This is a genomic window from Sphingobacteriaceae bacterium GW460-11-11-14-LB5, assembly GCA_002151545.1.
Lineage (GTDB): Bacteria > Bacteroidota > Bacteroidia > Sphingobacteriales > Sphingobacteriaceae > Pedobacter.
On record CP021237.1, the window covers coordinates 1,441,786 to 1,672,471 of the forward strand.

Here is a 230,686-nt window from a genome sequence, read left to right on the forward strand (position 1 = left end):
TTAGTGTGAAAACAGCAAAGAAAAAATAAATGAACAATAATACCTTGTTGAATTTGCTGGTGTACCATTTAGAAGGGAGCAGCCATAGGTAAATTACAAGCGGAATTACCGCAAAAGATGCTGCCGCAAGATCGTAAAACAGACCAATAACCAGGATTTTAAGGAGGTTTATTATTGACCAATCAACATTAGCTGCACTATAAATTAATAAAGAGAGCCTAGTAATTAGAGATATGGCAGATAATAGTATTGTAACTAAAAAAACTGGTCCGAATCTATGCTCGAGTAATTTATTTGTTTTTTCTTTAATGCTCATGGTTAATGGTGAATCCAATGCTTGAAATTTTCTTGCCACACTTTGTGTAATAATGGACGAAGGTAGTTTTCAATTCTGAAGGAATCCTGAAGGTTTGGTTAGGCCTTAAAGGTATTATTAAAGTATGGTACTTAACCATTAATTAATATCAGGTTAATCAGTTTTTAAAATTTATAACTGTAACCTAACCTAAAAACCTGTGTTTCATAATAATCAGTACTATTAAGCCTGAAACCGTTTCCATTTATTTCTTTTTTGATTTTTAATGTATTCAAAATATCAGTTCCATTTAAGAAAATCTCACCCTTTCCTTTCTGGATCTGTTTTTTGATACCCAGATCGGTAGAAAACCGGGCATCAATTTTCCCTTGTGGAATAATATCAGGAGCCAGGTAAACCATGGCCAGTTGAATGTCTGTTTTTCCAGGTAATTTGAACTGTCCGTTAAATTTGGCATTGCCTGATACAATAGACTGCTCTGGCATGCTGTATACTGTTGGAACGGGGTATTGATTGGTTACGGTAAAAGCATCGATTTTGTTTTGATATATCGTAGCACTTAGGTTAAACGAAATCCATGATGCAAGTTTTTGTTGTAACAGTAGTTCGACTCCACTACTAAAACTTTTACCGGCATTTTGAAAAATATTATATATGATGCTGTTACCAGGAACAATGGTAGCTATGCGTGTTATAGTGCCATTAACTATTTTATGAAAAGCTGCTGCATAGAAATAACCTTCATTCCAATTGTTTTTATAACCTAATTCTATGGCATGGGTAAATTGGGGGCGAAGAGTAGGATTGCCTACTTTTAATAGTTCAGGCTCATCATATTTAGGAAATATCCGAATGTCTACCTCATTTGGCCGATCTACCCTTTGGTTATAAAAAGCACTTATTTTGTTCTTTTCGTCTATTTTATAAGCAAACCGAAGGTTAGGGAAAGGCCTGAAATATTCATAACCATTGCTCTTATAGGTATTATGGGTTGGGTTTACCTGGTAATCCACCTTTACATATTCCATTCTCAAACCAGCCTCCAGTTCGATTTTATTATTCTCATAAACATAGTTGCCATATACTGCGGGAATATTTTCGCGGTAATCAGCCCAGCCACCTGCATTTACATCGATAGGAGAGTTTAAACCCGGATAAAACTGCATATCCGTCGGAATAAGCCGATAGCGATATTTTAAACCACCCTCTATTCTTCCGTTTTTTAGCGGACGTACATAATCCAGGTTGAAATCTGAAACATGTTCATCAGATAAGAGTTTAAAGGCGTCCATTCCTGTAAAAGCAGGCATAATATTAGTAAAGAAATATTTTTCATCTTCTCTATGCCAGGTGTAATTAAAGCCGGCACTTAGGGTATGACCAGGCTGTGCAAATTTATGCTGATATAACGCCGAGCCTGTAGCAGTATATTTTACCTCGTCTTCTACAAACTGCCACAAACGGTTTCTAACTGTAAAATCATTATTGAAATAAGGGATATCGCCAAGATCGCCTATTTTTTCACGATTAAAAAAGCCTGATAAAGTAAAGCTGTCATGCGCATTAGGATTGTAATCGACACCACTTTTCACTGTAGAAAAGGTCGTTGTCCGGTTGCGTTTAACCTGTTGATTAAGAACGATACCATTATCATATATTCTTTGTGAAAATTCGTTTTTATTTAAGGTTTGCGTATACAGATAATCGGCCTGTAAAAAGGTGTTTAATTTGTTTTTTCGGTAATTTAGAGATAAGGAGGGATTGAGTTTTGGTGTAAACTGATATTGGGCGCTTATCGTAGGAAGGTTTTTTTTACGTAGCCAGAGCGCACCGAAACCAGTACTCATACCTAATTTGCCATTAAATCCTTCCTGGCTGGTTTTCTTGTAAATAATATTGATGATACCTGCATTGCCATTGGCATCGTATTTTGATGAAGGATTATTGATGATCTCTATGCGCTCAATGGCCGATGCCGGAATATTATCCAACCCGGTTTGACTGCCGAAACCTGTAATGGCATTTTGCTTTCCATCAATCAGTACTGCAATTTTATCATTCCCCCGTAATTGTACTTTCCCGTCCTGTATGGTTATGCCAGGAAGGTTTTGCATGGCCTGCAGTACCGATCCTCCCAGCTGACTGGTATTTTTGGCAAGATCGTAAGTTTTTTTATCTAGTTTATTACCCAGACCTTCGTTTGGCGAGCCTTGAATGTTAATGGTTTGAAGTGTTTGTGCATCTTCTGTCAGTTCAAAAATCCCGAGATCGAGAAACGGACTAAGTGTGCCAATGCTGATCTCTTTTTTTAAGGTTTGATAACCCATCATGCTGATTTGCAGGGCATAGTTGCCTGATGGAATATCTTTAATTGAAAACCGGCCCTCATCATCGCCAATGGTACCTAAAATAAATTTTTCATCATTGGGCTTTTTAAAAACGATATTGGCATATGGAAGTGTGTTTTTGTTTTTCGCTTCTTTAATTTGTCCTGAAACCGTTATGCGAATTTGCTGCGCGTTAACACTGATATGGCACACGCAGCTAAAAATGAAAAAAAGTAGTGGTAAATATTTGTAGTTTCTCATGACTAATTTATGCTTAATGCGGCCAAAGTAGCCGGCAATTCTGAAGAGAATCTGAATCAGTATGGTTACGTGTTTAGATCTATTGAAGAATATCTGCTAACTTCAGTCTTCCTTCAGAATTATATTTTACTATTGTAATCGCTATTTTAGCTAGGTAATTTCAATGATTGATTTAGTAGAAATATCAATCCCCTTTTTTAAATTAACCATAAGCGATACAAATTACTACACGGATGAAAATTTTGATCATTGAAGATGAACAGGCATTATTGGAGAGTATACTAACTTATTTTACCGGCGAGGGGAATATTTGCGAGTATGCTTCAGATTTTGCTTCAGCCAATGAAAAAATATCGCTTTATAGTTACGATTGTATTCTTTTAGATTTAGGACTGCCTGGCGGCGAAGGACTGGAATTATTAACCAAACTTAAACAACTAAAAAAAAGAGACGGTATACTGATTATTTCGGCCCGCCATTCTTTAGATGATAAACTGATGGGGCTCGATCTTGGAGCCGATGATTATTTGGTTAAACCTTTTCATTTGTCAGAACTTAAAGCTCGTGTAAGTGCAATTATCCGTAGAAAGAATTTTGATGGCGATAATATTATTCTTTTTAATGAAATAACAGTAGATGTTTCGGCAATAAAAATTACCGTTAATGGCCATCGGGTAACACTCACCAAAAAAGAGTTCGATCTTCTAGTGTATTTTCTTTCTAACCGCAATAAAGTAGTCACTAAAAATGCCATGGCCGAGCACCTTTGGGGTGATGAAATGGATTTATCAGATGATTTCGACTTTATTTATACCCATGTAAAAAACTTACGTAAAAAACTGGTAGAGGCGGGGGCGGCAGATTATCTTCGCTCGGTTTATGGAATAGGCTATAAATTTGGCGATATATGAAACTTTCTAACCGCTACAATAGGGCCAATATTTTAACATCTATTGTGATGCTAATCATCACCGGGATTATTTATTATGTGGTTATTCATTTTATTCTGATTAATAAACTGGATAAAGATTTAGCTGTAGAGGAGAACGAGATCAGGCAGTATGTAGGCACCTTTCATAAACTTCCGTTGCCAACAAGTTATTTAGATCAGCAGGTTTCTTATCAACACCTAAAAAAACATATTCCAGAAAGGGAATTTCTGTACACATCTTATTACAATCCGAAAGATAGAGAAATTGAACCCGGAAGAAGTTTGATTACTGTAGTATATTTAAACGGAAATGCGGTACAGGTAACCATTACCAAATCGAGGTTGGAATCAGAAGATCTGCTCAGGATAATCCTGTTCATTACTTTGGGTATTACGATAGTTTTACTGTTATCATTATTGCTGATCAACAGATTTGTTTTGAGTCAGCTTTGGAAGCCTTTTTACAATATTTTGAACAGGATGAAATCTTTTGAAGTGGCACGGATGGAACAATTTGAACCGGAGGTTACCAAAATTGATGAATTTAATGAGCTGGATAAATCGGCACATGCAATGGCCGAGCGGGTGCGGAAAGATTATAAAGAGCTTAAAAGCTTTACGGATAACGCTTCTCATGAAATGATGACACCACTGGCGGTCATCAATTCTAAACTGGATTCTTTACTGCAAACAGAATCATTTACCGCACAGCAAGGAGTGTTGTTAGAAGATATTTATCATGCTACAGGTAAATTGTCCAGGTTGCACCATTCTTTATTGTTACTTGCCAAAATTGAAAACAACCTGATATCGGATCTTCAGACCATCGAGCTGAAAGAAATGATAGAGGCGAAGGAACGCCAGTTTCAGGAACTGCTGGAAAAAGACAGCCTGATATTTACAGCAGATCTTACTCCGGTTGAGGTTAAAATGAGCCGGTACCTTGCAGATATTTTGCTGAACAATCTTTTTAGCAATGCAGTGCGGCATAATGTAAGTGGTGGGCACATGCATATTAAACTGAATCAGCACTGCTTAATCATGTCCAATTCAGGACAACCAGGTCATCTGCAAAACAAAATCTTCGATCGCTTTTCAAAATCAGTAGAATCAGAGGGGATGGGCTTAGGCTTGGCCATTACCAAACAGATTTGCAACCTTTACGGCTTTCGCATCGATTATAATGAAAAAAGTGGTGAACATATTTTTACTGTTTATTTTGGTGATTAATAACACGTCATTGCGAACTGATGGCCGGGGGGGGAAGCAAAGGTTAAAGCAATATTTTCTGCGTAAATCAGCGATATCTGCGGGGACCTTAGGGTAAGGCATTATTTTTATTGTCAGCAGATTGAAGAAGATGCTCGCAGATTTTTTTAAGAGCGAGGACTATTGGCACCTGTCGCAAACGATTACTGCTTCGCAAACACCCAATTTGAATACTAACTGATCACTACAGAATTTCTCCATAATTCGATGATAGTTTTGGTTAAAATTTAAACGATGAAAAGGTTTTTAGGAGTGCTGCTGATTGTGCTAAGTTATAAAAGTCAAACCTATGCTAGGGCTGTTGTTCAAGATGCCCAAGGTATAGATTCGGTAAAAAATATCACTACAGATTCTCTGGGGCGATGGTACACTGGCCAGCCGATGCCCAAAAGAAAGTTTAAGGCCACCGCATTTATTGTACCGGTACTGCTTACTGGTTATGGCTTTGCCGCTGTTTATAACCATGGTTCAGTAAAACAACTCGACGTGAGTACCAAAGCAGAATTACAGGAAGACCATCCTTTATTTGCGGCCCATGTTGATGATTATATCCAATTTGCACCGGCAGCTGCGGTATATGCATTGAATTTATCGGGCATAAAAGGCAAACATAACCTGTTCGATGCTTCGATGTTATATGTAACCTCGGCAGCCATTATGGGCATTTCCACCCATTTTGTAAAACAGGGCGTTGGCAGAGAGCGGCCTAATGGGAATGGCGAAAATTCTTTTCCTTCAGGACACACCGCATCTGCATTTATGGCAGCAGAATTTCTGCACCAGGAGTATAAAGATGTGAACCCCTGGATTGGTTATGCGGGTTATTTTGTCGCCACAGCTACCGGAACATTGCGCATGTATAATAATAAACACTGGTTTAGTGATGTGGTAGCTGGAGCTGGATTCGGGATTGCTTCAACCAAAATATCTTATCTGGTGTATCCATATATCAAAAGCCTTTTCACCACGAAGAAAAATGGGAGTTTTACATTGATGCCCTTCCACCAGCAAGGTAGTACGGGTTTAATGCTTTCGGGCAGATTTTAGGTGATGCCGCTATATTAAACGCATAATATTTTATCTATTCGAATTAAATCGGAACGAAAAATATGGTCATTCTAAGCCAGCTGAAATGAAGGATCGATGTTTTCACGATATCTTTTTTAAGGTAAGAACAAATCGTCCATGGTAACCTGGTGCTGTACCAAACCGATAGCATGAACATTATTTTTAATGCCATAAGTTGTTACCATAGCTAGAAACAATGTTTTTTTCGTCTTACCCTCTCGTCGGAATACATCAAGTTTGTTCTGTAATTCGGCAGCGTAAGTCTTGTCTATAACGAATTCAGTATTGGAGAATTTCATTTCACATATACTGATAACATTATCCTGCCTGTCAAGTAACAGGTCTACCTGCGCACCCATTCCGCTTTTTGGCGCATGTCGCCAGGCAGAAGTTTCGGTAAACACGCCAGAAATGCCCAGGGCCTGCTTAATATGGTTTGTATGTTTTAGGCAAATTCCTTCAAAAGCATAGCCGCTCCAGCTTTTCCATGATGATGTTGACGATTTTTTTATCCATGTGCCTGCACCAGTGGCCCGGGAATTCTCGATAAATTTAAGGTAGAAAAGACTGTATTCGTCACTGAGTTTATAAATGCTCTGATTGGCATTCTTTTGGAAAGGCAGGTGAGGGGTAATGAAGCCAGACTCCACAAGCTCCTCAAGTAAGAGACTGGTAGTCCCCCCACTTTGTAGATTACATGCAGCCATGATTTCGTTTCTTGTCAGTCCCGATGGTTTGTCCGAGAGTGCTTTAACTACTGAAATATGCCTGTCTGCGTTTTCGAACAGAGACCGGTAAAGGTTTGCATACTCTGTTGAAAGGAGGCCGTCTTTAGTGAAACAAAGTCTGTCAATAGCTTGAGTAGCGCTTTCTCCTTTTTTAAGTTCTTTTAGGTAGTGTGGCACACCGCCCATTGCCATAAAAATAGTCAATACCTGGTAACGGTCAATATAGATGTTATTGCTTTTTAAGTATTGTTCGGTTTCGTGCAAGGTAAACGGTAAAAGACGTATTTTTCGGGTTATCCGATTGTGTAAGCCTCCTTTATTGTTGACAACCTTTTTTATCATCCAGGTGGCTGCAGATCCACAGATAGCCACAATCAGATTTGGCTGTTGTGAGGCCCATTGGTTCCAAAAATATTCAAAGGCAGAAAGAAAGCCTGATTTATGCGAGCTTAACCAAGGGAATTCGTCAAAGAAAATTACAGCCCTTCTTTTTTTAAGTATAGGGCTTACAAATTCTTTAAGTTGCCAGAAGGCTTCCGTCCAGTTTTTAGGAGCTGCAGGAGCAAACGGGAAACCTAATGCCTCTGCCATTGCCTTGCTGAAATTAAGCAACTGCTCGGCAGTATTAGCATTGTGTACACCGGATAGTTCAAAGATAAGTTGTTTACGAAAAACAGAGCGGATCAAAAAAGTTTTTCCAACCCTGCGCCTGCCATAAACAGCTAATAGTTCCGATGAAGTTGAGGTAAGCGCCTCTGATAGTATGCTTTTCTCCGCTATTCTTCCAATGAGTAATTCCATGTTTTCTATTTATCTGCAGCCAAAATATAGTTTAAATATACAATTTTGGCTGTGGATATAAAATTATCTGCAGCCAAAATATGCATTAGGTATATTGTTTTGGCTGCAGATATTCTCGTTATCATTTACCTATTCAGGGTCGGCACCGATAGGTGGTGCTTCTTCCTGTAGTTTGGAAATAATATCCTTCATTTTAGGTAAACCAAAATAATGGTGCGCTTCTATTATTTTAATCACCTCGGGATGCGAAACCGAAATATTATATAAGTGAGAACCAGGAATGTTCCATACATCTGATGATTCAGGAGATTTATATTTCTCTCTCGCAGGGTTTTCAATATTAGCAATGTTGGCCACTATTTCTGCTTTTTCTAAGGGGGTGAATTTTTTGGAAGGATCTTCATCGAAAATATGTAGTTCATCCGTGGAATATAAAGCATCCATAAAACTACCTAGTGCATAAATAAATCTATTGTCTGTTGCACTGGTATTTTCTTCTACAAATTTTAATAATCCCTCTCTAATCTGTAATTTATTGTGACTGTCTTTTGCAAAAAACAATTGGCCAATAAATTCTGGGTATCTAGGATTTTGTTTGTAAACAGAATCTAATACCATTTTATTTATTTTCGGCTCTTTATCATAACCATAATCTGTAAGTAAAGTAGTTAAAAAAAAAGACTCGTTATTTAAAAGCCATGCTAAACTAGCTTTGTCGTTATTGAAGATATATTTATTTCTGTGAACTTGAGAAGGTAGAATTGTGATTTTATAAGTATCGTCTTCGTTTATTTTAATCAAGTCTTTTAGTGTTTGAAATTCGGTAATTAAATGCTCCTTTCTCATTAAATAATAATTTTCATTATAGGCGAAAACATCCATTTCACCATTTAATAGTTCCTTATAATCTTTATATTGTTGACCAAAGAGAGTAATGTAGTTGTCTGTTATATTTATTTTGTTAGGACTTTTTAAGTTCTTTATGCCAAATATTTCATTAATCTTTTGATAAAATATTTCATCGTTAACTACTTTATAGCCATTATTTTTTAATCCTAGAAGTAATACTTTTGATGCTAATTCTAAATCTTTAGGCGTTAATTCATATGGATCTTCTGGATCTAGTTCATCACTTACTATCCGTTTTTGATATTCAAGATGTTGTTTAATTTCGTTGATCTGATTTTTTGTTAAATTCATTTGTTTTTCTTTAACTATTTGATTGTTTTTAGTGGGCTTATTTCTACAGGCAATTAATAATAAAATAATCGTGAAGTAGGTTAATGTTCTTTTTATGTACATATGATTGCTTTTAATTAGTTTTTCCATCCTGTTCGTTTTTAATGCCTATTTTTCTATTTAGTGCTTGTATATCACTATAAATATCATTGCTATTTAATTTATCTATGTTTTTAATAGTATAATCCACAGGTATATAAAAACCATATAATTTTTTCTGCTTACTTTTACTTGTATATTCACCATATTCACTAAATCGGATTGAATCATTTTGATTACCACCGAGAAGTATATATTTTCCATTAGTGTTTTTTCCAAATAGTAATCCTGTATGTCCGTGTTTACCGTCAGTGTGTTTGTATACGACAAAACAACCGTATATAGGCTCGGGTATTTTCTTGTATTTAAAATTACTAATAGGAGCTAAGGATGAGGCTGAATTTAAATGACTATATGGAAGTTTAGTTTTTGCATTTTTAGTTTTGCTAATACACCAATTCATGAAAGCTGCACACCACGCACCTTGTTCACCATTTGTTGGTTCAGCAGTGTTTTTGCAATAAGATAAATATTCCTTTGCTTTTGTATACATCGGATTTTCTGACTCCAAACAACCTTTCATCGCTTTAGCTTCATTTAAGGCAATTTCCATCCATGGAGCTCTACTGCCAGTTGCTTTTATCTCAAGTTCTGTCCAATCACAATTGTTAACTTTAAATGTCTTTGAGGTATAGTCATCAAAAGCTTTTTGTTTTTGACTGTAACTATTACCTACTTCGTTACCTACACCATGAGAAACTGGTTTGCTTTCTGAAAATCCATTACTCTTCGCTATCAGCCCATTCCATTTGTAAAATGCCATTGAAGTTAATACCGCAATTTTAATGTCCTTTGCTACAATATCAGAGTTTTTAAGGATGTCTACTTTCTCAAATCTTAAAGTATAGACATTGGCTCTGCTATAATTTTCCCTTCCGGTAAGCTGTATCAAGCCTTTGCCTCTAAAGTTCCAGCCATCTCCTTCTTGTGTGTTGCCAATTCTATTTCCAACACTTCGATTTTTGTCGGCATAAGCCAAGTTGGCAATCATCTGCTCGTTTGCGGCATGGTCTTTTGTCCGCCCATATTTATAGGCATCACTATGATTCTTGGTAAAATAGGAGAAAGGCGGTGAATCCCTTTTGCCAGTTTTTTTATTCAAGTTACCATTGATCAGTGTGTCTGCACTGTAATTCATGCTTTCTCCACTTTTTACATGCAGTTTGGTTCCGGATTCTACCCGGATCTGGCCGAAAAAATGTGCTTTAACCCAGCAGGTATTCATGCCGAGATCTGCCATGTATTTATTATAAGCATTCGCAACTGTTACAAGCGTGGTATTATCCGCATCTTTAAATATTTGTTTTAGTTCTGCCGTAGTAATGTCTTTATCACATCTCGGGCAATCGCTATGACTAACACCTTCCTGTTTCCCTACACCCACCAGCACCTTTCCTCCATTTGCTGGCACATCATTTTTAAATGCTACTAGAGTATTGCTTGTTCCTAAAAACTCCATTTCTTCTATCACGGCATAAAAACGATGCAGTTTTTCACTATAACTTTTCTCCCAGCTTTTAGCTAAAGTAAAATCGAATTCAACCACACCGCTGGAAGTCAAAGGGTGTTCTTCATGATATACAAGTGAATCTTTCCTTAAATTATCGAGTCCCAGGCGGCTTTCCTTGCGATAAATTTTAACGTATACTTTTTTTGCACTGAGGTTACGTGTGCGAATCCGGCATTTCATCTTACTGCCATATAGTGCCTGGATGACTGGTTTGTTTTCGGTTAAAAATTCGATACTTACAATTTCTTCTTTGGTAACCAGCTTTAGTTTTTGCAGCGGTTGTGGAATATTCCCATTTAAGATTTCATATTTTATATTAGTCGAGTATACTTTGAAGTAAAATTCCGTCCCTTCTTTTAGCAGTTTTCTATACTTATCTGCATTGGGGACGAAATGGTATTTATCCAGATCCAATATTTGGTTTTGAGGGATTCTGAAACCAGTAATTACGTGAATGGCTTTCGCTTTACCAGTGTGATCTAAATAACCATATTCTAAATTGATCATTATACCTTCTGCTGCTTTAAATTTGATGTAGGCATAATTTGATTCACCCCAGCCTGTTTTTGTTTTTTTACCACCTTCCGGATATTCCCATTGGGCCAATATAATTTCAGGTTGGGCAACCATTATTTTAGCTGCTACTTTTGCATTTGGCTGTACCATATATGCCTGTACGGTATACTCGCCAGGTTCGTCAAATTGATGGGTTATGGTTTCACCAATTTTCGATTTAAAAGCCTCAATTGGTTTGCCATCTACATTTTTACAGATCCATTTTACAGCTGCAATTTCCTGCGGTAATGCAGGCAATATTTTGAATTGGTCTTTTACACTAAAAGTTATCTCTTCTTTTATTCTCGTACTTTGTGTCGAAGTGATGATTGAAGTAATTCCGTTTTTTAAAGCTTGAATCTGTTTTGACTGTTTTGGAATACCATTAAAATAGGCTGAAACTATATAGGTACATTCCTGATCGCAGATTACCTTCGTCATGTTTCCTGTCGGGATTAACAGTATAGGCACACCAGTGCCACTTGTTTTGGTTACCTGCCAGTTAATAGTATTGGTGTCGCCCGGTATAGCGACTGATGGAAAAAGGCTTTTAAGCCTAAATTCTATAGGTGTCTGTATCCTTACTTTGGTTTTTCCATCGATCGTTGTTACAGTTTCAATCTCATTTTCTTTAATAGTATATGGCCTGGTTACTTTTTTGTCGCCATTGGTTTTACCATAAGCTTCAATCAGGTATGTACCTGCTTTTTTAAAAGTAACGGTAAGGGTTTCTCCTGCATCATTGCGCAATTGCATGGGTGTGCCGTTTACATCGTAAATGATCCAGTTTACGCATTGTTTATCTGCATCGATTGGTTCACCATCAAAATTGGCTTTAAAAGTAATCGGGCTATTAAGAGGTTGTTGCGCTCCGTATGTTAAAGTAGTTATAGATTTTACTGTTGCACCATCTTCATCTTCATTTTTGCTGCCTGTTCGGTATGTATCATCTCTTCGGTAAGCAGTGGACCATTAGCTGCCCAGCTACCTGCATTTGCATTTTCTAGCTCTTGCGCGGTAATGTTGGCTTGTTGTCCATGCTGTACAATTTTGATATTTCCATTCTTTGCTGTACATATTGCAGCGCTTTTATCATTTAACACATAAGCTCCATTTGGTAGTTCTACCTTTTCATAATAATCTTTCCATTGTAATTTGGCGGTACAGGGGGCTGGTTTACTTGGATCTGGCACTTTGCATTGGCCGAAGTTGATATTAAGTAATTTATTGTCTAAAGTGGTCGCAATAAGTTTTGTTTCGCCATCATCATTAATGATGTAATTATTATGGCTGAGTACTTTAAGTTGTTTTGGAGCAGGATCGACAGCTTTATCACAGATGCATTTAGCACCGTGGCACACCAGTAGTTCGGTGATTTTTCCATTTTGTACAGGATCATCTATTCCTTGCCTGCCTGAAGCTTTGGATACAGTTAGGTCATCCCTAACCTCATCATTGCTTAGGTTCTCTTCGCTATTTGGTGGTTCAGTTTCAATATTCCAATCCATTTGGCGGTATCTAATTGGTTGTTAAAGTAATTTTTAATGTTTTTTTATAGCTGTCACTCGCTACTAATAAATAAGTACTTTCCAGGGCGTTGCACCAACCAGTGATTGGATCTATCCGATAAAACCCTTCAACACTAATTTCTGTGAGTTCACTGTCTGTCTTCGTTTTTAACCAATTATTAAATCCTGGTTGATCAACATTCCCGGTCCAGTTACCAGAAAATTTAATTAGTTTTTGATTCGCTGATATTTGAAGTGTCCACTTTTCATTAAATTGAATAGGAAAGGGGCAGAGGCCGTACACCTCTCTTTTTCGGTTAAATTGGTTTTCTACAAAAGTTGCATCATAAACTCCCCTGAAATATTCGTTAAGAAATAAGTCTTGCTTGATCTGTTGGGTTAATACTTCACCAGGCAGCATTTTTTGGTCAACCGCTGTTAAGGTCGAATCAATCCAGTCTCCAGTGTAACTACTGGCTACATTTTCTCTAATGGCTAACCATTTTTGCCATAGTTCATTTTGTTTTTCAACTCTTAGGGGCATTCCGTTAAATCCTATTTTTAAGGTTAGCTGGTGTAGTGCTGCAGAAATCTGCTGCACGAATAAATCAACATCATTATCGGGTAGTGCGTCTATCAAACTTTGTTTGCGTATAATTTCGATATGCTGATGGCCAGACCAAAAAGAGGCCTTAGCTGGTAAAATATCTATATTAAAAAGCTTAAAGATGGATTCATCTTTAAATGTTGTTTTTTCAGCGATTTCTATTTTGAAAAGTATATTTATAGGTTTTTCTAAAGGTTTGTAATCGATTTTATTCATTTTTATACATTTGATTTTGCTAATGCCGCAAGACCGGTTTACCCTTTTTATCTTGAAGGTTCATATCGATCATACTTTATCTTATATTTACTTTTAAGAATTACTTCTTTTGCCGCATTGAAATTTATATCTCCTTGAGTAGAAAACCATTTAGCACTGCCAGTATTTTCAGTGATGGTTTTGCTGATGTATTTAATCGTTCCCATGTTAAAACAATTTGACCTTGTTACCGCTTTTATTCACGATCTCTTTGGCACTATGAAATTCAATATTCTCCCGGGTACTGTTTAGACTGATGTGTTCTGCGGTTTTTTCGATGTGGGTAGCCGTTTTATTAATGTTATTATTAGCTACCATGGTAATATTTTCGGCCATTATTGAATGGTTTTCGCCGGCATTGTTGCTTATATTTCCTGCTGCATTACTGTAGATATGTTCTCCAGCAGCTATAGATATATTTTGCTCGGCATTGATATCTATGTTTTTAGCCCGGATACTGATATTTTCTGGAGCAGAAATCTCAATACTCGATGCATTAGTATCAAAGCGTATAATATTTCGGTTTTTATCTGTAATGGTAATGGTTTCAGTGCCGGCAGCATCATTAAATTCGACTAAATGGCCGCTTCTGGTGGCAATTGTTTTTAAATGATTGTGCTCGTAACCACCTGCACCGTTAATGCCATGGAAAACACTTCCCATTACAATTGGTCTGGCGATATTCCCTTCTTCAAAAGTTACGGCAACCTGATCTCCAACTTCAGGTATAAAAACAAATCCCCTGTTCATATTTACCTGTTCACTACTTCCGGCATCAGGCGCAATTACCCTCAGCCATTCGGTAATATCGTTTGTCAGGCATTTCCATTTAAACTTTACTTTAATCCGGCCTTGTCCTTCGGGATCATTATTGTCCATTACATCTGCCAACAGTAGATCCGGATTTGGCTTTTTATAATTCTTTACCATAATACGCTCCGTGGCGGCTGGTAAACCTGTAAAAGTATTATGGTATTTGCCTGCAATATCTATATGGTGATGAATATTGGTAATCAGGAATTTACCTATGTTTTCGGTTATAAAAGCAGCCTCCTTCCTCACACTCATTGTAATTTCAGCAATATTGCCAATACTTAATTCAGCGTTATCTCCTGTGGCGCTGATTTTAAGAAGTTCTGCTATGGTGGCTTTTTCTTCATTCTCTACATGGCTTTTCATGTCGTTACTGTTATCTACACGAATGAGCGAGGGCTGATTGAATGTTTTGTTGTAAGTGCGGTTCGAAGCCTGTATGGCATGGGCTAGATCGAGTATGCCATCTACTGTGCCTGTGCTTTCACTATGCAGCATTTCATCCTGTTTAGGGTCATATGCAAAGCGGTTATGCTTGATTGGTGAAATTTCCATGGCATACTGAAGTGTCTGTACATCTCGGCCATAAAAAAGCGCTACTTCTTTCTGCTCATCTGGTTTGCCAAAGTTGAGCTGTTTGCCATCGTAGAAAAACCATTCATGATATTCGCCCGATAAGCGGTTCAGAAATTCAAAATCACTTTCCTTGTATTGAATAAGATAATCAATAGGCTTTTTCCTGCTGGCATTGCGTATAACTTTAAGATCACTAGCAGAGGTATCTTTTGTAACCAGCGCTATAATTTCATTTAGGTCTTTATCCAAGTAAGAACCCAAATCGGGACCGCGGTCTATTAGAATTGTAGGACTATAGCCACTTACAATTAAAACACCATGGTAGCCATGGCTCTGTGCGAGTTCTACCTTGGTAACCAAACCTGCAAATTCTTGTAGTTTACTAGCGTGATATCCAAATGAGGCAGTAAGTGTTTTACCTACAAAATCGCGGCTATCATCAAGATTGATTAGACTGGGCAAGCCAAATTGATCCTGCTTAAACCGAAGTTCGAAATAATGATGCCCGTTAAATTGTTGCTCCAGATCGAATGAGTCAAAGTGTATTATGGCTTTGTCTTCAATATTGATTTCGGTGATGAGTTTGTTTTCCATAAGAGATCGTCAGAAAAAACAATAAATAAACGCGAATGCTCATCTTCTTTTTATCGCTGATGTTACTCGCTCTCTATTTGTTAGACAAAAGTTTAACCAGATTTAACTATTACGCTTATGTTTAAATAATAAAGCGGCTTTATTCGATCGACATAGGCTGATAAACCGCTTTTAAGCTCTTGAAAGCCATTTTTAACTGCTACATTTTGCGGAAAAGGATAAAACAGTTTTTGTTATATACTGGATGTAATGATTTTTTTGTTTGTCTTATTTCCCCAATAGCTTTGCCTTTGTGGAATTACTTCCTCAATTTTTAATGATTTCCACAGCTCTTGTTTTGTTTAAAGTAAAAGCTTCAGCCCATTTTTAAATAGCGGTAAAAGGAGAGAAGCTTTAATTAATATTTGCCGGGTACCAGCTTATGTGGCAAAAGCCTTAAAGTATGGGTTAAATAAGCCTTGCAAATAGCCGGTTTGTTTTGGGCTTAAATAAAGCGGTAATATTAAAAATTAGTCAATCGTTTGCGCTGATATTTATGTTGTAATGCTCATTTGCTTGTTCTACTTTTAAAAAATACAAATCAACAAAACCGAAAAGAACCAGCACAAATGCGTACCCATTTGCTTAAAAAAACACTTGTTTTAGGGCTATTAATAGGCTTAACTGTTAATAGCTGGGCCCAAAAAGAAAACACCTTTGCCATAGGTGCCGAATCTTTTGAGCTGAATGGCAAGCCGTATATTATACGCTGTGGTGAAATGCATTTTGCCCGGATACCCAAAGCCGAGTGGAAACAACGTTTGCAAATGGCCAAGGCCATGGGGTTAAACACGGTTTGTGCCTACCTATTCTGGAACATACACGAAAAACAGCCCGATCAGTTTACCTGGACAGGGCAGAGCGATGCGGCCGAGTTTTGCAAACTGGCCAAAGAGGTGGGTTTATACGTCATATTAAGGCCTGGGCCATATTCTTGTGCCGAGTGGGAGTTTGGCGGTTTCCCATGGTGGCTGCTTAAAGATAAGAGCATCCGCCTGCGCACGCAACATCCTTACTTTTTAGCAAGGGCCAAAAAATACCTTTTAGCGGTAGGTACGCAGCTGGCGCCATTACAAATTAGCCGTGGCGGCAATATTATTATGGTGCAGGTAGAAAACGAGTACGGCAGCTACGGCAACGATAAAGATTATATGAACATCATTAAAGCCAACTTACAGGAAGCTGGCTTTACGGTTCCATTATTTCATTGCGACGGACCTTCGCAGTTAAAAAACGACCATCCCGAAGGTTTATTTGCGGTGGTAAATTTTGGCAGCGGGCCTGAAGCTAATTTTAAAGCTTTAAGGGCCATACAGCCTACAGGGCCATTAATGTGTGGCGAATATTATCCTGGCTGGTTCGATAGCTGGGGCAGGCCGCACCACAAAGGAGATACCCAGCGTATTGTAGCCGAATTAAAATACATGCTCGATCATAAGGCTTCGTTTAGTATTTATATGGCACATGGCGGAACAAGTTTTGGTACTTACAGCGGTGCCAATGCACCACCATACCTGCCGCAAACCAGTAGTTACGATTACGATGCCCCTATTGATGAGGCCGGTAACGCAACCGAAAAGTTTTACGCCATACGTAAGTTATTTTCCGGTTACCTGCAAGAAGGTGAGGTATTGCCAGAGGTACCTGCTGCAAACAAAATTCAGCAATTGCAGCCGGTAAAATTCAGTTCAATCGCCATACTATCCAAAAACCTGCCTAAGCCTGTTTTAGCCGATACAGCCATGTTGATGGAAGATTTAGACCAGGATTTTGGTTGTGTGGTGTACGAAACCAGTTTAACCGCAGGCCCAAAATCGAGCCTGGTGTTTAAAGATATCCACGATTATGCTTTGGTATATATTGATGGTAAAAAGATTGGCGAATTAGACAGGAGAAAAAATAAATTCAGCATCGAAATCCCGGCCAGAACGGCTAAAAGCACATTGAGAGTTTTGTTAGAGGCAACAGGCAGGGTAAATTATGGCTACCAGATGCACGATTGGAAAGGCATACATGGCGCCGTATACTTAAGCGAAAACGGGCAACAAACCGCTTTAAAAGGCTGGAAAAATTACCCGGTGAGGCTGGGAGAAGTGAATATTCCGCTTCGTTACGAAGCGCTTGCCAATCAGCCTGCTGCAGCTTCTTTTTATAAAGGAAGTTTTACTGCCGATAAGTTACAAGATACTTACCTCGATATGGGTAAGTGGAATAAAGGTTTAGTTTGGTTAAATGGAATGTGTTTGGGTAGGTACTGGAATATCGGCCCAACTCAAACCATGCTGGTACCAGGCAGCTGGTTAAAGAAAGGGAAAAATGAAATCGTTGTTTTTGACCTCTTCGGAACAGAAAAACCAGCATTAAACTTTTTAGATAAACCCATTTTGGATGTGGTGAACGAAAAACAGCCCGAGCTGCATAAAAAACCTAACCAGAAATGGGTTACGGATGCACAACAGGCTTATGCTGAAGGTAGTTTTGCAAACGATAACAAATGGCAGCTGGTAAATTTTAAACCAGTAACGGCACGTTATTTTTGTCTGGAAGCGTTATCTGAACAAAAAGGACAGCCTTATACCTCAGTGGCCGAAATTGTACTGCTGGATGAAAAGGATAACGAAATTCCGCGCAGCGATTGGAAAATAGTATATGCCGATAGTGAAGAACTGGGTGGCGATGATGGAAATGCAGCTAATGTTTTCGATTTACAGTTTACCAGTATCTGGCATACCCAGTGGGAATCGAAATCGCCAAAACCACCACACCAGATTGTGATAGACCTGGGTAAAAATTACACCATAAAAGGTTTAAAGTTATTACCCAGACAAGATAATGCCAATGGAAGAATTAAAGATTACAAATTATATTTTAACCAAACACTTTTTAAAAACCTTTAGTGCTGTTAACGAGCTGTAAGTGAATGGTTTTTAAGGCGAAAAAAGTGCGAAATAATAGCAAGTAAAACGTTTGTTCAGTATTAACCCGGATCAATAAAAAAACTAAACAATAAATATTAAATAACACAAATGGAACGTAGAGAATTTATCAAAAATGGTGCATTCACGGCTGCGGGTTTAACCGTCCTGCCAACCGGAAGTTTATTTGCATCATCAGACAGTGGAAAAGTAAGAGTAGGTTATATCGGTGTAGGTGCACGTGGTATGAGCCATATTTCTGAAGGTGCCTTAAGAGACGATGTAGAAATTGTTGCAATTTGCGATACCCAGGAAAGCTCGCTTAAAGTTTGCCGTAACTTTATCGCTAAAAAAGGCAGACCGGCAGCAACAGAGTATACCGGTGGTTTAGATGCTTATAAAAAACTTTTAGACCGTAAAGATATTGATGCCGTAATTATTGCCACACCATGGCAGTTTCACAGAGATCAGGCAGTTGATGCCATGAAAGCTGGTAAATATGTAGGTTGCGAGGTAATTGCAGGTTTAAGTGTGCAGGATCACTGGGATATTGTAAACACTTCTGAAAAAACAGGAATGCCTTACATGACCTTAGAAAACGTTTGTTACCGCAGAGATGTAATGGCCGCTTTAAATATGGTTAGACAGGGGCTTTTCGGCGAATTGGTACACCTTGAAGGTGGTTACCAGCACAACTTAAGAAATGTGCTTTTTAACAACGGTAAAGATTATTATGGCGGTGGGGTAGAGTATGGACCAAAAGCATTAAGCGAAGCACAATGGCGCACGCAGTTTAACATCGATCAGGATGGCGATTTATATCCAACCCATGGTGTTGGTCCATTAATGCAATATGCAAACATTAACAGAGGAAACAGCTTTACCAGCCTGGTATCGTTCAGCTCTAAAGCAAGAGGTTTGGCAGCATATGTAGAAGAACTTTCTCCTGGCCACCCTAACGCTAAAATTAATTATAAAAATGGTGATGTAACCACTACATTAATTAACTGTGCAAACGGCGAAACCGTAATGTTGAGTCACGATACCCACTTACCTAGGCCATATTCTATCGGTTTCAGGGTACAGGGAACAAAAGGGCTTTGGATGGATGTAAACAAATCAGTACACATCGAGCATAAATCGAAAGATCATGCCTGGGATAAAGCTGACGAATGGTTTGCTAAATACGATCACCCGCTTTGGAAAAAATATGAAAAAGAAGCTGTAGGTGCTGGTCACGGTGGTATGGATTGGTTTGTATTTAATGGATTTATCGAAGCGGTGAAACAGAAAAAACAAACACCTATTGACGTATATGATTCAGTTACCATGAGTGTAATTATGCCACTTTCTACCAAATCGTTAAAAGAAGGAAATATGCCACAAAAATTCCCTGATTTTACAAAAGGTAAATGGAAAGATCGTAAAAATACTTTCGCTTTAGACGATAGCGGTTTTTAGTCCCGTGTGCGGGTAATGCCCTATGGCTTACCCGCATTATTTAACAAGCAACTTTATCCGGGCCATCATTTTTTTTATTGATTTCCCGGAACAATTTTCATTCAAATATATTACCATCTTATGTTTCAAGCAGTATTAGGTGCTTATGGACTTAACGCAGAAAAATTTAAAATTGAACCTTTCGGCTCGGGCTTAATTAACCATACCTGGAAAGTTTACGGTGAGGGATTAGCCTATATCCTGCAAGAGGTGAATACGGAAGTTTTTCGCCAGCCTCAAAATATTGCTCAAAATATTGAGACAATAAAAAAATACCTCGATCAAACAGCCCCTAAATACTTGTTTGTTGCCCCAATTACGGCAACAAATGGAGATGATTTTGTGGTTCTCGACGATCACTTTTACAGGATTTTTCCATTTGTGGAAAATTCTTGCTCTATTGATTTTGTACATGAGCCTGAGCAGGCTTATCACGCTGCCAAGCAGTTTGGTAAATTTACCAGGATGCTTTGTGCCTTCAACGTACAAAAATTAAAGCCCACCATCGAAGATTTTCATAACCTGCCTTTACGTGTAGAGCAGTTTAAAAAAGCTTTAGAACAAGCTGGTGAAGAAAGGATTGGTGAGGCAAAGTTTGCTATAGAAGAGATAATTAAACATTACGATATAGAAGAGCAGTATGTACACATGGTAGACAGCGGTGCGCTTAATTTGCGTGTGGTACACCACGATACCAAAATTAGCAATGTACTGCTACAAGCCGAAACCGGCGTGGGTTTATGTGTAATTGATTTAGATACCGTAATGCCAGGCTACTTTATTAGCGATGTAGGCGATATGATGCGTACTTATCTGTCGGAAGCTAACGAAGAGGAAAAGGATTTTAGCAAAATAGCCATCAGAGAAGATGTTTTTGCCGCCATACATAAAGGCTACATGGAAGAAATGGACCAGGTTTTGGCCTTTACCGAAAAACAGTTCTTTATTTATTCGGGTAAATTTATGATTTACATGCAGGCAGTAAGGTTTATAGCCGATTTCTTAAATGGCGACATTTACTATAAAACGAATTATCCGGGGCACAATTTGGTAAGGGGCTTAAATCAGATCGATTTATTGAATAAGTACATCGCCAAAGAATCGAAATTTGAAGAAATTATTAAGCAGATTAACGAAAATAGAGTAATAGACTCTAAAACAATATTAAACTAATAAGGTAAAGGCAAGGTGTTCAGTTTTTATGCTTCATCGTTTGGGCTGGACATTCCTCTTACCTTTTTTACACTTCATCTCATCTGTTATTTCTTAACGGATGAGATTCGTATTGGATAACGCGCAAACGTTTGATAAATGCGATTTTACTTTAGATGCGGTCATGTTCAGCTTCCCGAAGAATCCTATCGGGTGGACACATTTCTTTGATTGGATTTTTTAGCGTCTTTATCTAAGGCGATCGTCATGCTGAACTTGTTTCAGCATCTTTTTTGCTATTAAAAACATTCTTGTCCAAAAAATAATTATTAATTTTTGCCACTCTCTGCCGCGGAGGCATGGTAGTTTTTCGCAGATCATGCTGTTTTATTTGTGCTCAAGTCCCGATTTTCATCGGGGTTGGAGCGCCAAAGTACTCAAAGCGCTTCGTCAATCCAGCAATGTGCATTCACACAAAGCCTATTCGCATCAAAAAACCAGCGGCACTTTGTTTTGTGCTTTAAGTGCTTGGGTAATGCCAGTAGAAAACGTGTACAAAACCACTGCGTTTTAGGTTTGGTAGTGCCACTTGTTCTATTATGCAACTGTTTTTTTGATTTCCCTGCACTTGGGATTGACGGACGTTCTTCGGCAATATCTGTTTGTTCTTTTAAGCAAGCTAGCATAATGCCTTAAGAGATGTGTCCACACGATAGGAAGAATCTGGACAAGTAGTCGAAACACCTTAAGCGTATTTAATAGGTCCTTTGATAAGCTCAGGATGACAATTCTATAGATGATACAGCCTTTTTGATGTATTTTACCAAAAGATTTGTGGTTAAACGATTTGTTTTTTGCTAAGACTTTCAAAGCAATCGCCTGTTTCATCAGCGCAGCTCGCCTCCAGGCGATTCATTTTAAATACCCAATATTTCATTAGCGGATAGTTAAAACCATAAGAAACGATACTGTCAATTAGAAGCCTGCCGATTTTATAATCTATATTTAAGCTTTGGTGCAGCAAAAAAGTACCGCCAGATTTTAACGAGATACTGCCCAGCACCACGGTAAAAAAACGGATGAGCTGACCAGTGGTAGAACTGTGATAACCATCGTTAGTTTTAAAAGCCCAAAAACGGTTAATGCAAAAATTAACTAGCCCACCCAGGGTTCCGGAAATTAAAATAGAAATGGTAAAATGGATGTGCAACCACTCGGTTAACAGTATCATCAAACCATAATCGGTAACACCACCAGAAAAAGCTGATACCTGCGCTTTCAGAAAAAGTTTAACCGATGCCCAGCTGATCATTCTTTTTCCTCCCTGTCTTTGGCATCGCCTGCTTTTAAGAGTTTAAGCGTATCGATAATATTGATGACCCATAACAATAGGGTTACAGCGATGGCAAAATAGGTGATGCTGCCTGCAATTAATGTTTCAATAATAAGGATAAATGAAATAATTACACGTAATTCCGTTGGGCCTAAATACCCTGAATCGATTTGATAAAAACCGGTTATTTTATAGCGGAGCTGACTAATAATCATCGACCAGCCATAAAGTACCACAAATAAAAATGCGAAAATCTGTGTGGTTCCGCTGGCATAAAAGTAATAGCCTAAGCCAATGAGGATAATGCTGAGCCAATCCATCACAATGTCGAGGGCAAAACCATACCATTTTCGGGCGATCTTACGGTAATAGGCCAGTCTGCCATCAAGCGAATCGCCAAGCCAATTGATGATCAGGCCTAAAATGCCGATCAGTAAATTATTTCTGGAATAAAAACTGCCTAAAATAAAAGCCGAAAAAACAATTAATGATCCAAACATGCCAATACCCGTCATTATATTTGGCGTAATCCAGTCTGGAACTTTTTTAAGCAAAAATAAGATTAACCTTTGCTCACCCTTACGTAACATATTGGTTCGTTCGCGGTCTGAAAATACCCTTTTATGCGCTGTATTCGCTTCTTTCTCTTTAATAATAGCCTCCAATTTAATATCCCACTAATATAAAGCCAATTAACATAGCGGTTTCTGGTCGATAAAATTTTAAACTGATTTTCTTCGGTATTCCCTTAGCAAAACCACTGATTTGCTTTAGCTTCCCTGATCTGACCAGGTAAGTGAATGCGAGTACAAATAACATCAATTATTTAACTATGCCTGCAAAGCGCTGGTAAAATACAGTTGGACTATTCTCATTTTTTGGTGCGTATTTACCCGCAATAATTGGAACATAGATCACACGTCTTCTGCTTTCCTCACCACGAATGGCCGATTCTGCAACCCTGTGCCACAGTCTTCCATCGTGGATGGTTAAATCTCCTGCTTCGGGTAATATCGATACCTCTTCAGCATCAGGTTTGTTATCCAGAAAGTATTTTTTGCGGAAAAGCATTTGGTAAATACTCTGTTTATGGGTACCCGGAATAATTTTTAACCCGCCGTTTTCAGGTTTTAAGGTACTCAGGTGAATGCCTACATTGAGCATTGGGTTTAGTTTAGCGCCGTAGAAAATATCCCTTAAACCATCTGTATGCCAGCCCATTTTACTAAACTTACTTTCCGGCCCGTTAATGTAGTGGTTAAACACCATGCCATCTTTTTCTTCAGTACCCAGGCGTGCACCTTCACCTGCCAGTTGAAGCAATGCATTAAACCGTGGATCTAATAACAAACCGCTTAAAGTTTGATGTTGCTGGTTGATAAAAGCAAAACGCTGTACAATGGCCGAACCATCAAGATCTTTCCCATATTTAATCGGCACACCGTTTATTTTTTTAATATCTTGCTCAATCCACTTTTGTTCAACCTGTTTAGAAGCATCGATAATGGCGTTTACGGTTTCGGGTTTGATAAAATTTTTGAAATGGATAAATCCATGCGTGTTAAAAAAGTCGAGCTGTTGTGCTGTTAATTGTTCAGATAGGGTAAAGGTTGGATACGATGTTGCCATGTGTCGAAATTTAATGATTATGAAAAGGATAAATTGGAGTTAGAGTTATGCGCAGCAACAGCACATTCGCATTCGCGAGTGGTTCGGTACTGAAGGAAAATAAAACACAAATGTTTTATTCGACATAATCTATAGAATTAGTAGTATTTAATACAAACGTAACATATTTTTAATATTCCAAAGAATTTAATTGGAAATATTTTAAAATATTTTTTTAGAGAAGTAAATTGATGACTTAGGCAGGAGCATTAAATAAGATATTTCCATTATCCGGCTGGCTAATTTTATTAAATGACTTTCTTCTTTTTCGAAGCGCAATAGCTGTGCAAAGCAGTAAGTGTGTTCCCGTTTTCCGCTTATACGCTTCGCTTCCTCATTCTTCGTTGCTGCAGGGTAACGCTGCAACCGGGGCTAGAGGAAAAGTTAAGGCTATTTTTAAGGTTTTATACTGCATTAACCTTGGTTGCTAAACCTGATTGACGAGGAAAGCTCCCGATTTTTCATCGGGACTTGTACCAAAAGCAGGACTGCAAACCGCCAAGAATAACTGCCCTTTCATTTTCAAATACATAAAAACATGATTCCCATTATCCGGCTGGCTTATTTATTAAATGATTTTTTTTTTTCGAAGCGCAATAGCAGTGCAAAGCAGTAAGTGTGTTCCCGTTTTCCGCTTATACGCTTCGCTTCCTCATTCTTCGTTGCTGCAGGGTAACGCTGCAACCGGGGCTAGAGGAAAAGTTAAGGCTGTTTTTAAGGTTTTATGCTGCACTAACCTTTATTCCTAAACCTGATTGACGGGGAAAGCTCCCGATTTTTCATCGGGACTTGTACCAAAAAGCAGGACTGCAAACCGCCAAGAATAACTGCCCTTTCATTTTCAAATAAATAAAAACATGATTTCCATTTAAGCCATTCTATCCGGACCTCCGACCCCTGACTTCCGGACTTCTTAAGTCTTATAAATCCCAGCGGCCATTTTTTCTATAAATCCTTTTGGCAAAATCCTATTGGCATATACGCTGATGATATTGGTAAAACCTGGAATAATTTCAGATTTCCCGGCGAACATTCCTTTTATGGCAATTTCTGCTACTTCATCGGGTTTCATATTAAATTTCTCTGCCATTTTGCTAAAGGCATCTAATCCGGCACGATGTGCAAAGCCTGTATCAACAGGCCCAGGACTTAGGCAGCTCACCGAAACAGGACCATCTTTAAGTTCGAACCTTAATGCCCTAGTAAAAGATAAAACAAAAGCTTTGGTTGCCGAATAAATGGCCAGAGTTGGTACCGCCTGGTAGGCTGCAGTACTGCAAACGTTGAGTATATAAGCTTTTTTTTCTGCTGAAAGGACTGGAAGCAATAAATGGCACAATGAAGTTACCGTAGTCATGTTTAACTGGCACATTTCTAACTGGGCACTTAAATCCAGTTCTCCAAATTTCCCCCACAATCCGTAACCTGCATTATTAATCAGGATATGAACGGCGTAATTCTTTTCTGTGATCCAGTTGTATACTGCTTTTGGGGCTTCAGCCTGGCTAAGATCGATTGCCAGGATATGCACTTCAACCTCATATTGTTTTTTAAGAGCGGTTTGTAAAGCACTCAATTCATCAGCCGAGCGGGAGATAAGCAGCAGATTAATTTTTCTTTTCGCCAATGCAATGGCCATCGATTTGCCAATACCTTTACTTGCTCCGGTGATTATTGCGTACTTCATCTTGGTGTCCAGCATCTTTTTTACTCTGAATAGTTTAACGCAAATATCAAATAAATTAAAGCTTATGCCTTATTTATTTTAAAATGCTGCCTGATTAAACGCCACATAGGTATCTTTTTTGAATTATTATTTTTAACGAGTCTAAATAATGCTAGCTTTGCCGAAATTTAAAAATTGCATGAAACACCAATACATAAAATTTTTTGCCACGGCTCTTTTGATGCTAACCACAATTTCCCTTTTTGCACAAACAGGGAAGGGTACAATTAGCGGAAAAGTTGTCGATTCGTTAGGGAATAGTATACCTTTTGCCAACATACAGGTTAGAAAACAGAACCTTAAAAGTACTTCAGATAAATCAGGTGCCTTTAAATTAACAGCTGTTCCTGCCGGTAACCAACTAATCAGGGTTTCGATTACAGGTTACGATCAGGTTGAACAAGGTGTATCGGTTACTGCAAACGATACCACACAGGTAACATTTGTTTTGAAAGAACAACACGCAGAACTTAATGATGTGATTGTTTCGGCAAGCAGAAGGCCAGAATCCTTATCGCAAACACCATCATCAGTAACGGTACTTACCGCTAAGGAATTAAATACACAATCAACCATTAGTCCAAATTTGGCTAATATCCTTTCGTACAGCGTACCTGGATTAGGTTTTTCTACTAATCAAACGGGTAACTCTGGTCAGACTTTACGTGGGAGAAATGTACTCGTGTTAATTGATGGTATTCCACAGTCTACGCCATTAAGAGCAGGAGGAAGGGATATCCGCAGTATCGATCCTTCGGTTATTGAGCGTGTTGAAGTGATTAAAGGTGCCACCGCCATTTACGGTAATGGTGCTGAAGGTGGTTTGATTAACTACATTACTAAAAAAGCCGATAAAGGAAAATCATTCGGAGGTTATTCTCAAGCCGGAATTACAGGAAACTTAAAAGGCGATAGTACCGTTGGTTACCGCTTTTCGCAGCAGCTTTACGGTAAAACCGGTAAATTTGACTATCTGGTAAGCGGTATGTTCGAAAAAACCGGTGTTTTCCGCGATGCTGAAGGCCTGGTTATCTCGCCTGAATATGGTTTAGGCGAAACCAAATCTTACAATGGTTTTGTGAAACTGGGCTATAACTTTACTCCAAAACAGCGTTTGCAGGTGATGTATAATTATTTCAGCTCCAGACAGCATTCTAAATATTTAACCAAAGATGGCGTTTATGGCCAATCGCCGGCCATTGGTATTTACGGAACAAGACTGGGTGAAGATGAAGGAACAAGGTTTAACCATAATGCTAATTTACAATATACGAATCAGCAGATTTTTGGTAAAACTGATTTAACTGCCAATGTTTACTATCAGGATTTTTATACCATTTATTCTAACTCAGCATCATTTTTCGGAAGTGGCCAATCGGCTATTACTTCAACCAAAAAAGGCGCAAGGGTAAACCTGAACACACCTTTCAACATTACAGAACAGGTGCCGATGCAACTGAACTATGGATTGGATTTAATGAATGATAAAACCGCTCAAAGTTTAACTGATGGTCGTTTATGGGTGCCTAACATGAATATGGTGAATTTTGCACCTTACTTACAGGCTTCTGCAACTTTAATTAATGATTTAACCATAAAAGGAGGTTTGAGGGTCGAAAATATTAATATTGATGTAGACGATTTTAACACCCTGGCAACTGGTGCAAACGGTGCAGGAAGTATAGCGGTACAGGGCGGTAAATTAAATTACAATGCTTTAGTATTCAATGCTGGTGCACGTTATTCAAAATTCAAGTTTTTTAATCCTTTTATCAGTTATGCGCAGTCGTTCTCGGTATTCGAGCTAGGCAGGGTGTTAAGGGCAGCAAAAAGCAATACTTTATCGCAGTTAGAAACTAAACCAATTATTGTAAACAATTACGAAGCTGGTTTTAGCAGTACCTTAGGTAAACTGAATTTCAGTGCAGCTTATTACTACAGCACTTCTAAACTGGGTGCCAATCTTTTGGAAGTAAATGGTACTTATATCTCTCAACGTATTCCGGAGCGTGTATATGGATTTGAAATCCAGGCCGATTATCAGGTTTTAAAAGCGCTGAGCATTGGTGGTAATTACGCACAGGTAGAAGGAAAAGGCGATGTAGATGATGATGGTAATTTTAACGGAGAGAAAGATGTGTATTTAAACACAACGCGTATCCCGCCATCAAAAACTACGGTTTATCTTAAATATTCAGGGATTAAAAACTTAATTTTGGATGTAAACTGGATGCGTGTAGGAAATCGCGATCGTTTTAAAACCAATGCTGCAGGTAAATATTTAATCGGCGAAGGTCCGGTAAAAGCCTTCAACTTATTTAATGTTGCCGCAGTATATCAGGTTACACCACCTTTAAAATTATCGGTAGGTGTAGAAAATTTACTGAATAAAGTTTATTATCCTGCCATTTCTCAGTTTTATGGCAGCAATGTAAATTATGTGAGGGGCAATGGACGTAGATTTAACCTGTCGTTAGGCTACGCTTTTTAGGCAATGAAAAATAAGAATTTTAAAAATACCATCAGGAACATTCACCTCTGGCTCGGCCTGGCCACTGGCCTGGTGGTATTTATTATTAGTATAACCGGGGCACTGTATATCTTTGAAGAAGAGATCAGGGAGCTTACACAAAAAGATTTTCGCTACGTAGGGCTTCAACAGAAGCCTTTTGTAGGTTTAGATCATATCATTTCCAGCTTCGAAAAATTATCGCCCAAAGACCAGTTAAGGCTGATCAGGATTGAAGACGGGTTTTCAAACGCCACAGTAGAAATTACCACAAAAAAAGGCATCGTTTATTATTTTAACCCCTACAATGCCGCTTTGGTAAAAAAAGGTGGCGAAGATTGGCTCCAGGTGGTAGAACATATCCATACCTCGCTATTGCTGGGTAAAACCGGCCAATTTATTATGCAGTGGTCGGTAGTTATTTTTGTGCTGATGCTAATTACGGGACTGGTACTCTGGTTTCCCGGCCAAATGCGCTTATTAAAACAATCTTTAACCATTAAAAGAAAAGCCTCGTTTAAACGGCTGAATTACGATTTACACAACGTATTGGGTTTTTATGCATCACTTGTGTTATTGGTTACTGCTTTAAGTGGTTTGTACTTTGCTTTTAAAGGGGTGAAAAATGCAGCGAGCTTTTTTACCGGGAGTAAATTAGGACAAGGTAAAGCTATTGTTTTAGCCAAACCGACGCACATCGATTCGGTACCTGTGCGCTACAACAAAATTTATACTGAAGCTAAAATTAAATATCCCGGGGCTATTTCCACTAGTTTTTCACTTCGTGGTAAAGGCGAATTACGGTTAAGGATGATCTATCCGTACCGTTGGGCACGTAAGCAGAATACCTTTTTTTACGAAGAAGCCACGGGTACAATGACCAGGGCTAAACTGTATAAAGATTTTAATGGCGCCGATTTAATAGAAGCCACCAATTACGATCTGCATACGGGCAGGCTTTTAGGGCTTCCAAATAAAATTCTTTCTCTTTTAGCAGCTTTGGTTGCAGCGAGTTTGCCGGTTACAGGTTTCATCATCTGGTGGAAGAAAAGGAAAAAGCCCAGAAAAGCGAAACCTGTTCTTGCCCAGGGGTGAATTTGTGCCTGTAACACGTTTAAATAGCTGCTATCTGACCATAAATAGTTAATATTTCGCTTAAACCTGATAATTACAAATCATTACGATCTGTATTTTTTTGCAAGTTTTGATCTTTATTTTATAAGACAACACAAGCGAATGAAACGCAGCATCCACATTTATTTATCGCTAACCCTGGCATTTTGTTTGGGTTCGAATACCTACGCCCAAAAAATTATTATTAGTACCGATCATTCGGCACTGGTATATCATGTCAATAAACAGCAACAGTTAGAACAAACTTATTTCGGTAAAAAACTTCAGGATTCTGCTGCTTACAGGCCCGCAAGTCCTTATGAATTGCCCGCTTTTGCAACCGGTGGCGCCACTTATTTACAGGAGCCAGCGATAGAGGTAACCCATGCCGATGGGAATATGTCTTTACAACTCGGGTTTGTATCATCAGCTGTAAAAACAGCAGGTAACGTAACCGAAACCGTTATCCGTTTAAAAGATCCTGCCTATAATTTTTTTGTAAACCTACATTATAAGGCTTATCAAAAGGAAAATATAATCGAAACCTGGAACGAAATAGACAATCAGGAGAAAGGTGATGTGGTGCTGCACCGCTACGCATCGGCATTTTTGAACTTTCCCGGAGCAACCAATTACCTGACCCGTTTTAATGGCGACTGGGGAATTGAGGCACAAATGGAAGAATTTTTATTGCCTAACGGACTTTACAGCATTCAGTCGAAACTGGGTGTAAAAACAGTTGAAAACGGTTTATCATCGTTTATGCTCAGCAAACAGAAGCCTGAAGATGAAAACCAGGGAGAGGTATTTGGCGGCTCTTTGGCCTGGAGCGGCAATTTTAACCTCCAGTTCGAAACATTTAAAAATAATTCGCGCCTTGGCGATGCGTTAAAGGTAATCTGTGGCATTAATGCTTATGCATCAGATTATCGCCTTAAAAATAAACAAAGTTTAAGTACCCCGCATTTTATCTTTACCTATACCAATGGCGGACAGGGGCAGATGAGCCGCAATTTTCATCACTGGGCTGTTAAATATGGCATTTGGAAAGGCGATCAGCGTAGGCAGACTTTACTTAACAACTGGGAAGCCACTTATTTTAAATTCAATCAGGATACCCTTGTTAATTTATTTGATGGCGCAAAAAAGCTAGGTGTTGATCTGTTTTTACTGGACGATGGCTGGTTTGCGAACAAATATCCACGCGATAACGATAAGGCTGGCCTTGGCGATTGGGAAGTGAACAAACGCAAATTGACAAATGGCATCGGTTATCTGGTTAAAGAGGCCAGAAATAAGGAAATCAACTTTGGGATATGGATCGAGCCGGAAATGGTCAACCCAAAAAGCGAGTTGTACGAGAAACATCCGGATTGGGTACTGAAAGCACCAAACCGCCCCGAAGACCTTCAACGGACACAACTGGTGCTCGATCTGACCAACCCGAAGGTGCAGGATTTTGTATTTGGCGTAATCGATAATTTAATGAAAGAAGCGCCGGGCATCACCTACATGAAATGGGACTGTAACAGGATCATGAGCAATCCTTACAGTGTTTTTATGGGGAAAGATCAAAATGCCATGTTTGTTAAATACACGCAGGGGCTGTATCAGGTACTCGATGCCGTAAGGGCCAAATATCCCAACCTGGAGCTGATGCTTTGTGCAAGCGGAGGCGCTAGGGTAGAGTATGGTGCCATGAAGTATTTTAATGAATTTTGGGCCAGCGACAATACCAATCCATTCGACCGCATAAAAATCCAATGGGGATATTCCTATTTCTTCCCGGCACTCACCATTTGCAACCACGTTACCGAATGGGGCAAACAACCGATTAAATTTAAGCTGGATGTGGCCATGTCTGGTAAAATGGGTTTTGATATCCAGGTGAAAAAATTAAACGAAAAAGACCTCGCACTGAGTAAAATTACGGTAGATAATTACAAAAGATTGCAACCCATAATCAATTATGGTGATTTGTACAGGCTGGTATCACCTTATCGCACCAATAGTGCGGCGTTAATGTATGTTGATAGCACGATGAATAAAGCCGTGTTATTTGCCTATAATTTAACGGTAAGCGAAGCCCAAAACTACCCTACGCTAATTTTAAAAGGGCTGGATCCCCAAAAGAAATACCGGATCAGAGAAATCAACTTATTGCCGGGCAGTAAATCAAAATGCCCGGATAACGATCAGGTTTATACGGGCGAAAGTTTGATGAACTCGGGTTTAAAATGGTACCTGAATCGTAGCGAAACCAGTTCTGTACTAGCGCTTGAAGCCATTTAAGCAAGCTGCTCAGCATAGGCTTTCAGCTGGTTCAGTCCCGACTGACAGAATTCCTGTTGCATGGTCAGATCAAGATCTGCAACAGGTTCAAATGTTTCGGTGAGCGTAACCGGGTTACTTCCGGTGAAGGTAATCAGGCTTTTTCTGTTGTCATCCAATGTATAAGCAATGCGCTTATGTTTAATAATTTCAGTATAAGTGCCGCTAAAATCAAAACGCTCACTTCCATCTTTCCTCACCATTACATATAGAAAGCCACCACCTTCGATCAGGTTATTTTCAATTTTCTCATTGATCCATTCACCCGATGGTGCATTCCATTTAGCAATGTGTTCGGGCTCATTCCAGATTTCCCATACCAGGTTAACCGGTTGGTTTATCTCAATACTGGCTATTAAAGCATTCTTATTCATACAGACTAAATTATGTCCTAAATTAACATTTCAGCGTTTACTTTTAGGTGGCCATTGAAGACAAATTAAAGGGTGATTTGAGCGAATTAAAAATATCGCATCAAATAAAAACAGTGATTTTGCTATCTGTTTTTCAGACTTGAGTTGTATGATTATGTAGATAAAGCAAACAAAAATTGCCTTATCGGTGTAATTATAGTTCCTCTAACACGGGAGTAATTGGAAAGGGGTAAACACGGATGTGGCTACCCTTTTCTTTTTTGACAACATTTTAAGGGGCAAACTTGTTTAGTTCATTTTGTTCAGTGTAGTTTAGCAGACCATAAAAGGCATGAACAACTTTAGCAATTTGATGCTGATCTACCAGGCAAAAGATATCATTATCGCTGTTTTTCGCACATTCCATCATCCATTTTTTTCTTCATCAATTTTCCATCCCTCCATATTTTTTGTACCCTTGTAAAAAAATAAAAATGGAGAAACCCCTCACTAACGCAAGTCTTAGCGGGCAAGGCGGTGCGCTGTATGACTTGTGCTTTTATTGCTTTATTATCTCTTGTAATCCTTTTATATTTAATCATGAGCATAAAATATAAGTTTCATGATTCGACTACCGGGTCGCGCTTAAAGAGTTAGCAAATCAATCTGGTAAAACAATAAATATTAAAATTGTTTCAAGTCCTTGGGCCATGAATAGCTCAGGAATGAAAATATATTTAAGAAAACCGTAATATTATGGAAATAAAATATTTAGGTTATTTAAGAGATAATCCGGATGCTTATCCAAATGAAATTGAAGACAAATTAACGATTGAGCCTATTTCCTTACAGGAAATAGCAACATTAGAACAATTGTATAATAATGGCAATCCTTTTCCTAAAGTATTAAAGGAACTATTATTTTTGGCTGGAGCATTTTGTTATGTTATGGATTTTGGAACCTTTGATAGCCAACAAGAAATGCAGGATTATGTTAGAGATCGTATGACTTCTCGTAGCAGAGTTATCTCTAGACCATTTTACGCTGTTGATGTTTATAATCAAGGTGATCAATTTCTTTTTATTTATTTAGACGAGGGCGAAGATCCCCCTGTTTACGAAGGACTTTATTCTGGTGGAGGCGTTAATTTCCCAGATTGGATTCATTCAGTTTCTGTAAAGTCTCTTTCTGAGTTGATAAACCATAGAATTGATAGGCAAAAACAGGGTAGAAATCCATTTTAGGCATTTGGTATGATTCTATTTTTGATGTGTATTTCATTCAAATGAATATTAAGGCCAAAGGTTGACTTCTGTACTTACATCTTGCTAGCTTATGAGGTACCTCGGTGAAAAATAATTGGGTATAAATACTCCCCTCGCTAACACATGCGTGCCGAGTGTGAAAATAAAAAACACAACATTTTTAAAAGATCGCCATTGCCGCGGTCTTTTTGATTTTTAAAGATATTTATACAGATACTAGGTGGCTAAATATCTATTAACTATATGGAGTACCCTCACTAGCTCAAGTCTTAGTGAGCAAGATGGTGTATTGGGTTGACTTGTGCTTTTAAATAAAGCCTTATTATCTCTTGTAATCATTTATCTTTAATCATGAGCATAAAATATAAGTTTCATGATTCAACAGCAATATGCTTTGTTTCTTTTGCAGTTATGGGATGAATTGATGTTTTTACGCGTCGTTTTACAGAGACCCCATGGAAGCTTAGATTTACTGATAGTTTTATGGATTTTAATGAGGCAATAACTAGACATTTTGCGAAAATATCTGATCCAGTAGCTGGGAAGCCACCACTGGATATTGTGGTGATTGATTATAAATATATGGACGAAATTTCAATAGGAATAGGGCAAAATTCTTCATATTTGAAAGATGAGGTCGATTTATATATACAAACAAATTTTCCTCAGTATAATAATACAACTTATCTATTGAAATTAAATTATTGACACATGGCAACTACATTCTTAGGTTATAAGGGGAGCAAAGGGTTTTATATTCATGAAACATATGCTAAATTGATCTTTCAATTTATTTATCAAGAACTCAAAAAAGCAAAATATACATTTGTCAATAAAGATATTTTATTAGCGGATTGCGAGGCTAAAATAAATGGTTGGAGAAATGGTTATATTGTTCTTAGATGGGATGATAGGTTAATTGGTATGGATGAAGAAAATAATATGACACAACTTCTACAAAATATCATTATTGATTTGCAAACCAGAGGGAATTATATTAGTGTAGAAGAGCTGCAAGCTATACCATCCGAAGATGAGCTTTGGAAAATGGATCTCGATAAGAAATTTCCGGTAAATGAGCTGATTCGTGTTTTTAATGCACTGATACAGATGCTTCAAGGAACATGGTTGTCAACTAATTACGATATGAATATAAAATGGAAATAAATAATTGATAATGAGAAGTAATGAAGCCTCGCTAGCGCACGCGTGCCGCGTGTGAAAATAAAAGCTATAACATCTTAAAAGACCGCTATTGCCGCGGTCTTTTTGATTTAAGATATTTGTACAGATATTAAGTGGCTAAATATCCCTCGCTAGCGCACGCGTGCCGCGTGTGCAACATAATTAAGCAATTCACACACTCGTTTATTTAAGAGGTCGTAATTTCATTGGTCTCTTAAATAGGAGTATAGCAAAAGGAAATCCTTTACGAGTAAAGTTATTTACAATCGATACTCAAGCCCACCAAAATATTTAAGAAAGTACAATTTTATTTTCGGTCATTTTCTTATATTGTAAATTACAATCATCTCTATAAATAAAACCATTATCTGGCCAGCTACCCAGCTAAAATGGTTAATTCATCCTGTATTTTTATAAAAAATAAAGCGTAAAAACTTTTACTGGCACAGGTGTGTCACATGTGAAAAACCTAAAGAAATGAGCCGTAAATATAAATTTTATAATAAAGGAGGATTATACTTTGTAAGTTTTGCAACAGTACATTGGATAGATGTATTTGTTAGACCGATATATTGCGATATTATGGTTGATAGCTTAATTTACTGTAAGCAAAATCTGGGTTTAGAACTTTATTGCTGGTGTATTATGCCAAGTCACATACATTTAATATTTAGTGCAAAAAATCATAATCCAGATATTCTACTAGGTAGGATAAAAGAATATACTTCCAAAGAAATTGTCAAGGCAATTAAAGAGAATAGTCAGGAAAGTAGAAAAGAATGGATGCTTTGGATGTTTGAGCGGGCAGGCTTAAAAAGCAGTAACGTTAAAGGATATCAATTTTGGCAACACAACAATAAACCCATAGAATTGTGGAGTACGGTAGTTATTGAGCAAAAGGCAGATTACCTGCATGATAATCCGGTAACAGCAGGTTTTGTTAACGAGGCCTGGCATTGGAAATATAGCAGTGCAATAGATTATAGTGGAGGTAGGGGGTTGATAGATTTAGATGAACTGTAAAGGAGATATAGAAATGCACACGCGGCACGCGTGCGCCAGCGAGGGGAATATCTTTGTTAGGTACACTTTTAAAGGAGATATTAAAAAAAGTTTGCTGAAAAAAATAAAGTATGCAAGAGATAATGGTAATTTTAGTTATGTGATTTTTGATAAAATAGATTTAGATATTTTGATTAATATGAGAGCGAAAGGAAAACTAAGTTTGACTGGGATAGAAGGGCTTAACTTTTCCATAACTCTAAAAGGATCAAGATTAGATTTAGGACCTTACATGCCATTTAAATATAATTGATATGAGCACAACAATTAAATATAAGAATCTTTATGGTGAAGATATGACGCTTCAACAGCTGCCAAATGTAGGAGATTATGATAAACTACAATATGAGAATGGAAATGTTAAAAGAATAGATTCCTATTATGACAAAAAATTAGATAGTGGGACTTATTATTTGTCCTCAACCGAAGATAAACAAGCTATTGTTTTGGAGTTTTCTAATATTTGGATATCGACTGAAATTTATTTAAATACTCAGTCTGTGGGTACCTTTACACTAAGAGAGTGGGAAACATACGGTGGAACTGATCTTATATCAAAAGGTAAGACTCTATTTGACAATCAGGATAGGAGAGTTGCTACAGAATTTTTAGATATTAATAGTTCTCAAATAAAGTCCATTGAAAAGAAATTTTATTTAACGATACATGATGAATATATTGATATAGATGGATTACCTGATTTTGGTCAATTAAGTTTTTATTATAAAGAGGATTTAATAATAGTTGAAGTCAATTTGCCTGGTTTTGAAGATGATAATTATAGGATAAGTGATAATGAAAACGTATTAAATAATTTATTGATAAGACCGCTTTTTAAATGGGAAGATCATCCTTATTATCATAGGGCATTGCCATTAATCCCCAATACACCAAATATTTAAATCATGCCAAACATATTAGATAAAATTATAATCATCGATGTCGAATCTACCTGTTGGGAAGGCGCAAACCCAGTAGGTATGGAAAGCGATATTATAGAAATTGGTGTCTGTTTACTGGATATACAAACTGGTGAGATAACCGATAACAGGGGGATCTTGATCAAACCAGAACGATCAACAATTAGCTCCTTTTGCACAGCATTAACCACCATTACCCCAGAAATGGTGGTTAAAGATGGTATTTCATTTAAAGAGGCCTGCTCTATCTTAAGAAAAGAATATTTATCTCAAAAAAGGGTATGGGCAAGTTTTGGTGCTTACGATTTAAAGCAGTTTCAACGTCAATGTGCTGCTATGGGTGTTGGTTTTCCTTTTGGTCCGTCGCACATTAATGTTAAAACTTTGTTTGCCTTAAAAAATAAATTGGATCATGAGGAAGGAATGGCAGGTGCACTTAAAATGTTGGATATCCCATTAAAAGGTACCCACCACCGTGGAGTGGATGATGCATATAATATTGCAAGAATCCTTCATCGAATTTTGAATAATTAATTTTTTTCTTTTTCACCTGGTTCAACTTGAACCACTACTAGCGCAAGTCTTAGTGGGCAAGGCGGTGCGCTGTATGACTTGTGCTTTTAAATGCCTTATTATCTCTTGTAATCATTTATCTTTAATCATGAGCATAAAATATAAGTTTCATGATTCAACAGCAATATGCTTTGTTTCTTTTGCAGTTATGGGATGAATTGATGTTTTTACGCGTACTATTTACAGAGACCTGCAACTGGAAAGTTTAACTTATTATACAAGAAAAAGGCCTTAACCTGCATGCCTGGGTAATTATGAGCAACCATGTACATTTAATGGTGAGTAGCAGGGAGGGATATTTATTGCCCAACATGATGCGCGATTTAAAGAAGTATTCAATAGTTAGGATCTTAAAAGAAATAAAAGATAGCATGATCGAAAGCAGAAAAGAATGGATGCTTTACTTGTTTGCTAAAGCCGGGCAACAAAACAGCAACAATAAAAACTTCCAGTTTTGACGGCAGGATAATCATCTCATCGAATTAGATCCTCACCTCAATATCTTTGCAGAACGGATTAATTACCTGCATAATAAACCGGTTGAGGCTGGGCTGGTGGCAAATGCCTCAGACTATTTCTACAGTAGTGCTATAGCTTATGAAGAAGGGAAAGGATTGATTGGTATTGATCAATTGGTTTAACCAGGACACAAGTCGGGCCACCACTTAAGCTCCGGGCGCTAAGACTTGCGCCAGAATAGGGCAAACTTGTTTAGTTCATTTTGTTCAGTGTGGTTTAGCAGATCATAAAAGGCATGAACAACTTTAGCAATTTGATGCTGATCTACCAGGCAAAAGATATCATTATCGCTGTTTTCCGCACATTCCATCATCCATTTTTTTCTTCATCAATTTTCCATCCCTCCATATTTTTTGTACCCTTGTAAAAAAAAATAAAAATGGAGAAACCACTGGTTAGCATTACCTATTGCCCCAAATGTGGCTGGATGCTACGTTCGGCTTACATGGCTCAAGAGATTTTAACCACATTTGTTGATGAGGTAAAAGGTGTAACCTTAATTCCAAGTGAAACATCTGGTGTTTTTAATATTTTGGTTGGTGAAAAACTAATTTTTGATAGAAAAGAGATGCAGCGTTTCCCTGAAATTAAAGAATTGAAACAGCTTATTCGTGATGAAGTGAATCCAGACATGAACCTTGGGCACTCTGATGTTAAATAACCTAGTCAGCATTAAATCGTACTGTTGTTCAAAAAAACTTCCGGTTATTAAAATTAGGTTAAACATTTGAAAATATGCTTATACTTACCTCAAGTAAATTGATCATATTTAATTAGCGTTTATGATAAGAAAGGGTTTTCTGTTTATCTGTTTGCTGCTTTTTTTGCGTTTAGCTGGCTTTGCCCAGTTATCCGAAACAACGCGAATAAAGATATCGATGAAAACCATTGGCGATAGTCTTAAATATGTTGATGCATTGAACAGACTTGGAATGTTGATGTATGAGAAAAATGTAGATAGCACTTTTTATTATACCCGCCGGGCCCGTGAAATTGCAATCAGGCTCGATTATGCTAAAGGCAAAGCAGATGCGCTGAATAATCTAGGCGTCTTTTTTGACATTAAGGGCGACCTGCAACTTGCCCTACGTTATTACAACGAAGCCCATACCGTGTACAGCAAGATCAAAGATTCTATCAATGTTGTACAAACAACCATGAATATTGCCATGGTTTACAAAGAATTTGATAAAGATCAGCGAGCAGTACAATGGTTTAATGTAGCTGTTAAAAAAGGTAAGGAGCTGAGACAGGATTCCATCATGTCGCTCGTTATTTACAACTATCTTTTAATTTATCCGAACAAGTTTAAAGCTGTGGATAAAGCAAAATGCATTAACAAAGCGAAGGGCATTGCTTTAAAATATAACGACAAAAGAACCTTACTGGCCATTGATCAGCTTATTGCCGATGAGTTCATTGCAAACGGAGAATTTCAGCGGGGAATATCGTTCCTTCAAAAGGCGTTGGATAGCGCAATTAATCAAAAGCTCTATTACGTATCAATGGACATGCTTTTAGACCTGGGCGATCAGTTAATGGCAAAGGATGAAACATTAGCCGTTAACCAATATAAAAGAGGGCTTGCCATTGCTGATAAAAATGGCTTTCTAATTTACAGTAAGATACTGGCCAGAAAATTATTCGATTTTTATACCCTTAAAGGCGATAATAGCACTGCAGCCATATATAGCCACAAGTTGATTTTATTGCAAGAGGAGCAGGATAAAATCAATAACATATCCAGTGTAGATTATCTTGATTATGCACTTAAAGAACAACAGATAGATGCTTTAGTAGAGCGATCTAAATATCAAAATACCTTATTGGTTATAACGGCTATTGCCTGTTTACTTGCCCTAGCAGTGATCATTGTGATCAGAAAAAATTTAAAACGCATACATAAGCTAAATGAGCAGATGGCCAATCAGAACAACCAGATGCGCGAAACACTTAATGCACTGGAGCAAAGTCAGGCCGATAATACCAATATGTTAAAAATTGTAGCCCACGATCTGCGCAGCCCAATTGCGGGTATATATTCCATTACCTCATTAATGATTGAAGAGAGAGGGCGTTCGGATGGAGACCAGAAAATGCTCAGGGTAATTCAAAGTTCAAGTAAAGATTCGCTCGAACTGGTGAACGATTTACTGCAAACGCAGTTCAAAACAGAAATGCTAAGCAAGCAACCAATTGATTTAGCCGAAATGTTGCGGTATTGTGTTTCACTGTTGCAAAGTAATATCGAAGCAAAAGGACAACATCTTATATTGCATGTTAAACCGGTAATACTCTTAGCCAGTAGGGAAAAACTTTGGAGGGTTATCAGCAACCTGATTACCAATGCAATTAAATTTAGTCCTAATGAGGCTACAATTGAGGTGAGAATGGAAGAAGGTGCCGGTTACTTAAGAATAGGGGTAGCAGATGAAGGGATTGGCATCCCTGTTGAAATAGAAGATAAAATTTTCGACATGTTTACAGAAGCCAGACGTCCTGGAACGGCCGGAGAACAACCTTTCGGGCTTGGTTTAGCGATATCCAGGCAAATTGTTAAAGCCCATGGAGGCAAAATCTGGTTTGAACGCAAACCCGTTAGCGGCACAATCTTTTTTATCGAGTTGCCTGTTTGATTCGTTAAAATTCCCGCCTCTTAATCTTTTTAAAATCCATGTATCATTCTCAAAAACAGCAGATTAAGAATATTTGAAATTTATGTATATTAAATCTATCTATTTTGTATAGATTTGAAAAGGCTTTTTTTGCAAGTTATTACCTTAAGGCTAGTATAAGTTTGCCCGATTTGATTCTGAAATAGTAGGTTAAAAAAGTTTTGCCTTTTAAAACTTCAATACTTTTAATGGCACCAGAACTACCTAGTGCATCGGAAATAACATCGCCAACCTTTAATTGTTCCAATCTTTGGATTGGAGTCATCGCATCAATACGTGTCATAGAGAGCAAAAATAGGCTTAGATAGCATTTTTGAATAGGATTTTTGTCTCAAATTCAAAAATCAAGTTATTGTGTAAAGGGAAATAATACGGATTTATTCTTACCTGGAATATCTACAGGTAGTTAAATCTATTTCGACTATTAAGCTGGTTATTTAAACCTAAATAGTTCGATTTTATATCGTCAATTAATAAAGTTTTACTGTAAACCTGATCATGAATAATCTTTTTTCAATCTTTAGTTGTCTCGCTCTTCTAATTTTCTTTAGTGGTACCAAACCAAAAGTATCTCCTCCGGTAAAAGCACCAAATATTTTATTGATAATGGCCGATGATATGGGCTTTGCCGATATAGGTTGTTATGGCAGTGAGGTCGCTACACCAAATTTGGATAAACTTGCTGCGGGCGGTCTCCGTTTCAGGCAATTTTACAACAGCGCCAGGTGTTGCCCAACCAGGGCGTCATTATTAACGGGGCTATATCCACATCAGGCAGGTATCGGGCACATGTCTAACGATCCGGAAGACAGTACAAGTTTCAATTATAACTTGCCTGGTTACCAGGGCAGTTTAAACAATAAATGTGTAACCATCGGCGAAGTGTTAAAAACAAAAGGCTACCAAACTTTAATGAGCGGTAAATGGCATGTAGGCTACCATGGCGAACAAAGATGGCCTTTGCAGCGTGGTTTCGATAAATATTACGGTTTACTGGCAGGTGCAACAAATTATTTTAATCCATCTGGTGGCCGCGGATTAATGCTCATGAACCATAAAATAGCACCAGAAGGCGAAAATTTTTACCTTACAGATGCACTTACCGATTATGCAATAAAGTTTTTAGATGAAAACAAAAAGGAAAGTAAAGCCCCTTTCTTTATGTACCTGGCTTATACCAGTCCACATTGGCCATTAAATGCATTAGCTGCCGATGTTCAGAAATACAGAGGTAAATATAAAAATGGCTGGAAGGCCCTGCGGCGCGAAAGGTATGAGCGCATGAAAAAGCTGGGTGTAATAACCGGTAATTCGCTACTGAGTGAGGATGATGGCGCAGACTGGGATAAACTTTCGCCTGAAAAGCAAGATGAAATGGATCATCGTATGGCATTATATGCGGCACAGATCGATCGTATGGACCAGAACATTGGCCGTGTAATTAAAACGCTTGAGGCCGCAGGTGAGTTAGATAATACCTTAATCTTTTTCCTTTCTGATAATGGTGCATGTGCCGAAGGTGGTGAACTTGGCGGTGGTTTACCTCAAAATTTGGGTACTAAATTAGGCTATATGCTCAGTTATGGTCAATCCTGGGCCAATGCTTCTAACACACCATTTAAAAAATACAAACACTGGGTAAATGAAGGTGGTATTAGTACGCCGCTGATTGTACACTGGCCAAAAGCAATACCTAAAAGTTCATTAGGGCATTTTACCGATCAGTATGGTTTTCTACCCGATATTATGGCAACGATTGTTGATGTGGCCCAGGCAAAATATCCTAGCCAGTATAAAGGAAATCCAATTATTCCGCTTCAGGGAAAAAGCCTGTTGCCATTAATACAAGGCAAAGAATTGCCGGTGCATCAGCAACCAATTTTCTGGGAGCACGAAGGTAATGCCGCTGTTAGATCAGGAAACTTCAAACTGGTAAGCGAATACAGCGCCGGTCAGCCGGTTAAATGGGAACTTTACGATTTAAGCAAGGATAGATCCGAATTAAATGATCTGGCTACAAAAATGCCAGCCAAAGTTGCAGAATTAACTCAAGCATACCAGAATTGGGCTGCATTTGCAGGTGTTGTTCCCTATGATGAGGTGGTTAAAATACAGGCGAAAAAGAAAAAAGTAGCCCGGATATTACCTCAATAGTGCTGTGTTTCAGCACAGAAAGAATCTTATTGTTTAGCGAACCAGGAGCGCTAGCTTATTTTTTAGGAAAATATGTATATTCGTTTCATACCAGGTATGCCACGGTAAGTTTATTTCTATGCTCCTTATTCAAAAAAAAACTGCTTGCTTCATATTTTTTTTATGGATGGGTACAGGCATTTGTTTTGCCCAGTCTACAGCTATTCCCCTTAAATATTTGGGTGTAGAAAGTGGCCTGTCTAATAATGTGGTAAACTCTTTATACCTGGATCATTTTGGGTTTATGTGGATGGGTACCTATGACGGATTAAACCGTTACGATGGTTATCATTTTAAGGTTTTTAGAAATGGTTGGGGAGATGAACATTCACTGGTCAATAATCACATTACGGTACTGAATGGGGATGCGAAAAACAGGGTTTGGGTAGGTACACAAAAGGGAATTTCCTATTATGATTATGCCGATTCCAGGTTTCATCAACTGATTTATTTAGACAAGGGACGTAAAAATGAGGTAAGTTATGCCATTAATTCCATTGCCATAAGTCAGGCTTTAGCTGTTTATGTAGCTACCGAAGAAAAAGGCCTTTTCATGCTCAAAAAGAACAGCAGCCTGGCAGAACGAATCCCTTTTGGTAAAAATTTCGACTTTACAGTAAAGGCTTTATACATTGATGATGATCAAACCCTCTGGCTTTTTATTAAGGATGTGGGGCTTTGTAAGTATGATAAAGACCAAAATAAAGTTCGTTTAGTAACTGCTGCCCTAAGCTCGGTAACTTGTATTACAAAAGATACTAAGCAAACGCTCTGGCTTGGAACAGAACGCGGACTTTTTCAGTTTGATAAAGTAAAAGCTAGCATCAGCAAGTTTAACCAGCACTTAAACAATGAGAATATTATGGGTTTGTTGTTAGATCGGCAACAAAAACTCTGGATTTCGACAGATGGAGGCGGGGTTGCTGTTTACGATACCAAAAAGCAAAAAACAAGTTACCTGTCTGCAGGAAAAGAAAAAGGTTTGCTCAGCAGTAATTCTGTTGCGCAGGTTTACGAAGACCATGAATCGAGAAAGTGGATTGCAACCCTGCGTGGTGGGGTAAATATCATTGATACCGAAAATGAACAGTTTACCACCATTAAACATGACCCGCTAAAAAGTAATTCTCTAATTAATAATTTTGTGCTCTCTTTTAGCGAAGATGAAAACAAAAACATTTGGATCGGGACTGATGGAGGTGGTTTAAGCGTCTGGAACCGAAAGCTAAATACTTTTGCCAATTATGCAAAAACCAGTGATCCAAATTCTTTAACCAGTAATTTTGTTACCAGTATTTTAAATGATGCAGACCACAATGTCTGGGTGGCCAGTTTTAGCGGCGGGATAGATCGTTTTAATAAAACAACTGGAAAATTTGTCCACTATAACTGTTATAATACCTCTAAAGGTGTTGACGATATTAATATCTGGAAACTTTATCAAGACAAACAACAAAATATCTGGGTGGGTACCACAAAAGGTGGCGCATTGTATCGTTACAATAAAAGCATCGATAAATTTGAACTTTTTGATACTAAACTAAAGGATATTCACAGTTTATTTCAGGATTCGAAAGGCAGGCTTTGGGCAGGGAACTATACCGAACTGATCGAAATCGATCCGGTAAACAAAAAACATAACTATACGAAGATCAACTTTGCCATTAGGGCCATTCAGGAAGATTTTAATCACCAGATATGGATCGGCACCGAAGGCGGAGGTTTATTGCTTTTTGATCCGGAAACCAAAAAAATAAAGCGGTATATCCAAAGTGATGGATTACCAAGTAATTCGGTGCTCAATATCCTTCAGGATGCACAAGGTAATTTATGGTGCAGTACCTACAATGGCTTATCCAGATTTGATGTTAGGCACCATAGCTTTAAAAATTATTATGCTACTGATGGTTTACAAAGCAATCAGTTTAATTATAACGCAGCATTAAAACTCGCAAACGGTAATTTTTTATTTGGCGGGATTGGGGGCTTTAACTTGTTTTCGCCCGATAGCATTAAGAAAAATAAGCGCATACCTAAAATGGTGCTGACCGATTTTAGGATCAACAATATTCCGCTTGATCAGGACTCAGCTTATAACGATATCTCTGTTATTAATTTGGCACGCATAGAAATTCCGTTTAGTGATGCCGTGATTTCTATCGATTATGCCGCAATAGAATTCTCCTTTCAGGATCAGATTTCTTATGCCTACTACCTGGAAGGCTGGGACAGAGACTGGAATTATGTAAACAAGTTAAGTACGGCCTATTATTCCAGGTTAAATGAAGGCGAATATAAGCTCCATATTAAAAGTACCGATACTGAAGGCGCCTGGAGCAACAATGAAAAAATTGTAGTGATTAGGATTTTACCACCCTGGTACCGTACCTGGTGGGCCTATACCATCTATCTTATTATCGGATCGTCCATATTTTACCTTTTTCAAACTTACCGCAACCGCCAGAGAAGATTGAAACATGAAGTAGAAATTACCAACCTTAAAATGGAGCGTGAAAAGGATCTGAATGAGAAAAAACTGAATTTCTTTACCAATATTTCACATGAACTGAGAACGCCCTTAACCTTAATTGTTAATCCGATTAAAGATATTATCCTTAAAAAAGATCCGGGACCAGAAAAGAACGATTTAAATATAGTTTACCGCAATTCGAGGCGTTTGTTAAGCCTGGTAGATCAGTTATTGCTATTTAGAAAGACGGAAAGTGAAAATGATACCTTGAAAATTGTAAGGATCAACCTGTACAAGTTTACGAACGAAATTTTTCTCTGCTTTAACTATCTGGCAAAACAAAATCACATCGACTATACTTTTGAGTGTGAAGAAGAAGAACTGGATATTTATGCAGATAAAGATAAACTCGAAATTGTTTTTTTTAACCTGCTTTCTAATGCACTTAAGTTTACGCCAAAAGGCGGTTTTGTGAAATTTAGCGTTAAACCACTTGGCATGCGCGTGCAGATTGAGGTGAGCGATAGTGGTCCGGGGATTCCGGCGCATGTGGGCGAAAAGTTGTTCGATAAATTTTATAAGGTAATGTCGAACGAATCGCTGAAGATGGGTTTCGGTATTGGGCTTTACCTGGCCAAAAACTTTGTAGAATTACATAAAGGGAAAATTTCGTTCCGCTCTAACCAGGGGATGGGTACCATATTTTTGATCGATATTCCGGTAGGAGAACCCAATTTGCAGCATAGCGGTGTTTTTCAAAACGAATTAACCTATGTAAATGAGCTCATTGCGCAAGAGGAAGAAGCAGAAAATAACGATACAGAGCATGTGGGTAACCTCCAATTGCTCATCTCAGATCTGCACTCAATTCTAGTGATTGATGATAACCCTGAAATTATTGATTACATCAGGCACATTTTTCAGGAAAACTTCAAAATTTATAAAGCCGAAAACGGTACCGATGGATTAAAGCGTTGTAAAGAATATTTACCTGATATTGTGATCTCTGATGTAAACATGGATGGCCTTAATGGTATCGAACTCTGTAAGGCCATTAAAGACGATTCTGCCCTGAGCCATATTCCGGTAATTCTGCTAACCGGCGACCCGAGTCCTGAGGTAAAACTTAAAGGAATAGAAGTTGGTGCCTACGATTTTATCAGTAAACCTTTCGATAGGGAGCTATTTACAGCTAAAATTAACAGCATTATTAAAAACAGGACCAATCTTCAGTCTTATTTCTACAATGAAATAACCTTAAAGAGTGATGCCCATAAAGTATCACAGGAGGACAAAGGATTTCTTCAAAAATGCATTATGATTATTGAAGAAAATCTGATGGAAGATAGTTTTAACGTAAAAATACTGGCATCTGATCTGGGCATGAGCCATTCTAATCTTTACAAAAGAATTAAAGCCACTTCAGGTCAGTCTGTAAATGGTTTTATCCGGTTTATCCGGTTAAGAAAGGCTGCCGAATTGTTAATCAATACCAATCTGAATATTAACGAAGCCGCTTTTAGGGTAGGCATAAATGATAGTAAATACTTTAGAGAACAGTTTCAAAAACTGTTTAAATTAACGCCATCAGAATTTATAAAGAAACACCGGAAAAGTTTTCATAAATACTATAATATTAATGCCACTACATAAAAGTTACGCTATTTTGGGCTTTTAAAGCTGTTTATCTTAAAACGCCCCCTGCAAAGTATGATTTAGCCCCCTGTGTAAAGCTTAAAAAATTCGGTACTTCGGCTTCACCAAATGTAAAGACTGAGCAGCCTAACCGTATAATGTATCAATTGCTAAATAAAAGTATATATCTAATCTGTACATTCATCGGCATCAGCCTGGTGAGTACGGCACAAGAAACACAACGGAGTACCATTGCCAGTAACGGATGGGCAAACAACTCGGTAAATGCTGTTATTTTTCGTAAAAATTCTTTGGTCAGTTTTAAAGATAGCCAATATGCCGCTTATTATGATCAGGAACAAAATGTGGTATTGGCTAAACGCAAAATTGGCTCAACGCGCTGGACAGTAGTTACCACCCCCTATAAAGGTGATGCGACCGATGCCCATAAATCAATTAGCATTATGATAGATGGCGATGGTTTCCTCCATATGGCCTGGGGTCAGCATAACAACAATTTAAATTATGCAAAATCGGTTTCAGCAGGTTCCCTAACTTTAGGGACCAAGGAAACTATGCTTTCTGCAAAAGAAAATAAAGTTAGCTATCCAGAATTTTATAAGTTGGCGAATGGCGATCTTCTGTTTTTTTACCGTGATGGGGGCTCCGGAAATGGAAACCTGATGATCAACCGTTATAGCCTGAAGACTAAAAATTGGACGCGTGTACAGGATGGGATGATTGATGGCGAAGGACAGCGAAATGCCTATTGGCAGGTGGCAGTAGATCAGGCTGGAACCATTCATTTATCGTGGGTGTGGCGCGAAAGCCCTGATGTAGCCAGTAACCACGATTTATGTTATGCTAAATCTACGGATGGCGGACTAAGCTGGTTAAAATCTACCAATGAAAAATATAGCCTGCCCATTACGGCATCTAATGCCGAATATGCGCTTAAAATTCCGCAAAAAAGTGAGCTGATTAACCAAACGTCGATGTTTGCTGATGCCAAGGGCAACGTATTTATAGCTGGTTATTGGCGCGATGCGAACGAAACTATACCACAATATCACCTGGTTTTTAAAACCGGTAACCATTGGGAAGTCAGCAACCTTAATTTTAGAAAAACGGCTTTTAGTTTAAGTGGAGGGGGTACTAAACAGATTCCGATTTCGAGGCCACAGATTATCGTGTGGCCAAATGGAAAACAATATGCTGCGGGGTTGTTGTTCAGAGATACTGAACGGGGAAACAAAGTTTCCGTTGCTTTGAATGATCAGCTTGGAACAGGAAGCTGGAAGATTAAAGACCTTACTCAAAAAAGCGTTGGTGATTGGGAACCCACTTATGATACCGAACTTTGGAAAAGTAAAGGGATTTTGAGTCTGTTTTTACAGCATGTTACCCAGATAGATGGCGAAGGAAAGGCCAGCCAGGCACCAACAATTGTGCAGGCCCTGGATTGGAAACCGAAAAATAAATAACGAATTAATGTTGAAATGAAATATCCTATTGTAAAATATAAATTTTCCCTGCTTGCTGTTTTGTTTATGGTATCTGTAAATCTGGTACAGGCACAAAGCAAAAAAACGACCGGGGCATCCAAAGAAAACACAGCTTATTTATTTACCTATTTTACCGGAAACGCTAAAGCAGAAGAAGCAATCCGTTTTGCTGTAAGCACCGATGGTTACCACTACAAAGCCTTAAATAATAATAATCCGGTTATTTCTTCTGAAAAGATCAGCAGTACCGGAGGTGTTCGCGATCCACATATTTTGCGTGGTGAGGATGGCAAAACCTTTTATATGGTGGCTACCGATATGGTTTCGGCAAATGGATGGAATGCTAACAGAGCCATGGTATTGTTGAAATCGAATGATTTGATCCATTGGACATCGTCAGTGGTTAATATTCAAAAACGTTTTCCAAATAACGAAAATTTACTCCGCGTTTGGGCACCGCAGACCATTTATGATAAAATTGCCAAAAAATACATGGTTTACTGGTCGATGAAACATGGCGATGATCCTGATAAAATTTATTATGCTTACGCCAATGCTGATTTTACGGACCTGGAAACCGTTCCGAAGCAGCTCTTTTTTAGTCCAACCAATGGCTCTTGTATTGATGGAGATATTATCTACGATAAAGGAAAATACAATCTGTTCTTTAAAACAGAAGGTAATGGTAATGGCATTAAAAAAGCGGTTTCTGATCAGCTAACAACAGGTTATGTGTTGCAGGATAAATATTTGCAGCAAACCAAAGAAGCGGTAGAAGGAGCAGGCGTTTTTAAACTGAACCAGAGTGACGAATATATCCTGATGTACGATGTGTACATGAAAGGCCGCTATCAGTTTACCAAAAGCAAAGATCTGGCAAATTTTAGTGTAGTAGATCAGGATATCACGATGGATTTTCACCCTCGGCACGGCACTATTTTGCCAATAAATCAACAAGAGTTAAACCGGTTGCTCCATCAGTGGTATAGCGTTGGGTCTGTTTTGCTTAGCCCAGAAAATAAGGCCATCAATCAAAATAATATGGTTTTAGATAGTGTAAGCCAAAAAGTTGATCTGCCTGTAAACTATGGGACAGATTTAAAGGCTTTCGATCCGCAGTTTAATACCTTTAATCAAATCAGCATTACACCAAAAGGAAAACTCGATTTTTCTAAAGGTCCTGTGAAAATTAAGCTATACATTGCCGGTCAGCAAGCTAAAACCTACGAGGTAAACGTTTCCGTAGCCAATAATCCTGTTTTAAAAGGTTATTATGCCGATCCTGAAATTTTATATTCCAATAAAACTTCGAAATATTACATCTATCCAACCAGTGATGGTTTTACGAATTGGAGCGGCACCTATTTTAAAAGTTTCTCATCTACCGATCTGGTGAACTGGAAAGATGAAGGCAAAATATTAGACCTTGAAAAAGACGTTTCCTGGGCAAAAAAGAATGCCTGGGCACCAACCATCATCGAAAAAAAGATTAATGGTGTGTACAAGTATTTCTATTATTTTACAGCGGCCCAGAAAATTGGAGTTGCTGTTGCTGATGATCCGGCGGGCCCGTTTAAGGACAGTGGAAAGGCTTTAATTTCTGGTAAACCAAAAGGGATTAAAGGTGGTCAGGAGATTGATCCTGATGTGTTTAACGATCCTCAAACCCATAAAAGTTATCTCTATTGGGGAAATGGTTATATGGCGGTTGCACCATTAAATGACGATATGGTTTCGATTGATACCACTGCGATTAAAATCATTACGCCAAACAACGGTTTTAGAGAAGGTACAGAAGTTTTTTATCGCAATGGAAAGTATTACTTCTTATGGTCGGAAGATGATACCCGGAGCGAAAATTATAGGGTACGTTATGGTTTTTCTGATTCACCTACGGGTAAAATAACCATTCCGGAAAATAACCTGATTCTGGCCAAAGATGTAACACAAGGTATTTACGGCACAGGGCATAACAGCGTGATCAAAGTTAACGGAAAAGACGAATGGTACATGGTTTACCATCGCTTTAGCAGGCCAAAAGGCATTTTGATGGGAAGAGCTGCAGGGTACAATCGAGAGGTTTGCATCGATAAAATGGAATTTAACGAAGATGGAACCATTAAACCTGTAGTACCAACAGTAAACGGCATTAAACCCATACACTAATGAAATTAAGATTATACCAGTTACTTTTTTTATGGTTGTTTTTTAGCAGCATTGTGCTAAATGCACAAACTTCAACCTCAAAAGAAGAAGTGCTCGAAATGCTTAACCGCGCAAATGCCTATTGGCAAAATAACAATAAACCCGAAGTACGTGCTTTTTGGGATCATGCTGCTTACCATACCGGAAATATGGAACTTTACGGAATTACCAGAAATGAAACTTACCGTAAATATTCAGAAGACTGGGCCGTTTATAACCAATGGATGGGTGCAAAATCGACCGATAAATCCAAATGGAAATATAAATACGGCGAAACAGATGAATATGTGCTGTTTGGCGATTGGCAAATCTGCTTTCAAACCTATATCGATCTCTATCACTTAAAACCCGAAGAATATAAAATTGCAAGGGCAAAAGAGGTGATGCAATACGAAATGAGCACACCCAACAGCGATTATTGGTGGTGGGCCGATGGCTTGTACATGGTAATGCCAGTGATGACCAAACTTTATAAGGTAACTGGCGATCAAAAATACCTGGATAAACTGTACGAATATTTTAGGTATGCCAACAGTATTATGTACGATAAAAAGGAAAAACTTTATTATCGCGATGCCAAATACGTTTATCCAAAACATAAAAGTGCCAATGGTAAAAAAGATTTTTGGGCAAGGGGCGATGGTTGGGTATTTGCAGGTTTGGCGAAAGTGTTGAAAGATCTGCCCCTTAACGATCCGCACCGCAATGAATATTTAACCAAGTACCTGAATATGGCCAAAGCAATTGTTAAAAGCCAGCAGGCAGAAGGCTATTGGACCAGAAGCATCCTCGATGCGCAACACGCCCCGGGACCTGAAACCAGTGGCACATCCTTTTTTACTTATGGTTTATTGTGGGGGATTAACAACGGCTATTTAAAAGAAAAAACCTACTTACCTGCAGCACAAAAAGCATGGACATACCTAAGCAGAACCGCATTGCAACCTAACGGTAAACTAGGTTATGTACAGCCGATAGGGGAGAAAGCCATTCCGGGTCAGGTGGTTGATGTAAATTCTACTGCGAATTTTGGTATAGGGGCCTTTTTATTGGCAGGAAGCGAAATGTACCGCTATTTATCGAATAAAAATTAAATTTTAAAACTAATGAAATTAAGAAATATCTGCATTACAGCTTTACTCATCACATTGATTGGCGGAACTGTATTTGCACAAAAGAAAGCCAAAAACACCAAAAGCGCAGTTTTAACCGACAGGCAGTTCTGGTTGCAGCAAATGGATAAGATGGTGAAACCTGTTTTATATAACCTGGCTAAAGATAGCCTGCGGATTGCAATGCCGAAGGTTACCTCTATCCATATTGATAATAAAGAGCACCGCATTAAGGTACAATATGTCGAGGTTTTGGGCAGGGTTTTAAGTGGTATTGCGCCATGGTTACAGTTAGAAGGAGGTTCTGCAGAAGAAGTGGCTTTACGTAAACAATATCGCGAATGGGCGCTTCAAGGGTTAAAAAATGCATTGGATTCAAATGCCAATGATTTTATGAATTTCGATATCGGCGGGCAGCAACTGGTAGATGCTTCTTATGTCGCATTGGCGCTGGTTCGTGCGCCCTGGTTATGGGAAAACCTGGATAAGAAAAACCAGGAGCTGATGATGAAATCGATCATTACCACCAGAAGATTTAAACCTGTTTTTTCTAACTGGTTATTGTTTTCTGCTATGAACGAAGCTTTTCTGGCCAAATTTGGTTACAGCTGGGATCCCATGCGGGTTGATTATGCCTTGCAACAAATGGAGCAATGGTATACTGGGGATGGCATGTACACCGATGGAACATCCTTCGCTTTCGATTATTACAACAGTTATGTTATCCACCCTTATCTGGCTACTTTGGCCAATATCATTGGTGCTAAAACGAACAGTTATAAAGAAATGTTCGATAAAATTAAAAAGCGGAACGAACGATATGCGGTAATCCAGGAGCGATTAATCAATGCCGATGGCACTTATCCTGCAACTGGTCGTTCTATCATTTACCGTGGTGCAGCATTTCATCATTTGGCCGATATGGCCTGGAGAAAGGCATTACCAAAACAGTTAAGTCCGGCACAGGTCCGTTGCGCTTTAACAGCCGTCATCAAAAAAACTTTAGAAAGTCCTGGTACCTATAAAAACGGTTGGTTAACCATTGGTTTATATGGTGATCAACCCAATCTGGGCGATTTTTATAACAACCAGGGTAGTCCTTACATCGCTTCAAATATCTTTTTGCCATTGGGCCTGTCAGAAACGGATCCCTTTTGGGCAAACCCTGCCGAGAAATGGAGTGCGCAAAAAATCTGGAGCGGAGAAAATTTTGAAAATGATCACAGTGCAAGTTTAAAATAACTAATTAATTAAATATCAGATAACTAAATAATTAAGAAGATGTTATGTAAATTCCATCTTTAAAACATTAAAATTATTGATTAACATGATGAATAAGAGAATCAGTTTTGTTTTAGGATTTATCGCCTTTGTTTTGTTGCTAAACGGAAACATTTCAGCACAACAGGCCTATACTTCTTTTACGCCGGGTAAAATTTGGAAAGATAATAAAGGCGTTCATATTAATGCACACGGTGGTGGTATTGTAGAATATAAAGGAACCTATTATTGGTTTGGAGAGCATAAAATTGAAGGCGAAAAAGGAAATACAGCGCAGGTAGGTGTACATTGTTATTCTTCAAAAGATTTATACAATTGGAAAGATGAAGGTATTGCGCTTCCGGTTTCTGAAGACCTGAAAAGTGATATTGCTAAAGGTTGTATTCTGGAGCGTCCAAAAGTGGTATACAACAAAAAAACCAAAAAGTTTGTGATGTGGTTTCACCTGGAGCTTTTGGGTAAAGGTTATGCAGCGGCAAGATCAGGTGTTGCAGTGGCCGATCGCCCAACAGGGCCATATACTTTTATCAAAAGTTACCGCCCAAATCCAGGTAAAATGCCTTTCTATGCTGAAGGAACACCTGAAAAGGATCAGGTAAATTGCGAAAAACCTGCAAATAAGAGCGATGGTTTTTTCTGTAGGGATTTAGCTGGTGGCCAGATGGCCAGGGATATGACTGTTTTTGTAGATGATGACGGAAAAGCTTATCACATATTTTCTTCAGAAGAGAATTTTACGCTTCATTTAGCAGAATTAACCCCCGATTATTTAGGCCACACTGGCAAATTTATCAGGATTTATGTGGGTCAACAAACAGAAGCACCAGCCTTATTTAAGAAAAACGGAGTTTATTACATGGTTGGTTCGGGTTGTACAGGCTGGGCACCAAATCCGGCACGATGGTTTAAATCAAATTCCATCTGGGGTCCCTGGACCTATATGGGGAACCCTTGTCAGGGCGAGGGTGCTAAATTAACCTACGGCGGTCAGAGTACACATGTGCTTCCTGCCCCGGGTAAAAAAGGAGACTTTATTTTTATGGCCGATAAATGGGAACCCAAAAATGCCATCGATGGCCGTTATTTATGGTTGCCGATCAAATTTGAAGGCGATAAAATTTCGATAAACTGGGCAGACGAATGGAATCTGAGCGTGTTTAAAAAGTAGAGAAAAAACAAATTTTATATAAAACCCAGATGATGGATTGCGGAGAAATACGCAAATTAGGAACCCTTTTGCCTAAAAAATCCAGGTCATCAAAAAAACAGTTCAAAATGAAAGTAAAATTATTATGGTTGGTGGCGATGTGTTTCTCCTTAACCGCTTTTGGCCAGCAAGCCAAACACACGTTTAAATTGGGAGAATCGGATTTTTTGCTGGATGATAAACCTTTCCAGATAATTTCTGGCGAGTTACATTATCCCCGTGTACCAAAAGAGGCCTGGCGGGCCCGGATGAAAATGGCCAAAGCCATGGGGCTAAATACCATTGGTACCTACGTGTTCTGGAATTTGCATGAGCCACAAAAAGGAAAATTCGATTTTTCCGGCAATAACAACATCGCCGAATTTGTGAAAATTGCCCAGCAGGAGGGACTTTGGGTGATTTTAAGGCCAAGTCCTTACGTTTGTGCCGAATGGGAGTTTGGCGGTTACCCATATTGGTTACAGAATGAAAAAGGCCTTGTGGTAAGAAGTACCGAAAAACAATACCTGGATGAGTATAAAAAATATATTCTCGAAGTAGGAAAGCAGTTAGCATCATTACAGATTAACCATGGCGGTAACATCATTATGGTGCAGGTAGAGAACGAATACGGTTCTTATGCTGCTGATAAAAATTATTTAGATATCAACAGAAAAATGTTTATCGAGGCAGGCTTCGATGGATTGCTTTATACCTGCGATCCGGCTGCTGATGTAAAAGATGGTCATTTAGCTGGTTTATTACCCGCAGTAAACGGGATCGATGATCCGGCAAAAATCAGACAGCTGGTAAATGAAAACCATGATGGCAAAGGTCCGTATTTTATAGCGGAGTGGTACCCGGCATGGTTCGATTGGTGGGGAACAGCGCACCACACCGTTCCTGCTGTGCAATACACCAAAAGGTTAGATTCTGTTTTAGCAGCAGGCATTTCGATCAACATGTACATGTTCCATGGCGGTACAACCCGTGGTTTTATGAACGGTGCTAACTACAAGGATATTTCGCCATATGAACCACAAACCAGTAGTTATGATTACGATGCGCCTTTAAATGAGGCTGGGAACGTAACTGAGAAATTCAGGGCTTTTAGAAGTGTAATCGAAAAACATCTTCCGGCAGGGCAAAGTTTGCCGCCAATCCCAGCAGCTAAACCAAGTATCGCTATTGCGCCTTTTAAACTGACCAGTAAAGTTACTTTGTTTAATGCACTGCCAAAAGCTGTGAAAAATATCACGCCTTTAACTTTTGAAGACCTTAAGCAGGACTATGGTTACGTGTTATACCGCACCACCATTCAGGGCGGGAAAAAAGGCCAATTGCAGCTTAAACAATTACGCGATTATGCGCTGATTTTTATCAACCAGAAAAGGGCAGGTATTTTAGATCGCAGGTTAAACCAAAACACCCTGTCGTTAGATCTTCCGGCAGGAGAGGTACAGCTCGATATTTTTGTTGAAAATATGGGACGGGTAAACTTTGGAAAGTATTTATTAGAGAATAAAAAAGGAATTACCGAACAGGTAACTTTTAATGGTGCCGAAGTTAAAAACTGGTCGATGTATGGCTTTCCTTTTAACAACGATCGCATGACCATTACTAGTCCATCAAAATCAAACGGAAATGGACCAACATTACAGAAAGGATCCTTCCAGATTGCGACTGTTGCTGATACTTATTTAGATATGACCGATTGGGGAAAGGGAGTCGTATGGGTTAACGGACACAACTTAGGAAAGTACTGGGCAATTGGTCCGCAACAAACGCTATATGTTCCTCAGGAATGGTTAAAAAAAGGCAAGAATGATATTACAGTTTTGGAACTGCTTAAACCCGATCAAAATATTTTAAAAGCAATTGATCAACCAATTCTAAATACACTTAAAAAATTAAACGTAGATTAAACGTTTAAAAATCTTAAAAATTGGTGTTAAAGGCCTAAATTTGGCAAAAAGTAACAATTTAACCCCTATTAATTACCGTATTACCCCTCAATTGAGGGGTTTTTTTATGGTTACTTTGTTACAACCAAATAATAAAACCAATAAGATATGAGCAAAAACAAACGACATTTTTTTAAAGCACATCACGACTACTGAAAAACATCTAACTAATTTTTTTCTTTAAATAACCATTAAACAAACCCGCTCACCTGAGCAGAATTTTTTAACCAACCATCCCTAGTATGCAAAAAAAATTACTCCTGAAATTTTCAGTTGTGTTTTTATTGCTGTTTAAAATTATCCCGGTACAGGCTTCCAATGAGGCTAAACTTGTCCTGGGTTTTAAGCAGCATATTGATACACTGCAAAAGGCCCCATCGCTCTACCTTGTTGATGAAAATCAGCTCCCGCTTGTAGGTGCCAAGCTTGTTAATACAAAGAATAAAACCAGTGCTGTTACCGATATCAACGGTATTGCTCAATTAAGCTATGGCACTGGTGATCTGATTGAAGTTTATGCTTCAAATGCATTGGTATTAAAACTTGAGATTAGGAAAGGCCAAAATGTGATTGTGGTGAGCAGTAAAAACCCCGGAGTTGCTGCACTAAAGCCAGTGAGAACACTTTATGATCAAACGGTTAAGCAATCGTTATCTACCATGGCAACTGATGCTGTTTATACCACAGATTTAACCAAAACGCCGGTAACTTCGATAAAATCGGCCATTACAGGTCGTTTAGCAGGTTTATATACCAATCAAAATTCGGGTAGATTAGGTTCCGAAGGCCGAACTGATGGAACTGCTTCACTACTTTCGCTCGGTTCTTTAGGTTCTGATGCCGTTACAATGTCGCTAAGAGGACAAAACCCGGTAGTTATTGTCGACGGTATACCAAGACCGCTTACCATTTTTAATATGGAAGAGATCGAGTCGATTACCGTATTGAAAGACGCCGTTTCAACGGCAATGTTAGGTGTAAAAGGTGCAAGTGGTGCAATTTTAATCACCACCAGAAGGGGCGCTAAAGCAAAACAGCTCATTTCATTTACTGCACAAACTGCATTTCAAAAATCACTTAAACTTCCACAAGGCTTAAATTCATTTCAATACGCCACTTTATACAATGAGGCCAGGGTAAATGATGGTTTAACTCCGGTTTATACTGCTGCCGATTTACAGGCTTACCAAACAGGCAGTGATCCCCAAGGTCACCCCGATGTAGACTGGAAAGATTTGGTAACTAAACCCACTTCACGTTTTAATCATTATACCTTAAATGTATCGGGTGGTAACGATTTTGGGAAATACTTTGTCGCTGTTGAGCATGTGGATCAAAACGGACTTTTTAAAAATTCAGACCTCAACACCTATGATACAGACAATACCTACAAAAGTTATGTAATCCGTTCTAATGTCGATCTGCAGATCAATAAGAAACTATCGGCAGGTATTAATTTAATGGGACGTTTAATTAACGGAAATGAGTCTGGTTATACCGCAAACTCAGCCGGTTTTGGTTCACAATCGATTTTGAATTCCATTAATGCAACTCCTGCGAACGCATATCCGGTTTATAATCCAAATGGAAGTTTCGCCACAACATCTTCTTATCAGAACAATATTTATGCTCAAGCCATTGCTTCTGGTTATGTTGGTACTTATAAAAGGGATGTATCAGCAGATTTATTCTTAAAAAGAACATTCGATGAAATTACAAAAGGTCTTTGGTTAAAAGCTAAAGCATCAATTTTTGCAACATTATCTGAAAATACTTACAGACAGAAATCGTTTGCCAGTTTTTTCTATAATCCAACTACCAAAGCTTATACGCAATATGGTACCATTGGTACACAAAATAACTATACAGGCATTAATTACCAGGGCCATTCAGATTACGAGGAGCTAACTCTTGGTTACGACCGTAATTTTAACAAACATGGCGTAAGTGCAGTTTTATTGGCCAACCACGATAACTCATTTACTGGATCCGATCTTCCTTATACCGTACAGGGGATTTCGGGAAAGGCATCGTATAATTTCGATGAGAAATATGTTGCCGATGTAGCTTTTGGATACAATGGTTCTAATTATTATCCGCCATCTGGCGATTATAAGTATGGATTTTTTCCGGCTATGGCTTTAGCCTGGAACATCAATAAAGAAAACTTTTTAAAAGATACCAAATGGCTGAGCAGCTTAAAACTATATGGTTCTTACGGCAAAACGGGGAACGATAATCCTGGTTACTTTGTGTACATCCAAAGGTATTTTGATGGTACAGCTACTTATTTTGGCGCTACTCCAGGTTCCAATACCAGTATTTATGAACAGCCTTTAGCTAATCCGAATATTACATGGGAAAAAGCAAACAAGTTTAATATAGGTTTACAGGGAGCGATTTTAGATAACAAGCTCAGTTTTACGGCTGAATATTATCGTGATAAATATTATGACCTGTTGATGCAAAGAGGTAAAAACTCTGCACTTATCGGGCAGAACTACCCTTTAGAAAATATTGGACAGAGCAGATATACCGGATGGGATTTTAAATTGAATTTCCAGCAAACGGTGAATGAATTTAGCTATTACATTGCAGCTACCGGTGGGTTACAACAATCGAAAGTGCTTTACCAGAATGAGGTGAATCAACCTTTCCCTTGGATGGCCAGAACAGGGCAAGCCGTTGGTCAGCGTTTTGGGTACATCGCCGATGGTTTATTCCAAAATACTGCTGAAGTAAATGGCAGCGCTAAATTGGAAGGTTATACCGCGCAGCCTGGAGATATTAAATACCGCGACCTGAATGGTGATGGGATTATCAACCAGCTCGATCAAACCGCAATCGGGAATGCAAAACCATTGTTCTATTATGGTTTAAACTTAGGTTTCCAGTTTAAAGGATTCGATTTTAGTGCATTGATACAAGGTGCGATGAACCGCACCATTTACCTGAGCGGAAATACAGAGTGGGCTTTTCAAAATAATGGCTTCGGGCAGGCCTGGGAACAAAATCTCGACCGCTGGACACCTCAAACGGCAGGTACCGCTACAATGCCCAGATTATCGATTGGTACAAATATCAATAACGAAGCTACTTCTACTTTCTGGCAGCACTCGGGCAATTATGCACGCTTAAAAAATGTTGAGGTAGGTTATACCATTCCAAACCATTGGGCCAGGAAGATAGGTCTGCAGAGCATCAGGGTATTTGGCAATGGCACCAACTTAGTAACACTTGCCGCTTATGATCGTGTAGATCCGGAGGTTTACAATGGAAGCTATCCAATTCAGCGATCGATCAACATGGGTATCAACATTAAACTTTAATCACATGAAAAATTTTAAACAATATATCATACTGGCGTTATTTGGCTTTCAGGTGGCTATGGCCATTACCTCATGTAAAAAGGTAGAAACCGAGCCGCGCGATTGGATCCAGGCAGATTTAGTTTGGGATGATCAGGATAAAAACGGAACTGTGGCAGGTTTCTTTTTAAACAGTGTATACAACTATATACCGAGTGGTTTTAACCGGATAGATGGCGATTTTTTAGATGCAGCCTCTGGAGATGCCATTCCGTCAAGAAACAATACCCAGGTAGAATATTTTACAAATGGCAGGATAAGTACGCTCAACAATCCTGATCCTTATTGGGGAAATAGTTATTATGGCATTAGGGCAGCCAATATTTTTCTGGCCAATATTAATGTGGTGCCGATTGCTGCGCTGACCAAACAATATTGGAGGGCAGAGGCCAGGTACATTAGGGCATTATTATATTTTGAGTTGTTGAAAAGATACGGTGGCGTTCCTTTAATCGGAAATAAGGTTTTCACGCTTGAAGATAACCTCGAATTGCCAAGAAACAGTTTCGCCGATTGCATAAATTATATCATTAGTGAATGTGATGCAGTTAAAGACAGCTTAAGATTAGAAACAGGTGCAAATTATACCACTTCCGATTGGGGCAGGATTCCGAAAGGAGCAGCAATAGCCTTAAAATGCAGGGCTTATTTGTATGCGGCAAGTCCATTGTACAATGGTGGCGGTGTAGAATCAAACGGAACATTAAAAGTCTTGACAGGTTATCCAACAGCTGACGCTAGCCGTTGGCAAAAAGTAATTGATGCTGCAGTAGAACTCAATGCTTTAAATTATTACCAGTTACAGCCGGTATTCAACAATGTGTTTTTAACCAATAAAAATACTGAAGTTATCCTGAGCAAACAGGCTGCGGTAAATACGGGTATCGAAACCACCAATGCTCCGTCCGGTTATGGAGCACCTGCATTAAGTAATGGTAGAACAAGTCCAACGGCAGATTTGGTGAATGCGTTTACCATGAGGAATGGCTTGCCCATTACCGATGCGGCATCAGGTTACAATCCGGCGGCGCCTTACACCAACAGAGACCTCCGGTTAGATTATACCATTTTTTATAATGGCGTAAACTGGTTAAACCGGGGGGTACAAACCTACGAGGGTGGTTTGGATAAGCCAGGTGGAACAACCGTACAAACCCGAACAGGTTACTACCTGCGTAAGTTTATGGGGAATTTTGCTACCAATAGTACCTATACCAACCAATCACACAACTTTATCATTTTCAGATATGCCGAAATTATACTGAATTATGCTGAAGCATTAAATGAGGTGGGTAGAACAGAAGATGCCGTTAAGCAGATTATCCTTTTACGGACCAGGGCAGGAATAACAGCAGGCGCAAACACGCGTTACGGTATTCCAGTAGGAATTTCACAGGAGAGTATGAGAACACTGATTATGAATGAAAGAAGGGTAGAGCTGGCTTTTGAAGAGCACCGTTTCTGGGATATCCGCAGGTGGAAAATTGCACCGGCCGTTCTTAGTGGGGCATTGAATGGAACCAAAATCACCAAAAATGCCAATAACACTTTTACGTACGAGAATATTCCGGTGGTGACTTCCATTTTTACCAATAAACTCTACCACATGCCGGTACCGTATGCAGAAACAACCAAAAACAGTCAACTGCTTCAAAACGAAGGTTGGTAAATCAGTACAAATCCAATATAAGATCATAACATGAAATATATATATCAATATTTACTGGTGTTGCTTGTGCTTTTAACCTCCAATTTGGTTATGGCACAAAACCAGGTCGTATCGGGAACCGTTAGCGATGCTACAGGGCCCATATCAGGCGCTTCTGTGAAAGAGAAGGGCTTGGCAACCAATGGGGTGGTTACCGATGCAAAAGGAAATTATACCCTTAGGTTAAAGGGAACCAGCGGTACCATAGTGGTTTCATTTGTTGGCGCTACACCAAAAGAAGTCGTGGTTGGCAACAGAAAAACCGTTAATGTGCAGTTAGAAGATGATGTACAAGGCTTAGAGCAGGTGGTGGTTATCGGCTATGGTAAACAGAAAAAAATAACCTTAACCGGATCCATGAGCACCATAACAGGAGCTGATATCCGTCAAAATCCATCTGCCAGTTTACAAAACACCCTGGTGGGCAGGTTACCGGGCTTCTTTTCTCAGCAACGTTCTGGTGCACCGGGATCAGATGGTGCAACATTTTTTATCAGGGGTATCAGTTCGTACAATGGTGGTTCTACCACACCTTTAATCATTGTAGATGATATTGAATACAGTCCGGAGCAGTTTGCAGCCATTGATGCCAACGAGGTAGAAAACATCAGTATCCTTAAAGATGCTGCAACTACGGCAATTTATGGTATCAAAGGTGCAAACGGGGTAGTAGTGGTAACCACACGCAGAGGAAAACTGGGTACACCACAGATTACTTTTAGAAGCGAATACAGTGTAATGCAGCCTACAGTTATGCCTAAGTTTTTAGATGCTTACGAATCGGCAAAATTATATAACCAGGCCAGGGCAAATGATGGTTTGGCACCAAGATTTACCGAAAACGATCTGCAGAAATATCAGGACGGATCTGATCCCTACGGTCATCCGAACAACGATTGGAAAAAGATTTTGTTCAAGGATTTCAGCAGTCAGCTAAAAGGCAATTTCGATATCTCCGGCGGTACAGAAAAAGTAAAATACTTTGTTTCTGCAGGCTTTTTATACCAGGATGGTATGTTGCGGAATTATGGGGAAGAACAAGGTGTAAATTCTAACTTTTACTATAACCGGTACAATTACCGTTCAAATCTGGATATTAAGGCAACCAATACCATGGATATCCGAATTGATTTATATGGTAATTTGGGCGTAACCAATACCAATAACATCGGTAGTGCTTTTGGTTATAACGATATCTTTTACGATTACGTAAGTTTCGCTTCGCTGGCGCCATTTAACTACCCGGTTTATAATCCTGACGGAACTTTTGGTTATAGCAAGTGGCAAAGAGATGAGAATCCAAACTACAATCAGAATAACATTGTAGGAAGGATTACACATTACGGTTATAACCGCAAATATGGTAATAACATGAATTTAGTAGCCAATGTGAACCAGAAATTAGATTTTATTACCAAAGGACTTTCGATAAAAGGCGTGCTTTCTTATGCCAGTACATACGATTATACCAGAAGTATGACGAGAGATCAGTTTCCATCTTTTATCTACAATTCAGACAACAATACTTACGAGCCCAGAGATCCGAATATTTACCGGGTAAGAAGGTATTTTATCGGCTATAATGCGGGCAGTACCATCAGAAACTTAACCACACAAGCCATATTAAATTACGATAGAAGTTTTAACAGCCACCATGTTTACGGAACGGCATTAACCAATATCAATACCGTCATTAAATACAATGATAACGCGGTTTATAATTTTGTGCCTAACAACTTTAAAGGTTATACCGGCCGTGTAGGTTATGATTATGCCGATAAATATTTATTTCAGTTTAATGCAGCCTATAATGGTTCAGATCGCTTTGTGAGCAAGAAAAAGTATGGGTTTTTTCCTGCGGCATCTGCCGGATGGGTCGTATCGAACGAGAAATTCTGGAAGGATAATGTAAAGTTTATCGATTTTTTAAAGTTTAGGGGTTCTTATGGTATTGTAGGTAACGACCGCATTGGTGATGGCTTTAACTACTACTATCAGCAAAATTACAGCAATGGGGGCAATGCATCCTTCGGTTATTCAGATAATACACAAACCGGACTTTCAGAGGGTACATTGGGTAATGATGATGTAAGCTGGGAAAAAGAAAAGAAAGCAGATGTGGCGATGGAATTTGGCCTCTTCGGAAGCAAGATCACAGGTTCAATCGATTTGTTCCATAATGTAAGGAGCGATATTTTAACTTCAAGAGGAACAGTTTCATCAATTTTTGGTGTAGGCTTACCGCCGGTAAATTTGGGTAAAGTACAAAACCAGGGTGGTGAGATCGAGATCAGCTACAGGGATAAAATCGGAAATGTCGATTTCTCTGTGAGGGCAAACTACTCATTGGCCAAAAATAAAATCCTCTATCGTGATGAACCTTTGCCAGCTTATCCTTACCAGGCATTTACAGGAACCAGTATCGGTCAGATTTTAACTTATCAGTGGATTGGTTTCTATACTTCTGCTGCCGATATTGCTTCGAGTCCCGTACCTCAAACTGCACCAAGAATTGGCGATTTAAAATATGCCGATTTAAATGGTGATGGTAAAATTGATGGTTACGATATGTCTATAAACGGAAATCCGAATTTGCCCAATACAAATTATGGTTTGGAGCTTCGGACCAATTATAAAAACTTCGGTTTAAGTTTATTGTTCCAGGCCGCAACCAACTTTAATGTTCGCGGGGTAGCAGAAGCCATTCAGGCATTTGCCTCTAATTTAACTTCGATCCACCAAAATTCATGGACTCCAGCACTTGGCGATGCAGCACAATATCCATTACTTTCTTTAAGCCCTGGTTTAAGCAGTCCTTCAGCTTATCCATCTACATTTTGGTTGGTATCAGGAAATTACCTCCGTTTGAAAAATGCGGAGTTCAGTTATAATTTCCCTCAAAAGCTGACTGAAAGATTAAAAGTACAGAATATCCGTACCTACATCAACGGATATAACCTCCTCACCTGGTCGAGTTTGGATAAACGTTATCAATTCGATCCGGAATCGAATTCAGGGCAGGACAGGATTAAATATCCACCGCAAAAAATGATCAATTTAGGTTTAAGTGTTACGTTTTGATAATTGATTGACATGAAAAAAATAATATTAATGATAGCTTTATGTGCTTCAATAGCAGCATGTAAAAAAAATAGCGATTTCTTAGATAGCAAAGCAGATACAGGAGAAACTGAAGCTTCGGTGTTTTCAGATAGTTTAAAATCTATCCGCTTTCTTACCCAAATTTATAGTGCTTCATCTTATAGTTTTGCAAAAGGACGCTTTAGCAGCCACGGAAATACCGAAATGGCTACCGATGATGCCGAATACGCCTATTCAGGGCCAACCCAGAATGCGGTAATCATGTACAATGGAACACTTTCGCCAACCAATTTTTGGAGTGGGGGTGGTTTACCCGATTTTTGGACAACTCCTTATGCCAATATCCGTAGGGTAAACCTGATGTTATCTAAATTGCCTGTTATTCCACTTTCAGAAGCAAAAAAGAAACGCATTACCGGCGAACTGAAATTCCTGCGGGCATGGTATTATCATTTACTGCTGATTAATTTTGGTGGGATACCGCTTGAAGGAGATAATGTTTATGGCATTACCGATGTGATCGATCTTCCCCGGTCATCTTTTGACGAATCCGTTAATTACATTACTTCTGAGCTCGATGCTGCGGCCAATATTTTACCCGTTACTGCCGATTATGCGGAGCAGGATTACGGGCGGGCAACCAAAGGAGCTTGTTTAGCGTTAAAATCGAGGGTTTTATTGTATGCTGCCAGTCCATTGTTTAATGGTGGTGCTATAGCACAGGCTTCTGCAGCTGTAAAATCAATTGTAAGTTATCCGAGTTATAGCGTAGCCCGTTGGCAAAAAGCAGCCGACGCGGCAGAAACACTGATTAATACCGGTACCTACAGTTTATTTGAAGATAATGTTACTGCTCCGGGTTACGGTTTTTACAATGTGTTCTTAAAAAGGGTTAATTCTGAATATATTTTCACCTTTAACAGGCCATCTAACCGCGATTTTGAAGGTTATTACAATCCACCATCAAGGGGAGGGGCAAAAAATTCTACGCCAACACAGCAACTGGCTGCAGCTTTCCCAATGAAAAATGGAAAAGCAATTACCGACCCTACTTCAGGTTATGATGCCGCAAACCCTTACACAAACCGCGATCCCAGATTCGGTTATTCAATTATTTACAATCAATCGCTATATTACAGTACCACAACCAGTACTAAAATTGTGGTAAATACCTATAATGGCGCTCCAACTGATGGTTATACGTCAAATGGAACCGGGCCAACCACAACGGGTTATTATGCCCGTAAAATGTGCGATGAGAATATTTCGAGCAACAGTTCTTTCAATACAGAAAGGGGCTGGCCGTTAATCCGTTATGCAGAAATTTTATTAAACTATGCCGAAGCCATTAACGAAACCGGACAAACAGCACTGGCATATCCAAAATTAGTGGCTATCCGTAAACGCGCAGGCATAACTGCAGGTGCTGATAATTTATATGGCTTAAAGGCCAATATGTCCGTAGATGAAATGAGAGCTGTGATTCAGAATGAGCGCCGCATTGAACTAATGAATGAAGATCACCGTTGGAACGACATTAGAAGATGGAAAATAGCAGTTGATGTAAACAATGGTTTTAATAAAGCAATTAATATTACCAAAACAGGAAATGTGTATACCTATCAGGTGGTGAATACCATCCGTCAGCATGTATTTAACCCGCAACATTATTTAATGCCAATCCCACAGTCGGAAGTTTCGAAGATGCCTTCAATGCTTCAAAATCCTGGCTATTAATTTGATATGGTTAGTGTATCGGGTCGTCTTTTTTGGCGATCCGGTATTTTTTAAATTAAGTTTTTAGTTAAATTGTACTATAATTAAGAAATTACCCATGCAAAATAGAATCTCATTCTCTCTTATTGTTTTGTTAGCCATTTTTATGCAATCCTGTGCCATCAAAAAAAATCAAAATGTTTCAAACCTTTATGTTAAAGAAGGTTATAAACTGGTTTGGAGTGATGAGTTTGAAAAAGATGGAGTGCCAAATCCGGCCAATTGGGATTATGAAAAAGGTTTTGTGCGTAATGAAGAATTACAATGGTACCAGCCAGAAAATGCTTTTTGCAAAGATGGCAAGCTGATTATAGAAGCAAGGAAAGAAGTAAAACCTAATCCGCTTTATGTAGAAGGAAGCAACGATTGGCGTAAAAAACCTAAAAATATAGCTTATACTTCTGCCTGTATCATCACCAAAGGTTTACAGAGCTGGCAGTATGGGCGATTCGAAATGAGGGGAAAGATTGATATCTCGGATGGACTTTGGCCGGCATTTTGGACACTGGGTGTAAAAGGCCGCTGGCCTGCCAATGGTGAAATTGATATTATGGAATACTACCGCGGAAAATTACTGGCCAATATTGCTAGTTTAGGCGCCAATAGAAAGCCAAAATGGTTTAGCAATACCAAAACCATTGCCGAATTGGGTGGAAAAAAATGGGCAGAAGCGTTTCATATCTGGCGTATGGATTGGGACAGCGAAGCCATTAGCTTATCTGTAGATGGGATACTCCTGAATAAAACCAATTTAAGCGACCTTAAAAATGATGATGGCTCCGATTTTCATCCTTTTAAACAACAACATTATATCTTATTTGATCTGGCCATGGGTGGTATGAACGGTGGATCGTTAAACGATACTAAATTCCCCAACAGGATGGAAGTCGATTACGTTAGGGTTTATCAGAGATAAATGCTTTTCCAATTGTCCTCCTGTGTAAACGTATCAGGTTTTTAAAACCTGATACGTTTATTCGAAACAAAAAGAGCCATGGAAATTAAACCATGGCTCTTTTTGTTGTTTTTTTTAAAAAGAATTAATTCTGAACTTTTATTTCAGTCCTTCTGTTCAGTATTCTGCCTTCTTCGCTGGTATTGCTGCTGATCGGCTCTTTCTCGCCATGACCAACAACTGTGAAATTATTTCCGCTTAAACCTGCGTTTATGAAGTACGATTTTACTGCGTTTGCACGGTCAACAGAAAGTTGCATGTTGTGCTCTGGTGTGCCTTCGGCAGATGAATGGCCATTAAGAATGAATTTTGTGTTTGGCGATTTTTTCATATCCGCAACAGCTTTATCTAAAATAGAGAATGATGATGTTTTAAGTACGAAAGAATTAAACTCAAACTGGATATTATCTAAATTAAAGTTTGGCTTTTCAACGGGAGCCGGGGTTTCTTCTTTCTCCGGTGCAGGTGCTGCTTTTTTCTCTTCTACCGGAGGTGCTGGTTTCTCAACAGGTGCCGGCACTGGTTTTGCAACCAGTTTTTTTGTTTTACAAGCATACATGGTAAGGGTAAACAAAGCTAGGAGCGTACTAAATAAAAGGTTTTTGGTAATGTTCATGTTTAAAATTAATTTAAGTTTATTGTGTGTTTGTTGCCCAAACATACTAATAAATGATTACAGCTATAACGACGTTTTTTAGAAGAAGTTATATTTCTGAAACTGATTTTTAAATTTTAACAAACATTTAAACCTTTAAATTTGGCATTAAGTTTAAGAAGGCCTGCGAATTAGCATGGTATTTCTTTTTATCTAATTTAAAATAAAATGCCCCTTTTTTAGATCCTGTTCTGTCTTTTTCAGCCATCTTAATCAATAGTCCGGTAGAGGTAATTTTACGGCTGAAATTTCTGGTATCAATCTTAGTATCATTTACTTCCTCAAAAAGAATATGCAATTGTGGGATCGTAAATTTTTTCGGCAGCATCTCGAACAAAATAGGATGAAGGGCAGCTTTATACCTTAGTTTTTTTCTGGCATCAGCAACCATTTGGTCATGATCGAAAATAAGTTTTGGCCTGTCATTAATCAGGAACCACTCGGCCTCATAATCGTCATTCAGCTGTGTTTCATATTTATGTATATCAATTAAAGCAAAATAGCCAACAGATAACGTGCGTTCAATAGGGTCGCGGGCAGGCTCTCCATATATTTGCATCTGCTCCAGGTAAACGCCTTCTAAACCGGTCATTTTTTTAAGTACCCTGTTTGCCGCATCATCCGGGCTTTCGTCAGCACCTACAAAACCGCCCATTAAACTCCATTTATTTATTTCGGGCTCTAAACCTCGTTTAACCAATAGAATTTTAAGATGTTCTCCATCAAATCCAAATACGATGCAGTCAACGGCAACAAGATAATGTGGCTGTCTGGAATATTCAATCATTTTTATCCGGGATTTTAAAGGGCTTAATATGTTCAAATTTTCACGAATATAAAAATAATTATTAATTGTCATTTTGACAATTAATAATTATTTTATATTTTAGCGGCGTAGATAAGCTAAGCTAAAATAGCTTTCGTGTTTCTAACCAATTGAAAATAAGAAGATGAACCAAACATTCGAACTCGACAGTAATCCACACACCAGGTTAAATATCTTAACCGGCGAATGGGTTTTAGTATCTCCGCACCGTACCAAAAGGCCCTGGCAGGGTAAGGTTGAAGACGTCACACCAGATAATCGCCCGGAATACGACCCTAAATGCTACTTATGTCCGGGTAATAGTAGGGCAGATGGCGATAGCAATCCGGAATATACCGAAAGCTTTGTTTTTAACAATGATTTTGCCGCGCTGCTTGAAGATACACCAGCCGGTAATATGAATGAACATGATTTATTGGTAGCCAGTAATCAGAGGGGACTTTGTAAGGTAATCAGTTTTAGCCCCAAACACCACCTTACACTTCCCGAAATGAGTGTTAAAGCAATAACTGCTGTGGTAAATGTTTGGCAGAACGAATTTAACAGCCTGGCTGAAAACAATTGGATCAAATACATCCAGATTTTTGAGAACAAGGGCGAAATAATGGGCTGTAGCAATCCACACCCGCATGGTCAGATCTGGTCGCAGGGCGATATTCCATTGGAAATCGCCAAAGAAACCGAACGCCAGAAATCTTACTATGCTATTCATAAAAGGAGCTTATTATCCGATTACCTTAAATTAGAGCAGAAGAAAAAGGAGCGCATTATATTCGAAAACGATCATTTTGCCGTGCTTGTTCCTTTCTGGGCGGTATGGCCGTACGAAACGATGATTATTAGTAAACGCCATGTAAATAGCATTAGGTTGTTTACAGAAGCCGAAAAGGAATCGTTAGCTGAAGCCATTAAGGTATTAACAACCAAATATGATAACCTGTTCGAAACTTCTTTTCCATATTCTGCCGGCATGCACCAGGCGCCGGTAAATAATGGCTATTACCCTGAATGGCATTGGCATATGCATTTCTATCCGCCATTATTGCGCTCGGCATCAGTTAAAAAGTTTATGGTGGGTTATGAGATGTTGGCCAATCCTCAACGTGATATTACCCCTGAGTTTGCCGCAAACCGTTTAAAAGAAATGTCTGCAACACACTATAAAATCAGCAAGGTTTAAAACTAAAAATATTAAATAATGAATGCACAACATTTAAAAAATACATTTAAAAAACTTTTCAACGCTGAGCCTATTTTGGTGCGTTCGCCGGGAAGGATCAATATTATTGGAGAACATACCGATTATAATGGTGGTTTTGTAATGCCTGCTGCTATTGATAAGGCCATTTATGTCGCCATATCAAAAAGAGGAGACGATGAAATACATTTATTTTCAGAGAGCTATCAGCAGTTTGATATTTCATCGATAAACAGTTTAAAGAAATCAGAAAATAGCTGGGCAAACTATATTTTAGGCATTGCCGATCAGTTAAAGGAAAGAGGTTACCAGCTGGGTGGCTTTAACTTTTATATCGATGGCGATGTGCCTTTGGGCGCGGGTTTATCCTCATCGGCCGCTGTAGAATGTGCAACCGGATTTGCACTCGATCAACTTTTTTCGCTTTCTGTTTCCAGGATGGATATCGCATTAATTGCACAAAAAGCCGAACAAACTTTTGCCGGGGTTAACTGCGGTATTATGGATCAGTTTGCCTCGGTATTTGGCAAGAAGGATCAAGCCATTATGCTCGATTGCCGATCGATGAAACATATTTACATTCCTTTAAAATTGGATGGTTATAAACTTTTGCTTTTAAATACCAATGTAAAACATGCACTAGCCGATTCGGCTTATAACAAAAGAAGATCACAGTGCGAGCAAGGTGTAGCCTGGGTAAAAGCGCATTATCCAAATGTAAGTACCCTTCGTGATGTAGACTTAACCATGTTAGAAACCTATGTTAAGCCAATGGACTTAGAAGTGTATAATAAGTGCCGTTTTGTAGTAGAAGAAATCGGGCGTTTATTAACAGCAGCTGAACAGTTGGAGAACGGTAATTTACAAGCTTTAGGTAAACTGATGTTCGAAACACACGAAGGTTTAAGCAAAGATTATGAAGTAAGTTGTAAAGAATTGGATTTTCTGGTTGAAGCGGTTAAACCATTAGATTATGTGCTGGGTGCCAGAATGATGGGCGGTGGTTTTGGTGGTTGTACCATCAATATTGTGAAAGAAGAAAAAATTGCTGATTTAGTCGAAGAGTTATCTTCAAAATATTTATTGCAATTCGGGCTCAAACTTGATTCCTACACTGTTCAAACCGATAACGGAACCAGTTTATTCAATTAAAATTTAAACAACCCAAGTTATACTAACCAAAATAAATCAATGAAAAACAACTTATTAGACACGAAGGATTACATTGTATTTGCAATCTACTTCGTTATTGTAGCCGCTTACGGGCTCTACATTTACAATAAGAAAAAGTCTGAATCTACGGGTTCTAAAGATTATTTTCTTGCTGAAGGCTCTTTAACCTGGTGGGCTATCGGCGCATCGTTAATCGCCTCGAATATTTCAGCCGAGCAGTTTATCGGTATGAGCGGATCAGGTTTTAAAATGGGTCTTGCCATTGCAACGTACGAATGGATGGGCGCAGCAACATTAGTGGTAGTCGCGGTATTTTTCATTCCGGTTTACCTGAAAAACAAAATTGCCACCATGCCGCAGTTTTTGCATCAGCGTTATAATGGTACAGTGGCCATGATTATGGCTGTTTTCTGGCTATTACTTTATGTTGTAGTTAACTTAACCTCTATTCTTTACTTAGGTGCTTTAGCAGTAAGCAGTATTTCTGGTTTCGATCTCAGTTTCTGCATGTACGCCATTGCAGGTTTTGCCATTATCATTACACTAGGTGGAATGAAAGTTATTGGATATACCGATGTGATCCAGGTGTTTTTCCTCATTCTGGGTGGTTTGGCCACGACTTATCTAGCTTTAAACCTTGTATCTACCCACTATGGCACAACAGGTATTTTCGAAGGTTATAGCTTAATGACTTCAAAAGCATCTGAGCATTTCCACATGATTCTAAAGCCAGAGAACGAAAATTATATCGATTTACCAGGTTTAAGTGTGCTGGTAGGTGGTATGTGGATTGTGAACTTAAACTATTGGGGCTGTAACCAATACATCACGCAACGTGCTTTGGGTGCTAACCTGGAGACTGCCCGTGGAGGTATTCTTTTCGCGGCATTCTTGAAATTATTAATGCCAATTATTGTCGTATTACCGGGTATTGCCGCTTATGTTTTATTTAAAGATGGTGCCTTTCAGTCAGAAATGCTTCAGGATGGAGCTGTAAACCCAGATCGTGCGTATCCGGTCTTGTTAAATTTACTTCCTGCCGGATTAAAAGGGCTTTCCTTTGCCGCATTAACCGCTGCGGTTGTAGCTTCTTTGGCTGGTAAGGCAAACAGTATTGCAACTATTTTTACTTTAGATATTTATAAAAAAGTATTAAGAACTGATGCCACAGAGAAAAACCTGGTAACTACAGGTAAAATTTCGATCATTGTAGCGATGATTCTTGGCGTATTAATTGCACCACATTTAGGAATCGATAAAAAAGGTGGTTTCCAATATATTCAGGAATATACAGGTTTTGTTTCTCCGGGTATTTTTGCCATGTTTATTTTAGGTTTCTTCTGGAAAAGAACAACTTCAACTGCTGCATTATTCGCTACCATTGGCGGTTTCGGCTTATCGATTTTACTTAAATTCTTACCTAACCTTACCGATCTTTCCTGGTTATCGGGTATGGGTTTCTCTGTTAAAAACGCAGCAGGCGTTTATGAAATTCCATTCTTGGATCGTATGGGCTTTGTATTTGTATTCTGTATTATTGGTATGTACATCATCAGTATGTTGAGCAACAAAGCTGAAGCAGAAGCAAAAGGATTGGCAATTGATGCGAAGATGTTTAAAACTTCTACCAGTTTTGCAGTAGGTGCTTTAATTATCATCGGATTATTGGTTGCACTTTACAGTGTATATTGGTAAATCATAAATTATAGCAATGAAAAAGGGATTAAATCGTCAGATTTAATCCCTTTTTTGTTTAAATGTGCTTCTTGAAGACTGTGCCCGCTTCTAAATTTAAACCTTAATGTTTTAAATCCTTAATAATGAAGTATGCCGTCCTAAAGGTCCTGAAACAAGTTCAGGAAGACAACTTTCTCTTGTAATCGTCATGCTGAATTTATTTCAGCATCTTTCCTGTAAAACAATTTAAATTGACGATGGCTTTATAACTTGCGCTAAGAACTAGCCATTAATCCTCTTCAGTAGCCAGTTTTTTTACCAACCATGGTAAAGTAAGTCCTTGTCCGATCAGGGTAAACAGGACCACCACAACGGATATAAATATAATGGCATTTCGTTGTGGAAATGCACTGCCATCCGATAAGGTAGCTGGTAATCCAATGGCAATGGCCAGTGAAACAATACCCCTCATTCCCGACCAGCTGATAATCAGACTGTTCTTGAAATCGAGCAATGCGTCTTCTGTAATGCGGTGTTTCCCTTTTTGAAAAGCTTTTTGAAGATTAAATTTTTGCAGGAAAACACGTGCCATCCGCAGTAACAAAGCTACAATGGTAATCACCAGCGAATAAGCAATATAAGGGAGAATATCTGTACTGTTGATATTTTTGTATACATAAGGGAACTGTAAACCGATTAAGATGAAAATCAGGCCGTTCAATAAAAAGATAATAATGTCCCAGATGTTTTTCGATTGATTTTTAAGCTGCTCCGGAAATACCTTGTTGCTAAACCTGGATATGCCCAATCCTAAAATAACCACGGCAATAACCCCCGAAACATGTACTTGTTCCGCAATTAAATAGGTAACAAAAGGCATCAACAACATAAAGCTAATGGTTGCCAGGCGGTTGTTGTGGATCCTTTTAATGATAAATGCCAAAATTCTCGACATCACCACGCCGATTAAGAATCCTCCAGCCATTAAAAGGGCAAATTCGAGAGATGCTTTCCAAAATACAAAGGCTGTTCCGGTTACCGCGGCAACAGCAAAACGATAGGCTACCAGTGCAGAAGCATCGTTAACTAAACTTTCACCCTCCAAAATGGTGTTGGTTTTGTGCGATAAACCGAGTCCTTTGGTAATACTCATCGCCGCAACCGCATCAGTAGCCGAAAGAATGGCGCCCAATACAAAAGATACCGGCCAGCTCATCCCCGGAATCATATAATGCGCCACTACAGCAATACCAATAGCGGTGATAAAAACCAGCGTAATGGCAAGTGCAAATATGGTATTGATATTGGTTTTAAATTCCTTAAATGAGATATTAAAGGCAGCATCGTAAAGCAATGGCGGTAGGAATATCAAAAATATAATTTCAGGATTAATATCAATTGGTGGTAAAGATGGTACAAAACCCACTGCAATTCCAGCTATAATCAATAAAATAGGATAGGGGATTTTAATTCGATCGGCGATAGCAGAAAGGCCAATCATCACCGCTAAAATAAATATTACAATGGCATAATTTTCCATATCTGCAAAACGCGTTTTTTAATAAATGTCGAAACACTTAATGCAAAATATAGGTTTAGAACTGAATTAAAAAGTTTCTGATCAAAATAAATTTACCGATGAAACGTGGAGGATGCCTGGAATTCTACTGCGATTAGTACATTTAAATTTAATGAAGAAATCCTTCATGTTCTTCAATTCTTAATGGTCAACAAAAAAATGCTAAATTAATTGCTGAAACGAGGCAGTATCTCTTTTAAAAAAAAACTGGAAAATTATAACAAAGGCAAGCTTTAATCAGAAACTAACGCTGTAACCGGGGTCTTTTACTTTTAAAAGCCTGGTTGGCTTTTGGCTTTGCTGCCTGAACACCGCTTTCCTCTTCAGATATTTTAACTGTAATGACATTCCCTTTAAAAGTTTCGCCATTTAAGGTTGATACAATGTTTTTAGCATCTGGAAGACTGTAAATTTCCAAAAAAGCATATCCTTTACATTTGCCCGTCGCCCTGTCGCGAACAATTTTAATTGTTTCTACCCTGCCATGAAGGCTAACCAATATTGCCAAATCCATCTCCTGGATATTGTCAGGAAGGCCACCTATGAAAATCTTAACCATTAATTCTTTAATTTGAGAGAACATTTGGGTCAATAAATCTTAAATCCAGAGCTGTTCTTTTAGACCTGCAAAATAAGCAAAATGATGTTCTTACCCAAACTAATTGTATGAATTTTGCCTCATTTTTATCATAAATTTGTGAAGAGCAGGCATATATATTGATGTTGATCATCAGAAAATGTACATTCGCTTTCTAATCATCAAATAATAGGTTAAAATATGAGCATCCCCAGGTTAAAATCTATACTTCTCATCGCGTTTTTACTTTTCTCCTCTCAGTTTATACACGCTAAAATTTTATTGCCCTCAGTTTTTAGCAATAACATGGTTTTACAACAAAAAACCAATGCAGCAATCTGGGGTAAAACTGATGCGGGTAAAGCAGTTAAAGTAACGGTTTCGTGGAATAAAATTAATTATGGCGCTATTGCCGATGCCGGTGGTAATTGGAAAATTAAAGTGGCAACGCCTGGTTATGGAGGGCCCTATACCATCACCATATCAGATGGAGAATTGTTGGTGCTCAATAATGTATTAATTGGCGATGTGTGGATCTGCTCCGGACAATCGAACATGGAAATGCCATTGGCAGGCTGGGGCAAAATCCTCAATAGTGAAAAAGAAATTGAAGCAGCTCAATATCCAAATATCCGTTTATTACAGGCAGAGCATGTAACCAGTAATTTTCCGCTTAATGATGCCAAAGTGGCTAATGGTGGTTGGCAGGAATGTAGCCCTAAGTATATTGCGGAGTTTTCTTCAACGGCTTATTTCTTTGCACGCGAAGTGTATGAAAAAACCAAAATTCCGATTGGACTGATCCATACCTCGTGGGGAGGAACAATTGCTGAAGCGTGGACAAGTGCCGAATCGTTAAAAAAGATGGCGGATTTCTCAGCTGCAGTTGATAAGATTCAGCAATCAGCTAAAAATCCATCAACAATTTCTTACGAAGAAAAGTTATACAAGTGGGTTAAAATCACTAACGATAAAGATTCAGGTAATCAAGACGGGCAGATGAAATGGGCATTAACAGAAAGTGCCAGCTGGAAAAATATGACTTTGCCAACCTTGTGGGAAGATGCAGCGCTTAAAAATTTTGATGGTGTGGTTTGGTTTACAAAAAAGATTACAATTCCCGAAAACTGGAAAAGGGATGGGGCAAAGCTTAATTTGGGTACCATTGATGATAACGACATTACTTTTATAAATGGTGTAAAAGTTGGCGAAACGGTAGGTTATAACATTGAAAGAAAATATACTATACCGGCTAACTTGCTTAAAGTTGGTGAAAATACCATCACTGTCAGGGTTTTTGATAGTGGGGGAGGCGGTGGATTATACGATGACACTAAAGATTTAAATTTAACAAATGGTGCTGCAGATAAAATTTCCTTAGCTGGTGAGTGGAAATATAAAATAGGTTTGGATTTTAAAAATATTGAGCCTAAACCTTCCGAAGAAAATGGCCCTAACCGACCAACCGTTTTATATAATGCCATGGTTCACCCTTACCAGCAATTCTCCATTAAAGGAGCTATCTGGTACCAGGGCGAAAGTAATGCCGACAGGGCTTACCAATACCGCGAATTATTTCCAACGATGATTAAAGATTGGCGGCAGAAATGGGCGCAGGGTGATTTTCCTTTCTATTTTGTTCAATTGGCAAATTTTATGCAGATTGATCAAACACCAGTAGAATCTGCATGGGCAGAGCTTAGGGAGGCACAGCAAAAAACACTTGCTTTGCCAAATACAGGCATGGCAACTATTATTGATATTGGTGATGCAAAAGATATCCACCCCAAAAATAAACAGGAGGTGGGCAGAAGACTGGCATTAATTGCGCTGGCTAAAACCTATGGCCAAAAAATAAACTATGCTGGCCCGGTTTATCAATCAAATAAAATTGAAGGAAAACAGATCCTTTTAACCTTTGGTAATAGCCAAAACGGATTAAAAACTGCGGATGGTGAAGCACTAACAGGTTTCGCCATCGCTGGGGCAGATAAGAAATTTTATTGGGCCAAAGCCAGCATCCTGGGCAATCAGATTATAGTAAGTAGCCCTCAGGTGGCCAATCCTGTTGCCGTTCGTTATGCATGGGGAAATAATCCCCTATGTAACCTGGTGAGTAACGATGGCCTGCCGGCATCACCATTCAGAACAGATACCTGGCAGGGCATTACCTTTGCGAAAAAGTAATTCATAAAAATTTGTGCAATATGTGAGGTGAAATCCGTGCAATGCAGGCAATATTTAAAGTTGCACTATTCTTTGTGGCTTACTTTATATTTTTACTGGCTAACCGGAAATTATGCCAAATACCTTATCAGACCAGGAAACCATTCTCCTGATTGCCGACCTGGAAGAAAAATTATTAGATGGGTTTAAAAAAACAGACCTGAACACACTCGATTTATTGTTTGCCGATGGGATGCTCTTTCACGATCAGTATGGAAATGTGTTGGATAAAGAGATGGACCTGGATGCTTACCGGAGCGGCAGGATAAAAATTACCAAAATCAATGTATCCAAGCGGGAAATACGTGTTTTTGAATCTATTGTTATTGTTTCTGCAAGCCTTTTTATTAAAGGAAATTATGCCGATTTACTGCTGAACGGCAAATATCAATGGTTAAGGGTTTGGGGCAAAGTGAAAGAAGAATGGAAAGTAATTTCTGCCAGCTGTACAAGCATTTCAATATAAAATATTTGCTTAAAAATAAGAACGGGGAATAACCAATGGCTATCCCCCGATTCTAAATTAACGCTCTCTGAATCTAATATAGAACTAATCTCAGTTTCCACCAAAAACCTGATGGGCGAACCAGGCCAGTGCTGAGCACGACGCGCTAAAAACAGGCATATATCACAATCTTGGTGTAAACCTCCGGCTTTGCTAACTGTATAATTTTTTATCACTCAATTTTTTATACTCACCGTTTGCACTTGCATTAGCCCAACTGAATATCGTTTTGTAATTATTTGAATCTAGGTTACTAAATCGTTTTAATATTCGCCCATATTTATTATTTTTATAAAATATTGTCTAACCAATAATCCTTTTATGAAAAGAATATTTGCTTCAGTCTATCTGCTGGTTTCCTGTCTATCTATTTATACTTCGAATGCTCAGCATTTAACGGAGTTCAATAAGGCACCCCTAAAACAACATGTTTATGTGCAATTACCAATAGGCAGCATTAAAGCCAAAGGATGGTTGTTAAAGCAGCTGGAACAGCAAAGAGACGGTGCAACAGGAATGGCAGAAGCGCTATACCCGGAAAAAGATAATCTCGGCAAAAATTCCGATTGGCTGGGGGGCGATGGAAACGGATGGGAGCGGGTACCTTATTATGTTAAAGGTTTAGTGGCATTGGCTTATACCTTGGATGATCCTATGCTGAAAGCGAAAGCACAAAAGTATATCGATTGGACGTTGAACAATCAACAAGCCAACGGATTATTCGGTCCACCGAAAATGAAAGATTGGTGGCCGCGCATGCCAATGATGTATGCTTTACAAAGCTATTACGAAGCCACAAATGATAAAAGGGTTATTCCCTTTCTCTCCAAATATTTTAAATACGAACTCGACAACCTCGATGCTGATCCATTAAAAGAATGGGCTAAATCAAGAGCCGGCGATAATATGGAAATAGCCATTTGGCTTTACAACAAAACCGGTGATCAGGATTTATTAAAGCTGGTAGAAAAGTTAAAACAACAGGCTTACCCCTGGATAGATATTTATAGTAACAACGGATTTTACTTTTTCGGTGATGATTTTCAACCTAAACATATGGTTAATGTGGCGCAGGCCCTAAAATTTCCAGTGGTTTATGCACAACTTCAGGATCTTCCTGCTAATCTGGAAGCACTTTCTAAAGGCGTCGCGCACATTATGCACGACCACGGGCAGCCGGAAGGTTTAGGCTCTGGAACTGAATTCCTGGCGGGTACCAGCAGTATAGAAGGTGTAGAAACCTGCACTGTGGTAGAATGGATGCAGAGTTTAGAAACTGCCGCAAAGGTTATTCATGATGCGAAAATTGGCGATCAGCTGGAAAAAATAGCTTTTAATGCTTTGCCGGCACAATTTAGCCGGGATTTTAAAAACCATTCGTATTATACATTACCGAATCAGGTTCAAAGTATTCATGGAGAGCATGGCTTTAATCAGGATTATAGCTCAGGGATCGTTTCTAGTCCCTATTCAGGTTATGGCTGCTGCCGCTATAATATGCACATGGGCTGGCCTTATTTTGTAAAAAGCAGTGTAGTGGCTACTCCTGAAAAGGGATTGGCGGTCATTACCTATGGCCCGATGGAAATAGAAACTGTGGTAGCCGGGAACAAAAAAATTAAAATTACTGAAGAAACCAATTACCCTTTCGAAGAAAAGATCAGGTTAAAAATAGGACTTACCAGTTCTGTATCCTTTCCTTTGATTTTAAGGATCCCGGCCTGGAGTGTAAAACCAGGAATAAAATTAAATGGAACAATATTAAAAGGCGTAAAAGCAGGAGAAATGTTTACCATAGCCCGTGAATGGAAAGATCAGGATCAGTTAGAGGTGGATTTTCCGATGCAGGTTACCACCCAGCTGCAAGTAAACAATTCGGTAAGTGTAGAACGCGGCCCTATGGTTTATGCCCTGGAAATTAAGGCCGTAAATAAGGTCACCAAAACACATGCAGTTGCTGGCTTTACAGATTACGAAATCCGTCCTGAATCGGCATGGAACTATGGTTTGGTACTGGATAGAGGTAATTTAAGTAAGGTGAGTGTGGTGAGCGCCACAATGCCAGAAAACCCTTTCATTGCAGAAAATGCACCGGTTAAATTGAAGGTTCGGGCAAAAAAGATTCCATCATGGAGCCTAAGCTACAATAAGGTGGCCGCTTTTGATGTGCCCTTTAGTCCAATTGCATCTGCCGAAAAAGTGGAAGAAATTACCCTGGTACCTTACGGATCTGAAAATATACGGTTAAGCTGTTTTCCTGTCATCGGTCAGCCAAAAAAAATAAATAAAACTTTGGTTGAAAATTTTGATCAAGGAATGGCGAGCAACTGGGTTTTTTATGGTGGTGGCTGGTTTTGGAAAGATGGACAGGTTAACGCGGCATCCAACGCAGGTTCTGGTGGTTATGGTATAAATGGATCTAAATATGTGGCTAATGGAACAGACTTTAAAGATTTTACTTATCAGGCGGATGTTAAAATCAATACTGCAGGCGATGCAGGTTTAATGTTCAGGGTTTCTCATCCGGCAATTGGTCCAGATGCTTACGAAGGCTATTACGTGGGTTTGGATCAACTTAATGGAACGGTAGTATTAGGGAAAGCAGGCGGGCAAAAATGGACGGTGATCAGTTCAGGAAAATATCCTGTTGAAATGAACAAAATGTATACCTTAAAGATAGTGGCGAAGGGAGATAAATTTGATATTTTTATAAACGGATCAGCTCAGCCCGTTCTTTCTGCAACAGATAATCAATACCACTCCGGTAGTATAGGATTAAGAACATATAAAGCATTGGCAAGTTTCGATTTAGTGAAGATTAACGCTTTTTAACGTCAGCGCAAGGCGATATTAAACATTGCGGCAAGGAATTTGTTAATGTATTATCAATAAATAAAGTAAATTATGAAATTATACAAATCAATACCCATAATACTCTTTACCCTTGCACTCGCTGCAGGTTGTGTAAGCAATAAGAAATATGCCGAACTGCAGGATACTTATGCAAAGCTGAGAGAAAGAAATCAGGAGTTAAGCAATAAATACCAGGACAGCCAGCGTGAGCTTAGTGGCAGCACCAGTAGGGTTAAAAGTTTAGAGGAGCAAATCGCATCAGAAAAAGCCAATGTAACCGCATTACAAGATGCTTTGAACAAATGTTTAAATTCTAGTAGCCAGGGAAATGTTAATATTTCAAAACTGGTTGATGAGATTAATAGCTCAAATAAATACATCAAACAACTCGTTAATGCGAAAAATAAAAGTGATTCGCTTAATATGGTGTTAACGAATAACTTAACACGATCGTTAAGCAGGGAAGAACTCGGAGATGTTGATGTGCAGGTACTTAAAGGCGTAGTATACATCTCTTTAGCCGATAACATGTTATATAAATCAGGCAGTTACGAAGTGTCTGATAAAGCTGGAGAAACGCTGAGCAAAATTGCCAAAATTATTAAAGATTACGATACCTACGATGTATTGATTGAAGGTAATACCGATAATGTGCCTATTGCGCAAACCAATATCCGCAACAACTGGGATTTAAGTGCTTTACGTGCTTCATCAGTAGTTCAGGTATTGCAAACTAAGTATGCTGTTGATCCTAAACGTTTAACTGCAGGTGGACGTGGAGAATTTAATCCAATTGCCGATAATACCACCGCAGGTGGAAAAGCGAAAAACAGACGTACACAAATTATCATTACCCCTAAATTAGATCAGTTTATGGATCTGATCGGAAAAGCGCCTGAGCAATCTCAAAAATAAAAGCAAATAATTAAGCATATAAAGGGTTGGAATTTATTTTTCCGACCCTTTTTTGTATAAACAGCTTTCAACTTCTGCCTAATATTTTGCTAATTTTGCACGCGCTCCATTATGAGGTTATGAGAAAACGGATAAGAAGACACCTTCGAACAGCAAAATATATTGTCTACAAAGAAACTTTAGTTGATTTTAAAGAACACGTTTGGACATTTATAGGCGCATTTTTAGGTATTGGCATTATCGGCTTACTCCATTCCAAATATTTTACGGCCAACGATAATTTATTTCTCATCGGTTCATTTGGAGCCTCCTCCGTACTTATTTATGGAATCATTAATAGCCCGCTGGCACAGCCGAGGAATTTAATCGGTGGGCATGTGCTTTGTGCCTTGGTAGGCGTTACTATCCACAAACTTATTCCCGGCGAAGTGTGGTTATCTTCTGCTTTGTCGGTTTCTTTATCGATCGTATTGATGCAGATCACCAAAACACTGCATCCCCCGGGTGGGGCGACCGCACTAATAGCCAACATCGGATCAGCCAAAATCCAATCTTTAGGTTACCTGTATGTATTATGCCCGGTATTATCTGGCGCGAGTATTTTACTTCTGGTGGCCATTATGGTAAACAACAGGACCTCACATCGCAGTTACCCCAATAATAAAAAATGGTATAGGGTCTGGCACCGTTACCGCAGGTAAAATATATCTCGATAACCATATTGATATGACGATTATACCTGATTATAAATGTATATTTGGTTATATCAGTAATCTTATTACAACACTTTTCTCTCACTGATTTACCATAGCGGTATGCGCTAATCTTAAATGGGTATTCCGATCACCGAATTGTTTATGCAATGATGATGGGTCTTATGAAACTGTAATTGTTTAATGCAATGAGTAGAGACAAAAAGAAAGAGGCAAGTGTAAACAAAAAAGCGCCCTCAGATTATCAATCGGGAAAAGGTAAATCGGTTAAAACTGAAATTGATCTTTTCGCTAAAAAATCTGGTAAAAATGGTAAATAGCGACCAACGGGCTCAGGCAAAGGATTTTTTGTACGAACTAAATAACACCAGACATGAATATGGTTTTTCGGCAAACGAAGAATGGACATTTGACTTGGTAACGAATGGTCAGAAGAAAGACCTGGAGGATAAATATTATCCCGTATTATCACTAAACATTGCACCTGAAAATATGGTGGATATGCTTGATCTTTTACAAGAGAAGCTTGGAAAGGCCGTTGATCATATCAAAGACAGTCTAAGCGTCAAAAAAAGCTTAAAAGAGCCAGCCCATTTATTAGCTTATTGTACAGGTAGATTAAAGTAATGGTTACATTTAAAAATAAGAAAGTTCTTAAATTAAGCTTTAAGAACTTTCTTATCTAGATTTAATTGTTTACTTAGCAGTAGCGCCCTGGTTTATAAAAAGCTTTCTGCTTTGTGTGTAAAGAACCAGTACATTGATGAAAAGCTTAAAACAATCCCAGTCAAATACAAAAAGCACCTGCCAGTGTTAATACTTTTCTAAAATGAAAAATAAATTTCTAGTCAGATATATACTGACAAATAAAATCAAGAAATACTGATTTTATTTTTTTGCTGGCTTAAATAAGCCGCGATTTGATTTAACATAATACTTCTTGTTGCCCGTACTGCAGATTTTAAAACTTCAGAACTTACGCCTAAGCGGTTTGCCCAATAATTTCGGTCTGTTTCTTCGGATAATAAGATGATTTCTTCTTTAAGGCTCGGGGTTTGGGTGAGATTTTTCATAATTGGGATGATTAATTCAGTTAGTAACACGCACAAGCTCGATTTGGTTCTATAAAAATAGATTTTTTTATTTGAAATAACAAGCTGTATAACAGCTGTTTAAAATTTTATCTTAATTTTTTTATTTATAACAAAACAGAGGAATGATTCTATCTGGTGTCGTTAATTCGTTTTAGTAGTCATCAAAATTGCCTGAACAAATTGATAATTGTTCAAAAAAATGAATTTATGTATTTTTAATTATACGTAAATTGACTATAATTGTCCATTATTTATAAAAAAAAAATACTCTGTAATGGGCGATATGAGGAAGGGTGAGGTTACTCAGATTGATTTTGAATACGGACATGGGATCATTATTGATGAAAATGGCCAGGATATTCACTTTCAGTTAGATAACGTATCTGGTCAAATTAATATTAATTCGAAAGTAATTTTTGAAATAGAATTAGGCGAGCATGGCCTAGCAGCTGTTAAAGTTAAGTTAGCAATGGCAGAAATCAGGGCTTAATTACTTCGCAATAAATTTATACGATATCATTAATCATTTGATATAGGTAGACTGAAATAAAATGTAGAACCTTCCCCAAATTTACTTTCTACCCAAATTTTTCCTTCATGCCTTTCTATTACTTCGGCACAAATGTACAGGCCTACTCCAAATCCTGCAATTGTTTTAGTGTCAGGACTCTCTACGCGATAAAAACGGTCAAAAAGTCTGGGGATATCATTTTCTTTAATGCCTATGCCTTCATCTTCCACACTAACAATTACATAACCTTTTTGTATTTCGCACTTTATGGCAATTAAAGATTCTTTTTTTGAGTATTTCGCTGCATTGCCAATCAGGTTATTGATCACATTGCCAATTTTTTCCATATCCGCATATACAATCATTTCTTCTGAGCCAATCACCTGGATAAAATGGCTGGGTAAAACAGTTCTATTTTCCTCAGCGATGGTTTTAATTAAATCAACAAGGTTAAAATTTGTCTTGTTTAATAAAATTTTGCCCGATTCTAATAAGGATACATTTAAAAAACCATCAATCATTAACGACATCCGCTTTAACTGAACATTTACCTTATCCAGTATCTGAATGGTAAAATCGTTATCGGTCTCTTTAAACTTATATTGTAAAAGTTGTATGTATGCGCTTAAGGATGTTAAGGGTGTTTTAAGCTCATGACTTACCATACCGATAAAGTCGTTTTTCCTAATTTCATCCTGTTTATGTTCTGTAATATCCAAAACGGCCCCGGCAATATAAACGGCTTTTCCTTCTTCATTGTAATAAGCTTTTCCCGCCGTTCTTAACCATTTGCTTTTTGCGCTTATGCCGTTCAGGTTAATTTGGTATTCGACATTAAAAGCACTCCGGAGATGTAATGCACGTCTGATACTGCTGGTAAGATGCCCGATGTCTTCCAGACTGATCAATGATTTGGCTTCTTCTATGCCCAGCCTGTTACTTTCCAGTTCATAAATTTGTTGCGCCCTTTCGGATAAAAGCACCTGTTTACTTTCCAGATCGATATTCCACGAACCCATTTCCGATGCATCCATAGCTATTTTTAGGATGTCTTTAGCTTTAAGTAGTTCTTTTTTGAAATTTACCTGCTCGGTAATATCCTTAATAATGACTAAAATCCGGGTTACTTCATTTTTGTCGTTTTTTAAGGGTTCATAAAATGCGATGAAATAGCCGTCAGAAACCGGTGTAGAAAGCTTTAATTCATTAAGCGTTAAAGGTTGTCCGTTTTTAAAAATATCTTTTACACGCTCTACAAGTGCCTGCTGTTTTTCGAGTTCTGGTCGTGCCTCTTCCTGCGGAATCCCGATTACTTCTTTTCTGCTTTTATTCCAAAGTTTTAAGATGTTATCGTTTGCATACTCTGTAATAAGCGACGGACCTTTTAATACACACATGCCCAAAGGGGCCTGTTCAAAAAATCCCCTAAAACGGGCTTCGCTTTCAGAAAGTTCGAATAAGATATGCTCAAGGTCGTTTTCATCTAATGGAATTTCCCTTAATGAACAAATGATGTATTCAACCGGACGATCGTTTTGTAATACCGGCGAAAATTCCAATTCCCATTTTACGTTTGGCGAATTAGAATAAATGGGATGAATAACCAGCGTGTGCTTTTCTTTAAGGTCGCTCACTTTCTGAACGGTTTTAACCAGGACTACCTTTTCATTATCAGACAGGAGGTTTGGGATAATGTTAATATCATAGAATTTTAATTTGCCACCCACACGCGCTATTAAAGCCTGGTAAGCATCATTATGTTCTACCACCACCAATATCGGTTTTACTTTAAAAATGATTATCGGGTTTTTAGAATGTTTTAACAGTGCTTTTAAGAATGGAGAGGCTAAATCTATCATAAATTTAAGTTGACACTTTCCCAAATATAATCGTTAGGCAGTTAATCGCCAACCGAATTCTAAAGATGGCATAATATTTATCATACAAAAAGGTATAACTTGTAAGTGGATTTCCTTTTTAATTGTTTGTAAGTTGCTGTATTTCAATGTTTAGTGATCTTATGCGATGTGTCTGGTCTGCTAAGCATAAAACATTTCAGACAGATAGGTGTTATAAAAAAAGGTAGATATTATTTCGTTTGTTGTTCAATAAATATTAGTAGCAGTTACACAATAGATAAAGATCATGAATCCCGAATACGACTATAATACCCAAGATAAGTGGTTGCCATTTAATGGTTTTTCGCCATTAATTACCGTTTTTAGATCATTTCATGATTTGACCCCGGACATGGAATTTATCATCAACAACGAAACTTTTCCGGTTACTTTTAAAAAAAACAAATTTATTTCTTCCCCGTTGCACCACGATAAATATGTGTACCTCATCCTTAACGGGATTACCAGGGGGTATATGAAAGATGAGGATAAAGAAATTACCACCTGGATTGCGAAAGAAAATGAATTGGTAGGAAATGTATGTAATGTTTGGAATAATAATGAAGCCATTGACGGGTATGTACAGGCTTTAGAAGACGTTGTGGCCATTGCCATTCCACATACCATGTCGAAACAACTATACTTAAATTACCACATAGCCAACTATATCGGCCGAAAAGTAACACAGCTTCACTATTTACAAGCTTGCGAAAGGGCGCTCATTTCGAGGTTACAATCCGCAGAAAAAAGGTATATCCGTTTTATTAAATCCTATCCAGAACTGGTAGATCGGGTTCCACTTAAATATATTGCCTCATTCTTATGTATGCGCCTGGAAACATTAAGCCGTGTACGATCGAAATTGGCTTTGGTGTAAGAAAATTTAAAGCCTGTAAAGATGATTAAGTTTTAAAAACCGTCTTGATATTTTTATGCAATCGATTTTATTTTATGTTAGATCAATATCAAAAAATTGTAAAGTTTAAAGCATAAAATGAAAAGCGAAAAGATGAATTAGGGCTTTACTTGGTGATTATGACTGATTTGTAAGACAATCTTAAGCTTTATTTTGTTAAAAATGGTGTCTTTTTAAGCAGAAAAAAAGTTTTTATACATTTTTTAAGAAAATTATTTATTTGGTAATCAGTATGTTACATTGTGTTTTTGAATTAAATATTCGATTTAAGCGATTTAACATTTCTCACTTACATTTTTTTAAAAATTTATATATATTTGTTCTTACCCTTTCGAGGGTATGTTTTTCATAGGTAGATGTAGGGTCAGAACAATGTTCTGGCCCTTTTTTGTTTTAATGGATTTAGAAAAACTATTTTTGTGTTATGATAAAAAAGAAAGTGATTGTTGCGGTTACTGGTGCAAGTGGTTCTATTTATGCAAAGGTTTTATTTGACCAGTTGTTAAAATTAAAAGATCAGATGGAGGCGGTTGGTGTAGTGATGAGCGATAATGCAAAAGCGGTTTGGCAATTCGAACTGGGGAACCAGGATTATAACCTTTTTAAAGACTTTACCTTTTATAACAAAAACGATTTTAATGCTCCTTTTGCCTCAGGATCGGCAAAATACGATACCATGATTATCATTCCCTGTTCTATGGGTACTTTGGGTAGGGTGGCACACGGCATATCGAACGATTTGATTTCGAGGGCTGCAGATGTGGTGTTAAAAGAACGGAGGAAATTAATAGCTGTAGTAAGAGATACCCCATTTAGCTTAATCCATATCAATAACATGAAAGCAGTAACTGAAGCGGGTGGAATCATTTGCCCCGCCAATCCATCTTTTTACAGTTTGCCTCAAACGATAGAAGAAGTTGCCGGAACGGTAATTAGCAGGGTGTTAGATCTGGCAGGTTTCGAACAGGAAAGTTACCGGTGGCAGGAGAAGTAATTTTCAGTTCGCAACGTTCAGTTTGCAATTCGAATTAACTGAAGGCTGAAAATTGCCAATTGTATTGTTATTTTACTGTAATTTGTCAGTTCTCAAAACTCAAAACCAACAACTCCGAACAAATTTCCTATCTTTGCAGCCTCAATGAAAAAGGTCGCATTTTATACATTAGGTTGTAAACTCAATTTCTCTGAAACATCCACCATCGGTCGTTTATTTACCGATGCAGGTTATGCCGTAGTAGAATTTCAGGACCAGGCCGATGTTTATGTAATCAATACCTGTTCTGTTACAGAGCATGCTGATAAAAAATGCCGTAAAGTTGTTAAGGAAGCTTTAAAATATTCTCCTAATGCTTTTGTAACCATTGTGGGCTGTTATGCGCAGCTAAAACCACAGGAAATTGCCGAAATAGAAGGCGTTGATATGGTTTTGGGTGCTGCAGAAAAATTCAGGATAGTAGAATATATTACCGATCTAACCAAGCAGCCGAAAACCCTTATCCATCAACAAAATATAGAGAAAGTAAATCATAATTTTATTGCCTCTTATTCAATTGGCGATAGAACACGTACTTTTTTGAAAGTGCAGGATGGTTGCGATTATCCTTGTACCTACTGTACCATTCCTTTAGCACGCGGTGCTAGCCGTAGCGATACCATCGAAAATGTGGTTAACCGTGCAAAAATGATTGCAGAAGGTGGTGTAAAGGAAATTGTTTTGACCGGTGTAAATCTTGGCGATTTCGGCATTAGAAATGGCCAGCGTGAAGATAAATTTTTCGACCTGGTTAAAGCTTTAGATGAGGTAGAAGGAATTGAAAGAATCCGTATTTCGTCTATTGAACCAAATCTTTTGAGCAATGAGATCATTCAGTTTGTATCTACTTCAAAAAGGTTTGTCCCGCATTTCCATATTCCCCTGCAATCGGGTTCTGATAAAATTTTGGGTTTAATGCGCCGTCGTTATCGTAGCGATTTGTATGTGGAGCGTGTTGCCAAAATTAAGGAGGTAATGCCGCATTGTTGTATTGGCGTAGATGTAATTGTTGGCTTCCCTGGTGAAACGAAAGAAGATTTCCTGGATACCTATCAGTTCTTAAATCAGCTTGATATTTCTTATCTGCACGTATTTACTTACTCGGAGCGCGAATTAACTGCTGCAGCCGAAATGAAAGGTGTTGTGGCTGGCAGCGAGCGTAATGAGCGCAGTAAAATGCTTCATATTTTATCTGATAAAAAACGCAGGGCTTTCTACGAATCTCAAATGGGTACTGAAGCTGAAGTGCTTTTCGAAGCGGATCAGAAATCGGGTTACATGCATGGTTTTACCAAAAACTATGTAAAAGTACGCGCCAAATACGATCCGGTAATGGTAAATGAATTGAAAGCGGTTAAGCTTTTAGAAATGACTGCCGATGGAGAAGTGGAAGTAGCTGAGCTGGAAACTGTTCACACACATCATTAGTTTAGTCCTTAGTCGGAAGTCCTCAGTCCGAAGTCTATAATACCATTGTCTGTCCATCCTGAGCGGAGTTGAAAGATCTTTGATGATGTAAGATGGGAAATGTAAGATGGATGATGGAATCGATATTACTTCTTCAAAATTTTCCCTAAGAACCACTGTAATAAGTTAAATAAACCTGTATTCTATGGTTTATGCAAATAAAAAGTTTTTTTTCTGAGAAGCATTACTTTAGATTTATGCAGCAGGCTCCAGGAGGTATGGCGTACCTCTTTTAACAGCAGCAAAAGCTCTGCTCAGTAGCTTATTTTTTATCACATTCAGTACACACATAGCGTTTTTTCCCTCAGCTTTTTTTCGATCATAGTATCGTTTGAATTCGTTATCTTTTTTTATCGTGTTTAGCGCACACATGGTCAGTAACGCCTTTAGTTTTTTATTGGCGAGGTTGCTTACCCGGTTTCTCCCTCGTATACTCGTCCCCGAGCTATGTGGAAATGGGACTATTCCACAATAGCTCGCAAACTTTCTGTAGTCTGAAAATGCAGCGAAGGCTTCAGTATGGATCAGGATAAACATAGCCGTCTGCTTTCCGATCCCATGCACGCTCTGCACAAGGCTGAACTGTTCGTTTAGTTCCTGGTCCTCTGTTATTAAGGCTGCCAACTCGATATCTACCTTTTTTATCCGTTCGGCGTAAAGGGCAAGCATTTCCTGGCTATCGGCTATGCAATAGCCAGCGTTCTCCCTATCAAATCCTTTAAGCTCTGAGCAAGTGCATTTAAAAGAGGTCTGGTGTCTTACCAACTGTTCGCGGTGTGCCAGCAGGTGTTTGAGTTTTGAGCTTGTTGCCGAAGGAAGGAGGTAAGGACGGGCTTTGTGCTGATTTGAAAAAGCATAGCTTGCGATTGCCTGTGCGTCAGCCTTATCAGATTTCCCCCGTTTAAGTCCAATGGAACGCTTAATGTGCAGCCCGTTTTCAACCCATATAGATAAATCATTTGCATGCATAAAGTTGGTTATGGGGCAGATATAAATACCTGTATGCTCGCAACAGAAAAGAACCTTCTTAGGCGCGATACCATGTATGGAAAGCCATTCCAGCATTAGGCCAAAGCCATCATAGCTGTTCTTAAAAACATGGTGAAGGGGCTTGTCGAAACAGGCCTGTGTAACAACAGCAACATCGATGGTTGATTTGGAAATATCTATTCCAACAAATAGTTCATAATTCATAACTTTACGGTTAAGTGAAATGGAAATCCTAAAGTTGAATAAAACTGAATCCCTTAATAGTCCGCTAGACTAAAATTCTATATGGTTCTTGTTCAACTAAAAAGCAGAGGTCTGTTACAGGTTCTAGATCGTAAGTCTGGATCGCAGCATAGTTCACCTCTGCTTTTAAGGTTTCCTTTGTCAAATTTAATTCTTTGATAATCTTTCTCAAACCTAAGGGATCGGAGCGGGCACGCAGTAAAGCGGAGCGCAGGACTGTACTAACCGATCACAACAGAACCTTTCTTTTCAAAAAAAAACAAAGAGATTTACATACTTTTTCTAGCTATTAATGATCGAGTTTGGTCTTTCCGCTTTGTGCATGAAGCCTTTCTCCTTTAGTCTTTAAGCTTTCCTCTTTAATCTTTCAGCTTTGGTCTTTCTTTCCTATCTTCGCAACAAATTATTTGTATGTTTCCTACCGTTTCACATTTCTTAGAATATTTATTCGGCATTAATTTACCGCTTCCGTTTAATACTTTTGGTGTTTTTGTAGCGCTGGCCTTTGTTGCTGGCTACTGGGCTTTTACCAAAGAACTTAAGCGTAAAGAAGCGTTAGGCATACTCCATCCCATTAAAAAAACAATTGTGGTGGGTAAACCTGCTACCACATCTGAACTGATCATGAATGGTCTTTTCGGCTTCGTTATTGGTTATAAACTGGTTTATGCCTTGTTAAACTATAAACTTTTTGTTAATGATGCACAGTCGATTTTAATGTCGACCAAAGGAAATATCATTGGTGGTTTGTTCTTTGCCGGTTTGTTTGCTTACTGGGATTATACCGAAAAGAATAAACACAAGCTGGATAAGCCAAAAGAAACACAGGTAACCATCCATCCATACCAAACGATGAGTAATCTGATTGTTTGGGCAGCCATCTGGGGTTTTTTAGGCGCTAAATTTTTCGATAATTTAGAGTATTGGGATGATTTTGTTCAACATCCTATCGAGCGGTTATTGTCATTTAGCGGTTTAACTTTTTATGGTGGTTTAATTTGTGGTGGTGCGGCTGTATTAATTATTGCCAAAAGAAACGGCATTAAACCGCTGCATATGCTTGACGTAGGCGGGCCTGGAATGATGCTGGCTTATGCTGTGGGCCGTATTGGTTGCCACTTAGCTGGAGATGGCGACTGGGGTATTGTCAATAATAATCCAAAACCATTTTCCTGGTTACCAGATTGGTTGTGGTCGTACAAATACCCGAATAACGTGGTAGGAGAAGGTATTCCAATTCCTGGTTGTACCGGTAAGTTTTGTAACGAATTGGCGCAGGGTGTATATCCAACACCGATTTACGAAGTCATTATCTGTTTAATCCTTTTTGCCTTTTTGTGGAAGATCAGGGATAAAATAAAAGCACCGGGTTTAATGTTTGGTATTTACATGATCTTAAACGGTTTGGAGCGTTTCTGCATCGAATTAATTCGTGTAAACTCAAAATATCATGTTTTTGGTCTGTCTTTTACCCAGGCAGAAATGATTTCTACTTTTCTTGTTGTTGGCGGTATTGCACTAAGTGCTTATGCCTTAAGGAACAAGAATCAACTGGCTTAAAATTTTTATAAGTTCATTTATCATCCGATAAACGCCTCGTTTTATTGTTAAATAGCTATGAATTACGAATTACTGTGTACAAAGGTGATATCGATTGTAAGGCTTACCGGAAATTTTATCCGTAAAGAAGCGATGCAGTTCGATGTTCAAAAAATAGAATATAAAGGATTAAATGATATGGTTTCTTATGTTGATAAAACAGCAGAGCAGAAACTGGTTCAAAATCTCGAAAAATTAATTCCCGATGCAGGTTTTATAACCGAAGAGAAAACGATTAACCGCACAGGTAAAACCTATACGTGGATCATTGACCCCTTGGATGGTACCACCAATTTTATCCATGGCATTCCGGCTTACGGCATTAGCGTAGCGCTTTATGAAGATGGACTGCCCGTTATTGGCGTGGTTTACGAATTAAACAGGGGAGAAATGTTTTATTCGTATAAAGGCGGACCTGCGCTTATGAATAAGAAAGAAATTAAAGTTTCCGCTAATCCTGATCTGAAATCGAGTTTGTTGGCCACAGGCTTCCCATATTATCAGTTTGATAAACAACCTCAGTACTTAAAATTACTGACGGAGATGATGCAGAAAAGCCATGGGGTACGTAGAATTGGTGCAGCGGCAATAGATTTGGTATATACGGCCTGCGGGCGTTTCGATGCTTTTTTTGAATACAATCTACAACAATGGGATTTTGCAGCTGGATGTTTTATTGTGCAGCAGGCAGGAGGAGAGGTATACGATTTCGCTGGTGGAAATGATTACTTTGAAAAAAGGGAGATCTTGGCTACCAATGGTAAACTAACTACTGAAATGTTAACTGCGATTAAACGGTATTTTAATTAATGCCGTCACCCTGAATTTATTTCAGGGTCTTTCGTTGAAAATGAGGTTGTATCATAAAGGAGATTTCGCCTCAGGATGAAAAATCTATATTTATGATATGACGCAACAAAAAAAGGTCCCGATTCTCATCGGGACCTTTTCACTATATATACTATGAAAAATGCACAATTTTAAAGCGCTTCAGAAACCACTTCTGTAACTTCAGGTACCATTCTCTGCAATAAGTTTTGGATACCTGATTTAAGCGTTATTGTAGAAGACGGACAACCACTGCAAGAGCCACGTAGCTCTACGGTAACCACACCTTCATCAAAAGATTTGTATGTAATTGCACCACCATCCTGCTCAACAGCCGGACGTACATAATCGTGTAGAATCTGCTGAATTTTAATTTCAGTTTCAGTACCCTCAAAAGCAGGTGCTTCTTCGGTAGTTGCTTCTTTAATTTTTAATTCAGATTCTACAGCTCCCTTAACAAATTCTTTTAAAATAGCTTCAATATCAGCCCATTCTGCATCATCTGTTTTGGTGATGGTCACAAAATTGCTGGCGAAAAAAACGCCAGAAACAAAGTTGAACTTAAATAACTCTTTGGCAAAAGGCGAATGCTCTGCACTCTCTTTAGTTGCAAAATCCTCACTGCCGTTTATTAACAGCTTGTTTACCATGAATTTCATGGTCGCCGGATTTGGAGTCTGTTCTGTATATACGTTAATCGTCATGTCTTAATCAATTTGAATAAACAAAATTAACAATTACTCACTAATAAAACCTTGGTTAGCTGTCTGCTTAACGTCAATTTAATTTGACTAGAAAACGCCGGTGTAATTAAAAGGTGTAATGGTTCTCAATTGTACTTTAACAGCTTCTGAAACGGCTAAACCTTCAATAAATTCGGCAATACTTGCTGCATTGATTTTTGAATTTGTTCTGGTTAATTCTTTTAAGGCTTCGTAAGGGTTAGGGTAGTTCTCTCTTCTTAAAACCGTTTGAATCGCTTCGGCCACAACCGCCCAGTTCTCGTCTAAATCGGCATGTAAAGCAGCTTCATTTAATAAAATTTTGTTTAATCCGCGTAGCGTAGAGTTAATGGCAATTAAGGTATGTCCGAAAGGAACACCTACGTTTCTTAACACAGTAGAGTCGGTTAAGTCTCTCTGTAAACGTGAGATTGGTAATTTAGCGGCGAAAAACTCGAATAAAGCATTGGCAATTCCGGCATTTCCTTCAGCGTTTTCAAAATCGATTGGGTTAACCTTGTGTGGCATAGCCGATGAACCAATTTCTCCTGCTTTGATTTTCTGTTTGAAATAGTTTTTAGAAATATAAGTCCAGATATCTCGGTCTAAATCTATAATAATGTTATTGATACGTTTTAAGGCATCACATTGCGCTGCAAACTGATCGTAATGTTCAATTTGAGTCGTATGCTGTGCACGTGTCAGACCTAAAGTCTCGTTAACAAACTGGTTTGAAAAATTAACCCAGTTAACCTCAGGGTAAGCAATATGGTGTGCATTGAAGTTGCCGGTAGCGCCACCAAATTTTGCACTATTCGGAATGTTTTTTAAACTTTCTACCTGAATAGCCAAACGCTCAGCAAAAACCAAAAACTCTTTACCCAACTTGGTAGGAGAGGCTGGCTGTCCATGTGTGTGTGCCAACATCGGAATATCCTTCCACTCGATAGCCAGGGCATTTATTTTTTCGATTAAAGTGTTAATTGCCGGATAATAGCTGTCGTTCAATGCCAGTTTTATTGAATATGGGATGGCCGTGTTATTAATATCCTGAGAGGTTAAGCCAAAGTGGATAAACTCTTTATAATTTTGAAGTGATAAGGCGTCGAATTTACTTTTGATAAAATATTCAACAGCTTTAACATCATGATTGGTTACCTTTTCAGTTTCTTTAATTTCTAAAGCGTCAACTTCTGAGAAATTTTCGTGGATTTTGCGTAATTCAGCATAAAGATTTCGGTCAAAATTTTCTAAGCCAGGCAAGTTGATTTCGCAAAGTGCGATAAAATATTCGATTTCTACAAAAACACGGTATTTGATTAAAGCTTCTTCAGAAAAGTAAGCAGCTAAACTTTCGGTTGTTTTTCTGTAACGACCATCAACTGGTGAAATAGCTTGTAGTGATGTTAAATTCATTATGCGGATTATATTTTTGCCGCAAATTTACTACAATTGATGGATTTTAAGGTCTTGATTGCTAGAAATTAATATAAATAAAAAAGACCTTAGTATTTCTAAGGCCTTTTTTCGGTAACCGATAAACTATTTTTTAGTTGTATCAGTTGCTGTAGTGTCTTTAACGGTTGTGTCTTTTACTGTGGTATCTTTTACTGTGGTATCAACAACTGAAGTATCAACGGCAGATGAATCACCACCTTCAGCTTTTTTTTCTGAGTTACAGGCAACAACAGATAGGGAAAGTGCTAAAGCTAAAAAGCCAAATTTAAATGCATTTTTCATTTTTTTTCTTAATTTGTTTGGTTTTGAAAAGTTAATTAATGCTAATTTATATAAAATACTTAAAAATTAACCCGTTTATCCTAAATAAAAAAGCTCACGATTTGAAATCGTGAGCTTTTTTATAAAAAATTGTGAAATAAATTAGTGTTTTACTTCTTCAGTAGTAGTAGTCGCTTTTACAGTAGTATCTTTTACTGTAGAATCTTTTACCGTAGTATCAACAGCAGTTGTGTCAGTAATAATAGTTGAAGAATCTGTAACTGTTGTATCAGCGCCATCAGCTTTTTTACCTGATTCGCCACAAGCAGCAACTGTTAAAGATAAAGCAAGGGCTAAAAAGCCTAATTTGAATGCATTTTTCATTTTGATCTTAGTTTTAGGGTTAAATCTACTGTTAATACCTAAAATGTTAAAAGGTAACCCTTTTAATTTTGATAAAATAAAAAAGCCTCCCTGATTTACATCGGGAGGCTCTTCTTATAAGTAAGTTAGACTAGTGTTTAACTTCAGTTTTTTCTGTAGTAGTTTTTACAGTAGTATCTTTTACTGTAGAATCTTTAACTGTAGTATCTTTTGCAGTAGTATCAGTAACGATAGTTGAAGAATCTGTAGCTGTTGTATCAGTACCTTCAGCTTTTTTTTCTGAGTTACAAGCAACAACTGATAAAGATAAAGCTAAAGCTAAAAAGCCTAATTTGAATGCATTTTTCATTTTTGAGTATTTTTTAAGTAATTAATTAATTTATCCTTAATACCGGTAACCCGAAAAGGTAACCCAAAAAAATAAAAAAAAATAAAAAAGGCTCCTGATGCTAGATCAGGAGCCTTTTTTTATAAGTAAAGTTAGACTAGTGTTTAACTTCTTCTGTAGTTGTAGTAGTTTTTACAGTAGTATCTTTTACTGTAGAATCTTTAACTGTAGTATCTTTTGCAGTAGTATCAGTAACGATAGTAGAAGAATCAGTTAAAGTTGTATCAGCACCTTCAGCTTTTTTTTCTGAGTTACAAGCAACAACTGATAAAGATAAAGCTAAAGCTAAAAAGCCTAATTTGAATGCATTTTTCATTTTTGAATTTTTTTAAGTAATTAATTTCTTATTAATGCCGCAAAGGTAAAAAGGTAACCCGATAATTTACAAAAAAGTTAAAATATTTTTTTTTGGCATATTGGGTTACCGTTTGCTTTAAGTTTGTATTAAGCAATTATAGTAGCTATAAATATTTTTTTGTCTAATATTGGGTTACTATTTATAGAAAAATGTATTAACTAGTGAATAACAGTTTAAAGAGTTCAGTTCCAACAGATAGAGAGGTTATTTTAGGTATTCTAAATAACTCAGAAGATACACTTAACAAGTTATACAAGGCTTATTATGCGATGGTTTTGCAGTTTATCCTGAATAATAACGGTGATGAAGATGATGCAAAGGACGTTTACCAGGAAGGCATAATCATTTTGTATAACAAAATTAAGGCAGGTAATTTTGAGCTCAGCAGCAAACTGAAAACTTATATTTATTCAGTTTGCAGGCGTATCTGGCTAAAGAAACTTAGCCTAAACAGTAAAAAAACCGGTAGTATTACCGATTATGAAGATGTATTTGCTGTTGAGGAAGATGTAGAACACCACGAAGAGAAAGATGCTGCTTTTGTAAAAATGCAATCCGCACTCGATCACCTGGGCGAACCTTGTAAAACCATTATTCAGGATTTTTATATCCACAATTTATCCATGCAGGATATCTGCGAAAAGTTCGGCTATACCAATACCGATAATGCAAAAACGCAGAAATATAAATGCCTGCAAAGGTTAAAGAAAATATTTTTTCAACCATAATTTGAAATGAGAAACGATTTGGAGTTAGATGCAATTATTGAAGATTATCTTTTAGGTAAACTTAATGCACAGGAAACTGAAGCTTTTGAACAGTTACGTCGTAATGATGCCACAGTAGATCATAAAGTAGTTTCACATAAGTTCTTTTTAGAATCTATGGGGATATTTGCTGAGCAGTTACGCTTAAAAGAGCAGTTGAATCATATTCATGCCGAAATTGATGTGGAAAGTTTGGCTTCAACACTTAGGCCTCACCCTTCACGTGTGGTTCAATTATGGCGGAAACATAAATCTGCAATTGCAGTTGCCGCATCTTTCGTGGTGCTCTCTCTGGTTTCTATTTACTCTATCCAGCATAATACGCAACAGGCTGAGCGCTACAGACAGTTAAGTAATCAGGTAAATAATGCCATTAAAACACAAAATAGCTTAATCAGAAAAATTAAGCATAATAATACCACTTCTGATAAGCCAAATGCACAGAATAGTTTTGGCGGTACTGGTTTTGCCATTTCTACAAATGGTTACATCTTAACCAACCTGCATATTATCAATGGTGCTGATTCTTTATATGTGCAAAACAGTAAAGGAGAATCGTTTAAAGTAAAATCGGTTTATACAGATCCTCAAAACGATATCGCCATTCTTAAAATAAACGATAAACACTTCAGTAACTTATCTTCTATTCCTTACACCATTAAAAGGAATACAAGTAACATAGGCGAAATTGTATATACCTTAGGTTATCCAAAAGATGATGCTGTACTTGGAGAGGGTTATGTGAGTTCTAAAAATGGTTTTATTGGAGATACCACTCAGTATCAGGTAGCCATTTCAGTTAATCCTGGAAATAGCGGCGGCCCTGTTTTAGATAATAACGGAAATTTGGTTGGTATTATTAGTGGTAAGCCAGATCAGACCGAAGGTGCAGCCTTTGCCATTAAATCAAAATATATTTTAGAAGCGATGAGGGCTATTCCTCAGGATTCATTAGGTGTAAATAAACTTTCTGCCAGCAAAAAAAGCTTGCTGTCTGGTTTAAAACGAACCAAACAGATTGAAAAAATACAAGATTATGTATTTATGATAAAAGCATACTAAATGTAATACCCCAAACAAATTAATATTCTTAAACCCTGGAGATTGCTTCTTCAGGGTTTTTTGTTGGAATTGTAATTTGGAGGTCTTAAATTAATATTAAGTCTATGTATTTACTATACTATTGTTTAGATTTGTTTTAGTCAAATTTAAATTTAATAATATCATGAGTATAAGATTAGGCGATACCGCACCGAATTTCCAGGCCAACACATCCATTGGTGAAATAGATTTTTACGATTATTTAGGCGATAGCTGGGGCGTATTGTTTTCGCACCCTGCCGATTATACCCCTGTTTGTACAACAGAACTGGGTAGAACTGCAGCTTTAAAAGGTGAGTTTGAAAAAAGAAAGGTTAAAGTTCTGGCACTAAGTGTTGATTCTGCTGAGTCGCATAAAGGTTGGATTAACGATATCAACGAAACGCAGCATACATCTGTAGAATTTCCAATTATTGCCGATCCAGATAAAACAGTGGCAAATTTATACGATATGATCCACCCAAACGCTTCCGAAACGTTAACCGTTCGGTCATTGTTCGTAATCAGTCCTGATAAAAAGGTGAAGTTAACCATTACTTATCCGGCATCAACCGGCAGAAATTTTAATGAAGTATTACGGGTAATTGATTCTTTACAGCTTACGGCAAATTATAGTGTTGCTACACCGGCCGACTGGAAAGATGGTGAAGATGTAATTGTGGTAAACAGCATTAAAACTGAAGATATTCCGGCTAAATTTCCTAAAGGACATCAGGTAATCAAACCGTATTTACGTACCACACCTCAGCCAAATAAGTAATCCAAAGAAAGTTTAAGTAGAAACGCAACATTCTTGTTGAATGGCCCGAAATGGCTTGCATTATATTCGTAAATTATTATATTTGGTAGTTTTGTTTCAATATTAACGCTTAAACTGGTTGTTTTATTCATATTAATACGCAATTGGTTAAATGAAATGCTGATCAAGGCGTAAAATGTTTATTTATTTTATACAATTTTTATTTTTTTATGGCAACCGGAAAAGTTAAATGGTTTAACACTCAAAAAGGCTTTGGATTTATTGTGCAAGAAGACAATAAAGACTTATTTGTACATTTTAAAGATGTTTTAGGTGGAATCGAAAGCTTGAAAGAAAACGACACAGTAGAATTTGAAGTAGCTGAAGGCAGAAAAGGTTTACAAGCAGTAAACGTTAAGAAAGTTTAAGTAATAATATCATAATTATTTCTTCATCCCTACAAAAAGCCTTTCAGTTGAGAGGCTTTTTGTATTAAATGGTTCATCACCCTGAATTTATTTCAGGGGCTGCTTATAAAGATGCTGAAACAAGTTCAGCATGACGTAAAGCAAACTATGAATGATTATTGAACTCCTTAATAGTATTGAATAATCGACGCTTTGATCACAATGTTCTCACCATTGGCGACTTTGGTGAAAATTAAAAACTGATCCTGATCTGCTTTAATTTTATATTTCTTAACCAGATCTTCAGGCTTTGCCGGATAACTCCGTACAATTACATTTCCTTTTAAATTACCTTGTTTCTTAAGAGCTGTGGTCGTGAGAACAGCTTCAATTTTAAAAATCCTGCCAGGGAAATCTTCATTTACAATTTCCGAACTAAAAAGCTGTGTTTGAGGATGTAATTTTGAGAGATCGTAGGTACTGCCAATTAAATTAAAAGCACCTGATTTTAGTAAAGCAGCATCTGGTTCGTACAGGCAATTGCCAATGTTTAAATTATCTGTAAACTGCACTGAACCATTTGAAGCAGATTTATAAAAGGAAAAATCTTTTTCAATGCCGTTATTTATAGTTACAGCGATAATTTTCGTGTCGTCATTGTAATCTTTATCTATGATCCATAAAAGTTCTTTACACTCATTTTTTACACTGACAATATGGATCTCACTTACCTGTTTCAATTCTGATAATCCCGCAGAAATATCAAGTAATGGAGCAGTTTTGATCATTATCCTTGAAGATTTTTCTAATAAGGCATCCAGGTTGCTTGCAATATCTGGTGTACAGTCTTTTAGCATGAAAACTTTGCCTTTTTCGGCTCTTCGGGCAGGATCTACATAAATGGTATCAAATGATGTATCACTGGTCTGGATATAAGCAATTCCATCTTCTGCTTTAAATTCGATATTTGTGGCTTGTAAAGCCTGAGCATTGTGTTGTGCGATTGTGGAGAGTTCGGGATTGATTTCGCAATGCGTAACCGCTTTTATCTGTTTTGCAAAGTAATAACTGTCTATTCCAAAGCCTCCGGTTATATCTATTAAAGTATTGCCTTTGGCAAGTTTAGATTTGTATTGAGCAGTAATTTCAGAAGAAGTTTGTTCGATGGATAGTACTGGGGGATAATAAATATCTTCCGCATTAAACCAGGTTGGCAATTTCTTTTCCGATTTTCTTTTTGCGGTAATCTGGGTGGCCAGTTCGGCTGCCGTAATGCCTTCGAACGGACTTTTTGCTAAAGCAATCTGATTTACATCTGCATTCAAATGTGCATTGATATAATCTTGTACAGCTTTAGCTAAAAGTTTATTATTCATGTGTTAATCGGTTATTTCAAAAGAGATCGTCATTTCGACTGTAGTGCAACGAAATGGAGAAATCTATTTAGATAGGTTTCTCCACTGCGGTCGAAATGACGAACACATTTAATGCTCACAATGACCAATTCTATGCGGATTTATTTTTCATTACCATCTGACAGGTATGGCGGCTCTTCACTTCTAATAAGATATCTTTATCCACTGTTACACGGTCTATCGTTTGTTGGTTATAATAACGGATGGTTACCAGCTCCAGGCCCTTATTATATTTTACGGTAAATTCTTCAGACAGGTCTTTGATCAGTTTTTCAATCTGAGTAGGATGATCATCAACGCTGACCGAAAAGCTGATCGCAGAATTGAGCATGGTGTTGATTTTGATCTTGTGCGTATGGAAAAGTTCAAAAATATTGCTCAGATTTTCTTCGATAATAAAAGAATAATCCTTTGGGAAAATAGAAATCAAGGCCTGATTTACCTTAAAGATAAAAGAGGGGATAGGCAATGGGTTATTTTCTTTGGTAATTGCTGTTCCTGACCCTTCCGGCTGGATAAATGACCTTACAAAAAGTGGAATGCCTTTATTTTGAAGCGGTTTTATAGTTTTTGGGTGTATTACCGTTGCACCATAATAGGTAAGCTCTATTGCATCGTGGTACGATAACTGGGCAATTTTCTCTGTTTCATCAAACCATTTTGGGTCTGCATTTAATACACCGGGAACATCCTTCCAGATGGTTAGTGCAGCAGCATTTAAACAGGAGGCAAATATAGCTGCTGAGTAATCAGAACCTTCCCGACCTAAAGTTGTTGTGTAGTTTTCGCTGGTACCACCAATAAAGCCTTGTGTTACAATAATGTTGTCGTTTAAAAGCGGCAATAAATCTCTTTGTATCATCTGATTGGTTTTGGCCCAATCTACTTTTCCTTCGCGGTAGCTATTATCCGTTTGGATATAATTCCTGGCATCAGCCCAAAGGGTTTTATTGCCGGTTTCGTTTAACCAGGCGGCAACAATTTTCGTAGAAACCACTTCACCGATAGATACAATCTGATCATAAATATAATCTTCATTGTTATCCGGTTCATCTTCAATCAACCAGTCAATTTCAACAAATGTGTTAGCTACATCATCATAAACCGGATTGGCTTTGCCTTGAAACAGTTCATCAATAATGTTGAAATGGAAATGTTTAATCTCATCAAAAATTGCATGCGCTTCATTATTTTGTGATAAGAATGCCTGCGTTAACTTTTCCAGTTTATCAGTGACCTTACCCATCGCCGAAATTACAATCAGTAGGTTTCCTTTTTTGTAATCGCGGACAATATTGGCCACATTTTTCACTCCATCTGCATCTTTTACCGAGGCACCACCAAACTTAAAAATATCCATATTAAAATGCCTTGATTTGTTCTTTAGAGAAAGCCGCGTTTAACCAGCCACTTTCTAAATGTGCTTTATATTTGTTGTAAAAATTAATTGCAGGTTCATTCCAGTCTAACACTTGCCAAACCATGCCACTGTAATTACCGTTTTTGGCTTCTTCTATTACTTTTTCAAATAATACCTTGCCCAGGCCTTTTCCCCTAAATTCTTCGGTTACAATAAAATCTTCGAGGTATAATCTGCATCCCTTCCAGGTCGAGTAACGCGTGTAATATAATGCAAAGCCCACTACCGTATCATTTATTTCAGCTACGTAAGCTTTCCAAACCGGATTTTCGCCAAAACCAGCATCGATAAAATGATCCAAACTAACCGTTACTTCTTCCGGGGCACGCTCATAAACGGCCAGCTCATTAATTAACTCTAATATTCTCGGACAGTCTTCAGCGGTTGCAAACCTGATGTTAAAATCCATATTAATTGGTTGTAACGTCGTTTTTGAAATGTTTAATTACCCTTTTGCCGAAAATACTGCTACCAATACGCACCATTGTACTTCCTTCTTCTATGGCGATTTTATAATCTGCGCTCATTCCGGTAGATATTTCTTTAAAAGCATCATCTTTACGGAAGAAACTCACTTTAATGCCGTCAAAAAATACTTTCAGTTCGTGAAACTCGGTCGTAATCTGCTTTTCGTTCCTGGTATTGGTGGCAATTCCCATTAATCCTACAATACGGATATTTTTTAATTCAGCAAGCTCTTCGGCACGTAACAGTTCGATCACTTCATCAAAACCAAGTCCGAATTTAGTGTCTTCATCAGCGATGTAAACCTGTAATAAACAATCAATTACGCGTTTATTTTTGGCGGCTTGTTTGTTGATTTCCTGTAGCAATTTCAAACTGTCTACGCCGTGGATAAGTTGGACAAATGGGGCAATGTATTTTACCTTATTGCTTTGTAAATGGCCAATAAGGTGCCATTCGATATCATGAGGGAGTTGCGCCTGTTTATCAACCATTTCTTGTACATGGTTTTCTCCAAAAATGCGCTGTCCGGCATTGTATGCTTCTAAAATTGATTCTACTGGTTGTGTTTTGGAAACTGCAATGAGTTTAACCCCGTCTGCTTCAACTTCGCTTTTATATTGTTTAAGATTATCAGCTATGCTCATTTATAACTATTTTTGGTAAAATTAATAACCTTGCCGCAATTTGGGCAAAAAATAATATTTAAATTAAGCATGAAGAGATTAATATGGGTTTTAATGACAGCTATATTATGGTTTGGCTGTAAGCCTGGCATACCTGATGGCATTATTAAACCCGATAAAATGGAGAAGATTTTATACGATATGCACATTGTAGATGGCTACCTTTCCAGTATTTACATGGTAGATTCAGCAAAGAAGGTGGCTGCAGCTTATTATAAGGGGATTTATAAAAAATTTGAAACGGATTCTGCCGAATATAACAGGAGTTTAATTTGGTATAACACCAACCCTAAAGAGCTGGAAGCAATGTATAAAAACATTCAAAAAGCTTTAGCCAGGCAAAAAAAAGGAACTGAGTTAGCCGATTTAATGATTAAGAAAAAGAAATTTAAAGCCGACTCGTTGGTGATCGCAAAGAAATTTAAGGCCGATTCTCTTGCGATCAGAAAAAAAATGAAACCAGATTCCTTGTCAAAAGTTAAAGCAGTTGCTGAAATTGCAAAGAAGAAAAAGCAGGCCGATTCACTCATAAATATAAAAAAAGCTGGGGCACCGGAAGCTGTTACAACCCCAACTCCAGCTATAGTACACTAATATGTTATATCCCGAAAACTGTTTAGAACGTTTAGGTTTTGTAGAGATCAGGCAACTGATTAGCAAACATTGTTTAAGCCCTATGGGGCAAACAATGGTAGAGAAGATGCAGGTGATGAACCGTTTTGATCAGATTGATAAATTTTTACGTCAAACAAACGAATTTAAGAGCATCCTGCAAAATCAGGAACCGCTACAGATTAATACCTTTTTTGATATTAAATCGCTGGTTGAAAAAATCAGGGTTGAAGGCACTTACCTTTTAGAGGATGAGTGGTTTCAGGTATATACTTCATTGCATACTGTTTTTTCGGTCCTTCGTTTTTTCGAAGAACGTGCAGAAGTATACCCCACACTCGAAGCTTTGTTTGAGCATTTACCCATCGAAAAAACGATCCTTCGTAAGATCGAAACCGTAATCGATGCCAAAGGAAAGATCAAACCCAATGCATCAAAAGAATTGCAGGAGATTACCTCTGCCATTTCCAAAGCAGAGCAAGATGTGCGTAAGCGCATGGATTCGATTTACAAGCAGGCTATTGCCAATAATTGGGTTGCCGATGGTAGTTTAACCATTCGTGATGGCAGGATGTGTATACCGGTTTTGGCCGAAAATAAACGTAAGCTGAAAGGCTTTGTACACGATGAATCGGCAACAGGGCAGACCGTTTATATTGAGCCTGAAGAAGTTTTTACGCTAAATAATAAGCTACGCGATTTAGAATTTGACAAACGCCGTGAAATTATTAAGATTTTAATTGCTTTAACAGACGATTTGCGGCCGTATTCGCCATTATTGCTTTCTTACCATGGTTTCCTGACCAAACTGGATTTTGTTCGAGCCAAGGCTTTATTTGCCCTGGATATTGAAGCTGAAATGCCAGGTCTGTTAAAAGAACCTAAAACCAGGCTGATAAATGCCAGGCACCCATTGTTGTCGATCTCATTTGCTGCCGAAAAGAAAACCGTTACACCTTTAAATATTCATATCGATGCCGAAACCCGGGTGGTATTGGTATCCGGACCAAATGCCGGCGGTAAATCGGTTTGTATGAAAACGGTTGGCCTTTTGCAGATTATGTTGCAAACAGGTCTGTTGATTCCGGTTGATGCAAATAGTGAGGTGGGGATTTTTGAAAACATTTTTGCCGATATCGGTGATGATCAATCGATAGAAAGTGATTTGAGTACTTACAGTGCACACCTGAAAAAGATGCGCTATTTTGTAGAACATGCTTCGCCAAAAACGATGGTGCTGATTGATGAGTTTGGTACCGGTACCGATCCTCAGTTTGGCGGGCCAATGGCCGAGGCTGTTTTAGAGGTATTGAACAATAAAAAGGTGAGGGGGGTAATTACCACTCACTATTCTAATTTAAAACTCTTTGCAGGTAATACCCCTGGTTTGGAAAATGCTTCCATGCTTTTCGATAATGCCAAAATGAAACCGCTCTACGTTTTAGAAATGGGTAAGCCAGGAAGTTCTTATGCCTTCGAAATTGCGCAGAATATTGGTTTGCCTAAGGAAGTTATCCAGCTGGCCAAAGAAAAAACAGGCTCGAACCAGAATCGGGTAGATACAATGCTGGTTGATCTGGAGCGCGAAAAGAAAAATGTTTACGATGCCAAAGTAAGCCTGGCTAACCAACAGAATAAAGCCAAAAACCTGGTTGCAGAAAATGAAAAGTTAAAAGCATTTTTAGAGGAAAACAAAAAGATACTGATTAAAGAGGCGAAGCAGGAAGCGCAGAATATTATTAAAAATGCCAATAAACTGGTCGAGAATACCATTGCGGAGATTAAGGAAAAGCAAGCTGATAAAGAAGTAACTAAAGAACTTCGCCAGAATTTGCAAAAAGAACTGGTTAAAAATACGGTTCCGAAAGAACGACCTAAACCAGTGCAGGTCGTTGTGGGTGGTGAAATTGAAATTGGTGATTTAGTGAAATTTACCGATAGCGAAACCATTGGTCAGGTTTTAGAGATTAACCGCAACGAACTGGTTTTGGCCATTGGCGATTTACGATCGACGGTGAAAAAGAACCGCGTTCAAAAGGTAAGTAACCGTGAAGCTAAAAAAGTAATCCAAAGCAGTGCGAATTCGTTTGCAGGGCGGATGAATGAGGCTGTATCGGGCTTTAGGGCCGAGCTCGACCTTCGTGGAAAACGCACAGAAGATGCCTTGTTCGAAGTAGAGAAATATTTAGACAAGGCCATTATGCTCGGTTTCCCATCCATTAAACTAATCCACGGAAAAGGTGATGGAATTTTAAGGAAAATGATCAGGGAATACTTGCGTAAATATAGTCAGGTAAACAGGATGGAAGATGAACACGCTGATAGAGGCGGGGATGGGATTACGTATGTGTATTTGAATTGATGGAAGGGGTGCGATGGAGGATGGGAAATGGTAAACTCATCGGTTCTCGTGTAGGCGTCATTCCCAACTTGATTGGGAACCACGAAGTGCTCATCGAAGATAATCTTAATGCCTCATAATAATACATTGATCCCAAGATCCCGCATACGCGAAGATGATGATAAGGTGTAAAATACTGATGTAATCGTCATCTCGACTGAAACGCAGTGGAATGGAGAGATCTATCTCGAGTTAGATTTAGCTACGCTGAGCACTTCGTTGTTCCCGGCTACGCTGTGCTTCGCTCGAAATGACGTCCGCCCAGTAAAAACAATAAAACTTTATAACCGTAACGTTGTTATTTCTAAAACGTTACGGTTATGCGGGCAATACTACTCTGCTTGTTTGTAATGCTATTCGTTACAAACTGCAAAAAGAATGGTGATGATAATGAAGATCCAGGTACCCTGCCTGATGTAGATCTAAAATCAAAAGTCATTGTTTCCGGATTAAGTCTCCCGTGGGAGATGGTATACGGACCGGATAATTTTATCTGGTTTACCGAAAAAGCGGGTAAAATTAGCCGTTTAAATCCTGCAAACGGACAAGTAACACCCTTACTTACCATCACTGAAGTACGGACTAACGGAGAAGGTGGCCTGCTTGGAATGACATTACATCCCGATTTTGCCGGTAATCCTTATGTTTATGTCGTTTATGGCTATGGAAGCACCTATAAAGCCAAGGTTGTACGTTATACTTACAGCGGAGGAGGTTTAACAAGTCCTCAGGTTTTATTGGATCAGATTCCTGCTGCTTCTATCCATAATGGTTCACGTTTGCTGATCAGCGGTGGTAAACTTTTTATCAGTACCGGCGATGCTGCTGATACTGGCAATCCTCAAAATGTTAATTCTTTAGCAGGGAAAATCTTAAGGATAAATTTAGATGGCACTATCCCTGCCGATAATCCATATCCAAATAACCCGCTTTGGTCTCTGGGGCATAGAAATGCACAAGGATTGATCCAGGTGGGCAATAAAATTTTCTCTTCAGAACATGGACCTGATTCTGATGATGAGATTAATATCATTGAGAAGGGAAGAAACTATGGGTGGCCAAATATTAAAGGTTATTGTAATGAAAGCGGGGAGCAGTCGTTTTGCAGTTCGAATAATGTGGCAGAGCCGCTAATCAATTGGACACCAACCATTGCACCCAGCGGTTTGGCTTATTACAATTCCGATTACATTCCGCAGTTTAAAAATTCGTTGTTACTGGCTGTATTAAAAGGAACTAAATTAATGCAGCTTAAATTGGATGATGCACAAACAAAAATCACAGGAACGAAAGATTTTTATGTGAATACTTATGGCAGGATCAGGGCGATTTGTCAATCACCTGAAGGGAAAATTTATATCTGTACCAGCAATGGAAGCGATGATAAAATTGTAGAAATAGCGAAGTAGAGGAATTATTTTTTCCGCCCAGGACACTTTTTACAGCGTTTACCTTTTTTAAATTTCTCACAGCACTTTTTGTGCTCAGCGGTACAGCTGAAAATAAAACCCATGCCCTTTTGAAATTCAGGGTCGGTGGGTAATATGAATAGACTTTCTTCTCTCTCGTAAATCATTGCAGCACAAAGGTAATAGTTATTTAGATTAATTCCAATTAATTAATATTCCAGGTAGATTTAAAAATTTAAATGCAGCAATTTTGAAGGCAATTTGTAATTTAGCGAACTAACCAAAAATTCATAAGATGATAAATAAAGTGGTATCTGGAGCTGAAGAGGCTATCAAAGATATATCTGATGGTGTAACCCTCATGCTTGGCGGTTTCGGGCTTTGTGGGATTCCGGAAAATTGCATAAAAGCTTTGGTCAACAAACAGGTAAAAAATTTAACCTGTATCTCTAATAACGCGGGGGTTGATGATTTTGGTATTGGTTTAATGCTGAAACAACGCCAGGTTAAAAAAATGATTTCTTCTTATGTAGGTGAAAATGCAGAATTTGAAAGACAATTGCTGAGTGGTGAACTCGAGGTAGACCTTATCCCACAGGGCACTTTAGCTACCCGTTGCCTGGCAGCCGGGTATGGGATGCCAGCAATTTTTACGCCTGCAGGAGTCGGTACGGAAGTGGCAGAAGGTAAAGAAATACGCAATTTTGATGGTAAGGATTATTTGATGGAGTATGCATTTGATGCCGATTTTGCTATTGTTAAAGCCTGGAAAGGCGATACCGCCGGGAATTTAATCTTCAGGTCTACCAGCCGGAATTTTAATCCGGTTATGGCTATGGCAGGTAAAATAACCATTGCCGAGGTAGAAGAATTGGTAGAAGCAGGCGAACTAGACCCGGATTATATTCATACACCAGGTATTTATGTTCACCGCATTTTCCAGGGGAAAGATTATGAGAAAAGAATTGAACAACGGACAGTTAGAAAGTCCGAAGTCTGAAGTCGAGAGTCCGAAGTCGGGTTGCAGATCTGACCATTCTACTCATTCTATCATTCAAATTCATTCATTTACATTTATTTATGTTTTCAAAAGAAGAAATTGCACAGCGTATTGCTAAAGAAATAAAAGACGGGTACTATGTTAACCTTGGTATCGGCATACCGACTTTGGTTGCCAATTATATTCCAAAGGGAATTAATGTGGTATTGCAGTCAGAAAACGGTTTATTGGGCATGGGGCCATTTCCTTTTGAGGGAGAGGAAGATGCCGATTTAATTAACGCGGGGAAACAAACCATTACCACCTTGCCAGGCTCATCTATTTTTGATTCGGCCATGAGTTTTGGGATGATCCGTGCGCAAAAGGTAGATTTAACCATTCTCGGAGCCATGGAGGTATCAGAAAATGGTGACATTGCCAACTGGAAAATACCTGGAAAAATGGTAAAAGGAATGGGTGGAGCGATGGATCTGGTGGCTTCAGCCAAAAACATTATTGTGGCGATGCAGCACATTAATAAAGCTGGAGAAAGCAAATTGTTACCAAAATGTACTTTGCCATTAACCGGGGTAAAATGCATTAAAAAAATTGTAACTGAACTGGCGGTTTTAGATATTTTACCTGAAGGTGGTTTTAAACTTTTAGAACGTGCACCTGGTGTAAGTATCGAATTTATACAACAATCTACAGCAGGGAGATTGATTATTGAAGGGGATATTCCTGAAATGAGATTGGATTAAAATGATGCCTGATGCTAAAGAATGGTCATCATTCCCGCGCAGGTAGGAACCTTAATGCATACCGTAAAGCCTATCAAGGCATTATGATTACCTACAAAAAAGAAGTCAAGTTTTTAAAAACTTGACTTCTTTGATATTTATTGTATATCAACTAAAATACTGTTTCTTAAATCATTCGAAATATCCTCTGTGATACCGATAATTTCTTCAGGTTCATTGGTATTATTCATGACCACCTTATTGCACTGTTCGCGGTAGGGTAATAAATACTCTTTATAGGCAGGTACCACGTGGTTATGCCATTTGTACAATACATCTTCTTCAGGGTAACCACGCTCTAAACCATCTCGTTTTATACGGCGATCTAAAGCGACCTGCTCATCTGCATCAACAAAAATGGTATGATCTAATAATGCCGCAATTTCTTTAAAGTGGAGGATAAAAAGCCCTTCAACAATAATAATTGGTGCCGATTTAATCTCTAATATTTTAACAACAGCTAATGGATTGTTGAAGTTATATTCCTTTTTATAAACCACTTCGCCACTCATTAATTGCTTAATGTCCCTCAAAAACTGTTCGCTATCGATTGTTGAGGGGAGATCGAAATTATATAATTTATTTTCTTCCTGAGTCATTTCGCCAGCCGGGATATAATAATCATCCTGTGATACGAGTGTAACTTCATCCTGTTTAAAATGATGAAGAAAGCAGTTTAAGAAAAATGTTTTACCCGATCCGCTACCACCGGCAATACCAATTATAAATGGCTTTTTGTTCAAACTCATTGAGCACTATAGGTTAAATTGCAGAAAAAACGTTTGTCTAAAGCACCCAATGAATCGGCTACCGCTTTAGTCATTACAATGATAACATCTTTTGTGGATTCGTTCTCTGTAAATTTACCAACAACTTTGGCAAAGGTAGTACGGTTAGTCATGGGGTTGGTAATCTTAATTACCCTGCCTACAGGTGCTGTACGGTGTAAAACCAACATTTTTGTACCATCAAGATCCTGGTCTGCAATCCAAACTGCGGTACCTTTTTCTTCAATCTGACTTAAGCCATATACGCTCGGATCACGACGAAGTTTAGGGTCTTTAACCATTGTACTATCTGGTTCATTTTCCTGTTCCTCTTTCGATAAATCATTTACCGATTTAGGTTGTGGCGGTTTAGGAATGATCAGTTTTTGATCAACTTTAATGGCATTATCCTCAAGTTTGTTTGCCGTTCTGATCTGATAAGCGGTTAAATTATATTTTTTAGCAATGGTAAAAATGTTTTCTCCGGTAGCTACGGTATGGATAAAACTCTCTTCTTTTGCAGCAGGGGCTTCTTTAACTTTTGCTTCTACTTCTTTAACTTTAGCTTCTGCCTGCTTTTCTTTTGGAACCTGAACATCCGTAATAATACCTCCAGGTACTTTTAAAACCTGACCAATGGTAATGGCATTATCGGGTAAATCGTTCAGTTTTCTAATCTGGTAAGCCGTAATGCCATATTGTTTGGCGATGGTGAAAATGGTTTCGTTTCTTAAAACCGTGTGTGTACCGGCAGCATCTGCAGATTTGTTTTCCTGTACCGGTTTTTCTTCAGCAGCAGCTACTACCTTGTTTTCGTCGATATTTTTAGTTGCCGGAATTTTAAGTTTCTGCCCAATGCGTAGGTTGTTTCCCGAAAGGTTATTGGCTTTTTTTACCTCTTCAACTGTGGTGCCATATTTTTCAGCTATTTTCCCTAAAAACTCTTTTGGTGCCACCGTATGCTCAATCATGGTTTGATCTGCCGATGAGGTATTCGCTGTTGCAGTCTCCGTATTGTTTTTTGCAGGTGGTGTTACCGGAGCTGAAGTACCAGTCTGTTCTGTGTTTTTTGCAGGAATTTTTAAAACCTGGCCAATACTTAAATTATTTCCGCTGAGGTTGTTTAAAGCTTTAATTTCATTTATAGTTGTGCCATATTTTTCGGCCAGCATATTTAAATTTTCTTTTGGCTTTATGGTATGTTCGATAACATTTGAACTTGATGCGTTTTGTGTGGCATTCGACGAGCCGTTAGCCGTAAAAGGGATATTGGTAGGTACCTTAATAATTACCCCAACCTGAAGGTATTTGTTATCATTAAAGCTCATGATATCTTTAGGCGAAACATTATATCTTCTTCCTATAGAATAATAAGTGTCTTTTGCTACGGTTTGATGAACAATCAGTTTTTTGCCTTTATTATTTTCTACACCGATAGAGTCTCTCACTGTACTGGCTTTGGCATTTGCAATGTTTAAGGCAAATAACACTACAGCAGATAAATATATTTTATGCATTTATTTTTATGTAAATTTCTTAGTCAAAGGGAGCAATTATACGAATAATATTGTTAACCATCTTAAGTTCTGTTGTTCGTTTTTTAGTAAAAATTAGATGACTTTAGCTTCGTAATATCAATATGCTATTCATTAACAAATGTTTATAAAATTGTTATTTTGTACAATATTGAATATTAAACGATCTTATAAATAAGGTATTGTTCAAAAGCGATTTTTGAGCAAAACTTTTATAAATTTGAGTTGTTACTCAGACATTAAAATACATCATAATTAATAAAAAAATGGACGCTAAAGAAATAAGCTTAAACGAGAAAGAAGTTAAACCAGTTGTAGATCTGTTAAACGATTATTTGGCTAATTACCACATTCATTATCAAAAATTAAGAGGTTGCCACTGGAACATTAAAGGACAAAACTTTTTTACTTTACATGTTAAGTTTGAAGAATTATATACCAATGCACAGTTAACTATTGATGAAATAGCCGAACGTGTATTAACCCTGGGAAAAGCACCACACAGCCGTTTTGCCGACTATATCAAAGAATCTAAAATTAAAGAGATTGATACCATTGGGTTAAAAGACCTCGATATGGTTGATGCGATTTTAGATGATATGGCCTCGTTAATTGAGTTGGAAAGAGAACTTTTAGAAGCTACAGATGCTGCCGGAGATGATGGTTCTAACGATATGGTTAACCGTTTTATGCAGTTTAAAGAGAAAAATACCTGGATGTTACGTTCTTTTGCAGGAAAAAAATAACATTAAAAATTTAGGTTAAAAGCCTCATGTAAGTAGCTTAATTGTAAAATCTGCTTATATGAGGCTTTTTTGTTTCTGAAAAAATCTAATTATTTATCTTTGGGCATGGCGTACAAAAGTTTAGCAGAATGTGTATCCGATCTTGAAAAGCACGGTCATTTAATCAGAATAAAAGAAGAAGTAGATCCTTATTTAGAAATGGCAGCCATCCATTTAAGGATTTATGAAAATAAAGGACCAGCTATTTTATTCGAAAAAGTTAAAGGAAGTCCTTTTCCTGCTGTTTCAAACTTGTTTGGAACTTTAGAACGGTCGAAGTTTATTTTTAGAGATACTTTGCCAAAAGTACAGCAGTTGGTGGCCTTACGCAACGACCCTATAAAAGCGTTGAAAAATCCTTTCAAGTATGCAGGTTCTGCCATGTCGGCTTTATCAGCCTTGCCACTTAAAACACCTTCAGCAAAAAGCAAATTTTTAAAAACCAGTATCAGCCAGCTGCCACAGATCGTAAACTGGCCTATGGATGGTGGCCCTTTTGTAACCATGCCACAAGTTTATACCGAGGATGTAGATAAACCAGGTGTTTTAAATGCAAACCTGGGCATGTACCGCATCCAGTTAGGTGGGAACGATTATATTCAGGACCAGGAGATTGGATTACACTATCAGATTCACAGGGGGATTGGGGTGCACCAATCGAAAGCCAATGCACTGGGCCAACCCTTAAAAGTGAGCATTTTTGTTGGCGGACCTCCGTCACACCCTTTAGCTGCTGTAATGCCTTTGCCTGAAGGCTTATCCGAAATGACTTTTGCCGGTGCTTTAGGCGACAGAAGATTTCGTTATTTTTACGATGACGAAGGCTTTTGCATCTCGGCAGATGCCGATTTTATCATTACCGGAACCGTTTATCCGAACGAAAATAAACCAGAAGGGCCTTTTGGCGATCACCTGGGTTATTACAGTTTAACGCATCCTTTTCCTTTGATGAAAGTACACAATGTATATCATAAAAAGGATGCCATTTGGTCGTTTACAGTTGTTGGCCGCCCACCGCAGGAGGATACCAGTTTTGGGGCTTTGATCCATGAAATTACAGGCTCGGCCATTCCGCAGGAAATACACGGTTTAAAAGAAGTTCATGCGGTTGATGCTGCCGGCGTCCATCCTTTGCTTTTTGCCATTGGTAGCGAACGTTATACCCCATATTTAAAAGCGCGCAGACCACAGGAAATTTTAACCATAGCCAATCACATTTTAGGGAAAAACCAACTGAGTTTGGCTAAATACCTGTTTATTGCAGCTAAAGAAGATGACCTGAACTTAAGCACGCATCATATAGAAGCGTTTCTAACGCATATTTTAGAAAGGATTGATTTAACGAGGGATGTTCACTTTTATACCAATACGACTATTGATACACTTGATTATAGTGGCGATGGATTAAACAGCGGATCGAAGGTTGTAATTGCAGCAGCAGGGGATAAGCGACGTGAACTGTGGGATGAAATTCCGGAGGCGTTGACATTAAGTGATGGATTCTATCAGCCAAAAATAGCCATTCCAGGTATTTTGGTTTTGGAAAGTAACAAATATTTAAACCCTGAGAAAACAGCCGCCGAAATTGCTCTATTGAATATGGCTTTAATGAGTCAGGATTTATCTGGTTTACCTTTGATTATATTGGCAGATGATGCAACGTTTACGGCTGCTGACATTGATAATCTGGTTTGGATAACTTTTACAAGGAGTAACCCCGCGGCAGATATATATGGTATTAATGATTTTACCATCAATAAACACTGGGGCTGTAAAGGTTCGTTGATTATCGATGCCAGGAAAAAGCCTCACCACGCACCCGAGTTGATCAAAGATGCGGTGGTAGAGGCGAAGGTTGATGAGCTGGCTAAAGAGGGGAAAGCGCTATTTGGGCTGGTATAGTTTGAAAGGAACTTTAACTTACCTGTTAACTATTAGAAGTGGGCTTTATTAATTCAATTAATTAGATAAAATTAATTTCACGCATGTTCTTCTCTGATAATTTTAGGTCGCGCTGTTAGTTGCTTTCATTTTTATATTTTGGTAGCGCTGAACGACTAGACATCACAAAAATTTGCAGCACCTTTTAAAATCATGGTTGCAAGAAACCCGACAACCAGAGTAAGAATCATTGGATTGATAACTCCTATTCCAATTGCAGCAGCTATTGCTGTCAAAGCAATTGTTATTAATTTTTTCAATCCTGCTTCTTCGTCAATCAGTTTTTGTATCTCAGCGTTGATTGTACAAAGAATTTTTTTTACCTGATTTGCTGTTTTATTTCTATTCAGCCAGTCCAAAAACTTACGAAACGGATTCCACATTTCGTAACTTATGTTTGTTGAATATGATTCAGTCATCATACTTGTAACACCTTCCAAATTTGATTTAGTGTCTAAATCCTTATCAATTTCCCAATTAATATTGCTTCGCATATATCCCAAAGGATCTTTTGAATCAACAGCTGATTTTAGTTGTTCTGACAGGACGTCTAAGTCAAATTTGTGATTTAATTCTTCAAGTGAATTCATTTTTTTGATATGTTAATTGACAGTACCTACTCTATTTTGGTTTTCGGTTTCCCCGTGTAATATAATTTCATGGTCTTCGTTACGATGGCTTACCCAAAATTACTATTAGTGATATACTCAAATCAAGCGTGAAGCATCTGAATTTATATGCGTGAAAAACGCAAGGAGGTACCGCGAAATCACGGAATTTTGAAATAACTTGGTTGAGTTGATAATCGGTGAAAAGCTCATTTGATTGACTATAGGGTAGGTGTTTTTAGAACGTAGCAAAGGATTCGATCTAATTTGTATAATTGGGTTATTTCCAAATTCAATAAGGCTTAATCTATATTTAGATGAAAATTTTTATAAACCTAAAACAAAATTAAAATTATGAGTAGTCTAATATTACCACGTATCTACGTGTCAAAATCAATTGGTGATGCCAGAAAAGCATGGTTTAACGCACATAAGTATGGTGTGCTCCATCAAGCTGCAAAAAAAAATGGAGCATTATCAGAAACACAGGAAGTATATTTTCATCAAGCGAAGGCGGTATCAGATCATATTAACGCATTGATTAATGAAAATGAAAAAATAGATGGTTTTCGGATTTATTTTGGAACTTACGGTCCGAATCAGATTGGAAGTAAACGAGGCCGGTTTAATTTAATTTTTGTTTCTACAACCGATAAGCATGACAGTGGCGAATATTACATAAAAGGTGGTACACCAAAAGATAATACCATTGAGCCAATATCAAAAGAACTTGCCTTAGAATACGTGGGGAATTTTCAAGCTCCAGATATGAAACGGGACAGACTTACTCCAACTTTGACGACTGATGATCAAGATAATACGTGTTTTGAAACAAAGCACTTATGGTTTGATATCGAAAAAATTAAAGAGCTACGCGATTTAATTGAAGATCATTTAATGAAATACGCAGGTTACGGCTTAAAAATAAGATTGGTTTCCTATACAGATGAAGATGAAATTGAAGGAGCGTTTGGTGGAAGGGTTGCTCAGACTTATAAACAGCGGCTGACAGTTGACTTTGTCTTTATAGATGAAAACAATAGCGAGGTTTATCTAGATGATGAAATCTTAATTTTAAGAACAATTGAAACCATTGCAAAGATAGGTCATTCATTCGTAGGAGATGACCCTATGTGGAAAGAACTTTTCCAAAAGCCTCATAATAGAGCGAAACTGGATAGAATATTAGAGCTGCTGAATACTGAGTATATTGAATTAAGGGATATATTAAATGATTTATATACAATGGATACCGGTGATCCTACTCCACCTCCATCAAATGGTAATAATCAGGGACTTGATATCTCAGATGAGTAATAAAATCTTATTTTAGATACATATTTAAATTTTATGTATCTCAGGTATTTATATATTTTTTCATTAGGACTCTGTTCAATCTTAAGCCTTTATCAATTGCACAAATTAACAAAGCAACTAAAAGTAGTTGCTTTGTTATGTGTTTATACTTTTCTACTTGAACTTAGTGTGTTTTTATTTAAACAAGATGTTGGTTATGAGGGTAATACGCTGCCTCAATATAATTTTTTTATTTTGGTAGAATTTATATTTTATGCCTATTTCTTCAAACAAATTGTAAGAAATGTTTACTTATTAAAGGTAATAAACTTATTCTTACTGATGTTCCCAGTGCTTTGGTATATATTTAGTTTTTACAGTTTTAATATACTACAATGGAGCAGCTATGCTTTTGTATTTGGCGGAACATTTATTATTTTCTTTGCACTTATTTATTGTTATGAAAAACTAACTTCAGACGAAACTACATCACTTTTTAATGAAGGTGAATTCTGGATTGCTATAGGTTTAATTGTTTATTACACCTGCGTTGTGCCCTATATGGGAATGTTTCACTATCTGACAGTAAATTATGAACAACTAGCTGTTAAACTAAAAAAATTAAATTTAATAACGAATATAATTATGTATTTACTGTTTGCTTATGCTTTTTTATGCAAAACGATCAAGACCAGGAAGTCCTATTTGTAATTATTCCCAGTATCATAATTTTCTTTGCACTTAGCAGTGCGATCGTTTTCCTGATGCTCTATTTTCAGAAAAAGAAATTTCAGTACGCAAAGGAAAAAGGGGAGATGGAAAAACAATATGCAGAACAGCTCCTTCAATCGCGTTTGGAGATGCAGGAGCAAACTTTTGATACCATAAGCCAGGAAATACACGATAATGTAGGCCAGTTATTGAGCCTGGCCAAACTGCAATTGAGCGTTGTAGAACAAAATGAGACGAGCAATAGACCGTTAATTATGGAAATTAAGGGCAATGTTGGAAATGCGCTTACCGATCTGCGGGATATCGCAAAAAGTTTGAGTACAAGCCGCATACAGGAACTTACCTTGTTGCAGGCTGTAGAGCAGGAGCTGCAGCGGATAGCAAAGGCAGGCGTTCTTAAATGTAATGTGATGGTAACAGGTGATGAACAGCAAATTGCTGAACAAAAGAAAATTATCATTTTCCGTATCGTGCAGGAAAGCCTGCAAAATATACTTAAACATGCCGGTGCCACTATAATCAACATTGGTTTTGATTTTTTAACAGAGCGGCTTAAAATAAGTATTGAAGATAACGGCATTGGGTTCAGCTCAACTGGAAAAGATAAAATAGAAACTGGACTCGGACTTCAGAATATTATAAAGCGTACAGCCCTGATTATGGGAGAAGCTACCATTACCAGTGTTATTAATCATGGAACTAAAATCATACTAATCATCCCTTATGTCTGATCAAATTAAAAATATAGCCCTGGTTGACGACCACGTCCTGTTCAGAAAAGGAATGGCGGCCCTAATCAGCTATTTCCCGGATTACAAAATACTATTCGAAGCTGCAAACGGAAAAGATCTTATTCAGCAACTCAAGATCTATGGAGTGCCCGATATTGTGCTGCTTGATATCAATATGCCCGAGATGGATGGTTACAGTACCGCTTCCTGGCTTCGCATCAATCACCCTGAGGTAAATATACTTGCTTTGAGTACCATGGATGCCGAAGGTGCTATTATTAAAATGATAACCAATGGCGCTAAAGGTTATGTGTTAAAAGATGCTGAACCGGAAGAGCTAAAACGTGCTTTTGATGAAGTAATGAGTAAAGGATATTTCTACAATGATTTGGTTACAAGGAAGGTCATGCAGTCGTTAAGTGCATTGTCATCAGGTTCAAAGATATCCGATTTTGTGAAATTAACAGAGCGGGAGATGGAATTTTTGAAATATACCTGCACTGAAAAAACCTATAATGAAATTGCAGCTGAAATGTTTGTGAGTCCACGTACTATTGATGGTTACAGAAATTCTTTATGTGAAAAACTACAATTAAAAAGCCGTACCGGCCTGGCACTTTATGCCGTTAAAAATGGTATAGTTAAAATTTAAGTGATTTCTTCGCTTGTCAGGTGATTTGTAGCTATAACGTTAAGGATTTTATAGGGTAGAGGTTAATTTGTGCAATAAACAAAAAAGGCTTCAGTGCATTTACTGAAGCCTTTTTTGATATGCTAGTGTTTAGCGCTTAAAATCTTACACCAAAAGTCAAAAATACGTTGTTTCTATTGCTTTTAACATCAGCAACAGGTTCTGTATAATCGTCTAATAAATAAGGGCTTGAGCTGAAATTTGTTTTGTAGTTCTGATAGGCTAAATCGAAATAATAGTTATCTATGCGGTATCCAATACCACCGGTGTAGTATTGACCCTGATAAAATTTATTGTCACCGCCTTTAACGCCGTTTCCATTTACACCATAACCTGCTCTTAAGCTAAACTCGTTAGTGACTTTTACTTCAGCACCAACCCTGTAGTTAATCGCCTCTTTATACGATTCTTTAATGAAAGCATTATTGTCGTTTATGGTATTACGGTCATATCCATCCACATCAGAAAAACGCATCGAAGCATAATCTACATAATCCACATCTGCTGATATTAATGCAGTACCACCTATTACATAACTGATACCAGCGGAAGCTTTTAATGGCGTACGTAAGTTATAACTGAATGTATAATATTTAGTTGGATTATTTGAGCTAGAAGGTGCATTTGTTGCATTTCCTGCTAAATTTGCCTGTAAGGTTTCAGCAGTGTTATCTTCAATATTCATCCAGGTTGGTGTTTGAAAATTGATACCGATTCTTAATTCATTAACTGGTCTGAAAATCATTCCAAGTTTTAAATTAAATCCACCACCTTTTGTTTCCTGGTTCCTGAAATGGGTTAAGTTATAATTTTCATTTCCGGTATACGCAGGAATTGGTAAGCCATCATCGAAAGAGTTTACGATACCCGATTCAGTAAAAGTGGCATCACTGATGTATTTTACATTAACAAAACTAGCGGTTGCGCCAATATATACTTTGTTGCCAAAGTTAAGGGCACCTGCAACGTTAAACTCTGAAGTTGAACCTAATCTCGATTCATCCCAATTCTGTTTAAAACTCGCATTGTTGTAAGGCTCTGCAGAATATCGGTTTGGGTAATTCGTTGCATTTTTATTGATTAAATAACTGTCGTATGCATCACCGGCTATCGAATTATCAATTCCACCACCATTGGCCTGGTCTACATAAGCATCTCTAATGGAGCTATTGCTATTTGTTCCGTTATAGTTGATGTTATTTAAGAAATCGTTATTCCGGGTATAACTTAAGCCAAATACCGTACTTACCAGTCCTTTGTTCACATCAGCACCTTTCATTCTTGCTGCCGGGCTGTAAAATACCACACCAATATTATTCAGATTAATCTGACTTTTATTTGCTTTTGTATTATTGCCTAAATAAGCACTGTTATTCGAAACTGAATTAAATTCTGGTGTAAGGCTAAACTCTGATTTAGTGAAAAGGCCTAATCCGGCAGGGTTTGCATTAATTGAACCGATATCGCCACCAACCCCAATTTGTGCACCACCCATTCCTTTAAATCGGGCAGAGCTACCATAATTGGTTTGGGAGAAACGGAATGCATCAGGTGCATAACTTTGGGCGTATGACGTTCCCATAGCAGCTACTGTAGCTACTAGTGAAGCTAAAATATATTTTTTCATGTTGTGTGTTTAAATTTAAATTAACCTCTTCCTGCTCTAGATGGTCTTGAACCACCACCGCCGCCACCGCCGGTTGAACCACCACCACTATTTCCGCCGCCATTTGATGGAGGAGGAGAGTAGCTAGGTCTGCTCTCGGTTCTGGTAGGTTGTGAAGGTGTATAGGTTTCGTTTCTGGTAGGTCTGCTACTTTGAGTACCTTGAGGACTATAACTGTCATTCCTGGTCGGTCTGCCAGCTTGCGAGCCCTGAGGTTGAGCATAGTTACCATTAGCCTGGCTTCTGGTTGGTCTACCTGCATTATTATTTGGTACATAACCTACGCCGCCATTTGGATTGCTTACACCCGATCTGCTCGGTCTGCCAGCGTTTCCGGCGTTTGTATTGCCACCGTATCTTGGCACACCTCTATCATTGCTTCCTGGCCTTGGTCTGTAAGAACCACCTCTGTTGGCGAAACCACCGCCACCGTAATAGCCGCCGCCGATACCCCAGCCACCGCCGTAGTATCCACCGCCCCAACCGTAACGGTCATAGTATGAATATGGTCCCCAGGAGTTCCAGCCATAAGGATTGTTCCATCCGTAACCAAAGTTGCCATAATAAAACGGATTGCTCCAGATACTGCCATAACCAAAGCTACCGCCCCAGCCACCTAAACCGTATCCGCTGTTCCAGCCCAGGCCATAACCTAAATAGTTTGAAGCACCGTAACTGTTTCCGTAATAATAATTGTCAAAGTAAGGGTCGTAGTAGCCTTGAAAGCTATAACCATTATAAAAACGGTTTATTCTAGATGAGTAATCCATATCGTAATAAGGATTACTGGTTCCATAATATTCATCGTATTCTTCCTGTCCCTGAGCCTGGTTTTGTGCCTGCTGACGTTGAGGGGGAGCAATTACTTCAACCTCTCTAGCTTTTGCTACAGAGTTATAAACATCATCTGCTGGCTTAGTTTGAGCCAATTTTGATGTAGAGCATGATGCCACCAACCCTGCAGCAGCAATCATTACAATGGGTAAAAATTTAATTGGTTTCATTGTGTTTATATTTAGTTGTGTGTGTTCACGAATTTAATAAACAGTTTCAAAAGTAACTAATTATTAACTATTTATTTAGTCAAAAAAATGATATAAAATAATTGATATTATTTTGTTAATCGTTTGTAGGCATAAATTTATAAATTTGCCATCGAATTTTACACTTTTTAACATACAAATTACGTTCCAAATACATAACATGAGCAAAGAAATTACAAGTAGAGAAGCAGATTATTCCCAGTGGTATAATGATATTGTGTTAAAAGCAGATTTAGCAGAGCACTCTGCTGTGCGTGGTTGTATGGTTATAAAGCCAAATGGCTATGCTATATGGGAAAAAATGCAGGCTGTTTTAGATAAGATGTTTAAGGATACAGGCCATCAGAATGCCTATTTTCCTTTATTCATCCCAAAGTCATTTTTCTCTAAGGAAGCTTCTCACGTTGAGGGTTTTGCGACAGAATGTGCAGTGGTAACACATTACCGCCTTAAAAATGACGGTAACGGAAATATTGTGGTTGATGAAACTGCAAAATTAGAGGAGGAATTAATTGTTCGTCCAACTTCTGAAACCATTATTTGGAACACCTATAAAGGATGGATCCAATCCTACCGTGATTTACCTATACTGATCAATCAATGGGCCAATGTGGTCAGATGGGAAATGCGTACCAGGTTGTTTCTGCGTACAGCCGAATTTTTGTGGCAGGAAGGGCATACTGCTCATGCTACAGCAGAAGAGGCGATCGAGGAAACAGAACGTATGTTACATATATATGCCGATTTTGCCGAAAATTGGTTAGCCGTTCCGGTAATCAGAGGTCGTAAATCACCAAATGAAAGATTTGCAGGTGCTTTAGATACCTATTGCATTGAGGCTCTAATGCAGGATGGCAAAGCTTTGCAAGCAGGTACCTCTCACTTTTTAGGGCAGAATTTTGCCAAAGCTTTTGATGTTAAGTTTACAGGTAAAGACGGGAAATTAGACCATGTTTGGGCTACTTCATGGGGTGTTTCTACACGTTTAATGGGGGCTTTAATTATGGCACACAGTGATGATTCAGGATTGATTATTCCACCGAAATTAGCACCAATTCAAGTGGTTATTGTACCCATTTACAAAGGTGACGAAGATTTAGCCAAAATCTCTACCTATGTAAACGAATTAACCATGCGTTTAAAAGGATTGGGGGTTTCGGTTAAATATGATGATCGAGATACACAGCGCCCTGGATTTAAGTTCGCTGATTATGAGTTGAAAGGTGTGCCCATCCGTATTGCCATTGGTGGCCGCGATTTAGAAAATAAAACAGTCGAAATTGCCCGCAGAGATACCAAGGTAAAACAAACCGTCCCTCAGGAAGGATTGGATATTTACATCATCAAACTATTGGAAGATATTCAGCAAAGTATGTTCAACAAGGCATTGGCTTACCGTGATGAGCATATTACTGAAGCCAACAGTTACACTGAGTTTCAGGAACTGTTAGATACCAAAGCTGGTTTTATTTCAGCACATTGGGATGGAACGCCGGAAACTGAGCAAAAAATAAAAGAAGAAACAAAAGCCACCATTCGTTGTATTCCTTTAGATAATAAACTGGAAGATGGCGTTTGTATTTATTCAGGAAAACCATCTACACAAAGAGTGTTGTTCGCAAGAGCGTATTAGTTAGCCCTGAGTTGGGTGCTTGGCGTTTGGAGTCTCCCTGCAATCGCTTTAAAAATAAGTTTTGAAATCGTTAGTTAGAAATTTTGCTCCTTCTGGCTAACGATTTTAAATTTTAATGTAAAATAGTATCGGGATGTGGGATGTTTTGAAATCTTATTTCGATACTTGTTAATCATCTCTATATTATAAAAATGAAATTCGCAACTAAAGCTATACATGCAGGTCAAGAGCCTGATCCAACCACCGGTGCGGTAATGACACCGATATACCAAACTTCTACCTATTGGCAAAAATCTCCCGGAGATAACAAGGGTTACGAGTATTCGAGAGGAACCAACCCAACGCGTAAGGCTTTGGAAGATTGTTTAGCAGCTTTAGAAAATGCTAAATATGGTCTGGCTTTCTCGAGTGGAATGGGGGCAACAGATGCCGTATTAAAGTTACTGCAACCAGGCGATGAAGTGATTACCGGTAATGATTTGTATGGAGGTTCGTACCGTATTTTTACCAAAATCTTCACTAAATACGGTATCAAATTCCACTTTCTGGATCTTTCTAAACCAGAGAATATATTGCCTTACATCAACGATAAAACCAAATTGGTTTGGATAGAAACACCTACTAATCCGACCATGCAGATTATCGATATTGAAGGGGTGGCAAAAATTACGAAAGAGAAAAATTTAATCCTTACTGTTGATAATACATTTGCATCGCCTTATTTACAAAATCCGATCGATCTCGGCGCTGATATTGTGATGCATTCGGTAACTAAATATATTGGTGGCCACTCTGACGTGGTGATGGGAGCTTTGGTAACCAATGATGAGCAATTGTATAAAGATCTTTGGTTCATTTACAACGCCTGTGGTGCAACACCAGGTCCGCAGGATGCTTTTTTAGTTTTGAGAGGAATTAAAACGCTTCATCTTCGGATGAAAGCACATTGCGAAAATGGGGAGCGTATTGCACATTATTTAAAAACACATCCAAAGGTTGATAAAATCTATTGGCCGGGTTTTGAAGACCATCCTAACCATGACATCGCTAAGAAACAAATGCGTGGTTTCGGTGGGATGATTTCGATTACGCTAAAAGGTGCTGATCTGGAAGAAACTTTTAGAATCTCTTCTAATTTTAAAGTGTTCACCCTGGCCGAATCGTTAGGTGGTGTCGAATCGCTGATTAACCACCCTGCAACGATGACACACGGCTCTATTCCGAAAGAAGAAAGAGAGAAAGTAGGTGTAACCGATAACTTACTTCGTTTAAGTGTGGGCGTAGAAGATATCGACGATCTTTTAGAAGATCTGGCTAATGCATTGGCATAATATTTCAATCGGGCAGGTCATAAATACCTGTCCGGTTTTTTCTTTTTGTAAAGCCAGGCTGTGCCAGTATTAGTGCTCGTCCGGCTTTTCACTAAATCTTTTTTGTTGAGGTATCTGTTTCATCAAAATGAGGAAAAACAAAAAAGGATACCGTTTCAATCCGGTTTAAATGGCAGCAATTGTGCTGCTGTTTACGTCTAAACAAAACTAATCATGCAATTTCTGGAGTTAAAGAATTTTCTGGATAGTAAAGTTGAACAATACAATCAGCCAGATTTTATAGCAAACGATCCGGTTTGTATTCCCCATCTTTTCGAAAAAAAACAGGATATAGAAATTGCAGGCTTTTTTGCTGCAGTTTTAGCCTGGGGGCAGCGGAAAACCATTATTAATAAATGTAAGGAACTGCTTAGGCGGATGGATAATGCGCCTTACGATTTTGTTGTTCATCATACCGATAGCGATTTAAAACGTCTGCTGAACTTTAAACACCGCACATTTAACGATACCGATTTACTTTATTTCATCTCATTTTTTAAGCAGCACTATCAAAACTACAATAGTTTAGAGCAGGCGTTTGTACCTGGGCAAGATGTTTTTCGTGCGGAGTATTTAGCCGTTTCATCTGTAAAACCAGAAATAACTTATGCCTCTGAAGTGTGTTATGCTGCTGAACTTAATTTTTCAATAGAGCAGGCGCTGAACCATTTCAGGCAGTATTTTTTCTCCCTGGAAGATTTTCCTCACCGCACGAAGAAACATATTTCCTCGCCAAAGCAAAAATCTACCTGTAAACGTTTAAACATGTTTTTGCGGTGGATGGTTAGGGTAGATCAAAAAGGTGTCGATTTTGGTATCTGGAATACACTTCAGCCTAAAGATCTGATTTGTCCCTGCGATGTGCACGTAGACCGGGTAGGGCGTTTGCTTGGGCTGATTAACAGAAAGCAGACAGATTGGTTAACCGCAATTGAATTAACCGAGAATTTGAAACAGTTTGATCCGTCCGATCCGGTAAAGTATGATTTTGCATTATTTGGCCTGGGTGTAGAAAAGCTGTTATAAGCTTAGTGAAATTGAGAAATGTCAAAAAAAAATTCTTTTTTTCAATTCAATCTTCCTATACTTACATAGTGGTCTTGCTTCGGTTTAGCAGGATTGTGTCTATCCCAACAGTTTCGCTATGATTGCAGTTAATTTATCTGATGAAGATAGGTGGAAGAAATACAATAATTTTTCGCCACTAGTCTCAATTTTCAAGAAATTTCACCCGCTTAATGATGAAATAGAAAAGCGGATTAACCAGCACACTTTTCCAATCAGCTACAAAAAGAATAAATACCTCGTCTCACCAGTTGATCGCAACAAGTTCCTTTTTTTAATTGTTAAAGGTGTGGTGAGGGGTTTTATAAAAGATGGAGATAATGAGATTACCACATGGATTGCCAAAGAGAATGAAGTGGTAGGTACCATACGTAATTTGTGGATAGATGGCGATTCGGAAGAGTATTTACAGGCATTAGAAGATGTAGATTTAGTTGCCATCCCGCATGTATTATCCGAATATCTTTACGAAAATTTTCCGGAAGCGAATATCGTGGGCAGAAAGATGATGGAGTTGTATTACCGCTCGGCAGAAGAGCGTGCTTACCTGTGCCGGATTTCGTCAGCCGAGAAAAGATATAAACGGTTTTTACTCTCTTTCCCTGATTTAATTAACCGCGTTTCTTTAAAACATATTGCTTCTTTTTTAGCCATCAGGCTCGAAACATTGAGTAGGATCAGGGCGAAGATTTAATTCTTATCATTCGATTTATTTTCTTGCTTTTTTTAAGGTGAAGGGTTTAGGATTTTAACAGATCTTAAACCCTTTTTGTTTATGCCTGAAAATTACATTTCTAGTTTTAATCAGTAGTATAAATACTACATGTGATTAGATAGTTGTTGATTAATATCAAAAAAACACTTCGCAGACTGGTTGTTGTATGCCAGCATAGTAAAAGTTAATTTCTTTTTTTGTTTACTTTGTAGTATTGGTAATACAGTTTTTGACAATTTAAGTACAAAAATCGTTAACAATATTGTGGTTTTTTGGTGCTTGCAGGAGTGTTAAAAATAACATACTTTTGCCACCCTTAAAAACGGCATTTTATAATAGTCTCTATCTCTTCAAAAGTGTTTTATAATCAGCGTACAAACGCGGTTTTTACTGCATCCTATAAAGAGAAATTTTTATTGAAAAACAACCTTTTTAGGAAGATTTTGTGCTCATCGGATGAGATCAATTACATGCAGTGATTAACCAATTATTTCCAGGTGGAAAATGAATAAAATTATACAACGCTTTCTCTTCAGTTTTCAAAAAGAAACAAGGTTCAAACTAATGGCATTGTCGTTATTTTTACTGGTTTCTTATTCTTCAGCTACTGCGCAAACTTACAAAACGCACTATATTGCTCCTGCACCATGGCAATATTGGAGTAGCGCCAATGAAATTGTCATTTCCACCAATACTGCCGGAACTACTGCAACCGTTAAGAAAAGTGATGGAAGTTCAATTACGACTTTAACACCCACTCCCGGCAACCCGGCAGTTTACAGGTTTGCCGGTGATCCGGTTGGTTTAGCAAAAAACAGCCTGAATACGATACTTAATGCTGCAGGAATTATTGTGACCGGTAACAATCCAATTGCGGTAAATATCAGGAACGTAGCTTCTGACGATATTCCTGCTGGTGCATATAGCTCTACCAATGATCAGTATATTAAAGGGAATGCTTCATTATTCAGCTTTGGAGATGCTGCCGTTGGTAATGCTTTCAGGGTAGGTTATTATCGCGATGGGGATCTGAATGGCGTGGCAGCCAGTGTTTCTACCAAGCGGCCAGTATATAGTATTCTGGCGATCGAAAATAATACCACGATCAAACTTAATGGTACGGCCATTACTACATTAAATGCCGGTCAAAGTTATATTTTACAGGCTGCCATGGGGAGTTTGGTGGAAACATCAGGCCCTGTTGTAATGAATACCGGAATAAACGTAGATGCGCCGGAGGCCTGTGGTGATGGTGCTTATAATCCGGTTCCTCCAATTTCTTCTTTGGGCAATGAATATGTGGTGATCAGGGGAAAAGGAAATAATACGGCTGAACAAACCACTATTATAGCTTCAGAAGCGAACACCAATGTAACCGTATCTAATTTTGATCACAATGGCGTACTGCAATCAACCAATACCTATAACCTCATTGCTGAGGGAAGTTTTATCACTTTCCCCAATGGCGTATCTACCGGAACCAATACAGGAAACGTTCAGGTAGGGGATGCATCTTCGGGATCGAGGATTGTAGCAACAAAAAATGTAGTAGCCTATTCGGGTACTGCAAATCAATGTGAAGTTGATATAGCCACTTTAGCACCGCTGAGTGCCTGTGGAGGTTCGTTAAAAGCAGAAACCTACAAGTTTAGAGGCAATAATCTGGGAGATTTGCCATACTTCGCTTATCTGATTACCAAAAGTTCTACTGATAAAATCTATCTAACCACTAACGGAGGTTCGCCGGCATTTAACAATACAGATGTGGAAACTATCCCTGGGGTAGGGGTACGTAGACAATTGGGAAGTTCTGGTGCTTATGCCATCGATTTTGAGAATACGAATATTGGTAACCCGAATTCATTTTATTTAAGCAGTAATACCAGATGGACTGTTGCCATGGTACAATCGGGTGGTGGTTTTTCGATGTCGAATTTTCTTTCCCCATTTCCGGAGAAAGCATTAAAACCAACCTTTGCGCAAGCCGATTGTGCATCTGCATTATTAAGTGCCGATGCCAATAGTAATGCTCCTTTTCAATGGTATCTAAATGGAGTGGCTATTGCGGGTGCAACTGCGAGGACTTATCAGGCTACGGTTTCTGGTTCTTATACCATCACGTCGACATTAGATTGCGGAATCAGTTCACAATCACTTCCGGTAACCATTGCCTTATGTAATGTTGATTTGATCTTAACCAAGGCGGTTGATGATACATCACCAGCAAAAGGAGGGACGGTTAATTTTACCATCACCGTAAAAAATTCGAACGTTGCTTCAGGTACAGTTACCGGTACAGGTAATGCAATAGCTGTTTCGGCAACAGATTTGCTTCCTTCAGGATATACTTATGTTTCAAGTGTGGCCGCTACCGGAACATCTTACGATCCAACTACAGGTTTGTGGTCAATTGGAAGTATGAATGCTGGTCAGAGCCTTACGCTTACTATAACCGCTAAGGTTAATAATTCTGGAAATTACAATAATACTGCAACAGTAACCGGACCACAGGCAGATCCTGTATTGTCAAATAATACCGCTTCGGCAAGTGTTACACCGGTAAATATTTCATTAACATCGGCAACGGGAACAGATAACCAATCGATCTGTGTTGGTGGAACTACAACAGCAATCCAATATCTGATTACAGGAACACCTATCGTTTTAGTAACAGGTTTAGGTTCATCAGGGCTGAATTATGGAACCACAACTTCCAATGGAAATACTATTTTAACTATTGATGCTGGGACGGTATCTAATGCTGGCAATTATAATTATACGGTAAGGGCAACATATGCGTCCCCATCTGTTACGGTTATTAATGCAACAGGATCTATCGTTGTAAGTCCTCAGGTAACTACCCCCGTTTTTACGCTGGGTGCTACTTCATCCCGCTGTCAGGGCTTCGGTACACAAACCTATTCGGCAACAGCCAGCAACGCGACTGGAATTACCTATAGCATTAGTCCGGCAAATTCCGGTGTAGTTAATGCCAATACCGGTGCGGTAACCTGGTCGTCTGTTTATAATGGTACTGCAACGATTACGGCGACTGCTGTAGGGATATGCGGAACTAAAACAGCAAATCATACCGTAACGATTAATTCAACAGGAACGATTAGCGGGGCCGCTACCGTTTGTTCTGGTTCAAACGGAACATTGACCTTATCTGGTGCGCCTTCAACTGTGGTGCGTTGGGAATCATCAACAGATAATGGTATAAACTGGACGACAATTGCAAATACCACAACAACTTTAAATTATAGCAATATTGCTGCAACTACGCTTTACAGAGCAATTGTTTCTGGTGGAGGCTGTACCAATGCCGCTTCAGGAACAGCAAATGTAACGGTAACACCTCGTCCGGTAATTGCTAATCAAACTTATTACATCTGTAAAACAGGTAGTTTTACTTTTGCACCAATTGATGTGCCTAATGGAACAACCTACACATGGTCTAGTCCAACGCTTTCTTCTGCAAATATTACCGGCGGAACCGCTGGTACTGATCAGCTTTCGGTTAATCAAACCTTAACCAATTCAGGTACAACATTACAAACGGCAACCTACACGGTTACGCCTACTTATTCATCATGTTCGGGTAATGCTTTCACTATTACTGTATATGTGGTGCCAACGCTTACGGCTACAGCAAGCGGAACAAGTATCTGTTCTGCATCTGCGTTTAGTGTTACGCCAAATAGTAATGTAAATGGAACAAGCTATACCTGGACAGCAGTTTTAGCAAACGGAACAGCCTCGGGGTTTTCGAATCAATCTACTGCGGTTACTGCGCCAATTTCGCAAACCTTAACAAACACTTCAGGAGCCGATGCTACTGTAAGATATACCGTAACACCAATTTATAATGGTTGTAGCGGCGCTACTTTTACTTTCGATGTGATTGTAAGAACGGCTACACCAGCACCAACGGCAAGCAACCAGACTTTCTGCGAGATTTCCAATGCTACAGTTGCGAATTTAGCTGCAGCAGAGACTTCAGTTAAATGGTACACACAGGCAACAGGCGGAACCGCCCTGGCTTCGGGTACAGCTTTGACCAATGGCACTTATTATGCCAGTCAGACTTTAAACGGTTGTGAGAGCGCAAGCCGTGCACAGATCACGGTAACGATTACAGCTACACCAGCACCAACGGCAAGCAACCAGACTTTCTGCGAAATCTCGAATGCTACAGTTGCGAATTTAGCTGCTGCAGGAACTTCAGTTAAATGGTATACCCAGGCAACAGGCGGAACCGCCCTGGCTTCGGGTACAGCTTTGACCAATGGCACTTATTATGCCAGTCAGACTTTAAACAGTTGTGAGAGCGCAAGCCGTGCACAGATCACGGTAACGATCACAGCTACAGCTGCACCAACGGCAAGCAACCAGACTTTCTGCGAAATCTCCAATGCTACGGTTGCGAATTTAGCTGCGGCAGGAACTACGGTTAAATGGTATACCCAGGCAACAGGCGGAACAGCCCTGGCTTCAACAACTGCGTTGACCAATGGCACTTATTATGCCAGTCAGACTTTAAACAGTTGTGAGAGCGCAACCCGTGCACAGATCACGGTAACAATCACAGCTACACCAGCACCAACGTCAAGTAACCAGACTTTCTGCGAAATCGCCAGTGCTACGGTTGCGAATTTAGCTGCGGCAGGAACTTCAGTTAAATGGTATACTCAGGCAACAGGCGGGACAGCCCTGGCTTCAACAACTGCGTTGACCAATGGCACTTATTATGCCAGTCAGACTTTAAACAGTTGTGAGAGCGCAAGCCGTGCACAGATCACTGTAACGATCACAGCTACAGCTGCACCAACGGCAAGCAACCAGACTTTCTGCGAAATCTCCAATGCTACGGTTGCGAATTTAGCTGCGGCAGGAACTACGGTTAAATGGTATACCCAGGCAACAGGCGGAACCGCCCTGGCTTCGGGTACAGCTTTAACCAATGGCACTTATTATGCCAGTCAGACTTTAAACGGTTGTGAGAGCGCAAGCCGTGCACAGATCACGGTAACAATCACGGCTACACCAGCACCAACGGCAAGCAACCAGACTTTCTGCGAAATCTCGAATGCTACGGTTGCGAATTTAGCTGCAGCAGGGACTTCAGTTAAATGGTACACCCAGGCAACGGGCGGAACTGCTTTGGCTTCGGGAACAGCTTTGACCAATGGTACTTATTATGCCAGTCAGACTTTAAACAGTTGTGAGAGCGCAAGCCGTGCACAGATCACGGTAACGATTTATCAAACGCCAAAAGGCTTTAATGATACCAGGACTTTAGATTGTGCTGGAAGTTTTAGCTATAATATTCAAACCTTAAATATTAATAATACGGCTAATGGTGGGAATTCGGTTCCGGCATCCTTCACCTGGACAGTAAATTCAAATACGAATGTTACGGGTGCTGCTAATGGAACGGGTAATACAATTACGCAAACTTTAATTAATACGAGTAACAGTATCCAAACAATCGTGTATACCATAACACCAAAGGCAACTGTTACAGGTGGTTGCGTTGGTAATGCATTTACTGTAACGGTATCTGTTCCGGTATGCTCGTCGATATCGATTACAAAATCTGCGGATGTTTCATCAGTTAATAAAGCTGGAAATGTTATTCATTACACCATAACGGTAAGCAATACTGGAAATGCAAATCAAAATAACGTAATCGTTAGCGATCCCTTGCTAGGTGGTGCTTTAAGCAACCCAACAAAAACCGGAAATACAGATAATATTTTAGAAAAAGGCGAAATCTGGACTTACAATGGATCTTATACAGTACTTCAATCAGATTTAAATAATAATGGTAACCCAACAAATAACCTAGGAAAGGTTACCAATACAGCAAGTGTTAGTACCACCGAGTTACCAACGGCAAAGACAGCAACGGCTGATGTTAACATTGCTTTAAGTCCGGCGGTTACTTTAGTGAAAACCGGAACATTAAACATTAATGGAAACTCGATCAGTTACCTGTTTACAGTTAAAAATACCGGTAATGTAACCTTGAATAACCTCGTGATAACAGATAGCAAGGTTACGGGCACTATAACATTGGCTGCTACAACACTGGCACCCGGAATGAGTACTACGGCTACGGCTTCATATACAATTTCTACTGCTGAAAAGGCCTTAGGCTCGGTGAGCAATACCGCTACTGTTAGCGGAAAAGATCCGTTAAATGGCACTGTTTCTGATATTTCGGGAACTACTGAAGGCAACAATACACCAACTGTAACCAATACCGGCGTTTATGCAGTTGATGATGAAGGAACTTTAAATGCAGTAACAGGCGGTGTTGCCGTGAACAATGTGTTGGTTAACGATAAAGTGAACGGTAACCAGGCTACTTTAGCTAATGTGACCATCAGTCAGATTTCGAGTTCAAACCCTAACATCTCTATTGATCCTGCAACTGGAAAAGTAAATGTTCTTCCGGGTACACCTGTAGGAACATATACATTGGTTTATCAGATTGAAGATAAAGCAAACCCTGGAAATGTAAAAGAAGCGACTGTTACGGTTCACTTGATTAGCGGAGCGATATTAGCTGTTGATAATAGTGGAAGTGCAAATAGTGTTACCGGCGGAACGGCGGTTGCTAATATTCTGGGTAACGATACCTACAATGGTGGTGCACAAGCAAACCTATCTAATGTCACCATTACCAACGGTACAAACGATAGCAATGGTAAAGTAACACTCGATCCGGCAACAGGCGCGGTAAGTGTGGCTGCCAATACTCCAGCTGGTGTTTACACCTTGACTTATACGATCACCGATAAACTGGATGCTTTGAAAACTTCGACCGCAACGGTGAAAGTAACCGTGGCTTCAGGCGCATTATTGGCTAAAGATGATGCAGGGACAGCTAACTCGGTTACAGGCGGAACAGCAGTAGCCAATGTTTTGACAAACGATACTTACAACGGAACGACAACTGCTCCGACTTTAAATGATGTCACCATTACCAACGGTACAAACGATAGCAATGGTAAAGTAACACTCGATCCGGCAACAGGCGCGGTAAGTGTGGCTGCGAATACCCCAGCTGGTGTTTACACCTTAACTTATACCATCACCGATAAACTGGATGCTTCGAAAACTTCTACTGCAACAGTGAAAGTAACCGTGAATTCAGGTACATTATTGGCGAAGGATGATGCCGGCACTTCAAATTCAGTAACCGGCGGAACAGCGGTTGCCAATGTTTTGGCAAACGATACTTACAACGGAACAACTGTTGCTCCAACTTTGGCTGATGTGACCATCACGAATGGTAGCAACGATAGCAATGGTAAAGTAACACTCGATCCGGCAACAGGCGCGGTAAGTGTGGCTGCCAATACTCCAGCTGGTGTTTACACCTTGACTTATACGATCACCGATAAACTGGATGCTTTGAAAACTTCGACCGCAACGGTGAAAGTAACCGTGGCTTCAGGCGCATTATTGGCTAAAGATGATGCAGGGACAGCTAACTCGGTTACAGGCGGAACAGCAGTAGCCAATGTTTTGACAAACGATACTTACAACGGAACGACAACTGCTCCGACTTTAAATGATGTCACCATTACCAACGGTACAAACGATAGCAATGGTAAAGTAACACTCGATCCGGCAACAGGCGCGGTAAGTGTGGCTGCGAATACCCCAGCTGGTGTTTACACCTTAACTTATACCATCACCGATAAACTGGATGCTTCGAAAACTTCTACTGCAACAGTGAAAGTAACCGTGAATTCAGGTACATTATTGGCGAAGGATGATGCCGGCACTTCAAATTCAGTAACCGGCGGAACAGCGGTTGCCAATGTTTTGGCAAACGATACTTACAACGGAACAACTGTTGCTCCAACTTTGGCTGATGTGACCATCACGAATGGTAGCAACGATAGCAATGGTAAAGTAACACTCGATCCGGCTACAGGCGCAGTAAGTGTGGCTGCGAATACCCCGGCTGGCGTTTATACCTTAACTTATACGATCACCGATAAACTAGATGCTTCGAAAACTTCTACCGCAACGGTGAAAGTAACCGTGGCTTCAGGTACTTTATTGGCTAAAGATGATGCAGGTACTTCAAATTCGGTAACTGGTGGAACGGCAGTAGCTAATGTTTTGACAAATGATACCTACAACGGAACGACTGTTGCTCCGACTTTGGCTGATGTGACCATCACCAACGGTACAAATGATAGCAATGGTAAAGTAACACTCGATCCGGCAACAGGAGCGGTAAGTGTGGCTGCGAATACACCGGCTGGTGTTTACACCTTAACTTATACGATCACCGATAAACTGGATGCTTCGAAAACCTCTACTGCTACGGTAAAAGTAACCGTGGCTTCAGGTGCATTATTGGCGAAAGATGATGCAGGAACAGCTAACTCGGTAACAGGTGGAACGGCAGTTACGAATGTCTTGACAAACGATACTTACAACGGAACTTCAACCGCACCAACTTTGGCTGATGTCACCATTACTAACGGTACAAACGATAGCAATGGTAAAGTAACACTCGATCCGGCAACAGGAGCAGTGAGTGTGGCAGCCAATACCCCAGCTGGTGTTTATACCTTAACTTATACGATCACCGATAAACTGGATGCTTCGAAAACTTCGACAGCAACGGTAAAAGTAACTGTGGCTTCAGGTGCTTTATTGGCGAAAGATGATGCAGGTACTTCAAATTCGGTAACCGGCGGAACAGCGGTAGCCAATGTTTTGGTAAACGATACTTACAACGGAACAACGACAGCTCCAACTTTAAACGATGTCACCATTACCAACGGTACCAACGATAGCAATGGTAAAGTAACACTCGATCCGGCTACAGGCGCAGTAAGTGTGGCAGCCAATACCCCGGCTGGTGTTTACACATTAACTTATACGATCACCGATAAACTGGATGCTTCGAAAACTTCTACTGCAACGGTAAAAGTAACCGTAGCTTCAGGCGTTATATTGGCGAAAGATGATGCAGGAACAGCTAACTCGGTAACAGGCGGAACAGCGGTTGCGAATGTTTTGACAAACGATACTTACAACGGAACAACCACAGCTCCAACTTTGGCTGATGTCACCATTACCAACGGTACAAACGATAGCAATGGTAAAATAACACTCGATCCGGCAACAGGAGCAGTTAGTGTGGCAGCCAATACCCCAGCCGGCGTTTACACTTTAACTTATACCATTACTGATAAACTGGATGCTTCGAAAACTTCTACCGCAACGGTAAAAGTAACCGTGGCTTCAGGCGCGTTATTGGCGAAGGATGATGCAGGTACTTCAAACTCGGTAACAGGTGGAACGGCAGTTGCGAATGTCTTGACAAACGATACTTACAACGGAACTTCAACCGCACCAACTTTGGCTGATGTCACCATTACGAACGGTACAAATGATAGCAACGGTAAAGTAACGCTCGATCCGGCAACAGGTGCGATAAGTGTTGGCGCGAATACCCCGGCTGGTGTTTACACCTTGACTTATACGATCACCGATAAACTGGATGCTTCGAAAACGTCTACTGCTACGGTTAAGGTTACTGTTTCTTCTGGCGCATTGTTGGCGAAAGATGATGCAGGAACAGCTAATTCGGTAACCGGTGGAACAGCGGTAGCCAATGTTTTGACAAACGATACTTATAACGGAACGACAACCGCTCCGACTTTAAACGACGTCACCATTACCAACGGTACGAATGATAGCAACGGTAAAGTAACACTCGATCCGTCAACGGGAGCGGTAAGTGTGGCTGCGAATACCCCAGCTGGAATTTACACCTTAACTTATACGATCACCGATAAACTGGATGCTTCTAAAACTTCTACTGCGACGGTAAAAGTAACTGTGGCTTCAGGCGCATTATTGGCGAAAGATGATGCAGGAACTGCTAATTCGGTAACAGGTGGAACAGCGGTAGCCAATGTTTTAACAAACGATACTTACAATGGAACGGCAACCGCTCCAACTTTAAATGATGTGACCATTACCAACGGTACCAACGATAGCAATGGTAAAGTAACACTCGATCCAGCAACAGGAGTAGTAAGTGTGGCCGCGAATACACCGGCTGGTGTTTATACTTTGACTTATACCATTACTGATAAACTGGATGCTTCGAAAACTTCTACCGCAACGGTTAAGGTTACTGTTTCATCTGGCGCATTATTGGCGAAAGATGATGCAGGTACTGCTAACTCGGTAACCGGCGGAACAGCGGTTGCGAATGTTTTGACAAACGATACCTACAATGGAACAACGACAGCTCCAACTTTAAGCGATGTCACCATCACCAACGGTACAAATGATAGCAATGGTAAAGTAAGCCTTGATCCGGCAACAGGAGCAGTGAGTGTGGCAGCCAATACATCTGCTGGCGTTTATACGTTGATTTATACGATCACCGATAAACTGGATGCTTCGAAAACTTCTACCGCAACGGTGAAAGTAACTGTGGCTTCAGCTGCTTTATTGGCGAAGGATGATGCAGGTACTTCAAATTCGGTAACAGGCGGAACAGCAGTTGCCAATGTTTTGTCAAACGATACTTACAATGGAACGGCAACCGCTCCAACTTTGGCTGATGTCACCATTACCAACGGTACAAACGATAGCAACGGTAAAGTAACACTCGATCCGGCAACAGGAGCAGTAAGTGTGGCAGCCAATACACCGGCTGGTATTTATACCTTAACTTATACCATCACCGATAAACTGGATGCTTCGAAAACTTCTACCGCAACGGTGAAAGTAACCGTGGCTTCAGGTACTTTATTGGCTAAAGATGATGCAGGAACAGCTAACTCGGTAACCGGTGGAACAGCAGTTGCGAATGTACTTTCGAACGATACCTACAATGGTACCACCACAGCACCAACTCTGGCAGACGTGACCATCACCAACGGTACCAACGATAGCAATGGTAAAGTAACACTCGATCCGGCAACAGGAGCAGTAAGTGTGGCAGCCAACACCCCGGCTGGCGTTTACACCTTGACTTATACCATCACCGATAAACTGGATGCTTCGAAAACCTCTACTGCAACGGTAAAAGTAACCGTGGCTTCAGCTGCTCTATTGGCGAAGGATGATGCAGGTACTGCTAACTCGGTAACCGGCGGAACAGCGGTTGCCAATGTTTTGGTAAACGATACTTACAATGGAACAACCACAGCTCCAACTTTAAATGATGTCACCATTACCAACGGTACAAACGATAGCAACGGTAAAGTAACACTCGATCCGGCAACAGGAGCAGTGAGTGTGGCAGCCAACACACCAGCAGGTGTTTATACTTTAACCTACACGATCACCGATAAACTGGATGCTTCGAAAACTTCTACCGCAACGGTAAAAGTAACCGTGGCTTCAGGTGCTTTATTGGCGAAGGATGATGCAGGAACAGCTAACTCGGTAACGGGTGGAACAGCGGTAGCTAATGTTTTGACAAATGATACCTACAACGGAACTTTAACCGCACCAACTTTGGCTAATGTGACCATTACGAACGGTACCAACGATAGCAATGGTAAAGTAATACTCGATCCGGCAACAGGAGCGGTAAGTGTGGCAGCGAATACCCCGGCTGGCGTTTACACCTTAACTTATACCATCACCGATAAACTGGATGCTTCGAAAACTTCTACCGCAACGGTAAAAGTAACCGTGGCCTCAGCTGCACTATTGGCAAAAGATGATGCAGGAACAGCTAACTCGGTAACGGGTGGAACAGCGGTAGCTAATGTTTTGACAAATGATACCTACAACGGAACTTTAACCGCACCAACTTTGGCTAATGTGACCATTACGAACGGTACCAACGATAGCAATGGTAAAGTAATACTCGATCCGGCAACAGGAGCGGTAAGTGTGGCAGCGAATACCCCGGCTGGCGTTTACACCTTAACTTATACCATCACCGATAAACTGGATGCTTCGAAAACTTCTACCGCAACGGTAAAAGTAACCGTGGCCTCAGCTGCACTATTGGCAAAAGATGATGCAGGAACAGCTAATTCGGTAACAGGAGGAACAGCGGTAGCCAATGTTTTGGTAAACGATACTTATAATGGAACAACTACAGCTCCGACTTTAAATGATGTCACCATTACCAACGGTACAAACGATAGCAATGGTAAAGTAACACTCGATCCGGCAACAGGCGCGGTAAGTGTGGCAGCGAATACCCTGGCTGGCATTTACACCTTAACTTATACGATTACCGATAAACTGGATGCTTCGAAAACCTCTACTGCTACTGTTAAGGTTACGGTTTCATCGGGTGCTTTATTAGCGAAAGATGATGCAGGTACTGCTAATTCGGTTACAGGTGGAACAGCGGTAGCCAATGTTTTGGCAAACGATACTTACAACGGAACGACAACTGCTCCGACTTTAAATGATGTCACCATTACTAACGGTACAAACGATAGCAACGGTAAAGTAACACTCGATCCGGCAACAGGAGCAGTGAGTGTGGCAGCCAACACACCAGCAGGTGTTTATACTTTAACCTACACGATCACCGATAAACTGGATGCTTCGAAAACTTCTACCGCAACGGTTAAGGTTACGGTTTCATCCGGAGCATTATTGGCGAAAGATGATGCAGGTACTTCAAATTCGGTAACCGGTGGAACAGCGGTAGCCAATGTTTTGACAAACGATACTTACAATGGAACGACAACCGCTCCGACTTTAAACGACGTCACCATTACCAACGGTACGAATGATAGCAACGGTAAAGTAACACTCGATCCGGCTACTGGAGCGGTAAGTGTGTCAGCCAACACACCGGCTGGCGTTTATACCTTAACTTATACGATCACCGATAAACTGGATGCTTCGAAAACGTCTACCGCAACGGTAAAAGTAAACGTGGCTTCAGGTGCTTTATTGGCGAAGGATGATTCGGGAAGTGCAAACGGTCTGGTAGGGGGAGTAGCTGTAAATAATGTCCTTTCTAATGATAGTTATAATGGAACTTCAACCGCACCAACCTTAAATGATGTAAACTTATCGCAGATTTCGACTACAAATCCTAACGTAACACTTAATGTTTTAACCGGACAGGTAGAGGTAAAACCAAATACACCAGCAGGTATTTACACCTTAGTTTATGAAATCGTAGATAAATTAGATGCAAATCAAACTAAACAAGCTACAGTAACCATCACGGTTGCTGCACCTGCATTGGTTGCCACAAACGATAGCGGAAATGCAAACGGCTTCACCGGCGGAACAGCAGTTGAAAATGTATTGCTTAACGATACCTACAACGGCAATCCGGCTACCTTAAATGAAGTGAAACTAAGTCAGGTTTCGACTACGAATCCGAATGTTACTTTAGATGTGACAACCGGAAAGGTGAATGTTGCACCAAACACGCCGGCAGGAACTTATACTTTGGTTTACCAGATCGAAGATAAACTGAACCCAGGCAAGACGAAAACAGCTACGGTAACCATCACGGTTGCTGCACCTGCATTGGCTGCCACAAACGATAGCGGAAATGCAAACGGCTTCACTGGCGGGACAGCAGTTGAAAATGTATTGCTTAACGATACCTACAACGGTAACCCGGCTACCTTAAATGAAGTGAAATTAAGTCAGGTTTCGACCACCAATCCGAATGTTACTTTAGATGTGACAACCGGACAAGTGAATGTTGCACCAAATACGCCGGCAGGAACTTATACTTTGGTTTACCAGATCGAAGATAAACTGAACCCAGGTCAGACGAAAACGGCTACAGTAACCATCACGGTTGCTGCACCTGCATTGGCAGCCACAAACGATAGCGGAAATGCAAACGGCTTCACCGGCGGAACTGCAGTTGAAAATGTATTGCTTAACGATACCTACAACGGTAACCCGGCTACCTTAAACGAGGTGAAATTAAGCCAGGTTTCGACCACGAATCCAAATGTTACTTTAGATGTGGCAACCGGAAAAGTGAATGTGGCACCAAATACGCCGGCAGGAACTTATACTTTGGTTTACCAGATCGAAGATAAACTGAACCCAGGTCAGACGAAAACGGCTACGGTAACCATCACGGTTGCTGCACCTGCATTGGCTGCCACAAACGATAGCGGAAATGCAAACGGCTTCACTGGTGGAACGGCAGTTGAAAATGTATTGCTTAACGATACCTACAACGGTAACCCGGCTACCTTAAATGAAGTGAAACTAAGCCAGGTTTCGACCACCAATCCAAATGTTACTTTAGATGTGACAACCGGAAAAGTGAATGTTGCACCAAATACGCCGGCAGGAACTTATACTTTGGTTTACCAGATCGAAGATAAACTGAACCCAGGCCAGACGAAAACGGCTACAGTAACCATCACGGTTGGTACCAGTACCATTCTGGCCAAAGATGATACCGGAACAGCAAATGGTTTTACAGGTGGTACAGCTGTTGAAAATATCCTGGTTAACGATAAGTATAATGATGCTTCACCTGCGACTACCGCTACGGTTACCATCAATCAGATTTCAACTTCAAATCCAAAAATTAACATCGATGCAGCAAGCGGAAAAGTAAATGTTGCAGCAGGAACGCTTCCTGGAGTTTATACCTTGACTTATCAGATTACCGATAAACTGGATGTGGCAAAAACTTCAATAGCAATCGTTACGGTAAACATCCCGAACTGGATAACTGATCTTCAGGTAAGCAAAACCGCCAATGTAACTGGTGTTGAAACCAATGGCGATATCAGTTATACGATCACCATCAAAAACAACGGACCAGCAACGGTATTAAGTGGTGAATCCATTGCATTGATAGAAAATCTTCCGGCAGGTTTAGAAAATATAACCTATAACACAACGGGAGGAACATACAGTTCGTCAGGCAATGCCTTTACCCTAACTGCAGATTTACTGGCAGGTGAACAGGTAAGTTTAACGGTTAACGGACATGTTGCAGCAGGATTTACCGGTGTAAATTTAGTCAATAGTGTTTCCCTAAATCCAACAGGTAAAACAACAGATCCTGAAAATGTAAACAACCAATCAACCGTTACCACACCGATCATGAAAGGCAAAGTAACATTGGTTAAAACAGCTGTGCTAAGTGCAGATGGTAACAGCATTACTTACACCTTTAACATCACCAATATGGGCGAGGTAGCCTTAAATCATGTGGTGTTAACTGATCAGAAATTAGCTTTAAATCAAACATTTTTAACAGCATTAGCCGTAGGAGCGAGTTTTACCTACAATCAGGTTTATATCCTTTCACAAAGTGATAAAGATGCCGGATCAGTAAGTAACAGCGCTTCGGTAAGTGCCAAAACACCAGCAGGAAATACGGTTACAGATATTTCCGGAACTGCAGCTGGAAACGATAATCCTACGGAAACACCAGTTTTGAATACGTCTTCACTAACTTTTACGAAAGTAGCCAGTGCCGTAGGAACGAAAATTGGCGAGTCGATCGATTATAACTTTACCATTACCAATACCGGAAGTGTGACGCTAAGTAATTTAAGCGTGAGCGATGCTGCGGTTGATGCAGGATCGATCAAACCAGCAAGCATTTCAACTTTGGCACCTGGCGAAAGTGTTAATGTTACGGCAAAACACACCTTAACACAAAACGACATTAACCAGGGATCGTTTACCAACCAGGCATCCATAAAATTAACCGATAATAAAGGAAATACAATTAATCAGTTATCCGACGATCCATCTACGCCGGCACCAAATGATGCTACAGTAACCAAATTAACGCCTTCACCAGGTTTCACCTTAACCAAAGCTGCCACAAACAGTGCAACCAAGGCTGGTGATGTAATCAATTACAGCATTATATTTAAAAATACCGGGAATGTAACCTTAACCGATATTACATTAGTTGACGCCAATGCCGATGCGGGTAGTTTAATACCGGCGAATATCACTTCGGTATTGCCAGGCGCTACCGTTAATATTACAGCTAAACATACCGTAAAACAAAGTGATGTAAACGCTGGTGGTTTCAGTAATCAGGTAAGTGCAAACGTAAAAGACCCGAAAGGAAATACGATTGTAAAAGTATCCGACGATCCATCAACTCCTGCAGCAGATGATGCCACCTTTACCGCAATTGTGGCCAATCCATCGGTTAGGTTTACTAAAATATTTGCCAATAGCGCGGGGGTGGTTAAAGTAATTGAGTACAACATTCAGGTAACCAATACCGGAAATGTTACCTTAACCAATATTGTGGTAACTGATGAGGGTGCCGATCCGGGAAGTATTACGCCTGCTACCATCAGTAAATTAGAACCTGCAGAAACTGCATTGATTTTAGCACGACACACCTTAACGCAACCAGAAATTGATCATGGCAAGTTTGTAAATCAGGCGGGTTTGGTTGCCAACTATTCGGGCGCTAATAAACTGAGTAAACTTTCAGATGATCCGAGAACCCTGGCACCTGATGATCCTACGGTATTCCCGATCAAAGAAACACCAGGCCTTACTTTGGTTAAAACAGGTGTTTTAAGTGCTGATGGAAATTCGGTTACCTATACTTTTACGGCAAAAAATACCGGGAATGTGACGCTAAACAATTTCAGTTTGCTTGATCCAAAAATTTCATCAACGCTTACGTTCACACCTGCAAGTATCGCACCTGATCAAACGGCAGTGGCCACAGCCATTTATGCCATTACGCAGGCAGAGAAAAATGCAAGTTCGGTAAGAAACACAGCTACATTAACGGCCACTACACCAGCAGGAACTTCAGTTTCGGATATTTCGGGAACCGAGGAAGACAACGATTATCCTACTATTTTAGAATTGCCAAAAATCGTAAGTTCAAAAACAGTTACCGATGCCAGTAATAATGGAAAGGCTGAAGCAAATGAGGTTTTAACTTATCGCATTATCGTTAAAAACAACGGAAATACAGCCAGAACAGGTGTGAAGATTACCGATGCCATTCCTGCTAATACGACTTATGTAAGCGCCAGTGCAGATAATAGCGGGTCGTTAACCGGCAATATATTAAACTGGAACAATTTGACTATTCCTGCCAACGGACAGGTACAGGTAAGCTTCAAAGTAACGGTTAATGCTATCATTCCTTCGGGTGTGTTAAGCGTGAACAACACGGCTACCGTAACCGATCCTGGAAATGCCTCAACACCATTAAGCCCAACGGTATCCATCCCTACAGAAGGAATGCTGGAAGGTAGTAAATCGGTTGCTGACAATAAAGGCAATAAAGATGGCAAAGCACAGGCCAATGAAATTTTGACTTATTCGCTTCAGGTAAGAAATACAGGCGGATCGGCATTAAATGGCGTAACCATAACGGATGAACTTCCTGCAGGCTTAACCTATATTCCGAACTCGGTTTCAGGTTACGGTACGGTTATGGGCAACACTTTGAAATGGACGATTAATATGCAGGCCAATTCGAGTACTGTATTAACTTTTGATGCGAAAGTTGCACCAGATGTAAATAGCTACAATACCATAAAAAATGTGGCCATCATGACGAGCCCGACGGGAACAAGCATTAACCCGGAAGCACTTGTAGCTGTAGATAATTCGGCTGATTTAATGGTGACAAAGGAATTGTTAACCAAAGGCGATATCAAAACAGGTGCGGATGTAACCTATAAAATTACGGTAACCAATAAAGGACCAAACAGGGCAACAGGCGTTACGGTTACCGATAAGCTTGCCACCATTATCGATGCGCCTAAAGAAATTACGGTTACCATCGGTACAACAACTTATACGACCACCAGCAGAGATTTAGTATGGTTAGTTGGCAGTTTAGATTTAAATCAGAGTGCCACATTAACCTTTAAAGCAAGAACCTTAGCTGCGGGTGTATTAAATAATTCGGCAACAGTAAAAGCAGATCAGCCAGATCCGGTATTGAACAATAACATGGTTCAGGCAGATGCAGCCATTATCACAGGCGATGATTTATTGATCCCGAATCTGTTTACACCTAATGGCGATGGTATAAATGATACTTTCGAGATTAATGGCCTGGCCCAATTTGCTGAAAACGAAATCACCATTGTTAACCGCTGGGGTAACGAAGTGTTCCGCGCTAAAGCTTACCAGAATAACTGGACGGGCGAAGGCTTGAATGAGGGAACTTATTATTACCTGCTACGTGTTAAAAAAGCCGGAAATAATGAGTGGAAAGTATTTAAAGGTTATATCACCCTGATCAGGGCATTTAAAAACTAATTGGGGAGGAAGATACGATGAAGAAACTAATAGGATTAATAGCAGGTTTGTTTTTGTGGCTTCCGCAGCCGGTATCTGCACAGCAGGATGCCCAGTATAGCCAATACATGTTCAACGGGATTTATATCAACCCCGCTTATGCCGGATATAAAGAGGTGCTGAATGTGCATAGCTTTTACCGTAGCCAGTGGACAGGGATTACCGGAGCACCAAGAAGCATGTCGCTGGCTGTAGATGCCATTGCAAACAGCGGTAACGTTGGTTTGGCCCTTCAGGTGGCGAGCGATAAACTGGGTGCACAGACTAACCTGAGTATTTACGGCAACTATGCCTACCGGATCAGGATGAATGATGATGGTAGCTCGAGATTGGCGCTGGGCTTGGGTGTGGGCATGGTACAGTTGGGTATCGACGGCTCCATGCTGAACCCGAACAATCCGGAACCAAATCAGCCAGTAGGCATGCAGAGTACCATTGTGCCCGATGCAAGGGCAGGGGTTTACTTTGCCAACGACAGGTTTTATGCAGGTTTCTCAGCCGATAACCTGATTGCCACTTATATCGATATCGACCGTTATGCTTTTATCCCACAGCCAAAACCGCATTATTACCTGACCGCCGGAGCTTTGTTTCCGCTTTCAGAAGATTTTCAGGTAAAACCTTCCTTCCTGTTAAAAGATGATCGGGGGGGACCAACGAGTTTAGATGTGAATGCATTTTTGATGATCAAAGATTTTATCTGGGTAGGCGGTTCGTACCGGACAGGAGTAAAGCTGTATGATAAAAACTATTTGCAACGTGATCTTACACCCAGGAACTCTGCCGTAGCAGCGATACAGATTTTTCCGTCAGAAAAACTCAGGATCGGTTATGGTTACGATTTTTCAATCGGCCCGTTACAAGGCTATAGCGGCGGAACACACGAGATTTCATTGTCCTATTCGTTCATTAAGCAAAACATCAGATTAGCAACCCCACGGGTGTTTTAAACAAAACTGTAAACTTGTGTATAATAATATTTACACATTTAAACGAAAAATTAACTACAATTGCGTACAAAAAAATAACTTTTTATTAACTTGCAGAATATTCTTAAAATAATGAAAACAAAAAATGCCGTAAGTACTTTTACTGTGCTCATCGCTGATGATCATGAGATCATCCGTCGTGGATTAAAAGGTTTAATATCAGACTTTTGGCCTGGTGTTGAAATCATTCATGCATCTACCTTAGAGCAGGCGCTTGTCGAAACAGAAAAATCGCCAAGTTTAATCATCATCGATGTAAACTTGCCGGGAGGTAATAACCTGAAGGTAATCGATCAGATTAAACTGGTTCAGCCAAACGCAAAAATTTTGGTATTTTCATCTTTGAATGAGAATATTTATGCCGTTCCATATTTAAAATCTGGCGCATCTGGTTACTTAACTAAAAATGCAGAAGAATCTGAAATTGTAACCGCCATTACTACTATTTTAGCTGGCAGTCGCTATTCGAGCAGAAATGTGAAGGAAAACATGTTCAACAGTATATTGGGTAACGATGCGGATAATCCTTTTACCAAACTTTCGGGCAGGGAATTAGAAGTAGCAGAATTACTAACAAAGGGGATAGGGGTATTGGAAATTTCTAATCAGCTGAATCTTCAAATGGGTACAGTAAGTACTTATAAACTGAGACTTTTCCAAAAGCTTAAAATAAAAAGCATTATAGAACTGGCTGAAAAGATGAGTATCTATGAAAGATAAAAAGAGTATTTACTCTTTTTATCTTTTCTAAGCCTTTTTGTTTTTATCTACAGTACCTGGTCCGCCCGTTCCTGATTCGTTAGGTGTGGAGCCAGCCTGTCCAAATTTATCTGAAGAACCCTTTCCATTTTGATCGAAGGAGGCCTTTTCCTTTGCGCTTCCTTTACTTTTACTCCCTTTTTCCGCTGTGTTTTGATTGTCTTTAGTTTTCATAAGATACCTAATTGATTACTATCTCAACATTTTAAAACAGTCAAAGTTTTATTTAATTCATTTGTGTTAACGTTTAGATTCCAGAGAAAATGATTTTGGCTATTCTAAATGAATAGCGCATTCAAGAGTTGTTACCTGACCTAAGTATAAGCCTTAAACGAATATAGCTAAAAGTTGTATTTATTTAGTTGATCAGGATCAATATATCTGGGTCGCAGGCTCTGGTAAAAACAGGCCAATTTAACTTTAGATAGCTGTTTTTTTTGACAAAAATCAAATTGATGTTTTTGTGTATAATTAATTATACGTATTTTAGATTTGCCGTAAAAATATTGATACTTAATAATATATCTTTGTATACTTTGATGAACAGAATGAACGGCTTAAATTAATTGCTCATAAAATTTTCAATTTTTAAAACCACAGGTTTTAAGATTACGTAAATATTTCTTGAAATAAAAACAGCTTTTTAGAACGATATCATTCTTAATGATACAGGTACCTATCATCCCAGCGTATGAATAAAAATTTACACTCTCTATCCCGCTATTCGCATATATTTTTTGGTGAGAAAATTAATTTAACAAAACAATTTGGTAGCTCTTTTGCTCGCTGGGTGGTTTTTTTGTTCGCTATTGTTATTTTCAACTTTGGGGCGGCGTTTGGGCAGACTTATAAAACTCATTACATTGCACCAGCGCCCTGGCAATATTGGAGTCAGGCAAACGAGTTAATTGTGACCACCAATACAGTTGGAACTACGGTTAACGTAAAAAAAAGTGATGGAACATTGGTTACCACGCTTACACCAACACCAGCAGCACCAGCAGTTTATCGTTTTGTGGGGAATCCTAATACGATATCCGCTAATGCACTAAATACGATACTTAACGATCGCGGGATTATTGTAGAGGGTAATAATCCCATTACGGTTAACATCCGCAATGTGGCTTCTGATGCCTATACGGATGCAAATATTAAGGGAAATTCGGCATTATTCAGTTTTGGCGATGCTGCAATAGGAACTTCTTTTAGGGTAGGTTATTACAGGGATGGATTGAGTAATGTGGTGTACAGTGTAATGGCGCTTGAAAACAACACCACGATTAAGTTAAATGGAACGGCAATAACGACTTTAAATACGGGCCAAAGTTATATTTTTCAAACCGCAATTGGTGGTTTGGTCGAAAGTTCGGCACCAGTTGTGATGAATTCGGGGTCTAATTTAGATTCTCCTGCAGGTTGTGGCGATGGGGTGTTTAATCCTGTTCCTCCTGTTACTTCCCTAGGTAGTGAATACCTGATTATCAGAAGTGCGGGTAACTCTACTGCTGAGCAAACCACCATTGTGGCTACGCAGGCCAATACAACACTTACAATTACCAATTACAATACTAATGGTTCGCTGGCTTCAACCAATTCTTATACATTGGTGGCTGCAGGTAGTTTCGTTACCATACCAAATGGGGTAGTAGGTAGTCAATATAGTTCATCGAGGGTATTATCTACAAAAAATGTTGTGGCCTATTCAGGTACTGCAACCAGTTGTGAAGTAGATATGCTTACCCTGGCACCGGTGGCTACCTGTGGTGGAAGTTTGGTCGCCAAAACATATAAATTCAGGAACAGTTCCGGGGGAGATTTAACCTATTTTGGTTACATCACCACGAAAAGTGCAACCGATAAAGTTTTGTTAACCACTACGGGGAGCAGTACAACCAACTATACCAATACCGATATAGAAACGATTGCTGGTGTGGGGGTAAGGAGACAGTTGGGAAGTACAGGGAACTATATTATCGATTTTACGAATGCCAATATCAATTCACCCGCTACACTAACCTTTACCAGCGGTACGCGGATGAATATTGCCATGGTGCAAACGGGTGGTGGTTATTCCATGTCTAATTTTATTACACCATTACCAGAACAAGCCTTAAAACCGATACTATCACAAACGGCCTGCAGCAGTGCTACCTTAAGCGCAGATCCAACTGGCATTGCCCCTTTTCAATGGTATTTTAATGGCGTGGCTATACCAGGAGCAACTGGTATGACTTATGCGCCAACTGAATCGGGAACTTATACCATTACTTCTAAATTAGATTGCGGTATCAGTGCGCAATCATTGCCTATTACCGTAGCCTTATGTAATGTAGACCGTGCGATTACCAAAACGGTAGATAATGCGACCCCTGCTGTAAACGGATCGGTAAAATTCACATTAACAGCTAGTAATATTGGTGTAGGTACGGCTTTGGGCGTTTCGGTTACCGATCTGTTAAAATCTGGTTATACCTACGTAAGCCATACGGCATCTACCGGAACATCCTATGTAAATACTACAGGCGTTTGGAACATCGGTTCGCTGGGGCCTAATGCATCAGCTACGCTGGTTATTACAGCCAAGGTAAATGCTTCCGGCGATTATAGCAATTCGGCAACCATTACAGGTACTCAGTCAGACCCAAATACAGCCAATGATGCAGTTACGATAAGTACTACGCCCATTACGGCAATATCATTAACTTCACCATCATCGCCTCCATCAGATGCGCAAACAGTATGTATTGGTACCGCCATTACTAACATTACTTATTCAATTGGAGGAACGGCAACAGGAGCCAATGTTGTAGGTCTGCCAGCGGGTATTACCCAAAATTATAATTCAAGCACAAAAATACTAACCATATCCGGCACACCAACTACGGCCACAAGCGGCGCTCAAAGTTATACGGTAACCACAACTGGAGGAAGCCCGAATGTGTCGGCTTCAGGAACCATACGGGTAAACGGTATAGTGGGTACTCCGGTGTTTGCTGCCGGAAGCACATCTACAAGATGTCAGGGAGCGGGTACGCAAACCTATACGGCCACGGCTGCGAACACCACCGGAATAACCTACAGCATCAACACTACCGGTTCGGAAGCTGTTATTAATGCTACTACCGGCGAGGTTACTTTTTCACCGCTATTTAATGGAACTGCAATTGTTACCGCTTCTGCAGCAGGGTGTACACCTAAAACGGCTACCCATACCATTACCGTTACCTCTACAGGAACAATCACGGGTGCATCGCCTGTTTGTAGTGGCAGCAACGGCACTTTAACCTTGGCTAATACAACTGCTACACCGGTTAGATGGGAATTTTCTACTGATAATGGTACTACCTGGAGTACTTATCTGCCTAATACAACTTCTACAACTTTAAACTATACCAACCTTAACGTAACCACATCTTTTAGGGCCATAGTAAGTGGAGGAGGTTGTACTAATGCACCGTCAACACCAGTAACCATAAGTGTAACCACAAGGCCCAGCATTTCAAATCAAAATTATAACCTGTGTGTATCGGGTTCTTTCAATTTTGCACCAGTTGAAGCACCAGCAGGTACAACTTATACCTGGTCTGCTCCTGTTATTAGCGGTGGCACGGTAACAGGTGCAACTACCGGAACAAATGCTTCCTCGGTTGCACAAACCTTAACCAATACCGGCACAACCACAGCTAACGTTGTTTATACGGTTACACCAACTAATGCGGGTTGTAGTGGTAGTACATTTACCATTACCACAGTAATCGGACCGAATATTTCAGCATCAGCTGGTAACCCGGCAACGCTTTGTAGCAACGGAACTTTCTCTGTTAGTCCAACATCGAGCAACGCAAATGTAAAATATACCTGGACAGCCAGTTTAATCAGCGGTAGCAACGTTACCGGATTTAGCGATGCGACTACAGCTGTAAGCGCGCCAATTAGCCAAACTTTGGTGAATAACTCAGCTGCCAGTGCAACTGTAAGGTATACGGTAACTCCGGTTTTAGACAATTGCAGCGGCAACACCTTTACATTTGATGTTACCGTACAGAGTGCGGTTACCCCTGGCACTATTGCCGCGAACCAAACCATTTGTGCCAATACCACACCAGCACCCATCAGCTCTACAGCTAACGGTACAGGAGCAGGCACCATAACTTACACCTGGGAAAATTCTACCAATGGCACTACCTGGAATGTGATTGCAGGAGCAACATCGGCTACATATGCGCCGGGAGCTTTAACCCAAACTACCCAATACCGCAGAACAACAGTATCTACCCTAAACGGAACGGTATGCCAATCGGCAACCACAAGTCCGGTTGTAATTACTGTAGGTACGGCAAGTACAATTACCACACAGCCAGTTAACCAAAATGTTAGGGCTTTATCTAATGTTACTTTAAATGTAGCCACAACTGGTGGTAGTGGTACCAGCCAATATCAATGGCAGCTTAGTACCAACAACGGGACTAATTTTACCAATATTAGCAATGGTAGTCTGTACAGTGGAGCAACCACCAATATCCTCACCATTACCGGGGTTAACAGTACCATGGAAGGTTACAAATACCGGGTGCTGGTTACGCAAACCGATAATGCTTGTGCGAGTGTCATTTCTAACGTAGTTAATCTTACAATAGATTCGGATCGCGATGGTGTACCGGATAGCATTGATCAGGATGATGATAATGATGGCATTCCGGATACTGTTGAGGGAATCAGTGATTTTGATAACGATGGAATTCCTAATTACCTGGATGTAGATTCGGATAACGATGGTATTGTAGATGCAATTGAATCGAACGGAAACCCAAATAACGATCCGGATAACGATGGTCGCTTTGGTATTGGTGCTTTTGTGGATACAGATGGCGACGGATTGGCCAATGCCGTTGATCCCAATAACGGGGGAACACCTTTGGTTATTCAGGATAAAGACAAAGATGGCAAGCCAAACTACCTGGATCTCGATTCCGATGGCGATGGAATACCAGATACTTATGAAGCGGCTTTTTATATTATAGATAGCGAAAACGATGGTATTATTGGTACGGGACCAATCGTTGATGCCGATAAAGATGGTCTTTCAGATTTGAACGACCCGGATTTTGTAACGATTAGTACATTGTTTAACCAGGACAGGGATTTTGATGGCCTTTCGAACTACCTGGATATCGATGCCGACAATGATGGCATTATTGATATTGTTGAAGGTTTACCAACCACTTTATATGTAGCGCCTAAAGGCCTGGATACGGATGGCGATGGGATAGATGATGCCTATGATGTAAATAATGGCGGAGCTATTTCTGGTTATTCTAATGCCGATGGAGGTAGTGCGCCGGATTATGTTGATACGGATGCTGAAAACGATGGATTTAGAGACTGGCTTGAAAATGCAGTAACCAGTCCATTAGAAGTCGACGTTAAAAATAATCAGACAGGTGCATCCACTCCGGATGGAATTATGGATTTGCTCCCTGATGCTGATGGTGATGGATTAGCTGACATTTATGATAACGACAATGGCAATACCAGTCCGATAGGTTATGCAACCAACGGAGGACAAACGCCGCTTTCGATGCCTGATGTTCAGGTGCCCGGAGGAGAAAGAGATTGGAGAAGCTCATCAGATTATGATAAAGATGGCGTGCCGGATGGGATTGATCTGGATGACGATAACGATGGTATTTTAGATACGGTAGATGGCATGACTGACACTGGAGGAAGGGATGGTTTACCAAATTACCATGACCTGGATTCTGATGGTGACGGTGTGCCGGATGTAATAGAAGCGGGTGGTTCAGATCCTGATAACAATGGTTTACCAGGAATCGGTTTAATCGGCCCTGCTAATGTAGATGCCAATGGTGTTCCATTAGCTGCTAACGGAGGTTATACGCCGCCAGATAAAGATGGTGATGGTGTGCCTAATTTCCTTGATCTTGATTCGGATAATGACGGTATTAACGATGTAATAGAAAATGGCGGACCAGATGTAGATGGCGATGGAAAAGTGGGTACAGGTTTAACCAACGATTTTGATAATGATGGTATTGTTGATATTGCAGATGACTACAATAACATTACGGGTACTTTAACTGGCGATCCTTCAGGTACTCCAGTAACAGTTAAAGATAACGATGGAGACGGTATTCCAAATTACCTCGATCTTGATTCAGATGGTGATGGTATTAAAGATTCGGTTGAAGGCGTAACCGATACGGATGGAGATGGTATTCCGAACTTCTTAGACCTTGATTCTGATGGTGATGGTATTCCAGATAATATTGAAGCACAAAGCACTGCTGGTTATCTTCCGCCTTCTGGTGTTGATGCCAATAACGATGGCTTAGATGATGCTTATGGAGCGGGTATTGTACCTGTAAATACAGATGGTGCAGATCAGGCAGATTACCTCGACTTAGATTCGGATAATGATGGCGATAGCGATACCATTGAAGCATATGATACCGATAATAATGGTATTGCTAATGTAGTGGCACTGGGTACCGATGCAGATAAAGATGGCCTGGATGATGCTTTTGATAATAATGATGCGGCCAATAATCCAACAAATGGCCAGAACCCTAATTCATTCCCTAATTTAGATACTCCGGCAACTGCTGAACGGGATTGGAGAGAAGATTACAATATTGCGCCAATTGCAACAGTGCCGGCTTCAATTTCAGTTGTTGAGGATACACCGAAGACAATAAGCGGAATCAGCTTTGCAGATGCCGATGCAGGCAACCTGAACGTTGTCGTTACATTAAGCGTTCCGTCGGGCCAGGGTACGATAAGCGCCACCAGCGAAGCGGGCATAGCCATTGCCGGTACAGGTACAAATGCAATTACAATTACCGGAAACATAAGCGCTATCAATACTTTTATTGCAGCCAATAAAGTAACCTATGCACCTTTAGCAAATGCAAATGGCAATGTTACCTTAACTGTAAATATTAACGATCAGGGCAATACAGGAGGACCGGCATTAACCGATACCAAAACGTTAACATTAAGTATTCAGCCGGTTAACGATATTCCTTCTGTAGCCAATGTGGCTAAAAATGGAACAGAAGATACCAATGTGGTTTTCACAGGTGCTGATTTTACTAATCAGTTTACCGATGTAGATGGTACATTGGCCAAAATACAGGTATTGAGTTTACCTCCAGCCGCACAGGGAGTCCTTAAATTAAATGGTGTTGATGTAACAATCGGACAAGAAATTACAACCGCAAATTTAGCTAATCTTGTTTTCGTGCCTGCACCTAACTTTAATGGTAATGTATCGTTTAGTTACAATGGCAGCGATGGACTTGCTTATGCAAATGCGCCGGCAAATGTGAACATTACTATTGCTGCGATTAATGATAATCCGGTAATCGCTGCAGTATCCAAAGCAGGTGCGGAAGATGTAACATTAAACTTTACAGCAAGCGATTTTACAGGCAACTTCACTGATGCAGATGGCGATGCACTAAATAAAATTCAGGTGGTAACCTTACCTCCAGCCAGCCAGGGGGTATTAAAACTGAACGGAACTAATATTGTTACCGGACAAGAAATAGCGGCAGTAGATTTGGCCAACATAACGTTTGTTCCTGCGCCAAACTTTAACGGTACAGTTACCTTTAAATGGAACGGTAGCGATGGCACAGCATATGCAACTGTACAAAATGATGTCAACATTATTATTGCACCAGTTAACGATTTGCCAACCATAGGCAATATTAACTTAACGACCGTAGAAGATGTTAATCTGCCATTTACTTTAGGAAATTTTACCAGCAATTTTAATGACATAGAAGGTGATGCCTTGTCAAAAATTCAGTTGTCAAACCTTCCTCCAATTGCACAAGGTACCATATTGCTCAATGGCTCGGCAGTATCGGCAGGTCAGGAGATACTGGCTTCTGAAATTCCCAATTTAGTTTTTGTTCCAGGCTTAAACTTTAATGGAAATGTTAGCTTTAACTGGGCCGGAAACGACGGTACATCTTACTCCGCAATTGCTGCGGTTAATATATCGGTTACACCAGTAAATGATGCACCGGTTGTTGATGATTTTGGTAAGTCAGGAGATGAGGATACCATTATTCCTTTTGCAATAACCGATTTTACCACCCGTTTCACCGATGTGGAGAATAGTGCTTTAAGCAAAATTCAGATTGTAAGTCTTCCAGCCAACGGTACACTTAAATTAAATGGTTTAAATATTACTGCAGGGCAGGAAATTAATAATGCTGACTTAGATAAAATCACGTTCGTACCTAATGCCAATTTTAATGGCTCAACAAGCTTTAGCTGGAATGGATCTGATGGAACAGTTTATGCTAATGTGGCTAAAAATGTTAACATAACGATCAATCCAATAAACGATGCACCTTCATTTACAAAAGGCGCCGACCAGCTAATCAATGCGAATGCAGGTGCACAAACCATCAACAATTGGGCTACAGCTGTTGTGGCTGGGCCGGCCGATGAGCTTGCAAGCCAAACGCTAAACTTTGTAGTCAGCAATAACAGCAACACTTCGTTTACAGTACAACCTGCTATAGACGCTTCAGGAAACTTAACTTATACACCTTCAGGAAACTTTGCGGGCAAGGTTACTGTAACGGTGGTGTTAAATGATAATGGAGGCACCGCAAATGGTGGTGTAGACCAAAGTGCAGCACAAACTTTTATCATTTCAATTAAACCTGTAGGACTAACCGATAACGCAAATACCTTAGTAAACACACCGGTTACTACCGATGTTAAAGCCAATGATGGTGCAACTGCCACCAACACTACGGTATTAGCAGGAAATGGTGCACATGGTACAACTTCAGTAGATGCAAGCGGAAAAGTAACCTATACACCAAATGCAGGTTATACCGGAACAGATAGTTATACTTATACCTTAACAACAGCCGATGGGGTAGTGAGCGATCCGGTTACGGTTAATGTGAGCATTTATCCAACTGTGGTATTGTCAGGACCTGCATCCGTTAACGAAAATGCAGGTGCGGTTAATTATACCCTTACCCTAACCGGAACGGCAGGAACAATTCTGGCATCGCCGGTAACGGTGCAAACCGGAATCACGCCGAATACCACTAATGCTGCTGATTATAACTTTAGTAGTTCGACTATTACTTTCCCTGCGGGATCGGTTGTTGGCGCAGCAAGTGGTACCATCACTTTCCCTGTTACGATAATTGATGATAATATACTGGAAAATACAGAAGATTACAGCGTTTCTATCGGATCGCTTACTGGTCCGGCATCTTTAGGCAATGCTAGTGTAAGCACCTCGATTGTGGATAACGATAATGCTGCTGTTGCCATCAACAATATTTCTGTTGCAGAAGATATAACGGGTGGTTTAGCTACTTTCACGGTAACCTTAACAGGAGCTGTACAAAACAGTTTCACCGTTAATTTTGCTACTGCCGATGGTACTGCGGTTCAACCGGGCGATTATACCGCAACTACCGGAACCGTTACCTTCCCGGCAGGGTCGGTAAATGGCGCTACGCAAACTTTTACCGTTCCGGTAATTAACGATAACATTACCGAAACCAGTGAAACCTTTACAGCTACACTTTCTGGAATAACCGGGCCGGCTACTATTGCTACTGCAACCGGAACAGCTACCATTACCGATAACGATGCCGCTACGGTAAGTATTTCGGCAACACCAGTTAGTTATGACGAAGCTGCCGGGACCGCTACATTTACGGTAACCTTAAACAATGCCATTCAAAATGCATTTACGGTTGATTATGCGACTGTAGATGGTACAGCCACAGCTGGGACAGATTATACGGCTAAAAACGGAACCATTACATTTGTGGCCGGATCAGCTGCAGGCGCAACCCAAACCTTTACTGTTGCCATTACGAACGATAATCTGGTCGAGTTAGGTGAAACTTTCGCTGCAACATTAAGCAATGTAACAGGCGGTTTGGTCACTATTGCTACCGGAACAGCTAATGCAACCATTACTGATAATGATAGCTCGGTTGCAAGCATTACTGCCGGAACTACAGGCAATGAAAATGGCCCAGTAAACGGAACCTTTACAGTAAACTTAAGTAATCCATCTTCTACAGATACGGAGATTACCTATACTTTGGGTGGGACAGCAACAGAAGGTGCTGATTACGATAACATTGTAACCAAAAAGATTATTATTCCTGCAGGCCAGACCAGCGGAACAATTACCATACCTGTTAAAACAGATTTGGCAGCAGAAGGAACAGAAACAGTTATTGCCACTCTTTTGGCTTCAAATAGTGCGCTGGTAAGTATCACCACTACTCCAGCAGATAAAACGGCAAGCATTAACATTCTGGATAACAACACGGCAACGGTTAGTATTTCGACTAGTCCAACCAGTATCGACGAGGCTGCCGGAACGGCTACATTTACGGTAACGCTTAACAGTGCCGTTCAGGGTGCATTTGATGTCACCTATACCACCACAAATGGAACAGCAATTGCCGGACTTGATTATACCGCTACCAGCGGAACCTTAAACTTCCCGGCAAATTCTGCTGCGGGCGCTACCTTAACATTTACCGTTCCAATAAATAACGATAATCTGGTTGAACCAGGCGAAACCTTCAATGGAACCTTAACCGGTGTAACAGGTGGACTGGTAACCATCGGTACTGCAATTGCGCCGGTAACCATTACGGATAACGATACTTCCGTTGCGACCATTGCAGCAGGTGTAAACGGTAACGAAACCGGACCAATAAAAGGAACCTTTGTGGTAACCTTAAGCAATCCGGCATCAACCGATACACAATTAACCTATACTTTAGGCGGAACAGCAACCGAAGGAAGCGATTACTCAACGGTAGTCACCAAAACCATTACCATTCCTGCTGGACAAACTACAGGAACCATTACCCTTGATGTGCAGCCTGATGCGGTTACCGAAAGTACAGAAACGATAACGGCCACTTTAGCCACTTCGAATAATGCGGTAACTGTAAATACGACGCCGGCCAGTATCAATATTATTGATGCCAATACAGCGAGTATCAGTATTTCTACTACGCCTACCATCAATGAAACTGCGGGAACGGCAACTTTTACTGTTACCCTGAACAATGCGGTTCAAAACCCGTTTAGTGTAAATTACAGCACAGCTGATGGTACTGCATTGGCAGGTTTAGATTATACAGCTACCAGCGGAACATTAATCTTCCCGGCAAATGCTGCTGCAGGAAGCACATTAACTTTTACGGTTCCGATAAACAACGATGTTATTGCTGAAGCATCCGAAACCTTTACCGCTACCCTAAGCGGAGTTACAGGAGGAGTGGTGATTATCAGCAATGCTACCGCCACTGCAACTATTGTTGATAACGATGCAGCAACGGTATCCATTACTGCAGGAACATCAGGAAACGAAAACGGACCTGTCAACGGAACCTTTACCGTAACCTTAAGTAATCCATCTTCAACAGATACCGAAATTACCTATACTTTAGGTGGTACCGCAACAGAGGGAACTGATTACTCAACAATAGCCAAAACCATTATTATTCCGGCAGGGCAAACTACCGGAACAATCACAATTCCAGTTCAAACCGATTTACTGGTTGAAGGAACAGAAACGGTGGTGGCCACCCTGGTATCTACAACCAGTGCATTGGTAAACGTTTCACCAATTCCTGCTGATAAAACGGCAACAATTAATATTACCAATAATACAACTGCAAGCATAACCGTAGCGGCAACCAATGATGGTGCTGAACCAGGTACGCCAGGCTTGTTTACCTTCACCTTAAGTAATGCTGCCACAACCGATACACAGGTTACTTTTGCAGTAAGCGGAACAGCAAGTAGTGGAACAGATTATACTTCGCTGGGTACAACAGTAATCATCCCGGCCGGACAAACCAGCAAAACCGTACAGGTATTGGTGCAGGACGATACTTTTGTGGAGCCAGGAGAAACCGTTATTTTAACCATGACGGCCGCAACCAGCAATCCGGCCATTACGGCAAGTACCATTCCTGCAACGGTAAATATTGCAGATAACGATCAGGCAACGGTAGCAATCAACAATGTATCGTTAGTGGAAAATGCTGGTAATGCCACCTTTACGGTAACCTTAACCGGTAATGTTCAGGATGCATTTACCGTAAATTATTCAACGGCCAACGGAACGGCAATTGCAGGTTCTGATTATACGGCAACAACGGGTAGTGTAACTTTCCCTGCGGGCTCTGTTTCAGGTGCGACGCAAACTTTCAATATTCCGGTGATTAATGATGCCATTACCGAAAGTGCCGAAAACTTCACCGTAACCTTAAATAGTATTAGTGCCGGATCGGCAGTAACGATTCCTGCGGCAGGAGCAACAGGAACAGCCAGTATTACCGATGATGATGCAGCAAGTGTAGCTATTAACAGTGTTTCTGCTTTAGAAAACGTTGGCAGCATGGCCTTCACGGTAACATTGACCGGAAATATACAGGATGCACTTTCAATCAATTATACCACTGCTGACAATTCAGCAATTGCAGGGTCTGATTATACCGCTCAAACAGGTGTAGTTACTTTCCCTGCGGGTTCTGTTTCAGGTGCTACGCAAACTATTCTTATTCCGGTAACAAACGATAACATCACTGAAAGTATTGAAACCTTCAAAGTAACCTTAAGTGGTGCCAGTGCTCCGCTTAGCATTACGCAGGCCGAAGGAATTGGAACCATTAATGACAATGATGTGGCGACAGTAAGTATCTCTGCCACGCCAGCCAGTATCGATGAAGCAGCAGGAACAGCGACCTATACCGTAACTTTAAGCAATGCCGTTCAGGCAGGTTTTAGTGTCGATTATGGCACTTCGAACGGTACGGCTATTTCGGGTAGCGATTATACCGCTGCAACCGGTACCTTAAACTTCCCTGCGGGATCGTTGGCAGGTGCTACTTTAACCTTTACGGTTCCGATTACGAACGATAATGTAGTTGAGCCGAACGAAACCATTAATGCTACAATTAGTAATGTGACAGGTGGTTTGGTAACCATTGCAACCAGCACGGCTACAGTTACCATTACCGATAATGATACTTCGGTAGCCACCATTAGTGCAGCTACCAATGGAAACGAAAACGGACCGGTAAACGGAACCTATACAGTAACCTTAAGTAATCCATCGGCAACTGATACGCAGCTTACTTATAGCTTAAGCGGATCAGCCAGCGAAGGGACAGATTACAGTAATATCGTAACCAAAACCATCACTATCCCTGCAGGTCAAACTACGGGAACGATCACCATTCCGGTATTAACCGATGCCTTGGTGGAGGGTACCGAAACTGTAGTGGCCACATTAACTGCCAGTAATAATACCGCTGTTACGGTAAGCAATACCCCGGCGAGCATTAATATTGCCGATAATACAACGGCTACGGTAACCGTTGCGGCGAGTGCTGATGGTGCCGAGCCAGGCACACCTGGTCAGTTTACCTTTACCTTAAGTAATGTATCTGCAACGGATACGCAGATTACCTATTCAGTGAGTGGAACAGCTGGCAGCGGGGCCGATTATACTTCGATTGGTACTACGGTAACCATTCCGGCCGGACAAACAACAGCAACCGTATCAGTTCCCGTATTGGATGATAATATTGCAGAAGGTAGCGAAACGGTAATCTTAACCATGACGGCTGCCACAAGTAATGCTGCTATTACAGCAAGTACAACACCAGCTATTGTTAATATTACTGATAATGATAGTTCAGTTGCAAGCATTACAGCAGGCATTGCAGGAAATGAAAACGGACCCGTGAACGGTACCTTTACGGTAATCTTAAGCAATCCATCTTCAACCGATACACAGCTCACCTATACTTTAAACGGAACAGCAACCGAAGGCAATGATTATACTGCAATCGTAACCAAAACCATTACCATTCCTGCGGGTTCAACTACCGGTACGATTACCATTCCGGTGTTAAGCGATGCAACAGTGGAAGGAACGGAAACCGTTGTTGCGGCATTAGCTACATCCGGAAATCCGTTGGTAACCGTAAATAATACAGCTGCAAGCATTAATATTAACGACAATAATGCCGCTACCGTAAGTATTTCTGCCACACCAGCGAGTATAAACGAAGCCGATGGAACAGCAACATTCACAGTTACTTTAAGTGCAGCTGTTCAGAACGCATTTACAGTTGATTATGCAACCAACAATGGCACTGCAATAGCCGGAGTAGGCTTAGACTATACCGCCACAAGCGGAACATTAACTTTCCCTGCCGGATCTCCTGCCGGGGCAACTTTAACCTTTAGCGTTCCGGTTAATAATGATAACCTCCTTGAACCAAATGAAACGTTCAACGCGACAATCAGTAATGTAACAGGTGGTTTAGTAAGCATTGCAACCAGTACTGCTACGGTAACCATGACCGATAATGATACTTCGATAGCAACAATTACTGCAGGTTTAAACGGCGATGAAACTGGTCCGGTAAACGGAACATTCACTGTAACCTTAAGTAATCCATCTTCAACTGATACACAGCTGACCTATAATTTAGGTGGATCAGCAACCGAAGGAAGCGATTATTCGGCCATTGTAACCAAAACCATTACCATTCCAGCAGGACAGACTACAGGAACGATCACCATCCCGGTGTTAGCAGATGCTGTTAGCGAAAGCATTGAAACCGTTATCGGAACTTTAGCCAGCTCAAGCAATCCATCGGTAAACATCAGTGCAACAGCTGCATCAATCAATATCCTTGATGCCAATACTGCGAGTGTAAGTATTTCGACTACACCTACGGTAAATGAAGCCGATGGAACAGTAACCTTTACTGTAACCTTAAACAACGCGGTTCAAAATGCATTTACTGTAGATTATACAACAACCAACGGGACTGCAATTGCTGGGGCAGATTATACCACGCAGACCGGAACTTTAAGCTTCCCGGCAAATGCTGCGGCAGGTGATAAGTTAACTTTTACCGTTCCGATCAATAACGATAATATTGCCGAGTCAGCTGAAACTTTTAGCGCAACATTAAGCAATATTACAGGCGGTGTGGTGTTAATCAGCAATGCCACAGCCACCGCAACTATTGTTGATAATGATGTTTCAGAAGCCACGATTACTGCGGGAATACCAGGCGATGAGAATGGACCTGTAAACGGAACCTTTACGGTAAGCTTAAGCAATCCATCATCGGCAGATACACAGCTTACCTATACTATAGCTGGAACTGCAACCGAAGGAAGTGATTTCACCACCATAACCAAAACCATTATTATCCCGGCGGGAGAAACCACAGGAACCATTACGATTCCCGTATTAACCGATGCCATAGTAGAAGGAACAGAAACCGTAACAGCTACGTTAACCACCTCTGGAAATCCATTGGTAACGATCAGCAATAGCCCTGCAACTATAAATATAGCTGACAACACTACAGCCACAGTAACGGTATCGGCAACCAATGATGGAGCAGAGCCAACTACACCAGGTTTATTTACGTTTACCTTAAGTAATGTCTCAACTACAGATACACAGATTACCTATAGTGTGGGTGGAAGCGCAATAAGCGGATTAGATTATACTGCAATAGGATCTACAGTTACTATCCCTGCCGGACAAACCACGGCAACGGTAAGTGTACCGGTATTGAACGACAATATTGCAGAAGGTACGGAAACCGTTATTTTGACGATGGCACCCACGACCAGCAACGCTTCAGTTACGGCCAGCACGACTCCTGCAACCGTTAATATTACAGATAATGATACTTCAGTAGCCACCATTACTGCAGGTACACCAGGTAATGAAAATGGACCTTCTGATGGTACATTTACGGTTACTCTAAGTAATCCATCTGCGCAGCCAACTACTTTAACTTACACTTTAAGTGGAACAGCTACTGAAGGCAGCGATTACAGTACCATTGTAACGAAAACCATTACCATCCCGGCCGGACAAACTACGGGTACTATTACCATTCCGGTATTAAGCGATAATATTGTCGAGGATACAGAAACCGTAATTGCAACTTTAACCAACTCGGGCAATCCGCTGGTAACCGTAAGCAATACGCCTGCAAGCATTAACATTAGCGATAATACCACAGCAACCGTAACCGTAGCTGCTACAACGAATGGGGCAGAACCTGCAACACCAGGTTTGTTTACCTTTACCTTAAGCAATGTAGCGACCACTGATACACAGATTAGCTATACGGTAACCGGAACAGCTACAAGTGCTGGAGATTACACCGCTATCGGGACAACGGTAACCATCCCTGCCGGACAAACCACTGCAACGGTAAGTGTACCGGTATTGGATGATAATATTGCAGAAGGTATGGAAACCGTTATTTTAACCATGACCGCTGCAACCAATAATGCTTCGGTTACGGCAAGTACAATACCGGCTACTGTTAACATTACAGATAATGATACGGCCATAGCCAGCATTGCTGCAGGAACAGATGGTGCTGAAAACGGCCCTGTAAATGGAACATTTGTGGTTACCTTAAGCAATCCTTCTTCGCAGCCAACCACCATTACCTATACTATTGGCGGAACAGCAACAGAGGGTAGCGATTACAGTCCGATTGTAACTCAAAGCATCACGATCCCAGCCGGACAAACTACAGGTACCATTACCATTCCGGTATTAAGCGATAATATTGTAGAAGGACCAGAAACCGTGGTCGTTACCTTAACCAATTCGGGTAATCCATTGGTAACGGTAAACAATACGCCTGCTAGCATCAGTATTGCTGATCAAACTACCGCTACCGTAACAGTAACCGCTACTGCAAATGGGGCAGAGCCAGCTACTGCAGGTCAGTTTACATTCACCTTAAGCAACGTTTCTACAACGGATACGCAGATTACCTATTCGGTAGGTGGAACTGCTACAAGTGGAGGCGATTATACTGCTATCGGTACAACGGTAACTATTCCGGCCGGACAAACTACTGCTACGGTGAGCGTACCGGTATTGAACGACGACCTGGTAGAAGGAAACGAAACGGTGCTATTAACCATGTCTGCTATGACAAATAATAGTGCTATTACAGCAAGTACCACACCAGCAACGGTTAACATTACAGATAACGATACCGCAATTGCCACCATTACCGCCGGAACAAGTGGTAATGAGAGCGGCCCGGTAAACGGCACATTTACGGTAACTTTAAATCATCCATCAGCAACTGATACACAGCTTAGTTATACGGTAGGAGGAACTGCAACAGAAGGTGGTGATTATACCCCAATTGTGAAAACCATCACCATTCCTGCTGGTCAAACTACCGGAACCATTATTATTCCGGTATTGGCAGATGCGATAGTAGAAGGCGCAGAAACGGTTGTTGTAACTTTGGGTACTTCAAACAACCCATTGGTTAGCGTAAATAATAACCCTGCCACTATTAATATTCTGGATAACAACACGGCTAGTGTAAGCATTTCTACCACACCAACAATAAATGAGGCAGCTGGAACGGCAACGTTCACCGTTACTTTAAGTACAGCAGTACAAAACTCATTCAGTGTTGATTATAAAACGGTAGATGGAACCGCTACAGCTGGTTTAGATTATACCGCAACAACAGGTACATTGATGTTCCCTGCAAATTCGCCGGCAGGTGCAACATTAACGTTTACTGTTCCGGTTAATGATGATAATCTGGTTGAGCCATCAGAAACTTTGAGCGCTGTACTAAGCAATATTCAAGGTGGATTGGTAACCATCGGAACGTCAACAGCATTGGTTACCATTACCGATAACGATACCGCTGTGGCCAGCATTGCTCCAGGTACCAATGGTAGCGAAACTGGTCCGGTTAGCGGAACATTTGTCGTAACCTTAAGTAATCCATCGGCTACCGATACACAGATTACCTATACTTTGGGCGGATCTGCAACAGAGGGCATCGATTACACGACCATCGTAACCAAAACGATTACGATCCCTGCAGGGCAGACTACCGGAACAATCAGTATTCCTGTAATTGTTGATGCCGTAGCAGAAAGCACCGAAACGGTTATTGCGACTTTGGGTACTTCGAATAACCCTGCCATTTCGGTAAATACTGTGCCTTCGAGCATCAATATTCTCGATGCCAATACCGCCAACGTAAGTATCTCGATCAACGCGGCCAGCATTGGCGAAGCAGTTGGTACAGTAACGTTATCGGTTACCTTAAATATTGCGGTTCAAAATAGCTTTACTGTTGATTATAAAACAGCGAATGGCACGGCCTTATCGGGATTAGATTACACTGCAACCAGTGGAACCATAACCTTCCCGCCAAATTCGCCGGCAGGTACAGTATTCGATGTCGTTATTCCGATAATTGATGATCACCTGATCGAAAATTCAGAAGCGTTTACTGTTGGATTAAGTAATGTGGTAGGGGCAGACGTTGCCATTGGCGCAAGTCCGGCGACAGTAAATATTGCTGATAATGATAGTGCTGTAGCCACCATCACTGCTGGTACCAATGCCAATGAAAATGGTTTGGTAAACGGGCTGTTTAACGTTACGCTAAGCAATCCGTCAGCCACACCTACAACCTTAACTTTCGGTTTAACCGGATCAGCAACAGAAAGCGCCGATTATGGTGCCATTACGAAAACAATCATCATTCCTGCAGGTGAAACCACCGGAAGCATCTCTATTCCGGTAATGAAAGATGTATTGGCGGAAGGTACAGAAACGGTAATTGCAACCTTAACAGCTTCGAGCAATCCGGTAATTACAGTGAATAATACACCTGCAACAATAAATATCATTGATGAAGATGTGGCCAAAGTAAGCATATCTGCTACACCAGTAATTAACGAAAATGCAGGTACAGCAACCTTCACCGTAACCTTAAATACGGCCGTGCAGAATAGCTTCAGCGTAAATTATGCTACAGCCAACGGTACTGCCATATCAGGTGCCGACTATACGGCTACCAGCGGAACTTTAACTTTCCCTGCCAACTCATTAGCGGGTGCCACCTTAACGTTTACGGTTCCGGTTAACGATGATAATCTGGTTGAACCATCAGAAAACTTAAGTGCCACACTCAGCAATGTTACGGGTGGTGTGGTTACGCTTGGTACATCATCGGCAACTGTTACCATTACGGATAATGATACTTCGGTCGCAAGCATCAGTGCCGGTACAAACGGAAACGAAAACGGACCTGTAAACGGATCATATACCGTAACTTTAAGCAATCCATCATCTACCGATACCCAGATTACTTTCACTGTTGGCGGTACCGCTACAGAAGGCAACGATTATACTGCGATTACCAGAACCATTACCATACCGGCAGGTCAAACTGTTGGAACAATAATGGTTCCTGTGGTCACTGATTTAGTTGTAGAAGGAAATGAAACCGTAATTATTACCTTAACGAGTACCAATAATCCTTTGGTAAGCGTAAGCAATACGCCTGCAAGCATTAATATTCTGGATAACAATTCAGTAGCGGCCAGTATATCGCTGTTCCAAAGTAATGTAGATGAAGCTTCGGGCACTGCAACCTTTACCGTAACCTTAAGCGGGGCAGTACAGAATGCATTTAGCGTTGATTATAATACTTCGAACGGAACGGCCACCGCTGGTTTAGATTATGTAGCAACCAGCGGAACATTAACATTCCCTGCAGGTTCGGCAGCGGGTTCGAGCTTAACCTTTACCGTACCGGTTATTGACGATAATCTGGTAGAACCAAGTGAAACTTTCAATGGAATAATCAGTAACGTAACGGGTGGATTGGTTACTATTGCAGACGGTTCGGCTACAGTAACCATTACCGATAATGATTCGTCAGTAGCAAGCATTACGCCAGGTACTACAGGAAATGAAAACGGACCAGTAAACGGAACATTTACCGTTACTTTAAGCAAACCGGCATCTACTGATACACAGATTACTTATACTTTAAGTGGAACGGCAACTGAAGGAAGTGATTATGCTACGGTAACCAAAACCATCACCATTCCTGCTGGTCAAACTACTGGAACGATTATCATTCCGGTATCGGCCGATGCAATTGTTGAAGGAACTGAAACGGTTTTAGCAACACTAACGGCCTCTGGAAATCCATTGGTAACCATAAGCAACACCTCAGCAACGATTAACATCTTAGATAATACAGATGGGGTAGTAACGGTAGCTGCAACAGCAGATGGTGCTGAGCCTGCTACGCCGGGTCAGTTTACCTTTACGCTAAGCCGTGTATCAGCAACGGATACCAAAATTACCTATTCGCTAAGTGGAACGGCAATCAGTGGAACCGATTATACCGCTATTGGTAATACGGTAACCATTCCTGCCGGACAAACGACGGCGACTGTATCGGTACCAGTATTAAATGATAATATTGTGGAAGGAACCGAAACGGTTGTATTAACCATGAATGCTACCACCAACAACGGTTCGATCCTTGCAAGCACAACGCCAGCAACCGTGAATATTACCGATAGTGGTTCTTCAATTGCTTCTATAACAGCCGGTACAAATGGTAACGAAAATGGTCCGGCTAACGGAACATTCACCGTTACCTTGAATAATCCTTCAGCTACCGATACCCAGATTACCTATACCTTAACAGGAACGGCTACCGAAGGCAGTGATTATGCAACAATTGTAACCAAAACCATTACCATCCCTGCAGGTCAAACCAGCGGAACGATTACCATTCCGGTATTAAGCGATGCATTGGCAGAAGGTACGGAGAACGTGATGGCTACATTACTAACTTCTGGTAACCCTTTAATTACCGTAAGTAATGTTCCAGCAAGCATTAATATTATTGATAACAATGCTGCAACAGTGAGCATCTCAACTGATCCATCTATCAATGAATCAGCAGGTACAGCTACATTTACAGTAACACTAAATGCTGCTGTTCAAAATGCGTTTACGGTAGGTTACACCACAAGCGATGGAAATGCAACTGCCGGTTTCGATTATACAACAACCAGCGGAACCTTAACTTTCCCTGCAGGTGCTGCGTTAGGTACAAGCCTGACATTTACCGTTCCAGTTAACGACGACAATATTGTTGAACTGAATGAAACGTTTAGCGGTACAATTAATAATGTATCAGGCGGAGTGGTAACCATTGGTATAAGTACAGCAACCGCTACCATTATCGATAACGATACTGCAGTGGCTACCATTACGGCAGGTATTGACGGTAACGAAAACGGCCCTGCAAATGGAACGTTCATAGTAACCTTGAGCAAAGCATCGGCTACCGATACTCAGCTTACCTACACTTTAGGTGGTACAGCAACCGAGGGTAGTGATTATACTGCGATTACCAAAACGATTACCATTCCTGCTGGTCAAACTACCGGAACCATTAATATTCCGGTATTAACCGATGCAGTTGTAGAAGGTACTGAAAATGTTATTGCTACTTTAACGGCTTCAGGAAATCCACAGGTAACCGTTAGCAATGTTGCGGCAACCATTAACATTGCCGATAACAATAATGCAACGGTAAGTATTTCTACAAGTCCAACAGTTAACGAAGCAGCAGGTACAGCTACCTTTACCGTAACCTTAAATGCAGCTGTTCAAAATTCATTTACAGTTGATTATGTTACTGGTAATGGAACAGCACAGGCAGGATTAGACTACACCACCACAAACGGAACATTAACCTTCCCTGCAGGTGCTGCGGCTGGTGCTACCTTAACGTTTACCGTTCCGGTTAACGATGATGATATTGTTGAAACGAACGAAACATTTAGCGCAAGCATTAGCAATATAACTGGTGGATTGGTAACTATTGCCACAAATACGGCAAGCACAACCATTATCGATAACGATGCTTCTGTCGCGACAATTACAGCCGGAATAAACGGTAACGAAACTGGTTCTGTAAATGGAACCTTTACCATAACGCTAAGCAAAGCATCTGCTACGGATACACAGCTTACTTATACCTTAGGTGGTACAGCAACAGAAGGTAGTGACTATAGTCCGGTTGTAACTAAAACTGTAACGATTCCTGCTGGTCAGACGACTGCAACCATTACGATTCCGGTATTGGGCGATGCGCTTGTGGAAGGAGCAGAAACCATAATCGCTACCTTAACCGGTTCGGGTAACCCGGCGGTAACGGTAAACAATGTTCCGGCAACAATTAATATTCTCGACGGATCAAATACAACAGTTACCGTAAGCGCAACTGCCGATGGAGCTGAACCTTCAACACCTGGTCAGTTTACCTTTACTTTAAGTAATGTATCAACAACCGATACCCAGATTGCTTATACCGTAACGGGTACGGCAACAAGTGGTGCAGATTATACTTCAATTGGTACAACAGTAACCATACCTGCCGGACAAAAAACAGTAACCGTTGCTGTTCCGGTTCTTGATGATAATCTTAACGAAGGAAACGAAACGGTCATCTTAACGATGAATGCAATAACCAATAATGCATTAATCACCGCAAGTACCATACCTGCTACCGTTAACATTAGAGATAACCGTGCACCTGTTGCCACCGCGCCAGTCATCACGACTCCTGAAGACAGCCCGGTTAACGGAACAATTACCGCTACTGATGCCGATGGCGATCCACTTACTTTCACGGTAAGCACGCCTCCTGCACACGGAACGGTAGTGGTAAATGCTGATGGTACCTACACTTATACGCCAGCCACAAATTATAACGGTACCGATACATTCACGGTAACCGTTAGTGATGGCAAAGGTGGTACCACTACAGTAACCGTTTCTGTAACCGTAAATCCGGTTAATGATGTGCCTGCTGCAACTGCACCAGCCATCATCACCAATAAAAATACGCCATTTAACGGTACCATTACAGCCAGTGATGTAGATGGCGATCCGTTAAGCTTCACGGTCACTACACCTCCTGCACACGGTACTGTCGTGGTAAATCCAGATGGAACATATACTTATACACCAGCCAATAATTACAGTGGTACGGATGTATTTACCGTAACGGTAAGCGATGGAAAAGGTGGAACAGCTACCGTAACAATCAACGTAACGGTTAACCCAACCAATGTTGCTCCAGTAGCAACTGCACCAACGGTTATCACTAACGAAGATGCTTCAGTTAACGGAACAATTACCGCTACTGATGCAGATGGCGATCCACTTACTTTCACGGTAAGCACGCCTCCGGCTCATGGAACGGTAGTGGTAAATGCTGATGGTACCTACACTTATACGCCAGCTACAAACTATAACGGTACCGATACGTTCACGGTAACCGTTAGTGATGGCAAAGGTGGTACCACTACAGTAACGGTATCGGTAACCGTAAATCCGGTTAATGATGTACCTGTTGCAACTGCACCGGCCATCATCACCAATAAAAATACGCCAGTTAACGGTTCCATCACGGCCAGTGATGTAGATGGCGATCCATTAAGCTTCACCGTCACTACGCCTCCGGCTCACGGTACTGTCTTGGTAAATCCGGATGGAACATATACTTACACACCGGCCAATAATTACAGTGGTACCGATGTATTTACCGTAACGGTAAGCGATGGAAAAGGTGGAACAACTACCGTAACAATCAACGTAACGGTTAACCCAACCAATGTTGCTCCAGTAGCAACTGCACCAACGGTTATCACTAACGAAGATGCTTCAGTTAACGGAACAATTACCGCTACTGATGCAGATGGCGATCCACTTACTTTCACAGTAAGCACGCCTCCGGCTCACGGAACGGTAGTGGTAAATGCTGATGGTACCTACACTTATACGCCAGCCACAAACTATAACGGTACAGATACATTCACGGTAACTGTTAGTGATGGCAAAGGTGGTACCACTACAGTAACGGTATCGGTAACCGTAAATCCGGTTAATGATACACCTGTTGCAACTGCAGCAACCATTACTACACCGCAAAATACAGCAAGCAACGGAACAATAACCGCAAGCGACGTAGATGGCGATGCACTGACCTTTACAGTAAGCACCCCGCCGGCACATGGTACAGTAGTGGTAAATACCGATGGTACTTATACTTATACACCAACTCCGGGTTATGTCGGTAATGATACTTTCAGCATAACGGTAAGTGATGGCAAAGGTGGTACCACAACCGTAACTGTTCCGGTAACAGTAACCTTAGTACCAGCTCCGGCAATGAGTTTAACCAAAGCAGCTACCAATACGGTGAGCAAAGTTGGCGATGTAATTAATTACAACATTGTGGTAACCAACACGGGTAATGTAACCTTAACCAATGTGGCGGTTTCAGATGCTGGTGCCGATGCGGGATCAATTATTCCGCTTAGTATTGCCAGCCTGGCGCCAGGTGTAAGTGTTACGGTAACTGCAAGGCACACCCTTACCTTAACCGAGGTGAATGCAGGTTCATTTAGCAATCAGGCTTCAGCAACTGCACAAACGCCTGGTGGTGGTACTATAAACAAACCACGGTCTGATGATCCGGGTACGCTGGCTGCAGATGATGCTACGGTAACCTTAATTGCTCCGGCTTCTACCATTACCCTGGTTAAAACAGGAACGTTAAGTGCCGATGGAAATAGTATCACTTATAATTTCAGTGTTAAAAACACCGGAAATGTAACCTTACACATTATTACGCTGGTCGATGCTAAACTTGGACTGAACAGGGTGATCCCAGGTACGCTTGCTCCGGGTGCTACTGTAACCGACAGTTATGTTTATCAGTTAACACAAGCAGATAAAGATGCCGCAAGCGTAACCAATAGTGCAACCATCACTGGTCAAACACCGGCAAATGTTTCGGTTACCGATATCTCGGGTACAGCCGAAAATAACAATACGCCAACTGTAACACAGATTCCGGTTATGGGCGCTATCGCTTTGGTTAAAACAGCGGCATTTAGTGGTAATCAGGTAACCTATACCTTTACCATCAAGAACACGGGAACCAATACTTTAAATACCATAACCTTAACCGATGCAAAACTTGGCTTAAGCAATAAGGTAATTGCAGTACCTGGTGGTTTAGCCCCTGGAACCGCTATAACCAATGTGGAAGTATATACTTTAACACAGGCCGATAAAGACCTGGGAACAGTAACCAATACCGCTACGGTAAATGCCAAAACACTTGGTGGTGTGAATGTATCCGATGCTTCGGGAACTTCCGAAAATAATAATACCGCAACCGTTATCACATTCCCTAAATCGCCGAAAGCGGTTGATGATGTGGGCGGTACGGTAGCAAATAAATCGGTTACCATTAATGTATTGGCAAATGACGATCCTGGAAATTCTACACTTGATAAATTAACGGTAGAAATTGTAGGTCAGCCTCAGCATGGTAAAGTAACGGTGAACGCTGATGGTACCATTACCTATACCCCTGATCCAGGTTACACCGGTGATGATACTTTTACCTACAGAGTGAAAGATGCCTTTGGCTATTACACCAATGTGGCAGCAGTAACTTTAACGGCTAACTTCGCCGGGCTCACCATACCTAACCTGTTTACGCCAAACGGTGATGGTATAAATGATACCTTCGAAATCCTGGGCATCAACCAATATCAGGTTAATGAACTGCAGATTGTTAACCGTTGGGGTAACGAGGTATTCCGTGCCAAAGGCTATCAGAATAACTGGACAGGCGAGGGCTTGAATGAAGGCACTTATTACTACTTACTGCGTGTTAAAAAAGCAGGAAGCGATCAGTACGAAGTGTTTAAAGGTTACATTACATTAATCAGAGCGTTTAAAAAATAAGATATGAGGCTTTGTATAGTCTGGTTTTAAAATCAGACTATACTTTAAGATATTAAGAAGATGAAGAAATTAATATGGTTAATAGCAGGTTTGTTTTTGTTGCTTTCGCGGCCGGTATCTGCGCAGCAGGATGCCCAGTATAGCCAGTACATGTTCAACGGGATTTATATCAATCCCGCCTACGCCGGATATAAAGAGGTGCTGAATGTGCATAGCTTTTACCGTAGCCAGTGGACGGGTATTACCGGAGCACCTCGAAGCATGTCGCTGGCCGTAGATGCCATTGCAAACAGCGGCAACGTAGGTTTGGCCCTTCAGGTGGCAAGCGATAAGCTGGGTGCACAGACCAACCTGAGTATTTATGGCAACTACGCCTACCGCATCAGGATGAATGATGATGGTAGTTCGAGATTGGCGCTGGGCTTGGGTGTGGGCATGGTACAGTTGGGTATAGACGGATCACTGCTGAACCCGAACAATCCGGAACCAAACCAGCCAGTAGGCATGCAGAGTACCATTGTGCCCGATGCAAGGGCAGGGGTTTACTTTGCCAACGATAGGTTTTATGCGGGTTTCTCAGCCGATAACCTGATTGCCACTTACATCGATATCGACCGTTATGCCTTTATCCCACAGCCAAAACCACATTATTACCTGACCGCGGGCGCACTGTTTCCGCTTTCAGAAGATTTTCAGGTTAAACCTTCTTTTCTTTTAAAAGATGATCGGGGGGGACCAACGAGTTTAGATGTGAATGCATTTTTGATGATCAAAGATTTTATCTGGGTAGGCGGTTCGTACCGGACGGGTGTAAAGCTGTATGATAAAAGCTATTTGCAGCGTGATCTTACGCCCAGGAATTCTGCCGTAGCAGCGATACAGATTTTTCCATCAGAAAAACTCAGGATCGGTTATGGTTACGATTTTTCAATCGGCCCGTTACAAGGTTACAGCAGCGGAACACATGAGATTTCCATCGCTTATTCTTTTATCAGACAAAACATCAGATTGGCAACCCCAAGGGTATTTTAAACTAACTATATTCAGTATTTTTGACCAACTATCCCAACAACATAATGAAGAAAATTTTAATAGGTACCTGCCTTTCTGCATATTGTTTATTCGCATTCAGTTTTTCGGCAAATGCACAGTATGCATTAAAAGATGCCGATAAACAGTATGAGCTGTTTAACTACAGCAAGGCAATAGATTTATACGAACAAGCCTATAAAAAGAAACAAACCTTACATGCTGCAGAGCGTTTAGCAAATGCTTATGCACTTGTTTATAACTACAAGCAGGCCGAAAGCTGGTATGCCATTGCAGCTAAAATGCCGGGCAGTAGTCCGGAGAATATTTTGGGTTATGCCAAAGCTTTACAGGGCAATTCGAAATACAGCGAAGCAAAAGCCCAGTACCTCAATTACATTGATAAAAAGAAAGGTGTATCAGAAAAGCAGCAGGCTGTTTGGCTTGCCTCTTGCGATTCGGCTTTGAAATGGATCAGAAACCCGAAGAAAATCGAACTGATCAATCAACAAGCTTTAAATAGTATACAGTCTGATTGGGGTGCTGTTAATTACCAGGGTGGAGTTGTATTCACTTCCGACAGATCAAACAGCAAGTTAAACACGCCCGAAGGCAAACCGTTTTTAAGATTCGACGGCTCAAAAGAACCCGATAAAAAAGTATACGGCTGGACGGGTAACGGATACCTGAAATTATACATCAAACCGTCGGCAAACGATAGTCTTCAGTTGTTTCCTATAAAAACAGGTACCAGGTACCACGTCGGTTCGGCAAGCTTTACCGCGGATGGAAAAACCATGTATTTTACGCTCACCCGCATCACCGATGAACTGGAACGCTTAAAAAAACAACCAACAACCGTTAATGTAGAAATTTTTAGCAGTACAAAAGGTGCCGATGGTGTTTGGGGCGAGCCCGTTTCATTTGCTTACAATAATGTAAACAGTTACTCAGTTGGCGATCCTTTTATTACTACGGATGGAGATAGCCTTTATTTCGTATCGAATATGCCAGGTGGACAGGGCGGTACTGATATTTATGTTTGCCTAAAAACAGATGCTGGTGCATGGGGCAAGCCCATTAACCTGAAAGAAGTAAATACCGAAGGCAACGAACGCAGTCCGGTTTTTGATGAAAAGGATAACTTTTATTTTTCCAGCGATGGTAGAGTTGGAATGGGCGGATTAGACGTTTATCAGGCTTTAAGAGAAAAGGTTAATATTGGCCAGATCGAAAATATGGGTTATCCTTTCAATTCTCCCCAGGATGATTTTGGCTTTAGTTTAAACGAAAAAGGTGGTATCGTTTACCTTTCTTCCAATCGTGAAGGTGGTTTAGGTAGCGATGATATTTATGCTATTGATCAGAAAATGATCCTGGCTTTTAAATTAGAAGGCAGGGTATTTGATAAAAACAGCAACCAGCCAATTGCAGGTGCATTGGTAACCTTGGCAAAAGTAAACGGTGCTGTATTAAAAACTGAAACGGATGAGAATGGCGGTTATCGATTTAATTTAGCCAAAGAATCTGAATACAATGTTACGGGAGAGAAAACAAACTACAGGACTGATGTAGAAAACCTGGCAACGATTGGCTTAACAACTTCCAGCGTATTAACGCAAAACCTGTATTTAGAAGCTGTTGTAATTAACAAAGCAATTAAGCTGGAAAATATCTATTACGATTTCGATAAATGGAACATCCGCCCGGATGCTGCAGTAGAGCTGGATAAACTCGTTAAAATTATGACTGATAACCCAACCATCTGGATCGAATTAGGTTCGCATACCGATAGCAGGGGTAAGGATGCTTACAACCTAAGCCTATCACAAAAAAGGGCTGAATCGGCTGTAGCATATATCATTTCGAGGGGCATCGATAAAAACCGCATTACCGCACAGGGATACGGCGAAACACAGTTGTTAAACAAATGCAGCAACGGAGTAGAATGTAGCGAAGAAGCACATCAGTTAAACAGAAGAACAGAATTCAAAATCGTAAAACAATAAGCACAATTAAGATTTACAATATATTTTAATTTTTTAGTAGATGCCTCTGATGAAAATCGGGGGCATTTTTTATTCCCAGGGTTGGCGGCCAACAAGCCTTTTTTTTACCATATAAGAAATATAAGGGCATATAACTTATATTTTCTTCCATGACTTATATGGTTAAAATGGCTTAAAGTTTATCCATTAATTGATACATATCGACTTATCTAACTATAATAGAAGATCCTTTAAATAATAAAGTCATTAACCAGATATCAGATCAGCTCCGTGTCTCCGTGGCAGAAAAAAAGCTTAATTATAATCGTCATCTTTTAGCTAAAATTGTTAGTATTTTGTTTAAAAATAATCCAGCTTAATTTTTTATAAAACTAAAAATATTAGTATTTTTGATCTCAATCATCCCTATAATACGAGAATGGATAAAGAAAGGCAGATTATTCATATGGATCAGGATGCATTTTTTGTGTCGGTAGAAATCAGAAAAAATCCTAAGTTGTCGGGCAAACCTGTAATTATCGGTGGCGGCGGCGACAGGGGTGTGGTCGCTTCCTGCAGCTACGAGGCACGCCAGTACGGCATCCATTCTGCAATGCCCGGCAGGACGGCAAAATTGCTGTGCCCTCAGGCTATATTTTTAAAAGGCGATATGGAAGAATATTCCAAAGCTTCACACGAGATTACCGAGGTTATTGCCGATAAAGTCCCCCTTTTCGAAAAAGCCAGTATCGACGAACATTATATCGATATGACGGGTATGGACCGCTTTTTTGGCTGTATGAAATTTGCATCAGAACTCAGGCAGACCATTATCAGGGAAATGGGTTTGCCAATTTCCTTTGGTTTATCGATCAATAAAACCGTCGCCAAAATAGCCACGAACGAATCTAAACCAAGTGGTGAGATGCAGGTTACCTTCCCCCAGTTGCGGCCCTTTCTCGATCCTTTGGCTATCCACAAAATTCCGGGTATTGGTCATGCTACCTATAAAAAACTGAGCGAAATGGGTGTTCGCGAAATCCTTACGCTTACGCAGATCCCGCAACAGCTCATGTTTAAAATACTGGGGCAGCATGGCCTGAGTTTATGGCAAAAAGCAAATGGGATCGATCTTTCACCCGTGGTGCCTTACCGCGAAAGAAAATCAATCGGTACACAGGCCACTTTCGAAAGTGATACCATGGATATGGCCAAACTAAAAGCCATTATCACAGGGATGGTTACCGGCTTAACCTTCCAGCTGCGGAACCAGAAAAAACTAACCGCTTGTATTACTGTAACTGTACGTTATACCAATTTCGAAACCGTTACCCAGCAAGAACGCATTCCTTATACCTCGCTCGATTCATTTCTGATCAGTAAGGCACACAGCCTCTTCGAGAAAGTATATGCCAAACGGATGCTGCTTCGGCTGGTAGGCGTAAAACTTTCGCATTTGGTAAGTGGTTATGAGCAAATTGGCTTATATAATGTTGCCGAGGAAGAGTATAGTCTTTACCAGGCCATGGATAAAGTACGTAATCATTATGGTGCCGAAGCGGTGGTAAAAGCCTGTATTGTTACGCAACCGCCCCGCGATGAAACAGGAAAAGTAATCAAATACAATCCCCGCAAAAAGAAAATACTGATCAAAAATCAGGATGAAGAAACAGAAGAGCAACCAGAAGTAAAGAAGCGCTCAAAAATCAGAAGTTTTATGAGTGAAAAAGGAACAATAGGGACTAAATCTTATGATTAGCGATGTTTTTAAATGTGCACTCTTCTTATAGCCTGAAATATGGTACACTGAACATCGAGCAGTTGATTGCCACTGCCCGGAATTTGGGTATCCATCAAATGGTACTCACCGATATCAATAATTCAACCGGTGCGGTAGAGTTTATTCGCGAGTGTTATAAACAGGGCATTGCCAAAGAGGCCGACGAGATCCATAAAGGCAATATTCCCTATCAGATCAAACCGGTAGCAGGGATCGAGTTTCGGGTCGATCATAAATTGTTGTATGTGGGCGTTGCTAAGAATAGAGAGGGAATGCGCGAGCTGAATGAGTTTTTAAGCCACCATAACATCAACCATATTCCCTTGCCGCAAATTCCGCCTGAAATGGAAAATGTGTATATCATTTATCCCTTTCAAAAATCGTTTAACACTGTACTAAAAGGTAATGAATTTATAGGCATCCGTGCCAAACAGCTCAACCTTTTATACAAACATCCACTTTTAAAACAAAAGGAAAAACTGCTGGTTTGGCATCCTGTTACCATAAGTGATAAGATCACCTACCGTTTGCACCAATACCTTAGGGCAATTGAACTCAATACACTTTTAACTAAGGTACCCGATGAACAAAAATGCGATCCAGATGAATTCCTGATTCCGGAAGTGGAATTAACGCAGCAATTTGAACAGTACCCTTTCATTGTTCAGAATACCCAGCGTTTGTTGAACAGTTGCGATTTAAGTGTTTATTTTGAGGATGGCCCTGCACCTGTTTCTAAAAACAAGTTTTTTTATACCGGGGATTTCGAAGGAGATAAAAAAATGCTTCGGGAGCTTGCCGAAGAAGGGCTCAGGTACCGTTATGGCGAAAATAATACAGAAGCCATTGAGCGTTTGGAAAAAGAACTGCGCATCATCGAACTTAAAAACTTCTGTGCTTATTTCCTCATCACCTATGATATTGTACGGTATGCGATGACCGAATGCGGTTTCTACCATGTTGGCCGTGGCTCGGGTGCCAACAGCATTGTAGCCTATTGTTTGCGCATTACCGATGTAGATCCGATTGATCTCGACCTGTATTTCGAACGTTTCCTGCACGAAAAACGGACCAGCCCGCCAGATTTTGATATCGATTTCTCCTGGGATGAAAGGGAGGTAATACAACGGTATATCTTTGAACGCTATCCTAAATGGCACGTTGCTTTTTTGGGTACCATGAGTACTTTTAAAGACCGGGCAATTATCAGGGAAATCGGGAAGGTGCTGGGTTTACCCAAAGGTGAAATAGATAGTTTTACCGATCCCACCAAAGAACGCGAAAACTTACTCAATGCCACTTACCAAAAGTTATTGGCGGTGTATCAATATATGAAGGGGATGCCCAACCAGCGCTCTATCCATGCCGGGGGGATTTTGATTTCAGAAGAGCCGATTACCTATTATACCGCATTGGATATGCCGCCAAAAGGTTTTCCAACCGTACAGTGGGATATGTACGAAGCCGAAGCCATTGGTTACGAAAAATTCGATATTTTAAGTCAGCGGGGTATCGGGCACATCCGCGAAGCTGTACAGCTCATCAAAAAGAATAAAGCAAAGGATATTGATATCCACGATTTTAAAACCTTTAAAAATGATCAGAAATTGAATGGCATTCTTAAAGAGGGGCAGCCTATCGGCTGTTTTTATATCGAATCGCCAGCCATGCGGCAATTGCTCAAAAAACTGAAATGCGATAATTACCTTACCCTGGTAGCAGCCAGTTCTATTATCCGTCCGGGGGTGGCCAGCTCAGGCATGATGAAAGCCTATATCGAACGCTATCATGCACCCGAAAAAGTAGTTTACCTCTGCGAAGTGATGAAACAGCGGCTCAGCGAAACCTATGGGGTAATGGTTTACCAGGAAGATGTAATCAAAGTATGCCATTATTTTGCAGGCCTCGATCTGGCCGATGCCGATGTCCTCCGTAAAGCCATGAGTGGAAAATACCGTTCGAAACTGGCTTTTGATGAATTGGTAAATAAATTTTTTGCCTCAGCCAGAAAGGAAGGCCATTCAGAAGAACTGATTACCGAAGTTTGGCGACAGATATCCTCTTTTGCCGGCTACAGCTTTTCTAAAGCCCATTCTGCTTCTTTTGCGGTAGAAAGTTATCAGAGTTTATACCTCAAAACCTATTACCCCATGGAATTTATGGTCGCCGTACTGAATAACTATGGTGGCTTTTACAGTCGATGGGTTTATGTGCATGAGTTACAAAAAACCGGGGCACGTGTGCATTTGCCTTGTGTGAATCACAGTGATGACGTAGTGAATATAAAAGGCGAAGATGCTTATCTGGGTTTTATTGCTGTTCAGGGTTTAGAAGAAAAAAACATCAAAATTATTCCTGCTGAACGTCATACAAATGGTTTGTACATCGATCTCGAAGATTTTGTAAAACGGACCTGTATCTCATTAGAACAGGCTATTATTTTAATTCGGCTGGGTGCTTTACGATTTACCGGAAAAGATCGGAAAACCCTGCTTTGGGATGTACACAACTACCTTGGCTTTAAGCAGAAGAAAGTGAACCATGCCGAACTTTTTAAACTGAGTTATAAAACTTACCAGCTGCCGGAACTGGCTGATTCGGAACTGGAAAATGCTTATACAGAGTTAGAGTTATTGGGTTATCCGCTTAATTACGATATGTTCGATTTTTTAAAAACGCCTTACCGTGGCGATACCATGGCCGCTGATATGCACAAACATTTGGGTAAAACGGTAAGGATGGTAGGGAACTATGTTTGCGAAAAAACGGTACACACCATTAAAAATACCAAAATGTGGTTCGGTACTTTTTTAGATGCCAACGGCGATTTTTTCGATACCACCCATTTTCCCAATACCACACCCATGTATCCTTTTAAAGGAAAGGGCTGTTACCTGATTTTGGGCAAGGTGGTTGAAGATTTTGGTTTTCAAAGTATAGAGGTTTTAAAATTTGCCAAATTGGATATTCAAATGAACCCGGTAGCAATTGATTAAAATAAATTGATATGGATTTAAAATTGAAAAAAGACAGGTATTCAATAGTTGTTCACCCTCACCAAGAAGCTATTAATGATGTTAAAGTTTTGAAAGATATACTCTGGTTTAAAATTGGCTGGTATAACAGTAGAAATTCTGAGGCGCACATCACGATTATGATGTTTTGGGCAGACCAATATGAGTTGGAATGTTGCAAAAAGCGCATTGAGAAAATTTGTCGCTCACAAAGGCCGAAAGAAGTAATTTTTGATTCTTTAAGTGTATCAAAATTTAGCCATGCTGTTGTTTTACTTCCCAATGATTCATCCAAACCATACTTAAATGATCTTTTGAAAATCTTTCGAAAGGGACTTAAAACTAATTATGCTGTAAATGGGGCTAACGCGCATATATCAATAGGACGTGAACTGAGCTCGGCTCAAATTGATCAGGCAGCGCATTTGTATGGCAACATCAACTTAGAATTTAACTGTGATACAATTGCCATTCGTAAATTTGATAAAGTTAAACAACAATTTGTGGTAATTAATGAGTTTAAATTGTTGGGTAGCCCTTTAAATCATCATCAATATTCTTTGTTATAACTAGTTTATTTTGGTCATGAGCCGATTAATCTTGTTAATCGGCTCATGATTTGGCTTGTTTTTGAGCCGATTAATGCTTTTTTATAAGATCGTCATTCCCAACTTGATTGGGAATCTAAAGTTTATTGCATTAAGATTAGCTTCGCTGAGCACTGTGTGGTTCCCGCCTGCGCGGGAATGACGATCGATTATAGTTTGCGCTCGTTTCTAACGAGTATATCAGTAGCCTAGCGATTTAATCGTTTACTTGTTAAAACATAATTTTTATATTTAAACCATGATCCACTTTAAAGCAGAGATAGAACGTTTCGAAACCATGGGCGAAAAAACCGGCTGGAGTTATGTGTTTATCCCGGCAGCTTTGGCTAATGAAATTAAGCCCGACTGTAAAAAGAGTTTCAGGGTAAAAGGAAAGATAGATCAGCTGGAGATTAATGGAATGGCAACCATCCCAATGGGAGAGGGCGATTTTATTATTGCCCTGAAAGGTGAAGTCCGTAAACAATTAAGAAAAGAAGCTGGAGCAAGCGTCGAACTTTATTTAGAAGAAGATAAAGATTTTAAGATTGAAATGCCTGAGGATCTGGAAATCTGTTTATCAGAAGAGGAACATTTAATCCGGAACTTTTTAAAACAGCCTAAATCGCATCAAAACTATTACATCAACTGGATTAACCAGGCTAAAACCGAGCCCACACGCACCAAACGGATCGTAATGACGGTTAAAGCAATGGATAAAGGACAGGATTTTGGCGCAATGATCAGGGAATCGCAAGGTAAGGCTTAGTTTAAGTCTGTAGTCCTCAGTTCTTAGTCGTGAGTCGGGGAGATTGGTTAATACAAAATAGCCCGGCATACAGGCTGATAAGATTTGCTGATCAGCAATATATGGATCAAATTATAACGATGGACTATTAACTATATGCCATGGACTAAAGACTCTAGACTCCCGACTTCGGACTCCCAACTTCAGCCTTCCGACTATAATTTCTAAACCAGCTCCAAACCTTCATTTGTATTACCCCTAAAAAAGCTTCCCTGAAAATACGGGTACTCATTTTTGATGTGCCTTCGGTACGGTCGGTGAAGATGATTGGAACTTCGACTACTTTAAAGCCAAATTTAATGGCAGTAAATTTCATTTCGATCTGAAACGCATAACCAACAAATTTGATTTTATTTAATGGAATGGTTTCCAGCACAATTTTGCGGTAACATTTAAAGCCGGCAGTCGCATCCTGAATGTTGATCCGGGTAATCATACGCACATACATTGAAGCAAAATACGACATTAAAACCCTGCCCATTGGCCAGTTTACCACATTTACACCCTTAACATACCTGGAACCAATGGCTACATCAGCGCCATTTACACAAGCTTCGCGTAAGCGCGATAAGTCGTCAGGGTTGTGCGAGAAATCGGCATCCATTTCGAAAATGTAGGCATAATCGTGTTGTAAGGCCCAGTTAAAGCCGTAAATATAAGCCGTACCCAAACCTTGTTTACCCGCACGTTCTTCAATAAATAAATGCCCTTCGTATTCGTCCTGTAACGATTTTACAATTTCAGCCGTTCCATCAGGAGAACCATCATCAATAATTAAAACATGAAAAGGCTGTGTTAAAGAAAAAACCTTTCTAATGATTTTTTCGATGTTTTCCTTCTCGTTGTAGGTGGGAATGATGACTAAACTATCTGACACGTTTGTTGTGGTTTTTAATAATGTAAGCTTCTTGTGTTTATATGATGTGCTACAATTGCTTTTAAACTGCGAAAGTAAATATTTAATGTGAAACCTTTATGAATTTTCATTAATAACCCACGATTCGGCTCTTATTTTATTCGTAATTTTTAGGGTATGGTCAGTATGAGCGTAGTCTAAGACTTTATCCCAGTATTTCCCGCAGATTTTGCAGATCAGCGCAGATTACCTTTCAAGGTACAAAACCATTGTTCCTAAACCCGACAGTAGCGGCAGCTCCCGATTGAAAAGAGGGACTATAGCGAATGGCGGGGAGGCAGACCTCCAAGAACTACTGTCCGTTCCTTTTCAAATCTTATTGAATATGCCCATTTCTGTCAGTCTGATCGTAGTTGAATACTTTGGCCCGGTATTTCCCGCAGATTTTGCAGATCAGCGCAGATTACCTTTCAAGGTACAAAACCATTGTTCCTAAACCCGATCGGCGTGTAAAGCCCGCAGACCGAAGCATGAGGGCGAGGACTTGGAACAAAGAGCGGGGCGGCAGGCTTCCAAGAACCACTGCCCGTTCCTTTTCAAATCTTATTGAATACGCTCGCTTTTTTTTATATCTTTTTTACGCTTACCTCACCTCCTGCATTAACTTTTTAACCAGTTGCGAAAAGAGAATCAGCGCCAAACCTGCAATTAAAGAATATAAAGCCAATGTTTTATAACCTTCGGTATAGGCCATTAATTTAGCCGATAACGATGCATCATCAATACTCGACATTTCTGCCCCCAGTTTTCCGGCAGCCAATTGGCCAAAGGCACTTGATAAAAACCAAAGCCCCATCATCATTCCGAACATTTTCTTTGGCGAAAGTTTAGTAATGATCGACATGCCTATCGGTCCCAAACAAAGTTCGCCTAACGTTAATAATAAATAGGCTAAGGTAAATACATTTAACGAGCTAATACCCTGTACATTGGCGAAGAACCTGGTGGCGTAAAAAACATAAAAACTTAAGGCCAATAAAAGGAAGCCGATCCCGAATTTTACCACGGTATTGGGTTCAATTTTGCGTTTGTATAAGCCCAGCCATAAAATACCCACAATCGGACTAAAAACAATCACAAAGAACGAGTTAGCGCTGTTGTTCACCACATTCGGATCGATATTGAAAAAGAGGATTTTATGGTCCAGATTGTCCTTCGCAAATAACGATAGGGAACCTCCGCTCTGCTCGGATATGGCCATGAAAATGAAATAACAGAAGATAAAAACGAAAGCTGCCAATAGTTTATATTGTGCTTTTTGATCTTTTATCTTAAACGTTTCATACAGGAAATAAACCAAAGCAATAATGCCTATGGTGTACATGAAATAATCGGTAAAGGCTGTGTTTCTTACCATGATATAAATCATTGGGATACACAAAATAGAACCTACATAAACAGCTATTTCCAAAAATTGCTGTTTAGATTTTTTAAGGTGCAGTAAAGGCGAATTCCCAATCGGGCCTAAATGCTTTTTGGTGAAAATGAATGTACCTAAACCAAACATCATCACCAGCGCTGCAGACAGGAAACACAAATGCCAGTTGTAATATTTACCGAGATAAATACACATGGCACCACCCAACAAGCCGCCAACATTGATACCGGCATAAAAAAGTCCATAACCGGCATCTCTGCGATTATCTTTCTCATGGTATAATTCGCCCACCATTGATGAAACATTGGGTTTGAAAAAACCTGTTCCAATAATGGATAAGGTAATTCCTACATAAAATAAATCATGAGGGGAGAAGGCTAGGATTAAGTTCCCGATAATCATTAAAGCCCCGCCCCAAAAGAGCGATTTTCTGAACCCTAAAATTTTATCGGCAAAAATACCACCTATAAAAGTAAAGGCATAAACAAAGGCTTGTATCGCACCATACTGCAGGTTCGATTTTTGATCGCTCAAACCCAGTTGTTCGACCATGAAAAAGGCCAATACCCCACGCATGCCGTAAAAACAGAAACGTTCCCACATTTCTACCAACGATAAATGCCAGAGTTGTTTCGGGTATTTACCTTCAAAATTCTGAATATCTTCTATTGAAACTGTTTTTTCCATTAAATAGGTTTAAAAATTAAAAGCCCGGCGGAGATCGGGCTTTAGGTTAAAGGATGTTATAAGTTTAGTCAAGAATATCCTGATGCATCATTTTTTGTAATTTCTTGGTAATTGCAAATAAAATTAAAGATGCAATTCCGGCCATCACTACAAACATCATGAAAAACTCGTATAACGAATTAATCTGGATGCCTACGATCGACTGATATTCGAAAGGAATTTTTAAGTCTTTTAATTTTGCCAGTTCTGCCGCGGTTGGCGTAACCGTTTTAGATAAAATGGGCTGTAAGTTAATGCCAGCTCCGGCAGCTTGTTTAATTTCGGCCACGCCCGGAGGGTATAAACCACTTAAAATACCAGCAAACTTATTGGCTGCTGCGTTGGCTAAAAACCAAACAGCCATTAATAATGAACCGAATTTTAAGGGTGCCAGTTTGTTTACCAAAGATAAACCGATTGGAGATAAACAAAGTTCTCCGCAGGTGTGTAAAGCATACATACCAATTAACCACATCATGCTCACTTTAATGGATGAAGACACGTCTTTTACACCAAAAGCAATCCACAGGTAACCAAGGGCCAGTAACAATAAACCAATGGCCATTTTAGTTGGCGATGAAGGTTCTTTTTTACCTAGCTTAATCCACAACCAGGCAAATAAAGGTGCAAAGGCTACTACGAATATTGAGTTTAGGGAGGCAAAGATACTTGCCGGTACTTTTAAGAAACCTAAATCCCGCTGGGTTTGCTCTTCTGCAAAGAAAGTTAAAGAGGCACCTGCCTGTTCGAAGGCACTCCAGAAAAATATAACGAAAAAGGCAACAATGAAGATTACACCAATCCGCTGTTTCTCAATTTTACTTAATGATTTATCTGAGAAAATAACAAAGGCAATAAACAATACCGATGCGATTAATAAGTAAGTTAAAAAGCTGAATACTTTTGCATCGATGTAAAATAATCCGATCATTAAAGCCGAAAATGCAGCTAAGCCAAAACCAATTACGGCAGGGTTTAATGTGCTTTTTGGTGCGCCAGCCGGAATGGTTCCCAATTCTTTTCCATCAGGTGCAATTACATATTTCTTCTGATACATGATTTGCACCAAAACACCTAATAACATCGCTATACCGCCAGCTAAGAATGCCCATTTAAAATCCAAAGGATTTCCGGTATCGCCTAAAAAGCCACACACAATAGGACCTAAAGCACCACCCACGTTTATACCCATGTAAAAAATAGTATAAGCAGCGTCACTTCTTTTATCGCCTTTCGGATACAATTGTCCAACCAATGAGGAAATATTTGGTTTGAAAAAACCGTTTCCGGCAATCATAAAGCCAAGTCCGGTAAAAAACAAAAAGGTGGAGAGTTGTTCATTACTTTGGTATAACATGGCACAGAAAAATAGGATAAACTCTCCCAGTGCCATCATTAATCCGCCTGTTATAATCGATTTTTTATTTCCCCAGAAACGATCGGCTACATAGCCGCCGATTAGTGGCGTTAAATAAACCAATCCGGTGTAACTACCATAAAGGTTAGAAGCGAATGCTTTATCAAATAATAAGGCCTTTGTCATAAATAAAACAAGGATTGCCCTCATTCCATAGTAGTTGAAACGCTCCCACATTTCTGTGGCAAATAACACGTATAACCCCTTTGGATGACCTTTAGATTGATTTGGTGTTGATGTCATATTCAGTATTTAAGTTTGTTTGTTTTTTTTGTTAATGCAGTAAAAAATTATTTGATGCCGTATTCTTTCATAATATTGTTTAGCCATTTTAATAAAGCAAAACCGATTATGGCCGAGCCCATCAATAAGGAGAAGTTTACCCAAAAGAAATTGGATTTGTCTTCATAAGTATCCCATAAGGTTGCCAGTACGCCCGAAAGTTTATTGCCTATTGAGGTAGATACGAACCAACCGCCCATCATTAAAGAAGTTATCCTTACCGGACTTAATTTTGATACCAGTGATAAGCCCATCGGACTTAGAAATAATTCGCCAATGGTAATTACGCCATAAGTTCCCATTAGCCAGAGAACAGATACTTTTTCGGCTCCATTTTTTCCGATATATACTGCGGTAACCATCACCAATACCGATATAGCCGAGATGAATATCCCGAATATAATTTTTGTGGCGGTACTCGGTTCTTTACCGCGGCGCCTTAACCAGGTAAAAAAGGATACAATTAACGGGGTTAACAGAATTACCCATGCCGGGTTGATCGACTGGCTTAAGTTTGTTGCCCATAATTCTACTGTGCCACCTTCCTGAGGCAATTCGGCAGCTGGTACATTTTTGAAATAGGTTGGGTAGTTGTATTCTTTCTGCACCACACCATCAACTTTCTGGAGGCGGAATGCGTTGTCGTATAAGGCTACACTATCTTTTTTATAGGTGATATTTTGCGATAAGCTAAACTTAGAAAAAGTGTTTTTTGCGGTGGTATTGGTTAGGCTTCTATCGGTATACCGATCGGCCCAGGTGGTTAGGGCAGTACCGTTTTGTTTAAAAACCGCCCAGAACAAAATTACAACTACAAATATGGTAAGTAATGCGGCAATAGGCCTTTTTTCTTCTTTACTGGCTTTAAAAAATAAGGTGCTGTAAAAGTAAATCACAGGGAAACAGGCAAATATAAAGGCATCTGTACTGGTAGATCCTACCAGCGGGTGGCCGATTAATTTAGTTGGCACTATCCAGCCAATCACACCTGCAACTACCGAAGGTAAAAGAATTAGTAAGCAGATTTTTAGAAATGACATGTCGCCATCCATAATACCCTTTTTAACATCGAAAGACCGGTAATGTTTAAGGCCAATAATAAATACGGCTACACCAATAAACATACCTACACCAGCTGCAAAGAAGGCATATTCCCAACCCAGCATAATATATAAGGCAGCGCCAAAAAAGTTGCAGATAAAGGCCCCAACATTGATACCCATGTAAAAAATATTGTAACCATCGTCTTTTTTAGCCACATACTCTGGCGTAGAGTAAATATTGCCCAATAGGGTAGAAATATTGGGTTTAAAAAAGCCGTTGCCAAAAATAACGAGGGTCATGGCCAAATAAAGCATCGGTAAATTATGAACGCCCATTAAGCAGTATCCCACACCCATCATGATGCCGCCTATAATGATAGACTTGGCGTAACCCAGGTACCTGTCGGCAATTAAGCCGCCTAAAAAAGGGGTTAAAAATACTAAAGCAATAAATGTTCCGTATAAATCGGCAGATTCTGCCTCCGTCATGGCAAAACCAGTTTTTACATCTTTTAAATAAAGCGTAAAAATGCCTATCATTAAATAATAACCAAAACGTTCCCACATTTCAGATAAAAAAAGAAATTTTAAGCCTTTGGGATGTTTAGTTTGGTTTGTTGTGGGCATTTATTGAAGATTTTTAAAGCGCAATATAGCGAGTGGAGGCCATTCTCACAAATTTTTGCACCTGGAGTAAGGTAAATGATTTGTTAAGGTTTGTTAAGAGTTAAAACTTTCTGATGGGTTTAACATTTTTTTTGGGGTCGGCATAGAGCTCGTCACTCGAATTCGGATCGTTGTTAAGCGTGATATCTTCTTGTAGTTTTAGCCTTCCACCAATGATTTTAAAACCATCAAAAGTGCCGTCTGATCCGTAATATTCAAATTTTCCCTTTATTTCAGGATCGAATGAAGCAAGGTGGTCGAACACAATCATTCCTGCTTTCAGATCGGTTTTTAAGGTCATGGCGTTTGATTTGGCATATTCGAATATGATCCTGTTTTTTCCTTTTAACTCTTTTCCATCGAAAACAGGAGCACCGAATGTAAGATTGTCTTTTTCGAAAGAAAGGATATCGATTACCTTTTTAGTGGTGGCCTGCGTATTTCCTTTCCAGCCTAAAAGCACATAATAAGGCAGGCGGTTCCCACTGGTTACCGGAACAATTTCATAATATCTGGCACCAAACCATTTCTGGTTATTGGTAATGCTATTGGGATCGGCTAAATTTTCGGTCTGGTCGATTAAGGGATAAAGTTTCAACGGACCGCTTTTGGTATTCATCTGGATGGCCCCATAATAGCGGTATGAACCGTTTTCGAGCAGAACATACCAGCTCAAAATCCTAAAAGCCTGATCGGATGATTTAATTACAGAAACGTTTTTAAGCGAATCGAATGGGTAAGAAAAAGAATTAGGAGTTTTTAAAGCCTCAACCAATGTTTTTACGAAACTGCCGTTCACTTCTAATTTTTGCGCATCGCTTTGTGCAGCAATAACCCTTGCCGATATTTTAATCAGTGTATCCTGGAAAACGTTTAATTGGTTTGGTGCCTGTTGCGCTTTTACACTAAAACTAAGCGTTCCAAAAATTAAAAGGATATAAAATCTGATAAGTTTCATATGATCAAATGCCGAAAAATCCTGCAAAATCCAAAATTATAATTTCCCGATAACTAATGCGCTTGCGCCGCCGCCTCCGTTACAAATTCCGGCAACACCGATTTTTCCGTCGTTTTGTGCCAGTACCGAAAGTAAGGTAACCACAATTCGGGCACCAGATGCACCAAGCGGGTGACCCAATGAAACCGCGCCGCCATTAACATTAACCTGATTGTCGTTTAATGCTAAAAGTTGATTGTTCGCGATAGAAACCACAGCAAAAGCTTCGTTGATCTCGAAAAAATCTACATCATTGATATTTACATTGGCTTTGTGTAATGCGAGTGGAATTGCTTTTGAAGGGGCAGTTGTAAACCATTCGGGCGCCTGTTGTGCATCAGCATAGCCTAAAATTTTAGCCAGGGGTGTTAAACCGAGTTCTTTTGCCTTATCGGCGCTCATTAAAACCAATGCTGCTGCGCCATCATTTAAGGTAGATGCATTTGCAGCAGTTACGGTTCCATCTTTTTTGAAAACAGGTTTTAGTGAAGGTATTTTATCAAACTTAACGGCTGTTGGCTCATCATCGGTGTCAACCAAAGTAATGTCGCCTTTACGGTCTTTAACTTCAATGGCCACAATTTCATTGGCAAATTTACCTGAAGTTTGTGCCGCTTGCGCTCTTTTGTAAGAGCTTATGGCGAAATTATCTTGTGCCTCGCGATTGATATTACATTCGGTAGCACAAAGTTCTGCTGCTGAACCCATGTGGTAATCGTTGTACACATCCCACAGACCATCTTTTACCAAACCGTCTGTAATCTGTCCATGCCCCAGGCGATAGCCGTTTCTGGCTTTATCGAGATAATAGGGAACATTACTCATGCTTTCCATTCCGCCGGCAACTATAATTTCGTTGTCGCCATTTGCAATACTTTGTGCCGCAAGCATAATTGCTTTAGTGCCCGAAGCGCATACTTTATTTATGGTAGTGGCAGGTAAATCTGGTAAACCGGCAAATTTAGCGGCTTGTGTTGCGGGTGCTTGTCCTAAGTTTGCAGATAAAACATTACCCATGTATACTTCCTGGATCTGTTCTGGTTTTAATCCGGCTTTTTCAATGGCTGCTTTAATGGCAAAACCACCAAGCTGGGTAGCAGAAAATTGAGCTAATGAGCCTCCAAAACTGCCAATAGGCGTTCGCACAGCTGATACAATTACAACTTCTTTCATGTAAACTAAATTTTATGAATTTTTTGGTTAGGCCGCTAAGTTAGTCAAACCTCGCAGGTTTCCAAAACCTGCGAGGTTTAAAAATAACGTTTAGAAAATGATTTTAGCCTATTTGAAAATAATGGGTTTTTAATAGCTTTTGGGAAAGGTGCTTGAGTAGTACTTAGGGTAGCTCAGTCCTGCTGTTCGCTATAGCCCTCATACTTCGGGGCTGTCGCTGCCATCAGGTTTAAATTACTTGAGGCGGTGGGCTTGGGGAGCAGTAGAAACCTGACAAGTTTAATTTAAAGCTGTGGGTTGTGCGTTAGGGATTGTAAGGGTTCAGTACCGATTTTTCATCGGTACCGGAGCGCAGCGCAGCCCTGCAAAGCCCGACCCTTTCCCGAATTCTCGGGATTGGGGAACGCCCAAATATTTTTATAGACTTCCGAAGTTACAAAGGCCCAAAGCATTTAAAGTTGGTAGTTAACAATTTGCAGCTCTATTCTTCCTTAGCTTTGCCTTTTTTTCTGGATTTTATCGCCTGCGTAAGCAGAAACTCGATCTGTCCGTTCGTACTTCTAAACTCGTCAGCAGCCCAGGTTTCTACTTCTTTTAATAAAGCAGGACTAATTCTTAATACAAAAGCTTTTTTATCTTTCTCCGCCATTCTTATTGTATTGCTTGTATATTATACCTCGTTTTTAAATTTACGAGGAACATTTCGAGTTCCTCTATTTTATTGGAGCTGAACAAAAGTTTTTTGCCGTTTTTAAACTCCAGCTGCAAGCCCCTGTTTTTATCGTTTAAAAGGTAAGCTTTGTCTTTAAATTTAAACCAAAGGCGGTTTTTTACGCCATAACCACCATATTCGGAAAATGCATCGTACTTTCTGATATAAGCTTTTTCGATACTTACCCAGCGGAAACGACTTGGTGTAAAGTGAAAGGGGGGATATCGGAAAGATACACCTTCAGCCGTTATTTTTAAGGTGAGTTTACTCTGCTGCACTAAAAAAATGATTAAAAACGGAGATAGGATCGCTAAAACCGGAGCGAAGTACATCGCTTTAAGCTCAGCATAACTCAGGCCCTTATTCTGAAAAATAAGCAGGGCTACTGTTGGGAATATAGTTGCTGCTATTACCAGATATAGCCACCAGATCTTTAAACCATGTTTTTCCTCAAACTCCATTGTACTTAATTATATAAGGTTCCGGTATTTACCACAGGCTGTACATGGCGATCGCCACAAAGCACGACCAGTAAATTACTCACCATGGCGGCTTTGCGTTCTTCATCCAGCTCAACAATTCCTTTTTGTGATAATTTCTCTAAGGCCATTTCTACCATGCCTACAGCGCCTTCTACTATTAATTTACGGGCTGCAATAACCGCTGTAGCCTGCTGACGCTGTAACATGGCGCTCGCAATTTCTGGTGCATAAGCCAAATGCGAAATCCTGGCTTCTAAAACTTCGATACCTGCTCTCGATAAACGTTCGTTCAGTTCGTTTTCTAACAGTTCACTCACTTTATCCGCACCATCTTTTAAAGTGATGCTGGTTTCTTCGCCCTCAGCATGATCATAAGGAAAAATGTTGGCCAGGTGCCTTACAGCGGCTTCACTTTGTATGTTTACGTATTGCATGTAATTTTCGACAGAAAACACAGCCTTAGCTGTTTCATTTACTTTCCAAACCACCACAGCAGCAATTTCGATCGGGTTGCCCAGTTTATCGTTAACTTTTAACTGCTGTCCGTTTAAATTGTTGGCTTTTAATGATAAACGTCTTTTAGCGGTTAGGGGATTTACCCAGAAAAATCCATCAGCTTTTACCGTACCGATATACTTTCCGAACAGCGTAAGTACCATCGATTGATTGGGGTTGATGATTAAAAAGCCCGGGAAGATTAAAAATATATCTATGGCCAGTAAAATCCCTCCCCAGAGAAAGATTTCTGAAACAAAGCAAAAAATGGAAGCGCCCAGCAATGCGATGCATAGTGCGAATGTTAGATAGCCTGATGGCGGATTGATAATTTTTTCCTGATACATAATTGATATTAATTTGATATCATAAAGTAAAATATAAAATCTGGTAATTGCAAACAAAAGCCGTAAAATGTATATTAGATAAAAATGCTATTTTTGACAATACAATAATTACATCGTTTTGGCCAAAATCAAGAGAAATTCCCACAAGATCCTTTACCGGAAGTATTCATCAAACCTGAAATATGTGATGATGATATTTACCGTTTTCATTATTACGCTATTTCTACCCAAACAACCCCGGTTTAGATATGAGTTTGAAAAAAATGCAGTATGGAAAAATAAGGACCTGATTTCGCCCTTCAGTTTTGCTATTTTAAAAACCAACCCGCAGGTTAGTGCCGATAAAAAGAATGCCTTAAAAGATATTTTACCCGTTTACCAATTGGATAGGGGCATTACCGCAAATGCTTTGGAGGAGTTTGCCAATGAATTTGATGTGAAATGGAAATCGAAGCAACTGAACGAAAAAGACAGGGATGCCTATAAAAGTGCTTCTTATAAACTGCTGCAGAATATTTACCAGAAGGGCATTATTGGCTTAAATGTGAAACATCAGGCAGGAGGGAAGAACTACGACTTTTCTTTGCTTGAAAACAATGAGGCCCAGGAGAAAAATACACAGGATGTTTTTACTGCAGAGTCGGCCTTGAACTTTTTTAAAGATCATTTTAAAGCCCCCAACCAGGTGATGGGCGATCTGGTTGCCAACCTGGCCATTGATCATATTACCCCGAACATTGTATTTGATGAGCGACTGACCCAAACGATACAGGATAATACAATTAATAATATTTCTACTACCAAGGGCATGGTACAAAAGGGAGAACTTATTGTAGCGAAGAATGATGTTATTGATGAAGAAATTTACCAAAAACTCGAATCTTACAAAGCAACCTACGATGCACAAACCAAAACAATTGGCAGCAGGGCATTGGTTTATCTGGGGCAGGTGGTATTGGTTGGCTTTATACTCGCCATTTTAATGTCGTTCCTTTTTCTTTTCCGGAAAGATATTTTTGCCGATAACCGTCAGCTTTCTTTAATCCTGATTGTGACCACGGGGATGTTACTGGCCTTAACCTGGGCCATTAAAATGGAAATCCCAAGTTTGTATTACATTCCGTTCTGTGTGGTACCTATTATCATCAGGATTCTGTTTGATACACGTTTGGCACTTTACCTCCATATGCTGGTGATTTTAATTGCCGGTTTCTTTGTGGCCAATAGTTTCGAATTTGTGTTTTATCAGGTTACGGCGGGCATGGTTGCCATATTTAGTATCAAAAACTTTGTGAAGCGCGAGAGGTTCCTGGTTTCGGCCTTATTTATTCTTCTGGCTTATTTGGTTTCTTTTATCGGTATAGCCCTGCTCCGCGAAGGATCTTTCCGCGAAATAGAATGGATGAATTTTATTCCTTTTGTTTTTAGCGTACTCTTATCGCTCTTAGCTTACCCTTTAATTTATCTGTTCGAACGTATTTTTGGTATCACATCAGATGTGGCCCTGATTGAGCTGACCAATACCAATAATAAACTGTTAAGAGAACTTGCTTTTAAAGCGCCTGGAACATTTCAGCACTCTTTACAGGTGGCTAACCTTGCCGAAGCTGCAATATTTAAAATTGGAGGTAATTCTGTGCTGGTAAGGGCAGGTGCCTTATATCATGATATTGGTAAAGTTGATAACCCGCAATATTTTATTGAAAATCAAAATACGGCTGTTAGTCCGCACGATAAATTACCTTATGAGCAAAGTGCGCAGATCATTATTCAGCATGTGCACAAGGGAATTGAGATTTTAAGAAAGAACCAGATTCCTGAAGCGATTATTGATTTTATCAGAACCCACCATGGTAATACCCGGGTTGATTATTTTTATCAGTCATTTTTGAAAAATACACCTGAAAAATTTGTCGACGAAAACATTTTTCGTTACCCCGGACCCATACCTTTTAGTAAAGAAACTGGTGTGTTAATGCTCGCCGATTCGGTCGAAGCGGCCTCAAGAAGTCTGAAAAATCCCGATGCGCAGAACATAAATGACATCGTTGAACGGATAATTAACTACAAATTGGAGCAAAATCAGTTAGATGACTGCGATTTGACGTTAAAAGATATTGAGACTATCAAATTGATATTCAAGACGATGCTTATGAGTATCTATCATGTGCGTATAGATTATCAACAAATTTTGTAATTTTTTTTTGTTGGATAACTTGTTTTACTATATTTGCAGACCTCAAAACAACGCCGGTAGGGCGGAAAACAGAGGATAAGGAGAGGTGCCTGAGTGGCCGAAAGGAACAGTTTGCTAAACTGTCGTACTGGTAACGGTACCGCGGGTTCGAATCCCGCCCTCTCCGCAGAAAATAAAAATTTGCAAATAAAAATGGAATTATCAATTTAAAACCGTTTCTTTGCAATCCCTTCGAAAAAGGGAAATAAAAAAAGAAGATACCAAGTTCGGGATGTAGCGTAGCCCGGTATCGCGCCTGCTTTGGGAGCAGGAGGTCGTAGGTTCGAATCCTGCCATCCCGACAAAAAGTTGATCCACTTTTAAAACAGGATTGAAAGATCGATACCAAGTTCGGGATGTAGCGTAGCCCGGTATCGCGCCTGCTTTGGGAGCAGGAGGTCGTAGGTTCGAATCCTGCCATCCCGACATAGCATTAAATCGGAAAGTATATCTCTATTACAGATAAATTTTTCCGATTTTTTTTGCGTAATAAATTTGAAGGTTAGGCTCAATCCTATTGGCGTCTAAATATTTTTCACTCTATCGAGTATGTTTAATTTTAAGATTGCGATTGACTTTCGAAAATATTTGAAGCAGTTTTCGCATTAGAATGCTCTTGCTATATTAATTTAAGCCTAAACGACGATTTTACAAGATTTGAAAATCGCTAAAGGTGGGTATTTAAAGGGGAATGATTAAGTTTGATTAAACAATCTCAGTATATGTCTAAATCAAACGCTCCAATAACGATTCAGAAAAACCAGAACGTACAGAATAAGTGAAGATTATCCAGAAACTGTCCACCTTATTTCAGGCAAACTAGTCAGTTTTTACCCCTTCAAAATGATTACTAAATCCGCTATAAAGTATTCAATTGGCTGATTTTAAGTCTTTTCAAGTCTGTTTTAAGTCTACATGAATCTTCTATCATCCAAAACTAAATAATCTTTCTGATGCGTGAAAATTACCCTTTAAGGAAGATTTAAATGTGGGAGTGTTGTATTGGATTCAATAAGGAGGAAAATAACCGATTTAGGTTGTTGTTTGGGCTTTTCGATCAACTAAACAGGTTCCTTGGTGTTTTGGGAAAAGATCTATACCAGAATCAGTGAAAAATTCGGAAACTGGAATCAGCCATCATGAAGGTGTATTAGAGGAGGAAATCATGCACAAGTGTTCAAGCTGTAGCTGAAAGTCGGATGCACATTTTGGAATGAAATCGAGTGGCTACTATCTCTGAATTCCTCAACTATGGTTTTTGTGTAAATTATTCAATAAATAAATGTTTTAAGCCTTTAATTGTGATAATTATTGTTAATTTTGAATTATAATTTCAGAAAACATGATAATCCAGTTCAACTTCAGTAACTATAAAACCTTCAAGGAAAGAGCGACATTGAACATGATCGCCTCAAACTATGATAAGGACACTAATGAAGAAGATAATATCATACGCGTTGAGCAGCGTGACCTACGCGTACTCAAAAGCGCTGTCATTTATGGTCCAAACTCTGGAGGAAAAAGCAAGTTCATTGACGCGATCGGTTTTTTTAGAAAGTTTATCATCACCTCTTCCAAGGAAACCCAGCAGGGGGACACTATACCCGTGGAATCCTATAGGCTAAATTCCATGACTAGCGGAAAACCCTCGGATTTCGAAATGACCTTTATGGTAGATCGGGTGATCTATCGCTATGGTTTCGAGGTGAGTAAATCCGAGATCGTGGCGGAATGGCTCTATTCACGTCCAGAAAAAAAGGAAATCGAACTCTACTACCGTACGCTGCAAAAATTTGAATATGACACCAAACGTCTTGCCAAGATTGGTTCTCTGGAGCGAGAAGACCTAGTGCGAAAAAATTCCTTGTTGCTTTCGGTACTTGCCCAATTCAACGACCAAACCGCTATTTTGCTGTTAAACTATTTCCGCAACATGAACGCTGTTTCGGGACTGAACGAGCTGGATTATAAACACAGTTCCATCACCAAGGTAAAGGAAGACCCCGGCAAACGCGCCCAAATCGTAGAACTGTTGAAAAGCGCGGACCTGGGCATTCAGGACCTGCGTTATGAAGATCTTTATGAATCCTTCGATAATGAAGGAAAAAAGATGATTGGAGAATATAAAGATAGTTTTAATAAAATTGATCCTCATTTTTTTGCCAACATCATGACCAAGCATCAGGTTTACGATGAACATAATCAGCCCGATGGCTTCGTGGAATTCAGTATGTCCAAAGAAGAATCCGAAGGTACCCGGAAATATTTTCATTTCGCTGGCCTTGTGCTCGATGCGCTGGAGCAGGGGATGATCCTGCTCGTGGACGAGCTCGATTCGAAGTTGCATCCAAATCTGGTCTGCAAGATCGTTTCGCTTTTCAATTCCAGTATTACCAATCCGCAAAACGGCCAGCTGATATTCAATACCCATGATACCAATCTGTTAAGTTCGGGCATCTTTCGTAGGGACCAGGTGTGGTTCATTGATAAAGACCGTTACGGGGCATCCAGATTGTACTCTTTGGCCAATTTTAAAAATGAGGTCAGAAAGCATGAACCTTTCGAAGATAATTACATCCGGGGCAAATATGGTGCGACGCCCTTTTTGAACGAATTTGAAACAGTTGCTCAAGAAATTATTACGAAAAATGGCCAGGCAGAATAAAAGGGAGATTGAAAGACAAAAAGCGGAAACGCACAAAAAACAACTCGAACTCAGCAAGGCCAGACGCCGTGCGGGAGGTGAACTAGTGGCGCCTGAGCCCGAAATGGAAGTTAAGCCCAGTATATTGATCTATTGCGAGGGGCGAAATACAGAACCTTCCTATTTTAACCAGTTCAAGGTTTCCAGCGCGATTGTTAAAGCTTATGGAGAGGGTAAGAATACCCTGTCTTTGGTCGAGGCTGCAAAAAAGATTTCTGACGATGCTTCCGACCGGGGCAAGCCCTTTGATCAGGTTTGGTGTGTTTTCGACGCGGATCCCAAGCCTGATAACCCAAAGCAACTGGAGAACTTCAATGCTGCAGTCAAACAAAGCGAAGCCTACGGCTTTGGTACCGCCTATTCCAATCAGGCGTTTGAATACTGGTTGGTCCTGCATTTCGAGGACCATCAGGGCGCAGCCATGCCCCGAACCGACTATGATCCCAAGCTCAATAAATATCTCGCGCCATATGGTGTAACATATGATGGTAAAGGAACAAAAAAAGTCGGCAAAGATATGTTTGCAATTTTATTTGAGGTTATCGGGCATGATGAAAAGGGCAACCCCATCACGCGTTGTAAGCAGGCTACTGCACGTTCAAAACGGAACTACGATAACGCCGGTGACCATACCAATCCAGGCAAAGAGGAATCTTCCACCCGTGTGCATGAACTGGTTACCGAACTGCAAAAATATACTTAGATTAAAGTCAATGTTGAGCCCTGGCATTGACCTTTTATCCTCGTCACTAACCTTTAGGTCCCTTGGCTTTGCCTTGCAAAATGAAGACTCCGGAACTATTAAAGATTGCCATAGGTTACCAGAGAGGTTTTTTTTCGTGCTGGCAACTTGATATATCTAAGCCTTGATTTATGGTTTCTCTTGTCGTGAAATAGCTTGTCATTAAAAACTGAAAGACGGTAACAATATGTTTCAATGAAATTAGAACTTTCCAGAGTCGATTTTAATCGTCTGCAAGCTTCTTAAGATCCTGTAAAAATGATTCGAAAATTGTTCTGTCAGGTCGACACAAAACAAAAAGCCTTTAGATCATAAGATTTAAAGGCTTTTTTGTTTATTGTGGAGTCCTAAAAAAGGTTGACCAAATCTTAACAAAATGGTCAATAATAATTTAAAAAAATTGCAACGTTCACCCCGGAGTTACAGTGAAAGTTTCAAGCGATTAGTGGTAGAGGAGTACGAGAACGGTCATTTGAATAAAGACCAGTTGCAACGTAAATACGATATCCGCGGAAATCAGTGTATTCAGAATTGGTTACGAAAATATAGTAAATTAGCCTATCCAAGATATAAAAGCATTGGCAGGCCTATGAAGGACAACGATCAACAGCGACTCAAAGAGCTTGAGTTCGAGTTAAAGCAAGAGAACAAGGCATTGGAAAAGAAGTTAAGGGAAGCAGAACATCAGCTTTCCATGTACAAGAAATTTGTTGAGATCGCGGAGCGGGAACTGAACATCGAGATCCGAAAAAAGTCTGGCGCCAAGCAGTTCAAGAAATAGCACTTTTATCCAGTAAGAACACTATTACTAAGTTGTGCAAGCTGTTTGGCTACACGAAACAGGCTTTCTATAAGGCAAGATCCAATAGCTCAAAAAAGACTGTTGCAGAGCAGGAGATCAAAGAGATGGTCCTGAACATTCGACATAAGCTACCGCGGACCGGGGTCCGTAAGCTGCATGTGATGTTACGGGAAAGCATGTCCCGCAAGAACATGTGGGTTGGACGCGACAAACTTTTTGGGATATTAAGATCACAGCATCTGCTGGTCCAACGGAAACGCAAGTATACCAGAACAACTGATTCGAAGCACTGGATGAGGAAATACCCCAACCTAACTAAGGACCTGGAACTAACCATGCCTGAACAGCTATGGGTTTCAGATATAACATACCTACAAACGGTTGCAGGAAATGAATATCTGCATCTGGTTACCGACGCAGGCTCGAAGCTAATAATGGGGTATGAAGTCTGTGGCGATATGAAGGCTGTGTCTACGAAAAAGGCATTGGAGATGGCCATAAGCAAGAGGGAGTATGAGCATCAGCTCATCCACCATTCTGACAGGGGACTACAGTATTGCAGCTATGATTATATCAGGCTTTTATCGCATAACAACATCACAATCAGTATGACTGAAAATGGTGATCCATATGAAAATGCAGTCGCAGAAAGAGTCAATGGGATTTTAAAGGACGAATTTGGATTGGATGCAGTCTTTAAGGGGAAAGCCCAATTATATAAACAAGTGCACCAGGCGATTGAATTATATAACCAGATGAGATTACACTCTTCAGTAAATATGTTAACGCCGAGGCAAGCGCACTCAAAACCTAAGATATTTGTAAAACGGTGGAAGAAAAAAGAACCATCAAAATAGATTTTAATGGTTCTTTTATTTTTATAATTTAGTAAAATAAATAGTCAACTTTTTCAAGGACTAGACATATAAATTATTCTGCGGCGAGCTGTAAATCAGTATTGTGTTGGATTGAATCTGGCATTTCTACTCATCAGATCAGCAAATCGGGTGATTTTTCGCTTTAGAAGATAAAAAACTGGATCAATAATCGCTAATTTCAAACATATCGTCAGAATTAATGTTGATTAAATCTAAGCAAGTCTAATGAATCTGAAAATAAATTTACTTTTTAGGAGTGCCGCCATACCTTTTGTTAAAGCGGTACTATGGAACTGAACAATAAACCCAATCTCTTCGAGGGCTATTTAAAGGGTGGCGGCGAAATGGGGGAACTGACCAGAAATTTTGATTGGGCAGGGACTGAACTTGGGCCTCCTGAAACCTGGCCGGTAAATCTGCTGACTTCTGTAAGTATCTTGTTAAATTCCAGGTTTCCGATGTTCCTTTGGTGGGGAGAAAACCTGATACAATTTTATAATGATGCCTATCGCCCCAGCCTTGGCGATCAGGGCAAACACCCGGGAGCACTGGGCGCAAAAGCTGTTGATTATTGGGAGGAAATCTGGAGTGTAATTTCTCCGCTGATTCATCAGGTTATGAATACCGGTGAACCGACATGGAGCGAAGATCAGTTGATTCCGATTTACCGTAACGGTAAACTTGAAAACGTTTACTGGACTTTTGGCTACAGCAGTGTAAACGATGAGCATGGAAATGTATGTGGTGTAATGGTAATCTGTAATGAGACAACAGAAAAGGTAGAGGCACTTCTTTCGCTCACTCATGCCAAGAATGCGCTGGAAAAAAGCAAACGTGATGCAGAAAATCAGCGTGATCGGTTAAAACAGTTTCTGATGCAGGCACCAGCTGGGATATGTATACTGGAAGGGCAAGATTTGGTATATGATTTTGTAAATCCAGGCTATCAACAGTTTTTTCCGGGCAGAAACTTGATTGGAAGACAGTTATTGGAGGCTGTTCCCGAAATCCGTGATCAGGAAATACATGATATATTAAATCGGGTTCTGGCAACAGGAGTGACCTATACTGGTGAATCGCAGTTGATTCCGCTGGCTTATACCGATAGTGGTCCGGTTGTCGATCGTTATTTCAATTTTGTTTATCAGGCAAAATACGGGGACAAAGGTGAGGTTGATGGAATTATTGTTTTTGCATTTGAGGTAACCGCCATGGTTGAAGTGACTCGCGATCTGGAAAAAGCAGAGGATAAACTCAATCTCGCAATCGAAGCGGCTATGATTGGCACCTGGACGGTAGATTTAAATAAAATGACCCTAAATATCTCTTCACGCACAGCTGAACTTTTTGGCTTTGAGGAACGGAATAACATTTCCATGGAAAAAGTAGGCGAAATTATCGTTCCTGAAGACAGGGAAAGGATTTTATTGGCCAGGAAACTGGCATTGGAGACTGGTAGTGATTATTGTGAAGAATATAGCATCATCCCACTGGGTGCTACGGCTCCAAAATGGATTCGTTCAATGGGTAAAACCTATTACGATGCGGGTGGAAATGCGCTTTATATGACCGGGGCTATTCTGGATATTTCAGAACAGAAATTGAATGAAAACAGGAAGAATGATTTCATCAGTATGGTAAGCCATGAAATGAAAACCCCGTTAACGTCGATTAGTCTTTACCTCCAGCTTCTGGGTACCAAGGCAAAGGTGATGGAAAATCCGGTTACCGCATCGCTGCTGGATAAGGTTAATGGTCAGCTCAAAAAAATGGAGGGGCTTATTAATGGTTTTTTAAACATCTCAAGGCTTGAGTCGAACAAGATTTACCTGGATAAGGAACGCTTTGATCTTGATATGCTGATTAGCGAATCTCTTGCAGAATTTAAGCTGGTGGCAAAAGATTTTAATATTGATTTCCAGCAGTCCTGTGTGGTTTCAGTTCTGGCCGATCGCTATAAAATCAGTTCAGTGCTTTCCAATCTGCTTAATAATGCCATGAAATATTCGCCTAGGGGTAGGAAAATAAGCGTAAAATGTGGTGTTTATGGCAATAACGTGCGGGTAAGTGTAGCAGATGAAGGAATGGGGATAAAACAATCTGAAATTCCCAAACTTTTTGAAAGGTTCTATCGTGTAGAGACGCTCCACACGACTACGATTTCAGGCTTTGGCATTGGCCTTTACCTAAGCGCAGAGATTGTACAGCTCCACGGCGGCAGGATCTGGGTAGATAGTGAGATCGGTATAGGTTCCGTATTTCATTTTGAGCTACCGGTTTAGCGGCTTTGAAGGCATATTCTCAGGTAACTAATTATAAATTCGGGGACGAGTCACCGTAGTTGTCTTTATTGCACACATTTTTGTAAACGGAATTTCCAATTATGGTTAAACAGGTTTTTTTTAATATAAAACATGTGTATGGGGTTACAGATTGGTATACATTGCATTAATTGAAGGTTTAAATTACCTGATAATCAATAACTTTAGGTAAAAACCTATGAAAAAGTTATTTATTCTACTCGCGCTTACGCAGATTATTATAATTTGTTCTTGCCGAAAAATTCTGGAAGGCCACGGCGGTCAGCCAGGGGGTACCACACACCAGATTACCTTTCAGTTTTCGGGACTTAATCACACCGTCGGGCAGCCAAATGTGGGGATGCAGCCTGAACCATTACAAAATTACATTAGCCAGCTCAGTGTGATTGCTTACAATGCCAAGACAGGTTCTGAAGTTAAACGGCTGACACAGTTTTCTACACAGTCAGGTTTTGGACAGGTGGTATTTAATCTTGATCCGGCACAGTACAATTTTGTGGCCGTTGGATCTCAGTCGGCATTTGGCATTAATCAGTTTTATAAACTCGATACTATTCCGGTATACCTTCCTTACACGCAGGCTACTATCGAATATATACAGGAGGGTCCTGATCCCTATTGGAGGCACTACCAAACTGGTGACACCTTTTTATCCCGAAAAACAGTTAATGTAAATAATAATCAAACCGTTGAGATGGTTATGGAACGTATTGTAGGCAAACTCGAATTTGAAGTGAATGACGCTCCTAACTTCAAGGTATCTGAAATTTATGATGAAAAAACGGCGTTTAAGGTATCTGCTGATTCATTACTTCACCGGGTTAAGACCTACAGTTTTCCTGAATATACTGCTGTAAATGGTAAAATCAGTCTTTATATGCTCAATACCACCGGAAATCTGGCGATCGAGTCGGGTGTATGGTTACATCCGCTTTATATTCAGGATATACGGGTATACAAAAATAAAACAACCCTGGTTAAAGCTAAGGTGTTGACCGGAGAATATACGATAACGGTTCAATAAGCTGTGAATTTAACAAGCATAGTATTTCCGCTAAAGGATAGGAGATCGATGTTAATGTGCTATTTAATTTTACAGACCAATACCAGATCTGTAATGACCAGATCACCCTGACCAGGAGAATCATAGCGTTTGAGGAGGAGCGTTTCAAAGTTGTTCTGCTCGAGGGCTGTAGATAAGTAATCTTCGCTATGGTAATTTACGTACACTTTGTCGCCGGTGCTGGATATTTGATACCTCGATTTATTATTTTCGTCTTCTTCCATGGTACTCAAATAAAAAACACCACCTGGTTTTAACAACTTAGAAACATTTGAAATTAGTTTAATGGTTTCCTGCTGTGTTAAATAGGGCAGGCAAAAGCCGCAGGTAATCCCGTTAAATTTCTCTTTAATGGTGTCAATCTCACGGCAATCCATAAGTTGAAATTGAGCCTTAGGATTATTGGCCTGGGCAAGGCCGAGCATTTTTGACGACAGATCGATTCCTAAAACCTGGTAACCTGGTTGCTTATCCAATAGGTATTTGGTGATGTTTCCAGGGCCGCAGGCAATATCAAAAACACGGGCATCATCTGCTGCTATATTGTCAAAAAAGACCTTGAAGGGTTCAGCATATAAACTAACATCCATGAATTTTTCCTGGTATATTTTTGCCGATTTGTCAAATGCGTCAGCAGCCTTTAATATTTTCATGCCTTCTTCAAGATAAATGGTAAACAATTAAATTAAAAATACGCAAAAGCAGTCTTATGTTTTTTTGTTTTCGCTTGATCGGATCCTACTGAGCGTTTCCAGTCGTAGTCCGATAAATGAAGCGACGTATCGGAGCGGCACACGGTCAATCATCCAGGGAAAGGCTTGAAGCAGGTGTTTATAACGCCCCGTAGCAGATGGGATCTGGCAGATAAAACCCCTGTCGTAGGCCCCTCTGTAATGAAGCTCCATAATCTTTCTCCCAATAATGTTTGCCTCTGGAAAATTTTTATAAAGCATAGTAGTGAGCTCATGAGGTATGGCAATCAGTTCCACATCTTCTATGGCCTGAAGGTATTCGTCTGATTCTTCAGCAGTCCATAGATTGCGGATGGTTCCTACAATTTCATATTCCTGGCATATCCATGAAGTAATTTCAGTTCCCGAATCCTTGTAGAATCCCCTTACTACTCCTTTTAAAATCAGGTAAAGATATCTGTTACGGTCTATTGGCGAAATAATGTATCTGTTTTTACGAAAACTTACCGGAAAGGTGAGGGAATCGATTAATGCCTCCATTTCTACAGTTAGGGGATGAAAGCTATTGTATAGGGCAATAAGTGGGGAAGCACCATTATAGGAGTCCCATTTGCTGTTTTCCTGTGCGCCGGCCATGATTCTTTAGTTTAGCTTTTCGGATGATGATAAAAGTAATTAAAAGCCTAAACTTTTCAAATTTTCGTTGTTCGAAATTAGTTGAGCCTACTTGCTTCTCCTGTTTCTATTTTTGATTTTTTTACAAGGATCTTATGCTTATTAAAGTGAACGTTTTGCCAAATACATTTAATAAACAACCTGTGTTTAGCCTTATTTTCATAAATCGTAATGCTTATATGTTGTCTCCCGGTTTCTAATAATAGCGTTTCAGTTTGCATGCTGAAAAAACAGAACAAATGATGATGGTAAAGTGTACTGATTGTATTTCAGCATACCATTTTTTTTACAATTTACAGCTTTTCATTAACCTGATAAAAATTCAATGCGGAATCAAATACTGCCTTCCTTAACTGATGATGAGCTGGTTCTTTTATTAAAAGAATCAAATCATACTGCTTTTGAAGAGCTGTACAACCGTTACTGGAAAAAAACGCTGAGCCTTGCTGTACATAAATCAGGTGATCTGAACGAAGCAGAAAACATAGTTCAGGATATTTTTGTATCACTATGGAATAGAAGAGAAGTACTTGTAATTAATACCTCTTTCAATAATTATCTGTTCGTTTCCGTTAAATACCGCGTTATTAAATTCTTGGATAAACTAAGATCCATCCGTATATACCAGGAGAATATGGCCGTTTCAGCAGATGTATTAGATGATTCTACGCAGCAGTACCTTGATTTTGAGGAGCTAAGAGACAGACTGGAAAAACTAATCTGTGCCTTACCCGAAAAAACATCATTGATCTATAGGATGAATAAAGATGAAGGAATGAGTCACCGGGAAATTGCACAATCTTTAAATATGACAGAAAAGGCGGTAAACTCTCAGTTAGTGAGAACAAAAAAAATCTTAAGGGCCGGCTTAGATACCTTTCTGTGCGGTTTTTTACTTTAATGGATTTTTTTTTGAAATAATTTGAGTCATTTATATACTTCAGGGTACCTGTATATATAAACCAAATAGAAATGACCAAGTTTGATCCAATCCGGTTACAGGAATTAGCAAATAAATACCTTAATGGAAGCCTAAATCCTGCTGAGGAACTGGAGTTTGATCAATGGTTTAGTTCTAACCCCGAAAAGCCTGATCTGTCACAGTTTAAGGTGGATTTTACTGAAGATGAGCATCGGTTGGAAATTTTAAGAAAAATTAAGAATCAAATTGCTTCCGGACAAAAAACATGGTCTTTAAGCTTGTGGAAACGTTTAGCCATAGCAGCATCAATACTTTTGTGTTTAGGTACTTATTTCATTACCACCAACAATAATAATAAAACAGAACAGGATATTTCTCAAAATATCGTTAAAGATGCAAAACCCGGGACAGATAAGGCTTATCTGACTTTATCCAGCGGAAAACGTATTCTGCTTAACGATGCACTTAGCGGTAAACTGGCCAGTCAGGCGGGAGTTGAGATTACCAAAACAGCCGATCACCAATTGATCTATAAAGTTATTGACCAGCCAAAAGATCAGGCGGCTACTAACTTTAATACTATTGAAACACCGAGAGGAGGACAGTATCAGGTGCTTTTACCAGATGGTACACATGTGTGGCTAAATTCTTCTTCCTCATTAAAATACCCTGCATCATTTGCATCAATGAAAACCCGTAGGGTCGAACTCAAGGGAGAAGCTTATTTCGAGGTGGCCAGGGATAAGAAAATTCCTTTTTTAGTGCGTATAAATGACAGGGCAGAAGTGCTCGTTTTAGGAACTCATTTTAATATTATGGCCTTTGATGATGAGCCTGTTATCAAAACGACCTTGATAGAAGGATCGGTAAAAATTGCAAACAATAACTTTAATAATCTGCTAAAACCGGGAGAACAGGCTGAGCTAACGGATGCAGGGCAAATAGTTATTAACCAGGTAGATGTAAATGAATCGATAGCATGGAAAAACGGTCAGACGCTATTTGTAGACCAAGACCTGAAAAGCATAATGCGCCAGGTTTCTAGGTGGTACGATCTGGATGTTGAATATCGGGGTGTAATTCCCAAAAGGTTGTTTACCGGAGGAATCTCAAGGGAAGCCAATTTATCAGCGCTCCTGAAAATACTGGAACTGAGTCATATAAACTTTAAAATGGAGGGCAGAAAAATTATAGTAAGTCCCTGATTGTAGCTAACCTAATACTAACCAACTAACAAAATATGAGAAAAAACTAACCAACCTAAACCGAACTGGGTTAATTAAGAACCGGCAGTGCTGCGAACACCACCGGTAGTATTTGATTAACCTTCCGCCGAAACGGTAAACTATGCTAATAATTTAATAACCAAATAATCCTTAAATGTATGAATTTTTATACGCCTTATAAACCTATGCGTAAAAAGCACAGGCTACTTTTTAAAATAATTCTAACCATGAAGCTCACTTTTCTTTTTACCGTATTAATTTGTGTGCAGGCATCTGCAACAGGTTTTGCACAACAGGTAACCTTATCGGAAAGAAATATTTCTTTAAAAAAGGCATTTTCAGTTATCCAGAAACAAACTAAATACGTAATCTGGTATGAAAATGATCTGCTACAGGGAACACATAATGTTAATTTATCTTTAAATAACGCCTCTTTACAACAGGCTCTTGATGCCTGTTTTAAAGATCAGCCTTTAACCTACACCATAGTTGATAAAAACATTGTCTTACAGCGGAAAACCGCCCTTAATACCATTAAAATTTATAGTGAGATTAAAGGAACGGTAAAGGACGAAAAAGGATTGGGGCTGCCTGGCGTGAGTGTGAAAGTAAAAGGTTCGTCTATTGCTTCGCTAACTAATGGATCTGGTATTTATTCGATTTCTGCTCCTGATGGGCCGGTTACATTGGTTTTCAGTTATATAGGCTACGAGACGCAAGAAGTGGCTGTAACTGGTAAAACAGAGGTTAACGTGCAGTTAAAAACATCAAGTAGTAGCTTGACTGATGTTGTAGTTGTAGGTTATGGTACACAGAAAAAAACAAATCTGGTAAGTTCTGTTGCAACCGTTAGTGGTGAGGTTTTAGAAAACCGGCCATTGGTAAATCTGGCACAAGGTCTTCAGGGTGTTTTACCCAATCTTAATATTAATTTAAATAATGGCGCTCCCGGTAAAGGTGCTTCCTTTAATATACGTGGTTTTACGTCTATGAATGGCGGAGATCCATTGGTTTTGGTAGATGGGGTGGTAATGGATCCTAATTTGATCAATCCCTCTGATGTAGAGAGTGTTTCCTTATTAAAAGATGCAGGCGCCGTTGCCATATATGGTAGCCGTGCTGCTTTTGGCGTATTGCTGATCACAACAAAAAATCCTAATAAGAACACAGCGCCAAAGTTTAGCGTAAACAGTGCTTACAGTTCTTCCAGACAAACTTACTTGCCTCAATACCTCAACTCTGTAGATTATGTACGCATGTTTATGGAAGCTGATCAAACTGGTAAAAACGGGGGCACTGCAGCAGGCGAGCCATTTACTGATAAAGATCTGGAAATGACGGTCAAATACTTTAATGATCCAGCAAATAATTCTCCCGTTTATCCAGATCCTTCAAATCCAAATAAATACCGTTATGTAGGCAATACCAATTGGCTTGATGTATTATATCCTGGATGGGCACCAATGTTAGATAATAACATTTCGATAAGCGGAGGACAGGGTAAGATTGCCTATATGGCCAGCTTGGGTAATTTAAATCAAACAGGTTTATTAAAAGAGGCTGACCAAAAATTTAACCGTTATAATGCAACCTTAAAGCTAAGCGCTGAGGTAACTTCCTGGTTGGATCTTAACTTCAAGAGCACTTTAAACAGGACCACCTACAATACGGCAAATGTACCTGGAACGACAGGAGCAACATTCGATTTTGCTTTTATTCCAACCGATCTACGTCCGGTAATGCCTGTGAAGCATCCTGATGGGAATTATGCAGGTCAGGGAAACTATACCAATATGGTGGGGGTGATGGCTCAGAATGGACGCGCAACCGATGTTAAAAATGACCTTTGGCTCACCGGCGGATTTGTGTTAAAGCCACTTAAAAACTTTAAGGTGGTAGGCGATCTAACCTGGAACAATTACGCAGAAAACATCACAACACAGTTTAAGAAATTTAACGAATATGGTGTAAACGGGGTTTTGCTTGGCACTTACCCCTGGACCACACCTGACCGGATTTTTCGCAGTAATGCAAGTGATAACTATCATGCCATAAATGTTTATGCAGAATATGGCAATACATTTTTTAACGATCACAGTGTAAAGTTGATGGTTGGGTATAATGAAGAATTAAAACAGGCCAATTCTTTTAATGTAATTGCCAACAACCAGCTCGATCCAGGCCTTATCAGTCTAACACCAAATTCTGATGCAACAGCCGTTTCTTCTGCGGTGGGAAATTCACTCTCTGAATGGGCTGTACAAGGTGCTTTTTTACGGTTTAACTACGATTATAAAAACAAGTACCTGCTGCAAGTAACAGGTAGGCAGGATGCTACATCACGCTACGCAAAAGGACAGCGTACCGTATTTACGCCATCTGTTTCTCTTGGCTGGCGTGTTTCTTCCGAAAGTTTCTTTGAACCAATAAAATCGGTGATTAGTGATTTAAAAATCCGTGGATCTTATGGTACATCGCCAAATCAAGTTTCCGGATCGAATTATCCCTACATCGTAACCATGCCTACCGGCCAGAGCAGTTATATATTTGGCAGCCAGAAGGGGAATGTGGTAACTGCGCCAGGTTTGGTAAGTACCAGTTTTACCTGGGAAAAGGTAACCAGTAAAAATATTGGACTTGATTTAACTGCATTTAAGAATAAGTTGGATCTGTCATTCGATCTCTACCAAAGAGATACCAAAGGAATTTTGAGACCTGGCTTTGCTGTACCTGCCGTATTGGGCACTGCTGTTCCACAACGAAATTCTGCAGATGTGCGTACCAAAGGCTGGGAATTATCAGTTGGCTGGAAAGATAAAATTGTTTCAGATCTAAACTATAACCTTCGTTTGGCTCTTTCCGATAATCAAGCTGTCGTTACAAAATATGAAAACAATCCTACGGGAAGTCTGTCAGACTATTACAACGGTCAAAAAATTGGTGAGGTGTGGGGATTAGTTACCGATCGTTTCTTCAACAGTGATGCAGAGGCTGCAGCAACTAACCAGGCACAGGTATGGGGTGGGAAATGGCTGGCTGGTGACCTTAAATATGTCGATTTGGATGGAAACGGCAAAATTGATTACGGCACCAATACATTGGGCAATCCAGGCGATCAAAAAGTACTGGGAAACAATGCTCCCCGTTACCAGTTTGGCTTAAACTTAGGTTTGAATTATAAGGGATTTGATTTTACCGGCTTTGTTCAAGGCACTTTAAAAAGAGACTTTTGGCTTGGGGGAAACTACTTCTGGGGTTTCACCAGCGAATATGCAGTTCCAATGAACTATAACATGGATTATTGGACACCAAGCAATACAGAGGCCTATTATCCTAGGTTGAGGTTTGGTGGCGGTGGTAATTTTGCAACCCAGAGTAAGTATAAACAAAATGCAGCCTATGCCCGTATCAAACAGCTTACGTTGGGCTATACATTTAATAATGCATTACTTAAAAAAGCAAAGATCAGTAAGTTAAGGATATATGCCACCGGACAGAACCTGTTTACCATCACCGAGCTCAACGAAGGCTTTGATCCTGAATTATTAGGCACAACGAATTATCCACTAAGCAAAAGTTTCTCATTTGGTCTGCAACTGGGCTTTTAGCGTAATCACTTAAAACTATTACAATGAAAAAATATTCATATTTAACGATTTTACTGATCATCGTGGTATCACTGCAGGCCTGCAGAAAAGATTTTCTTGACAGGTATCCCTTAGATCAGATCAGTGAACAGACGTTCTTTAAGAATGAGAATGATCTGAAATTATATGCAAACAACTTTTATTCAACGCTACTGGTTCAGACTTTTAATACAGATAACAACTCTGATAATTTTGTACCAAGAGACAAGGATTCTTTTCTGAATGGAAATTATGTAGTGCCCAATACCGATGCAAACTGGAACTGGACAACTGTCAGGCAGCTCAATTACTTCCTTGCCCGTTATCAGAAGGCCGAAGTATCTGCTTCAGTAAAGAATATTTATGCTGCAGAGATCAGGTTTTTCAGGGCCTATGCTTATTGGCGCAGAGTTGTCCGCTTTGGCGATGTACCCTGGTTAAGCAAAGATTTAACGGAAACCTCTCCTGAACTTTATAACCCGCGTACACCAAGAAAAATAGTAATGGATTCGGTTTTAAACGACTTAAATTTTGCAGTGGCCTACCTTCCGAATCCCGCAAATGCAGAACAGGACCGCTTAAACAAAGATATTGCCAATGCACTGAAGTCAAGGATATGTTTATGGGAGGGTACCTATAGAAAGTATCATAATTTAGGAGATGAAGCCCCTTACCTGAGGGCGGCAGCTGATGCAGCTCTTGCAGTAATGAATTCTGCTAGTGCTTATGCCATTTATTCAACAAATAATCCGGCAAGTGATTATTATAATCTTTTTTTACAGGAAGAGTTAAGGGGTAACAAAGAAGCGATTATGGCTAGGAGATACCTCAAAGATGTAACGATGCACAATACAACCCGGCAAATAAGCGATATACCGCCAAGTTTCAGTAAGAATTTTGTAAGGTCGTTTTTATGCAAAGATGGGAAACCTACAGCATTAAGCCCACTTTATGTGAATGATGATACGCCCGATAACGAGAGTACAAACCGCGACCCGCGATATACACAGCTGATCATGTCGAGAGGTTTTGTAGTAACCCGTAATGCAGATGGCACTACCGATGCAATGACTTTGCCGCGTATCCCAGGAACGGTAACAGGTTATTCGAGTGTAAAATACCGGAGTGCTGACCCCTTACAGTTCAATGCCAATCAGTCTACATTAGATCTGTTTATTTTTAGGTATGCAGAAACATTGCTTATTTATGCCGAAGCAAAAGCTGAGTTGGGTGAGGCAGATCAAACCGTTATCGATAATACGATCAATAAAATAAGGGCAAGGGTAGGTATGGCCAATATGGTTGTTTCCACATTGGTTAAAGATCCTAACTCTGATTTTCCCTCTCTTCCAGTCCTCTTGGATGAGATCAGGAGAGAACGCAGGATAGAGCTTGCGCAGGAAGGCTTTAGGTTTGACGATTTATTGCGCTGGAAAGCAGGCACACAGATCAATAAAGCTGAAACCATTTTAGGTATGAAACTTACGCCTGCACTAAAAGCACAGTATCCTGCAAGCCAGGTAAGTGGTATCGTAGTTGATGCAAATAACTATATCCGTGTTTACACTGACATAACTGCGAGATCCTGGAATGATAAAATGTACCTCTATCCGCTGCCGATCCAGGAAACAACATTAAACCCTAAATTATTGCCGCAAAATCCTGGTTGGTAGTTTTAATGCTTAAATCATAAAAGAAATGAAAAAGATATTCTTATTAACGTGTATTACAGTCATCATATTTAGCGCTTGCAAAAAAAAGGATTACGAGGCGGCTCCTAATGGCAATTCGCTGGTAATGGCTTACCCTGCTACGAAATTTTTTAATCTGGCCAGTAGTGGCTTAAACTATTTTGATGCAGCGCTACTCAATCTCGATCTGTCAAAAACCACAGATACGATTTCAGTATCGGCCAATATCGGCAACCCTTCAGGTAGCGATATGAGCGTGACGATAGGTCTAGATCAGAATGCTTTCAATACATACCTGGCCAATAAAAATAATAAACAGTATGCATTGATGCCTTCTGCTTATTATAAAATACCAGCAACAAATGCAACCATTAAAGCGGGGCAGACTACAGTGCTGTTTAAAATTGCAGTTTATCCATCTTTATTTGATATTAGTCAAACGGGGTATCTGTTACCTGTTAGCATTATGGGTAATACAGGGTATGAAGTAAATAACAATATGAAGACCGCTTATTTTCATGTTGAGAAAGATCCAACTCCTCCATTTAGCCGGGCGGGCTGGACAATAACCGATTTCGATTCGCAGGAGTCCAGCGGTGAGGGGCCTAACAATGGCAGGGCTGTTTTTGTACTCGACAATAACAATGCTACATTCTGGCATTCACAATGGCAGAACGCACAGCCTGTACTACCGCATTCGGTCACTATTGATATGTCTGCCACCCAGGTGATGCATGGGGTTTGGTTTATTCCACGAAGTGGTGCGAGTGCAAAAAAAATAAATATAGCGGTTAGTACAGATAATTCAATATGGAAAGACCAGGGCACCTATTCATTTGACAAAAGCAGTGCGAGGCAGAAGCTTAATTTTAGCAGTACGGTTAATGCACGGTATTTCAAGTTTAATGTGCTGGAAATGTACGATACCAACCAGTTTGCCCAGATTGCAGAAATTGGCGCTTATTAAAATCCTTAATTAGCCTTTTTAGGTTAGTTGGTTTAGTTAAATTGGGGCCCTTCTTAGGGAGGGCCTTTTTTTATCTGTAGATCAATACTTTATCAAAAAACAAAACTTAACACACAAACGATTAAATAAACAAATGAAGAGAACACTAATTGTATTATCCTTATTGTTAACTGCTCATGCTTATGGGCAACAAAAAAGCATTGTAAGTATTTCCAAAGCAGATAATCAAAGTACTATAATAGCTAAGGCGGCCAATGTTGTGCCATCACCCAGGCAGCTGCGCTGGCAAACATTAGAGCTAACTGCCTTTTTTCATTTTGGGATCAACACTTTTACCGATCGTGAATGGGGCGATGGTAAAGAAGATATATCTAAATTCAATCCCGAGCTGCTCGATGCCGAACAATGGGTTAAAGCCATTAAAGCGGCTGGTTTTAAACAGGCCATAATCACTGCTAAACACCATGATGGTTTTTGCTTATGGCCAAGTAAATTTACGGAGCATAGTATAAAAAATACTGCATACAAAAATGGCAAAGGAGATGTCGTAAAAGAAGTTGCAGATGCCTGCAGGAAATATAATATCGGTTTTGGTGTTTATTTATCACCCTGGGATCGTAATAACCCATCTTATGGATCAGATGCTTACAATACTTATTTCGTAAACCAATTAACCGAACTGCTAACCCAATACGGTAAGGTAGATGAGGTTTGGTTTGACGGAGCAAACGGAGAAGGACCCAATGGCAAAAAACAGGTTTACGATTTTAATACCTGGTATACGCTAATTAGAAAACTGCAGCCCCAGGCGGTTATCGCTGTACAGGGACCTGATGTACGCTGGGTAGGTACAGAAACAGGTGTTGGTCGCGAAACAGAATGGAGTGTTCTGCCTATGGCTGAACAGAGCCAGGAGAAAATCGCAGCATTATCACAGAAGGAGGTAAATGTAATCCCAACCTTATCAGGTTCATACAAAGACCAGGACCGTGGCAGCAGAAGTAAATTGATCAATGCAACAGGTTTAGTCTGGTATCCGGCCGAAACAGATGTAAGTATTCGTCCGGGATGGTTTTACCACACCAATGAAGATGCTAAAGTAAAAACACCTAAGAAGTTAATGGATATCTATTTTACATCAGTAGGTAGAAACGGGGTTTTACTTTTAAATATTCCACCCAATACAAAAGGTTTAATTGCGGATAGTGATGTTAAAAATTTAGCTGCCTTTGGACAAAAAATGAGGAGCACATTCTCGAATAATATCGCCAAAACAGCAACGGTTAGTGCTACATCCGGTAAAAACATAAAGACTTTATTTGACGGGAAATTGAATACTTACTTTACCACACCGGGCAAAGATACCACAACAACAATCGAATTAAACTGGGCTAAAGCTGTAACCTTTAATGTATTGTCGTTACAGGAAAATATTGCCATCGGACAACGCATAGAGAAATTTGAAGCAGAATATTTTGATGGTAAAGAATGGATAAATTTCACTTCAGCAAGCACTGTAGGTTATAAGCGCTTATTAAAATTTAATGAAGTTACCACAAAGAAAGTAAGGTTTAAGATTTTATCGTCAAGATTGAACCCTTCGCTTGCAGAATTTGGATTGTATCTTTTGGATGAAAAATATTAAGTTTTAATTTATAACCAGCTTAAGCTGCCTTATTTTAGGGCAGCATTTTTTAAAAGGCTAAAGTACAAAAGGTCAAGTAGTCAATTTGGTTATAGGTAATTTATTTGTTTTTGGCATTTAACGATGTACGTAAGGGGGCAGATAAGGCAAGCATTTCGCATACTTTATCATTCCAGTCTATCAATGCATCTTCGGGAGAAGTACCAAGGCCTGAAACATCGTGTTCCTCTTCAAAGGATAATACCGCATAATAGCAATCGCCATCCTGATAAACGGAGGGTTTAAATTGCATGACAAAGGTTGGCAGCCGGTACCTGTTGTAATCAAAATCTACAAGTTTTCCGGGGATCGTTCGGGCCTGCGGTTTCATAGCTTGCTGTTTTATTGAAACATGTTATTTACCTGTTTTCTGCTTAGAGCATACAAACGCATTTCTAATTTAGCCCATCTATGTTTCCTTAAGGTTAGCAGCTTGTTGTTTATTTGTTAAGCGTTTAGTGGGGGATTTGTTTTTAAGTAAAAAATGGCGAAGTGTGTTTTTTCTAACATGTAAAGCAACGTTTATTTAACCATTCATATAGTAATTTAGTATCCAGTAACACTGAAATATAATAAATGCTGATACGGTAATCAGATGCACCCATTTATTGTTTGTTCTTGCAGCGTTAAGGCAAGCAATAATGTGAATAAACTCTCTGATGGGATAAACTTTTAACATTTCTGTATGATAACCAGGGCCTTTTAAATAAGTATCTACAGCATCAAATAAAAAGAGTACAGCCAGGATAGAATAAAACCACTTTTTCCGCGACAAAAAATAGGTTTTATAATCTTTGTAATCCCTCATATCTTCTGGAAACAGCAAAGCAGCTAAGGTGTAGTAAGTGATCACATAAATCACCAAAAACAGGTATTTTAGAAAATCCCAATGTTTTATTTCGGTTAAGTGAACCTCAAACCACCAAAAGTACACCGTACTTAAAAACATATAAAAAGCCCACAACAAGTGTGTGATGTATGGTTTTAGCCGATCTGGGTGCTCAATGATTTTAACTACACCTTTTAATGAGTGCGTGATGCTTAGCCCCAGAATAATACCGAGAACAGTTTTGATGTGGGTGAAGGTCTCCATAGATACAGATTAATGAATGACTTGATTACCAGAGATAAGCGGTGAGACTCAATCCAAAGGCTAGGTTGTCAAATTTAACTTTTTCCATCCCATAGTCTTTGAAACGATAAGTACCATCCTGGTCGATCTCTTCTATTATATCAAGTTTGAAGTCGTTATCTGAATTAAAATAATTAACATAGGCTTTGATCCCAATATTTCTTTTGATCTGTTTCTGGATCCCTGCACCTGCTGACCAGCTGAAAGAACTTTCGGGTTTGTATCTGAAATAAGGTAATTCTACTGTACCGAAAAGCCCCTGGAAATCTTCCCGTAGGTTCAGGATGATTTCACCTTGTGCGCCTACAGCTGTTCCGGCACCTAGTTTTCCGGTTATAAACCAGTTTCTGGCGAGCGGAATATTAAAATACGGACCTGCATGAATATAACGGATGCCCATTGGCTGGGTATAATGCCCTTCGCTAACGGTTGGGATATCTATGTCGTTGAATTTGAGGTTGTCGTCGTTTATTGGGAAACTTGAAAAAGCGAACTCTCCGCCAATCCCGAAATTCTGGCTAAAAAACCAGGCACCATCTATACCAAAATTAAAACCACCTCTTGCAAAAAGATCTTCAGATCGTGCGGTAAGGTCTTTACTCAAAGCTTGAGCATAGCCTAATTTAAGCTCGATGAAACTAGGTTTAAGACGTACAGGGACATGATTATTCGTTAACTTGATATGTGTGCCGTTTTCTTTAAAAATTTTATCTGCAACAATATACCCAAGTTCTGTTGATAGGATGCCAATTCCGGCACCCGCCAGCACATCGGAGATCCAATGACGGTTGTTCAATTCCCTGCCCACTGCAGTAGCCGTAGCAGCGGTGTAGGCACCTACACTATACAGCGGAGAACGGTACTGGCCATATTCCTTATGCAGAAATGTAGCATTCATAAAAGAATTGGCCGTGTGCCCTGATGGATATGAATTTTTTGAACTTCCATCAGGCCGCTCAACTTTTGCAGTATATTTTACTGTATTCACTACCGAAGCCATAATTACTGCGGAGAAAGCATAGGAAACAAGTGCTCTACCCATTTTATGCTTTCCTTTCACTCCTGCAGCATTCAACCCTAATACGGTTACCACAGGGGCATACTGCAAATAGTCGTCATAATGGTATCGGAAGGTCGGCAGGTAGCGGTTGCGAAAACTGCGTACATCTTTTCTTATTCCCCATGTGGCTGCACTTCCTGCCAGCAATAGGGCGGGAACAACAGAAACCCTGACTGGCTTTGAATTCCAAAAGCTATTTTTTATACGAACAGAGTCTGTAACATGATTTAGCTGAGCGTAGGAACTTTGGCAGATCAATATCATATTCAAAAAGACAAGGGAGAAAGTAAGTCTGTTTTTAGCTCGAAAAAGGGTAGTTGATCGCATATTAATTTATTTGAGTGTTAAAGCGTCATGTATTTAAGCATTTAAATCAATCAGATTTATCCTTCAGCACAGATAGCAGCTCTTTAGTCTTCTTTACTAAGATAATCATTTTTGGCATTTTCCACCTCAAATGCAGTTCTGCAAGCAATTGCCCAATCTGGTAGTTGCTTGTGTGTTTTATGGAGGGCCGCTAACCTTTATATCAATGAAATTGATGGTGAGTATGTGGTTAACATACTGCTGGGCGGTATCCTCAAGAATAAAGATAAAATTTTTCTGCTGTTAATCTTTTTGGCATAGATATAGTCAAATCAACACCTATACCATGATAACAATGAAGGTGGAAAAGAAAACTTTAAATACATCAGATAAAACCGAGAATGAGGTGCCTGAAAGCATCTTCCCTAAAAGGATGATACTTTTTATCCTGGTACTAAGTGCGCTACTCATGACCTTGATTTTATTTAGAAATTAACTGCGTAGATATTCATTTAGGCTTACTGCTGTTTAGACTGGTTTTTCAGGATTCGAAGCATGGCCGGTTGATCTTCCAGATAAAAGACCAATTTGCCGCCCTGAACCAGCGATTGATGTGTAATCTGGTTTTTGGTAAAAGTCTTTCCATTTAAAGTGATTTTTGAGCTATAAATAGATTTTTTACTCTTTTTAATGGCTATAATGGTTAATTTTTTGCCGTTATTAAATGAAATGATGGTTTGCTTAAACAGGGGGCTGGTGAGTTGATAATTGCCTGAAACGGGATCTACCGGATAAAAGCCGAGTGCTGCAAAAACATACCATGCCGACATCTGTCCGGCATCGTCGTTACCACTTAAACCACCAGCACCTTCACCATACTCTTCTGCCAGAATGCGCGATACCTGCAGCTGGGTTTTCCAGGGTGAAGCGGTATAATTATATAAAAAGGGGATCTGGTGACCAGGTTCGTTCCCATGCCAGTATTCCTTCTTGTCGAAAAGAGCATCCAGTTCATTTTCGAGTTTTTTGCTTCCGCCCATTAATTTAATCAATCCGGGCATATCATGAGGTACGTAAAAAGTATACTGTCTTGGGGTTCCTTCCGTAATATAGGGCTCACGGTGATCGGGATAAAAAGGATTATACCAGTTTCCATTAGAAAAACGCCCCCGAACCATTCCCACCTTTGGATCAAAAACGTTCCGGTAGTTAAATGATCGTTTCAACAGTTGCCGGTAATCGGCTTCTTTGCCCAAATCTTTAGCTATGCTGGCAAGGGCATAATCATCATAAGCATATTCTAAAGTCCGGCTCACCTGTTCCCTTTTATGAAAAGCATCAGGGATACTGTCTTCCATTGGGATATAGCCGTATTTTAAGTAACTGTTAATGCCACGCCTGCCTTTTCCATTCAAATAATCAACCGAATCGGGCATTTGAAAGGCATTCTGTCGCATCAGCCGGTAGGCTTCATTAATATCGTAATTACGGATGCCTTTATTGTAAGCCGAGGCGATAAAGGCGGTAGCGTGATCGCCAATCATGGCGGCAGTATAATTGTTCCAGCAGGGGAAAATCGGCATCCAGCCACCTTGCTGGCCTTTTAAGATCATTGATTGAACAAAGCTATTCGCTAAATCGGGTTTCAGTAGTTCAACTAAGGGCAGTTGTGCGCGGTAAATATCCCACATCGAAAAATCATCATAATAATCGCCTTTATTTATGGTTTTGTTCTGATATTTCCCATCAAACTGTGGATATTTCCCATCTACATCATTGTATAACCTGGGATGTTGCATGGCATGATAAAGGGCCGTGTAAAAGATTTTTTTTCCTTTTTCATTGGTATCTGTAATGTTTACCTGTGATAACGATTTTTCCCAAATCTGATTCGTTCGTGCCAACACCGTATCGAAGGTATCATGTTTAATTTCACTTTCCAGGTTTGCCCTGGCTGCATCGATACTGGTAAATGATGTGCCTGAATACACGATGAGTTGCTCCCCCTTTTGCAGTTTAAAGCCTGCAAAAGCACCAATGTCTTTTTTGTTGCTGATACTTTGCTGATTGAAAATATGGCCCTCGCTATAAACCCCTGCTGAAGTAAAGACTTTTTTAAAACGGATGAAGAAATAACCACTAAAGCCCGCAGGTGTTCCCCATCCCTGATAAATCCGGTGAACAGGATTATAACCGGAAATTTCACCTTTTTCTGCATCAATTTGAATAAAACCCTTGTTTTGATCGCTGTTGGGTGTAACCAGGATATAAACGCTATCTGTTTTTAGCGCGGTGATTCGCATTACACCGCTTCTAAGACTGGCTGTAATTTCTGTCAACAATTGATGCTGAGGTAATTTTAACTTATAATAGGAAGGGGTAGAAACTTCGTTTTCGTGTATATAATCTTCTGCATAATGAGCTGATTTGGTTTTAAGCTGGCCAGAAATGGGCATTATGGTAAAGCTTCCATAATCCTGCGTACATGAACCGCTAATCCAGTGTGTTGCCCTAAAGCCATAAAATTTTTTGTTGTTATAATAATAAGGGGCAAGGCATTTTTTTTCAGTCAGTTGTGTTTGTGGAGTCCACTGGGTCATGCTGAATGGTGGCGCAACCGCTGGGATGGTATTGGCCAAACGCTCTGTTTTATCTTCGATGTGCTGACTTGCCAGTGTAGTGCTTGCCGAAGTACCCGAAAAGGGTTGAACATAAGGAATTAAATGCTGCTGCTGTGCATATGTAACATCGGTATAAGTGCTAGCTGCAGCTAAAAGGAACAGCAATTATAGTCTCTTTTTATAATTTGATGTTATCTTTTTTAAATCAGTTAGCAACATATAGAAATAATGGATATAAAAATCAATATTACGGAAGTTCTTTTATCGTTTATTAATGCCTAGTGGTAATCTGGTGTTTTTAATAGAAAATTGCTCGTTAAATTTTTAAGAACCATTTTCTATCATAAAGAAATTTCAATATCGCAAGCTGGATCAACAATACACCAGTCCATAATCCTGCCTGCTGCCAGATTAAAGGTAGTTTAGTTATAATTCCACCAAAGAGGAATTGCGAAGTAGATTCGAAATTGAAAAGCCCATGCGCACAAACATAAATTAAAATAGAATTGGTGCCTATCCAGATGAAGGGCGTGCTCCATTTTTGATGACCGCTAATGTCAATAATGTAATAGAACAACGCCAATAAAATAACACTAAAGCCGCCAGTCAGCAGTACGAAAGAACTCGTCCACATGTTTTTATTGATCGGAAAAAAGATATTCCAGAATAATCCGGCAAAAATGAGCACCAATCCTGCTGTAAGGAGTAAAATAACTTTTTTATTCGGAGTAAAGCGGTTATTTTTTGAATGAAGAAATGACCCTGTAAATACGCCCAGTAGCGCTGTTGCGATTGCAGGAATGGTGCTGAGTAATCCTTCGGGATCGTAAACGCTTCGATGAAGTTTCCCGGGTAACCACAAACGGTCGATATAGGCGGCGAGGTTCCCTTCGGGTGTTAATACCGCATTTCCGAAACCCGGTACGGGTATCATGATCATAAAAATATAGTAACCCACCAAGATCCCTGCCAGCCAGATAATCTGTTGGTTTCGTGAAAAATTAAGGTAAATTAAGGCTGCAAAGAAAGTAGATAGGGCGATACGACCGAGCACACTGGCAAAACGGGTCGCTTCGTAGCCCTGCCATTTTAATAAACCGTTTACCACCATTCCAAGTATAATTAAAATCAAAGTTCTTCTGATCAGGGCGGTATAAATGCTTTTTGCCGAATTTTGATTGTCGTGTTTTGTGCTTAAATGTTTCTCATACGAAAAAGGCATAGCAACACCCGATATGAAGATGAAGAGGGGAAAAATCAGATCGTAGAAAGTAAAACCATTCCATGTACTGTGGTGCAGCTGATTGCTGATGCCAATCAATAACTCCTCGAAAAATGATAGACTCTTTTTGGTTGCAATCTTCCAATCGCTGGGATCTCTGATTAAAGCATGTTCCTTCATTACACCGCTTGCCAGCCCGTGAAAGATGCCTTCACCGCTAATGATCCAGAACATATCAAAGCCGCGAAGCGCATCTAGCGAAAGTAGCCTTTTCTTTTCTGGAGCGTGTATATTCTGTTGTATGGTTTCAGTATCGGGCATGTTATCGCGGTAATCTATTTGACGGCAATGCTTGATTATTTGTTAATCAACGAAGTAATGGTTTCCTGCTGACAATAAATTTAAGATTTTTGAAGGATTTTAATGGATCATGTGTTTAGCATGATTGGAAAAGAAATTTCTCCGGCTTAAAAGCCAGAGAAATTTCCGGTAAAGTGCAGGTTAGTTGTAACCAGGGTTTTGAACCAGTTTATTGTTTGTTGCTATAGCTGTGCTAGGAATTGGAAATATACGGCGATAAGTGTCGGTATTTGTTTTAGACAAACCATAACTATTCTCAAATTTCCCAAATCTGATCATATCGTTGCGGTGCCAGGTTTCCCAGGCAAATTCTTTTGAACGCTCGTTGTAAAGTACATCCAAAGTTAATGCACCTAATGCTGCCGAAGTTGTCCGGTTGCTTCTTACGTTATTTACCAGGCCTAATGCAGTTGCACCAAGTGTTGGGCTTCCACCTCTGAATATGGCTTCTGCTTTCATTAAAATAATATCCGAATAGCGGAATAAGGGCATGTCGTTATTTTGGTTCCGGTTGGTTGGATTGGTATAATCCGCTATAAATTTAATGTTGCGGTAACCGGTGTTCCAGGCAATTTCATCTTTGCCCAAATCGTAAGCATTTGCACCTAAACGTGAACTGCTCAATGGGCTTAAGTTCAGCTGATAAGTTAAAGCGCCGGCAGGCGTACCACCTGTGTAAAACTGATCATACCCTAAATTTGTAGTGCTCACCATTATGGGGCTTCCATCTGGCCAGTACTGTGGGCCGGCCAGCCATTGTTTATTTCTGATATCGTTAGCATCGGTAAAATTTGCATAGAACTCAGTTGTGGTCATTCTTGGTCCACTCGGTTTATTATTTGCTAAACCGCCGCCACTACTTTGGTTCATTACCGGGTTGGTAAATGAGCCAGCTGTTGAGCCAGAGTACTGGTAGCGTATGCCCAGATTCCGGTTCAGATCGTAACGGGCCATAAACATGTTACCCGTAGTGGTCGATGCATCAAAGGGGATTGCAAAAATAAACTCTTTTTGCGATGGTCCATTGGTTGGATAAAACATCTGCAGATAAGTAGACATCGGTTCTATACTATATAAACCTGAATTTATAATCTGGTCGCAGGCCGCTATGCAATCATCGTAACGGGCTGTTCCGGTATATACGGCGGCGTTCAGGTACATTTTTGCCAATATCGAATAAGCCAGGTATTTGGTTGGTAAACCATAAGTTGATATACCGGTGGTCGATTTTAAATAAGGTATTGCTGCTTTAAGCTCACTTTCTACATAGTTGAATACCTGTGCGCGTGGAGTGTTTGTTTTTAAATCTGTAACGCCGTATAAAGTATCTAAAGGTACATTGCCATACATGTCCATCATCATAAAATAGGAGAGGGCACGCATGGTTTTTAACTCCGCCAGACTGGTATTTTTTTGTGCCCCGGCAGGTGCCGATTGGCCGATAATCGAAATGGTCTGGTTGGCGGTGCCAATAATATTGGTTAAATATGCCCAGCCTGCAGCAACCCAGGCATTGTCTTTATTCCAGGTATGACGGTGTAGTTCGAGGTATTTATTGCCATCGATCCAATCAGAAGCAAAAATTGGTAAGACTGACTCATCTGTCGAGCTGCTCTGTAAAAAGAAGTAAGTGGTGGCATAATCGCTTCTTAGATTGATGTATACTGGCCCCGATGCCGAAGTTAACTGGGCAGCGGTTTGCGGATAAGATTCTGGGGTAAGCTCAGATGTAATGGGTACCTCAAGTTTTTGGCAAGAGGTGAATATTAGTGTCCCGGTTAGTGCACACAATATTCCAAATAATATCTTTTTCATGTTTTTGAAATTTATTTTTAAAACGATGCGTTTAGGCCTAATAAAAATGTACGTGTTTTGGGATAGAAATTATTATAATCTATACCTGGTGCAACGCCTCCCTGGTTAATTTCGGGGTCGATACCTTTATAACCGGTAATGGTAAACAAGTTATTAGTTGATAAATAAAGCCTGATATTGTTTACATATTTAACAGGGTTTTTAAAATTATAACCCAGGGTAGCATTATCTAAGCGCACATAAGAACCATTTTCGATATACCGGTCTGAATAGAAGGAGTTTCTGGTATCTGTTATTTTATCATCGGCGGCACTGTTTAATATATTGTTAACCGTTGCGCCCGCCGTGTACGATAAATCGGCGCGTGTTGCATTAAATATCTTATTTCCGAAGGTTCCCCTTAAAAAGATATTCAGCTCCAGATCCTTATATTTGAAGGTGTTGCTCCAGCCCATTAATACTTTTGGTTGTGCACTGCCCAGGTAAAAATAATCGGTACCTATACCTGGGGTAGTGGTGGTAGAACCATCGCGTTTATAAAACAGTGAGTTGCCATTTGAATCTTTACCTGCGTATTTCAGCGAGAAAAACTGACCAAGTGGATAACCTACCTTAAGGATCTGCAGGGTAGCATTCGTTTGGCCCGGTCCTTCTGGATCTGAATAACGGACAGAATCGCCATTAGCGTAAGGCCCCTGTAAACTGGTAATTTTGTTCTTGTTGTAAGCCATATTGATGGTGCTTAACCAGGAAAAGCTTTTGGTTGTAACAGGAGAAGTAGTTAAGCTAACTTCGATACCTTTATTGTTAATACTTCCTCCGTTAGCCCATATTGCCCCTCCCGGAACAAGCGATGCAGGTACATTATATTTGAAAAGCATATCGGTTGTGTTTTTATCGTACACATCTACACTTCCGGTAACCTTATTATTGAAGAGACCGAAATCGAGTCCGATGTTTTTTGTTGCCGTTCTTTCCCATTTCAGATCGGGATTCGATCCCTGAATTGGTGCATAGGCGGCTGCCTGAACGCCATTGTTATAATATGTGCCGCTAATGCCATAAATTAACTGGCCGGTGTAAGCACCGATACCTGAAGAGTTTCCGGTTACACCATAGCTCAAACGGAGTTTTAAATCACTGATGACGGACTGGCCCTTCATAAATTCCTCTTCACTCACTCTCCATGCTAAACCAGCAGATGGAAAATAACCCCACTGGTTGTTTTTTCCGAAAACTGAACTTCCGTCACGTCTGATAGATCCTTGAAAAAGATATTTGTTTTTATAGTTGTAATTTACCCGCAAAAAGTCCGAAATCATGAGTATTCTACCATAAGTAAGGTCGTTCCCTAAATTAATACGGTAAGAAGAGATCGCATAAGGATTACCCAGGGATAAGTTCGAGAAACCAATGTAATCGGTAGGGAAATTAGTGCTGGAAGTTTGAAAACCATCTCCATATACATTATCCTGATAAGTATAACCCAATACCGCATTTATGGTATGATCACCGATTTTTTTATCCCAGGTTAAAAATGTCTCCAGGGTTTTATTGGTGTTTTCGTAATTGCTTCTTAAGGCTGAGCCATTGGTGCCAAACAAGCCCCCAATAAGGGTGTGGGCGATGCCAATACCAGGATCGGGGTTGTTATAAAAGTTTGACGTTGGATACTTTCCAAAGTAACTGCTATAAAACTCACCATGTGAAGCGGTTGTTTTCTGGTAATATAAATTGATATTATAGGTAAAGCCGAATGGCAGTTTTACCTCTGTATTAAAGCCTCCCAGCAACACATTGTATTTGGTTTCATCCTGTGCATTATCTGATATTGCAATCGGATTAAAGTAGCCGGTATTATTCAGGTTTTCAAAATAGCTTCCATCTGCATTATAGATGGGCGAAACCGGTAAACGTTTGGCTGCCTGTAATAAAACGATGTTCTGCAAAGGTTCATTAATCGATTTGCTGCTCGAATTGGATAGGTTTAGGCTAAATTTTACCTTATCGTTAAAGGCGTATTGATCAACGTTTAAGCGGCCGATAATGCGGTCTAATGAACTTTTGGCCAAAATACCCTCTTTGGTGAAGTAGTTCAAACTTGCACTATAGTTGCTGTGCTCAGCACCACCACTAAAAGAAAGGTTGTGATTCTGCGAAAAAGCGGTAGATCGTTCAATGGCTTTCATCCAATTCACATTTTCGCCTTTATCATCATTTGGTGAAAAGGCTACTTTATTCGTTGTCAGAAATGACCTTAACTGATCGGCACTCATCAGATCAAGCTGGCTGCTTACTTTTTCTGCTGCAGCATAACCGCTATAGTTTAACTGCGGTTTACCCGATTTGCCCCGTTTGGTGGTTACCATGATTACGCCGCTCGCCGCACGGTTACCGTAAATAGCTGTTGCAGCGGCATCTTTCAGTACATCAATTGATTCAATATCGGCAGGTGCAATTGCTGCAATATCTGCCCCAGGTATACCATCGATTACATAAAAAGGAGCCCCGGGACTATTCACAGTTGAGGCGCCACGTAATATAACGGCCGCGGGTTTGTTCGGGTCGCCACTGGACGTAATATTCATCCCCGCTACCTTACCCTGTAGCAATTGTCCAACATCTGCAATGGCACCTTTATTCAGTTCTTCAGGTTTTACCGATGTGATTGCACTTGATAAAGTTTTGCGCGAGCTTTTTCCATAACCCACTACAACCACATCTGTTAACGATGCTGTAGCTTCTTTTAGGGTTACTTTATAGCTTGAAGCAGCCCCAATGGTAATCTCTTTGGGTTCGTAACCCATAAAAGTAAACACCAGTTTGTCGCCGCTTTTGGCCGGGATGCTAAAAGCACCATTATCGCCGGTTACCGTTACTTTGCTAGTGCCCTTAACCGAAACGGAGGCGCCAATAACGGGCTTATTTTCGGTATCTATTAAGTTTCCGGTAATTTTTCGTTCAGTTTGCGCAAAGGCTGTATTGAACGACTGGCTGATGAGTAAAAGCAGCAAAAAGATGCTGCCATACTTTAAGCTTGTACATTTAAATCTCATGATTTTTGTAGATTTAGGTTCATAAATGGTTTGTTTTATTTGGTTATATGGTTTTGAGATAGCATGTTAAAACTTAATGGTAGCCGGTAGATATTTGGCCACAAGCGCTTTATAATAAGGCTGCAGCTCTGCCCAGCTTTTTTGATTGGGGTTTTTAGAGTACAGATCGTAGGGATTAAACAGGTTTACCCATTTAAACATTTCGTGGTCTTTTTCGCTCATCAGGTGATCATATGCATTTTCCCGGTGCTGCGAATAAAAAGAATGGTAACGCAGCATGTATAATCCTGGCTCCGGAATGTATGGCTTCATCATGTGGTACACATACTCATCATGTCCCCACGACATGTCTACATGATCCAAACCGCAATTTTGGGTATAAACACCCAATTTGGTCTGATAGGTTTCGTTATTGAAATCGGGGTTTTGGCTGAAAAATTCAGGATAAACAATTTTATCTGAATAGGCACAGCCTACCGGAAAAGTATCGCCCACTACCGCCCATTGCGGCTCTCCGAATAAGCAAAGCACCTTACCCATATCGTGGATCAAACCCACCAATACCATCCAATCGGGATGACCGTCGTTTCTGATGGCTTCTGATGTTTGCAACAGGTGCTGCATCTGGTCCAGGTCGGTATCAGGGTCAGAATCATCCACTAACTTGTTCAGAAAATCAAATGCACTCCAGATAGGCATCTCCTGTTTGTCGAACTTTAAATAATCTGCTTTTTTCTGTTTTACGAAATCATAGGTCTGATAGGTATGGTTAAGCCTGTAAAATTCTTTTACGCTATCCTTTTCTGTTTCATCATAATTTCTAAACTGCTCTTCTTTTTTTTCAGCATTGATGTTTTTCGGATCAGGGTAGCGGATCAATATATCCTCTTCCCATTGATCAAGATTTTGCAATGGATTTTGATTATCCTTTGAAGCTTCGCTTTGGTTTCTCATAAGGCCAGAAATTGATTTGGTTAAAAAATTTTCTTTGATTTTATAAGTTAAAGTTGAGTTTTTGAAAGCTTAAACTTTTATATTCTGCCTATTTTATTTACGTAAACGATTAAGTAAAATATTATTTTTTACGTCTGTTTTTTATTTAAATATCTTTAAATCAAGTATTTAATTTGTATTGCTGCGCCTGCAGGTATATTTTTAAGTTAGGTGCATTCGGAGGGGAGATACGTTAAATAATAAAAAATAAACGTTGTTGTTACGATTATTTCTTATTTTCGTTTATAAGCAAGGTATCTTTTCTTAGTCGTAAGAGATATCGGCTTGCTAAACCAAATAATTGTTATGAACATCAACTTCACCCGGCCCGATCTGTGTTGCCAGCAGCTGTTTGTTTTTTAAGATTTTGGTAAAAAAGAGGAAGCGCCAAAGCTATTGTTTCAATAATTTTTACTGCTAAACACAGCCGTTTTCTCAATAAAATAACTAACAAAACAAATTTTAATAACATGGCGGAAGCAGTAAATATTAAGCGGTTGGCTCAGGAGTTGAATATTTCAATAGCAACCGTTTCTAAAGCACTTAATGACAGCTACGAGATTAGTTTAAAAACCAAGAACAGGGTATGGACTTTGGCTAAGGAACTAAATTATACGCCCAATCCGGCAGCCAGCAACCTGCGGAGCCATAAAACGAAAACGGTAGCCGTGGTTATTCCCTGTGTAGCCAATAATTTTTTCTCACTGGCTATAAAAGGAATTGAGGAGATTGCCAGGCAATACGGTTATCATGTATTGATTTACCAAACCCATGAAAATATAGAAGCAGAAGTTGCCTTTACCAATAGCCTGTTAAATGGTCGTGTAGATGGCATTCTTACCTCAGTATCGAGCAGTGAATATAACAGCGAATATTATACTAATCTGGTGAAGAAAATTCCTTTGGTATTTTTCGATCGTGTTTATGAAAATCTGGATGCGGTAAAAGTAACCACCGATGATTACGAGATAGCTTTTCAGGCGACTGAACATTTAATTGAATGTGGCTGTACCAAAATTGCGTATTTATATGGATTGGAAAACCTTCCTGCGGGTAAAGCCCGGTTTGCCGGTTATCTCGATGCATTGAAAACACATGGGATAGATGCTGCGGAACAACTTGTTGTTAAATACCATGATGACGAAGAATTAAACCTGCAGCATATTAAGGAGTTGCTTGCGAAAGATAAACCAGATGCACTTTTTTCTTCCATCGAAGAATTTATCATTCCTGCTTATTGCGCTTGCAGGGAATCAGATCTTAAAATTCCTGATGATGTTAAAATACTCAGTTTTTCGAACCTGAATACCGCCAGACTGCTGAGCCCTTCGCTTACTACAATTACACAGCCAGCGTTCGAAATCGGGCGTGAAGCGGCAAAATGCCTGTTCAAAATTCTCAATAATAAACAGCTTGATGATGAGCAGAATATCATCCTGAAATCGGTGCTGATCAAGCGCGAATCGACGGGTTGTTAATGAGGATAAATCGATGTTATTGCTGTCTGCTACGCGAAAACGTTTACGTAATTAAATAATCCAATTAAGCCGCCAACATTGGGATTTTTTCTGATTTTTAAAAAAAACCAAATATAAAAAACCCTTATGAACCACTTGTCTGCATTCGATTATGCTGTTTTTTTGATGTATTTTGTTATTGTTTCGGCTTACGGCTATTGGGTTTATCGGAGCAAGAAAAAAAAACGTACCGATACCAAAGATTATTTTCTGGCAGAAGGTTCGCTCACCTGGTGGGCCATTGGTGCATCAATTATTGCTTCTAATATTTCTGCCGAACATTTTATTGGCATGTCGGGTTCGGGTTTTGCTATGGGCCTTGCCATTGCCAGTTACGAATGGATGGCCGCCGCTACGCTCATTATTGTAGCCATATTCTTTCTGCCCATTTACATCAAGAATAAAATTTACACGATGCCGCAGTTTCTGTCTAACCGCTATAATAATACGGTAAGTACGCTAATGGCTGTTTTTTGGCTGCTCGTTTATGTGTTTGTAAACTTAACTTCCATTTTCTTTCTTGGTGCTATTGCCATCGAAACCATTACGGGCGTTCCTTTTAATATCTGCATCATTTTTCTGGCCATTTTTTCTGCCATTATTACTTTGGGAGGGATGAAGGTAATTGGTTATACCGATGTAATACAGGTTTTTGTTTTAGTGGCAGGCGGACTGATTACCTGTTATATGGCGCTTAAACTGGTGTCCGAAAAATTAGATGCCCCCAGTGTTTTAGCCTCACTTCCTTTATTACGCAGTGAAGCATCCGATCATTTTCATATGATATTTTCGAAAGGAGATAAATTTTATAATGAACTGCCCGGTATTGCGGTGCTGGTAGGTGGTTTGTGGATCAATAATTTAAATTACTGGGGCTGTAACCAATACATTGTTCAAAGGGCGTTGGGCGCTGATTTAAAAACCGGACGTAACGGATTAATATTTGCGGCATTTTTGAAATTACTCATTCCGGTAATTGTGGTTATCCCGGGTATTGCGGCCTATGTACTTTATCAACGTGGTTATTTCCATTCCGAAATGCTCGATGCTGCGGGAGTGGTTAAACCCGATCATGCTTATCCGGTACTGATGAACTTATTGCCTGCAGGGATAAAAGGACTGGCTTTTGCTGCGCTTACTGCCGCTATTGTAGCCTCTCTTGCCGGAAAATGTAATAGCATAGCCACCATTTTTACACTCGATATTTATAAAAAGTTTATCAAACCCGAAGCTTCAGAAACGCGCCTGGTTTCAGTTGGCCGCTGGTCTGTGGTTATTGCATCATTAATTGCGATCATCATTGCTCCCGCATTGCGTAGTTTCGATCAGGTTTATCAGTTTATTCAGGAATATGTCGGCTTTATTTCGCCGGGTGTTTTTGCTATCTTTTTACTCGGCTTTTTCTGGAAGAAAACCACTTCGCGTGCGGCACTTACCGCTGCATTATTAACCATTCCCTTATCTACATTATTTAAATTCCTGCCTGCAGTTACCAATGGAGCTATCGCACCGATTCCTTTCTTAAACAGAATGTCGTGGGTGTTTATGATTATCATAGGATTAATGATTGTGGTAACCTTAACCGATCCGAAAAGTAAAGATAACCCGCAGGGACTTGAAATTGACAGCAGCATGTTTAAGGTTACTCCTGCATTTACCATTGCCTCAGTGATGATCTGTGGTATCCTTGCCGCACTTTATACTGTTTTTTGGTAAGCAAAGCTTTAAATAGCTGATTTATTTATTTTTAACGAATTGATCATGAAGATTAAAACCTTATCCTTTTTGGCATTGCTGATTTCTTTTAGCGCAGTGGCTCAAAATAAATTATACAACATTAAAACCTATGGTGCGGTTGGCGATGGCAAAACCAACGATGCCGTTGCTATTCAGAAAACCATTGATGCCTGTTCAGCAGCTGGCGGTGGACAGGTAATTGTACCCGCTGGTCATGTATTTTTAACCGGTCCTTTTAACTTAAAATCCTTCGTTAATTTAAGGGTGGAAGGTGGCGCTAAACTCCTGGCTAGTCCAGATGAAAAACTGTATACCCAAAGCGCTTTTAGAGAAAATAAAGGCGAAGGTACCATCTGGATCGGCGGAGAAAAGCTCGAACAGGTGAGCATTAGCGGAACAGGTGTAATTGATGGAAATGGGATTTCCTTTATGGGGGAGGAGCTTAACGACTCGTATGTATTAAAACCTTTCAATATTGTTGATCCGCGACCGCATTTGCTTACTCTGATCGGCTGTAATAAACTGAATATAGAGGGGGTAACTTTTCAGAATTCAGCCTACTGGACGGTTCATTTAGTGGGTTGCAATGATGTCTCGATATCAAATATCACCTTGCTGAACAGCATTAAGATCCGTAACAGCGATGGCATTGATCTGGATCACAGTAAAAATGTGAGAATTACGAACTGTTTTATCGAATCGGGTGATGATTGTATCTGCTTGAAAAACAGGCGGGAGTTTGAAGAATATGGTGCCTGCGAAAACATCGTGATCAGCAACTGCACCATGACTTCCAGCTCATGCGCCATCAAAATAGGTTCTGAAAATATGGACCGGATTAGCAATGTGCTCATCAATAATTGTAATATCAGGAAGAGCAACCGCGGCATTGGCATTCAAAACCGCGATGAGGGTACAGTAGATAATGTGATTTTCTCCAACCTCTTTATCGAATCGAAGCTTTTTTCGGATGTATGGTGGGGCAAGGCAGAGCCGATTTACATTACGGCTTACCCCAGGGCAAGCAGCAACAATAAAGATGCCGGTTGGCGTTTGCCAAAAGGACAAAGCAAGGGCAGGGTTGGGGCGGTTAAAAATATTTATTTCAGTAATATCCGGTGTACCGGAGAAAGCGGTGTGTACATCAGTGGCGAAAGTCCAGATAAAATTTCCGGGATCTACTTTGATCAGGTTACTGTTTATCTCGATAAAACAACAAAGCAAGAAGGCGGCGTATACGATCGTAGGCCAAGCAATGTGGAGGGACTGGTTAAAAGTGCAATTGCAGGGTTTCATTTCGAAAATACCGGATACATCAGCCTACTGAACAGCAATGTGGTATGGGGTGTAAATAAACCCGGCTATGCCGGAAAAGCCCTGGAACAAAAGAATGTAAGTCAGCTCAAAACAGTGAACTTTAGCGAAAGTAC

151 protein-coding genes, 3 tRNA genes and 25 pseudogenes (2 of these 179 running past the window's edge) are annotated in these 230,686 nt (G+C 39.8%); 120 read left to right on the top strand and 59 right to left on the bottom strand.

What is annotated here, in order from left to right:
* Both CA265_05870 and CA265_05875 read right to left on the bottom strand, forming a co-directional pair.
* On the bottom strand, window positions 1-316 hold the start of the coding sequence (locus tag CA265_05870; GenBank protein ID ARS39223.1) for a sulfatase. It extends 1,625 nt beyond the left edge of the window; the window shows 316 of its 1,941 coding nt (coding positions 1-316); it begins with the start codon at window positions 314-316; its stop codon lies off the left edge, out of view.
* 164 nt (window positions 317-480) lie between these two features.
* Entirely contained in the window at window positions 481-2,904 is a 2,424-nt protein-coding gene (locus CA265_05875) for a TonB-dependent receptor (GenBank protein ARS39224.1), read from the bottom strand.
* 233 nt (window positions 2,905-3,137) lie between these two features.
* Between CA265_05875 and CA265_05880 the strand changes: the two genes are divergently transcribed.
* The 3 genes from CA265_05880 (at window position 3,138) to CA265_05890 (ending at window position 6,151) form a co-directional block, all read left to right on the top strand.
* Window positions 3,138-3,815: a DNA-binding response regulator gene (locus CA265_05880; GenBank protein ID ARS39225.1), complete on the top strand. Its 678-nt coding sequence runs from the start codon at window positions 3,138-3,140 to the stop codon at window positions 3,813-3,815.
* Window positions 3,812-5,065, top strand: coding sequence for a two-component sensor histidine kinase (locus tag CA265_05885; protein ARS39226.1), 1,254 nt, complete (start codon window positions 3,812-3,814; stop codon window positions 5,063-5,065). The genes CA265_05880 and CA265_05885 overlap by 4 nt, the downstream gene beginning before the upstream one ends.
* Window positions 5,066-5,338: 273 nt before the next feature.
* Entirely contained in the window at window positions 5,339-6,151 is an 813-nt protein-coding gene (locus CA265_05890; protein ARS39227.1) for a PA-phosphatase, read from the top strand.
* 116 nt (window positions 6,152-6,267) lie between these two features.
* Here CA265_05890 and CA265_05895 read toward each other — a convergent pair whose 3' ends face one another.
* The 6 genes from CA265_05895 to CA265_05920 all read right to left on the bottom strand — a co-directional run bounded on the left by CA265_05895 (window position 6,268) and on the right by CA265_05920 (window position 15,457).
* Window positions 6,268-7,701, bottom strand: a complete 1,434-nt coding sequence (locus CA265_05895; protein ID ARS39228.1) for an ATPase — start codon at window positions 7,699-7,701, stop codon at window positions 6,268-6,270.
* A gap of 129 nt (window positions 7,702-7,830) precedes the next feature.
* Window positions 7,831-9,030: a hypothetical protein gene (locus CA265_05900; protein ARS39229.1), complete on the bottom strand. Its 1,200-nt coding sequence runs from the start codon at window positions 9,028-9,030 to the stop codon at window positions 7,831-7,833.
* Window positions 9,014-11,860 (bottom strand): hypothetical protein, encoded by a 2,847-nt coding sequence (locus CA265_05905; protein ID ARS39230.1) that lies wholly within the window; start codon window positions 11,858-11,860, stop codon window positions 9,014-9,016. Before CA265_05905 ends, CA265_05900 begins: the two co-directional genes overlap by 17 nt.
* A gap of 140 nt (window positions 11,861-12,000) precedes the next feature.
* Complete coding sequence (locus CA265_05910) at window positions 12,001-12,612, bottom strand: hypothetical protein (protein ID ARS39231.1); 612 nt, start codon at window positions 12,610-12,612, stop codon at window positions 12,001-12,003.
* Window positions 12,613-12,622: 10 nt separating this feature from the next.
* A complete protein-coding gene (locus CA265_05915; protein ARS39232.1) occupies window positions 12,623-13,435 on the bottom strand; it encodes a hypothetical protein in 813 nt (270 codons plus the stop codon).
* A 207-nt stretch (window positions 13,436-13,642) separates the two neighbouring features.
* Window positions 13,643-15,457, bottom strand: a complete 1,815-nt coding sequence (locus CA265_05920) for a type IV secretion protein Rhs (protein ID ARS39233.1) — start codon at window positions 15,455-15,457, stop codon at window positions 13,643-13,645.
* Between the two features lie 551 nt (window positions 15,458-16,008).
* Here CA265_05920 and CA265_05925 point away from each other — a divergent pair.
* The 3 genes from CA265_05925 (at window position 16,009) to CA265_05935 (ending at window position 21,084) form a co-directional block, all read left to right on the top strand.
* Window positions 16,009-18,393 carry a hypothetical protein gene (locus CA265_05925; GenBank protein ARS39234.1) on the top strand — a complete coding sequence of 795 codons (2,385 nt, stop codon included), beginning with the start codon at window positions 16,009-16,011 and terminating at the stop codon, window positions 18,391-18,393.
* A gap of 129 nt (window positions 18,394-18,522) precedes the next feature.
* Entirely contained in the window at window positions 18,523-19,872 is a 1,350-nt protein-coding gene (locus CA265_05930) for a glycosyl hydrolase (GenBank protein ID ARS39235.1), read from the top strand.
* Between the two features lie 120 nt (window positions 19,873-19,992).
* On the top strand, window positions 19,993-21,084 hold the full coding sequence (locus CA265_05935; GenBank protein ARS39236.1) for an aminoglycoside phosphotransferase: 1,092 nt from the start codon (window positions 19,993-19,995) through the stop codon (window positions 21,082-21,084).
* Between the two features lie 416 nt (window positions 21,085-21,500).
* Here CA265_05935 and CA265_05940 read toward each other — a convergent pair whose 3' ends face one another.
* From CA265_05940 to CA265_05960, 5 genes are all read right to left on the bottom strand, one after another.
* Window positions 21,501-21,749, bottom strand: a complete 249-nt coding sequence (locus CA265_05940) for a hypothetical protein (GenBank protein ID ARS39237.1) — start codon at window positions 21,747-21,749, stop codon at window positions 21,501-21,503.
* Window positions 21,750-21,901: 152 nt separating this feature from the next.
* Window positions 21,902-22,375, bottom strand: coding sequence for a polysaccharide biosynthesis protein GtrA (locus CA265_05945; protein ID ARS39238.1), 474 nt, complete (start codon window positions 22,373-22,375; stop codon window positions 21,902-21,904).
* On the bottom strand, window positions 22,372-23,049 hold the full coding sequence (locus tag CA265_05950) for a CDP-alcohol phosphatidyltransferase (protein ID ARS42901.1): 678 nt from the start codon (window positions 23,047-23,049) through the stop codon (window positions 22,372-22,374). Before CA265_05950 ends, CA265_05945 begins: the two co-directional genes overlap by 4 nt.
* A gap of 169 nt (window positions 23,050-23,218) precedes the next feature.
* Window positions 23,219-24,025 (bottom strand): phytanoyl-CoA dioxygenase, encoded by an 807-nt coding sequence (locus tag CA265_05955; protein ARS39239.1) that lies wholly within the window; start codon window positions 24,023-24,025, stop codon window positions 23,219-23,221.
* 952 nt (window positions 24,026-24,977) lie between these two features.
* Window positions 24,978-25,766: a short-chain dehydrogenase gene (locus CA265_05960; GenBank protein ID ARS39240.1), complete on the bottom strand. Its 789-nt coding sequence runs from the start codon at window positions 25,764-25,766 to the stop codon at window positions 24,978-24,980.
* 163 nt (window positions 25,767-25,929) lie between these two features.
* On the opposite strand from CA265_05960, the gene CA265_05965 reads away from it, so the two are divergent.
* From CA265_05965 to CA265_05975, 3 genes are all read left to right on the top strand, one after another.
* The gene (locus CA265_05965; protein ARS39241.1) at window positions 25,930-28,281 is read left to right on the top strand and encodes a ferric aerobactin receptor; all 2,352 of its coding nucleotides are present in this window, start codon (window positions 25,930-25,932) and stop codon (window positions 28,279-28,281) included.
* 3 nt (window positions 28,282-28,284) lie between these two features.
* On the top strand, window positions 28,285-29,394 hold the full coding sequence (locus CA265_05970; GenBank protein ARS39242.1) for a peptidase: 1,110 nt from the start codon (window positions 28,285-28,287) through the stop codon (window positions 29,392-29,394).
* Between the two features lie 141 nt (window positions 29,395-29,535).
* Window positions 29,536-31,704 carry an alpha-galactosidase gene (locus CA265_05975; GenBank protein ARS39243.1) on the top strand — a complete coding sequence of 723 codons (2,169 nt, stop codon included), beginning with the start codon at window positions 29,536-29,538 and terminating at the stop codon, window positions 31,702-31,704.
* Here CA265_05975 and CA265_05980 read toward each other — a convergent pair.
* Window positions 31,701-32,117 carry a hypothetical protein gene (locus tag CA265_05980; GenBank protein ID ARS39244.1) on the bottom strand — a complete coding sequence of 139 codons (417 nt, stop codon included), beginning with the start codon at window positions 32,115-32,117 and terminating at the stop codon, window positions 31,701-31,703. The genes CA265_05975 and CA265_05980 overlap by 4 nt on opposite strands.
* Window positions 32,118-32,497: 380 nt before the next feature.
* Entirely contained in the window at window positions 32,498-32,698 is a 201-nt protein-coding gene (locus CA265_05985; protein ID ARS39245.1) for a hypothetical protein, read from the bottom strand.
* A gap of 154 nt (window positions 32,699-32,852) precedes the next feature.
* On the opposite strand from CA265_05985, the gene CA265_05990 reads away from it, so the two are divergent.
* The 10 genes from CA265_05990 (at window position 32,853) to CA265_06035 (ending at window position 40,257) form a co-directional block, all read left to right on the top strand.
* Window positions 32,853-33,341: a hypothetical protein gene (locus tag CA265_05990; GenBank protein ID ARS39246.1), complete on the top strand. Its 489-nt coding sequence runs from the start codon at window positions 32,853-32,855 to the stop codon at window positions 33,339-33,341.
* A gap of 504 nt (window positions 33,342-33,845) precedes the next feature.
* The gene (locus tag CA265_05995) at window positions 33,846-34,070 is read left to right on the top strand and encodes a hypothetical protein (GenBank protein ARS39247.1); all 225 of its coding nucleotides are present in this window, start codon (window positions 33,846-33,848) and stop codon (window positions 34,068-34,070) included.
* 3 nt (window positions 34,071-34,073) lie between these two features.
* Entirely contained in the window at window positions 34,074-34,529 is a 456-nt protein-coding gene (locus CA265_06000) for a hypothetical protein (GenBank protein ID ARS39248.1), read from the top strand.
* Between the two features lie 495 nt (window positions 34,530-35,024).
* Window positions 35,025-35,570: a transposase gene (locus CA265_06005; GenBank protein ID ARS39249.1), complete on the top strand. Its 546-nt coding sequence runs from the start codon at window positions 35,025-35,027 to the stop codon at window positions 35,568-35,570.
* The gene (locus CA265_06010) at window positions 35,560-35,862 is read left to right on the top strand and encodes a hypothetical protein (protein ARS39250.1); all 303 of its coding nucleotides are present in this window, start codon (window positions 35,560-35,562) and stop codon (window positions 35,860-35,862) included. Before CA265_06005 ends, CA265_06010 begins: the two co-directional genes overlap by 11 nt.
* 1 nt (window position 35,863) lies before the next feature.
* Window positions 35,864-36,511 (top strand): hypothetical protein, encoded by a 648-nt coding sequence (locus CA265_06015; protein ID ARS39251.1) that lies wholly within the window; start codon window positions 35,864-35,866, stop codon window positions 36,509-36,511.
* Between the two features lie 3 nt (window positions 36,512-36,514).
* On the top strand, window positions 36,515-37,063 hold the full coding sequence (locus CA265_06020; GenBank protein ARS39252.1) for a DNA polymerase III: 549 nt from the start codon (window positions 36,515-36,517) through the stop codon (window positions 37,061-37,063).
* 293 nt (window positions 37,064-37,356) lie between these two features.
* Window positions 37,357-37,560 carry a hypothetical protein gene (locus CA265_06025; protein ID ARS39253.1) on the top strand — a complete coding sequence of 68 codons (204 nt, stop codon included), beginning with the start codon at window positions 37,357-37,359 and terminating at the stop codon, window positions 37,558-37,560.
* 440 nt (window positions 37,561-38,000) lie between these two features.
* Window positions 38,001-38,282, top strand: coding sequence for a SelT/selW/selH selenoprotein (locus tag CA265_06030; protein ID ARS39254.1), 282 nt, complete (start codon window positions 38,001-38,003; stop codon window positions 38,280-38,282).
* Between the two features lie 121 nt (window positions 38,283-38,403).
* Window positions 38,404-40,257, top strand: coding sequence for a hypothetical protein (locus CA265_06035; GenBank protein ARS39255.1), 1,854 nt, complete (start codon window positions 38,404-38,406; stop codon window positions 40,255-40,257).
* Window positions 40,258-40,396: 139 nt separating this feature from the next.
* On the opposite strand, the gene CA265_06040 is transcribed toward CA265_06035, so the two are convergent.
* On the bottom strand, window positions 40,397-40,579 hold the full coding sequence (locus CA265_06040) for a hypothetical protein (protein ARS39256.1): 183 nt from the start codon (window positions 40,577-40,579) through the stop codon (window positions 40,397-40,399).
* Between the two features lie 215 nt (window positions 40,580-40,794).
* Between CA265_06040 and CA265_06045 the strand changes: the two genes are divergently transcribed.
* From CA265_06045 to CA265_06105, 13 genes are all read left to right on the top strand, one after another.
* The gene (locus CA265_06045; GenBank protein ARS39257.1) at window positions 40,795-42,450 is read left to right on the top strand and encodes an arylsulfatase; all 1,656 of its coding nucleotides are present in this window, start codon (window positions 40,795-40,797) and stop codon (window positions 42,448-42,450) included.
* Between the two features lie 118 nt (window positions 42,451-42,568).
* The gene (locus CA265_06050; GenBank protein ID ARS39258.1) at window positions 42,569-46,612 is read left to right on the top strand and encodes a hypothetical protein; all 4,044 of its coding nucleotides are present in this window, start codon (window positions 42,569-42,571) and stop codon (window positions 46,610-46,612) included.
* Between the two features lie 140 nt (window positions 46,613-46,752).
* Window positions 46,753-48,078, top strand: a complete 1,326-nt coding sequence (locus CA265_06055) for a neuraminidase (protein ARS39259.1) — start codon at window positions 46,753-46,755, stop codon at window positions 48,076-48,078.
* Window positions 48,079-48,093: 15 nt separating this feature from the next.
* A complete protein-coding gene (locus CA265_06060; protein ID ARS39260.1) occupies window positions 48,094-50,265 on the top strand; it encodes a beta-xylosidase in 2,172 nt (723 codons plus the stop codon).
* Entirely contained in the window at window positions 50,265-51,398 is a 1,134-nt protein-coding gene (locus CA265_06065; protein ID ARS39261.1) for a family 88 glycosyl hydrolase, read from the top strand. The genes CA265_06060 and CA265_06065 overlap by 1 nt, the downstream gene beginning before the upstream one ends.
* 12 nt (window positions 51,399-51,410) lie before the next feature.
* The gene (locus tag CA265_06070) at window positions 51,411-52,658 is read left to right on the top strand and encodes a hypothetical protein (GenBank protein ARS39262.1); all 1,248 of its coding nucleotides are present in this window, start codon (window positions 51,411-51,413) and stop codon (window positions 52,656-52,658) included.
* 88 nt (window positions 52,659-52,746) lie between these two features.
* Window positions 52,747-53,865: a beta-glucanase gene (locus CA265_06075; protein ARS39263.1), complete on the top strand. Its 1,119-nt coding sequence runs from the start codon at window positions 52,747-52,749 to the stop codon at window positions 53,863-53,865.
* A gap of 107 nt (window positions 53,866-53,972) precedes the next feature.
* A complete protein-coding gene (locus CA265_06080) occupies window positions 53,973-55,808 on the top strand; it encodes a beta-galactosidase (GenBank protein ID ARS42902.1) in 1,836 nt (611 codons plus the stop codon).
* A gap of 281 nt (window positions 55,809-56,089) precedes the next feature.
* The gene (locus tag CA265_06085; protein ID ARS39264.1) at window positions 56,090-59,176 is read left to right on the top strand and encodes a hypothetical protein; all 3,087 of its coding nucleotides are present in this window, start codon (window positions 56,090-56,092) and stop codon (window positions 59,174-59,176) included.
* Entirely contained in the window at window positions 59,121-60,884 is a 1,764-nt protein-coding gene (locus CA265_06090) for a hypothetical protein (GenBank protein ID ARS39265.1), read from the top strand. Before CA265_06085 ends, CA265_06090 begins: the two co-directional genes overlap by 56 nt.
* A 30-nt stretch (window positions 60,885-60,914) precedes the next feature.
* Window positions 60,915-64,004: a SusC/RagA family TonB-linked outer membrane protein gene (locus tag CA265_06095; protein ARS39266.1), complete on the top strand. Its 3,090-nt coding sequence runs from the start codon at window positions 60,915-60,917 to the stop codon at window positions 64,002-64,004.
* A gap of 12 nt (window positions 64,005-64,016) precedes the next feature.
* The gene (locus tag CA265_06100; protein ID ARS39267.1) at window positions 64,017-65,762 is read left to right on the top strand and encodes a hypothetical protein; all 1,746 of its coding nucleotides are present in this window, start codon (window positions 64,017-64,019) and stop codon (window positions 65,760-65,762) included.
* Between the two features lie 97 nt (window positions 65,763-65,859).
* The gene (locus tag CA265_06105; GenBank protein ID ARS39268.1) at window positions 65,860-66,717 is read left to right on the top strand and encodes a beta-glucanase; all 858 of its coding nucleotides are present in this window, start codon (window positions 65,860-65,862) and stop codon (window positions 66,715-66,717) included.
* A gap of 124 nt (window positions 66,718-66,841) precedes the next feature.
* Here the strand turns inward: CA265_06105 and CA265_06110 are convergent, their stop codons facing one another.
* Both CA265_06110 and CA265_06115 read right to left on the bottom strand, forming a co-directional pair.
* Window positions 66,842-67,372 (bottom strand): hypothetical protein, encoded by a 531-nt coding sequence (locus CA265_06110; protein ID ARS42903.1) that lies wholly within the window; start codon window positions 67,370-67,372, stop codon window positions 66,842-66,844.
* A 127-nt stretch (window positions 67,373-67,499) separates the two neighbouring features.
* The gene (locus tag CA265_06115) at window positions 67,500-68,198 is read right to left on the bottom strand and encodes a DNA mismatch repair protein MutT (protein ID ARS42904.1); all 699 of its coding nucleotides are present in this window, start codon (window positions 68,196-68,198) and stop codon (window positions 67,500-67,502) included.
* Between the two features lie 163 nt (window positions 68,199-68,361).
* Here CA265_06115 and CA265_06120 point away from each other — a divergent pair, with 163 nt between their 5' ends.
* The 3 genes from CA265_06120 to CA265_06130 are packed head-to-tail and all read left to right on the top strand — an operon-like array spanning window position 68,362 to window position 72,303.
* Window positions 68,362-69,417: a galactose-1-phosphate uridylyltransferase gene (locus tag CA265_06120; GenBank protein ARS39269.1), complete on the top strand. Its 1,056-nt coding sequence runs from the start codon at window positions 68,362-68,364 to the stop codon at window positions 69,415-69,417.
* An 18-nt stretch (window positions 69,418-69,435) separates the two neighbouring features.
* Window positions 69,436-70,587: a galactokinase gene (locus CA265_06125; protein ARS39270.1), complete on the top strand. Its 1,152-nt coding sequence runs from the start codon at window positions 69,436-69,438 to the stop codon at window positions 70,585-70,587.
* Between the two features lie 39 nt (window positions 70,588-70,626).
* Window positions 70,627-72,303, top strand: coding sequence for a sodium transporter (locus tag CA265_06130; GenBank protein ID ARS39271.1), 1,677 nt, complete (start codon window positions 70,627-70,629; stop codon window positions 72,301-72,303).
* 271 nt (window positions 72,304-72,574) lie between these two features.
* Here the strand turns inward: CA265_06130 and CA265_06135 are convergent, their stop codons facing one another.
* Together CA265_06135 and CA265_06140 are read right to left on the bottom strand one after the other, a co-directional pair.
* Window positions 72,575-73,825, bottom strand: coding sequence for a Na+/H+ antiporter (locus CA265_06135; protein ARS39272.1), 1,251 nt, complete (start codon window positions 73,823-73,825; stop codon window positions 72,575-72,577).
* Window positions 73,826-74,108: 283 nt separating this feature from the next.
* Window positions 74,109-74,447 (bottom strand): RNA-binding protein, encoded by a 339-nt coding sequence (locus CA265_06140; protein ARS39273.1) that lies wholly within the window; start codon window positions 74,445-74,447, stop codon window positions 74,109-74,111.
* Window positions 74,448-74,642: 195 nt separating this feature from the next.
* Between CA265_06140 and CA265_06145 the strand changes: the two genes are divergently transcribed.
* The 6 genes from CA265_06145 (at window position 74,643) to CA265_06170 (ending at window position 82,280) form a co-directional block, all read left to right on the top strand.
* Window positions 74,643-76,628, top strand: a complete 1,986-nt coding sequence (locus CA265_06145) for a 9-O-acetylesterase (GenBank protein ARS39274.1) — start codon at window positions 74,643-74,645, stop codon at window positions 76,626-76,628.
* Window positions 76,629-76,740: 112 nt separating this feature from the next.
* A complete protein-coding gene (locus CA265_06150; protein ID ARS39275.1) occupies window positions 76,741-77,133 on the top strand; it encodes a hypothetical protein in 393 nt (130 codons plus the stop codon).
* Window positions 77,134-77,493: 360 nt separating this feature from the next.
* Window positions 77,494-80,004, top strand: a complete 2,511-nt coding sequence (locus CA265_06155) for a hypothetical protein (GenBank protein ARS39276.1) — start codon at window positions 77,494-77,496, stop codon at window positions 80,002-80,004.
* 72 nt (window positions 80,005-80,076) lie between these two features.
* Entirely contained in the window at window positions 80,077-80,940 is an 864-nt protein-coding gene (locus CA265_06160; GenBank protein ID ARS39277.1) for a hypothetical protein, read from the top strand.
* Between the two features lie 119 nt (window positions 80,941-81,059).
* A complete protein-coding gene (locus CA265_06165; GenBank protein ARS39278.1) occupies window positions 81,060-81,641 on the top strand; it encodes an HPP family protein in 582 nt (193 codons plus the stop codon).
* 321 nt (window positions 81,642-81,962) lie between these two features.
* Window positions 81,963-82,280, top strand: a complete 318-nt coding sequence (locus CA265_06170; GenBank protein ARS39279.1) for a hypothetical protein — start codon at window positions 81,963-81,965, stop codon at window positions 82,278-82,280.
* 245 nt (window positions 82,281-82,525) lie between these two features.
* On the opposite strand, the gene CA265_06175 is transcribed toward CA265_06170, so the two are convergent.
* A complete protein-coding gene (locus tag CA265_06175; GenBank protein ID ARS39280.1) occupies window positions 82,526-82,726 on the bottom strand; it encodes a hypothetical protein in 201 nt (66 codons plus the stop codon).
* A gap of 295 nt (window positions 82,727-83,021) precedes the next feature.
* On the opposite strand from CA265_06175, the gene CA265_06180 reads away from it, so the two are divergent.
* Window positions 83,022-83,237, top strand: a complete 216-nt coding sequence (locus CA265_06180; protein ID ARS39281.1) for a hypothetical protein — start codon at window positions 83,022-83,024, stop codon at window positions 83,235-83,237.
* Between the two features lie 29 nt (window positions 83,238-83,266).
* Here CA265_06180 and CA265_06185 read toward each other — a convergent pair whose 3' ends face one another.
* Window positions 83,267-85,117 (bottom strand): hypothetical protein, encoded by a 1,851-nt coding sequence (locus CA265_06185; GenBank protein ARS39282.1) that lies wholly within the window; start codon window positions 85,115-85,117, stop codon window positions 83,267-83,269.
* A 286-nt stretch (window positions 85,118-85,403) separates the two neighbouring features.
* Between CA265_06185 and CA265_06190 the strand changes: the two genes are divergently transcribed.
* From CA265_06190 to CA265_06200, 3 genes are all read left to right on the top strand, one after another.
* Window positions 85,404-86,033, top strand: coding sequence for a Crp/Fnr family transcriptional regulator (locus tag CA265_06190; GenBank protein ARS39283.1), 630 nt, complete (start codon window positions 85,404-85,406; stop codon window positions 86,031-86,033).
* Between the two features lie 463 nt (window positions 86,034-86,496).
* Window positions 86,497-87,066 (top strand): 3-octaprenyl-4-hydroxybenzoate carboxy-lyase, encoded by a 570-nt coding sequence (locus tag CA265_06195; protein ID ARS39284.1) that lies wholly within the window; start codon window positions 86,497-86,499, stop codon window positions 87,064-87,066.
* A 144-nt stretch (window positions 87,067-87,210) separates the two neighbouring features.
* Window positions 87,211-88,533: a tRNA (N(6)-L-threonylcarbamoyladenosine(37)-C(2))-methylthiotransferase MtaB gene (locus tag CA265_06200; GenBank protein ID ARS39285.1), complete on the top strand. Its 1,323-nt coding sequence runs from the start codon at window positions 87,211-87,213 to the stop codon at window positions 88,531-88,533.
* 234 nt (window positions 88,534-88,767) lie between these two features.
* Here CA265_06200 and CA265_06205 read toward each other — a convergent pair whose 3' ends face one another.
* On the bottom strand, window positions 88,768-89,766 hold the full coding sequence (locus CA265_06205; GenBank protein ID ARS39286.1) for a hypothetical protein: 999 nt from the start codon (window positions 89,764-89,766) through the stop codon (window positions 88,768-88,770).
* Between the two features lie 450 nt (window positions 89,767-90,216).
* On the opposite strand from CA265_06205, the gene CA265_06210 reads away from it, so the two are divergent.
* Together CA265_06210 and CA265_06215 are read left to right on the top strand one after the other, a co-directional pair.
* The gene (locus CA265_06210) at window positions 90,217-91,365 is read left to right on the top strand and encodes a diacylglyceryl transferase (protein ARS39287.1); all 1,149 of its coding nucleotides are present in this window, start codon (window positions 90,217-90,219) and stop codon (window positions 91,363-91,365) included.
* Between the two features lie 57 nt (window positions 91,366-91,422).
* Window positions 91,423-92,214, top strand: a complete 792-nt coding sequence (locus CA265_06215; protein ID ARS39288.1) for an inositol monophosphatase — start codon at window positions 91,423-91,425, stop codon at window positions 92,212-92,214.
* A gap of 170 nt (window positions 92,215-92,384) precedes the next feature.
* Here CA265_06215 and CA265_06220 read toward each other — a convergent pair whose 3' ends face one another.
* The 6 genes from CA265_06220 to CA265_06245 form a co-directional block, all read right to left on the bottom strand.
* A complete protein-coding gene (locus CA265_06220) occupies window positions 92,385-92,936 on the bottom strand; it encodes a NifU family protein (protein ARS39289.1) in 552 nt (183 codons plus the stop codon).
* Between the two features lie 87 nt (window positions 92,937-93,023).
* A complete protein-coding gene (locus CA265_06225; GenBank protein ARS39290.1) occupies window positions 93,024-94,370 on the bottom strand; it encodes an adenylosuccinate lyase in 1,347 nt (448 codons plus the stop codon).
* Between the two features lie 126 nt (window positions 94,371-94,496).
* A complete protein-coding gene (locus CA265_06230; GenBank protein ID ARS39291.1) occupies window positions 94,497-94,694 on the bottom strand; it encodes a hypothetical protein in 198 nt (65 codons plus the stop codon).
* A gap of 141 nt (window positions 94,695-94,835) precedes the next feature.
* Window positions 94,836-95,057 (bottom strand): hypothetical protein, encoded by a 222-nt coding sequence (locus CA265_06235; GenBank protein ARS39292.1) that lies wholly within the window; start codon window positions 95,055-95,057, stop codon window positions 94,836-94,838.
* A gap of 130 nt (window positions 95,058-95,187) precedes the next feature.
* Entirely contained in the window at window positions 95,188-95,406 is a 219-nt protein-coding gene (locus CA265_06240) for a hypothetical protein (protein ARS39293.1), read from the bottom strand.
* A 136-nt stretch (window positions 95,407-95,542) separates the two neighbouring features.
* A complete protein-coding gene (locus CA265_06245) occupies window positions 95,543-95,761 on the bottom strand; it encodes a hypothetical protein (protein ID ARS39294.1) in 219 nt (72 codons plus the stop codon).
* A gap of 203 nt (window positions 95,762-95,964) precedes the next feature.
* Between CA265_06245 and CA265_06250 the strand changes: the two genes are divergently transcribed.
* The 4 genes from CA265_06250 (at window position 95,965) to CA265_06265 (ending at window position 98,838) form a co-directional block, all read left to right on the top strand.
* Window positions 95,965-96,531, top strand: a complete 567-nt coding sequence (locus tag CA265_06250) for an RNA polymerase subunit sigma-70 (protein ID ARS39295.1) — start codon at window positions 95,965-95,967, stop codon at window positions 96,529-96,531.
* A 6-nt stretch (window positions 96,532-96,537) separates the two neighbouring features.
* Complete coding sequence (locus tag CA265_06255) at window positions 96,538-97,632, top strand: serine protease (GenBank protein ARS39296.1); 1,095 nt, start codon at window positions 96,538-96,540, stop codon at window positions 97,630-97,632.
* Between the two features lie 163 nt (window positions 97,633-97,795).
* Window positions 97,796-98,431: a peroxidase gene (locus tag CA265_06260; protein ID ARS39297.1), complete on the top strand. Its 636-nt coding sequence runs from the start codon at window positions 97,796-97,798 to the stop codon at window positions 98,429-98,431.
* A gap of 209 nt (window positions 98,432-98,640) precedes the next feature.
* Window positions 98,641-98,838 carry a cold-shock protein gene (locus CA265_06265; protein ARS39298.1) on the top strand — a complete coding sequence of 66 codons (198 nt, stop codon included), beginning with the start codon at window positions 98,641-98,643 and terminating at the stop codon, window positions 98,836-98,838.
* A gap of 167 nt (window positions 98,839-99,005) precedes the next feature.
* On the opposite strand, the gene CA265_06270 is transcribed toward CA265_06265, so the two are convergent.
* The 4 genes from CA265_06270 to CA265_06285 all read right to left on the bottom strand — a co-directional run bounded on the left by CA265_06270 (window position 99,006) and on the right by CA265_06285 (window position 102,764).
* Window positions 99,006-100,193 carry a hypothetical protein gene (locus tag CA265_06270; protein ID ARS39299.1) on the bottom strand — a complete coding sequence of 396 codons (1,188 nt, stop codon included), beginning with the start codon at window positions 100,191-100,193 and terminating at the stop codon, window positions 99,006-99,008.
* A 130-nt stretch (window positions 100,194-100,323) separates the two neighbouring features.
* Window positions 100,324-101,592 (bottom strand): aspartate kinase, encoded by a 1,269-nt coding sequence (locus CA265_06275; protein ARS39300.1) that lies wholly within the window; start codon window positions 101,590-101,592, stop codon window positions 100,324-100,326.
* Window position 101,593: 1 nt separating this feature from the next.
* Window positions 101,594-102,061, bottom strand: coding sequence for a GNAT family N-acetyltransferase (locus CA265_06280; GenBank protein ARS39301.1), 468 nt, complete (start codon window positions 102,059-102,061; stop codon window positions 101,594-101,596).
* 1 nt (window position 102,062) lies between these two features.
* A complete protein-coding gene (locus CA265_06285) occupies window positions 102,063-102,764 on the bottom strand; it encodes a YggS family pyridoxal phosphate enzyme (protein ARS39302.1) in 702 nt (233 codons plus the stop codon).
* A 69-nt stretch (window positions 102,765-102,833) separates the two neighbouring features.
* On the opposite strand from CA265_06285, the gene CA265_06290 reads away from it, so the two are divergent.
* The 5 genes from CA265_06290 to CA265_06310 all read left to right on the top strand — a co-directional run bounded on the left by CA265_06290 (window position 102,834) and on the right by CA265_06310 (window position 108,965).
* A complete protein-coding gene (locus tag CA265_06290; GenBank protein ARS39303.1) occupies window positions 102,834-103,397 on the top strand; it encodes a hypothetical protein in 564 nt (187 codons plus the stop codon).
* Window position 103,398: 1 nt separating this feature from the next.
* Window positions 103,399-105,777 carry an endonuclease MutS2 gene (locus CA265_06295; protein ID ARS39304.1) on the top strand — a complete coding sequence of 793 codons (2,379 nt, stop codon included), beginning with the start codon at window positions 103,399-103,401 and terminating at the stop codon, window positions 105,775-105,777.
* 359 nt (window positions 105,778-106,136) lie between these two features.
* Window positions 106,137-107,225 carry a glucose dehydrogenase gene (locus tag CA265_06300; GenBank protein ID ARS39305.1) on the top strand — a complete coding sequence of 363 codons (1,089 nt, stop codon included), beginning with the start codon at window positions 106,137-106,139 and terminating at the stop codon, window positions 107,223-107,225.
* 295 nt (window positions 107,226-107,520) lie between these two features.
* Window positions 107,521-108,225, top strand: coding sequence for a succinyl-CoA--3-ketoacid-CoA transferase (locus CA265_06305; protein ARS39306.1), 705 nt, complete (start codon window positions 107,521-107,523; stop codon window positions 108,223-108,225).
* Between the two features lie 80 nt (window positions 108,226-108,305).
* Complete coding sequence (locus tag CA265_06310; protein ARS39307.1) at window positions 108,306-108,965, top strand: succinyl-CoA--3-ketoacid-CoA transferase; 660 nt, start codon at window positions 108,306-108,308, stop codon at window positions 108,963-108,965.
* Window positions 108,966-109,102: 137 nt separating this feature from the next.
* Here the strand turns inward: CA265_06310 and CA265_06315 are convergent, their stop codons facing one another.
* Entirely contained in the window at window positions 109,103-109,747 is a 645-nt protein-coding gene (locus tag CA265_06315; protein ID ARS42905.1) for a uridine kinase, read from the bottom strand.
* Between the two features lie 2 nt (window positions 109,748-109,749).
* Complete coding sequence (locus CA265_06320) at window positions 109,750-111,288, bottom strand: hypothetical protein (GenBank protein ID ARS39308.1); 1,539 nt, start codon at window positions 111,286-111,288, stop codon at window positions 109,750-109,752.
* Window positions 111,289-111,572: 284 nt separating this feature from the next.
* Here CA265_06320 and CA265_06325 point away from each other — a divergent pair, with 284 nt between their 5' ends.
* Both CA265_06325 and CA265_06330 read left to right on the top strand, forming a co-directional pair.
* Window positions 111,573-112,052 carry a DNA starvation/stationary phase protection protein gene (locus CA265_06325; GenBank protein ID ARS39309.1) on the top strand — a complete coding sequence of 160 codons (480 nt, stop codon included), beginning with the start codon at window positions 111,573-111,575 and terminating at the stop codon, window positions 112,050-112,052.
* 105 nt (window positions 112,053-112,157) lie between these two features.
* The gene (locus CA265_06330; protein ID ARS39310.1) at window positions 112,158-113,993 is read left to right on the top strand and encodes a 3-octaprenyl-4-hydroxybenzoate carboxy-lyase; all 1,836 of its coding nucleotides are present in this window, start codon (window positions 112,158-112,160) and stop codon (window positions 113,991-113,993) included.
* Between the two features lie 155 nt (window positions 113,994-114,148).
* On the opposite strand, the gene CA265_06335 is transcribed toward CA265_06330, so the two are convergent.
* Window positions 114,149-114,622, bottom strand: coding sequence for a hypothetical protein (locus CA265_06335; protein ID ARS39311.1), 474 nt, complete (start codon window positions 114,620-114,622; stop codon window positions 114,149-114,151).
* Between the two features lie 372 nt (window positions 114,623-114,994).
* Here CA265_06335 and CA265_06340 point away from each other — a divergent pair, with 372 nt between their 5' ends.
* Genes CA265_06340 through CA265_06355 form a run of 4 tightly spaced genes read left to right on the top strand, consistent with a single transcriptional unit; the run spans window position 114,995 to window position 118,051 of the window.
* On the top strand, window positions 114,995-115,957 hold the full coding sequence (locus CA265_06340) for a hypothetical protein (GenBank protein ARS39312.1): 963 nt from the start codon (window positions 114,995-114,997) through the stop codon (window positions 115,955-115,957).
* A gap of 33 nt (window positions 115,958-115,990) precedes the next feature.
* Window positions 115,991-116,647 carry a hypothetical protein gene (locus tag CA265_06345; GenBank protein ARS39313.1) on the top strand — a complete coding sequence of 219 codons (657 nt, stop codon included), beginning with the start codon at window positions 115,991-115,993 and terminating at the stop codon, window positions 116,645-116,647.
* Window positions 116,611-117,399: a hypothetical protein gene (locus CA265_06350; GenBank protein ID ARS39314.1), complete on the top strand. Its 789-nt coding sequence runs from the start codon at window positions 116,611-116,613 to the stop codon at window positions 117,397-117,399. The genes CA265_06345 and CA265_06350 overlap by 37 nt, the downstream gene beginning before the upstream one ends.
* Entirely contained in the window at window positions 117,392-118,051 is a 660-nt protein-coding gene (locus CA265_06355) for a DNA-binding response regulator (protein ID ARS39315.1), read from the top strand. The genes CA265_06350 and CA265_06355 overlap by 8 nt, the downstream gene beginning before the upstream one ends.
* A gap of 136 nt (window positions 118,052-118,187) precedes the next feature.
* Here CA265_06355 and CA265_06360 read toward each other — a convergent pair whose 3' ends face one another.
* Together CA265_06360 and CA265_06365 are read right to left on the bottom strand one after the other, a co-directional pair.
* Entirely contained in the window at window positions 118,188-119,717 is a 1,530-nt protein-coding gene (locus tag CA265_06360) for a hypothetical protein (GenBank protein ARS39316.1), read from the bottom strand.
* Window positions 119,718-119,737: 20 nt separating this feature from the next.
* The gene (locus tag CA265_06365; GenBank protein ID ARS39317.1) at window positions 119,738-120,760 is read right to left on the bottom strand and encodes a hypothetical protein; all 1,023 of its coding nucleotides are present in this window, start codon (window positions 120,758-120,760) and stop codon (window positions 119,738-119,740) included.
* Window positions 120,761-120,959: 199 nt separating this feature from the next.
* Between CA265_06365 and CA265_06370 the strand changes: the two genes are divergently transcribed.
* The 7 genes from CA265_06370 to CA265_06400 all read left to right on the top strand — a co-directional run bounded on the left by CA265_06370 (window position 120,960) and on the right by CA265_06400 (window position 145,576).
* Window positions 120,960-122,432, top strand: coding sequence for a proline--tRNA ligase (locus CA265_06370; protein ARS39318.1), 1,473 nt, complete (start codon window positions 120,960-120,962; stop codon window positions 122,430-122,432).
* Window positions 122,433-122,623: 191 nt separating this feature from the next.
* Window positions 122,624-123,763 (top strand): cystathionine gamma-synthase, encoded by a 1,140-nt coding sequence (locus tag CA265_06375; GenBank protein ARS39319.1) that lies wholly within the window; start codon window positions 122,624-122,626, stop codon window positions 123,761-123,763.
* Window positions 123,764-123,976: 213 nt separating this feature from the next.
* A complete protein-coding gene (locus tag CA265_06380; GenBank protein ID ARS39320.1) occupies window positions 123,977-124,828 on the top strand; it encodes a TIGR02757 family protein in 852 nt (283 codons plus the stop codon).
* Between the two features lie 118 nt (window positions 124,829-124,946).
* Window positions 124,947-125,561 (top strand): Crp/Fnr family transcriptional regulator, encoded by a 615-nt coding sequence (locus CA265_06385; GenBank protein ID ARS39321.1) that lies wholly within the window; start codon window positions 124,947-124,949, stop codon window positions 125,559-125,561.
* Between the two features lie 525 nt (window positions 125,562-126,086).
* On the top strand, window positions 126,087-143,828 hold the full coding sequence (locus tag CA265_06390) for a hypothetical protein (GenBank protein ARS39322.1): 17,742 nt from the start codon (window positions 126,087-126,089) through the stop codon (window positions 143,826-143,828).
* A 17-nt stretch (window positions 143,829-143,845) separates the two neighbouring features.
* Window positions 143,846-144,817 carry a hypothetical protein gene (locus tag CA265_06395; GenBank protein ID ARS39323.1) on the top strand — a complete coding sequence of 324 codons (972 nt, stop codon included), beginning with the start codon at window positions 143,846-143,848 and terminating at the stop codon, window positions 144,815-144,817.
* 111 nt (window positions 144,818-144,928) lie between these two features.
* Window positions 144,929-145,576, top strand: coding sequence for a DNA-binding response regulator (locus CA265_06400; protein ARS39324.1), 648 nt, complete (start codon window positions 144,929-144,931; stop codon window positions 145,574-145,576).
* Window positions 145,577-145,603: 27 nt separating this feature from the next.
* On the opposite strand, the gene CA265_06405 is transcribed toward CA265_06400, so the two are convergent.
* On the bottom strand, window positions 145,604-145,789 hold the full coding sequence (locus CA265_06405; GenBank protein ARS39325.1) for a hypothetical protein: 186 nt from the start codon (window positions 145,787-145,789) through the stop codon (window positions 145,604-145,606).
* Between the two features lie 517 nt (window positions 145,790-146,306).
* On the opposite strand from CA265_06405, the pseudogene CA265_06410 reads away from it, so the two are divergent.
* The 31 genes and pseudogenes from CA265_06410 (at window position 146,307) to CA265_06560 (ending at window position 180,535) form a co-directional block, all read left to right on the top strand.
* A pseudogene (locus tag CA265_06410) lies at window positions 146,307-153,008 on the top strand (hypothetical protein).
* Between the two features lie 297 nt (window positions 153,009-153,305).
* Window positions 153,306-153,683: pseudogene (locus CA265_06415) on the top strand (hypothetical protein).
* A gap of 273 nt (window positions 153,684-153,956) precedes the next feature.
* A pseudogene (locus tag CA265_06420) lies at window positions 153,957-155,213 on the top strand (hypothetical protein).
* Between the two features lie 564 nt (window positions 155,214-155,777).
* A pseudogene (locus CA265_06425) lies at window positions 155,778-156,245 on the top strand (hypothetical protein).
* Between the two features lie 240 nt (window positions 156,246-156,485).
* A pseudogene (locus CA265_06430) lies at window positions 156,486-156,923 on the top strand (hypothetical protein).
* Between the two features lie 222 nt (window positions 156,924-157,145).
* Window positions 157,146-157,592 (top strand): annotated as a pseudogene (locus CA265_06435) (hypothetical protein).
* Window positions 157,593-157,937: pseudogene (locus CA265_06440) on the top strand (hypothetical protein).
* A gap of 285 nt (window positions 157,938-158,222) precedes the next feature.
* A pseudogene (locus CA265_06445) lies at window positions 158,223-158,627 on the top strand (hypothetical protein).
* A gap of 225 nt (window positions 158,628-158,852) precedes the next feature.
* Window positions 158,853-159,290: pseudogene (locus CA265_06450) on the top strand (hypothetical protein).
* Window positions 159,291-159,521: 231 nt separating this feature from the next.
* Window positions 159,522-159,983: pseudogene (locus CA265_06455) on the top strand (hypothetical protein).
* Window positions 159,984-160,037: 54 nt separating this feature from the next.
* Window positions 160,038-160,664, top strand: a pseudogene (locus CA265_06460) (hypothetical protein).
* Window positions 160,665-160,886: 222 nt separating this feature from the next.
* A pseudogene (locus CA265_06465) lies at window positions 160,887-161,321 on the top strand (hypothetical protein).
* Window positions 161,322-161,552: 231 nt separating this feature from the next.
* Window positions 161,553-161,990: pseudogene (locus CA265_06470) on the top strand (hypothetical protein).
* Between the two features lie 231 nt (window positions 161,991-162,221).
* Window positions 162,222-162,662, top strand: a pseudogene (locus CA265_06475) (hypothetical protein).
* Window positions 162,663-162,890: 228 nt separating this feature from the next.
* A pseudogene (locus CA265_06480) lies at window positions 162,891-163,343 on the top strand (hypothetical protein).
* Window positions 163,344-163,565: 222 nt separating this feature from the next.
* Window positions 163,566-164,024: pseudogene (locus CA265_06485) on the top strand (hypothetical protein).
* A 282-nt stretch (window positions 164,025-164,306) separates the two neighbouring features.
* A pseudogene (locus tag CA265_06490) lies at window positions 164,307-164,699 on the top strand (hypothetical protein).
* Between the two features lie 270 nt (window positions 164,700-164,969).
* Window positions 164,970-165,371 (top strand): annotated as a pseudogene (locus tag CA265_06495) (hypothetical protein).
* Between the two features lie 240 nt (window positions 165,372-165,611).
* A pseudogene (locus CA265_06500) lies at window positions 165,612-166,034 on the top strand (hypothetical protein).
* A gap of 330 nt (window positions 166,035-166,364) precedes the next feature.
* Window positions 166,365-166,715: pseudogene (locus tag CA265_06505) on the top strand (hypothetical protein).
* Window positions 166,716-166,943: 228 nt separating this feature from the next.
* A pseudogene (locus CA265_06510) lies at window positions 166,944-167,393 on the top strand (hypothetical protein).
* Between the two features lie 246 nt (window positions 167,394-167,639).
* Window positions 167,640-168,056 (top strand): annotated as a pseudogene (locus CA265_06515) (hypothetical protein).
* Window positions 168,057-168,404: 348 nt separating this feature from the next.
* Window positions 168,405-168,971, top strand: a pseudogene (locus tag CA265_06520) (hypothetical protein).
* A 3-nt stretch (window positions 168,972-168,974) separates the two neighbouring features.
* Window positions 168,975-169,523: pseudogene (locus CA265_06525) on the top strand (hypothetical protein).
* 252 nt (window positions 169,524-169,775) lie between these two features.
* Window positions 169,776-171,080: pseudogene (locus CA265_06530) on the top strand (hypothetical protein).
* Between the two features lie 348 nt (window positions 171,081-171,428).
* On the top strand, window positions 171,429-172,400 hold the full coding sequence (locus tag CA265_06535; protein ARS39326.1) for a hypothetical protein: 972 nt from the start codon (window positions 171,429-171,431) through the stop codon (window positions 172,398-172,400).
* Between the two features lie 44 nt (window positions 172,401-172,444).
* Window positions 172,445-174,406, top strand: coding sequence for a flagellar motor protein MotB (locus CA265_06540; protein ARS39327.1), 1,962 nt, complete (start codon window positions 172,445-172,447; stop codon window positions 174,404-174,406).
* Between the two features lie 418 nt (window positions 174,407-174,824).
* Window positions 174,825-176,144 (top strand): DNA polymerase IV, encoded by a 1,320-nt coding sequence (locus tag CA265_06545; GenBank protein ARS39328.1) that lies wholly within the window; start codon window positions 174,825-174,827, stop codon window positions 176,142-176,144.
* 2 nt (window positions 176,145-176,146) lie between these two features.
* Window positions 176,147-179,161: a DNA polymerase III subunit alpha gene (locus CA265_06550; GenBank protein ARS39329.1), complete on the top strand. Its 3,015-nt coding sequence runs from the start codon at window positions 176,147-176,149 to the stop codon at window positions 179,159-179,161.
* Window positions 179,162-179,172: 11 nt separating this feature from the next.
* A complete protein-coding gene (locus CA265_06555; GenBank protein ARS39330.1) occupies window positions 179,173-179,748 on the top strand; it encodes a hypothetical protein in 576 nt (191 codons plus the stop codon).
* Window positions 179,749-180,025: 277 nt separating this feature from the next.
* On the top strand, window positions 180,026-180,535 hold the full coding sequence (locus tag CA265_06560) for a hypothetical protein (GenBank protein ID ARS39331.1): 510 nt from the start codon (window positions 180,026-180,028) through the stop codon (window positions 180,533-180,535).
* A gap of 154 nt (window positions 180,536-180,689) precedes the next feature.
* Here CA265_06560 and CA265_06565 read toward each other — a convergent pair whose 3' ends face one another.
* From CA265_06565 to CA265_06605, 9 genes are all read right to left on the bottom strand, one after another.
* Window positions 180,690-181,451 (bottom strand): dolichyl-phosphate beta-D-mannosyltransferase, encoded by a 762-nt coding sequence (locus CA265_06565; GenBank protein ID ARS39332.1) that lies wholly within the window; start codon window positions 181,449-181,451, stop codon window positions 180,690-180,692.
* Between the two features lie 622 nt (window positions 181,452-182,073).
* Entirely contained in the window at window positions 182,074-183,555 is a 1,482-nt protein-coding gene (locus CA265_06570; protein ARS39333.1) for an MFS transporter, read from the bottom strand.
* A gap of 64 nt (window positions 183,556-183,619) precedes the next feature.
* Entirely contained in the window at window positions 183,620-185,254 is a 1,635-nt protein-coding gene (locus tag CA265_06575; protein ID ARS39334.1) for an MFS transporter, read from the bottom strand.
* Between the two features lie 47 nt (window positions 185,255-185,301).
* The gene (locus tag CA265_06580; GenBank protein ARS39335.1) at window positions 185,302-186,963 is read right to left on the bottom strand and encodes an MFS transporter; all 1,662 of its coding nucleotides are present in this window, start codon (window positions 186,961-186,963) and stop codon (window positions 185,302-185,304) included.
* A gap of 100 nt (window positions 186,964-187,063) precedes the next feature.
* On the bottom strand, window positions 187,064-187,960 hold the full coding sequence (locus CA265_06585; protein ARS39336.1) for a hypothetical protein: 897 nt from the start codon (window positions 187,958-187,960) through the stop codon (window positions 187,064-187,066).
* Between the two features lie 36 nt (window positions 187,961-187,996).
* A complete protein-coding gene (locus CA265_06590) occupies window positions 187,997-189,172 on the bottom strand; it encodes an acetyl-CoA acetyltransferase (GenBank protein ID ARS39337.1) in 1,176 nt (391 codons plus the stop codon).
* Between the two features lie 481 nt (window positions 189,173-189,653).
* Entirely contained in the window at window positions 189,654-189,821 is a 168-nt protein-coding gene (locus tag CA265_06595) for an Arc family DNA binding domain-containing protein (protein ID ARS39338.1), read from the bottom strand.
* A gap of 2 nt (window positions 189,822-189,823) precedes the next feature.
* A complete protein-coding gene (locus CA265_06600) occupies window positions 189,824-190,345 on the bottom strand; it encodes a hypothetical protein (GenBank protein ID ARS39339.1) in 522 nt (173 codons plus the stop codon).
* Between the two features lie 5 nt (window positions 190,346-190,350).
* On the bottom strand, window positions 190,351-191,208 hold the full coding sequence (locus tag CA265_06605) for a band 7 protein (GenBank protein ARS42906.1): 858 nt from the start codon (window positions 191,206-191,208) through the stop codon (window positions 190,351-190,353).
* Window positions 191,209-191,326: 118 nt separating this feature from the next.
* Here CA265_06605 and CA265_06610 point away from each other — a divergent pair, with 118 nt between their 5' ends.
* From CA265_06610 to CA265_06655, 10 genes are all read left to right on the top strand, one after another.
* Entirely contained in the window at window positions 191,327-193,405 is a 2,079-nt protein-coding gene (locus tag CA265_06610) for a transmembrane HD family protein (GenBank protein ARS39340.1), read from the top strand.
* Between the two features lie 79 nt (window positions 193,406-193,484).
* Window positions 193,485-193,571, top strand: a tRNA-Ser gene (locus tag CA265_06615).
* A gap of 101 nt (window positions 193,572-193,672) precedes the next feature.
* A tRNA-Pro gene (locus CA265_06620) sits at window positions 193,673-193,749 on the top strand.
* A gap of 47 nt (window positions 193,750-193,796) precedes the next feature.
* Window positions 193,797-193,870 (top strand) — tRNA-Pro (locus tag CA265_06625).
* Between the two features lie 916 nt (window positions 193,871-194,786).
* Complete coding sequence (locus CA265_06630) at window positions 194,787-196,109, top strand: abortive infection protein (protein ID ARS39341.1); 1,323 nt, start codon at window positions 194,787-194,789, stop codon at window positions 196,107-196,109.
* Window positions 196,093-196,851, top strand: a complete 759-nt coding sequence (locus tag CA265_06635) for a hypothetical protein (protein ARS39342.1) — start codon at window positions 196,093-196,095, stop codon at window positions 196,849-196,851. Before CA265_06630 ends, CA265_06635 begins: the two co-directional genes overlap by 17 nt.
* Window positions 196,852-197,266: 415 nt before the next feature.
* Complete coding sequence (locus tag CA265_06640; protein ARS39343.1) at window positions 197,267-197,671, top strand: hypothetical protein; 405 nt, start codon at window positions 197,267-197,269, stop codon at window positions 197,669-197,671.
* Window positions 197,672-197,703: 32 nt separating this feature from the next.
* Window positions 197,704-198,549 carry a hypothetical protein gene (locus tag CA265_06645; protein ID ARS39344.1) on the top strand — a complete coding sequence of 282 codons (846 nt, stop codon included), beginning with the start codon at window positions 197,704-197,706 and terminating at the stop codon, window positions 198,547-198,549.
* A 308-nt stretch (window positions 198,550-198,857) separates the two neighbouring features.
* Complete coding sequence (locus CA265_06650; GenBank protein ID ARS39345.1) at window positions 198,858-200,852, top strand: hypothetical protein; 1,995 nt, start codon at window positions 198,858-198,860, stop codon at window positions 200,850-200,852.
* Between the two features lie 217 nt (window positions 200,853-201,069).
* A complete protein-coding gene (locus CA265_06655) occupies window positions 201,070-201,915 on the top strand; it encodes a hypothetical protein (GenBank protein ID ARS39346.1) in 846 nt (281 codons plus the stop codon).
* Between the two features lie 59 nt (window positions 201,916-201,974).
* Here CA265_06655 and CA265_06660 read toward each other — a convergent pair whose 3' ends face one another.
* The 3 genes from CA265_06660 to CA265_06670 form a co-directional block, all read right to left on the bottom strand.
* Window positions 201,975-202,634 (bottom strand): hypothetical protein, encoded by a 660-nt coding sequence (locus tag CA265_06660; GenBank protein ARS39347.1) that lies wholly within the window; start codon window positions 202,632-202,634, stop codon window positions 201,975-201,977.
* 27 nt (window positions 202,635-202,661) lie between these two features.
* A complete protein-coding gene (locus tag CA265_06665; GenBank protein ARS39348.1) occupies window positions 202,662-203,282 on the bottom strand; it encodes a Crp/Fnr family transcriptional regulator in 621 nt (206 codons plus the stop codon).
* 77 nt (window positions 203,283-203,359) lie between these two features.
* The gene (locus tag CA265_06670; GenBank protein ID ARS39349.1) at window positions 203,360-203,542 is read right to left on the bottom strand and encodes a hypothetical protein; all 183 of its coding nucleotides are present in this window, start codon (window positions 203,540-203,542) and stop codon (window positions 203,360-203,362) included.
* Window positions 203,543-203,646: 104 nt separating this feature from the next.
* On the opposite strand from CA265_06670, the gene CA265_06675 reads away from it, so the two are divergent.
* The 6 genes from CA265_06675 (at window position 203,647) to CA265_06700 (ending at window position 213,398) form a co-directional block, all read left to right on the top strand.
* Entirely contained in the window at window positions 203,647-204,222 is a 576-nt protein-coding gene (locus CA265_06675) for a hypothetical protein (protein ARS39350.1), read from the top strand.
* Window positions 204,223-204,293: 71 nt separating this feature from the next.
* A complete protein-coding gene (locus tag CA265_06680; protein ARS39351.1) occupies window positions 204,294-205,448 on the top strand; it encodes a hypothetical protein in 1,155 nt (384 codons plus the stop codon).
* 179 nt (window positions 205,449-205,627) lie between these two features.
* The gene (locus tag CA265_06685) at window positions 205,628-209,077 is read left to right on the top strand and encodes a hypothetical protein (protein ARS39352.1); all 3,450 of its coding nucleotides are present in this window, start codon (window positions 205,628-205,630) and stop codon (window positions 209,075-209,077) included.
* Between the two features lie 23 nt (window positions 209,078-209,100).
* The gene (locus CA265_06690; GenBank protein ID ARS39353.1) at window positions 209,101-210,768 is read left to right on the top strand and encodes a hypothetical protein; all 1,668 of its coding nucleotides are present in this window, start codon (window positions 209,101-209,103) and stop codon (window positions 210,766-210,768) included.
* Between the two features lie 25 nt (window positions 210,769-210,793).
* The gene (locus tag CA265_06695) at window positions 210,794-211,753 is read left to right on the top strand and encodes a hypothetical protein (GenBank protein ID ARS39354.1); all 960 of its coding nucleotides are present in this window, start codon (window positions 210,794-210,796) and stop codon (window positions 211,751-211,753) included.
* A gap of 133 nt (window positions 211,754-211,886) precedes the next feature.
* The gene (locus CA265_06700) at window positions 211,887-213,398 is read left to right on the top strand and encodes an alpha-L-fucosidase (GenBank protein ID ARS39355.1); all 1,512 of its coding nucleotides are present in this window, start codon (window positions 211,887-211,889) and stop codon (window positions 213,396-213,398) included.
* A gap of 100 nt (window positions 213,399-213,498) precedes the next feature.
* Here CA265_06700 and CA265_06705 read toward each other — a convergent pair whose 3' ends face one another.
* The 3 genes from CA265_06705 to CA265_06715 all read right to left on the bottom strand — a co-directional run bounded on the left by CA265_06705 (window position 213,499) and on the right by CA265_06715 (window position 215,956).
* The gene (locus tag CA265_06705; protein ARS39356.1) at window positions 213,499-213,768 is read right to left on the bottom strand and encodes a hypothetical protein; all 270 of its coding nucleotides are present in this window, start codon (window positions 213,766-213,768) and stop codon (window positions 213,499-213,501) included.
* 195 nt (window positions 213,769-213,963) lie between these two features.
* A complete protein-coding gene (locus tag CA265_06710; GenBank protein ARS39357.1) occupies window positions 213,964-214,386 on the bottom strand; it encodes a hypothetical protein in 423 nt (140 codons plus the stop codon).
* Window positions 214,387-214,555: 169 nt separating this feature from the next.
* Window positions 214,556-215,956 carry a hypothetical protein gene (locus tag CA265_06715; GenBank protein ARS39358.1) on the bottom strand — a complete coding sequence of 467 codons (1,401 nt, stop codon included), beginning with the start codon at window positions 215,954-215,956 and terminating at the stop codon, window positions 214,556-214,558.
* A 111-nt stretch (window positions 215,957-216,067) separates the two neighbouring features.
* Between CA265_06715 and CA265_06720 the strand changes: the two genes are divergently transcribed.
* Entirely contained in the window at window positions 216,068-216,256 is a 189-nt protein-coding gene (locus CA265_06720) for a hypothetical protein (protein ARS39359.1), read from the top strand.
* 197 nt (window positions 216,257-216,453) lie between these two features.
* On the opposite strand, the gene CA265_06725 is transcribed toward CA265_06720, so the two are convergent.
* The 5 genes from CA265_06725 to CA265_06745 form a co-directional block, all read right to left on the bottom strand.
* Entirely contained in the window at window positions 216,454-218,721 is a 2,268-nt protein-coding gene (locus CA265_06725) for an alpha-mannosidase (protein ID ARS39360.1), read from the bottom strand.
* Between the two features lie 151 nt (window positions 218,722-218,872).
* Window positions 218,873-220,099, bottom strand: coding sequence for a DUF5009 domain-containing protein (locus CA265_06730; GenBank protein ID ARS39361.1), 1,227 nt, complete (start codon window positions 220,097-220,099; stop codon window positions 218,873-218,875).
* A 180-nt stretch (window positions 220,100-220,279) separates the two neighbouring features.
* The gene (locus CA265_06735; protein ID ARS39362.1) at window positions 220,280-221,953 is read right to left on the bottom strand and encodes a RagB/SusD family nutrient uptake outer membrane protein; all 1,674 of its coding nucleotides are present in this window, start codon (window positions 221,951-221,953) and stop codon (window positions 220,280-220,282) included.
* 17 nt (window positions 221,954-221,970) lie between these two features.
* On the bottom strand, window positions 221,971-225,009 hold the full coding sequence (locus CA265_06740) for a SusC/RagA family TonB-linked outer membrane protein (protein ARS39363.1): 3,039 nt from the start codon (window positions 225,007-225,009) through the stop codon (window positions 221,971-221,973).
* Window positions 225,010-225,075: 66 nt separating this feature from the next.
* Window positions 225,076-225,963, bottom strand: coding sequence for an inositol oxygenase (locus CA265_06745; protein ARS39364.1), 888 nt, complete (start codon window positions 225,961-225,963; stop codon window positions 225,076-225,078).
* Window positions 225,964-226,472: 509 nt separating this feature from the next.
* Between CA265_06745 and CA265_06750 the strand changes: the two genes are divergently transcribed.
* The 3 genes from CA265_06750 to CA265_06760 all read left to right on the top strand — a co-directional run.
* Window positions 226,473-227,480 carry a LacI family transcriptional regulator gene (locus tag CA265_06750; GenBank protein ARS39365.1) on the top strand — a complete coding sequence of 336 codons (1,008 nt, stop codon included), beginning with the start codon at window positions 226,473-226,475 and terminating at the stop codon, window positions 227,478-227,480.
* A gap of 126 nt (window positions 227,481-227,606) precedes the next feature.
* Entirely contained in the window at window positions 227,607-229,235 is a 1,629-nt protein-coding gene (locus CA265_06755; GenBank protein ID ARS39366.1) for a sodium transporter, read from the top strand.
* 45 nt (window positions 229,236-229,280) lie between these two features.
* Window positions 229,281-230,686, top strand: the 5' portion of a protein-coding gene (locus tag CA265_06760; protein ID ARS39367.1) for a glycoside hydrolase. The gene runs 13 nt beyond the window's last position; the window shows 1,406 of its 1,419 coding nt (coding positions 1-1,406); the start codon lies at window positions 229,281-229,283; its stop codon lies beyond the right edge, outside the window.

Excerpts from the sequence above, each read along its gene's own strand:
- CA265_06630 (ARS39341.1), top strand. The coding sequence starts at position 194,787 with ATGATAATCCAGTTCAACTTCAGTAACTATAAAACCTTCAAGGAAAGA.
- CA265_06560 (ARS39331.1), top strand. The coding sequence starts at position 180,026 with ATGATCCACTTTAAAGCAGAGATAGAACGTTTCGAAACCATGGGCGAA.
- CA265_05910 (ARS39231.1), bottom strand. The coding sequence starts at position 12,612 with ATGGATTGGAATATTGAAACTGAACCACCAAATAGCGAAGAGAACCTA.
- CA265_06270 (ARS39299.1), bottom strand. The coding sequence starts at position 100,193 with ATGAATAATAAACTTTTAGCTAAAGCTGTACAAGATTATATCAATGCA.
- CA265_05955 (ARS39239.1), bottom strand. The coding sequence starts at position 24,025 with ATGGCAACATCGTATCCAACCTTTACCCTATCTGAACAATTAACAGCA.
- CA265_06745 (ARS39364.1), bottom strand. The coding sequence starts at position 225,963 with ATGAGAAACCAAAGCGAAGCTTCAAAGGATAATCAAAATCCATTGCAA.
- CA265_06015 (ARS39251.1), top strand. The coding sequence starts at position 35,864 with ATGAGCACAACAATTAAATATAAGAATCTTTATGGTGAAGATATGACG.
- CA265_06550 (ARS39329.1), top strand. The coding sequence starts at position 176,147 with ATGTTTTTAAATGTGCACTCTTCTTATAGCCTGAAATATGGTACACTG.
- CA265_06080 (ARS42902.1), top strand. The coding sequence starts at position 53,973 with ATGAAAGTAAAATTATTATGGTTGGTGGCGATGTGTTTCTCCTTAACC.
- CA265_06665 (ARS39348.1), bottom strand. The coding sequence starts at position 203,282 with ATGGCCGGCGCACAGGAAAACAGCAAATGGGACTCCTATAATGGTGCT.
- CA265_06140 (ARS39273.1), bottom strand. The coding sequence starts at position 74,447 with ATGTTCTCTCAAATTAAAGAATTAATGGTTAAGATTTTCATAGGTGGC.
- CA265_06070 (ARS39262.1), top strand. The coding sequence starts at position 51,411 with ATGAAATTAAGAAATATCTGCATTACAGCTTTACTCATCACATTGATT.
- CA265_06755 (ARS39366.1), top strand. The coding sequence starts at position 227,607 with ATGAACCACTTGTCTGCATTCGATTATGCTGTTTTTTTGATGTATTTT.
- CA265_06100 (ARS39267.1), top strand. The coding sequence starts at position 64,017 with ATGAAAAAAATAATATTAATGATAGCTTTATGTGCTTCAATAGCAGCA.
- CA265_06215 (ARS39288.1), top strand. The coding sequence starts at position 91,423 with ATGAATTACGAATTACTGTGTACAAAGGTGATATCGATTGTAAGGCTT.
- CA265_06310 (ARS39307.1), top strand. The coding sequence starts at position 108,306 with ATGTTTTCAAAAGAAGAAATTGCACAGCGTATTGCTAAAGAAATAAAA.
- CA265_06365 (ARS39317.1), bottom strand. The coding sequence starts at position 120,760 with ATGAAACCAATTAAATTTTTACCCATTGTAATGATTGCTGCTGCAGGG.
- CA265_05885 (ARS39226.1), top strand. The coding sequence starts at position 3,812 with ATGAAACTTTCTAACCGCTACAATAGGGCCAATATTTTAACATCTATT.
- CA265_06585 (ARS39336.1), bottom strand. The coding sequence starts at position 187,960 with ATGAAACTTATCAGATTTTATATCCTTTTAATTTTTGGAACGCTTAGT.
- CA265_05995 (ARS39247.1), top strand. The coding sequence starts at position 33,846 with ATGGATTTTAATGAGGCAATAACTAGACATTTTGCGAAAATATCTGAT.
- CA265_06555 (ARS39330.1), top strand. The coding sequence starts at position 179,173 with ATGGATTTAAAATTGAAAAAAGACAGGTATTCAATAGTTGTTCACCCT.
- CA265_05915 (ARS39232.1), bottom strand. The coding sequence starts at position 13,435 with ATGAATAAAATCGATTACAAACCTTTAGAAAAACCTATAAATATACTT.
- CA265_06125 (ARS39270.1), top strand. The coding sequence starts at position 69,436 with ATGAATGCACAACATTTAAAAAATACATTTAAAAAACTTTTCAACGCT.
- CA265_06695 (ARS39354.1), top strand. The coding sequence starts at position 210,794 with ATGAAAAAGATATTCTTATTAACGTGTATTACAGTCATCATATTTAGC.
- CA265_06750 (ARS39365.1), top strand. The coding sequence starts at position 226,473 with ATGGCGGAAGCAGTAAATATTAAGCGGTTGGCTCAGGAGTTGAATATT.
- CA265_05970 (ARS39242.1), top strand. The coding sequence starts at position 28,285 with ATGAAAAATAAGAATTTTAAAAATACCATCAGGAACATTCACCTCTGG.
- CA265_06045 (ARS39257.1), top strand. The coding sequence starts at position 40,795 with ATGAATAATCTTTTTTCAATCTTTAGTTGTCTCGCTCTTCTAATTTTC.
- CA265_06655 (ARS39346.1), top strand. The coding sequence starts at position 201,070 with ATGAAAAAGTTATTTATTCTACTCGCGCTTACGCAGATTATTATAATT.
- CA265_06330 (ARS39310.1), top strand. The coding sequence starts at position 112,158 with ATGGCGTACAAAAGTTTAGCAGAATGTGTATCCGATCTTGAAAAGCAC.
- CA265_05890 (ARS39227.1), top strand. The coding sequence starts at position 5,339 with ATGAAAAGGTTTTTAGGAGTGCTGCTGATTGTGCTAAGTTATAAAAGT.
- CA265_05965 (ARS39241.1), top strand. The coding sequence starts at position 25,930 with ATGAAACACCAATACATAAAATTTTTTGCCACGGCTCTTTTGATGCTA.
- CA265_06165 (ARS39278.1), top strand. The coding sequence starts at position 81,060 with ATGAGAAAACGGATAAGAAGACACCTTCGAACAGCAAAATATATTGTC.
- CA265_05900 (ARS39229.1), bottom strand. The coding sequence starts at position 9,030 with ATGGAAAAACTAATTAAAAGCAATCATATGTACATAAAAAGAACATTA.
- CA265_06380 (ARS39320.1), top strand. The coding sequence starts at position 123,977 with ATGCAATTTCTGGAGTTAAAGAATTTTCTGGATAGTAAAGTTGAACAA.
- CA265_06575 (ARS39334.1), bottom strand. The coding sequence starts at position 185,254 with ATGACATCAACACCAAATCAATCTAAAGGTCATCCAAAGGGGTTATAC.
- CA265_06160 (ARS39277.1), top strand. The coding sequence starts at position 80,077 with ATGAAATTATACAAATCAATACCCATAATACTCTTTACCCTTGCACTC.
- CA265_06375 (ARS39319.1), top strand. The coding sequence starts at position 122,624 with ATGAAATTCGCAACTAAAGCTATACATGCAGGTCAAGAGCCTGATCCA.
- CA265_06405 (ARS39325.1), bottom strand. The coding sequence starts at position 145,789 with ATGAAAACTAAAGACAATCAAAACACAGCGGAAAAAGGGAGTAAAAGT.
- CA265_06545 (ARS39328.1), top strand. The coding sequence starts at position 174,825 with ATGGATAAAGAAAGGCAGATTATTCATATGGATCAGGATGCATTTTTT.
- CA265_06235 (ARS39292.1), bottom strand. The coding sequence starts at position 95,057 with ATGAAAAATGCATTCAAATTAGGCTTTTTAGCCCTTGCTTTATCTTTA.
- CA265_06650 (ARS39345.1), top strand. The coding sequence starts at position 198,858 with ATGGAACTGAACAATAAACCCAATCTCTTCGAGGGCTATTTAAAGGGT.
- CA265_06115 (ARS42904.1), bottom strand. The coding sequence starts at position 68,198 with ATGATTGAATATTCCAGACAGCCACATTATCTTGTTGCCGTTGACTGC.
- CA265_06735 (ARS39362.1), bottom strand. The coding sequence starts at position 221,953 with ATGAAAAAGATATTATTTGGAATATTGTGTGCACTAACCGGGACACTA.
- CA265_06280 (ARS39301.1), bottom strand. The coding sequence starts at position 102,061 with ATGGATTTTAACATCAGGTTTGCAACCGCTGAAGACTGTCCGAGAATA.
- CA265_06670 (ARS39349.1), bottom strand. The coding sequence starts at position 203,542 with ATGCAAACTGAAACGCTATTATTAGAAACCGGGAGACAACATATAAGC.
- CA265_06400 (ARS39324.1), top strand. The coding sequence starts at position 144,929 with ATGAAAACAAAAAATGCCGTAAGTACTTTTACTGTGCTCATCGCTGAT.
- CA265_06370 (ARS39318.1), top strand. The coding sequence starts at position 120,960 with ATGAGCAAAGAAATTACAAGTAGAGAAGCAGATTATTCCCAGTGGTAT.
- CA265_05985 (ARS39245.1), bottom strand. The coding sequence starts at position 32,698 with ATGATTAAATATAAAAGGATTACAAGAGATAATAAAGCAATAAAAGCA.
- CA265_06355 (ARS39315.1), top strand. The coding sequence starts at position 117,392 with ATGTCTGATCAAATTAAAAATATAGCCCTGGTTGACGACCACGTCCTG.
- CA265_05905 (ARS39230.1), bottom strand. The coding sequence starts at position 11,860 with ATGCAATTGCGCAATGATGCAGGAGAAACCCTTACCGTTACTTTTAAA.
- CA265_06265 (ARS39298.1), top strand. The coding sequence starts at position 98,641 with ATGGCAACCGGAAAAGTTAAATGGTTTAACACTCAAAAAGGCTTTGGA.
- CA265_05980 (ARS39244.1), bottom strand. The coding sequence starts at position 32,117 with ATGAATAAGAATGCTTTAATAGCCAGTATTGAGATAAACCAACCGGTT.
- CA265_06705 (ARS39356.1), bottom strand. The coding sequence starts at position 213,768 with ATGAAACCGCAGGCCCGAACGATCCCCGGAAAACTTGTAGATTTTGAT.
- CA265_06540 (ARS39327.1), top strand. The coding sequence starts at position 172,445 with ATGAAGAAAATTTTAATAGGTACCTGCCTTTCTGCATATTGTTTATTC.
- CA265_06740 (ARS39363.1), bottom strand. The coding sequence starts at position 225,009 with ATGAGATTTAAATGTACAAGCTTAAAGTATGGCAGCATCTTTTTGCTG.
- CA265_06195 (ARS39284.1), top strand. The coding sequence starts at position 86,497 with ATGATAAAAAAGAAAGTGATTGTTGCGGTTACTGGTGCAAGTGGTTCT.
- CA265_06715 (ARS39358.1), bottom strand. The coding sequence starts at position 215,956 with ATGCGATCAACTACCCTTTTTCGAGCTAAAAACAGACTTACTTTCTCC.
- CA265_06635 (ARS39342.1), top strand. The coding sequence starts at position 196,093 with ATGGCCAGGCAGAATAAAAGGGAGATTGAAAGACAAAAAGCGGAAACG.
- CA265_06535 (ARS39326.1), top strand. The coding sequence starts at position 171,429 with ATGAAGAAATTAATATGGTTAATAGCAGGTTTGTTTTTGTTGCTTTCG.
- CA265_06230 (ARS39291.1), bottom strand. The coding sequence starts at position 94,694 with ATGAAAAATGCATTTAAATTTGGCTTTTTAGCTTTAGCACTTTCCCTA.
- CA265_06350 (ARS39314.1), top strand. The coding sequence starts at position 116,611 with ATGCAAAACGATCAAGACCAGGAAGTCCTATTTGTAATTATTCCCAGT.
- CA265_05920 (ARS39233.1), bottom strand. The coding sequence starts at position 15,457 with ATGGAAAACAAACTCATCACCGAAATCAATATTGAAGACAAAGCCATA.
- CA265_06260 (ARS39297.1), top strand. The coding sequence starts at position 97,796 with ATGAGTATAAGATTAGGCGATACCGCACCGAATTTCCAGGCCAACACA.
- CA265_06175 (ARS39280.1), bottom strand. The coding sequence starts at position 82,726 with ATGAAAAATCTCACCCAAACCCCGAGCCTTAAAGAAGAAATCATCTTA.
- CA265_06130 (ARS39271.1), top strand. The coding sequence starts at position 70,627 with ATGAAAAACAACTTATTAGACACGAAGGATTACATTGTATTTGCAATC.
- CA265_06595 (ARS39338.1), bottom strand. The coding sequence starts at position 189,821 with ATGGCGGAGAAAGATAAAAAAGCTTTTGTATTAAGAATTAGTCCTGCT.
- CA265_06190 (ARS39283.1), top strand. The coding sequence starts at position 85,404 with ATGAATCCCGAATACGACTATAATACCCAAGATAAGTGGTTGCCATTT.
- CA265_06000 (ARS39248.1), top strand. The coding sequence starts at position 34,074 with ATGGCAACTACATTCTTAGGTTATAAGGGGAGCAAAGGGTTTTATATT.
- CA265_06210 (ARS39287.1), top strand. The coding sequence starts at position 90,217 with ATGTTTCCTACCGTTTCACATTTCTTAGAATATTTATTCGGCATTAAT.
- CA265_06285 (ARS39302.1), bottom strand. The coding sequence starts at position 102,764 with ATGAGCATAGCTGATAATCTTAAACAATATAAAAGCGAAGTTGAAGCA.
- CA265_06010 (ARS39250.1), top strand. The coding sequence starts at position 35,560 with ATGAACTGTAAAGGAGATATAGAAATGCACACGCGGCACGCGTGCGCC.
- CA265_06185 (ARS39282.1), bottom strand. The coding sequence starts at position 85,117 with ATGATAGATTTAGCCTCTCCATTCTTAAAAGCACTGTTAAAACATTCT.
- CA265_06030 (ARS39254.1), top strand. The coding sequence starts at position 38,001 with ATGGAGAAACCACTGGTTAGCATTACCTATTGCCCCAAATGTGGCTGG.
- CA265_06005 (ARS39249.1), top strand. The coding sequence starts at position 35,025 with ATGAGCCGTAAATATAAATTTTATAATAAAGGAGGATTATACTTTGTA.
- CA265_06680 (ARS39351.1), top strand. The coding sequence starts at position 204,294 with ATGACCAAGTTTGATCCAATCCGGTTACAGGAATTAGCAAATAAATAC.
- CA265_06390 (ARS39322.1), top strand. The coding sequence starts at position 126,087 with ATGAATAAAATTATACAACGCTTTCTCTTCAGTTTTCAAAAAGAAACA.
- CA265_06360 (ARS39316.1), bottom strand. The coding sequence starts at position 119,717 with ATGAAAAAATATATTTTAGCTTCACTAGTAGCTACAGTAGCTGCTATG.
- CA265_06040 (ARS39256.1), bottom strand. The coding sequence starts at position 40,579 with ATGACACGTATTGATGCGATGACTCCAATCCAAAGATTGGAACAATTA.
- CA265_05935 (ARS39236.1), top strand. The coding sequence starts at position 19,993 with ATGTTTCAAGCAGTATTAGGTGCTTATGGACTTAACGCAGAAAAATTT.
- CA265_06110 (ARS42903.1), bottom strand. The coding sequence starts at position 67,372 with ATGAACATTACCAAAAACCTTTTATTTAGTACGCTCCTAGCTTTGTTT.
- CA265_06150 (ARS39275.1), top strand. The coding sequence starts at position 76,741 with ATGCCAAATACCTTATCAGACCAGGAAACCATTCTCCTGATTGCCGAC.
- CA265_06120 (ARS39269.1), top strand. The coding sequence starts at position 68,362 with ATGAACCAAACATTCGAACTCGACAGTAATCCACACACCAGGTTAAAT.
- CA265_06605 (ARS42906.1), bottom strand. The coding sequence starts at position 191,208 with ATGTATCAGGAAAAAATTATCAATCCGCCATCAGGCTATCTAACATTC.
- CA265_06675 (ARS39350.1), top strand. The coding sequence starts at position 203,647 with ATGCGGAATCAAATACTGCCTTCCTTAACTGATGATGAGCTGGTTCTT.
- CA265_06255 (ARS39296.1), top strand. The coding sequence starts at position 96,538 with ATGAGAAACGATTTGGAGTTAGATGCAATTATTGAAGATTATCTTTTA.
- CA265_05960 (ARS39240.1), bottom strand. The coding sequence starts at position 25,766 with ATGCTGGACACCAAGATGAAGTACGCAATAATCACCGGAGCAAGTAAA.
- CA265_06020 (ARS39252.1), top strand. The coding sequence starts at position 36,515 with ATGCCAAACATATTAGATAAAATTATAATCATCGATGTCGAATCTACC.
- CA265_06305 (ARS39306.1), top strand. The coding sequence starts at position 107,521 with ATGATAAATAAAGTGGTATCTGGAGCTGAAGAGGCTATCAAAGATATA.
- CA265_06170 (ARS39279.1), top strand. The coding sequence starts at position 81,963 with ATGGTAAATAGCGACCAACGGGCTCAGGCAAAGGATTTTTTGTACGAA.
- CA265_06145 (ARS39274.1), top strand. The coding sequence starts at position 74,643 with ATGAGCATCCCCAGGTTAAAATCTATACTTCTCATCGCGTTTTTACTT.
- CA265_06105 (ARS39268.1), top strand. The coding sequence starts at position 65,860 with ATGCAAAATAGAATCTCATTCTCTCTTATTGTTTTGTTAGCCATTTTT.
- CA265_06320 (ARS39308.1), bottom strand. The coding sequence starts at position 111,288 with ATGCATAAAATATATTTATCTGCTGTAGTGTTATTTGCCTTAAACATT.
- CA265_06075 (ARS39263.1), top strand. The coding sequence starts at position 52,747 with ATGAATAAGAGAATCAGTTTTGTTTTAGGATTTATCGCCTTTGTTTTG.
- CA265_06395 (ARS39323.1), top strand. The coding sequence starts at position 143,846 with ATGAAGAAACTAATAGGATTAATAGCAGGTTTGTTTTTGTGGCTTCCG.
- CA265_06050 (ARS39258.1), top strand. The coding sequence starts at position 42,569 with ATGCTCCTTATTCAAAAAAAAACTGCTTGCTTCATATTTTTTTTATGG.
- CA265_06295 (ARS39304.1), top strand. The coding sequence starts at position 103,399 with ATGTTATATCCCGAAAACTGTTTAGAACGTTTAGGTTTTGTAGAGATC.
- CA265_06090 (ARS39265.1), top strand. The coding sequence starts at position 59,121 with ATGGAAGCTATCCAATTCAGCGATCGATCAACATGGGTATCAACATTA.
- CA265_06590 (ARS39337.1), bottom strand. The coding sequence starts at position 189,172 with ATGAAAGAAGTTGTAATTGTATCAGCTGTGCGAACGCCTATTGGCAGT.
- CA265_06710 (ARS39357.1), bottom strand. The coding sequence starts at position 214,386 with ATGTTTTTAAGTACGGTGTACTTTTGGTGGTTTGAGGTTCACTTAACC.
- CA265_06600 (ARS39339.1), bottom strand. The coding sequence starts at position 190,345 with ATGGAGTTTGAGGAAAAACATGGTTTAAAGATCTGGTGGCTATATCTG.
- CA265_06640 (ARS39343.1), top strand. The coding sequence starts at position 197,267 with ATGGTCAATAATAATTTAAAAAAATTGCAACGTTCACCCCGGAGTTAC.
- CA265_06580 (ARS39335.1), bottom strand. The coding sequence starts at position 186,963 with ATGCCCACAACAAACCAAACTAAACATCCCAAAGGCTTAAAATTTCTT.
- CA265_06570 (ARS39333.1), bottom strand. The coding sequence starts at position 183,555 with ATGGAAAAAACAGTTTCAATAGAAGATATTCAGAATTTTGAAGGTAAA.
- CA265_06200 (ARS39285.1), top strand. The coding sequence starts at position 87,211 with ATGAAAAAGGTCGCATTTTATACATTAGGTTGTAAACTCAATTTCTCT.
- CA265_06155 (ARS39276.1), top strand. The coding sequence starts at position 77,494 with ATGAAAAGAATATTTGCTTCAGTCTATCTGCTGGTTTCCTGTCTATCT.
- CA265_06335 (ARS39311.1), bottom strand. The coding sequence starts at position 114,622 with ATGAATTCACTTGAAGAATTAAATCACAAATTTGACTTAGACGTCCTG.
- CA265_06095 (ARS39266.1), top strand. The coding sequence starts at position 60,915 with ATGAAATATATATATCAATATTTACTGGTGTTGCTTGTGCTTTTAACC.
- CA265_06340 (ARS39312.1), top strand. The coding sequence starts at position 114,995 with ATGAGTAGTCTAATATTACCACGTATCTACGTGTCAAAATCAATTGGT.
- CA265_06290 (ARS39303.1), top strand. The coding sequence starts at position 102,834 with ATGAAGAGATTAATATGGGTTTTAATGACAGCTATATTATGGTTTGGC.
- CA265_06180 (ARS39281.1), top strand. The coding sequence starts at position 83,022 with ATGGGCGATATGAGGAAGGGTGAGGTTACTCAGATTGATTTTGAATAC.
- CA265_06685 (ARS39352.1), top strand. The coding sequence starts at position 205,628 with ATGAATTTTTATACGCCTTATAAACCTATGCGTAAAAAGCACAGGCTA.
- CA265_06220 (ARS39289.1), bottom strand. The coding sequence starts at position 92,936 with ATGACGATTAACGTATATACAGAACAGACTCCAAATCCGGCGACCATG.
- CA265_05975 (ARS39243.1), top strand. The coding sequence starts at position 29,536 with ATGAAACGCAGCATCCACATTTATTTATCGCTAACCCTGGCATTTTGT.
- CA265_06300 (ARS39305.1), top strand. The coding sequence starts at position 106,137 with ATGCGGGCAATACTACTCTGCTTGTTTGTAATGCTATTCGTTACAAAC.
- CA265_06035 (ARS39255.1), top strand. The coding sequence starts at position 38,404 with ATGATAAGAAAGGGTTTTCTGTTTATCTGTTTGCTGCTTTTTTTGCGT.
- CA265_06055 (ARS39259.1), top strand. The coding sequence starts at position 46,753 with ATGTATCAATTGCTAAATAAAAGTATATATCTAATCTGTACATTCATC.
- CA265_05930 (ARS39235.1), top strand. The coding sequence starts at position 18,523 with ATGGAACGTAGAGAATTTATCAAAAATGGTGCATTCACGGCTGCGGGT.
- CA265_06065 (ARS39261.1), top strand. The coding sequence starts at position 50,265 with ATGAAATTAAGATTATACCAGTTACTTTTTTTATGGTTGTTTTTTAGC.
- CA265_06245 (ARS39294.1), bottom strand. The coding sequence starts at position 95,761 with ATGAAAAATGCATTCAAATTAGGCTTTTTAGCTTTAGCTTTATCTTTA.
- CA265_05880 (ARS39225.1), top strand. The coding sequence starts at position 3,138 with ATGAAAATTTTGATCATTGAAGATGAACAGGCATTATTGGAGAGTATA.
- CA265_06385 (ARS39321.1), top strand. The coding sequence starts at position 124,947 with ATGATTGCAGTTAATTTATCTGATGAAGATAGGTGGAAGAAATACAAT.
- CA265_05940 (ARS39237.1), bottom strand. The coding sequence starts at position 21,749 with ATGCTAGCTTGCTTAAAAGAACAAACAGATATTGCCGAAGAACGTCCG.
- CA265_06025 (ARS39253.1), top strand. The coding sequence starts at position 37,357 with ATGAGCAACCATGTACATTTAATGGTGAGTAGCAGGGAGGGATATTTA.
- CA265_06060 (ARS39260.1), top strand. The coding sequence starts at position 48,094 with ATGAAATATCCTATTGTAAAATATAAATTTTCCCTGCTTGCTGTTTTG.
- CA265_06345 (ARS39313.1), top strand. The coding sequence starts at position 115,991 with ATGTATCTCAGGTATTTATATATTTTTTCATTAGGACTCTGTTCAATC.
- CA265_06690 (ARS39353.1), top strand. The coding sequence starts at position 209,101 with ATGAAAAAATATTCATATTTAACGATTTTACTGATCATCGTGGTATCA.
- CA265_05875 (ARS39224.1), bottom strand. The coding sequence starts at position 2,904 with ATGAGAAACTACAAATATTTACCACTACTTTTTTTCATTTTTAGCTGC.
- CA265_05945 (ARS39238.1), bottom strand. The coding sequence starts at position 22,375 with ATGATCAGCTGGGCATCGGTTAAACTTTTTCTGAAAGCGCAGGTATCA.
- CA265_06240 (ARS39293.1), bottom strand. The coding sequence starts at position 95,406 with ATGAAAAATGCATTCAAATTAGGCTTTTTAGCTTTAGCTTTATCTTTA.
- CA265_06730 (ARS39361.1), bottom strand. The coding sequence starts at position 220,099 with ATGCCCGATACTGAAACCATACAACAGAATATACACGCTCCAGAAAAG.
- CA265_06225 (ARS39290.1), bottom strand. The coding sequence starts at position 94,370 with ATGAATTTAACATCACTACAAGCTATTTCACCAGTTGATGGTCGTTAC.
- CA265_06135 (ARS39272.1), bottom strand. The coding sequence starts at position 73,825 with ATGGAAAATTATGCCATTGTAATATTTATTTTAGCGGTGATGATTGGC.
- CA265_06205 (ARS39286.1), bottom strand. The coding sequence starts at position 89,766 with ATGAATTATGAACTATTTGTTGGAATAGATATTTCCAAATCAACCATC.
- CA265_06700 (ARS39355.1), top strand. The coding sequence starts at position 211,887 with ATGAAGAGAACACTAATTGTATTATCCTTATTGTTAACTGCTCATGCT.
- CA265_06085 (ARS39264.1), top strand. The coding sequence starts at position 56,090 with ATGCAAAAAAAATTACTCCTGAAATTTTCAGTTGTGTTTTTATTGCTG.
- CA265_05990 (ARS39246.1), top strand. The coding sequence starts at position 32,853 with ATGGAAATAAAATATTTAGGTTATTTAAGAGATAATCCGGATGCTTAT.
- CA265_06325 (ARS39309.1), top strand. The coding sequence starts at position 111,573 with ATGGACGCTAAAGAAATAAGCTTAAACGAGAAAGAAGTTAAACCAGTT.
- CA265_05895 (ARS39228.1), bottom strand. The coding sequence starts at position 7,701 with ATGGAATTACTCATTGGAAGAATAGCGGAGAAAAGCATACTATCAGAG.
- CA265_06275 (ARS39300.1), bottom strand. The coding sequence starts at position 101,592 with ATGGATATTTTTAAGTTTGGTGGTGCCTCGGTAAAAGATGCAGATGGA.